A 230,686-nucleotide genomic window follows, 5' to 3' on the forward strand; every position below is an offset into this window, starting at 1 on the left:
AGTGCTGATGTCGACGCAGCTGGCGTAGTCAGGGCGGCCAGTACCTTCCATGATGCCGGGAATTTCACGGAATTGGCGGCGGACTTCTTCAATCATTTGAAAGGCCGCTTTGCCAACCGCTTCCATGGTAATACCGCAGACAAGGAAAGGAACAGCCGCTCCCAAGAATATACCAATAATAACATTTGGCTCGGTAAGGTTTACGACCAAATGGCCATTTGATAACAAGCCAGTCAAGCTGGGGTTTTTAGCGACTTCTTCAGCGAATGCGGCAAACAGAGCTAAAGCAGTTAATGCCGCAGAACCGATTGCGAAGCCTTTAGCGATAGCGGCAGTGGTGTTTCCTACCGCATCAAGTTTATCTGTTTTTACCCGGACCTCGGGTCCCAGTTCAGCCATTTCCGCAATGCCGCCAGCATTGTCAGCAACCGGTCCGAAGGAGTCGACTGCGACGACCATGGCAGCGGTGCATAGCATACCCATAGCAGCCATAGCAATGCCATAAGTGCCAGCCATTGTATAAGCCAACCATGTTGCCGAGACAAATACGAGCGTAGGGGCTGCGGTACTTTTAAGTCCGGTTGCGATGCCAGTAATAATGTTGGTAGCCGGGCCGGTTCGGGAAGCATCGGCAATTTCACGGGTCGGTAGCTTAGCGTGGGAAGTATAGTGCTCGGTAATCATACCGATAAGAACGTTCACAGCAAGGCCGGAAACGATGGCGACAAAGATGCCAAAGCCTTTCGCGCCAAACAAGTAGTTGGCCAATAGGTAGGCAAATATGCCTGTGATGATGTTGGTTCCCCACAGGCCCATATTCAGAGCCGCCTGTGGATCGCCGTCTTCGGACGTACGCACAATGAAGGTGGAAATAATGGATGCCGCAATGCCAGCGGCCCCGATCAGAAGGGGAAAAAGCACGCCATTGACGCCTAGTAGAGTATTGCCAATTAGCATTGCCGCAATCGCAGTAGCAGCATAGGACTCAAAGAGGTCTGCACCCATGCCTGCAGTGTCACCAACGTTATCGCCGACATTATCTGCAATAACAGCGGGATTCCGGGGATCATCTTCAGGAATTCCGGCTTCGACTTTACCAACAAGGTCAGCTCCGACGTCGGCTGCTTTAGTGAAGATACCGCCTCCTACGCGGGCAAAAAAGGCGATTGCGCTGGCGCCGAAAGCGAAGCTGTTGATGACAACAGGGTCACGGAACAGGATATAAAGCACAGAAACGCCGAGCAACCCAAGACCGGCGACAGACATCCCCATAACCGCTCCCGCCTTGAAGGAAACATTTAGTGCTTTATTCAGGCTGTGGCGAGCCGCTTCGGTGGTGCGCGCATTCGCTTTGGTAGTCGAGGTCATTCCTACATAGCCGGCTATTGCCGAACAGATTGCACCAACAAGAAAGGAGACTGCCAGCTTATACCCGTCTACTGCAAAGAGTATTGCAAAGATAACTACGGTAAAGGGTATGAGCGTTTTGTATTGGCGATTTAAGTACGCCATGGCGCCTTCAAAGATAGCCTGAGAGATTTCCTGCATTCTCGGCGTCCCTTGACTTTCCTTTAATACACTGACCATGAAGTATCCTGCGAATAATAGAGCAACGAGACCGACAAATGGTGCGACGTACAATAACTCCACAAAAAATCCTCCTCTGGTAAAATAAAGTGGTTATATAGAAGGTTAACTGTAATCAAGCAGTTAACATGTACATAATCATACAGGAAGGATTATAATGGTGCAACATATAAATACTATATGATTATACATTAGCGAGATAAGGGGGAGTAATGATGCAAGAAAAAACCGTAATATTAGAAAAATGCAATGGTGTTGCCACTATTACCTTAAACAGACCTGCGACCATGAACTCTTTGAATCGCGAGCTGGTCGATGAATTTACTGCCATTCTACATGAGGTGCAGAGTGATGGTGACGTAAAAGCGGTTGTCCTAACCGGGAATGGGAGAGCGTTTTGCGCCGGCGGTGATCTCAGCTATTTGGCAAGCCTAACTGAGCCTGCCGCCGCTAGAGGCTTTATTGCCGATGCCGGCAACATCGCTGCGATGATTATGAATATGGAAAAGCCGGTTGTGGCAATGGTAAATGGCGTGGCTGCAGGCGCCGGTTTTAATTTAGCGCTGGCGTGTGACATTGTTTATTGCGCAAAAACAGCGCGATTCGGACAAAGCTTTGTCAAGGTTGGACTCGTGCCAGACTGTGGTGGCATGTATTTGCTGCCAAAAGTAGTAGGAATGCATAAGGCAAAGGAATTGATGTTTACAGCCGATCTGATTGATGCCGAGACCGCATTAGACTTGGGTGTTGTCAATCATGTGGTTGACGATGCGTTGCTGCCGGAAACGGTATGTCAGTTTGCTGAAAAACTGGCCAATTCTGCTCCAATAGCCATCGGCTTAATGAAACGGGTGCTGAATCGCAGCAATAACCTTGATTTAGAAACCGTCTTGGAATTTGAGGCTGACGTGCAGGCTCTTTGTATGCAAACCGCCGATCATAAAGAAGGCGTGGCCGCCTTTAAGGAAAAGCGCGTCCCGCAGTTTACAGGCAAGTAAAAAAGTTTAAAGCTAAAGCCCCCCTCTAGAGTTGTGCGAAATGAACAGCACTAGGGGGGCTTTTTAGAACTGCCAGAAAGTGCCCAAAGATAGAAGAAAGGTAACATTTTTCCACAGAGTACACAGAAGTCGCAGAGTGGACCTTTGCGGGTGCCCTCTGAGACCCTGCGTACTCTGCGGTTAGCGCTCGCGTACTTTCCTAAAGACCGCTCAGCGGTTTTTTCTTAACGTACCAGAATTTATAAGTTTTTTGAAGCGGTGAAGCCTTGTGCCGTAAGGCTCGGCAGTTATTTAGTGGCGGCCCTTAGCCAGGCATTAGCCCCGCTCCGACGACACAGGACGTGTCTAGTGTCGAGCGGGCCATGGACGGCCTAAGCGCTCGACCGACGGTACACCTTAACCTCCGCTAAGGCTAATGCCTAGTTAAGGGCAGGTCTTAGATGTTAGTCGTCCATAGTGGCGCTAGTGCCGCTTGTGGCGTTTGTGCTATCGCACCCCGTACTTTCTCAAAAGACCGCTCAGCGGTTTTTTCTTATGTCTAAGTACCACTGATGATGTCGGCAATCGAACATCTTGGTTGATTTTCCCCATACCAACTATACTTGCTGGCATCAGAATTGATTATGAGAGGTATTCTTAACTAATTGTCGAAATTCATCAAATATCGTCATTGGAGGAAAATGTCTTGTCTAGTCCTGACATGTACGTCAATAGTGAACAAAGTAGGGATGAAGCTGCCGCCTTAATTGAGGGGGTAAATTCAGTCCTGCGTTGCGATAATCTTCAGGATGCTGCAAAAGCCCTATTTGAATCTTGCAAAAAGCTAGTAGGCGCTGAATGTGGGTATGTTTCCTTGCTTGATGGTGATCGTAACGAGAGGAACCAAGCACTCTATATTGACCCGGGAATGCAGCGTTGTACTAACGACCCGTCTTTGCCTATGCCAGTACGCGGAATGCATGGAATGGCTTATCAAACTGGGAGACCGCTTATTGACAACGACTTTAGAAATAACGCATCACAAAAGCTACTGCCTGCGGGACATGCTGCTCTTAGCAATGTCCTGTTTGCTCCGCTAAGGGCAGGCGGAGTTCCTATAGGACTGCTAGGACTTGCGAATAAGCCTGGCGGCTTTAACGATAACGATATTCGGCTGGTGACAGCTTTTGGTGACCTGGCGGCTGTGGCGCTGCAGAAGAGCAAGGCAATTGAGGCGTTGGCTGACCGGGAACGAGTATTACGACATCTCATGCAACATGAGGTCATCGAGCGCAGACGGGCGGAAGAGCTGTACCGGATACTGTTCAATGGCGGCAATGACGCCATTTATGTCTACCGTATGAAAGATGGTCAGCCGGAAAAAATGGTTGAAGTGAACGACACAGGTCTACGTAGCCTCGGGTATGCTAGAGAAGAGTTTATCAGTATGCCGATTGGGCGATTTGTATCTAAGGATATAATGGGGTCAAATGCATGGAAGGTATTTTGGCGAAGCATAGCCACAAACGGGCATGCCATGCTGGAATCAATCCATGTTACCAAGGCAGGTCAGGAAATCCCGGTTGAGGTAAATGCCCATGTTCTAGAATACGAGGGGAAGTCCTTGGTTATCTCGATAGCCAGGGATATTACCGCACGGAAAAAGGCGCAGTATGAGCTAAAACGTCAACTTGATTTTGAAAAACTTATCAGGCTGATCTCAGCTCGATTTATTAATGGAGATATAAAGAAGGTAGACGAATATATCATGACTTCTTTGCAGGAAGTCTCGGATTTTCTCGTCGTTGACCGAAGCTTCATTTATCGCATTACCGAGAATAGAGAAGAAGCGGTTTTGTCTCATTCCTGGTCACGCGCAGATAATTTCTTTGATATCCCTAGAACAGTGAATTTACTCAATGGCCCATATGCGGGATGGAAAAGGCGGTTGGAGAAGGGTGACCCCGTCTATATTGATGAGAGTGAAACAACGGAAGAGGATAAAGCGCCCTTAGCTGCGCTCGAGATCAAATCAGGCTTAATCGTGCCGATGGTTTGCGATGGAAAGCTTGTCGGGGTTCTGGGCTATTCGCACGTAGGCGAGGCAAAAGAACGAAATGCTAGGAAAGCGGCTTTATGCCAGATGATTGGCGAGATATTTGCTAGCGCTATGAGACGCAAACTGGAACTAGAGAGGTTGGAGAAAAGCGAGGCGGCGAGCCGGGCGCTACTCCGTTCTGTTCCTGACATATTGCTTCGAGTGAATAAGGAGGGGCGACTGTTAGATTATCAGCTTGCAAAAGGAAAACAGCTTTTCGTTAAGGATAACTTAAAAGAACTGCCGGTTGAGTATTGGTCGCCACTGATGGAAAAGATTCAGGCCGCCATCTCCACTGACGAGGTACAGTGTTTCGAATATGATCTGCAGCTTAATAACAGACTGCCACAAATAGAAGAAGCGAGAGTTGTTGGCATAGATGATTCTGAGGCGCTGATTATGATTCGGGATGTCACAGAGGCAAGGCAGGCGCAGCGAAAGACAGCCGAGGCCGAACTGAAGATGATTAAGGCGCAGAAGTTAGCGACTCTCGGGGTGATGGCGGCAGGGATAGCTCATGAAATTAACCAGCCACTGCACTCGATTAAATTGGCGGCAAGCGGAGTCTTGTATCTGCAGAAGATAGGCGTACAGTCCGGCGTGGATGAACTTATGGAAGAATTTGAGAAAATATCTGACGAAGCAGACCGTATTGCTGATGTGATGTCATCTATCAAGGCACTGTGCAAAAACAACGCGATTTTAGCGCCAACAGATGTCAATGCAGCCATTGAGTCATCCTTAAGTTTGATGGCGCCTAAGCTGCAGGCTGGTAGTATTGCTATTGAAAAGCAACTAAGTCCGGAGTGCCTCAGTATTTTAGGCAGTTTTACACAGCTGGAACAGGTGGTAACAAACCTCATTAAGAACGCAGTGCAAGTCCTTGAGCAAACCGAATCTGCAACAAAGCGGATAGTTGTCACAACCATTGTAAGCAATGGATTAGCAATTGTTGAGATTAGCGACAATGGCAGCGGTATTAATCCGCAAGACCTCGATAGACTGTTTGATCCGTTCTTTTCTACCAAGAGCAATGCGGAGAACATGGGATTAGGCTTGCCAATTGTGCAGGCAATTGTAAGCAGTTGGAGCGGCAAAATCGATGTATTCAACAATGAGTACGGTGGAGCGATTTTTCGGCTAGAGTTCCCCGTTTATGCATGGAAAGGTGAGATCAATGCAAATCTTAGTGGTTGATGACGATAAAGTCAGTCGCTCTACTATTACAAGATTCTTAAGCCGCCTAAACCACTCTACAGTCGAGTGCGCCAACGCTGAGCAAGCTATTAGGGAGATTGCGGAGAAGACCTTCGATTTGGTGGTCTCAGATATAAGAATGCCCCGATTATCTGGTATTGACCTTATGCAGACCATCGCTGCGCTTCCAGGCTGCGGTCAGCTTGATGTGGTGCTTGTTACCGGGCATGGTACGCTGGAGTCAGCGATTGAGGCCATTCGTGCGGGCGCTATGGACTATCTGTTAAAGCCGGTTGACGCGAAGGATTTGGTGCGCATCCTAAAACAGGTGGAAGATAAGCGAAAGTGGCATGGCACGATAAATGCGAAGGACGGAACCGACGTTAGCAAGAATTTGCCTGATACCGTACACTATGATGGTCAGACCATGAAGCTGGGAGTTTTCTCGCAAGAGATGAAGGCTGTTTTAGAGCAAGCAAAGCTTTATCATCTCGATCGTTCGATCCCGGTCTTAATCCAAGGGGAAACCGGTACCGGCAAGGAGATCGTTGCCCGCATCATTCATTCCGGCGGCGATGAGGGAACGCAGCCCTTTATTGACATCAATTGTGCGGCAATTACGCCTAGTTTGTTTGAAAGTGAGATTTTTGGCTATGAAAGCGGATCGTTCACCGGCGGATCGGCTGCAGGGCATAAAGGCAAGTTTGATCTGGCTGAGGGAGGAACGCTGTTTTTAGATGAAGTGGCTGAGATACCGATTGAACTGCAGGGCAAGCTGCTGCGAGTGCTTGAACAGAAAACATTCTACCGAGTCGGTGGTGTAAGAAAGATTCGCACGAATGTGCGAATAATCTGTGCGACAAATATGGATTTAGAAGATGCCATTCACAAGGGGAACTTTCGGCAGGACTTATTCTACCGGCTGAGAGTCGGTCACATTGTTCTTCCGCCGCTTCGCAAGCGGCCTAACGCGATCGTACCGTTAGCGCTGACGTTTCTGCAAGAGTCTGCCAAGATGAGAGGAAAATGCTTCAAACGCATAGACGAAGATGCGGCTAAAATCCTAAGCACCTATGAGTGGCGGGGGAATGTTCGAGAACTAAAAAATATCATCGAATGGGTCGTCTTTATGTTTGATGATGAAGAACTCAAACCGAGCCACCTAACCCGCTTGACGCAGAGACCGGAGAAGATTCCGGCTAAGGCTAATCTTATCCAGACCACTGATGCGGGGTCTGTCTTAGATGACCACATTGAACAATTAGTTCAGCATGCGCTGCATATCAACGATGGCAACAAAGCGGCAGCGGCGCGATACCTCGGAATATCGCGCAGTTCGTTATATAGGATATTGGAACGAGCGGCCAAAGAGTAAGGTGTTTCACTTGAACGCATCATCTTGACACAATGTGTCAAAAAACGACATTGATGTGTGCGGCAGAAATGTCGAAATGTCTAAAATAGATCAACTATTTATTGGTGTATAGTAAATTCTAAAAGGAGTGCCTCAGTTGGCACGCCTTTTGCAAGTATATAGAGAAGTGGGGTCATCCTGAATGGTGAGGAAGGGTCTACTGGTTTCCTAGGTTATCATCGAATATGTTGTGCTAATAAAATCAAGCAAAAGCACGAAGGAGTTATTTGTCGGTTTAACGAATACTATAGTATTCGTTAAACCGACAAAGTTCCTCATAATAGGCATTTACATAAGAAAAGGCTAGCGTTCTTGCTCTAGATACTCCATTAGCCGCACGAGGGAGATGCCAAGCTCTCCGCAGATTTTGCCGATTGTCCGTAAAGACGGACTTTTTAGGCCCCTTTCCAATTGGCTGATGTAAGTGCGGTGAAGTCCAGTATTGAGAGCAAAGTTTTCTTGGCTGATGCCTTTGGCCGTTCTTAATTTTTTTAGTATCAGACCGAATTTTTTGTCTATCATATATCCAATTATATGCCAGGTAACACTATTGTTATACAGACTATAGTATTCAGAAGAAAATAGATGCATTTTCATATGGCAAACTTGTTGAAAGATAAGGACGCAAAGCAATGGGTCTAAGGACGAATTAACGTCTATGATGCCAAGCCGCCAATTAGCATTAGCTAACTGTTTATGAGACTGGCTATTGCCGTCTTATTTTTTTATCAAATATGGTATCCAATAGGCGACCGAAAAAGGAGTGAAGAGGCAAGTGTCGGATTAGGTTGTGTAACACGTATAGGAAACAGCGAACATGCAATGAAAGTTTGAGGGGGAACACCGCAATGAAGATTAGTACAAAGATCTATGGTGGCTTTGGCATTATGCTGGCAATCATGCTGGTGATTGTGGGGGCATTCTATTTTCAATATCAAGCTATCGAAAAGGCAACGAATACTCTAACTAATTATCGTATGCCGCTAGGGGATAATACTAAATTGCTTGCTCTGGAGACAGCTCGTGAAGCGGCTGCAGTTCGGGGCTATTTGGCCACCGGCAACCCCCGGTTTAAACAGGATTTAGGTGAGGCGACGAAAGCGGCCGACGCTGCTCTCAACTACCTTAATAAAAATGCGCGAGTTAAAGAAGCACTAAAACCTGTTGCCGATGCTAGAAACAAATTTGTGCCTCACTTAATAAAGGTAGTTCAAATATATGATACGCAAGGGCAAACTGCAGCGGGGGCATATCTGTCCGCTGTTGCGCAAGACAATGATACTTTACTTGCGGAAATACACAAATACGTGCAAGAGCAGAACGAGTACATAGAAAAAGAGATTAAAGGTATTAACGAGCAGGAGAGCAAGATGACCGTAACCTTAGTTGTCATTTTGAGCATCGGCCTTTTAATTGGCGGCGTAAGCGCTGTATTCATCACCCGCCCGATCCTGGCTTCGATCAGGCAAGGTGTGTCATATGCAGAAGCAATGGCTCAAGGAATTTTTAACCAACATCATGAAATCAAGTCAAAAGATGAAATGGGACTCTTGCTGCAGAGTCTCAGCAATGCTTCTGACAACTTGCGTTCGTTAATTAAACAGGTATCCAATTCAGCAGAATTAGTAGCAGCATCCTCGGAAGAACTGACTGCCAGTGCTGAACAATCAGCTCAGGCAGCAAATCAGGTTGCAACTACGATTACTGATGTAGCCCAAGGCGCTGAGAAACAGGTACAGGCGGTCGATACAGCCGTTGCCGTTGTGGAGCAAATGTCGGCAGGTATCCAGCAAGTCGCTGCTAGTGCCAATGTGGTGACAGGTATGGCGGACAAGACTGCCGCAGCAGCCCAGCAAGGCGACAAAGCGGTAGAGGCTGCCGTGAGCCAGATGGGGAGTATCGAGAAGACGGTGTCCACTTCTGCGCAAGTAGTAACAAAGCTTGGCGAACGCTCGAAAGAAATCGGACAGATTGTTGACACCATCTCCGGGATTGCCGGACAAACTAACTTGCTGGCCTTGAATGCAGCTATTGAAGCGGCGCGTGCGGGCGAACAGGGCAGAGGCTTTGCCGTAGTTGCCGAGGAAGTGCGCAAACTGGCTGAACAGTCTCAGGAGGCGGCCAAGCAAATTGCCATTTTGATTTCGGAGATTCAATCGGAAACTGATAAAGCGGTTGGTGCGATGAACGACGGTACTCGCGAGGTCAAGGTAGGGGCCGACGTCGTGAATTCTGCGGGTCAGGCGTTTAAAGAAATCGTATTGCTGGTGAATGAGGAGTCAGGTCAAATCAAGGAAATATCGGCTGCCATTCAGCAAATGGCGTCTGGCAGCCAGCAGATCGTGGCATCTGTACGTGATATTGACCGAATCAGTCAGGACACCGCAGGCCAAACGCAGAGCGTTTCCGCGGCGACAGAGGAACAATCGGCATCAATGGAAGAGATAGCAGCCTCCAGCCAGGCCTTGGCTAAGATGGCGGAAGACCTCCAAGTTGCGGTTAGGAAGTTTACGGTGTAGAAGGCATCATAAGACTCAGCTGCGATGTTAGCAAGGAGGAACAAAAAGAATGGCGGAAGAACAATTGGTTGTGTTTCGCTTAGGGAAAGAGGAATACGCTGTTTCGATTACGCAAGTCAAAGAGATCATTCACTTTAAAGGCACGACCAAGATGCCAAATACGCCTGCTTACATGAAGGGTATCATTAATCTTCGCGGCAAGGTGATTCCTGTTATCGAATTGGCCATGCGATTTGGAGTAGGGGCAGGCTGTGCAGTCGACCGGCGGGTAGTGATTGTGGAAACGGCGGGACAAGAGGTTGGGATTGTTGTAGACGAGGTTACAGAAGTAATCAGGCTGCAGGAGGCCGCCATTGAACCCGTACCGACTATGTCGGCGAGCAATGACTATGTTCGCGGCATAGGGAAAGATAAGGACAGGCTGCTGATAATACTTGATTTGGCTAAATTGTTTAGAAAAGACGAGTTGGAAGAGATTCAATCAAGTCATATTGCGTAACTTAAGGTAAGAGGGAAGCTTCCCTCTTACCTTAAGTTACTAGACCCAACTCATACTCGACGCGCGGAATGAACAATCGTTTCGTCGAAGCGATGTGTTTGGAGGAATAAAGGGATGGCTGAAAAGAACAATACTCATAGTAAAACGGCGGGTGACATTACTAACGAATTTTATAGAACGATAATGGAGCAAGCAAGAGATATTATTCTAGTCGTCGCTCCAGACGGTAAAATCATAGATGCAAATCAGTCAGCATCAACTGCGTATGGTTATTCCCTCGACGAACTCAGGAGCATTTGTGTTTATGATTTGCGCTCTCCCGAGACTCGTATTGCCGTTGACGCCCAAATAAAAAAAGCGCAGCAAGAAGGAATATTGTTTCGCACTATTCATATGCGCAGAAACGGTGACCACTTTCCAGTGGAAGTGAGTTCGCGGCGGATTCAACTTCTGACGGGCGAGGCGGTTGTTAGCATTGTCCGGGATATCACAGAAGCGGTTGCTAGTGAAACAGAAAGCCTACAACGGAATATGGTTCTGACGGCGCTCCACGAAACGGCGATGGGGCTTATGCAAAGTCTAGATATGAATGATGTGCTTACGGCGATTGTTTCTCGTGCAGCCAACTTGGTCGGTACCTCGCATGGGTTTATCAGTATCTTAGATGAAGAACAAGGAGTTTTTGAACGAAAAATCGGCTTGGGACATTATGTGCAAGATGTTGGCAGGAAGATTAGACTTACAGAGGGCTTTTCGGGACAAGTATATAAAACCGGGGAAATAATAGTTGTCGATGATTACAGTACATCGCGACATCGCTTGAACGGCCCGTTTTTTGACCGAATATATCAAGTTGCTTGGGTGCCGCTAAAGAAAGAAAGTAAAGTAATTGGCGTTTTCGGCTTATCTTTTCTTGAACCTACCCGCAGATTTAGCGATCAGGAGATTTCCCTATTAGTGCAGTTCGCCGAAATTGCCTCTATAGCCTTGGTCAACGCTCGCTTACATAATTCACTTATCGAGTCAGAAAAAAAACTGAAAAAAAATAATGAAGATATTACGGCGCTGTATGAAGAACTGCTGGCTTCGGACGAAGAGCTAAAGCAGCAGTTTGACGAATTGCTTATTAAGGAAGAAGCGATACGTAGGCAAACTGTTATATTAAAATCACTCCATGATACGGCACTGGGGCTCATGCACAGGCGTGACTCTGAGGATTTGCTAAAGCAGATTGTCGTCGGTGCCACAGAACTGGTGGGTACGCCGCATGGATTTATCTATCGCTTGGACAAGGAAAAGGGCGTCTTTTACCAAAGTCATGGTTTGGGTACCTTTAAAGGGAATGTTAGGCGCGACATGCCAATCGACCAGGGTATCGCAGGCACTGTCTACCGCACAGGTAAACCCATGATTGCAAACGATTTTAGCGAATGGCGAAACCGCTATTCGGTGTCAGCTCAGTTTGAAGAATTGTGTTCGGTATTGCAGATACCGCTAAAGTCCGAAGGAGAGGTCGTTGGCATTATCGGCTTGGCCTATTGTGAGGAACAGAAAGCCTTTGGCAGCAATGAACTAGAGATTTTAAGCCGACTAGCTGAACTTGCATCAATTGCTTTAGACAATGCCATTATTGTTAAAACAATGTGGCGGATGGCCTACTATGACTCTTTAACTGGTCTGCCAAATCGCGCATATTTACAGGAACGTCTTGCCCGAGAGCTAGAGAAGGCAAGCCGAGGAGAGGCGACCGGCACCGTCTTGTTTATTGACTTGGACGATTTGAAGATGATCAACGATACCTTAGGTCATTCCTGCGGCGATAGCGTTATCGTAAAAGCCGGGGCTTGTATTCTTGCCGCGGCTGGAGAGCACTCGGTGGTAGCAAGAATTGGCGGCGATGAGTTCATCGTGCTGCTTCCTAACGAAAGTGACCAGACGAAGGCTGGATGTCTCGCCGATAATATGGTCAAGTTGCTTAGTCGGGACTATGAAATTGGCGACTCCAGAATCCATATGTCGGCCAGTATCGGTATTGCCCTCTATCCATCCGACGGGGGCACAGTGGAAGATATCTTTAAGAATGCAGATTTAGCTATGTATGCAGCCAAAGGAAGTGGGAAAAATACCTGGCGTTTTCACGAAGCTAGTTTGCAGGTAACTGCCTATGAAAATATGATGCTCAAGCGTGACCTGCGTGAGGCTATCGAGCGCGGGGAACTATCTTTACAGTATCAACCGTTAGTTGACGCCCAAAGCGGCTGCGTTGTCAGTTTTGAGGCACTTCTGCGATGGACGAGTTCAGAGCATGGCTCGGTGCCACCGAGTCGTTTCATCCCCTTGGCGGAAGAGAGCGATACGATTCGGAAAATCGGCAAATGGGTGATCGAGGAGGCTTGCCGGTTCGCCCGTAAGCTATCAGCAATGGGAAAGGGCGAGATTCGGGTATCGGTCAACGTATCGCCACGGCAACTAGTGGCTGGTGACTTTGTTGCTATCGTCTGCAAGGCGATAGACAGAGCGGGAATCAAGCCGAATCAACTGGAAATTGAAATTACAGAGAATGCCCTTATTGATTCGCTGGAGGACAGCAACGATAAATTCAGAGAATTGCGAGCCATCGGAGTGGGCCTTTCGCTCGATGACTTCGGCACCGGTTATAGCTCGCTTACCTATCTGAGAAGTTTACCGGTTGAGACCCTTAAAATTGACAAGTCGTTTATCGACCTGATTGTGTCTGACGAAGCACAACTTCAGTTCATCTCTTCTATCGTAGATATGGCACACGTTTTGCGGTTGGCCGTGGTCGCCGAGGGTGTAGAAACCAAAGAACAATTAGAAAAACTTGTGAAATGTCAGTGTGACTTTATTCAAGGGTACCTTTTTAGCCATCCGCTTCCAGAGAAAGAAGCGATCCTATATTTAGACCGATTAATAGCAGAAGGTACTAGAGGCGGTGCCAACTGGCCGAGATCATAAGCCTGTCAAATGTGAAGCTTTTAGGGGGGGAAGGTATGTTGGGTTTAGACGAGTATCAACAAATCGTCGAGGCAGCACCGAATATGATTTGGCGGTCTGGTCTTGATGCTAAATGCAACTACTTTAATAAAACCTGGCTAAACTTTACTGGCAGACAACTAGAGGAAGAAATGGGCAATGGCTGGACGCAAGGAGTCCATAAAGACGACCTTGAACGCTGCCTCAAGATTTACCTTGATAATTTTTCTGCGCAAAAGCCTTTCGAGATGGAATATCGACTCAAGTGTTTTGACGGAGAATACCGATGGATAAATGATAGGGGAGTGCCCTTCTACGACAATGATGCAAAGTTTTTAGGATTCATAGGCAGCTGTATTGATATAACAGAAAAAATTGAGGGCCAAATTCTTAAAGAACTCGCTCAAATAGATGATTTGTGCCAAATCAACAGTCGCCAGTATGCAGAAAAGCTAATTCGCCAGAAACTTGAGCGGACGAAGAATGAGGGCAATATATCACTGACTATTATCAATATTGATAATTTTAAACGCGTTAATGATAGGTATGGTCAGAACGTTAGTCATGCAGTATTGCGCAAAGTCTCTCGTGCCATACAAGATAACGTTAGGCAGTCAGATATATGCGGTCGCTATGATGGTGAGAAATTTATTGTTGGCCTTCCTGATACGGATTCAAGGGAAGCCTCAAACATAGCGGAGAGAATTCGTCAGGCGGTACATTCGTTAAGAATAAAACACAGTCATGGGAGCTTCACAGTAACAGCCAGCATTGGAGTCTGTCAAATTACGGATGAAGAATTTTTGGATATGTTAATCGATAAAGTGGATCAAGCCCTATTGAAAAATAGAGGAAAAGATTGTGTTACAGTTTACAATCAGCAGGAGGCTATCGCTTTAATAACGGTGTCATCCTAATCAACCGTTCGTTCAATATCGCCACTGACTATAATCTGGCAGTAATCTTCGTAAGTATCATGAGGAAGGTTTACAGCAGATTTAATTGATGCAGAGATGGCGTATAGAAGAAGGTGTGGCCGCCTTTAAGGAAAAACGCGTTCCGCAATTTACGGGAAGTTAAAGTTTAAAGCTATAAACCCCCTCTGGAGTTGTGTGAAATGAACAGCTCCAGAGGGGATCTTTTTTAGAACTACCAGAGGATAGAACGAGGCTGCGTTTTACCGTAGAGTACACAGAGGTCGCAGAGGGACACAGAGGGAACGGTATCTATTTCTCCAGCTCTGCTGGCTCTAAAATTTGAAACGGAGAACGCATTTCCACAAAGGAAACGGAGGTTACACAGAGACAAAGAATAAATAACCGTAACCCTCTGCGGGTACCCTCTGCATACTCCGCGTACTCTGCGGTTAACGTGTTCAGTATCTTTTAAGACGACGCTAGCGTCCTACTCTTCCTCGTTAAAGAAAACCTTGTAGTAATGCATACCCTTTAGCTCGTCATAACCGCGCTCGATAAACGATGTTTCACTAGTTTCTGCTGCCGGGGTCTTCACTTTGATTTCAATGTCTGTATCTAGTTTGATCAGGTTTTTAATCTTTCGTTTGATGCTTTTAACAGCAGGATTAGATATACTGAAGGATTGCGCAGGAGGCAAACCTTGGTTCATCTCCAACAGCTCTTTATGCTCCTTAAATTGCTCAATCAGTTCCGGTTCTTTTACGACTTGTTCGACAAAATCATCCAACTGAAAGTGCTGGTTTTTATCAAAGTAGGCAACCGCGTTATTCATGAATGTGACCTGCTCGCCTTTGCTGGCTTGATGCAACGGGCCATAGACGTTTTCGGCAAAGTCACGGCAGAGGTTTAAATGATTTTGAGTATGAAAATATTCATCCTGTACATCGGTCAGCCGCAGAAAGTCGTCTTTCCAGTACACAGCCTCACTAGCAGTCTTGTTGACTGTATCTACTATCGCTACCCGGTAGCCGTCTTGTGAATCAGTGTTGAAAATGATGCAACCCTTATCTAACTTTCGTACATTAATACCCTGATCCATGTCAATTGTGAAATCATTACGCCACTGGCTGACTTTCAGGTAGTTTTCTTTGCGCTCAGTCTTAAAGATGCCAATAGCATCGACTTGACGATCATTGATTAGACAACCTGAAAAATAGGTCATATAAAATTCGCCGCTTTTAATCTGGGGATGAGTCGAGGTTTCATATAAATGTTTCAGTACATTTACCGATTGCTCAAAGAACCGGCTCTGATCAATGAAAATGTTGCTAGCATACATATACAGCTCGTTTAGATGAAGATCTGTTTGATGAAAAAATTTGTAAACTACCTTTTCTCTAAACGCCGACAAGAAATACTTTAGCAATAATTCTTCCACATTGCCGTTTGTCAGTTCATATTCAGCTGTTGCGGTAATATACCCTTCCTCACGCAACCGATTGCCAACCTTGTGTACTACAATTTTCTCCAGTTGTATCTCCGAAAAGTCAAACATTCTTTTCTTCTCCCTATAGCGAAGTTGTGCACTTAATCTCCCCTTCTCACAGCCTTAAGGCCGCCCTGTTAGGTCGAGGATTAACAGGCTGTAGCTCTCATTTCCCGAAGGGGAGCCTCGGCTAAGCGAAATCGAAGATTTCGAGCCTCAGTCACAAGTGCGACTAAGATTCAGGCGGAGTCAAGATTCTACCTGAATCAAGTCTTACTATATCAGATTTGAAGAGAAAAACAAGATAAGACATATGTTGCAGGATATCGCAGTGATTTATTGAATTTTACATCATATGACGCATGATAGGTTGTAATTTTCTACATAGTTCATATGCAGGAGGTATTGGAGATGCGAAAGCATGGCGTGAGGAAAGTATTTCTGGGCATGATTCTTAGCATCATGATGGAAGTGTTTATTTGCCTATTAACGCCTGGCGTTGCATTCTCTGCTCACCATTTGCACCCGAACATCTTAATCCTAAATTCCTATACCCGGGAATTTGAATGGACAGACAGCCTGAACAAAGGGATGATGAATACTTATAAAAACGCTGGACTCGAACCGACGTTTTATATTGAATACTTAGATTGGAAAAGGAACCCTTCACAAGAGAACTTGAGCATTCTTTATCAACTTTTTAAAATGAAATATAGCAAACAAACTATCGATGTCATTATGACTACCGACGACGCTGCTTTAGAATTTGCTCTTAACTACCGAGCAGAGATTTTTTCCGATGCTCCGATTGTCTATGTCGGCGTAGATCCGGAATCGGCATGGAAGATGGTCCGTGGACAGCGCAATGTTGCGGGTGTGCAGGAACTGCTGGATGTGAATGGCACGTTAGCAGTGATGAAGAGTTTTAACCCGGACATCAAAAAAATTTATCTCATCTACGACAATACGGAAAGCGGGTTAGCGGCGAAAGGGCCGCTCGAACGGGCGGTCGGCAATCTTAATCCTAAAGTGTCTGTCCAAACATTAAATAATGAAAGCTATCAAGATATTGTGGAAAAATTGCGGACTGCTCCGGATAATAGTGCAGCGTTGATGGCGACCTACAGCCGAGATCGCAACGGGGTTGTTATGGAGCTTGAACGTTATGTGCAGCTATTCAGCAAAGACAGCCGCATTCCTCTATATGTTTTGTATGATTTTGAAATTGGATACGGAGCTGTGGGGGGGAGTGTACTTAGCGGCTCTTTAGAAGGGGAAAAAGCGGCGCTGTTGGGTTTGCAAATACTGAACGGAGAGAATCCTGCTGTCGTTACACAGCGAGAGTTTCTCGGCCACATGACAGTTTTAGATTATAAGCAACTTCAACATTATAAGCTGCCAATGGACAGAGTCCCCGCAGGCAGTGAGTTGATCAACAGTCCCCAGTCATTTTACGAACAGAACAAAAAAGTAATCTGGACAACAGTGGCTATCTTTTGGTTTATGGCAATATCAATCATCGTCCTGATGCTGAATATCAGACAGCGCAAAGTTGCCGAAGCAAGCCTTAAGCTTAGCAATGAGGAGTTGGGGGCCACTTATGAAGAGGCAGTGGCCTCCCAAGAGGAGCTGCAAGCTCAGTACGAACAGCTTGAAGAGGTCCAACAGGCACTTTTTGTGAGTGAAGAACGTTTTAAATATCTTGCCTACCATGATTCTCTGACCGGATTATGGAATCGCGCTGCTCTGAGTGAACAAATGAATAGTATTCTTCGCAAGGATTCTCCCCGCAGCTCGGGAGCGATTCTGTATATTGACATTGATAACTTTAAATTTGTAAACGATACCTTTGGCCATTCACTCGGCGATAAGTTATTGGTGGTGATTGGTCGTATGCTAAGTGATATAGTGGGCGATGAGGGATTTCTGGCTAGGATGGGCGGGGATGAGTTTGTTATAGTTTTATACGATGTGTGCAGGAGCAAAGCTGCACCCTATGCAACCCTGATTTCCGAGCTCGTTAAGTCGCCGCTGCAGATTGATGGTAAAAAACTCTATATCACGTTCAGCATTGGCGTGACGATGTTTCCTGAAGATGGCGATAGTATGGAAGAATTACAGAAGAATGCTGATTTTGCTATGTATCAGGCCAAAGAACAAGGCAAGAATCGATATATATTTTTTAATCATTCGATGGAAACGGCGCTTAGGGAAAAAATACTGCTGGAGAGAAATCTACGCGAAGCAATTGCTAATAAAGAATTAGAGCTTTGGTATCAACCGTTTATTGAGGTAGCAACAAAGCGGATCATTGGCTTTGAGGCGTTACTCCGCTGGTATAGCCCTAAATATGGTAGTATTCCTCCAGTCCAATTTATCAGTCTGGCAGAGAAGACTGGCTTGATTATCCCTATCGGCTGCAAGGTGTTGCAAGATGCCTGTACTTTTGTTGCCTCTTTGCGCCAAGAAGGCTACAACAATCTTCGAGTGACTGTAAACATTTCTGTTATCCAGTTAATTGCCGACGACTTTATCCCGACAGTTCAGGAGATCATCGCTCAAACCGGGGTTTCTCCCAGTTCCTTAGGTTTTGAAATCACCGAGAGCGTTTTCATGGAGCAAAGCAAAGGCCTCGTCGAAAAGCTGGAGTGTCTAAAGGATATGGGGATTATCATACTGCTGGATGATTTTGGTTCTGGGTATTCTTCGCTAAAGTATCTCAACCACTTGCCGATTGATGTGGTTAAAATTGATAAGACGTTTATTGACAAATTAGATGAAAATGGAGACAAGAAACAACTAGCAGAAATCATTATTGCCTTAGCTCGTCAGATCAATGCAAAGTCGGTTGCGGAAGGTGTTGAGACTGAAAAACAATTGAATAGATTGATCGAGTATCAGTGCGAAATCGTCCAAGGCTATCTGTTTAGCAAGCCGGTGCCGGAAGAAGCGGTGAGAAGTCTGCTGATGAGTAACCAGAAAAGCGTAGCTCCATAGAAAGCTAAGGTGTCTGAGAAGATGGAGTGGTAGCTAGAGTTATTTTTCTCTGATGACCAAGCCTCTCTAAGGCCTCTTGTATGAGCGGGGGTCCTTAAAGGGAGCCTTCGAGTAGGTTTCAGATGGAGTTAAAACTCCACTTGAATCAAAGCTGCTTTAGCACGAAGATATTCGTATATTATAAGGATTCAAGTGAAAAGATTTAACTTGAATCCTAGTTTTGTATACCCCGAGGATAACTGGCCTTGTATAGGGAATATGTTTGTTAGTCTACTGCCTGTCTGTTCGCTAAACGCCGACAGTAAGAGCAGATAATTTTAAAACGGAGGAAGGTCTTAATGAAAAGAAGTGTATTTGTTAAGAAATGCTGTGCTTTGTCAGGTATCGTCTTTGCTTTGCTACTCGCCTTGCCCCAAATAGCCTTAGCTGCGGGTGGCGAGGCAGGAAAAAACTTAGGAAACATGTTGCCCATGTGGAGTGTTATTCCTTTTGTTGGCATTTTGTTATCAATTGCCCTTGGTCCCCTAGTCAATTTGCATTGGTGGGAACATAACATGGCCAAAGTCAGTCTGTTTTGGGGGCTACTATTTTTATTGCCCTTCGCCCTGGGCTTTGGCGCGGAAACTGCAGTCTATAACATTCTTCACATGTATGTAATTGATTATATTCCGTTTATTATCTTATTGGCCGGGTTGTTCGTTATTTCTGGCGGCATTATCGTGCGCGGATCGCTGGTGGGGGCACCGAAACTTAATACGATCGTGCTGCTGATTGGCTCTGTGTTGGCTAGCTGCATCGGTACAACCGGGGCGTCGATGGTGTTAATTCGGCCGTTGATTCGAGCCAACTTGTGCCGGACTAATAAGGTTCATACCATCGTGTTTTTTATTTTTACGGTGAGTAATATTGGTGGCTCCTTGACGCCGATTGGTGATCCACCGCTATTTCTCGGTTTCTTGCATGGCGTGCCATTTTTCTGGACGATGAAGATGCTTCCACTATTCTTTTTGAATATCACTTTGCTGTTGGCAGCTTATTATCTGCTAGATTCATTCCTTTACAAAAAAGAACAGCAGAGTCTTGTCAATTCGGCACCAGCCGAAATTTCAACTGAGAATGAGCCAGTTCGCGTCGTCGGACTGATTAATATAGTCTTCCTATTTGGTGTTATTGCCGCCGTCATTTTAAGCGGTGTGCTTGCAAAGTCGCCACTGTTTTACGATGCCAGCCGGGAGGCAGTTCGCGGAATTACTCTTTTCACCAGCCACGGACACAGCGTTGTGCTGGCATGGATTAACCTAGCCCGGGATGTGATGATCATTTTCATGGCTGTTCTATCCTGGAAAGTTACGCCGATGAGCTTGCAAAAAGATAATTGCTTTACCTGGGGTCCGATCAAAGAGGTAGCGGTCTTGTTCGCGGGGATTTTTGCTACGATTATTCCTGCCATCGCAATTCTACAGGCGCGTGGCGGCGAGCTTGGCGTTAATACTCCGGTTCAATTCTTTTGGGCCTCAGGTATGTTGTCGAGTTTTCTCGATAACGCTCCGACATATTTGGCGTTTCTCTCACTGGCTGGCGGTCTGGGGCTGACCAGCGGCGTCTGGACCGATCTGGGATATGTGACACCGCAAGTCCTGCTGGCGATCTCCGCTGGTTCAGTATTCATGGGGGCAAACACCTATATTGGCAATGCGCCTAATTTTATGGTGCGCTCAATTGCTGAGGAAAACCAAATCAAGATGCCTAGCTTCTTTGGTTATATGGCTTGGTCGGTTTGCATTTTACTGCCGCTGTTTGTGCTGAATACACTACTGTTTTTCTGATAATTACCAGATTATACTTATGGTGCAATGCTGCGTTTTACCACAGAGGACACAGAGGTTTCGATGAGTTGCACAGAGTGGAACTGATTTATATACATGCCAAGCGCAGTCAATCTGTGGGTGCTCTGTGTTGTTGCTCTGTGCAATCTGTGATAAGTAGCCCAATTCCTCAAGAACGTCCAACTCTTTTTTCTAAAAAAATGTCTTCTCAAAAAGGATATTTTTTTGTTTTGCCGAATATATAGTAGCAGAGAAGTTGACTGAAGATAGTGACTTTTGGCGACGTTAAGCCTGGAGAAAAACATGTTTGCAGAAAACACAATCTATATCGTTGGTAATGCCAAGTCACAACAAAATAATCCGATTACCCACCAGTTTGGTCAGTTCTTTATCGGCTTTGTTGTTGAGCGGGAAACTGGTAAGATCGTGATCTGCTCTTCTTCTGCAACAATTCATACAACTTCTGATTTTATTTGCAGTTTGTTCAGCGGTAGGAGTCTAAAAGATGATGTCGAGGTCATCAGACAACTGGTGGAAAGCCGCTATTTTGGATCTTCGCAGAAAGCGATTATAGTGGCGTTTAAGGACGCGCAAAAGAAATATAATCGGATACTAAGCGGACTACCGGTTGATTTAAGCGAATAGATATTTATATGAGCTGCTTCGTTTATCTGTACGCCGGTAGCTAAATCGGCGAGGACGTGAGCGAAATCCAGCAGATAACCTTCAAAACGAAGGCTTTATCATGCTGGATTTTTTGATGTAATTGGACGGGGCCTAAACACAGAGGATGGCTGACGGGGAACGTTTAGCACGAACGCCACAAGCGTCACGAGTGCCACAACGTGAAATTGCAATTATATAACATGTTCCCGTCCATAGTGGGGCTAGTTCTGCTAGTGGCGCTCGTGCTCCGATCTATTGTTCTTCTTCGTTCAAAGTTCAGGAAAGACAAGGAGGTTGTGAAATGAAAATTAAAGAAATCAAGATTGGCAAAGTCAGCATCCCGCTGAAGAAGCCGTTTAAGACTGCACTGCGGCAAGTGAACTCGGCCGAAGATATCATTGTCAAAGTCATTGCCGATACCGGTGAAGTCGGTTTTGGCAACGCGCCGCCGACAGCGGTTATCACTGGCGATAGTCAGGATTCAATCATTGCCGCGATTCGCGATACCATCGGGCCTAAGTTAATCGGCATGGAGATTGACAATTTAGAAGCCATTATGACAACTCTCGATACATCTATGCTGCATAACAGCTCGGCCAAGGCTGCACTCGATATCGCGGTCTATGATTTGTTTGGCAAGTTGTACGGACTGCCGCTGTATAAACTGTTTGGCGGCTACCGTAACCTGATGGAGACAGATCTGACCATTAGCCTAAATCAACCGGAAGAGATGGTGCGTGATTCCCTCGAAGCTGTCGCAGAAGGCTATAAGGCGCTGAAAATCAAAGTTGGCGGTGATACTGCGCTCGATATCAAGCGCGTGCAAGCAATCCGCGCCGCAGTGGGTTCAAATGTGAAAATTCGTCTGGATGCGAATCAAGGCTGGGGACCGAAGGAAGCTGTTCGCACCATTCGTAAATTTGAAGACCAGGGTTTAGATATTGAGTTAATCGAACAGCCGGTAAAAGCGCATGACTTCGCCGGACTCAAATATGTTACAGACCATGTTGAAACAGATATCATGGCTGACGAGGCGGCATTTGGAACCTATGAAGTGTTTCAGCTACTCTCCATGTCAGCTTGTGATCTCATCAATATTAAGCTGATGAAGGCAGGCGGCCTGCATAATGCCATCAAAATCGCTCACTTCGCAGAAACCATGGGTATTGAATGCATGATGGGCTGCATGCTGGAGAGCAAGGTTGGCATTACCGCCGCAGCCAGCATCGCCGCCGGCAAGAAGATCGTGACCAGAGCCGATCTTGATGCCGCGGTATTGTTGGCCGCAGATCCAGTCGTAGGCGGGGTAAGCTTCTGTCAGGATCAACTAATTATACCTGACTCGCCCGGACTGGGGATTGTTGATATCATTGGCTGGCAAGAAGTGAAATAGGGGAGGGGAGAGTGTTTCTAATTCTGTTGGGGTAAAAGAAAAAAGAGGAGGAAGCGAGTTTGAGTATAGTACTTTCGTTAATTGTCACGTTTTGGGTAGGTTTCCTTATCGTTAAAAAGTATAAACCGCAGCCAGTTTTATTCATGGCAGGTCTTATTCTCATGTTCACTGCGGTCGCGCTTGGTTTGGGAACAATTCTTCCGGCAAAGCAGAGCACTGGCTCAGTTATTTTTGACGCATTCGAATTTATCAAACAAACGATGAGTTCCCGAGCCGCCGGTCTTGGTCTCAACATCATGGCGGTGGGCGGCTTTGCCCGCTACATGGATCATATCGGTGCTAGCCGAGCTCTGGTCAAGCTGACCATTAAGCCACTTCTGGCCCTGCGTTCTCCGTACATTGTCATGGCTGGTGCTTGGGTAGTAGGGATGTTTTTAGGCCTGTGCATCAACAGCGCCTCTGGCCTGGCTATGCTGCTAATGGTTACCATGTTCCCGGTTCTGATCAGCCTCGGCGTCAGCCGCCTGTCAGCGACTGCGGTTATCGCCACCACGCTTTGCTTGGACTGGAGCCCCAGCGATACAGGCACTATCTTATCGGCACAGACAGCAGGCATTGATCCTGTTCTTTACTGGACTAATTACCAACTGCCGATCGCCGCTGTTGTCATCCCTGTCGTCGCCTTACTGCATTATTTCACGCAGAAATACTTTGACAAACGAGATGAGCATGTTGTTCAGGCCAGCGAACTTGTGAAGCAGGCTGATGAAAATATGCCGCCGATGATTTATGCCATCCTGCCAGCCCTGCCGCTGGTGCTGATTCTGTCCTTCAGCAGCCTATGGATTACGTGGATTAAGATGGATATCATTAAAGCTATGTTTATCGGCGTAACCATTGGTATGATCTTCGAATATGTCCGCCACCGTGATGGCAAGAAAGTTCTTGGCGATATTCAATCCTTCTTTGATGGTCTCGGTATGCAAATGGCGAACGTCATCACTCTGATTGTCGCCGGTGAAACCTTTGCCAAAGGCTTGATGGTTATTGGCACAATTGATCAGGTTATCGCCTCTGCCCAGAGTTCTGGCTTCGGCGCTGCAGGTATGATTGTTGTCATGATTGCGATCATTGCCATTTGCTCAGTCATTATGGGCTCAGGCAATGCGCCGTTCTTTGCTTTTGCCTCCCTCACCCCGACGGTTGCTGCGAAAATGTCGGTTGCGCCGGTTGTCATGTTGCTGCCGATGCATTTTGCTGCCAGCGCCGCTCGCGCCATGTCGCCGATCACAGCCGTTATCGTCGTTGCCTCCAGCATGGGTGGAGTTTCACCTTTCGATGTGGTTAAACGCACCTTTATTCCGATGGCAGGGGCGCTGATCACTCTGGTTATCGCCAACTTCGTCTTTTTCTACTAGGAGGACGTTGATATACCCCATCTGCGTTGTTGGCCCCACATTTCCATTGCTTGCGTACAGGAACGTACGCGGCGCTGCTGGAAATGTGGGGCCGCCTAGCATCTGGGGCATCTGAACGCCCTCCGGGAACGGGTTCTTAAGAATGGCCAAACTTCGTGAAAAACGGCGTTTGGCTATTTTTATAATTAATGGGTATTTTAGCAGGGTGATTGCACGAATTGTAGAAGAGATATATAGAAGAAAGAACGGGGAGGGGTCAAGTTGGCTGCGGTAGCTTCAAGTATTTTTGTTAAAGTTTTTCGTTTTGAGCCTGATAAGGCGGCAGGATGGTTTCAGGATTATGTAGTCGAAAGTGCAGAGCCGCTTTCCGTAATGGCACTGCTAGCGAAGATACATGAGGTGGAGCCTGCTTTCGCCTGTCGCACGTCAACTTGCTTCAAGGGGAAGTGCGGGTCATGCCTGGTTCGGGTGAACGGACAGGATGTTTTGGGCTGTGTGACCTTGGTTAAGCCCGGAGAAGCGGTCGTGGTGGAACCACACTCCAAGTTTAAACTAATTCGTGATGTCGTAGTGGATTTTTCGCAGACGATATCTGCGCGAAAGGAGTTTGACGGAGAATGAAGCTAACCAAGACGCTGAAAGCAGATGTTCTGGTTATTGGCGCTGGTGCCGCTGGGCTTAGAGCTGCGCTTGCTGCCGCAGAGGCTGGCTCGCAGGTTATTGTAACTAACAAGGGACCGGTAGCTAAATCGGGCATTACGCTTACCGCCGCGGGCGGGATGCAGGCTCCTTTCCACCCTGAAGATAGCTCGGAGCAATACTTCCAAGATACGGTGAAATGCGGTTATGGACTGGGAGATAAAGCTCTTGCCAAAATATTGGCTGATGGCGCCTGCGCTAGTGTTTTAGATGCGGAACGTTATGGAGCCCGCTTTGTTCGCGGTGCGGACGGGAATTTTTCTCTGGGCCAGTTTCCGGGGCAGTCAAAGCCGCGCAATCTGTTCGTAAAGGGCGGCGGGATTGGACTGGTGGCTGCTTTAGCTCAGGCCTGCAGAAAAAATGAAAACATTATCATTGTTGATGATTTCTTTGTTACTGGGCTGGTAAAAGCAAATTCCTCAGGCGCAACCAGAATCGCAGGTGCTGTGGGCCTAAACCTGAAGACTGGCGAGTTGACCCTCATCCAAGCTACGGCGGTAGTGATGGCGACAGGTGGTTGTCAATGGTTATGGGAAGTCAATGATTGCCCGACTGATGCGACGGGCGACGGGGTGGTGTATGCCTACCGGGCTGGCGCTGATCTGGTTGACATGGAAATGGTGCTATTTTATCCATCAGTCATTGTTTGGCCGCCGTCGATTAAAGGCGCGTTCGTGCATTACGAGTTTCTTGCCGCCGATGTGTTGGACGGCAACGTTTACGACAAAGACGGCAATGCTGTCTTGCCCAAACCGCTGCCGGTGCGCGATGAAGCAATGCGACTGATGCAACAAGCGATCAGCGCTGGTCGTGGCGGTCCTCACGGTGGTTTGTGGTGGTATGTGGGAGACTCCCCTAAAGGATTGGCAGCTGTCCGAACTAAATTAGATATTGCCCAGTATAACTATATTAAATCCCATGGCGTTGATCCTTCGACAGCGAAAATTGAAGTGGCGCCAGGGGCGCATTATCTGATGGGCGGCATTCATATCGCCGAACAATGCCAAACAACACTTCAGGGGTTATTCGCTACGCCTGAATGCGCAGGCAATTTTGATGGCGCAAATCGCTTGGCTGGCAGCGGAATAACGGCGACTCAGGTCTTTGGCGCCAGAGCGGGACTTTATGCACACCAGTGGGCGGCTGCCAATCAAATTGCCGATGCTGATACCGGCTCGCTTGAACAGGAAACCTGGCGTGTTGCCCGCAGAATTGGCAAGAGCCAGCCTGCCGCATCGAACGTTCGGGAGCTTCGCGATCGGCTGCGAGCCGCGGTTCAATTGTATGCGGGAGTAAACCGGGATCAAGCCGGACTCAACCGATTGGCCGAAATTGCCTGTGAAGTGCAGGCGGCGGCAGACAGTGAGCAAGCATCTGAGGTCACTAATTATAATCTGCAGTTGGTGGATCTGCTACAGCTAGACGTCATGTGTGAAGTGGCTCAGGTCGTTGCCGGCAGCGCGCTGTTGCGTCAAGAATCGCGCGGCCACCATTTCCGGACAGACTTCCCGCAACAAAATGATGACAATTGGCTCCAACATACGCTGGCCATAAGAACAGAGAATGGGCCGCGGTTTAGCACCAAACCAGTATTATAAAGAAACTCCCCGGAGCTAGTCATTCAGACTAATCCGGGGATTTTTGAAGCCCTAGAAATTATAAGTTCGCGTGCGTGCGAGGTTACGTATCCACAGAGGAAACAGAGGAGTAGCAGATATTTTGCCAGCTATGCTGGCCCCAAACTTTAGCCCTTTGTGTCCTCTCTTACCACTCTGTGTCCTCTGTGAAATGGTACTTCTGCTAAAGATCACCGCATGATTTCTTATCTATCTTTCCGGCGTTGCTTATAGGCCAGATAGCGTTGGCGGCCTGCTTCGAACAATTGGCGTTCTTCGTCAGTGGTGAGCTCCAGCGCCGGTACCGGCTGGGGGTTGCCGTTCTCGTCCAGAGACACAAAAGTGAAGTAGGCCGTTAATGCGGTTTTGGCGGGTTCGTCTTTGGTGACATCTTCTACGGTGACTGAGACCGCTACTTCCATGGAAGAGTTGCCGACAAACGTCATTTTACCATGACAAGTGACCAAGTTGCCGATACGAATCGGCATGTGAAATTCCATTTCGTCCACTCTGGCGGTAACAACATTACTGCGGGCATGACGATGTGCTACGACTCCGCCAGTGTTATCCATCATTTTCATGATTTCGCCGCCATGAACAACATAATATGGATTCGCGTGCTGCGGCAGCATGAGATTTGCCATCGTTATCTGAGAATGACTTACCGGCTTTGTCCTCATAATGAGCTGCCTCCTCCAATCATTCGGTCGCGTAATTATCAAAATAGCCTTGGATCAGAATAACCGGCGTACCCTTGTCACCGCTGCCGCTAGTTAAATCACATAAGCTGCCGAGTAAATCGGTAAGCTGTCTTGGTGTTGTCCCCAAGGCCGCATCTTGGCTAGAAAGATTGTCTTTCTTGGTTTTAATTTTTGCTTTGATTGCTTCTGTTAACGCATCATCGCAGAGATTACGCAACTCATTATCGGCAATATACTTAATCTTTATTTCGTTGGGCATTCCTCTAAGGCCAACCGTGTAGCCTGGTGACACAACCGGATCAGCCAACTCCCAAATCTTTCCTTGTGGATCTTTAAAGGCGCCGTCACCATAAACCATGACTTCGGTATGTTTACCGGTAGCTTGTTTAACCGCTTTTTGAATATCGACAACTAGGGTTTGGCAATCTCGCGGGAAAAGTTTAATTGTTTCTTCTGATGCTTTATTGGAACCTAGCACGCCAAAATCAGGGTTATAGCCGCTGCCGGCAATCGGCTGGTCGAGCAGATCATCAAGACCGTAAACGGTTGTGGCTCCTGCCTTAATTAAACGTTTCTTGGTTCTATGTCTTTCGTGAATATTGGCAACCAAGATTTCTTTAGTGTAATTTAAGGCCACGGTGGGGTCGTTGGTTAGGTAAATATGAATATTCCCGTTCGTGGCGAGCTCTTTGTATAGCTTGATATAGTCAATGCCTGTAAAGGGGTGTGCAACATGCTCGCCAAATAGTTGGCGGTATTTTTCCTCGCTGAGGGTATCTGTATAGGGATTAATACCGAGATCGTCCATTATATCGACATCAATCAAATGGTTTCCCATTTCATCAGAAGGGTAGTTTAGAAATAAATGAATGGTTTTTCCGCTTAACGCTATTCCTTTAAGAATAAGCGAAAAACGATTTCGACTTAAGATAGGAAAGAGGACCGCAATGTCGCCCTTGTATTTTGCGTTGATGTCTTGCGCGATATCCTGAACGGAAGCATAGTTTCCCTGGGAGCGGGCTACTAGAGATTCAGTTATGCCGATGACATCGCCATCTTTAATGCAAAAGTTTTCTTCCTTAGCAGAAGTCAAAACAGAATTAACAATAATGTTTACTATATCATCTCCCTCTTTAACGATGGGAGTTCGGATTCCTCTGACAGTCGTTCCAATCGTCCTTGCCATGGCTATTCCTCCTTCAATCATTCCTGTTCTGAAATTTCAATTGTTTTTCGTGACAACACAAATAGTAACATATCTACGATAAAGTCACAAGATGAGTCGGTAATTATACAGTGCGGAATTCAGAGGCTTACCAGCCGGAAACGGCAGGATATGGCGGGGGAGATGGCGAAATACTACTATCATCATCTACTTAGGAGGGTTTACGTGGACATTAACACATTCCTGGCTGAAAAAAAGAAAAAAGCCAGTGAAAATCAAAAAGCATTCCAAAAAAGCAGCAAGGCAACCCCGGGGAACAATACCCAACGTCAGATGCCGATGCGAAAAACTGGTAGGGGCAAATAGCATTTCGCATTAGGGGGAGGTATAGATGGAGTTTTCGACTCTAAAGGAACTGTTTGCAACACGTCGCTCTATTCGCAAGTGGAAAACTGATCCGGTGCCGGAGCATATGCTGCTACAGGCGATTGAAGCGGCAACCTTGTGTCCGAACGGCGGCGGCAAGCAGACCTATAAATGCTATGTGATTACCGATCCTGCGAAAATCGCCGAAATCGGTCAAGCCGTTCAAAATGTCAGCGATTACTTGGCGACTCTTTGCAAAGAGGAATCAGATATAGAAACCGTGGAGCGCTGGCGCGCAAATTCAAGTTTTTTTGCGAAGGCGCCTGCATTAATTGCTGTTAGCGCTCTCGTTTACCAGTCGATTGCCGATAAACTGCAAGCCTGCAATATGGCTGACTCGCGTGTGGCCGAGATCAATCGCGGCAGGCAAATCGCGGCTTCCCGCATTCAAACAGTAGGTGCTTTTGTCGATCATCTGCTACTAGCTTTGCATACTTTCGGCTTAGGGGCGGTATGGATGGCCGGACCAGCGCAGGCGAAGGCAGAGGTAGAGCGAATTATCGGCATGAGCGGGCAGGAAGACTTTGCCGCACTGATCCCGGTCGGCTATCCGGATGAACAACCGGCTGCTCCTGCACGTAAACCACTTGAAGAATTGGTGACGTTTATCCGGTAAAGCGAGGTTTGTGCAGATGGGCAATTCGAAGATAGTATGCTATTGTAAAAATGTGACCGAGGCGGAGATTGTGGAACATGTAGCCATTCGGCGGTGTTGCACAACGCTTGAGGACATTCAACGTCATACCGGTGCGAACACTGGCGCGGAGTGCCATATTAAAAACCCCGCTGGGACCTGATGTTACCTTGTGGTGCAATCGGTGATTGCCAAAGCCCTAGTAGCTCGTCGCACTTAAAGTTTGAGATTAGATTGCGAGGATTTTTTTGTCCTCCGAGGCGGAGAAGCCGCGCATATCGGACATATGCAAGGCGACGACAACGAAGCAGGACGGAAAAAGACCGCAATATAAGCCATATTTTTAAGTGCGACGAGCTACTAGTGATGAGAGCGTAAGTGAACTGCAACCGAATCGAAAGCGAGAGAAGGATGCTAATTGCTTCTCTCGCGTTATTGAATTCATGGCAAGAAATCTCCAGCCTGAGAGACTGTTCAGAAGGGGAGGATCACTGGTGGAAAAGCGACGTTCGGTCTGCCCGTACGATTGCCCTGATGCGTGCGGGCTTGTTGTTGAGGTGGAAGATGGTAAGGCTGTCAAGGTAGCAGGTGATAAGGAACACCCATTTACCCGGGGGGTTCTCTGTCCCAAAATGGCTAACTATGAACAGACAGTCCACTCGCCAGACCGCCTGACAACTCCGCTACAGCGAGTCGGCCCCAAGGGGAGTGGCCAGTTTCGGCCGATTTCCTGGGCGACTGCGATCAGAATAATTGCTGACAAATGGCAAACCATCATTCGAGAAGATGGCGCTGAGGCTATTCTTCCTTGCTCATATGCGGGGACGATGGGTCTTGTCCAACGCAATGCCGGCCATGCCTTTTTTTATAAGATGGGAGCGGCCCGGTTGGATCGGACAATTTGTTCGCCGGCAAAGGGCTATGCTTGGGAAGCGATTATGGGAAAAACCTTGTCTGTGCATCCAGATGAAGTGATGGACAGTGATTTGGTTATTCTCTGGAGCAGCAATACGATGGCTACCAACATTCACTTTTTGCACGGTGTGCGGGAAGCCAAACAACGCGGTGCGCAAGTATGGATGATCGATACCTATGAAAATGCCACAGCCCAAATTGCTGACAAGGTTTTTCTTGTTAAGCCTGGCAGTGACGGTGCCTTAGCGCTAGGAATGATGCACATACTGGTGCGGGACGGCTTGACTGATGAAACCTTTATTGCTGAGCATGTGCGAGGTTATGAAGAGCTGAAGCAAAACATCCTGCCTGATTACACACCAGAGGCGGTGAGCGCCTTAACAGGTCTTGATACAGCGGCTATCGTCACCCTGGCGCATGCCTATGCGAAAGCCAAAGCGCCGTTTATCTGTCTCGGCAGCGGCTTGAGCCGGTATGGCAATGGCTCGATGGCCACCCGGACTATTATTGCTTTACCGGCGCTGATTGGGGCTTGGGCCAAGCAGGGCGGCGGGCTGCTAAACAGCATCAGCACTGGCAGTGCCGTGCCGATGGCGGCAGTAACGCGCGAAGACTTGCTAGAGAAGCCTACTCGTATTATTAATATGAATCAACTGGGTGACGCCTTAAATCAGATTGAAAAGCCATTGAAAGGCATTTATGTCTACCATTACAACCCGGCGGCAGTCAATCCGGATCAGAATCAGGTTATAAAAGGGTTAGAGAGGGAAGATTTATTCACCGTTGTTCATGAACGGTTCATGACTGATACGGCAAAATATGCCGACATCGTACTGCCTTGTACCTCGTCATTGGAACATGGTGATTTATACCGATCCTATGGTCAGTATGTCGTGCAACGAGCATATGCGGCGATACCGCCGATTGGCGAGTCCAAGTCGAACAAAGAAGTGTTTGCACTGTTAGCCGAGGCGATGGGCTATGACGAGCCGGTTTTGCACTTGACAGCAGACGAACACGTTGATCTGCTTATCAAGACCGGGACTCCCTGGCTGAATCAGATTAACAAGAAAAAGCTAAATGCCGGTGAGCCGGTCGAACTGCCCGTGCCTGACAATCATAAACTAACTTTTAAGACTCCATCCGGAAAAATTGAACTTCTCAATCCCCGGGAAGCGGAGCCGCTGCCACGTTACTTTGCACCATATGGAGACGCTGAGCCGTTTTGGCTAATGACAGCGCCTAGTCTGTACGGACTCAACTCATCATTTAGCGAGCGAGCTGAGCTGATTAAACGGCGTGGCGATATGCCACTGTTGATGAATCCAGCTGACGCCGCTGCCAAGGGGCTCGTCGATGGGCAAAAAGTTGTTGTCTTCAATGGACGAGGAGAGGTAGTCTTTACCCTTCAAGTTACACCAAAGACGCCAAGTGGCGTGGTTGTTGCCGAAGGTGTCTGGAAACTAAATCAAGGATTTAATGGACGCACGGTTAACGCTCTCACCGCACAGCGATTGACTGACCGTGCTGGAGGCAGTACCTTCTATGATACAAAAGTTGACATTCGACCGGCCTAGAAAATTCTTCATGCGTGTCCGCTGGAAAAGACACTTGACTTGTGAATAAACACACATTATAATCAAAATACAACAAAGTTGATACTAAACACGATGAACAGGAAGCTGAATGTAAGGTGTTCAGAGAGACGGCGGGTGGTGTGAGCCGTTACATCAAGCAGCAAGGTTCCACCTGGGAGTGTCTGATGAGGAATCAGAAAGGGGTCCGCCCAGTATAGCGGTTAAAGTTGGCCGAAAGGCAACATGGGTGGCAACGCGGGAAAAGTTCTCGTCCCTACTTGGGATGAGAACTCTTTTATTTTTCTACAGGCGGTTACAAAACGCCCATCTGCGTTGTTGATCCTGCGGTTACTTGCTTGCGTACCCGTATCGTACGCGGCGCGGCGTAATCCTCGTCTCGCCTAGTGATGCTACTACGCTTATGTACGACAGCGATATTTGTAGTCGCATATGTAACAACATCTGGGCATTTTCTAACCGCCTGTACTAGCAAAAAAACGGAGGTAACAGTGATGAAAATATTAGTTTCTGAACCAATTGCCGAAAAAGGTCTGGAAAAACTCGTTCAAGAAGGCGCCACTGTTGATTTAAAGACCAGTTTGACACGGCAAGAATTGCTGAAGATTATTGGTGAGTATGACGCACTGATTGTACGCAGCAATACCAAAGTCAATGAAGAACTGTATCAAAAGGCGACTCAACTAAAAGTAGTGGGACGCGCCGGCAATGGCGTTGACAACATTGATATGGATGGGGCGACTAAACGCGGCATTATTGTCGTCAACACCCCTGACTCCAACAGCGTGTCGGCTTGCGAATTGACGATTGGCCTATTGCTTGCAACCTGCCGCAATATTCCCCAGCATCATATCCGTCTCAAAGGAAAAGTCTGGGATCGTTCTGGCCTTAAAGGCATGGAACTGCTGGATAAGACTGTCGGCATCGTTGGTTTAGGACGGATTGGTTCGCTAGTCGCTACCCGCTTGAAGTCGTTCGGTATGAAAATAGTCGCTTATGACCCTTATATCAGTGATAGCCGCTTCCAGCACGTAGGCGTGGAGAAAAAAGAAAAACTGGAAGACTTGATGCGAGTCTGTGATATCCTCACCGTGCATACGCCGAAGACAGAAGAAACCTATGGTATGATCGGCAAAGAGCAGCTGGCAGTCGCTAAGAAAGGCCTGACTGTGATCAACTGCGCCCGGGCTGGCATTGTGAACGAGGTGGCGCTGATTGAAGCCCTTAAAACAAAGATCGTTGCCAGGGTCGGGATCGATGTTCCAGAAGGTGAGCCTGAGCCGATTTCACCGCTGCTCGAGTATGATAATGTGATCGTGACACCGCATGCCGGTGCTGATACGAAAGAGGCCCAAGATAATGTCGGAGTAACCATCGCCCAGGAGGTTATTTCGGCGCTGCGCGGCGAGATGGTTCCCAACGCGGTCAATCTGCCGACACTACACACGCAAGAACTGGCTGCAGTCAAGAACTATCTAAAACTAGGCGAAACGATGGGTAAGCTGTACTATCAGCTCGAAAAAGAAGCGGTTGAAAAAGTCGAAATCACCTACCGCGGCGAAGTGGCGGCAATGGAAACTTCGGTGATCTCTTTAGCTATACTAAAGGGCTTGTTCGAGCCGGTTCTCAAAGAAAAGGTTAACTACGTAAATGCCAGTGTTGTCGCCAAAAGCAGAGGTGTAGTTGTCACCGAAAGTAAAGAATCTGAGGTAGACAGCTACCTGACGTTAATTACAGTTAAGGTGATCTCGAAAGGCAAGGAATTTACCATCAGCGGCACTGTCTTCGGCAAAGACGACCTGCGGATTGTCGAAATCAATGGCTATGAATTTGACGTAATTCCGATGCCGTATATGCTAATCGCTGAGAATATGGATAAACCGGGTGTTGTCGGTCAGATGGGGACCTTATTGGGTGTAGCGAAAGTCAATATTGCGACCATGCAGCTGGGCCGCAAACTCACCGACAATCGCGCCATGATGGTACTAACCGTAGATTCGGAAGTTTCGAAAGAGACACTAGAGTTCGTTGGTGGCGTTGACGGTATCCTGCGGGTTCGGTTTGTAAAATTATAGCTGAAGAAGAATCGACGGGGTGAAATTTGTGCTGCCGGTATATGCGGTTGGGAATTATCAAACGGACCGTCATTCCTCTTTGTGACAGATGGATTAAGAGTTATAAATATCGGTACACACATTATGTAATTTTACACCTTGAAAAGAATATGCCGCTGCGATATAATAAATATGTAAACAATAGCAATGGCGCTTCAGGTTTTTAACCTGAGGCGTTCTTTTTTTGATTTGGAGGTGGGTATCATTTCAATTGCACGATTTAAGCATGATCCATCGGTCGGGATGATCAGAGATACGTAAAGCTGGACAGATAGATACGTGCAACAAGAATAATGGAGGTATATTGATATGATGATAGTCATAGGTGGGTTAATTGTAATTGCTACGATTTATTTTTTGCTAAAACGGTATGATTCCCGTTTGGTATTACTTGTGTCTGGGGTGCTAATGGCTGTATTGGCCGGTAAACCAATGGAAGCTTTCAATGCATTTGCGAAAAGCATGACCGAAGGTAGTTTGATTCAAGCAATCTGCTCAGTCATGGGTTTTGCTTTAGTGATGAAAGTTACAGGATGCGATAAGCATCTCATAAATTTCTTTGCAAAATGGCTGACCAAAGTACGGCCTCTACTAATACCTGGAGCTACACTTGCAACATTTGCCATCAATATTGCACTGCCAAGTGCGGCTGGTGCAGCGGCTGCCGTGGGTGCTATTTTTATTCCGTTATTAATGTCAGCAGGTATTCATCCCGCTACTGCCGCTGCCGCAGTAAAGTCAGGCACTTATGGAAGTATGTTGAGCCCGGGACTTGCTCATAACGGAGTGGTGGCGAAACTGGCACAGGTAGATGTCATGACTGTAATCGGCGTACATTACCTGGCAGACATTGCATCCGTGGTAATTGCCGCATTGGGCGTTACTGCAGTGGCAGTCTTTCTGAAAGAACATAAAGGCTATGAACTAGCTGCGACCAATGCGGACGGCACACCGGCATCAGGGACACAAGTGATGAAGACTAACATTTTATATGCTTTTGTGCCGCTCATTCCCATTGTTATACTCTTATTGGGCGCTAGTGGCAAGGTACCTGTCTTCAAGATGGGTGTACCGCAGGCTATGCTGATCGGTTCGATTATCGCTCTTGTTGTTACAAGGAAGAATCCGGTTGAAGTTACTAAATCATTCTTTGACGGAATGGGTAACGCCTATGCCCAAATTATGGGTATCGTTATTGCCGCAGGTGTTTTTGTTAGTGGTATGAATGCGCTTGGTCTTGTTAATGCGTTCATTGCATTCATGCTCAATTCGACAGGCATTGTCAAATTGGCAGCTGCATTTGGTCCTTTCGCACTTGGCATTATCTCGGGTTCAGGTGACGCAGCCGCTTTCGCGTTTAATGAAGCGGTAACTCCTCATGCCCAGAAATTTGGTTTGGACGTTATCAGCATGGGCAGCATGGCTTCGTTAGGCGGAGCGCTCGGACGAACAATGTCTCCGATTACGGGCGCTACTATAATTTTGGCTGGCATCGCGGGTGTCAATCCGATGGAAATTGCTAAGCGTAATACACCAGGCATGATCATTGCAATAATTGTTGCCATGTTTATTCTGCTATAATGGCTATACGCTCAGTAAACGGCTAATGCTATGTTGGAGGGGTTTAAATGGTTAATAGTAAAAGGATTGAGAAATGGTTTAGTCAACTAGCAGTTGTTGGCACAGATGCTGGTGGCGGTTTCACTCGACTTGCTTTTAGTGACTCTGATTGGCAAGTACGAGATATTGTTATCGAACTTATGCAAAATGCTGGTCTCACAGTGCGGTTTGATGCATTTGGCAACATTATCGGTCGGCGTGAGGGAAAAAATCCCGATGCTCCTGTTGTAATGCTTGGCTCACACACCGACAGTGTGCCTAATGGCGGTAATTTTGACGGAGTACTGGGTGTACTGGCGGCCATTGAGGCAGTGCAATGCATGCAGGAAAGTGGTGAAGAAAACTACCACCCTATCGAAGTGGTCGTATTTATGGCAGAGGAATCTAGCCGCTTCGGATATGCTACTCTAGGAAGCAAGGTTTTTTGCGGTAAGATTTCGCTTGAGAATTTAGAGTCTTATAAAGACAAACAGGGCATATCACTAGCGCAGGAAATGCGACTGCGCGGTCTTGTTCCGGAAAAAATTGCCCAGGCCTGTTACACCGGCGAGATAAAATCATTCCTAGAACTGCATATTGAGCAAGGAAAAGCGCTAGAACTAACAGGCCACCAAATTGGGGTGGTCACAGGTATTGCCGCACCAACTCGCTTGCGGTTAATGGTTACTGGCATGGCGGATCACTCCGGTGCTACGCCAATGAACATGCGTCAAGATGCGCTAACAGCTGCTGCCGAGATTATTCTACAAGTAGAGGCACTGGCTACAGCAGAATTGCAAAATGGCGTTGTAGGAACAACAGGTATAGTTAAAGCTGAGCCGGGCGTTATGAATGTAATCCCTGGCCGAGTCGAATTGGGAATAGATATTCGCGGCATATCTTCTGATAGTAAGCATCGGGTTATCGACAACCTTGTTGCCGCTGTGGACAGTATCAAAGACCGCCGCGGTGTTGGGGTTGAAATCGTCACGCTTACCGACGACACGCCTGTGCAGATCTCAGGAGAAATGATTGATTTCCTGGACGATATCTGTAAACAGTTTCCGTACCCGACCATGCGGATGCCGAGCGGCGCTGGTCACGACGCTATGCATATTGCTGCCATTGCCGAAACGGGGATGCTGTTTATTCCGTGCCGGGGAGGAATAAGCCATAACCCTGGAGAATGGGCATCAATAGATGATATCGTAGCAGGAACGGAAATAGTCTTAGCTGCAGTTCGTAAACTCGCCAGTCAAGAATTCTCCTGGCAAAAGTAAGCTAAGTAATAAGTCAAAGCAACTCTCGACGCAGTTCCTCGCCTGACTTTGGCGACAGCCAAGCGAAGGGAATGTCAAATACCGTGCAAGCGCCAGTGAACTTATGCTGTGCCAAGCGGTAAGTCGCTCTGGCGTAAGCCACTAGTACACTGGACGTAAACTCGGGGTTGCTATCCAGTTTCAGCCCGAATTCAATAACATGGCCGACCGCGGGGCTGGTCTTACCGCTGCGTAAGACAACGCCGCCGTGAGGAATACCTGTATGGTTGGCTTGGAACTCCTCTTCCGACAGGAAGGTAACATGTGTTTCGTAGCCAGCAAAATAATGCGGCATAGTTTTGATTTTTGTTTCGATGGCGGCAAGATCAGCGCCGGGCTGAGCCACCACATAACAATCGCGAATATGAGATTCAGCCGAGCTGCTAGCCGGATTTTGACCAGAGCGTACAGCAGAGACGATTGCCTCTCTAGGAATGGTATATTGTTTCGCTTCTTTTACACCGGGAACATGTCTTAACGCGTCAGAATGACCCTGACTCACGCCCTTACCCCAGAAAGTGTAGTCTGTGCCTTGCGGCAGGACAGCGCCTGCCAGTAAGCGGTTGAGCGAGAAAAGCCCTGGGTCCCAGCCGACAGAAATTGTCGCAACCGTTCCCGCTTCTTTGGCCACCTGGTCCATGGTCGCGAAGTATCCGGGAATTTTGGCGTGAGTGTCAAAACTATCGACAGTGTTAAACAGTGCTGCTAATTGAGGACCTTGCTCGACGAGATCGGTGGCAGAACCGCCACAGAGCAGCATAACGTCAACCTTTTCTCGATAATTTGCGACATCGGCCAGGAATACGGCAGGCACGCCGCTGTTTGTTTCCGTTAGATGACGCCGGGAAAACACCGCTACTAGCTCCATATCAGGATTATGCTTTACTGCCAGTTCGGCGCCTTTGCCGAGATTACCATAGCCAACAATGCCAATGCGAATTTTTTGCATCATGATGAGCCTCCTATTGTAAGTGAATGATAGCAACTAGTCGTGAGCTAAGTACTATGCTATTATATGAGGAAATGCCTGCTCAATTCAATAGGCCGACAAGATAAATCGTAACAAGAATTATTGACTTCTCCGTCGCTTCATGAAATAATGTATACATAGTACCGAGAAAAAAACCATTTGTACGCGTAACCAAGCCCCCCTGTCGCACTTTGTCGTGCAGCGGGGGCGGTTTTGTAAGTAGTAGAAATTGTTTGAAACTGCTAAGGAGGACTAGGATGGCTACGGTTTTTTCAGAACTGGAAAAGTTACTCGTGTATCGGAATCTGTTGCAGGACGACTTGGTCAAAAAGCTCGCAGCCCTCGAGACGGGAGAAGAGTACCTGCTAAACTATGAACTCGCTGGAGAACTTATACAATTTGCCGAGGAAACAGGCTTGAGCGGCAATCTTCCGCTTAGCTACATACTCTATCAAATTGGCTGTGGCAAGAATGTCTTTAGCAGCACTGCTGAAAAAGACGGTAATCGAGTTGGCAAGGATTTGTTGAAAGCAGTTACTCATGATGTTGTTATTCTAAAAAAGCTGCTCAACACCGGCTTGAAGTTCGGTACGGCTGACAGCTTTATTGCTAATTATCAGCCTACTCACCCGCAAACGACCAGCAGTTTTACGGCATTGCAGGATTACTTTTATGATAAAACTGCAACCTACTCGCCTGAACAGATTGCAGTCTTTTTGAGCCAGCTCTATGCCCGCTACGGTTATGGCGAGATGGCAACCTGCACTGCTTTTAAGTGGGATTGGAATCAAGGGTTGGTAGGGGTAAAGCATGCTGACCCCGTGCAATTAGAGGATATTGTCGGCTATGAACGCCAAAAACAGACGCTGATTGAGAATACGGAAGCTTTTATTGCCGGCAGACCGGCGAATAATGTGTTGCTTGTCGGCGCTAGAGGAACTGGCAAATCCACCTCTGTTAAAGCGTTGGCAAACCGTTATTACGATCAAGGGCTTCGGCTGGTCGAAGCATCGAAAAGAGATCTGGAGTGCTTGCCAGCCATCATGAATGCCTTGCGGCCGTGGGGCAAGAAGTTCATCGTTTTTCTTGACGATTTGTCGTTTGAAGAATTTGAGGTAGGCTATAAGAATCTTAAATCGGTGATGGATGGCGGTCTGGAGGCCAAGCCTGAAAATGTGCTCATTTATGCAACTTCGAACCGCAGACATCTTGTCCGCGAGGTTTGGAACGACCGTGCAGGCGATGAATTGCACAACCAGGACACTATCAACGAAAAGATATCCTTGTCAGACCGGTTTGGCATCACGCTGACGTTTGCTTCGCCCAATCAGGAAGAATACTTGAATATCGTCGAGAAAATCGCCAAGAAAAATGATATCCCATTGAGCCTGGCGGAATTGCGTTCGCAAGCCTTGCGCTGGGAAATGGCGCATTCCGGACGTTCCGGTAGACTTGCCCGGCAATTTATTGCCAATCTCTCTGGAAAAACAGTTGAAAAAGGCCGAGAGTAACTAGAAGATCCTGCAACCGGTGAGGGCTTGCAGGATTTTCTTACTTCAATAGTAAATATAGTCTCAAGATAATTTGAAAAAGGACGTGAATTTTGGTGAAAATGCCAGTACTATTTGTCGGACACGGCTCGCCGATGAACATCATCTCTGACAACACGTATACACGTAGCCTAACCGCCTTGGGCGAGACTATGGTTAGGCCCAAGGCGGTTCTTGTTGTATCGGCTCATTGGCAAACCAGAAAGACCTTTGTCAGCTCTGCTAAGACGCCGCCGACTATCTATGACTTTTACGGCTTTCCACCAGAGTTGTATCGCGAGAAATATCCCTGTCCGGGCGCGCCGGAGCAGGCTGAGTCAGTTCAGAAAGTGGCGCCAGGAGAAATATACGCAGATCCAGGCCGAGGCATTGACCATGCAGGCTGGGCGGTATTAAAATTTATGTATCCTGACGCCGATATTCCGGTCATGCAAATGAGTCTGGATGTAATGAAGTCACCGCGTGAGCATTATGAGCTTGGCAAGAAATTGGCAGCGCTACGTCATGAGGGAATATTGATTATCGGCAGCGGCAACATGGTGCATAATCTATCCAGGGTAAACTTTGAACACTTATATGGTGAAACGTATCCATGGGCTGTCGAGTTTGATCGTGTCTTAACTGAACTGATAGAAGCTGGCGATCACGACAGCTTGATTGCATATGACAGATTGCCCAACACCAAGCTGGCAATCCCTACTAATGAGCACTATCTGCCGATGCTGTACACGTTGGCACTCAAAGAAAAGACTGACACACTTGAGTTTATCTGTACAGACATGCAGAATGGCTCCATTTCGATGCGCAGCTTCATGATTACTGAGGCGAAATAAGAGTGGAAATGTGTGTGTCTTTAACGACGTCTCCCCCTCTAGAGAGCTATTGTTAGGGGCTTGACAATCGTCTGATCGGTGGTATACTTATCACATTGGTCGTCAAAATTTAATACTTGTGTCCATGTGAAGTCTGCGGGAAAGTGGCCTCGGCCTACCAAACCGTAGATGGATGGAACTCTGGAGAGCCCCTAGAAAGTAACTGTACTTTGCTAGGGCGCCGAAGGGGCAAGTCAACGGCGTAAGCTGCTGATGAAACTCTCAGGCAAAAGGACAGAGCAATCGGTTGCTGTGCGGATTTTTCGCATTGCATCGCTTTTGTCATTCTTCAGAGTCAAATCGTGTGATTTGACTCTTTCTGTTTTTAAAGTCAAATCACACGATGCAGAGAGAGCGAACCACAGAGTGCGCAGAGGCCACAGAGGGTACGCAGAGAGTTTCGAAAAGTTGCAATTGTGAAAGGGGTTTTTCTGATGAAACAATCTAGACTAATGGCAGCGGTGGTATTATCTATTTTTCTATTCACGCTTATTTTGAGCGGCTGTGGCGGCGGTTCAGCCTCCAAGGATATTAAGATTGGTCTCTTAAATGAAATGACAGGCGGCAACGCGACCTTTGGCACTTCGTCAGCTAATGGCGCAAAAATGGCGATTAAAGAAGCCAATGCCAAGGGTGGCGTCCTCGGTAAACAGATTCAGGCTGTTATTGCTGACAATAAAAGTGAACCGTCTGAGTCGGTCAATGCCATGACCAAACTGGTGACTCAAGACAAAGTCGTGGCCGTAACCGGGATCTTCGCTAGCTCGAATGCGATTGCCGCATCGAGTGTGGCTGAAGCCAGCAAAATGCCATTTTTAGCGGTGGGTGCGACCAACCCGAAGGTTACGGTAGATGAAAAGAGCGGCAAAGTTAAAGACTACACCTTCCGCGTCTGTTTCATTGATCCGTTTCAAGGAACAGTGGGCGCAAACTTTGTTCTGAGTACGTTGAAACTCAAACAAGCTGCGGTTTTGATTGATAGCAGCAGCGATTATAGTAAAGGCCTGGCGGCATTCTTTAAAGAAGCATTCACTAAGGGTGGCGGCAGCATTTTGGCAGAAGAATCCTATCTGCAAAAAGACCAGGACTTCAAGACCATCCTAACCAAGGTTAAGGCACTTAATCCACAAGTCATCTATGTACCAGGCTATTATGAAGAAGTTGGTAAAATCGTTAAACAAGCTCGTGAACTGGGAATCACAGCCCCGATTATCGGTGGCGACGGCTGGGATTCGCCGAAACTGGTAGAGATCGGCACGGCACCTGCCTTGAACAATACCTATTTCACCAACCATTACTCAGTGGATGACACCAGCGCTGCTTCCAAGACCTTTGTCGAAGCCTATAAAAAGGAATATGGTCAAGCGCCAGATGCGCTGGCAGTGCTTGGTTATGATGCCGCTAATGTACTGATTGACGCGATTAAACGCGCCAACAGTACGGAAGCTGCTAAAATCCGTGAGGCATTAGCCGCGACGAAGGATATCGCGGCAGTCACAGGATCGACCACCTTAAACGCATCACATGACGCAGTTAAGAGCGCGGTAATCATCGAAATGAAGGACGGCAAACAAATGTATAAGGCGACAGTTAAACCGTAAAAAATAAACTCCTGCTATGGTGACTAAATCTTAGCAGGAGTTTATTTTTATCATTATTATGATTGCCAGGGATTTTTTTGCTACGTTAATGCTTGACAAAGTTCTTCCTGGTGCTATAATTGTAACATCGATTATTAAAAATTAAATACTTGTGTCCATGAGAAGTCTGCGGGAGAGTGGCCTCAACCCTACTGAACCGTAGATGGATGGAACTCTGGAGAGCCCCTAGAAAGTGACTGTACTTGCTAGGGCGCCGAAGGGGCAAGTCGGCGGCGAAGGCTGCTGATGAAACTCTCAGGCAAAAGGACAGAGCAATCGTTGCTATGCGGGATGTTCCGCATCGCTTCACAATTGTCACTCTCAAGAGTCAAATCGTGCGGTTTGGCTTTTTCTGTTTTTAAAGCCAAATCACACGGAAGGGCAGGCTCCTGTGCCTGCCTCTTGAGGGCCCGCAGAGGTTGCGGCAAATTTCCTAATAAAGAGAGGAGTTTTCTAATGAAAAAATCAGCATTTCTAACAGCAGCAGTCATATCAATCCTACTATTCACGGTTTTCTTGTCCGGTTGCGGCGATTCGGTTTCCAAAGAAATCAAAATCGGTGTGTTAAATGAAATGACTGGCGGAAGCGCAACCTATGGGGCATCATCAGCCAATGGCGCCAAGCTGGCGTTCAAAGAAGCCAACGCCAAAGGCGGCGTACTTGGCAAGCAGATTGTTGCCGTTATTGCTGATAATAAAAGCGAACCCTCCGAATCTGTCAACGCCATGACCAAGTTGGTCACTCAAGATAAGGTAGTGGCTGTAACCGGACTTTTCACCAGCTCAAACGCGATTGCGGCATCTAGTGTGGCTGAATCCAACAAAATACCGCTGCTATCGGTTGGCGCCACCAATCCTAAAGTTACAGTTGACGAAAAAACCGGCAAAGTCAAAGACTACACCTTCCGCGTTTGCTTCATTGACCCGTTCCAAGGAACTGTTGGCGCGAATTTTGTACTTAATACGCTAAAACAAAAGCAAGCAGCGATCCTGATTGATAGCAGTAGCGATTATAGTAAAGGTCTGTCCGCATTTTTCAAAGAAGCGTTCACTAAAGGCGGCGGCAGCATCGTTGCCGAAGAATCCTATTTACAAAAAGACCAAGACTTTAAAACCATCCTGACCAAAGTGAAAGCGCTGAATCCGCAAGTTCTCTATGTACCAGGCTATTATGAAGAAGTTGGTAAAATCGTTAAACAAGCCCGTGAACTGGGAATCACAGTCCCAATTGTCGGCGGAGACGGCTGGGATTCGCCGAAACTGGTGGAAATCGGTAGCCCGGCTGCACTGAATAACACCTACTTCACCAACCATTATTCAGTTGAGGATACCAGCCCGGCGTCGAAAACCTTTGTTGAAGCCTACAAGAAAGAATACGGTCAAACACCAGATGCGATCGCCGTGTTGGCCTATGACGCTGCTAATGTGATGCTAGACGCGATCAAACGCGCTAATAGTACCGAACCCGCCAAAATTCGCGCAGCACTGGCCGCAACCAAAGATTTTCCGGCAGTAACCGGTGCAACGACTTTGAACGCGACTCATGACGCAGTCAAGAGCGCAGTGATTATCGAAGTAAAAGACGGCAAGCAAATGTATAAGGCAACGGTTAAGCCGTAACACGACTGAAACACCACCTTTTGCGGTGGTGTTTCTTTTTTAAAAGCAGGTATTTAGCCGCTGAACTACGAACCTCATCAGGGAATAGGGAACGACAATGGGGTACAATGATGGCTACAAATATTTCCGGCGAACAACAGATGCTGCGCCGACGCTGGCTGGTGTGGGTTCCTGCTGCGCTTAGTTGCTGGGTTGTCTATTTCCATCGTGTCGGAACAGGGGTTGTCGCAGACAATTTAATGCGGGATTTTGCCATTGAGCGGGCATCTGATCTGGGAATATTAGCTTCTATTTATTTTTATACCTACGCTTTGGCGCAAGTCCCGGCTGGAATTCTTGCCGACTATTTTGGACCGCGGCTGACGATCAGCATCGCTATGCTCGTGTCTGCTGTCGGCGCTTTGCTTTTCGGTTGGACAGATACGCTCAGCGGTCTATATCTCGGTCGATTTCTGGCCAGTTTAGGAGTTAGCTTAATCTATGTCAATATTGTGAAGATACACGCCGAATGGTTTAGAGCCAGGGAATTCGGTACAATGTCCGGCTTGATCGTACTGGTCGGTAATGCCGGATCGTTGGCGGCTGCAACGCCGCTGGCCGTTGTTGTGGAAGCTCTTGGCTGGCGGTCATCTTTTTATATGATAGCGGTATTTTCACTTTTGATGGCGCTATTGTGTTGGCTTCTCATTCGCAACCGGCCGACTGACATTGGTTTACCAAGCATAGCGGCAATCGAGGGACGGGAAGGTTGTATGCATAGTCCGGCGGTTGCCAAACCCAGCATCGGCGGCAGCCTCAAGCAGGTGCTGGGCAATCGCCATACTTGGACGCCGTTTTTTGCCTCTTCGTTGATATATGGTGTATATATGACTGTCGTGGGCCTATGGGGAGTTTCCTACTTTATGCAGGTTTACGGCATGTCGAGGTTCGATGCGTCCAATCATTTGTTACTGATGGTAACCGGCAATATGCTGGGCGGGCCGCTATTCGGATTTTTTTCAGATCGGTTTGGATTCAGACGGTTGCCGTACGTTGGGGCAACGGCTTTCTTCTTGGCCATTTGGCTACTGCTGACTTTCTGGAATCAGGCCAAACCGCCTGAGTGGGTGTTATATCCGATTTGTTTAGCCATTGGTCTCGGGGTATCAGGGATTACCCTTACAGTCGCTTGCGTCAAAGAGGTTAATTCGTCACATATCACCGGCATGGCCGCAGGTGTTGCTAATTCAGGCGCGTTTGTTGGCGCCGCATTTTTACAACCCTTGTTTGGTTGGATACTTGATCAATATTGGCAGGGAGCAATCGAACACGGTGTAAAGATTTATCCAGCTATTGCCTATCATCAGGCGTTTTTACTGTGTGCTGCGGTACTGGCAGTTGGGCTTGTGTTCGTCTTGAATATCAAAGAAACGTACTGCCGCAATGTTGGCGATGAACTGCAAACCACGCTATCTATCGCCAAGGTCAGCCGGAATGGATGATAGTGAAGTACAAGATCCCGCAGAGTAAACGAAGATACATAAAGGTGTTTTTCTTTGACAGGGAAAGTTAGATAGCGACGAGAAAAATTGGCCGCGAAAACGCGAAAGGCGCTGCGCGAAGGAACGGGCTGGCTGAAACCGCCTTTTGATAGGCCGGTTAGCTTCGTCAATTTGTCTGACGCGAAAAACAGAAACACATCGTAGTACTTGTGTCCGCAGTAAAGGAGAATGCGATACAGGTTATGGGCTAACGAAGATGATTTACTATACAAGCTAAAGAAAATGCAGTACAATGAAACCAAATTGAATCAATCGCTAGGGGTGCCTAGTATTTTATCGCGCTTAAGTTTTAGGTGGGATAGGTACTAATGCTGAGAGGAGCTTGCTCCAACCCTTAAACCTGATGTGGTTAGTACCACCGTAGGAAAGCAGAATGAAAGGCTTGCCGTACGTTGGCAAGCCTTTTTTACTGCCAGCAAAGTAAAGTGCGACGGAAGAAAGCGGTTACGTTTGCTTAGAGTTCACAGAGGGTGCGTCGAGTGCACTGAGGGTTTTGGATCTATGAGTAAGAAACCGTAGCCCTCTGCGGGGCCCTCTGTGTGCTCTGCGTACTCTGTGGTTAACGTGCTCCGTCTTCCTAAGACCGCGCCAACAGTTAATTATTATAAAGGATGGTGTAAATAATGACCTATACTACACAAATGGACGCAGCCAGAAAAGGAATCATCACTGAGCAAATGCAAATTGTCGCCAGCAAAGAGAAAATGACTGTGGAAAACCTCCGTCAGTTAATTGCTGAAGGCAAAGTGGTTATTCCGGCGAACAAAAACCACACCCGTCTTAGTCCAGAAGGAGTCGGCCAAGGTCTGCGGACAAAAATCAACGTCAATCTGGGAGTCTCTAAGGACTGCAATGACATTAATTTAGAAGTGGAAAAGGCAAAATGGGCGATTGACTTAAAAGCTGAAGCGATCATGGATTTGAGCTGTTACGGCAAGACCCAGGAATTCCGCACGGCGCTGCTTGCTATGTCGCCTGTCATGATTGGCACTGTGCCGATGTATGACGCAGTAGGGATGCTGGATAAAGACTTAAAAGAAATCTCCGTCGATGAGTTTTTCTCGGTCGTGGAACGTCATGCTAGTGATGGTGTAGACTTCATCACTGTTCATTGTGGAATGAATCGGGCAACCGCGAAACGAGTGAAAGAAAACAAGCGTTTGACAAACATTGTATCGCGCGGCGGTTCATTACTTTTCGCCTGGATGGAGCTAAATGACCGGGAAAATCCGTTTTATGAGTATTATGACCGGTTGTTGGATATCTGCGAGAAGTATGATGTAACTATTAGTCTCGGTGACGCCTGTCGCCCGGGTTCGATAAACGATTCTACTGACCCGGCGCAGATTGAAGAACTGATCACTTTGGGGGAACTGACAAAACGAGCTTGGGCCAGAAACGTGCAGGTCATGATTGAAGGGCCGGGACACATGGCGCTGAATGAGATCGCCGCCAATATGCTGCTTGAGAAAAAACTGTGCCACGGTGCGCCTTTCTATGTACTAGGGCCGCTCGTCACTGATATCGCCCCCGGTTATGACCACATAACCAGCGCTATCGGCGGCGCTGTTGCCGCTGCAAATGGCGCTGACTTCCTTTGTTTCGTTACTCCGGCTGAACATCTTCGCTTGCCGAACCTTGATGATATGAAGGAAGGGATCATCGCTGCTCGCATAGCCGCGCACGCCGCTGACATCGCCAAAGGCATCCCGGGCGCACGTGATTGGGATAACCAAATGAGCGCAGCCCGAGCTGATGTAAACTTCCCGAGAATGCTTGAACTTGCTATAGATCCGGAAAAGGCAAGAAGATACCGCGCGGAATCGGCTCCTGAGTGTGAGGATACCTGCACAATGTGCGGCAAGATGTGTCCAATGAAAAACATGAAGAAGATTCTAAATGGTGAGGATTTAAGTATTCTATAAAATTGCAAAAAAGATGAAGGCCTCAACCCCGAATTGAGCAGGGCTGAGGTCTTCTTTAGGGTTGTTGTTGGTCTATGCAAGGCGTGATGAAAATTTCCCTAATGAAGAGAAAAGTATTCTTTGCGATTACGAAATGAACAGACAGCCTAATCGGTGTAGATATAATGTATACAGCTTGACATTTATTCATAGGCGTTGCTACAATTAAGTGTATTACACATTTGTGTTGAATTTTAGCAAAAAAGCAGACGAAAGGTTGAGAGATGATGAAGAATTACAAAACTATGCTTATTGCGTTGCTTTGTGTAGCTATTTTTGGCGTTATACTAACTGGGTGCTCTGGTGACAAAAAAGAAGCAGATAAAAAGGTGTTTCGAGTTGGTATGGAATGTGGTTATGCGCCTTTTAACTGGACCCAGACTACTGCTGATAATGGAGCAGTGAAAATTAAAGGCAGTCAAGAATACGCCTTGGGCTATGATGTAATGATTGCTAAAAAGATTGCCGAATCGATGGGCTATGAACTGGAAATCCACAAGATTGAATGGGATGGCTTGGCGCCAGCCGTAAATGCCGGCAAGATCGACGCCGCTATCGCTGGCATGAGTATCACCAGTAAGCGTAAAGAAACAGTTGATTTCTCTTCTGTTTATTACAATGCCGATATCGTTGCGCTGACGAAAAAAGACAGTCCTTTTGCCGCGGCTAAAGATCTGAATGGCCTAAAAGGCTCTGTTGCCACATCACAACTCAATACAGTTTGGTATGACTTGCTCAAACAAATTCCTGATGCGAAAATTCAACCAGCTATTGACAATGTTCCTGGTATGATTGTTGCGCTAACTTCCGGTAAGGTAGAAGTAGTGGCTACCGATAAGCCAACAGCCATGGCTGCAGTATATGCGAACCCCGGGTTAGTGATGCTGGATTTCAAAGATGGACAAGGCTTTAAGGCATCAAAAGAAGAAGTGGAAATGGGTATTGCGGTTGCTAAAGGGAAAAGCAATGATCTGCTAACGAAAATTAATAAAGCTCTTGCCGGACTGACAGAAGCGGATCGCAATAAACTGATGGAAGAAGCGATTAAAAGCCAGCCATTAGCAAAAAAATAATCAGTATTAGGGATGGCGCCAGCCATCCTTATTTATAACAAGGTGGAAAAGATATGACAAGTTCTATGCCGGCAACGTTCTTTGAGTGGGTGTATTTTCTTCTCCAACAATATGGTTTCTTATTTGTAAAAGGCGCTGTTGTCACGTTGTTCTTGGCCGTAGCAGGTACTTTTATTGGCTGCCTGATCGGCTTATTAGTCGGTATTGTTCAGACTATCCCGATTAATCCTAAAGACGGTATGCTCAAACGGGGCTTTTACCAGTGTGTAAGAACGATTTTAGCGGCATATGTGGAGATATTCCGCGGTACGCCGATGATTGTGCAAGCGATGGTTGTGTACTATGGTTCTATGCAACTTTACAATATTGACATGTCGCCATTGTTTGCAGGATTTTTGGTTGTGTCTGTCAATACCGGCGCCTATATGGCTGAAACCGTACGTGGTGGCATCATTTCTATTGATATCGGCCAGACAGAGGCTGCTAAAGCTATCGGTATGAATCATTTTCAGTTGATGTCCACTATCATTCTGCCGCAAGCATTACGGAATATCATGCCGCAAATCGGTAATAATTTGATTATCAATATTAAGGATACATCAGTCTTAAATGTAATCTCCGTAACCGAGCTATACTTCTTGTCGAAATCAGCCGCAGGTGCCTATTATCGCTATTTTGAAGTTTTCTTTATTACGTGTGTAATTTACTTTGTTATGACCTTTGCTGTATCCCGCTTTTTGTTATGGATAGAAAAGAGAATGGACGGCCCTGACAACTACTCTTTAGTTCCTTATGATCCGTTAGCCGATCCATGCGGACCGTTTACTCCCAAGAAAGGCGATAAGTAATCTGATGGAAAAAATAAATAATGCAGTAAAACAACAGCCAATACTAAAAATAAGAAATTTGGTTAAATGCTTTGGTAATCGTGAGATTCTCAAAAGTATCAGCTTTGATGTTTCTCATGGTGATGTTATTTGTATTATTGGGGCGTCCGGGTCTGGAAAATCCACCCTGCTCCGGTGTATTAACTTGCTTGAAACACCAACTTCAGGCGAGATTATTCACGATGAGCGAAATATCGTGGAAGAATATGACAGACTGACGTTATATCGAACAAAAGTGGGCATGGTGTTTCAACAGTTTAATCTGTTTAATAATTTGACTGTACTTGAAAACTGCATGGTAGGCTTAGTTAAGGTATTAAAGCAGGATAAGCAAACGGCTAAACAAACTGCTATTAAATTTTTGGAAAAGGTCGGTATGGCAGCATATATCAATGCTAAGCCGCATCAGTTGTCAGGCGGTCAAAAGCAAAGAGTCGCCATTGCCCGCGCCCTTGCTATCCAGCCACAAGTCCTGCTCATGGATGAACCGACGTCAGCGCTAGATACGCAAATGGTTGGTGAAGTATTAGCCGTTATGCGTGAGCTGGCTAAAGAAGGCTTAACCATGCTGATCGTCACTCATGAAATTGCCTTTGCCCGCGAAGTTGCCTCGAGAATCATTTATGTTGAAGATGGTGTTATTGTAGAAGATAGTACGCCTGATGTCATCTTCAATCATCCTAACGATCCGCGGACGAAAGCATTCCTGTCGCGTGTTAGTAACTAACGAAACAAGTTGCGTCTTACCGCAGAGAATACGGAGAACGTTAACCGCAGAGTACGCTGAGACCGCAGAGGGTCGCGGAGGGCTACGGTTATTATAGGAAAGAGAAGACTGCTTCGTTCCTCGCAGTGACATGATTTGTCATTACGAATGTAGCGAAGCAGTCTTCTTATTTCCGAGATTACTCGTACCCTCTGTGTGCCCTCAGTGTACTCTGCGTACTCTGCGTCGTTTCTCGTTTTTCTTAAAACTATCTAAATGACTTCGCTAATATGCACAGCCTTAAACTTGCCGCCGCTTTTTTCGGCGGCTTTTTTGAGTTGTGCCAGGCAGTTGTAGCATTCGGTTGCGACTACAGCAGCACCGCTCTTTTCAATATTGGCCCGCTTTTTCTCCAATAGCGCTTCAGACGCTTCCGGATAGTCGGTCGGGAAGAAGCAAGGGCCGCCGCAGCAAGCATCAGCACTTGGCAGTTCAACATAATTACCGGTGGCTTTTAGTAGGTCGCGCGGCGCCTTTTTTACCCCTTGCAGTCTGCCTAAGTGACAAGGGTCATGGTAGGTGATTTTTTCAGTTTGCGCTTGCGGCACATAGCCCGTTTTCGCCAAATACTCGGATAGTGAAACAACCTTCTTGCTGAAGGCTTGAGCCCGTTCGTTCCATTCGGGGTCATCAGACAAGTAGGAAGCCGCTTTTTTCAATGTGTCGCTGCAACAGGCACAGTCAGAAACGATCGTCTCAGCAGACTCATAGAGCTGGATATTTTGTTTGAGGGCTTCGACGAATTCGTCGACATGGCCGCGAGTGAGAGCCGGTAAGCCGCAGCATTCATTGTTTACTAATTCTACATCAGCAACAGAATGAAGCGTTTTAAGCGTAGCGACAGTCGTGTCGATTGATCCCAACCGAGCCTGGCAACCAAAGAAATAGGCGACTTTGCGGTCGCTAGCCACAGAAGGTTGTTCCAGGGCGGCGTTGCGTTCGCATAAGTTCGCAAAAGCCTGTTCGAACTGTTTAGCTTCAGGCTCAGTAAAGCCAAATGGTTTTTCCGATAGATGGGCAAGATGTTGTCTGACCTTGAGCATAACCTCAGGTACTTTAACTTTGCTGGCGCAGACATCAATACAGGCGCCGCACAGCAGGCAGTAATCGACTGATTCCAAAATCTCAGACTCGGGAGCGATGCCGCCTTTAGTCAGGGCTCGGGCAGCATTCACCATGCCGCGGGCGCCGCAAGCTTCTTTACTATTTACACTATATACAGGACAAACGAGCAAACAGGAACCGCAACGATCACATTTACTGGCAATTTCATGGATGTCTTGTAAGCGCTGTTTAGTGGTATCAGTCATGAACGGTTTCCTCCTCTAACCACATTTTGCCTGGATTTAATATGCCTTTTGGATCAAGAGCTTTTTTAATGGATTTTAGCACAACAACGCCAGCTTCGCCCAAGGCATCTTTAAGATAATGCTGTTTGGTTATGCCGATACCATGTTCGCCGGATAAAGTCCCACCGAGTTCGAGCGTGGCGGCAAACATCTCTTCAACCGCTTTGTGTACTCGCGGCGCTTGCTCCGGATCTGACATATCGCAGAGAATCGAAGGGTGAAGGTTTCCGTCGCCGGCATGTCCATATACGGCAAAGTCAAGATTATATTTATCAACAATTTTGCGGATGCGGCGAACGATCTCGGGAAATTCATTACGTGGAACAGAAATATCCTCACTGACCCGGTCAGGTGCCAGTGCGCCGACGGCAGGACTCAGTGCGCGGCGGATAGCCCAGAGGTCGTCCGCTTCCTGAGCAGTTTTGGCAACACGTAATTCGACCACTCCGTTAGCCTGGGCGATGGTCTCGATTTGTTCGCCTTGTTTTTTGATTTCATATTCTTCTGCACCGTCTACCTCGGTGATAATGCAGGCTTGGGCTGTGTCCGGGAATTCGAATTTACGGTTCTTGGCAATCGCATTAAGGCAGGTTCTGTCCATTAATTCGGCTGATGCGGGGACAATGCCGGATTGCAGCATCTGGTGAATTGTGCCACAAGCGCCGTCAAGGGTAGAGAACATTAATAGCAGTGTATTGCGATACTTAGGCATGGGGATCAGACGCAGAATCGCTTTGGTCACAATTCCCAACGTGCCTTCAGAGCCAACCATCAGTTGAGTCAGGTTATAACCGGTTACATTCTTTATAGATTTACCGCCGGTGTTGATTACTGTACCGTCGGCAAGTACAACTTCCAAGCCCATGACAAAGTTGTGGGTGACGCCATATTTAACAGCGCGCATGCCGCCAGCGTTTTCGGCAATATTGCCGCCAATCGTCGAGTATTTGAAGCTAGCCGGATCTGGTGGGTAAAACAGGCCTTTTTGTGCGCAAACGTTATAGATGTCACCGGTGCGGACGCCTGCCTCAACCGTAATCATCATGTTTTTCTCATCGAGCTCAATGATGGTCTTCATTCGATCCAAGCATAGGGAAATGCCATCTTGTAGGGGAATCGAGCCGCCGGTGCGGCCGCTACCAGCTCCTCGGGCTGTGACCGGAATACCATGTTCATTGGCAATTTTCATAACGGCGGCTACTTCTTCCGTTGTACGTGGCCTTACGACCAGGTCAGGCAGACTTGGTGGAAACAGGGGTACAAACGATGCGTCGTATGAATAACCAAAGCGATCCAGGTCTGAATCTAACGCATGTGCTTGTCCAACGACATCACGGATTTTTTGGATAACTTCTTTTGCTATCATTGACTGGCCTCCATATTCTGAAATTTGCATTACTTACTTATGATAATATAAAAAGTAGGAATAAGGAATAGGCCAATCTGTAAGATAAACTCGTTTGCAGTCGATATTTGTCGTAATATAGCTGTGACTACAGGACTTTCCTGGCCGGACAGCGAAGCGTTTTTTATTGTAAACCTAACTCTTTGGAAGGTAGGTACTGGTGGCTGCTAATCATTAGCGGCGGCATATGGTCTGCGTGCAAGGCCGTGTCGCCACTTCGCGTTAAGCTATTGCCAAAACAGAATGAAGTTCTTGGAAAAAATCTTTTAAGATACTTGACAAATTATGGAGATGAGGATAAAATATAAATAGTAGTAAGAGATAACTATTATTGATATTGATAGTTTTTCGGATAATAATAGCCCTGTAGTGATAGGCTAAGGGCAGGGAATGTGACAATATTCAAGGAGGATTTAAGTATGGAAAAGCAATTTATGACAGCTGTAAAAGACAGAAGAAGCTACTATGGAATCAGTAAAGACTTTGTGGTATCAGATGAACGCATTCAAGAAATTGTTCGAGATGCGGTCAAACATACTCCCTCTCCGTTTAATTCCCAAAGCGCTAGAGTGCTTGTTCTATTAGGCGCTCAGCATGATGCTTTTTGGGAACTTACGAAAAATGAACTGAGAAAGGTCGTCCCAGCGGAGAATTTCGCGCCAACTGACGAGAAAATTAACTCCTTTGCCAGTGGCTATGGTACAATCTTGTTCTTCGAGGATATGTCTGTTGTTGAAGGACTGCAAAATCAGTTCCCGCTCTATAAAGATAATTTTCCGCTCTGGTCGCATCATTCTTCAGGTATGCATCAGTTCGTGATCTGGACGGCGCTGGAAATGGAAGGGTTTGGAGCCTCGCTGCAGCACTACGCTCCCCTTGTCGATGAGGCAGTAAGAGCCAAGTGGAATGTGCCGACAAACTGGAAACTGATCGCGCAAATGCCGTTTGGCAAACCAACTGCCGAGCCTGGAGCTAAGGAGTTTCAACCGTTAGAAGAACGGATCAAAGTGTATAAGTGAGCAACAAGAGACACCCCTTTTAAGGCGGTGTCTTTTAATTGTCGATTATAGTCTTGCCTGGTTTTTCTGTAGAAAAATTTGGCAGGATTTTTTTTTATTGGCCCGAAATTACAGTATAGAGTAGACAAAGGATGAATACTGATTAGAAGAGGGGATGAAAAGAATGTTGTATTCGGACATGAAGACAAAGTTGATTGACAGGTTTTTCCGATATACGGCAGTAGAAAGCCAAAGCAAGGCGGGAGTGGCCACGATTCCTAGCACACCCGGACAAATGGAGCTAGCAAAAATTCTTAAAGAGGAACTGCTCCAATTGGGCCTGGTTGATGTCAAACTAACAGAACAAGCAATTGTTACAGGTAAACTGACTGCTAATTTGCCGACCAATTTTTCTGGACATGTGCCACCGATTGGTTTTCTGGCCCATCTTGATACTGTAGATATCAGCATAAGTCCAGTCGTTAAGCCCCGGGTGGTAAAAAGCTACGACGGGGAAGATATCTTGCTTAATAAGGAGCAAGACATTTGGATGCGGGTGTCTGAACATCCTGAACTATTAAAATACATAGGGCAAGACATTATTGTCACAGATGGCACGAGCGTCCTAGGCGCGGACAATAAAGCCGCGATTGCCTCTATCATGGTGGCGCTTGAAACGTTTACAACTAACGCTACCCTCTATCATGGGGATATCTATGTAGCCTTTGTTCCCGACGAAGAAGTTGGACTGTTCGGCGCTAAGGCGATGAACCTCGCTGACTTCCCTGTCGCCTTCGCTTACACGATCGATTCATGCGAGATTGGTGAAGTCGTATACGAAACCTTTAACGCAGGCAGTGTGGCTATACAAATCAAAGGTGTCACCGCTCACCCCATGTCGGCGAAGGGTGTCCTGGTCAATCCGATCCTGATTGCCAATGACATCATTAATCATTTTGATCGCAAAGATACCCCTGAACACACGGATGGTAAAGAAGGATATTTCTGGGTGCAGAGAATAACAGGCTCTCAAAGCTCGGCTGAAGTGGGCATCAATATCCGGGATTTTGACAAAAAGATGTATGAAGCTAGGAAAGCGTACATCGCTGATCTGATGAAGCTTATGGGCGCCCGCTATCCTAAAGCACAGATTTCTTACGAGATCATCGATAGATATGGCAATATTGCCGATTCGCTGACAGAAGACAGTAAACCTTGCATTGAATACATCTATAAGGCGATGGAAAACCTGCAAGTTACGCCCAAAACAATTCCGATGCGCGGCGGCACTGATGGCTCAGCCTTATCAGCAAGAGGAATACCCACGCCAAATTTTTTTACAGGCGCTCACAACTTCCATTCTAACTGTGAATTTTTACCCACCGGTTCGTTTGAGAAGTCGTGTTTAATGGTGCTGGAGATTGCAAAACTGGTCATGAAAAATGTTTTATAAGAATTGCTTCTCTTGAATGTATTGAACGAAAAAACTTGCACCTACACTCTTATAGCCTGTTTTTCGGCAAAGTATTAAGAATACCAGGGAATGCAGGGCTTGACAGCCTTGGATGGAATATCCTATTGTTGTAATATAAATATTCTGAATTGAAAGGTGTGTCAAAATGTTCAATAAACATAAAGGTGTGGCCGTTCTAGCAGTCATTCTCAGTCTTGTTGTTTCCGTTTCGCTTTTCGCTGGCTGCGGCGGAGGAGAAAAGCCTGCCGCTAAGGCAAAAGACACCGTAATTGTAGGAACAGGTTATGATGCTAAGACACTTGATCCAATCGGCACGAATGATGTCGCCTCGTCTAACGTTATGTTGCAGATTTATCAAAATCTAGTACAAGTAAACGAAAAGGGAGAAATTGTTCCACAGTTGGCAGAATCATATAAAAAGATTGACGATGTCACCTATGAATTTAAGATCAGAAAAGGCGTGAAATTCCACAACGGCGAGGAATTAAAAGCCAGTGACGTTAAGTTTACGCTGGAAAGAGCAGCGTCTCCGCTTGGTGCTGCTGTAGGTCACCTATTTGAAGCACTCGATGTCACTAGCCTCAAAGTTGTTGATGACTATACCATCCAGATGAAACTCAAATATGTATTCCCGCCGTTTGTTGCTACTTCACTAACTCATACAGGCGGCAGCATTGTCAATGAAAAAGCGGTTAAGGCTGCTGGTAAAGACTATGGCCAAAGCCCAGTCGGTACCGGTCCGTTCAAATTTGTAAAATGGACCAAAGGTGACCGCATTGAACTCACCCGTTATGATGAATTCTCTGGCCAAAAAGCCGCCTACAAGAACCTAGTCATTCGCCCAATTCCAGAAGTCACTAACCGGGCCATCGAGCTTGAAAGCGGTGGCATCGATGTCTGCTATGAAGTCTCAACAAATGACCTGAAACGCCTTCAGGAAAACAAAGACGTTAAAGTCTTGCGGGTTCTGGATAATGGCACTTCCTTCATGGGTATGAACACGCAGAAGAAACCGTTTGATGATGTTCGGGTCCGCCAAGCAATTAGCTATGCCATTGATACTCCAACTGTTGTCGACTCCGTTTGGAGAGGCATTGGCAAGGCAGCGGCTGGCCCCGTACCGCCCAATATCAAGTACCATAATTCCGCATTGAAGCCACACGAGTACAATGTAGAAAAAGCAAAGCAATTACTGAAAGAAGCAGGCCTGCCAGATGGATTTAAAACATCGATTTGGACAAATGATCGCAGAGAGCGTATCGACATGGCGACCATTATGCAAAACCAACTAAAACAAGTCGGCATTACCGCTGAGATTAAAGTTGTTGAGTGGGGCGCGTATCTAGAAGGTACTGCCAGAGGTGAGCAAGATATGTTCATCATCGGCTGGACTGCTTCAGGTAATGACCCCGATATCTCCTTGTTTGCACAATTCCATTCCTCCAAACATGGTGCAGGTGGCAACCGTGCTTTCTACACGAACAACAAAGTGGATGAACTACTGATGAAAGGCCGTCAGATGGAAGATTCAGATGCTCGCAAAAAAATCTATTTTGACTTGCAAGATACTATTAAGGCGGATGCTCCCTGGGTATTCCTGAACAATCAAGAGCAAGTTGTCGCCGTTCGCAAGAACATAGGCGGCTTCCAACCTAGTCCTCTTGGTTACCACGCGCTTTATAACATTAAGTTCGAAGGGCAATAAGCTGTAACAAAAAAAGAAGCATAATCTCTTACACGGCTGTTTTATCCCTAATGCTAGGCGGCCCTGCGGACCTTTCAAAGAGGACCGCAGGGCCGAAAATGCAATGGGGGTATATCGACAGCCAGTACCGAAAAGGAGGCCTTTTCTATGATCAAATATGTACTCCGCAGGGTGCTGTTCTTGATCCCGGTGCTGTTCGGCGTGACCTTTATTGTCTTCACCTTAATGTACATTACCCCCGGCGACCCGGCTAAGCTAATCCTGGGTGAGCAGGCGTCTGCCGATACCATACAGGCGCTGCGGCAGGAAATGGGGCTTGATCAGCCTTATCTCGTTCAATACGCGACATATGTCAAGAAAGCCCTACTACACCAAGACATAGGAAGATCCTATGTAACCAATCGACCTGTCATGCAAGAAATTATGGGCGTGTTTCCAGCCACGTTTCAATTGGCGATTGCGGCGATGCTGGTCGCTATCCTCATCGGCATTCCGGTTGGTATTATTTCCGCCATTAAGCAATATTCCATTTTTGATACAGTGTCGATGTTGATTGCGCTACTCGGTGTCTCCATGCCAGTTTTTTGGCTTGGTCTATTACTTATTATTTTGTTCACCGTTAAACTGGGCTGGCTGCCAGCTTCTGGCTTTACTAGCGTCAAACACATGATCATGCCAGCATTAGCGCTTGGCGCCATGACGGCAGCTATTGTTACCCGGATGACACGCTCAAGCATGCTGGAAGTTATCAGACAGGATTATATCCGCACCGCGCGGGCTAAGGGGCAAAACGAGTCGGTGGTTGTCCTAAAGCATGCTCTCGGAAATGCGCTGATTCCGATTATCGCGGTTGTCGGTCTGCAGTTTGGTCACTTATTAGGTGGCGCAGTTTTGACTGAGTCAATCTTCTCCATTCCAGGTGTAGGACGACTTATGGTTGATTCGATAAAAATGCGCGATTTCCCGGTTGTTCAAGGCGGCGTGTTGTTCATTGCTCTCTCGTTTAGTCTGATTAATCTGCTGGTTGATCTGCTTTATGCATATGTTGATCCGCGGATCCGGTCTCAATATAAATAGACGGCGCAAGAAGGAGTGTAACGAATGGAACAACTCGAAATCATTGAAGTAATTGCTGTGCCGAAAAAGAAGAAGAGCGCATTGTATGAGCTATGGCGTCGTATAAAGCGAAGCAAACTAGCGGTCGCTGGTCTTGTTATCATAGTTGCCTTGATCTTGACTGCACTTTTCGCCGACATCATTGCTCCGTATTCATATGATCAGCAGAATCTAAAAGAGAATTTTCTCTCTCCCAGCTTGAAGCATCCCTTTGGCACCGACGAATTTGGTCGCGACATTTTCAGTCGAGTTGTCTACGGCTCACGTATTTCGCTGCAGGTTGGCTTCATTGCTGTGGGTATTTCGCTGGTGTCAGGAGGAATCCTTGGCGCGTTGGCAGGTTATTATGGTGGCAAAGTTGATCACTTGATTATGCGTGCTATGGACATATTGCTCTCTATTCCTGGCATATTATTAGCCATCTCGATTGTCGCAGCGCTTGGCCCTGGTCTTGTTAATTTGATGATTGCGGTCGGCATCTCTTCCATCCCGCAGTACGCCCGTATCGTACAGGCCTCTGTTTTGTCGATTCGGGGGCAGGAATTCGTTGAGGCGGCGAGGGCAGTCGGGTCTAGCGACTTTCGCATCATCTTCAAGCATATTATTCCCAATGTTTTGGCTCCATTAATTGTTCAGTCTACGCTGGGTATTGCCACTGCTATTTTAACCGCTGCCGGCCTTAGTTTCATCGGTCTTGGCATACAGCCGCCAACGCCAGAGTGGGGCGCTATGCTGTCTGGCGGCAGAGGTTATATCCGCAACTATTGGTTTATGACAATGTTTCCTGGTTTAGCGATTATGATTACTATCTTTGGCTTGAATCTTCTCGGCGACGGCTTGCGGGACGCACTCGATCCCCGGCTGAAAAACTGATAGAACAGGAGAGGTGAAAACATTGAATGAGACGCCGCTCTTAGAAATTAAAGATCTAACTATTCACTATGTGACGCACGAAGGCACTGTTCGCGCTGTGGAAGATTTGAACCTCAGCCTTGGTCATGGGGAAACTTTGGGATTTGTTGGCGAGACAGGCGCTGGAAAGACAACGACCGCTCTTGGTATCATGCAGCTTATACCCAATCCGCCTGGAAAGATTATCAAAGGGAAAATTCTTTTAAACGGGGAGGATTTACTGGAAAAAGGCGAAAAGGAAATGCGAGATATTCGCGGCAACAAAATCGCGATGATCTTTCAGGACCCAATGACTTCCTTAAATCCTGTATTGCCGGTTGGCGAGCAAATCGCGGAGATGATCCGCCTCCACAACAATATAACGAAAGCGGAAGCGGCGAAAAAAGCGGAAGAGATGCTGGAGACGGTCGGCATCCAGGCAACGCGTTCACCTGACTTTCCCCATCAGTTTAGCGGTGGTATGAAGCAGCGAGTGGTCATCGCCATCGCACTAGCCTGCAATCCAGGTTTGCTGATTGCCGATGAACCGACGACGGCGCTTGATGTGACCATTCAGGCGCAGGTACTGGCTTTGATGAAAGATTTGAAGGATACATACAAAACCTCGATGATTATGATTACTCATGACCTCGGCATCGTCGCAGAAATTTGTGATAAAGTCGCGATCATGTACGCAGGCAATGTTGTGGAATACGCCGATAAGCGCTCCCTGTTTTTAAAGCCGCTGCATCCCTACACAGTCGGACTGTTTAACTCTGTGCCTGATATCGATAGTGACGAAGAAGAACTGCAGGTCATCAAAGGTCTTATGCCAGACCCCACAGACCTTCCCCCAGGTTGTCCGTTCCATCCGCGGTGTCCGAAGGCTGAACCGGTGTGCGCGAAGATGCGTCCGGCGAGCATCGAAGCAGAACCAGGACACTTCGTTTCCTGTATTCTGTTTGGGACAAACAAGGATTGCGAGGGGAAAACGCATGGCTGAAAGACTGCTAGAAGCCAAGGATCTAACTAAATACTTTTCAACGAAAAAAGGACAACTTCATGCCGTTGATCATGTCTCTTTTCATATCGATAAAGGTGAGACACTAGGCCTTGTTGGCGAATCCGGCTGTGGAAAGTCGACAACCGGACGGGTTTTAATTCGTCTCCTAGAGGCCAACAGCGGTCAGATTCTGTATAATGGCAAAGATGTCTGCAAGTATTCCTCCCAGGAGATGAAACAAGCACGGCGGAAGATGCAGATCGTTTTTCAGGACCCGTATTCTTCGTTGAACCCGCGACTGACAGTGTTTGAACTCATTGCCGAACCGCTTTATGTCAATAACGTATTTAAGACGAAAAGGGAAACCGAAGCGCGAATTAAAGAATTAATGGACACAGTGGGCTTGGCTCAGCGGCTGATTACTGCATATCCGCACGAATTAGACGGCGGTCGCCGTCAACGGATTGGTGTCGCCAGAGCTCTAGCGCTAAAACCGGAGTTTATTGTTCTTGATGAGCCAGTTTCGGCTCTTGACGTCTGTATTCAGGCGCAGATTCTTAATTTGTTGAAAAACCTGCAGCGAGAGTTTGGTCTGACGTATCTATTCATTTCTCACAACCTTAGCGTTGTTAAGCACGTCAGCGACCGAATCGCTGTTATGTATTTAGGTAAAATTGTGGAGATTTCGGATTATAAGTCTATCTTTATTAATCCGATTCATCCCTACTCACAGGCGCTATTATCGGCAATCCCGCTGGCTAAGCTTGACGTCAAGCGCGAGCGGATTATCCTGGAAGGGGACATTCCTAGCCCGGTTAATCCGCCGGAAGGCTGCCGTTTCTATGGACGCTGTTTCTACCGGCAGGAGATTTGCTCACAGAAAACGCCTGAATTGCTGCCTGTAGGCGATGGCCGATTTGCAGCGTGTCATTTCAGCAATAATCTGGTACGGCGTAGCCAATAACCGTAATTAGGTAGGAGATGATTTTCAATGTTTGCATTAATCGGCGGAAAAGTTCTTACGATGCGTGGCGAACCTATCGACAACGCGAAAGTACTCATTAAGGATGGCAAGATTCTGGCTGTTGGACGCAACATTGAGGTGCCTGATGGGTTTCATACTATTGATGTCACAGGAAAGATTGTGACACCTGGTATCATCGACGCTCATACCCACTTGGGAGTCTACGGCGAGGCTATGGCTTGGGCTGGCGAGGACGCTAATGAGAAAAGTGAACCAGTCACACCAGGCATGCACACTCTTGATGCGATCAATCCAGCTGACATCGGTCTAGCCGAAGCCTATCACGGCGGGATTACGACTGTCATGATTGCGCCTGGAAGCGCCAATCCAATTGGCGGTCAGTGCGTTATCGCCAAGACCAAGAAAAAAACAACTGCTGATGACATGATTATTCGCAAACATGCCGGTCTGAAAATCGCTTTCGGTGAAAACCCCAGGCGGTGCTTTGGCGCTGAACAAAAAAAGGCGCCAATTACGCGGATGGCAACTGCGAACATTATTCGGGAGACATTTTACAAAGCTGAACAATATATGAAAAAGCAGGGAAAGAAGGATTTTCAGTTCAATCTTGGGCTAGAAGCTGTTGTCCGGGTGCTGCGCAAAGAAATGCCGCTGCGGGCCCATGCCCATCGCGCTGACGATATCGTTACCGCTATCCGTATTGCCAAAGAGTTTGGCGTCGATATTATTATTGAGCATGCAACAGAGAGTTACTTAGTCGCTGACGTATTGGCGCGAGAAGATGTTCCCGCCATTCTAGGTCCCACTCTAACCACCCGTTCAAAGTTAGAACTAAAAGATAAGAGCATGGCTGCCCCTGCCATTCTCCACCAGCAAGGGGTCCGCTTCGCCATGATGAGCGATCATCCAGTCATTCCTAGTTGCTTCCTGCCTGTTTACGCGGGACTTGCCACTCGTTATGGCCTCCCGGAAGAACAGGGTTTAAAAATGATTACATCAGAAGCTGCCAAAATTCTTGGCCTGGGCAATCAGCTTGGCAGCATTGCTCCTGGGCTTGACGCCGATCTTGTCGTCTGGAGTGGGCATCCCTTCCACCTAGCAAGTCGCCCTGAACTTGTTATTGTCGACGGGGTTGCCGAACAAGCAAATAATTAAAGCGGGGGAAAAGCCGTAGCTGAGTATCAGCCTGAGTTTTCTTCCAAAGAAGACTACTTTGCCGCTGTTGATAAGCTGTTTGCGAAAAAAACGCTTAGCGGCGCGTGGCAATGGGAATCGTAGGTTAAGAAGAGGCGGCCGCAACTGCTTGCGCAGTCGCGGCCGCCTCTTGCTAGCCTGATCGCGCAGGCAATTCTGTCCGGTCTTGGCAGGAACACGTCACTTGACAATAGAATTAATGTAGCAACGATTTCTGAGCGTTGGAGTGGATGATGTTGGCGATTACATCCAGTCGGGCTGACGGAGTAGCTGAGGTTAGCATTGACTATACGCGCTGTATCGGTTGTCAACAGTGCGTGTCTGTTTGCAAGGGCGCGCCATTGTATTGGGAAAACGATCAGGTGGCTGTGGATCAAACGCGTGGTTTTGGCTGTTTCGGCTGCGGCCACTGTATGGCGGTCTGCCCGCAGGATTGTATCTCAGTGACAGGACGCGGTATGTCGTCGGAAGATGTTGTGCAACTACCGGACGCCAATCCGGCTGAGTATAATCAGTTGTTTCATCTGATGCAAAAACGGCGCAGTATCCGTCATTTCACCGATCAGGAAGTTAGCAGCGAAGTGATCGAACAGATTCTTGCCGCTGCCGTCACCGCTCCTATAGGTGTCCCGCCGTCAGAAGTCAGCGTTAGCGTATTTGCAGGCCGTGATAGAGTTAAACAGTTTACCGGCGATCTGATTGCTCAAGTACGCAGCAGCAAATGGTTATTTTCAACTCCTATGCGAGGTCTGATGCGGATCTTTATGGGCAAGGCTGTGTATCGCTCATTTATTTCCTTCGTTCCGGCGTTATTTACTACACTTGACCAGAAAGATCAACAAGGAGAAGATTGGTTGTTTTACCAAGCTCCGCTGGTGATGGTATTTCATGCATCATCGTTTGGCGAACCAGTCGATGCGGATATTGCTGCGACCTATGCTGTGCTAGCGGCAGAATCGCTGGGATTAGGCAGCTGTATGATTGGCAGTGTTGCTCCCTTGTTGAAAAACAGCCGACAACTTAAAGAAAAATACGGGATACCTGCGGCGAATAAAGTCGGCCTGACAGTCATTTTCGGGTATCCGGCTGTGAACTACCGCCGCGCGCTACTACGTAGCTTCGCGGATGTAAAATTTGTTTAGCAACGACTAATTTGATGATATATAGGAGGACAGATACATGCAATTTCGTTTTTTTATGCCGACTAAGCTATACTTTGGCAGCAACTGCATCCAAGATAATAAAGAGGAATTTCTGCAGTGGGGGAAAAAGGCGCTAGTGGTGACTGGACGGAATTCCGCCCGTCTCAGTGGTGCTTTAGCTGATCTCACTCGCACCCTAGAACAGGCAAAGATCGACTATGAATTGTTTGAACAGATTGAGGAGAATCCGACGATTGAAGCTGTTGAAGCGGCCGGATTGGTTGCACGGCGGTTTAAGCCTGATATGATCATCGCCATTGGGGGCGGTTCCCCGCTTGATGCGGCCAAAGCGATTGCGGTGCTAGCGGTTAATGACATGCCGGCTAGAAACTTATTTGACGGAGGCTTTGCGGTTCAGCCGCTGCCGATCTTGGCTGTGCCGCTGACGGCGGGAACTGGCAGTGAGGTTACGCCATATTCGATTCTGACTGATGTTGAACGGCAAACAAAACGCAGTTTCTCAGATCCGAGCATTTTCCCCAAGGTGGCGTTTTTGGATGCGAGGTATACGCAAACTCTTTCCCGGTCTGTAACAGTAAATTCGGCTGTTGACGCATTGTCGCATGCGATTGAGGGTTATCTGTCCCTGCGTTCAACTCCAGTTACTGACTGCATGGCGCTGGAGGCAATCCGGAGTTTTGGCGCGGTCAAGCAAGCTCTGCTGAACGGAATTTTTACACTGCCCGATAGAGAAGCGCTGCTCCAGATGTCCTTAGTTGCTGGAATTGTGCTAGCTCAGACGGCGACCACGGTAGTACACGCGCTGGGTTACTCGTTAACCTACTTCAGCGGCATCCCGCATGGTCGGGCCAATGGGCTGCTGCTAGCAGAATATCTGCGATTCAATGCGCCAGTCATTCCAGAAAAGGTTAACTCTGTTTTAGAGGCTTTAGGTCTTGGCAGTATCGACGAATTTGGCGAACTGCTCAACAAACTGCTTGCTGGTGATGAAGTGTTTACTGCTGAGGATTTTGAAAGATTTGCGGTTCTAGCCAGCAAGGCGCCTAACACGGCCTTTACCGCCCGGCAACCGAATCTGGAGGAATTAAAACAGATTCTGATGGCTTCGTTACCAGTAACGTCTCACAAGCAATAAAGGAGAGCGGAACGCTCGTTTGGCTAGTACCGTATCAACCCTAATCCTGGTATTCTGGCGGTAGATTTTCCGCAATGCAGCGTTGTCGTCAATCAGCATACTGCCGGTATGTCTCATTCCTCCGCCTTGTCTTGCAAAAAATCTCCTCGCCATTCTACTTACAGTTTTAGAGTTGACACGGTACTAGTCAGCATGGTAATGAAGCGCCAGCCAGACGCTTGGTTCTCCCAACTTGGTCCAAGCCACCTGATGGCGTTTATGGGCGGGGATATGTATGTGGTCCCCTGGTTTTAATTCAATCAGCTCGGACTGCCCTTCAAACCGCAAGGCGGCACTTCCGGTCAGTAAAATACACCACTCGTCTTCTTCCTGATTATACCACTCACCGTCTGGTGTCGCCTGGCCGGTGGAAATAATTCGCTTGAGGCTGAAATGACGGGTTTGAAGCAGGTTATTGATGAGTTCACTCGATTGCGCCTGAGAGGGCAATTTGGCGAAAATATTATTCATGGTATACACTCCTTTAGAGGCCGCTACAAAACGCCCACCTGCACTTCAGCAAAGCTGTCGGTCTCCTCAACGTACCCGTACTGTACGCCTCCGGGCCCGCCGACCCTGCCGCCTAGCATCTGGACATTTTCTAACAGCCTCCCTAATTTTATGGTTGCGTGTTTTTTGAAACACGCTCCTTTAGTATCACTCTATCTATATTTTGTCATCTGTAGGACTAAAGAGCAAGCTTTGCGGTTTGATGTCTATTCATATCCAATATGCGGAATACTGGTATATATACTCCCGTTGAGGCAGCGGCTCACTTATTGCACTGATTATAGCACCATGCTACAATGTATCTGATATAACAGAAATCAGCAATTAACGACAAGATTGATGATAGAAAGGACTTCATTGTGAGCATATTCAAAGCGTGTGATATTCGCGGCGTGGCCGGCAGTGAATTGACTGATGTCATGACCCGAAAGATTGCACTGGCAGTGGGAACTAAACTGGCTGGAAAGATTGTAGTCGTCGGCGGCGATATTCGCTTGTCCACACCACGACTGCAGAAAATTTTTATTGACGCCTTGGTTGAGTCGGGTTGTCAGGTGATGGATATTGGTACTGTCGCAACGCCGGTTTTTTATTTTGCGCTTAAACAGTGTCATGCTGACGGCGGGGTGATGATTACCGCCTCTCACAATCCGGCGCGTTATAATGGTTTTAAGCTGGTGTTTGGGCCAAATCCTGCATCAGAAGAAGATATTACGGAAATTGGCAGCTTGGTGGCTGCAGGCGATCGTGTCAGCGGTAATGGCAGTGTTCAAGCCATTAGCGTTAGGGAAGAGTATTTTTCTTTTACTGCAGCCAAAGCGCTGCCTGGCCGATTAAAGGTTGTTGTTGACGCAGGTAATGGCGCTACTGCTCCATTTGCTGCTCGACTATTTCGCAGGCTGGGCTATGATGTGGTCGAATTGTATGGTGACGCAGACGGTAGCTTTCCCAACCGACCACCAAATCCAGCATTAGCTCCCAATTTAGCCGCTCTTGCTGAACTAGTGCGGCAAAGTGGAGCGGCTTTGGGGGTTGCGTTTGACGGCGACGGTGACCGAGTGGGCTTTGTTGATGAAACCGGGCGCGCAGTGGATAATGACGATATTCTGGTGTTGTTAGCTAGATGCTATCTGGCGCAAACAAAGGGTACTATTGTTTATGATGCTAAATGTTCAATGGTTGTACCTGAGGAGATTACCAAGGCTGGTGGACGTCCGGTTATGGCCCGGGCTGGCCATACGTTTAGCAAGGCGGCTTTTCAACGTGAACAGGCCCTGCTAGCCGGTGAAATCAGCGGCCATTTTTTCCTCTCTGAATTAGGCTATGATGACGCGATGTTTGCCGGCCTGAAAGTGGCAGCCTTGGTTGAACAGCAGGGTTCGCTGGCGGCGCAGATTGACAGTATTCCCAATTACCTGCTGACGCCAGATGTCAGGGTACCTTACCTTGGTAATGACAAAGAAATTATCTTGGAACAGGCGGCGCAGAAGCTGGCGCAGTATCAACCAAATCGAATTGACGGAGTCCGCATAGACTTTGCTGATGGTTGGGCGATGATTCGCTCATCTGTCACCGAACCGCTATTTACCTTGCGATTTGAAGCCAAGACGGCAAACCGTTTAAGAGAGATCGCTAAGGTGCTGTTAAGCGCCTTGCCGCAGGAACTGCAGCAAGATATTGCCACTGCCCTGCCGGCTGAATTGTGCAAGGTGCGATAAGGATACGGTTCTGAATCGCCAAACGCAAGGAACGGAACACTAGCGCCACGAGACGCCACTAGCGCCACTAAGGACAGAAGAAAAGTTTGTGTCGCTAGTGTATCGCTAGTGCCGCTTGTGTTCATCGTACTATAACAGTGGGGAGACTGACAATACACCGAGAAAGAGAGGCGGAGCCTGTTGAAAGATAAATTGATCCGCTTGGTTGAGCAACTGCAGCAGAGAAAATTGATGGTCATCGGCGACGTCGTCGCTGATGTGTATTTGGAAGGGAAGATTTCACGTATTTCCAGAGAAGCACCTGTGCTGGTGCTTGAACACACAGGCGAGACCGTCGTTCCCGGCGGCGCCGCTAATGTGGTTCATAATGCCGCTACCCTCGGCGGTGAGGTCTTTGCAGTCGGCGTGGTTGGTGAAGATCAGCCAGGCAGAGTATTGAGTCAGATCTTGCGGCAAAAAGGGGTACATACAGATGGCTTTCTAACAGAGTCGCCCCGGCCGACTGTCACCAAGACTCGTGTTATGGCCGGCGGGCAGGCAACTGTGCGGCAACAAGTTGTCCGCATCGACCGAGAGGACAAGTTGCCCTTGTCTGGGACTTTGGAACAAAAGATTGTAGACTACATTCAGCAACATATTACCAAAATGGACGCAGTGGTTTTAAGCGATTACGGCAGTTTTACTGTTTCGCCGCTAATTCGGACAACGGTGATTTCTGCTTGCCGCCAACATGGCATCCCTTGCATAGTGGACTCTCGCTATAATATTACCGATTTTACCGGCGTAAATTTTGTCAAACAAAACGAAGCGGAGGCAGCAGCTGCAGTTGGTTTTTCACTCGATGATGACGAGGCTATTCAGAGGGCGGGCAACGAACTGCTCACCCGTCTGCAGGCAGACGCTGTCTTGATTACTCGCGGTTCAGAAGGTATGACACTGGTGGAGCAAGGCGGTATAGCATCACATATTCCGGTGACAAATATCAGTGAGGTATATGATGTTAGCGGAGCCGGTGACACGGTAGTGGCTACTATGATGCTGGCGGTCGCCGCAGGAGCATCCCGTTTGGAGGCTGCTCAATTAGCCAATTATGCGGCTGGAGTGGTTGTTCGCAAGCTTGGTACAGCCACATCAACACCACAAGAACTTAAACAGGCGATAGGAGAGACAAGATGAAAATTGTTCAGCGTGCAGACATCGCTGCGTTGGCGATGCAATTGAGAAGCCAAGGGCAGAAGATTGTTCTCACAAATGGCTGCTTTGATATTTTGCATGTTGGTCATGTGCGTTACCTTAACGCAGCCCGTGAACTGGGCGACTGCCTGATTGTCGGACTGAACAGTGATGCGTCTGTACGTCAGTTGAAGGGACCAACACGGCCAGTTAATGATGAAGCAGACAGAGCCGAAGTATTGGCAGGCTTGGCTGCGGTGGATTATGTTGTTGTGTTTTCTGAGGAAACTGCCGAAAGCCTAGTTGCCGAAGTTCAACCGGCCATTTACGCCAAGGGAGGCGACTATTCGGTTGACCGTTTGCCAGAGGCTAAGATTGTAGCTGCGCATGGAGGCCAGACCATTTTGCTGCCAGAGGTAGCGGGTCGCTCAACAACAAATATGATTCATAAAATGGCGTCAGTGTGAGATGATGAAAAGAATTTTGATTGTGAAACTGAGCGCAATCGGCGACGTCATTCATGCACTGCCGGTGGCACACGCGCTAAAGAAAGGTTTTCCTGACTGCAAAATCACCTGGGTAGTGGAAAAGCCTGCGTTAGAGCTGGTTAAGGCTAATGCTTATGTTGATGAAGTAATTGTTTTTGAAAAAGGCCAATGCAAAACCTGGAGTGGCATCCGACAGTATGCTCCAGGGTTTATTTCTGAACTGCGCCGGCGAAGGTTCGATCTATCATTAGATTTGCAGGGATTGTTTAAAAGCGCGGCTATCGCGTCATTGAGTGGTGCAACCGAGCGCCTCGTCTACTGCAATGCGCGCGAATTGAGCAACTGGATGGGAAAACGGGTTTGCGGGCCGAACCAAGGCGGGCACATTGTTGAGCAATACCTTGACGTGGTCAGGGCGCTTGGTGTCAATTGCGGCAGCACCGATTTCGGTCTGACCATTCCTGACGAGGCTGCCGCTACGACCGAAACGCTTGCAAATTTTGCCGGTCTAGATATGACGCAAGACTATGTCATTCTAGCGCCAGGGGCGAATTGGCCCAATAAACGTTGGCAGCCAGAACACTTCGCCGCTTTGGCGGACAAACTGTTTGATGACAAGCTGATTCCGGTTCTAATTGGCGGTCCGGGTGATGACTATTTTTCTAACGATATTTTAAAAGCGGCCTTGATTCCGCCAATTGACCTGACAGGCAGAACTACGCTGCTCGAGTTAGCTCAGCTTATTCGTCATGCGAAATTGGTCGTCGGCGGCGACACCGGTCCGGTGCACTTAGCGACAGCTCTGAACACGCCAGTTTTGATGCTGATGGGACCGACAAATCCCGAGCGCAACGGCCCCTATGGCAAAAGCAATGCGGTGCTTACAGTTCCGTACGAGTGCGCTGGCTGTTGGAAGCGGGAGTGTCGATATGGCAAGGAATGCCTGACAGTACTTAGTCCTGATGCTGTCTACCAAGAAGCGGTCAAGCTTTTGAAGGGCTCAACGATTATCGTATGAGATTACGGCGTATAGGACCATTTTTCTGCGTTGTGGCAGCTCTGGTTATTCTAATCAGCGTCGGCTTTTCGCCAACTTTGCTGGCTGAAAGCATTGAAAACGCCTCAACCCCAAAACATATCACTCTCACCTGGACAGGCGACACCCAAACCACTCAGACAATTACCTGGCAAACCGATGAACCGGTCACAGGACAAGTCCGGTTTGCGAAAAAAGGCGAATCAGAAATGCTGCCGGACGGGGCGACAAGAATCTCCTCTCACATGCAGCCTGTCACCACTAACCAGGGAATCCGCTATATTCATAGTGCTACCCTGACTGGGCTCAAGTCTGGCGGGCACTATATCTATCAGGTAAGCGGCGGTTCAGCCTGGAGTGAGCAGAAGACGTTTACCACAGCCCGCATAGATAGTAAAGAATTTACATTTCTTGTCTTTGGCGATTCGCAAAGTATTAATTACGATACATGGCGATCGACATTGCAGTATGCCCATCAGGCCCATCCCCGTGCAGCCTTTATCACCAACGTAGGGGATCTGGTGGATGTGGGGCAGGATTATGCCCAGTGGCATTCCTGGTTTACCGCAGGCAAAGGAATTATTGACTCGATACCGGTAATGCCAATACCGGGAAACCATGAATCCTATACGGTGGAACGGAAGTTTTCCATGCCTACGTTGTTTACCTCACAGTTTTCGCTGCCGCTGAATGGCCCGGAGGGAATGCAAGAACAAGCCTATTCGTTTGATTATGGGGATGTTCATTTTGTCATGCTCGATAGCCAAGCGGGCGAACAAAAGCAGTTTTTGCCTGATCTGCTTGCTAGGCAGAAGGTTTGGCTGGAAAAGGACTTAGCTCAGACAACAAAGCGCTTTACGATTGTTTTCATTCATCGCCCATTGTATGACAATAAAACGTTTCGGGACAATATTGCGATTCGTGAAATCCTTACGCCGCTATTTGATGCACATCAGGTCGACGTGGTTTTTACCGGACATGATCATGTATATGCCCGAACTTATCCGGTGCGTGACAGTGAGGTTAGCCCTGACGGCACCATATATGTGGCGACTGGCAGAAGCGGTTCGAAATCCTATTCGACAGTAACAGCAAATCCGCTAAATGAGTTTTTTTATAATCCGCAAGATGAGCCGAATTATCTCATCGTGGCAGTAACGGCTGACAGCATCTCTGTAAAGGCGTTTAAACAAAGCGGGACACTGATTGACGCTTGGGCGGTAAATAAGCGGCAACAAATCGCGAACTAATAAGAGCAGGGCCCTGCTCTTATTAGTTCGGAAAATTAACTCCCAGGACGTTCAGAACCCCCAGGTGTTGTTGCCTATGAGGCTAGCAATTTGCTCCCGCTAGTAGGTTTCGACAAACACTTCGAAGTATCCCTGAGGATGCGCGCAAGCCGGACAACCTTTAGGTGCTTCCGGACCTTCATGAATATAGCCGCAGTTGGCGCATTTCCACTGAACAACGGTATCTTTCTTGAATACGCTGCCGTTTTCGATATTTGCGTACAACTTACGATATCTGGCTTCATGGTGCTTCTCAACTTTGGCGATCTCACGGAAAACAAAAGCGATTACGGGGAAGCCTTCGGCGTCAGCTTCATCGGCAAATGCAGGGTAGAGGTCGGCCCATTCTTCATGTTCACCGTCAGCTGCTGATTTAAGGTTGGCTCTCGTATCTGCCAATCCGACCGGGAAGTTGGCAGTAATTTCGACCATTTCACCTTCCAGGCATTCAACTAGAAATTTAAAGAAGCGCTTGGCGTGTTCTTTTTCGTTATCAGCGGTTTCAGTGAACAGATTGGAGATTTGGACGTAGCCTTCTTTCTTGGCAACAGACGAATAATATGTATAACGATTTCTTGCCTGAGACTCGCCTGCGAAGGCTTTCATTAGATTCTCCGCTGTTTTTGTGCCTTTTAGTGACTTCATTATGCATCCCTCCAGTTTTATTGTTATAGTATTCTTATTCGACATTAATTCTCGAAATCCTTGGTATTTTTTTCACATAGAGTATTCAGTAAGCCGTCTGGTGGATACTGTTATGCCCCCAACTACCAGACAAGTTAGTAGTTGGGGGCATAACAAGTCTACCTTACTTTTTGCTTTGTGCTTTCTCCATAAACTTTTTCACATCAATGATATAACGCTCATGGATTCCCTCGCCGATTTTTTCCTTGTCGTCAAAGGCTTCCATCTTAAAGGTCAACCGTTTGCCGGCCACTTCAATAAGCTCGGCTGTTGCGCGGACACCCAGTCCGATCGGGGTTGCTGCCAGATGGCGGACATCAAGACGAATCCCCACAGTTGCCATGCCTTCCGGCAGATGAGGATCAACTGCAGCCAGACAAGTTCCTTCCATCAGACCGACCATCGCCGGTGTTGCGTAGACGGCGGCACTGCCGCTGCCATAACGCATGGCCGTATTGTCAGGAGTTACCTGTTCTTGTTTTTCCGCAGTCATGCCAACGGTAAGATTGAATTCCATAGCACACCTCAAATCTAATTTTAGTTATATTGTAGCAAAGCTTCCATAACAAGACAATCCTCCTCCGGGCGTTGATAGAGCCCCATCTACGACGCACACGGATGCGCTAGTGTCGAATGTGCCAAGGATGGTATAGCATTCGTGCCGACGTACCCGCAAGGAGTATGCCGCCAACTCCATTGAACAAGACGTTCAGGTGCTGCGAAGGCCGTGGACGGCCGAGAGCAGCGAAGGCGCTAAAACGCCAAGAGGTGCGCAATCAGGCCAGCCATCCCATTGCTAGCGTACCCTTTAGTACGCTTCACTGCTGGGGCGGCTGGCCCGCCTACGGTTCTGTATAGTTAGCGCCTTCAATTTTCTGCTAGCTCATATGCAACGGTCTAGAACTGTTTGAACGCCCTGGGAGAACGAGGTTTCTCGACAGTCTGAGAGTCTCTTATAGGCGCGCCTCAGTCTTCTGATTGGAGAACATCCTGTCTGAAGTCGACTTCCTTATCTGCCAGAGCGCTGTTTGCGGCATCGACAAATTCATCTGCTGTTTTGCGGTTGGCAAACGGACCTTCTTGTTTGTCTTCCTCAAAGTGTACGGCATAGAAACCGTGCTCTTGCTTAACAGCTCGCCAAGGTCCAGCTTTTGGTATTGTCATTTTAAAACACCTCCGCTGTTAGTATTGCATCGTGTCTTTCGCCGTATCCACTTGTATTTTGATTGGATATGGGTATAATGGAACCATGATAATGATAACGATTTTCAATTATAGGGGGGATACTATGGAAGATCTACATACCCTGTGTGTAGACAAATCGTCCTGCAAAGCGGCAATGGATAAACAAAAGGTTCATGTTCATGCCTTGACTAAAGACAGCTTTAAAAAGGCGTATCAGCAAGGCGAGACTAACCAAGATTCTAAAGAACAGACGACAAGCAAAACAGAATAACGTAATGCGATGTGCGACCCAGGTTATGTTAGGTGCTTGTTTGCATGTGATTGCTGCTCATAGCGTGGCAGCCACTCGGCGACAAGCCGATCCAATTCGGCAGGCGATGGTGAACGCTTGAGCTCAACTGTTTTTGCGCGAATCTGTGGGAGCAGGTAAGCGGCAAAGCCTGATTCAGCCAAAATTCCCAGACTCTGCAGTCGGTGTTCGACGGCAGAGGTGCCGGAATGCTTGCCGATGATGATTTTGCGTTTTAAGCCGACTTCCTCTGGTGCGAATGCCTCGTAGAGTGAGTGTGACTTTAAGATGCCATCAGTATGTATCCCTGACTCGTGATGGAAAACATTGCTGCCGACGATGGCCTTATCCACAGGTAAAGTTCGATCAGAGGCTTTGGCCGTAAATTCGCAAAGGGGTCTCAATTTAGTGCTGTCATAGGGTAGGTTCATCTGGCAGGTCTGTCTCAGCGCGAAGATCACTTCCTCAAGCGCGGCATTGCCAGCCCTCTCACCAAGTCCATTGACTGTACAGTCGATGAATCTGGCACCTCCCAGAAAGCCGGCTACCGCATTAGCTGTTGCCATACCAAAATCATTATGAGTATGTATCTCAACGTCGATATCTATCTGTTCACGCAACCATTTGATTTGTTCAAATACGGCAATAGGATTGAGCAGTCCGATCGTATCGCAATAGCGCAATCTCTGCGCTCCTGCCTGTTTAACTGCCTGTGCGTATTGAAGCAGAAAAGAGTTGTCACTTCTCGAAGCATCCTCAGCCCCTACGGAAATGTAAAGTCCTTCGCGTTTTGCATACTCAACAGCCTTTACGGTATTTTCAAGAACAGCTTCTCTGGATGAGCGCAACTTATGATGAATATGGATGTCTGAGGTTGGACTGGAGATTTCTACAGCATCTACCCCGCAGGCAATACAGGCCTGAACATCTGAAATTGCGGCTCTGGCCCAGCCTAAGATACTGGCCTGCAAGTTGAGGCGGACAATTGCCTTGATGGCATCTGATTCTTCTTTGCCCATGATGGGAATGCCTGCCTCGATCTGCTCCACGCCGATTTCGTCAAGCAGTTGGGCGATGCGTACTTTCTCCTGATGGGAAAAAACTACTCCTGCCGTTTGTTCCCCATCCCGCAAAGTAGTATCCACTAGATAAACAGCTTTAGTCTCAGCAACTCTTTTCGTGGGCAGCATGCTCCTCATCCTCCTTTGTCAGTATTGCAGTAATAGTTTTGAGTACCATATTACTTTGAAGGTGATAATTTTGTCAACGCATGCTTATTCAATAAAGACAGAGGTACTCCACGAAATGATTTTGTGTATAGATTTAATGTTCTGACTATTAGTGAGAGGTATTGCCCTAATAAATAATGTATGCTATACTCAATTCAAATTACCAGTCGGAAGCAATGGTGCTTACAAGCAGATTAATCGCTTGTAAGCTTTTTTGTCTTCCGGCAGCAAACAAAGGGTATAACAAAATAAAGAACAAAGCGATGGGGCTTGTAGGGGAATTCCTTTATGAGCTCCATCGGCGTTTTCCAGACAATAAAGGAGGTGGTCCTATCGTACCGACATCTGAATGTAAATAAAATGCTTCATAGATACTTGCGATATCTATGAAGCGGCGGAACATCTTTTAACTCCCAGTGGACACCAGGGTTTATTTGACGTATCCATTTTCCATTATAAATTAGATTAAAAGTATATTCAACTAATATTAAAAATATTGAGGGGGCATTTATTCATGAGACAGATTGCTATATACGGTAAAGGTGGCATTGGTAAATCTACCACCACACAAAATACAGTAGGCGCTTTGGCAGAAGCCGGAAAGAAAATCATGGTAGTTGGTTGCGATCCTAAGGCGGATTCAACTCGCTTGCTGCTTCATGGATTGTGTCAAAAAACCGTACTTGATACATTACGCGATGAAGGTGATGACATTGATTTAGATGACATCCTTAAACCTGGTTTTCTTGGTACTAAGTGTGTCGAATCAGGCGGTCCTGAGCCAGGCGTAGGTTGTGCTGGTCGTGGCATCATTACTTCTATCAATATGCTTGAGTCTTTAGGCGCGTATACACCAGATCTTGATTATGTTTTCTACGATGTACTGGGTGATGTTGTCTGTGGTGGTTTTGCCATGCCGATTCGCGAAGGCAAAGCAGAAGAAATTTATATTGTTGCTTCAGGAGAGCTGATGGCGCTTTATGCTGCTAACAATATTTCAAAAGGCATCCAAAAATACGCTGCTAACGGTAAAGTTCGACTAGGCGGTATTATCTGTAATAGCCGTATGGTAGACAAAGAATACGAGCTGCTAAAAGCATTTGCCGAAGAAATTGGTTCCCAACTGATTTATTTTGTACCGCGTGACAATCTGGTTCAACGAGCGGAAATCAATAAAAAGACAGTAGTTGATTTTGATCCAACATCACGCCAGGCGGATGAGTATCGTGCACTAGCTAAAGCGATTGACACGAATAAAATGTTTGTTATTCCTAAACCAATGTCTCAAGATCGCTTGGAAGCAATCATGATGGAACATGGTTTTATGGACGCCTAAGTCTAGCGCAATACAAATAAACTATTGGAGGGAAAAACATGTTAATGGTTAGAGCAATTATTCGGCCGGAAAAGAAAGAGGAAGTATTGTCTGAGTTATCGCGAGCCGGTTTTCATGCAGCAACAGTCGTAGATGTTGTCGGACGTGGCAAGCAAAAGGGAATCAAGATCAGCGGTATCGTCTATGATGAGATTCCTAAAGCGATGCTGATGATGGCCATCCGTGATGAAGATAAGGAAGAGATGGTGCGTTTGATCATAAAATATGCTAGAACCAGTGAGCAAGGCGCCTATGGTGATGGTAAAGTCTTTATCAGCCCGATTGAAGAAGTCTACACCATTTCCAGTGGTATTCCCAGCCTATAAGAAGGAGGGCTAAAGATGAAAGAAATTATCGCAGTAGTACGCATGAATAAAACCAGTGCTACTAAAAAAGCCTTAGTAGAAGCTGGAGCGGCTGGCTTTACTGCATTTAAAGTAGAAGGTCGCGGCAAGATCGTCACAAACCCTACCTTGATTTTGGAGCGCAAGAAAGAACTATTGCTTATGGCAGGCGAGGATCAAACAGGGGAAGCGGAAAAATTAATTACCGATTTTTTAGTCGGTACCACTTTGTTTCCCCGGAGGCTATTTACCATCCTAGCCCATGATGAAGATGTAAGCAAAATTGTGGCTGCCATTATTCAGGCTAACAAAACTTGTAATAACGTTGGTGATGGTAAAATTTTCGTATTACCAGTCATTGATGCAGTGCGTGTCCGTACTGGAGAGACGGGCGAAGCGGCAGTATAGCAAAAAGGAGGTCAAGGGCAATGGAAATGACTGAAAAGAAACTTCAAACGATATTCGATCAATATCCAGCTAAGGTTCAAAAAAGTCGGAAGAAACATATCATTATTAAAAATTCTGAGTTAGAAAGCCAAGAAATTGAAGCCAACACTCGGACAATCCCTGGTATTATTACGAATCGTGGCTGTGCCTATGCTGGTTGTAAAGGCGTTGTTCTTGGTCCGATAAAAGATATGGTGCATATTGTTCACGGGCCAATCGGCTGTGGTTACTATGCATGGAATACACGTCGGAATAAGGCGAAATCTGACGATCCCAAACATAACTTTATCAATTATTGTATCTCTACTGATATGCAGGAAAGTGATATTGTATTTGGTGGCGAAAAGAAATTGGCTAAGGTCATTGATGAAGTCATGGAAATCTTTGACCCTAAATGTATTACTCTGTCAGCAACTTGTCCAGTGGGACTGATTGGTGATGATATGGGGGCAGTGGCTAAAGCAGCCGAGGCCAAGCATGGCATTCAGGTGTTATCGTTTAGCTGTGAAGGCTATAAAGGGGTCAGCCAGTCCGCAGGCCATCATATTGCCAATAATATATTAATGGAAAAGGTTATTGGTACTGGTGATCAAGAAACAGCCCCGGCAAAGTTCCCCATCAATCTTCTGGGCGAATACAACATTGGCGGTGACGGCTGGGAAGTTGAACGAATCCTTAAGAAAATTGGCTACCATATAGTTTCCGTTATGACTGGGGATGGCTCTTATGAAGCCCTCAAAAATGCTCATACTGCAGAACTTAACTTGGTTCAATGTCATAGATCCATCAACTACATTGCTGAGATGCTGGAAACTAAATATGGTACACCTTGGCTGAAAGTTAACTTTATCGGCATTCAAGGAACTATTGATTCTCTGCGCAATATGGCTCTCTATTTTGACGACAAAGAATTAACGTTAAAGACAGAGGTGGTCATCGCCAGTGAATTAGCACGAATTGAACCGATCTTTGAGCAATACAAAAAGATTTGTAGTGGAAAAACAGCATTTTGTTTTGTTGGCGGATCTCGTGGTCATCATTTTCAAAACTTATTTGCTGAACTCGGTATGGAAACATTATTAGCAGGGTATGAATTTGCTCATCGCGATGATTATGAAGGCCGTCAAGTCATTCCTACTATCAAACCTGATGCTGATAGTAAAAACATTCCCCACTATGTGGCTGAGGTGGATGAAAAGCGCTTTCGCTTAAAAGTTTCACCAGAAAAAATGCTAGCTCTTAAAGCTAGAATTCCATTAGGTCAGTACAATGGCATCCGCTATGATATGAAAGACGGCAGTATCATTGTCGATGATATGAATCATTTTGAAACAGAAGAATTCATAAAGCTCCTGAAACCTGATCTTTTTGCTTCAGGGATCAAAGATAAATATGTTATTCAAAAAATGGGCATTAACTCTAAACAAATACATTCTTATGATTATAGCGGTCCTTATGCAGGGTTTAATGGTGCAGTGAAATTTGCTGAAGATATCAGCATGGGCTTTGCCTCTCCAACTTGGAACTTCATTACTCCGCCCTGGAAAGATCAACCCCTATTAGAGGGAACAGTAAATGAGGAAGGAGTGGCATAATATATGTTGGATTGTACACCAAAAGAAATTACAGAACGTAATAGCGGCGGCATCATTAACCCGGCAAAGACTTGTCAGCCAATTGGGGCTATGTATGCTGCTCTCGGTATTCATAAGTGTTTGCCACACAGTCATGGTTCACAAGGCTGCTGCTCATACCATCGTATGCATTTAACTCGTCATTTCCGCGATCCGGTCATGGCGTCAACGAGTTGCTTTACAGAAGGGTCATCGGTCTTTGGTGGCGGTGCTAACTTAAAAGCATCTATACAAAACGTTTTTCACATCTACAAGCCGGATGTGATGGCCATACACACTACTTGTTTAACGGAAACAATTGGCGACGATGTTTCAAGTATTATTAAAACCGCTGATGTTGCGGAGGGTAAGCTTGTCATTCATGCGAATACGCCAAGTTATGTAGGCTCACACATTACCGGCTTCTCCAACATGACAAAAGCCATGGTTAGTTATTTAGCAGAAAGTACGTCGCCAATTAAAAAAGAACAAATTAATATTATTCCAGGCTTCGTGAATCCTGGTGATATGCGAGAAATTAAACGTATTGTGAAGAGTATGGATATTGAGTATATACTGTTTCCTGATACATCAGGGGTCGTTGATACACCAATGACAGGAGAATTTCAGATGTACCCTGAGGGCGGTACAACGGTTGAACAATTGAAAGATACCGGCAATTCAAAAGTTAGCCTGGCTCTTGGCCGGTTTGCGTCGAGTGATCCTGCCGATCTGCTCAATAAAAAATGTAAAGTTCCAGTAGTAACATTGAAAACACCCATCGGAATTAAAGCAACAGATGCTTTATTGATGACATTACGCACAGCTTTTGCGCATGAGATACCAAAAGAATTGGAAGTAGAACGCGGCCAGTTAGTTGATATTATGACAGATACGCATTTCCATTTTCATGGGAAGACAGTAGCCATTTTTGGTGATCCTGATATCGTTACAGGGTTAACTGAATTTGTACTCAGCTTGGGGATGATTCCGATTCATGTGCTCACCGGTACTCCAGGCGGTTCATCAAATTCTGTGGCAGGAAGCTTTGAGGATGATATCAATGCCATGCTTAAGCCGACTGGAATTCAAGCCAATGTTAAAAGTGCGGGAGATTTGTTTACATTGCACCAATGGATGAAGAATCAGCCAGTGGACTTATTGATTGGCAATACGTATGGAAAGTATATTGCCCGGGCAGAAGATGTTCCGTTCGTACGTGTGGGCTTTCCTATTTTAGATCGCAGCGTTCATTCCTATTTACCGATTGTTGGTTATCATGGTGCCATGAGGCTTGTTGAAATGATCAGTAATGCACTGCTTGACCGGCAGGACCGGGACGCAGCCGATGAAGACTTTGAATTAGTCATGTAACGCTTAGAATCTTAAACACAGAGGCGACGCTGCCTGCCCCGTTAGACAGCGTCGCCTCTTTTATTAAAGGAAAGGAGAAAAGCGATGGAAGCAGCGTTGGATATTAAGGAACGCAATCCCTTTATTGCAACCAAAGGAAAACAGAAAGTCTCACTGAGATGTGATGCCGACAGTATATCGGGTTGCGTCAGTCAGCGCGCTTGCGTCTATTGCGGCGCCCGGGTCGTGCTTAATCCGGTTACTGACGCGGCGCATCTAGTGCATGGTCCGATTGGATGCTCGAGCTATACGTGGGATATCCGCGGCAGTTTAAGCAGTGGGGACGATTTATACCGCAACAGCTTTTCTACCGAATTGCAAGAACATGATGTTATTTTCGGCGGCGAACCAAAACTCAGCCGCGCAATTGACGAGATAGTCGCGAAATATCAACCCAAACTATTCTTCGTCTATTCAACATGCATTGTAGGAGTCATTGGCGATGACTTGGAGGCAGTCTGCAAACGGTCGGCTCAGAAGCACGGCATAACGATTATCCCAGTGCAATCCAGCGGTTTTATCGGCAATAAATCAGCTGGCTACCGCGCTGCCTGCGACGCATTGCTGCGCCTGATTACGCCGGAACAGCCGCTGCCGCGAAAAGCCAACAGTGTTAACTATCTGGGCGATTTTAACCTAGCGGGAGAGGCCTGGATTATCCGTAATTATTTGACGGAAATCGGAGTATCAGTCAACAGCGTTTTTACCGGAGACTCAAACTTTGACAGCCTCCGGGAAGCGACGGCTGGCTCGCTCAATATCATGCAATGCGCAGGCTCAATGACGTATTTGGCGACAAAGATGCAGGATGAATTCCAGATTCCTTATCTACGAGTTTCGTTTCTAGGAATGGAGGACACAGCAGACTCCCTGCGAAAGATTGCAGACTACTTCGGCGATCCGGCGATGCTGGCAAGAGCAGAAATGCTAATTGCTCGCGAAACAGAGGCGACCTCGCCGATCATTGCGGCCTATCGCGGTCATTTTAATGGCAAGAAAGCAGCTGTATATGTTGGTGGTGGTTTTAAGGCAATTTCTCTTATCAAACAGTTCCGCGAAATTGGCATCGAGGTCGTGCTTATCGGCACCCAGACCGGACGCCCAGATGAATATGACACGATTAATGATCTAGTCAATGATGGCACGGTGATTTTGGACGACGCTAATCCTGCTGAACTGGAGCGGTTTATGACCCAGCAGGGGGCGGATTTGTTGGTCGGGGGAGTAAAAGAGCGCCCGCTGGCTTATAAGCTGGGAATCGCGTTTATCGATCACAATCATGATCGTAAGCACCCTTTGAGCGGTTATATTGGCGCGGTGAATTTCGCTAAGGAAGTCTATTCAACTCTTTGTTCACCGGTTTGGAACTATATTTATGACTGGGGTGGTGAGAACCGTGGATGAACAACTTCTTTACAGCAAGAATGTCAATGAAAATCCCTGTCACATGTGCATGCCGATGGGAGGCATTCTTCCCTTCAAAGGGATTGAAGGGGCGATGGTCATCATCCATGGCTCACAGGGCTGCAGTACCTATATGAGGCGTCATATCGCCGAGCATTTTAATGAACCGGTTGATGTTGGCTCTTCTTCCTTAAATGAAAAAGGGACCATTTATGGCGGTGAAGCGAATCTGAAGCAAGGCCTTGATAATATTCTGCGGGTTTATAACCCCAAACTAATTGGTGTTTTGACCTCCTGCCTGGCTGAAACCATTGGCGAAGATGTGGAACGAATAACGCTTGATTACCGCAAGGAAAAAGGTTTAGAGGATTTCCCGGTGGTCGCTGTGAGTACACCTGGTTATGGCGGCACGCAGAATGAAGGCTATCTATTGGCGGTAAAACGTATCATTATGGAATTGGCCCGTCCTACAGAACCTCATAACAAGCTGAATATCATCATACCGAATATTAGCCCCGCCGATATCAGGGAAATCAAACGAATTTTGGCGCTTCTGGATATAGAATATACACTTTGTCCCGATATTTCATATTCGCTCGACCGTCCTTTGGTCAGGCCGTTCACCAAGATATCTACAGGTGGAACAAAGCTGGCCGATATCGCCAAGATGCCTGGTGCTGTAGCTACGATAGAACTTGGTGTCACGGCAAGTACTGAGGAATCCCCCGGGCACTATCTGTCCGAACAGTTTGGTGTTCCGTGCTATCAGGTTCCAATTCCGATTGGAGTGCAAAACACAGACCGTTTCCTGCAGGCTTTGACGGCTATTACAAAAAGAGACATTCCTGACAGCCTCTTGATGGAACGGGGCAGGCTGCTTGACTGCATGGTTGATTCTCACAAATATAACTTTAATGGCCGCAGCGTGATTTTCGGCGAGCCAGAACTAGTCTATTCACTGGCCGTAACCTGTGTGGAAAATGGCATATTTCCTGTCGTGGCTGCCACTGGTGGCAGTGATCGGCTGACGCAGTTGCTCGCACCAATCTTTGAACAATATAAACAGGAAATAGCAATACTCTCGAAGGCGGACTTCGCAACCATCCGTGCTAAGAGCGTCGAGCTTGGAGCCAATATCGCCATCGGATCATCTGATGGTCGATATTTGACCGAACGTGAAGGTATTTCCTTGGTACGTATTGGTTTTCCTATTCATGACCGGGTCGGGGGGCAAAGACTGCTCTCTGTCGGCTACACTGGCAGCGCCATGTTTCTCGACCGCGTTACGAACACGCTGCTGGGAAATAAATATGGCAGCTATCGGCGCTCTATGTACGAAAAATATTACCAGACTGGCAACACGCCGCAGTCGATAGGAGGCGCTGTATGAATTATGCAGGCAAACAAGCAACTGGTTTATCTGACTGTGCCATGGAGACGACGCAACGGCACCCTTGCTATTCCGCTGAGGCCCATATGCGTTATGCGCGGATGCATCTCCCAGTTGCGCCCGCTTGTAATATCCAATGCAATTACTGCACGAGAAAGTTTGACTGTGTTCACGAGAGCCGCCCGGGCGTAACCAGTGAACTGCTTACGCCCGAGCAAGCGCTTGATAAGTTTTTGTGGGTGAAAGAGAAAATGGATAATCTTAGCGTGGTAGGTATTGCCGGACCGGGAGACGCCCTGGCGAATTGGCCAAAAGTTAGAAGCAGTATTGTGATGATCCGGGCGGTTCAACCGGATGTAATCTTCTGTCTCTCTACTAATGGGCTGATGCTCCCTGAATACGCCCAGGAGATTGTTGATCTGGGTATTCGCCATGTTACCGTAACTTGTAACGCGATTGATCCCGTAATTGGGGCTAAGTTATATCAATATGTACTGGTTAAGGGGCAGAGACTGTCAGGTGTTGATGCGGCGCGAGTGCTGCTAGAGAACCAAATGCAGGGCATTCGCTTTTTGGCTGACCATAACGTCATGGTCAAGGTCAATATTGTTATGGTCAAAGGCATTAATGACACGCATATTCCGGCGGTAGTCAAAGCAGTAAAAGCATTAGGTGCGTTCATGACTAATATCATGCCGCTCATCCCTGCGCCTGGCAGTGTTTTCGAACACATGGCGCAGACCAGCATGAAAGAGATTAATGACATTCGCAATTTTTGTGAAGTGGATTTAAAGCAGATGCGTCACTGTAAACAATGCCGAGCTGACGCTATCGGCTTACTGAGTGAAGACCGATCACAGGAATTTCGCATGTGCAATCGCAACCTACAGGCTGAACCAACACGGATCACCGCGCGGGAACCGCTGAAAATCGCTGTTGCCAGCAAGTACGGAAGACTCGTTGATCAGCATTTCGGGCATGCCTCGCAGTTTCGAATTTACCAAGGTAATGGGCAAGCGTTCAGGCTTGTGGAAATCAGACAGGTTGAGAAATACTGCCTAGGATCGGCTGAGTGCATCACTGAAGAGAACCGCCGGGAGGCAGTTCTTGAGGCACTGCAGGATTGCAACGCAGTATTGACGATGCGTATTGGCAGCCAGGCGAAGGAACGCCTTCAACACAAGGGAGTACTCAGTGTGGAATCCTGCGACAGTGTAGAAAATGGCCTGCAATATGCTTGGAAGAAATTGTCGGGTAGGAAAATATATAAGGAGTGTGCGTTATGAATAAGCCTAACCGCCATATCTTCGTTTGTACCAGTTCCCGCCCTACCGGCCAACAGAAGGGTATGTGCCTGAACAAGGAAGGCGTTAGCGTAATGATGAAATTCATGGAGGAAATTGGGGAACGAGACTTGGGAGGCGATGTTGCTATTACGAATACGGGCTGTTTCGGGTTGTGTGAACAAGGACCGATCGTAGTCGTGTATCCGGATAATGTTTGGTACAAAAAAGTATCTGCAGATGATGTTGAGGAGATTATGGATAAACATATTGAAGGCGGCGAGCCGGTAACGCGGCTTCTGATATGAGGGGGCTGCTATGAATAAAGTGATTGCCATTCATGTTGGTCCGACGGGAGAGACCACCAGTCTAAATCAACCAGGCAAGCTGTTGTTGTTCCAAAAGAAGCGGGATACTTGGCACGTCGGCAGTGAGCGCAGCTTTGCGCTGAATCAGGATAAAGGGCTGCGGGAAATGCGTAAGCAAATGGCCGAATTATTGGCGAGTTTAGAAGAGTGCAAAGTGATTGTTGCCGGCTCAATTACCGGAGTACCTTACTATGAATTGGAACGGGCCGGTTTTAGCATTTGGGAGTTTGACGGCAAGCCGGCAGATTTTCTTGACTATGTACTCGATAAGGAAGAGGAGGCTGATAAGGAGGCTGCTGTCAGCGAGGTCGTCAGACTACCGGTGCCGGAGGAGTTGGGAAATGGAGTCTTTCGCATTTCCATAAAGCAAATTCAAGAGTTAGATACCGGACTGACCTCAAAACAAGCACTAATGCCGCTGTTGCGGCGAACCGGCTGGTATCGGATCGAGGTGCTGTGCAATCATATTCCTCCTTGGCTTGAAGCAGAGGTGATGGCAGGAAGTATGGTTTGCGAGACGAAAAAGACCAGCCCGGGCGATGTTTTGCTGACACTCTATAAGCAGGTTTGTGGGGGATAAGGAATGATGAAAAAGATGCTTTGGTGTGGCCTTTTCTTGCTTTTGACTGCGATGCCAATTGCAGGCTGCTGGCGGACGAGTCAGGGATTGCCGGACTCGCCCAGCGCTCCTGCTACATTGAATATTTCCGCAGCGGTTAGTCTGAAAGATGTGCTGGCAGAGATAAAAAGCAATTATCAGGCAAAGACGCAGATTGAATTGGTGTATAACTTTGGGGCATCTGGGACGCTGCAAAAGCAAATTGAGCAGGGCGTTCCCGCCGACCTTTTCATCAGCGCAGCTCCTAAACAAATGGATGATTTGATAGCAAAGAGCCTAGTCATCAAGGAAACACGCAGAAATTTGGCGACAAACCGTCTTGTGCTGATCGTGCCGCAGAATTCTGATTCACGGATTTCTGGATTTCAAGACTTGATTATGGGGAATAGTTACAAATTCGCCATGGGAGAACCCGAGATAGTCCCAGCAGGCCAGTACGCCCGACAAGTTCTGAGCGAATTAAAGATATGGGAGGAGGTCAGAGGCAAAGCCGTCTTCACAAAAGATGTCCGAACGGTTTTAGCTTATGTGGAGACAGGTAATGTTGAAGCAGGAATCGTTTATAAAACCGACGCCGTTACGACCAACAAAGTAAGGGTGGTGGAGACAGCGCCGCAAAAACTCCATCAGCCAATTGTATATCCTGTAGCAATTGTTACTAGCACAAAACAGAAGCAGGCGGCTGAAAAATTTATGGAATACCTGCTCATGCCTGAAAGTAAAGCGGTGTTCGAAAAATATGGCTTTTCCGTAGAAAAGTAAAAATTATAGTGTCCTGACGTTAGGTGGTGAAACTGTTGATCGAATGGCAGCCTGTTATCCTATCCATTGAGGTCGCGGCCGCATCGTTATTCGTCGTGCTTATTTCCGGCGTATCTTCCGCCTATTTTATGCGGCGCTTTGAATTTACCGGCAAGGCTGTCATCGAATCCTTCATGATCATGCCTTTGGTCTTGCCGCCGGTGGTAACCGGTTTCCTCTTGCTGCTGCTGATTGGCAAGCAGGGTATGATCGGCCATTTTCTAAGCGAGTATCTGCATACTCAGATTATTTTTACTCCCTATGCCGCTATTCTCGCTGGCTCAGTCGTCGCATTTCCGCTGATGTACCAAAACGCCAAGGCCGCCCTTCTGAGTGTCGACCCTAAGTTTGAAGATGCTGCAAAAACCTTAGGGGCAAGCGAGTGGCGAGTGTTTTGGACGATATCCCTACCCCTTGCCTGGCAGGGAGTTGTTTCTGGCATGGTTTTAGCTTTTTCCCGAGCTTTAGGAGAATTCGGCGCCACCATAATGGTGGCAGGCAATATTCCGGGCAAGACACAGACTATTCCGTTGGCCATTTATTTTGCTTCCGAGGCCAGTGATCTTATGACAGCAGGAGCGTATGTATTGCTAATCAGTCTAGTTACTTTTTTGATTGTTTATTTGCTAAATGTTTCGACGAAGGCGAAATCAGTACTGGTAAAGGGGGATTTTCGTGCTTGAGATAGATATTGAAAAAGCACTGCCCGATTTTAGGCTGCAAGTCTCCTTTGCATTGGAAACTGAATTTCTTATTGTACTTGGTCCGTCGGGCTGTGGCAAAACTACTTTGCTGCGCTGTGTCGCAGGGCTTGTGAGGCCGGACGTGGGGCGAATTGCATATAATGGCCGTACATTCTATTCCTCCACGGAAAAAACTTTTATTGCACCAAGGGATCGTCGTGTTGGCTATATGTCTCAAGAGTGTGCACTCTTTCCTCACATGAGTGTAAAGAATAACATCTGGTACGGAGTGGCGAGGCCAACCTCGCGGTCAAAAGAACTGTACGAACAACTCATGCGGCTGTTAAAAATTGAGCATTTGGCTCAACGGTATACTGGCAGACTTTCCGGCGGAGAAAAGCAGCGGGTAGCTCTTGCCCGCGCGTTAATGACCGAGCCGCAGCTCTTGCTTTTAGATGAGCCTTTCTCGTCGCTTGATAGTGAGACGCGTTTAGAAATGCAGGCCCAATTAAAGCTAATGCATTCTATATGGGGAATACCGTTTATTGTTGTCACCCATGACCCATATGAAGCTAAGGTGTTAGGGGAAAAATTTATGTTTATCAATAAAGGATGCCAGACGGATCCGCCTCCATTATGGATAAGAACTTACCTTGCGGACAATAATGAGACCTGCCTCTTAGCGTGAATCGGGCAGGTCTCATTTCCATATAGATGGCAGGAGGTTGCCTGGTTTTGTGGAATAGGAGATAGACTGCTCTATTTTGGCAAATGGGGCAGAATTAGTAGCAATACGTTCACGATTTGTGAGGAGGTTTTGCATGAAAGTTGACCTGTTGCTTAAGAATGTTCGCATCTTTAATTCCTATGCCAAGCGATTCATCGATGCCGATGCTGCTATTTTGAACGGAAAATTTCTTTATATAGGAAAACGCGATATTGACCAATTGCAACCTGATGTGTCGATCGACGGTCAGGGGGCGTATATGATCCCTGGCCTTATTGATATTCATATGCATATCGAGAGCTCCATGACTGCTCCGCTGCCCTTCTCTTGGGAACTGGTCAAGAATGGCGTTACAACCATTGTCGCTGAGCCGCATGAAATTGCTAATATCTTTGGTATTGAAGGCATCAGGTCTATGCTTGAAGCCGGTAAGGATGCTCCCAACGATATTTTTCTCGGCGTGCCTAGCTCTGTGCCTTCTACCAGTCTCGAAATTGAGACTAGCGGCGCGACAATTGAATTGGCTGACTTGGCCGAATTGCTGCAGTCAGAATCGGTCGTTTGTCTGGGCGAAGTCATGAATTATGTCGATGTAGTGTACAAACAGGATGCCAAGATCAATCAACTGATTAACTATACCAGAACAGAGAAGCCTCATCTGCCAATTGAAGGTCATTGCCCCAAACTGTTGGGTTTGGAGTTGGCTCGCTTTATCTATGCGGGAGTCGACTCCGATCACACCCAACAGACCGTTGCCGGCATGGAGGAACGCTTGCTGAATGGGATGTTTGTTGAAATCCAAGAGAAGTCATTAACGCCAGACATTATCAACTTTCTCATCGAGCAGCAGATGGGTGAACATTTTGCCTTTGTCACCGATGATGTGATGGCAGATTCGCTGGTTGCGAAGGGCCACTTAAACCATATTGTCAAAAGCGCGATTGGTCTGGGGATGAAGCCAGAGCAGGCCATTTATGCTGCTACGTTTACACCTGCCCGCAGAATGGGGCTGAAAGACCGCGGTAGCATCGCGCCGGGGAAACGGGCAGATTTTGTTCTGTTGGACAACTTGGAACAATTTACGATCGCAAAGACCTTCAAAAATGGCAAAGAAGTCTTTAACCAGTCTGAACATCAAAAGTCGTATGCGAAGGCTGGGTTATTTCCAAAACACTTCTATCACAGTGTGAAGCTTTCACCTTTAAATGAAGGCAGCTTCCGACTGCCCATTGCTGCGACTACCCAGACCGCCTGCTGCCGGATTATTACTGTGACCGCCGGTACGACATTTACCAAGGAGACTCAGGCGGAATTACCAGTGCGTAATGCAGAGATCGATTGGGAAAACTCAGCTTATTGCTTGATCGGTGTCTTTGAACGGCACGGTAAGAACGGGAACATTGGCTGGGGCCTAGTTGGCGGAGATGTTATCTCACAAGGTGCAATCGCTACTACTTATGCGCACGATCATCACAATTTACTGGTCATTGGCCGTAATAAACGCGATATGCTGATAGCAGCCAACACGGTGATTGCCAACCAGGGCGGTTACTGCGTTGTTCACGACGGCGAGGTAATCGGCGAAGTAGCCCTACCAGTGGCTGGCATCTTATCCGAACTTCCGATAAGTGAATTAGCACAACAGGTGAAAGGCTTGAAAGAAGCGATGCAAAAGCTTGGTTTTAAGCATGGTAATCCTATTATGTCGCTTAGCACTCTTTCGCTGCCAGTCAGTCAGGAGTTGAAAATCACTGACAAAGGGCTGGTTAAAGTTAATGAACAGAAGTTAGTTTCGCTTTTGCTATAACGGATTGGAGGTGGACTATGCTCTCGTTTGATGTCTTAGTTATTGGAGGCGGTGGAGCGGGAATGCGGGCCGCCATCGAAGCCGCCCGTGCGCATGAATGCTCGGTCGCGTTACTGACCAAAGCTCATCCGTTGCGTTCGACAACAGGCTGTACCGGCGGCGGGATTAACGCCGTTCTCAATAGTGCAGATCCGGATGATACAGTGGAGAAATATATAAAAGATACAATTGTCGGTGGTGATTATTTAAATGACCAGGATGCAGTCGAGTTTTTTGCCTCGCAAGCCGCTAGCGCGGTGAAAGAGCTGGACCGCTTTGGTGTCCCCTTTTTTCGTGATGAAACTGGTCGTATTGCGCAAAGCCGGGGAGGCGGCGCGTCAGCGCCTAGGGTGTGTTGGACGCTCGGACATGCAATTGCGCATAGTCTGTATGAACAGTACTTGCGTTATGAAATTTATGATTTATCTGATGTCTTCCTACTTGATTTAACAGTTGAAAATGGCCGACTGCAGGGCGTCATCGCTCTTAATATCCAAACAGGAACTGTTTTTCCCATTGCGGCCAAAGCGGTTGTCATGGCAACAGGAGGCGCGGGCCGCATTTATTGGCAACGAACCACAGACCCAGTAGACTGTACTGGTGATGGCCTCGCTATTTGCCTAAAGGCGGGTATTGCTCTCAAAGACACAGAATTCGTTCAGTTCCACCCAACTGCTTTAGCAGCAACCGGGATACTGCTCTCTGAGGCTGCGCGCGGAGCTGGCGCTTATCTGCTAAATCGTGACGGTGAGCGATTTATGAGCCGATATGAACCGGAAAAGATGGAATTGGCTACTCGGGATGCGATTTCGACTGCGATTGAGACCGAGATTCGAGAGGGGCGGGGCTATGGTACAGGCGCGGGTGCCCACGTTATGCTCGATCTACGGCACATCGATCGGGGAATATTGCAGGATAAACTAAAACAGGTGTATGATGCAGCCGTAAAATTTGAGGGACTCGATCCGAGTGAAAGTCTGCTGCCGATTCGGCCAGCCTGTCACTATATGATGGGGGGCATTGACGTGGTTGACTTTAAGACATGTACAACATCAATTCCTGGCTTATTTGCCGCCGGCGAATGCGCTTGTGTTTCCGTTCAAGGGGCGAATCGACTGGGCGGCAATGCCCTGTCAGAGGTTGTAGTCTTTGGCAAGACCGCTGGGGCTGCGGCGGCGGCCTATGCGAAGAGCCAACTTGTGTCTGATCATGCTAGCCTCCAGGATGGGGTAAGTTGTTGGCAGTTGCGGTTTGCTTCAGTCCGCGCCAGACAAAGTGGCATATCTCTAACTAAGATCCGCGAGCGATTAGCAGCCTGTATGTGGGAGAATGTGGGGATCAGCCGCAACGCGCGGAGCTTGCAAGTCGCGCTGGATACTATTTGTGAACTGAAACAAGACTATGAGAGTGTCGAAATTGGTGATTCACAACAACGCGGCAATTCCGCATTTGTACATTACCTGGAAGTCGGCAACTTGCTTGATATTGCCTATGCCGTAACTCTTGGCGCGTTATCGCGACGCGAATCTAGGGGCTGTCATCAACGCAGCGACTTTCCCGCTAGAGATGATGCTAACTTCTTGAAGCACACTTTGATATCGAAAATTGACGGCGACTTTCATGTTAACTACCGACCGGTAAGTATAACAAAATATCTGCCAACAGAGAGGAAGCCATGAACAAGCAGATAACATTTGCAGTCAGCAGATTTGACGGGGAAACAAGCTATATTCAAACCTATCAATTGGACTATCAGTCTGGAAAAACGGTCTTATGGTGGCTAAATGCAATCAAAGAAGAACAGGACCCCTCCCTGACACTTACGGTTGCTTGTCGCGCCGGGCTTTGCGGCGCATGCGCTCTGCAGGTGAATGGCGATCCTGTTTTGGCCTGTGAAACTTTGCTGGATCCACTGCTCATGCAAGGACAAGTCAAGATTGAGCCGCTTAATGCCTTTCCTTTGGTCCGTGATCTGATGCTTGACTGGCGTGGGGCGATAGCTAGGATGAAGAGCATTCATCCTTGGCTTGAAGTCGAAAACGATCAAACCAGCAGTACTGGGTGTGTACAGACCCAGATGGAATATCAGGAAGTAAAACCCTATGTCGCCTGCATCGGGTGTGGCATCTGCGCCTCTGTATGTCCTGCCCTCGCGGGAGAAGGCTTTATCGAACCGTTTCTATTTGTCAAGGCGCGGCGGCTGATAGTCGATTCCCGATCAAGTGACCGCAGCCGTCAGGCTGTACTAAAGGCGGTGAGGCCCTACTTGCAAAATTGTCTGCATTGCGGTCTTTGTGAGGAGGCTTGTCCTAAAAGTGTATCGCCGGAGAAGGCGGTCAGTAGTATGGTGACCGACGTATAACCTGTCGTAGACAATGAAAGGAGAATGAATGTGTCAAGGAAAATCTATATTACCGAAGCTGATCTAGGTAAGTTGGAGAAACTCATCAATGCTGCAAAAGAGTTTAGTACTGGGAAAAAGGAATATTTGGAGAAACTGGAACTGGAATTGGCGTGGGCTAACGTCGTGCTGCCAACAGCGGTGCCGGACAATGTGATCACCATGAACTCCAAGGTTTTGTTGCGTGACTTAGATTATGGTGACGAGATGACCTATACCTTGGTCTATCCTGATGACGCAGATTTGGCGCAAGATAAGATATCGGTCTTAGCGCCGATTGGAACCGCAATTTTAGGCTACCGAGCCGGTGACGATGTTGAGTGGGAGGTACCAAACGGCATTGTCCGGTTGCGGGTGGAAAAAATACTTTATCAACCTGAAGCAGCCGGAAACTTTGATTTATAAGCAGAAAAGCAGCCTAACCGGCTGCTTTTTCTTATAGAGTATAAGATTATAAGTTCGCTAAGAAGGACGAGGATACGTTTCCACAGAGTACACAGAGGGAGGAAGAGTGGAACGGTATCTATTTTGCCAGCTTTACTGGGCCTGAATTGTAGCCCTCTGTGTCCTCTTTACCACTCTGTGGCCTCTGTGGAACGGTGCCCTTCCTAAAGGTCGTCCGGTTTTGCTTAATCTGCCTGAGACATCGGTGATGCGATTAGCCATTTGAGGGAAATGAGTCCGAGAACAACCCCCGCAAACCAATATGTGTATTCCGGTCCCATTGTCTGAGTCAGCAGATAAGCTGCCAGAGGACCTAGAGCCGCTCCTAAATCGATAGCAAACGAGTAAGCAGTCATTACAACCGCCTTCGATGTTGAAACCGCTACATCTGATGCCACCGCGTCAGCCAGGGTGGTTAGAATAGTTGCCGTGACCTGCAACAGTAAGAGCAGGAACAGCCAGAATAAGATGGGAAGTTGAAGCGGGATGAGCGTAAACAACGCCGTAGCTAACAGTAAGGTTGAGGTCAACAGAAATCGTCTACCGCCGCGTCCATCGGATCGTCTGCCAAACCATGGCGCAAGCCATGGCTCCCAGCTCCAGCGGAGGGCTTGCAGTATGCCGGCAAGCGAGGCAGCGCCGATTAAAAAGCCGCCGATTGATACCATTTCTGAATACAGAGTTTTTATTAAATGACTGATCGTCGCGTTGAATAGACCCTGGTAGATCATTGCGACAACTGCACCTGTCAGCAGCGCCCAAACAACTGGCCATTCTTTCAATATATGCGCTGTTGGGATACAACCTGTCGCTACATCCCGCTGATGGGTTAGCGCTTTAGGAATGAATAAGAAAATGCAGGGTATGGAGCAGGCGGTTAATGCGGCAAATAGTATAGCTGTGGTTTTTAAGCCGAACGAATCAGCGAGCAAACCGCCGGCTAGCATGCCAACTAGGCTCCCTAGCCTGAATAGTCCATTATATGTTCCCATGAAATGGCCGCGATTGTTATCACTAGAGAAATCCAAGATCGTAAAGTAGGCTCCTAAACGCAAAAATGTCCAGGCAATGCCCCAGATGCATCGCATGGCGAGCAACAGCCAAAAGCCCTGCAGCAATCCATAAGAAGCTGTCGTTATCACAGCCAGCAGAGTGGCCAGCAAAACTCCGATTCGGCTGCTGATGCGCTGGTAAAGCCAGCCAACAATCGGGTTTAGGGGTAGCCTAATTAATCGGTTGGCTGATAACAACACACCAACTTCCCATAGTGACGAAAGCCCGGCTTCCTGCCAGTGGGTCGGCAGTACAATGTATAGCATTGAATCTCCAACAAGGCATGCTGCTGTCAGTAGCGATATTGCAATTACCGGTTTTATATTGCTATTTTTGTTGTTGCTATTCTCCATGTGCCACCTCAACAGAACTACCTTGCAGAGGTAATTCGACTGAGCTAATAACTCTTCCTCTCAGTATTCATATGTTTATTGAAGAATATATGAACAAAGCCTGAGTCATGCAGATCTTTGCAGGACTCAGGCTTTACTTCACTACCAGCCCCAGGATAAGAAGAACGAATCTCGGTTTTCATAGCCGCCGTCATCATCGCGGATGAACAGAAACGCGCCATTGTGCATGAAGCCGACGCTAACCAGTTCATCAGAGTCATTGTAGAACATGACCGCGTCTCTTACGTAACGTCCTTGATACCAGAACCCGTTACCGTGAATATCTTGCCATCTGTAGGCATACAGTCCTGGAAATCTATTGCTCCATCGATTATCATGGATGCGCTCAATTGTGTGTCCCGGGCGATAAAATCGATCGCGGTGCTCATACCAGGTAAACGGGAGAGCCGCGTGCTGGGTTTTGCGCCAGCTATTGTTGCGGTAGGAAGGATGATCCCATCTGCTGTTCCTTTTTTCGTACCTATCATTTCGATCATGTTTATCGTGCCTTTCACTACGGTACGAGCGATCATCATCTTTCCAGTGGTCGTGTGGTTTTGCGCTTGCGGTTGCGGAGAAAGCCACAACAAGCACAAGCATTAGTAGGATAATCTTTCTTTTCATGGAAGCCGACCTCCTTTTAAGCTAATTTTATCCTGAGTTTGTGACAAATTTGTGACAAAGTTCCGGATACTGAGAATAGTACAAGTCTTTTCTAGTAATGGAAATATGTAGAAAGAGGAACGCGATCGGTATGAACCAACGGCGTTCCCCAATAGTACTAGAATTTAAATGCTGCGCCTAACCCCAAGCCATTGCGGCTGCTGCCACCGTCCGGCTTAACAGATAGGTAGCTGACGGTGAGATCAACATTGTGGCTAATCGCATAATTAGCGCCAACGTGCAGTTCTTTGTGCTCGCTGCTTGCAGCGAAGGAAGCGAATCCATTCCACTGCGCCGATAATGGACCACTGACGCCAAGACCCAAGAACAATTCGGAACTCGAACCGAAGTCTCTGACACCGGCAATCGCCCGAAGATTATCTGTCAGATGCAATTGGCCGTAAATATCGTCTGCATCGCCGTGATTGCCCCAATCCACTGTCTGCAGACCAACGGTGAATTTCGGAGACAACTTATGCTCGATATAAATGGTATCACTGTCGGGATCAGTGCTGTGCATCATGATGCCGACCGCAGTCTGGTGGGTATTAAGTTCATTGAGTGGAGCTGCCGCGGCAACGCCAACATTGAAGGCCAGTAAACCAGCAAGGAGAAGAGTCAGTTTTTTCATGCGGAAAACCTCCTGAATCAAATTTATGTATTGTTTCTTATGTAAATATAACAGAAAGTAACTGGTTGGTCAATAAGTATAATATCCTATTATCTGGGATTGAACTAGGTCTACATTCCTTATCACCATATTGCTTTATCTCTGGGAATTAGAATTTCCACAAGCCGCGCAAACCGTCCTGCCACTGGCAGGACTGCCAGAGACGAGATCACGTTGAAGGCTGTGTGTAATACCGCGACCTGTACGGCGGGATCTGTGGAAATTCGCTCGGTTATAGTAACGAGTTGTTCGGTTATAGGCAAAAACAATAGGATGCCCAACAGATTCACTAAGACATGCGCAGCAGCTACTCGTTTTGCAGCTAGCGGTGCTATAGCGCTTACAAGGACGGACGAAAGACAAGAGCCTAGATTGGACCCATAAACAATATATGCTGCAGTTGTTAAGCCAAATACACCATTATCAGTCAGCGTCATTACCATGACAGTGGCCGCGCTGCTAGACTGAAACATAAATGTAATCAATACTCCTGCCAGAATTCCTAGCCAAGTGCTCGAGTCAGCTAACCGTAGTAGGCGGTGAACCGGTTCGAGAGCTTGCAGTTCAGTCATTCCAGTGTTGAGCAGATACAAACCGCAAAACATGCCCAATAGGCCTGTTGCTGCTAGACCGATGTTGCGAGTTCTTCGGAATAGGAGACTGATGCCAGAAAAACATAGCAACAATGGTAGCAGCTTATCTGTATTCAAGAAGCTTAGTAATCCCACAGTTGAACAAGTGCCGATGTTAGCGCCCAAGATGATGCCAAATGCCTGGCGAAACGTCAGGTATTCGGCGGTGACTAAGCCGATGGTCAATAAACAAACAGCTGTGCTGCTCTGAAACAATGCCGCGGCGAGCGTTCCTGTCACTAAGCCTCTCCAGGGAGTGCCAGTTGCCACTGAAAGCATTTTCTGCAAGCGATACCACAATAAGCAACTTAGTCCATAACGCATAAGCAGTAAACCGCCTGCTAATAAAAAAACACCCAGTAGTAGGGCGAGTAGATTAGCCAAATTGTCGACACCTCCAGGGCAGACCTCTTTCAGTACAATTATAGAAGAGTATATGAAGCGGTAGTGGGGAAAAGTACTGCTTGAACGGTGACTGTTGCAGGGGATATGCTAATAATGTTGAATCAATTAATTTAGAAGAATGAACAGGGGGATGAAAAGTGGATTGTCATGAGGCTATTTTCGGCAGGAGAAGCTGCCGAAATTTCAAGAATCAACCTGTTGAACCGGAAAAGATTCAGCGGCTGCTCGAAGCAGCACTCTACGCGCCATCTCCGGCAAATAAGCAGCCCTGGGAATTTATTGTTACCAGTAACCTGAAGTATAATGAGCAAATAAAGGCTACCTCTGATGTAACGAAAGAAAAACTTGCTGTCAGAAGCGGTTGGAAGTGGCTGCCGGTTTTTGATCTAAGCTTTTTGTTGCAAGCTCCGACGCTGATTGTCGTGATTGGCGATCCTAGCCGAAACGGAGCAGAACAGTTTCTAGATGACCCCAGTCCCGGTTACCTCGAATCCTGCAGCGCAGCAGTGCAGAATTTGATGCTTAGTGCGCATGCCCAAGGATTGGGAACTCTCTGGTTCTCGCTGTTTGAAAAAGGTGATGTTAGAAAAATATTTGGTATCAGTGAGGATAAAGACCCAATCGGTGTCATTTGTGTCGGCTACCCTGAGAAAATTGGCACTCCGCCTGCCCGGAAGGGAATTGAAGACAAAGTTACGTTTCTTGATTAATAACACGAAGTCCCCTTGGTTGACCACATGGTAGCCAAGGGGACTTCGTGTTTAATGGATCTTATAGTTCAATCCCGAAATACTGCTCTGCATTAGTAAAGCAGATATTTTTCACCATTGCTCCTAGTAATTCGATGTCATTTGGTGCCTCGCCGTTTTCTACCCATTCTCCGATCATATTGCAGAGAATACGTCTGAAGTATTCATGCCGAGTATAAGAAAGGAAACTGCGTGAATCAGTAAGCATGCCGACAAAGCGGCTGAGTAGGCCGATGTTCGCGAGTGTAGTCATTTGCTTGAGCATACCGTCTTTTTGATCATTGAACCACCAGCCCGAGCCAAATTGCATCTTGCCGGGGACGCCGCCTTGGAAACATCCCGCAATCGTCGACAGTACATCATTATCGCGGGGATTCAGGCAGTAGAGTATAGTCTTGGGTAGTTCATCTGTGGTATCCAACGCATCAAAAAACTTTGCCAACGGCTCGGCAATTGTATAATCTGCAGTGGCATCAAAGCCAGTATCTGGACCGATCAGTCGCATCATGCGGGAGTTGTTGTTGCGGATAGTGCCAATGTGCAGTTGCATGACCCAACCTAAGCGAGCATACTGTTTGCCAAGGAAGACCATGATGTGAGTCTTATATTGTTTAACCTCTAATTCAGATAGTTCTTTTCCTTGCAACGCTTTTTGGAGCACGGCATTGGCTTGCTCTTCGGTTGCCGTAGCAAACACGATTGGATCAAGCGCATGGTCAGAGACACGGCAGCCGACTTGGTGGAAGAACTCAAGGCGTTGCAAGAGGGCCTCTTTAACAGCGGCAACTGTTTTGATTTCTTTGCCAGTCACGTTAGCCAGCTTAGCAATCCAATCAAGGAAGCCGTCTTTGTCGATGTTGAAGCTCTTATCCGGGCGGAAAGCCGGCAATACCTTAACGCCGAAGGCAGTATTCTTCGCTAAGGCGATATGGTATTCCAGTGAGTCAGCCGGGTCATCGGTAGTGCAGATAGCTTTGACGTTAGAACGCTTAATCAATCCTTGAGCAGTGAATTCATCTTTTTGCAGCAGTTCATTACACTTCTCCCAGATTTCATCAGCTGTCTGCGGCGATAGCAGCTTGTCTATGCCGAAAAAGCGCTTGAGCTCAAGATGAGTCCAATGATATAACGGATTGCCGATACACTGGGTCATCGTCTCGGCCCATTTCATGAATTTATCTTTGTCAGGCGCATCGCCGGTGATAAATCGCTCGTCAACCCCGTTAGCCCGCATAGCGCGCCATTTGTAGTGATCACCGCCCAACCAGATTTCGGCAATGTTGCGGTAACGTTTGTTCTCGGCGACTTCTTTAGGACTCAAATGACAGTGAAAATCGAATATCGGCATTTCTTTGGCATAGTCGTGATACAGGATTTCCGCAGTTTTGTTACTCAACAAGAAGTTCTCATCCATAAACTGTTTCATTTCCAATCCCGCCTTTCGATTCTTTTAGCGCATTCTCTATGTACTTACATCATAATCTGCTAATCTATAGAATCCTATTGTATATTTTCAGAACTTTTTTTGTTTTTTTTAGCATTTTGCGTTCTTATTGCCGCGCCGACGGTTTGTTTGCGAAGTGGACGAGGTTACGTTTCCACAGAGGAAAGGAGGATACACAGAGGTCACAGAGGAGCAATAACTATTTTGCCATCTATGCTGGGCCCGAAAGTTTAGTCCTCTGTGTCCTCTTTACCACTCTGTGCCCTCTGTGGAATAATGCCTCGTACTTTCACGAAAGAACGCGTTCAACGGTTTTCTCATGCATCTGGCTGTGGGTTCTTTAGCAGATGCGGAATAATTGCGGCGATGGGCTGCTGGTAGAGAATTCCCATGGTGATTGGTATCGCTACAGTCATCGGAAAGTAGGTCAGAGCCAGCACCAAACCAAAGCTGAGATTTCGCAAACCAACGTTATAAATCATAGCCATTTGAACATCTCGAGGACGCCCTTTTATGCCAAATGAACCGACATAACCCAGATAATAACCGGCAATGACAACCAAAAGCGTAACCAACAGAATTTTGAGCATTGAGGCGTTCCAGACAATTTGTGGCGCGACTAGGGTGGCATTAATGAATATGACGACAAAGAAACCTATTTTTGATAGCAGGCCGCCGGCACCTTTCGCAAAACCGACGATTTTCCCTTTGGTCCAGTCGTGCAGCGCCATGCCGAGCAAGCTAGGCAAGGTGATCATGCTGACCAACTCTAACATCATTTTGCCATAGCTGATTTCAATGGTTTGGCCGACAATCAGTTTAAAGTATAAAGGCAGAAACACTGGCACAATAAGCGTATCCAGAGTAACTGTGACCAAAGAGAGAGCGACATTGCCCTGGGTGATTGACGCCCAAATAACAGATGTGACACCAACCGGCAATGAGGCGAAGATGAGATACGCTAGTCGCGTATGAGGATCATCGGCATAGAATAGTGCGCCAACTGCCCAGGCGATAATCGGGGAGGCGATATGAATTAGCAGCAGCGACCACAACGGTAGCCAAGGCTGATTGAGGATTTTCACAAAACTCTTGATGCTGATCGTTAATGAGGTGATAAACGTCATATAACCGAATAGTGCAACAACAATAAACCGAACAGTCGGAGAATCTGGAACCCGGATGGAAAAGCCAGCAAGCAACGCGGAAAAAGTAATCAAGAACATGTGACTGCCAATCCATTCGTTCCACTTCGTAATCTTTTGCAACATAGTATGGACCTCCTTTAATGCCGGAACGACTATTTTATTGTAGCACTAAATCCATAGGTCGGCTAGGCAGGAGAAATTTACTTGACGGTTAATTTAATGAGTATAATGATAATTTTGAAAGTAGGGATATGATGCAGCAAATTCACGTCGGTCTCATCGGCTATGGCCTTTCCGGATCGGTATTTCATGCGCCGCTGATTCATTCGATGAATGAGTTTTTCATAAGAACTGTGGTTTCCTCTTCGCCTGATAAAGTTTATGACGACTATTCGTATGTCTCGGTCGTTCCCAGCATAGAGGAGCTATTAGCCGAACCAGACATTCAGCTAGTCGTGATTACCAGTCCTAACTCAACGCATTATTCGTATGCCAAACAAGCTTTACTAGCAGGCAAGCATGTTGTCGTTGAGAAGCCTTTCGTCAACTCGGTGCAGGAAGCTGATGAGCTAATTGCTCTGGCGGCTGAGCGCAACCTGATTCTCAGCGTTTTTCAGAATCGTCGCTGGGATAACGATTTCCTGACTGTCAAGAAATGCATTCAAGAAGGTGTGCTTGGCGACATCTATTTGTACGAAGCTCACTATGATTTTTTCCGGCCGCAGGTCGGGCCAAAGTGGAAGGAGCATGCAGGCGAAGGCACAGGGGCGTTGTATGACCTCGGCCCACATTTAATTGATCAAGCATTACAACTGTTTGGTATGCCTGAAGCTGTCTCGGCAGAATTGGTGAAACAACGGCCTGGAGCAGAAGTGGACGATTTCTTCCATTTGGTTATGCACTACGGCTCTCTGCGTGTGGTTCTGCAAGCCAGCAGCATTATTAAGCAGGCGGGGCCGCATTTTCAGGTTCATGGGAATCAAGGCAGTCTGATCAAGTATGGCATGGACCCGCAGCAAAGCGATTTGCAGCGCGGTCTGCGACCCGGCAATCCCACTTGGGGTAAAGATAAGGAAGAACTGTATGCTGAGGTAACGCTAGGCAGAAATCTGACGCTTAGTTCCCGCTTGGAGACAATTCCTGGTTGCTATGAAGCCTATTACCAAGGCATCCTCAACTCTATTGTTAACGGCGCGCCGCCGCCTGTGTCGGCGATCGAGGCGAGAAATGTCATGCTGGTGATTGAATATGCCATGCAAAGTCATAACCAACAACGAGTTATCGCACTGCCGAAAAACGTCTAATAGCGCGTGTTTTAGAATAAAGGAGGATGTCACTATGTCTGATCAAACCTGTTTTTACTGTGTAAAGGATCAACGCCTCAACGATCTGATGATCGAAATCTGTGAGCTTAAAGCCTCTACCCTATATCTGTTTAAGGAACAGACGTACCGGGGGAGGTGCATTGTCGCTTGCAAAGGCCATGTCAACGAACTATTTGAACTACCGCCAGAAGAACGCAATCTGTTCATGGCTGATGTGGCCAATGTAGCAGCAGCGATCAAAAAGGCATTTGGTGCTGACAAGATTAACTATGGCGCTTATTCTGACAAACTGCCGCATCTTCATTTTCACCTAGTGCCGAAATATCAGGATGGACCTTCCTGGGGCTCAACCTTTGCGATGTCGCCGGAAGACAAAATTATGCTGCAGGAAGCAGAATACAACCAATTGATTCAGAAAATCAAAGAAAGTCTATAGTAGCGGAGGCGGATGCCAGTGATGACCCCTGCTCAATATGAGGAAAGTTTGCGGCAGATGCGCTTTGACGTCTACCTGATGGGTGAGAAAGTGGAAAACCCGGTAGACCATCCCATCATCCGTCCGTCGATGAATTCTGTGAAAATGACCTATGCACTAGCGCATAATCCAGAGCATGCAGATCTCATGACTGCGAAATCGCATCTGACTGGCAAGACGATTAACCGGTTTTGCCATCTTCACCAAAGTGCTGACGATTTGGTGAAGAAAGTTAAGATGCAGCGACTGCTGGGGCAAAAGACGGCAGCTTGCTTTCAACGCTGCGTGGGGATGGACGCGATTAATGCTGTTGACAGCGTGACCTTTGAAATGGATGCTAAACTGGGGACGAATTATCATGAACGCTTCACAAATTTTTTGCTGCAGATGCAGGAAGAAGACTGGACTGTAGACGGAGCTATGACTGATCCCAAAGGAAACCGCGGCTTGGCGCCCTCGAAGCAGGCCGATCCAGACCTCTATGTTCGAGTCGTGGAGAAACGCGCAGATGGCATTGTGGTCAGCGGTGCGAAGGCGCATCAGACCGGTGCGCTGAATTCGCATTGGATACTTGTGATGCCAACCATTGCGCTCGATAAAGCAGATGCCGCGTATGCTGTATCATTCGTCTTGCCAGCTGACGCAGAGGGAATCCTCTATATCTATGGCCGCCAATCCTGTGACACCCGCAAGCTGGAAGGTGGCGACATCGATGTGGGCAACCGGAATTTCGGCGGTCATGAAGCTTTGATGGTGTTTGATCACGTTTTTGTTCCCTGGGATCAGGTCTTCATGTGCGGAGAAACTGAATTCAGCGGCGCTTTGGTTGAACGGTTTGCTGCCTATCACCGTCAAAGTTATGGCGGCTGTAAAGTCGGCGTTGGTGATGTGCTCATTGGCGCAAGCGCTCTGGCGGCTGAATATAACGGAGCGGCTAAAGCATCAGCAGTTAAAGACAAGCTGATCGAGATGGTTCACCTCAATGAAACCTTATACGCCTGCGGCATCGCCTGCTCATGCGAAGGCTGCCCCACCGCCTCAGGCAACTACTTGGTTGACCTGCTGTTAGCTAATGTCTGCAAGCAAAATGTCACTCGTTTTCCCTATGAAATTGCCCGCTTGGCAGAAGATATCGCTGGCGGTCTGATGGTAACCATGCCGTCAGAGCAAGACTTGCGCCATCCGGAAATTGGTAAGATTGTCGAGAAGTACTTCTGCGGCGTTGCCGATGTGCCGACCGAATTTAGGCTGCGCGTACTGCGCTTGATTGAAAATCTCACCCTTGGCACAGCTGCTGTCGGCTACCGCACTGAATCGATGCACGGCGCTGGCTCGCCGCAGGCGCAGCGGATCATGATTTCTCGGCAGAGCGATCTTGAGGCAAAGAAGGATTTGGCGCGGGCAATTGCAGGGATACCAGGAAAAAATTCTGATTAGGGATTTAACGCCAGTTATAACTCAGACAAGAATGGATACCAAGAGGTTCCGGCTGTGCCGTTATGGAGAGTCGGAACTTTTTCTATATTGGTGTCACCTATCGTACAGAATGGCAATATCCTTTATATCTGAGAAAACTGTACTTTAGACTTCGATCAGAAATTAGCAGGATTCCGTCCTGACAAAAAGAATTAACACGGTAATCTAGGGAATTGAAAGGAATTATCTCATGTCACAACTCAAGCAGATTGAACAGTCGGCTCAGCACGTTGCGGAAGCTATCGCCAGCGTGCTTGGGGTAGAAGTAACGATTGTCGATGATAGTCTTTTGCGTATTGCTGGAACGGGACGTTACCTGGAAACGATCGGAGCGCAGCTTGCTATTGACTCCGTTTTTGCACAAGTTTTACGTAGTAAACGCGGCTTCATTATTACTGATCCAGGCAAGCATAATGTCTGTGTGACCTGTCAGATTCGTGAGAGTTGTCCTGAACAGGCTCAAGTCTGCTGTCCAATTATATTCGAAGAAGCAGCTATCGGAGTCATCGCGTTAATTGCTTTTACTGCGAAACAGCGGCAAACGCTTTTAGAACAGCAGCAGGATTTGTTCGGGTTTATTGATCGTATGGCCGAGCTTTTAGCAAGTAAGATTGCTGAACAAGAAAACCTCAATCGGCTGCAAGTCGCAAAAAATCAACTCGAAACAGTTTTGAATACGGTTCAAGAAGGTATTATTGCGGCTGATCAATTCGGCCGTATCGTTAGACTGAATACCGCAGCAAAGAAGATGTTGGGTGTTAGCGCTGCTCAAGCTATCGGCACTAGTCTTACTAGTCTGTTACCAGGGTTGGAAGTGGAAGCTGTGATTGATGCTGGACGAGAAATCTCCAACCGGGAAATTACCCGTAATGTCAATGGGCGAAGGCTTCATTGTATGGTGACTGCAAAGCCTTGGTCTGAAGGCGGACTTGCCTGCGGCATTGTTGCTACTTTGCGTGAGATGGCTGAGGTTCGCAAATTCGTGTCTCAGTTATCTAGCCAAACCTTCCACTACACGTTAGACATGATCTTGGGAGACAGTCAATTGTTACGCGCGACGAAAGACAGTGCTGCCAAAGCGGCTGATAGCAATACTACCGTTCTCATCCAAGGAGAAAGCGGTACTGGCAAAGAATTGTTCGCGCGAGCGATTCACTACGGCGGCGAACGCAAGTATAAGCCCTTTATCGCGATTAATTGCGCTGCGATTCCTGAGGCCTTGTTGGAAAGTGAACTATTTGGTTATGAAGAGGGAGCGTTTACCGGTGCTCGCCGTGGCGGAAAACCTGGGAAATTTGAGTTAGCGGATGGCGGAACAATCTTTTTAGATGAAATTGGGGATATGTCGCTTTCGCTGCAAGCCAAGTTGCTGCGCGTGCTCCAAGAACGCCGCATCGAACGTGTCGGCGGCTTAGACGGTTTTCGGGTAGACGTCCGTATTATTGGAGCAACTCATAAGGATATCGACATAATGGTTAAAAACGGGGAATTCCGTGAGGATCTCTATTATCGGATCAATGTTTTTCCTCTGTATATTCCGGCGCTGCGCTATCGACAAGACGATTTGCCATTACTAATACAAACGTTTATTACCAAGTATGCTTCTGCTCTCAGCAAAGAGATCAGTGCAATCGATGCGGATGCTTTTCAAACGTTGCAGAGCTACCAGTGGCCCGGAAATGTAAGAGAACTGGAGAATACAATCGAATACTTAGTCAATATTGAAACTGGGAACACCATTTCTAAGCGATCAATTCCTGCCCGGATCAAAGAAAAAACAGCTACAGCTCATAATAAGCTGACTGGAGTTGTTCCGCTCGCCGAATTGGAAAGAACGGCTATTAATAGTGCGCTCGAAAGATTTGGGCCTTCAGCCGAGGGGAAGAACAAGGTTGCGCAAGCACTGGGTATCAGTAAGGCGACTTTATACCGGAAACTAAAAGAGTATAATTGCATTTCTCAAATTGAGACACTGTCTCAATTTGAGAAACCAAAGCAATAACAACATTTCGGTGCTATTTAAGAGTGTTGCTGTCTCGTTTTGAGAATGAAAGCGGCAAGCGTTCTCTTGGCAAGCCGCATCCGCCGTGTTGGCATGATACTTGCAAGTATTATGGCTTGTAATATCGTGCCAACAGGAGGATTTCATGAAATCGCAAGAACAAGTACTCGCTTTCATTCGGGCTGGCGTCATGCCAGCACTTGGTTGCACCGAGCCGGGAGCGGTGGCGCTGGCTGTAGCCTATGCACAGCAAGCGTTAGGGGCAGAGCTTGCCAATAAAATTACGGTAAGTGTTGACCCCAATGTTTATAAGAATGGTTTAGCGGTTGGGATACCTGGTACCGGGAAGGTCGGTCTTCCCATTGCAGCGTCCTTAGGTGCTCTTATCGCCAATCCTGAACAACAACTATCGTTGCTCAGTAATCATACTCCCGAGATGGTAGAACAGGCGGAAAGGATGATTGAGGCAGGACGCATTTCCATTGTACTGAATGAAAGTCAGGGCCTTTATATAGAAGCTGCTGCTTCCTCTGATATAAACGAATCGCGCGCCGTGATTGCTGGGGGGCATACCAACTTAGTCTCTTTACAGCGTAATGGAACCGACCTCGTTCGCAGGATTATAAACGGCTCTGGCATAAGCAGTATGGCTTTTAATACTGACGATGTCTCCATTGCCGAACTGATTCAAATGGTAGAAACAATTCCCTATTCTAAGCTTGTCTTCTTGGAAGAATGCATTAATATGAACAAGAACGCCGCGGCCGCTGGAATTGAAGGGCGCCTGGGAATGGCAGTAGGAGCACACCTTCAGGACCTAGTCAACGAGGGCATTCTTTCAGACGACTTGATTGTCTATGCGAAAATACTAACCGCAGCAGGCGCTGATGCGCGCATGTCGGGAGAAAATATTCCGGTCATGAGTGTCGCCGGCAGCGGCAATCACGGCCTGACTGCGGTATTACCGGTTGTGGCAGTGGCCGAGCGGATGGACGCCCCGCGCGAAACGTTAGTTCGCGCGTTAGCAATCAGCGCAATCACCACATTATATATCAAAAGCTTTACTGGCAGCCTCTCTGCCTTATGCGGCTGCGCCGTAGCGGCTGCAACCGGGGCAAGCGCCGCGATTGTATGGATGCTTGGCGGTGACATGGGCCAGATTCATGGGACGATTAAGAACATGGTTGCAAACCTAACTGGCATGATTTGCGATGGCGGTAAGGTGGGCTGTGCATTGAAGCTAGCAACCGCAGCTGGAGTCTGTGTGGAAACCGCTATGTTAACATTGAAAAATGTCATCGTGCCGAACAGTAACGGCATCATCTTTCCATCGGCAGATGCAACAATTCGAAATTTAGGTATGATCAGTAATCCAGGCATGCTGTTTACCGATAAGATTATTCTCGATATCATGCTGAGAAAAGGAAAACTGGACTCGGAAAATGCAGCGATAAAGACTGCGGTTGAGGCGGCGGTTTGATGATGATGACTACGATGGAATTGAGCAGGTTTCGCAAGAAATTCTTGAAGGAAAAGATGCACCAGTCATAATGGCTGGTGCATCTTAATAGGTATGCCCCGGCATGAGCTGGCGCTTAATCAGAACAGTCCGGACCCTCGCACAAACTATTAAGCAAATGATAGCATTTGATTAAAATATACCAATAATGCAAATAATAGGCAAGGAAACGGAATTTTTACCCCAGATTTACTCAAAGGAGGCGTGGTAATTGTCTGTCACGGAAATAATGGAACTGCTTAGCGCGCCTCTGGATCCCCCTGTAGGTTTTATGCTGATACTAGTGGGCGCGTACTCGCTGTACTTTAATGTCAATGACGCCAAACGTAAAAATCACCGTAGTTCTGAACGAGCTGCCCGCATCGGCGGCTGGTTCTATATTATTACCGGCGCTGGCATAATCATCACCAAATCACTCTAAAGGGTCATCGACGTGCTGCGAATAACAACCTTTATCTTTACATCTTTTAACGGAACAATCGGGAAGAGTTCTTCATCCCAGCGTTTTTTTACTGTTTTCCAGTATTCAGGATATTTCTTATGTACTAAAAAGCCAAGTTCAACTACATCTGTTTTGTTTTCCTGCAGTTTAGTATAGGCGATGCGCGCTTGACGAGAAAATTCTTCAGCGAGTGATTCCTCCAAGGCGGTTAGAAACCCAGACTCATGCGGATTTTGTTTCGGAACCTGATTTTCAGCGAGACTGCCAATGAACTTGGCCTCTAATTCAAACCAGAGCTCACCCTGTTCTAAGTACGGCTCAACTTTGATGTTTGATTCAAACAACTCGAAGACAGCTATCTTGTCGGGATTGGCGGGATTAGGCGTCACGGTTATTCCTTGACTTAATTTTCGATGCAGGATTTTAGTGCCGACTGTCTCTAGTTCGCTGAGGGTTCCGACCATTTTAAATTCCCGGTTGAATAGCGCCGCTCCGATTGCTTTCACGTTATCGCTTTCCGCGAGGATTAGTGGGACGGCAAAAGACTGATTATTATGTATTTTTTTGCTTATAAGGCCTACTTCGATCATGGTTGCGAAGGTTGGCGACTTTTTTTCATTGCGCGTAATTCGCGCAATATACGTACTGATTAGCTCACCAGATTTGGTTTTAGACTTAAACAAATCTTCAGCCCGTCCCGGAGTGACAAAAACTCTGGCCCTGCGTCTGAATTCGGGATCCCGATCCAAGAAGTCAGTTATGTCCGCGATGCCATCCCGTGCTACTGCCTCGCTAAAGACAAGCAATTGATTGTCTTCAAAAAACAGTCCCGCAGGATATTGGGTATTAACTGCCCGGACAATGGCAAATAACGACTCTCCTTCGGCGGCATATACCAGACTTTCTTGCTCACCAGTTCCTGGTTTAGTTCCGCCGCTGCTTTTACTGAGAAATTTTCTCATTTCAAAGCTTGCTTTATATTTTCTGGCGCCTGCGGCCTGCGCCGCCTTTAAGATATCCGGCTTGTCCTCTGGCTCGGACTGAGCCATATCGATAGCCATACCTAATACAAAACCGCGAGTTTCAATTTCTTTGCGATCCCAGCAGCCTGCTGTTAGCAGACAACAAACGAGAAGCAGGCTGATTAAAATGCTGCTTTTGTGAAAAAACAAAAATTTCAACATGATTGTTTCCTTTTGTTTTTGTACCAGGCGAGCAGTAGCAGGACAGGCATTAACCCCAGGCTCCAAGCTATGCTGATTTTACTAAAGAGGTCACCTGCAGCACTATGTTCTTTAAAACTAGGAGCCAACTGCGAGAAGTAGTACAGTAAAGGCGCCAGTAACACTGTAAGGCTGCGGCTGTACTCAAACCGAAAAAGCCTGCTTGCGCCGAACGAGATAAAAAACAGCAGACTCGCCAGCGAGTTGAAGTATACTAAAATCCATAGGATCATGAGATAGCCGTCCAGACGCTCAATGAAGGTATCGGGAATTTCTACCTCACGGAAGGCGGTCACTGTAGGAAATATTGCATGCGCTGCTCCTGCCACAGTAAGGCTCCCTTGAGCAATGACTACAGTCAGGGTATAAATAAAGGTAACAAAAGCGATGCCGGCGGCGCCAACCTTAACCGCTGCTCTAGGAATGACAAGATAGGGGAAGAGCAGTCCGGTAATAAGCTCTGGTCCAGAGAAGGCAAACCAGCTTGGTATCGCTCCTTTCAATATCGGACTGATTCCTTCAGACAGCATAGGCAGAAATGCTTCGGTGTTGATACCTAGCAAACCTAATAGCAGAACGCTGATAAAAGTCCCACTTAAGAATAAGAAAGATACTTGCTGCATGCGTAAAAGTGGCGTATAGCCATATTGGGCGGCATATACGGCTAAGATGAGTATGCCGACAACGAGGACTGCTGGCGGTGTGAGGTCGAACAAAAACAACTTTATGGCAAAGGAAAATGTTCTTAGCGCTATTGCGGCGATCGCAATAGTTAAGCTGAGCTGGAATATGTTTACGATTTGCCCCAGCGTTGATCCTAGCAGTATGCGGTTGTATTCCAGACTGGTATGTCCCGGAAAGTACTGGGAAAGACGAGTGGCTATCCAGACAGCAAAAAACAATAAGATGCCGCCGACGATAACCGACAGCCACATGTCTTGCTTCGCAATTTCTGCCACAGAACGAGGCAGAGTCAAGACGCCGGCTCCAATAGCGGTATTTATATAGATGATAAATAATTGGAGCGGAGAGATAAACGCTTTTTGATTCATAATGCTCCCGTTTTTATTTTTTTTGCTGTTTTCTGCCGTCTAACGTCTCTAGATAATCGGGACGTTCCCCCGTGGCAGACGGTGGCGCTACGACTAGAGTGTCTTTGAGATCACTGAGGCGGTGCAGGTTTCTCGGGGCGAATGGCGCCAGATAGGGTTCGCCAAAGCTCTCCAGCAAACTAAGGTGAACAAGAATGGCGATTACCCCTAACATGAAGCCAAACATGCCCAAGGTAGCGCTTAACACCATTAGCGGGATGCGGAAAACCCGTATCGTTAGGCTGAGACGGTAGTTTGCGATAATAAATGAAGCCACCGCGGTAAACGCTGTAACAATGACCATAGGGGAACCTACTAAGCCTGCGTTGACTGCGGCTTCGCCGATAACCAAACTGCCTGCAATGCTTACCGCCGGACCGATGCTTTTCGGAAGCCTCACTCCCGCCTCCTGCATGACTTCCAGCATCAATTCCATGATGAGAGCCTCCAGAAAGGCAGGTAGGGGGACTCCCATGCGGGACATGGCTATCGTCAGCGTGAGCGGGGTGGGAATCAACCCGGGGTGAAACGTAGTTATCGCTACATACAGAGCAGGCAGAGTCATGGCAAAGAAGGCTGCTATATAGCGGGCGAAGCGAATCAGCGATGCAGACAGCCACTTCTCGTAATAGTCGTCGCCGGCCTGGAAAAAATCAGCAAGGGTAGTTGGCGTCACGAGCGCGAACGGAGAACCGTTGACGAGTATGCCAACTTTGCCTTCCATCAAGGACGCAAGCAGTTTATCCGGCCGCTCGGTTGCCAGGATGGTGGGAAAGGGGGAATACGGGTGATCTTCAATCATGCTTTGAATTTCGTTGCCGCCCACCGGCATGTCAACGTTCAAACGCTTTATACGTTTTTCCACTTCATGGACTAATTTGTAATTGGCGATGCCCCGAAAGTAGATAACCGCAACATCTGTCTGACTGCGGGCACCGACCTCAAGCCGCTGGGCAACAAGGTTAGGACTTAGCAGGCGCCGTCGTAAAAGGGTAAGATTGACCCGCAGTTCCTCAGTGAAGCCATCGCGCGGACCGCGGACATCAGATTCCGATATCGGGTCTGATATGCTGCGCGATTCTACCTTGCGGGTTGAGACGACAAGCGCTGTCGGGCTGCCGTCAATCCATAACGCTGTATGACCGGAAAGAATTTTTTTAACTACCTGCTTCATGTTATCCTCTTCGGTGAATGCTGCGGCAGTTAACAGCGTGTCCTTTAAAAAGCCAATATCGCACGCGTTTTCCATGCAGGGTACGAACCCGGTAAGCGGAGTCAGTGTCAGCTTTTCAATGATGTGGTTGGTAATAGTCACTGTATCCGCCATGCTTTCGGTAAAGACAATTGCTGCCCGGCGGTTCAAGGCAGTGACCAAAAATTGACGGGTGATGATGTCGTCACTGCCGGCAAAGATCTCTTTCATGTGTGTCAGATTGGCCTCAAGTTCAGAACTGATTTGGTATGCGCCCGGATTTACATAGGGGTCGCGCAATGAGCCGACAATGGACTCTGTCTCCTGCTCAATGTCCTGTGCGTGAGTGATAAGTGATTTCAGATCACGCAGTTTGGCGCTAAGTTTTTCGGCTTTGCATTTATCGAACATGCCGTATCCTTTTCATATCTACCTCTATGGGAATAGTGCATTTAGTATGCGCCGACAGTTGGGGGAGATATTCAGCAACTCAGTCAAGAACCGCCCCTAGTGAAAAATAAGTCCTCATTTCTGTACAGGAGAACAAGGCTTTCTGTTGAACTCTAATACTATCTAAATTAAACACCACAGGGCTCTGCCTGATGAGAAGAAGTGAGGCTGCTGATGCTGGAAAAAGCAAAATCGATCCTAAAGAAGTATTATGGCTATGATAAATTCCGGCCTGGTCAGGAGCAGATTATCGCCGACCTGCTTGGCGGTAAGGACACGCTGGCGATTATGCCGACAGGAGCCGGCAAGTCGCTCTGTTTTCAGCTTCCCGCTATGTTATTGCCAGGAGTAACGCTGGTCATTTCGCCGCTAATCTCGTTGATGAAAGATCAGGTTGATGGGCTGGCCAACCAGGGAATACCGGCGACATTTATTAACAGCTCGCTAACCAATGCCGAGGTTCGTGAACGGCTGTATCAGGTACGCGCCGGCCAATATAAACTGGTGTATGTTGCGCCTGAACGATTGGAGACCGACTCATTTCAAGCAGCTCTAAGCGAATTGACCATCAGCATGCTGGCTGTGGATGAGGCGCATTGCGTCTCGCAATGGGGGCATGATTTCCGCCCTAGTTATCAGTCGATTCGACCATTTATTGACCGGTTGCCAAAGCGTCCGGTAATTAGCGCGTTTACCGCCACCGCCACGCTGGAAGTTAAAGACGATATCATCAATTTACTGCTGCTTAGCAAGCCGGGAATTCATGTCACCGGCTTTGATCGGCCCAATTTATCGTTTTCTGTTCTGCGCGGTGAGGACAAGCAAAAGTTTGTGTTAAACTATCTAACAGAAAAAAGTCGTCAGCCAGGTATCATCTACGCCGCAACGCGCAAAGAAGTAGACGGCCTGTATCAATTGCTTAAGAAAAAAGGCTTTGCCGTCGGCCATTATCACGCAGGCTTAAGTGATGAACAACGTATACGTGAGCAAGAGCAATTTCTCTATGACGATATTCGTGTCATGGTGGCCACCAACGCATTCGGCATGGGTATTGATAAATCCAACGTACGGTATGTGATTCATTATAATATGCCGAAAAATATGGAGGCTTACTACCAAGAGGCTGGACGCAGCGGCCGCGATGGAGAGCCAGGCGAGTGTATTTTGCTCTTCGGTCAGCAAGATATCATGCTGCAGAAATTTTTAATTGATAAGTCTGTGGAAGATCCTGCGCGCAAGCAGCACGAGCTTCGTAAGCTGCAAGCGATGGTTGATTATTGTCACACGCCAGAGTGCTTGCGGGGCTATATTTTAAGTTATTTCGGCGAGAACATAGTAAGTGAATGCGGCAATTGTGGCAACTGTGACCAGGAAGGTGAGCAAGTGGATGTCACACTTGATGCGCAAAAAGCGCTTTCCTGTGTCTATCGAATGAAAGAACGCTTTGGTTTGGTTCTGGTGGCTGAGGTGTTAAAAGGCTCAAAAAATAAAAAAGTAATGCAGTTAGGCTTTGATAGCCTGCCAACCTATGGACTGTTTGCTGAACGTAAGCTGCAAGATATTAAAACATTGCTGCAACGTCTAGTGGCCACCGGCTTTCTATCCCTGACTGAGAGCGAATATCCTGTGCTCAAATTGACACCGCAAGCCATCCCTGTGTTGCGCAACCAAACAACAGTACATCAAAAAGTCGTCCAAGCTCCGAAAAGGGAAGCAGACAATACTCTGTTTGAGTCGCTTCGCCAACTTCGAAAGGCGCTGGCCGAACGCGACAGGGTACCGCCATATGTGGTTTTTGCTGATAGTACGCTCAAAGAGATGTGCCAATATTGCCCGCAGAACGAAGCTGATCTGCGAAAGATTAAAGGCGTCGGCGATATGAAGCTAGAGCGATATGGTAAGGAGTTCATCGCCGCCATCCGGCAGGGATCTTCAACGGGCCCATCTGCGTTGCACCCGTAAAGGGTATGCCGCCAACTCCATTGAACAGGACGTTCAGGTGCCGCGAAGGCGCTGAAGCGCTAAGAGTTGCGCAATCAACTCCAAAGCCCCGTTGCTAGCGTACCTTTTGTACGCGTCGCTGCCAGGGCTTTGGAGTCGCCTAGTGATGCTAAATCTGCTGTATTATATCAAGTGCTTCTTTAATCTCAGAGTTAACAACACCTAGACCTTTCTGAACGCCCTGCAGATGTGTTCAAATGAGAACCGCCGCCTGAAGTGGCGGCGGTTCTCATATTATGTTTAATCGGTTTCCATATGTCACTTTACCAACACGTGGTATCCTCGTTTTCACCGCAAGATAGCAGAATGAGGATGATGATAATAATCAAGGCCCTGTTTCTGCCATGGCCGCCACCGCAACCGCAACCCAAACCCACAAAATCTCCTCCTTTTTTGACTAAGAATCTCAGGCTGATCTATCCTATGCGCCACTTCATCGTTTCGTCACGAGAATGGTAAACCGGGAGGGAGTTATTTTGATTAATACAAAAATAGCAGAATGGAATAGACGCAGATGGCTGATTTGGGCACCGCTAGCGCTGGCCTTTTTAACGCCGTATTTTCACCGTACCGCTACCGGCGTAGTCGCGGACAGCTTAATGCGGGATTTCTCGCTAGGAGCATCTGAATTGGGCGGACTGTCTTCAGTCTACTTTTACACATATGCGGCGATGCAGATACCGGCTGGGATCCTGGCTGATCGCTTCGGCCCCCGGCGTTTAATTACCTTTGCCCTCACGGTTGGCACCCTAGGCGCTTTTCTGTTCGCCGTTGCAGACTCTATGGCAGGACTTTACCTTGGACGCTTTCTGTCAAGCTTTGGCGTCGGTCTGATTTATGTTGGCATTGTGAAAATCTATGCAGAGTGGTTCCGCTTGCGTGAGTTTGGCGGCATGATCGGTCTGTTGGTTGTCGCTGGCAGCTCAGGCTTTCTACTGTCAGCGACTCCGTTGGCCTATGTGGTAGACACACTAGGCTGGCGGGCCGCCTTTCTCATTATTGCAGCATACTCTCTAGTGATGGCAGTTGTTTGCTGGTTGGTGGTTCGGGACAAACCAGCTCAGCTTGGGCTGCCGACAATTGCTGAGATTGAGGCTGGCGAAGGTCGCGCCGCTCAACTGGACGTGACCGAGCGGCTAAGTATCCGCGCCAGTCTGCGCTGTGTCTTGCAGAATACCCAAACCTGGGTGCCCTTTTTGGCATCGGTGGCAATTTACGGCGTATATATGGCCTTTATGGGTGTATGGGGTGTGCCGTATCTGATGCAGATATATGGCATGAGCAGAGTGGCTGCGGCTAACTACATCATGGCAGTTGCATTTGGCACTATGATTGGCGGACCACTGATCGGTGTTGTTTCTGACCGGTGCGGCCAGAGACGCGGGCCATACATCTGGTCTACGGTATTCTTTATTGCTATATGGCTGGTTCTTACCCTTTGGAATGGCGCAAAACCGCCAGTATGGGCGCTTTACCCACTATGTTTTGCGATCGGGTTAGGTATGTCAGGCGTTAATCTCACTGTTGCCCGTGTCAAAGAGATAAATCTGCCGCAATGCACTGGCGTAGCCGCCGGAGTGGCCAATGCAGGTGCGTTTGTCGGGGCCGCGCTACTCCAACCTGCCTTTGGCTGGGTATTGGATATGAATTGGAACGGAATCATGGAAAATGGAGTCAGGGTATACAATCTCCAGGCTTACCAAACTGCATTCTGGTTTTGTGCGGCGGTGCTAGTGGTTGGACTGGTGTTTACGCTATTGATCAAGGAAAGACATTGACCTGGGACCGGAGTACGAATTTGCTAGGACTACCGACGCGATTTGACCGGAGGTAATTTTTTGCCGCATTGTCTTATGCTATAGTTAAGGCAATGAAACCGGTCGGAGGTGTCTGACTTGAGTGAAATGATCATTGATAGCACGCGCCAAGAGGTTATCCGGTTGCTGCATGAACAGCGCGGGATGCTGGAACAGTTACTTTCTACGCCTAATCTGCTCAAAAGCCAACAGGATAACCAGCAGCGTAGCCTGAATCGCGAGGATATTGGACAATGGCTCGAAATTCTTAACGGGGAAATATATAAGGCCGAACGACTGGAAGTGACTTTCGCGGTTGTTGGCACCATGAAGGCAGGTAAGTCCACCACAATTAATGCAATTGTCGGTACTGAGGTCTTGCCAAATCGCAACCAACCGATGACAACCTTGCCGACTGTGATTCGTCACCGGCTGGGTCAGAAGGAACCGATTCTAACCTTCCCTAACCCCAGACCATTCAACGAGATTATCGAAAAATTGCGAGATGATCTCGAAGCAAAGCGTCAAGCCGGGCAGTTGGCAGAGGCGGCGTTTTCTGCGACCGACGATGGCAAAGAATTAATTGAGAGCATCCTTGATGGATCGTTAACTCAGGTACGGGACACTTATCATGGCTATGAAGAAATCTATCAATTTTTAAAATGTATTAATGACATTTGGCGTCTTTGCAGTAGCGATTGCATCAATATTGATATGGATATGTATCTGGACGAATATGACGAAATACATGAGTTCCCGGCGATTGAGGTGGAGTTCTTTCATTTGCGCGACCAGACCGATCCGAATCAGGGAAGGTTTACCCTGATCGATACTCCAGGTCCGAACGAAGCTGGGCAGACCTATCTGAAACACATCATGCAAGAACAGCTGGAGAAGGCTTCAGCCGTCCTCGCTGTGCTTGACTATACACAACTAAGTGCAGAAGCAGACGCCGAAGTGCGTGAAGCGCTAGACGAGATCGCCAGCTTGACGGATAATCGGCTGTTCATTCTCGTGAACAAGTTTGACCAGAAGGACAGGCACGGAATGGATGTTGATGTCCTGCGCTCCTATGTCGTGAAGAATCTGTTTGAGGGCCGCTTGGAAAGAGATCGGGTTCATCCAGTATCAAGCAAATATGGTTATCTGGCAAACCGGGCTCTGTCTGAGCTTGCTTTTTCGGGCGCTTTGCCTGATTATAAAGCAAATCCCTGGGTGGAGGACTTTGGCCGGATAGCGCTTGGCGCCTGTTGGGAAAGCGAGATTGAAGACCCGGAAGAAGTACAGTACCGGGCAGCTAAATTGTGGCGCAACAGTTTATTTGACAAGCCTCTGACAGAAGTGATCAAGAAGGGGTCGGAGAACGCGGCTTTGATTAGTCTGCGGTCGGCTGTTGCGAAGATGGATGAATTTGATCGGCGTGTGGTGGAAGGTCTGCAACTTAAACAAAAAGCAATCAATATCGATATCAAGGTGCTTGAAGAACATATCAAATCATTGGAAGAAGATATCCGACTGATTAAAGTCGCTAGAGATGACGCCCGCAGCATTATTGATGAAAGCATCTTGCTGCTGCAGATGGAGATTAATGACTTATTTGCTGGTTGTGACAGCATTGTTAAAAAGGAAGTTCAGGCAATTTTCAGTGGCGGTCAGAGCAGAAACTGGGTAAAACAGCGTCTGCAGGGGTTTATTGATCACACACCGACAACTGCCAAGCCACTCGCGGTAAACTTTGATCCCGACGGATCCAATGACTTTCAAACGGAGGCAGAAGCCAAGCAGTTTCTCAACCGCTTGATTGAAGCCGTGCATAAACATATCGAGCCAGTTCTTAACGAAATGCAAGTAAAAACACAGCAAACGGTTGATGATATGTCAATAGATATTTGGGCAGGTGTCAACCGGCGGCTACAGAAAATACTATCAGCCGCCGAACAACGATTGAATGACTCATTTTCTGTCTCGCTAGAATTTCCGAAGCCCAAGGTGCGTCCGGTGGCGATTGATTTTGCCGAGCTTCGCCAAGGGGTAGTCAAAGAAGATACGGTCAGTAAAACGGCGACAAGACAGGAAAGAAAGTGGTATACGCTTTGGTGCCGTAAGCATGATGTCGCGTATCAATACGAGGAACAGATTTACCGGATTTATACGCGGGAGATTGCCGGCCAATTGCAGGCTTTGCTGGAAGATGATCACCGCAGGGTCAGAACTGCCTTGGACAGTTATGTGCAAAATGAATTCAGTAAAGCCATCCATACTTACTTTATGGAAATGGCAAACTACTTGGAACGGTTTAAGGGAGATCTGATCGACTCAAAACACGATCAGGAGCTGGAAGGCGATCGCCTGGCAAAGCTGCAGACAGCGATGGAGGAACTGCATCGTCTAACCTTCCGACATAGGAATGATGTTCGAGCAGCGGAGAATGAACTGCCAAATGGAGGAGAACAGAGTCCCCATCTGCATTGCATCAAAACCGCATGACAGAGCGTGATACGGGAAAATCAGGAAAATCTAAGGCGACTGATATTGAAGGAAAAGAGAAACACTATAGCGAAGAAAAGACTGCAGCTCGATTTGGGGCTGCAGTCTTTTTCTAACATGCTCAGGGGGAGGTACAAATTGAATAGTAAATTGAATCGCACTCATTTTGTTGAAGGCTTAACAGCAGGTATTCCCATTGCCCTTGGCTATATTCCCATTGCGGTCACCTTTGGCTTGCTGGCGCGCAGCGCCGATTTGCCATTTTATATCCCGGCGCTCATGTCATTTTTCGTCTTTGCCGGCGCCAGTCAATTTATTGGGGTTAATTTGTTATCTTTAGGCGTTTCGCATGGGGAAATCATCTTAACGACTTTCATCTTAAACCTCAGACACTTTCTAATGTCTGCTGCGATATCACAAAAGATTCCTGAAAGCGTATCCAAAGCGTGGCGAGCAGTGCTGGCATTTGGAATTACTGACGAGACCTTCACGATCGCTGCATTGCGTCAGGAGGAATCGCTTTCTCGCTATTTTGTCCTCGGGCTGAATACCATCGCCTTCGCCGCCTGGAATGCAGGTACCTGGATTGGGCTCTTCTTCTCTAGTGGTCTGCCGGCCGTCTTGCAATCGAGCATGGGTATTGCTCTGTATGCCATGTTTATTGGTCTGCTAATTCCTAGTTGTAAACAGTCAAGATCAGCGTTAGTGGTGGCCTTGCTCGCGGCAAGTATTCATTCATTGATCCGTTGGTTGCCTGTTACTGCCAGTATTAGCGGCGGCTGGGGAATTATTTTTGCTACGTTGATCAGCGCTGGCATTGGCGCTTATCTTTTCACTGAGGAGAATTAAAATGGAACTACTAGAAATTTTCGTACTCATCGGTGGTATGGCTATAGTTACCTATCTGCCACGTCAACTGCCGCTGGTTTTGCTGCAAAATCTTAAGCTATCACCAGCGCTGGTTCGTTTCATGAAATTTATTCCCTATGCAGCTTTGGCGGCTTTGATTTTCCCGGGTGTGCTGAGCTCAACCGGAGCGCGGCAGGAGGCAGCGGTCGCAGGGACGATGATCGCCGTGCTGTTGGCATATTTTGAACTAAATTTGCTGCTGGTCGTAACTGGCGGCATTGCTGGGGCTTTGTTGGTCATCTTGCGATTTGCGTATTGATTGAGTTAGCCGGGAATGCTATGGACAAAAGCAGTAATTCGTTATAAAATGGCAAATAAGGTATTTTCCATTTTTCCCAAAGACCAAACCGCTCTAAAACTCCCGCTTGACAGCGGGAGTCCCTAAAGGGAGCCTTCGGCTTAACGAAATCATAGATTTCGAGCCTCAGTCTAAGAGCGGCTAAGTCTTTGGATAAGTGCGGCTAGGATTCAGATAGAGTAAAACTCCACCTGAATCAAGTCTACTTTATGATAAAGGCGGGGTTGTCATTAATGTTAGTTCATGAACTGATTACTCAGGGAATTGGAGACAATACAGTACTTCGCGGTAACCAAACTGTCACCTATGCGCAACTCCAGGACGAAGTGGCGAAATATCGTGGCTATTTTCAAAACAGCGGTATTCGTTTCGGCGATAATGTTGGCTTGTTTTCTCGCAATTCGTTCGAATACGTTTATAGTTACATGGCGCTTGCCAGCTTGGGCGCTGTTGTTGTTCCACTCAATTTTCAATTGACGCCGCATGAGGTCGCCTATATTATTAAAGACGCACAGATAAAGCATTTGGTGACTATGGAAGAATTGGCTATAGAAGCTGAACTCCAGGCATATGAATACCAGCAGGAAGTTACGCAACTGATCATTGCCGAATTTAGTAAAGATCTGCCGCAGAGCAGTGTTTCTGCTCGTGCTGATATAGATGAAAATCAGCCTTGTGTCATTATTTATACCTCAGGAACGACTGGCAACCCGAAGGGGGCTGTACTGTCCCATAAAAACCTTGTCAGCGATGCCATCATATTTGGCAAAGTGATACCAGTAAACTCGCAAGATAACGTCCTGTGCGTTCTGCCAATGTATCATGCGTTTGCCTGGACCTGCGCCGTTCTGAATCCGCTTCTTAAGGGAGCTTCCATTACGGTGCTTGACGGTTTTTCGCCGAAGGAAACGATTTCCACGATTAAAGAGCAAGCTGTAACTGTCATGTACGGTGTGCCTCCTATGTACAATTTATTTGTGCGCATGGGAGCACCGGAGGATTTGGCCAGTGTTAGAATGTTTATATCTGGTGGAGCATCTTTGCCGGAAAGCGTCTCCGAACAGTTTCAGCAGAAATACGGGGTCAACATTATCGAGGGCTATGGCTTGTCGGAAGCGTCGCCTGTTGTCGCTGTTAATCCCGTGACCAAAACGAAATCTTGCTCTATTGGTAAAGCGCTGCCTGGGCTTGAGGTCAAGGTAATCGGACTTTCTGGCGAACAATTGCCGCCGGGAACTGTTGGTGAACTCGTCGTTAAAGGTCCGACTGTTATGCGCGGCTATTATAACTTGCCGCTCGATACGGCGCGGGCGCTCAAAGACGGCTGGCTCTATACTGGTGACTTGGCGTACCGTGATACGGAAGGCTACTTATTCATCGTCGATCGGTTAAAGGATATGATTATTACGAATGGAGAAAATATCTATCCTAGAGAGATTGAAGAACTGCTGTATGCTTTTCCCGGTGTTGCTGAAGCAGCCGTGATTGGCGTTCCTGACACATTGCGTGGTCAGGCGGCTCGTGCCTATATCGTGATGGTTGAAGGACACGTATTTGATAAAAAAGCAATCCGTGAGTATCTGCAGGTAAAACTTGCCAGCTACAAGATGCCCCGCGATTATATTAAGGTTGACGCGTTGCCGAAAAGCCAGACTGGTAAGATCTTGAAACGGGTATTGCGCGAACAGTCTGATGCCGATTCTAGGGTCGGTTGAGCGCACGTGACACGAGAATTCCTGTTTGCAGGATTTTACCAGGGTGTATAGAATACTAGTTAATATAATGGACTACTGAGAGATTTCCAACAGACGGGACTCCTGTAATAGCGGGGCTCCCGTTTTTTGTACTAGAGGTGTGTCGTGAGACTATTTATAGCGGAAAAACCCAGTATGGCTGCTGAACTGGCGAAATGCTTGCCTGGTACCGCCAGCCGCAAGGACGGTTATATCGTCACCGACGGCGGCGTTGTAACCTGGGGCTATGGCCATGTGTTGCGTCAGGCGGAGCCAGGCGAATACGATAGCAGATATGAAAAGTGGCGAGCCGAAGATTTGCCGATTATCCCGGCAGATTGGAAACTGTTGGTGGCCGACTCCTGCCGCAAGCAATTTGCCGTGATTAAGCACTTGATTGAACAGGCGAATGAAATCGTCCATGCTGGTGACCCTGATCGTGAGGGTCAGCTATTAATTGACGAAGTGCTTGACTATCTTCACAATGAAAAACCGGTGCAACGTATTTTGTTGAATGCGCTTGATGAAAAAAGCATCAAAAAGGCGATTGCCGATTTGCGCGACAACCGGGATTTCTTCTCGCTGAAACAATCTGCGCTGGCCAGATCACGAGCCGACTGGCTGATCGGCATGAACTTGTCCCGCGCCTATACGCTGGCAGCCCAACGCGCTGGGCATAGAACTACCTTACCGGTCGGACGGGTAAAAACCCCTACTCTTGCCCTTGTCGTCAGGCGGGAACGGGAGCTAGAGGCCTTCAAACCTGCAGACTACTTTACTGTAAAAGCAGATTTTCAGCATGTAAATGGTGTCTTTACAGCGTATTGGAAACCGCGGGACAATCAGGCAGGCATGGATTCAGAAGGCCGGCTGGCTGACGCGGCAGTTGCCAAACGACTGATCAATGCGGTTGAGACTGCAGCCGAAGCCTCAGAAGTCATCCTTTGTGAGACATCGGAGAAAAAGGAGCCGCAGAAATTGCCGGTGTCGTTGTCCAGCTTGCAGGTAATGGCAGGCAAGAAGTTTGGCTATGACCCGCAGACAGTTCTTGATACAGCGCAAAAACTATATGAAAAGAAACTGACCACCTATCCGCGGTCTGACTGTGAATTTTTGCCTGAGTCGCAACACGCTGATGCTGCCGCCATTCTGGGCAATCTGCGTGAAACGGGAAAGTGCGACCTAGCGCAATGGTCTGATGGGGCTGAGCCAACGATCGTAAGTCGAGCCTGGAATGATAAAAAGATCACAGCCCACCATGCGATCATTCCGACTACAGTAAAATGCAATCTGATGACCATGAACGAGAGTGAGCGAAATCTATACATTCTGATCGCACAAGCTTATATTGCGCAGTTTTATCCTGTTCACGTTTATGATCAAACGAAAGTCGAAGTATCACATGCCGGTGAGACCTTCACCGCCAGTGGCCGTATCATAACCGAGATAGGTTGGAAAGCCGTATATGGTGCTGATACAGATGATAAAAAAGAAGAAGATGGCGCCACACTGCCCGCGATGACGAAAGGCGATGCAGTAACCCTTCTTCGCGCATCGGCTGACAAAAAATCAACCAAACCGCCGCAACGCTTTACCGCAGCCACCTTGTTGGCGGCGATGAAGGAAATACATAAATATGTGAAGAATCCGGAACTAAAGAAGAGACTAAAAGATGTCGCCGGCATTGGCACAGAAGCCACTCGCGCTACTATTATCAGGGAACTGATTGAACGCGGTTTTTTGATTGAACAAACCAAGAAAAAATACTTGTGTCCTACCGATTCTGCCTACCTACTGATCGACGCATTGCCAGATGAGATGACATATCCTGATTCAACGGCGTTGTGGGAGAATATCCTGCATGAAATGGCCCAAGGCAGTGAAAGCCTGGAAGACTTCTTAACCGGCCAAGCCGAGTTTGCCGCCGATCTCTGCGGCAAGGCAATTGGCTTAACCATGCCGCTCCAAGGTGAGCATCACTGTCCACAGTGCGGGCAAGGCGTGCTGCAGCAGAGAAGTGGCAGAAACGGCAAGTTTTGGGGCTGTTCGCGCTACCCCGAGTGCCGGGCCTCGTATGATGATCAAGGCGATGCGCCGAAGAAACCGGATTATCCCTGTCCTCGCTGTCGACAAGGCGAACTCCGCTTGAAAAACGGCAAGAACGGCAATTTCTGGGGCTGCACAAAGTTTCCAGCCTGCCGGGCAACCTATAATGATAAAGAAGGCAAGCCGGCGCTGCCGGAACGGTAAAAGTAACTAGGGGAACTTTTTGACCACAGATTACGCAGAGGTCGCAGAGGGTTCGCGGGGGAGCGTTTTAAATAATTAAATGTTTCGGTACCCTCTGCGGGTACCCTCAGCGTACTCTGCGTACTCTGCGGTTAGCGTATTTTTTCGTACTCCGCGGTTAACCGTATTCTTTGGAGGATTAAGACATGAACATCTTAACAATTGAAAATCTAGCCAAGAGTTATGGCGAGAAGGTGCTGTTTCGTGATGTGACCTTTGGTGTTGACTCTGGCGATAAGATTGGTTTGATCGGCGTTAACGGCACCGGCAAGTCCACCTTCTTGAAAGTGATCGCCGGGATAGACAGCCCTGACCAAGGACAAATCGTCAAGGGCAACGGGATTACGGTCGAGTACCTGCCACAGGATCCTGAATTCGCGGCAGACGAGACCGTGCTGGCCCAGGTTTTCTGTGGCCGAGCGCCGGTTATGCAGGTGCTGCGGGACTACGAGCAAGCGCTGGCTGACAGTCAGCAGCAACCAGGCAATATCGTGTTGCAGAAGAAGTTGATTCAACTCAGCCAGCAAATGGATGACCTGGGCGGTTGGCAGCTGGAAAGCGAAGCCAAGGCCATCTTAACCAAATTGGGCATTCCAGATTTTTTAGCAAAGATCGGCACACTATCTGGCGGCCAAAAGAAACGGGTGGCTCTCGCCAGAGCGCTGATTACTCCTTCTGATCTTCTTATATTAGACGAACCGACAAATCATATTGATAATGACACTGTTGACTGGCTGGAAGACTATTTGCACAACCGCAAAGGCGGGCTGCTCATGGTCACCCATGACCGTTACTTTCTTGACCGAGTGGCGACTCGCATCATTGAATTGGATCACGGCTTACTTTACACCTATAGTGGTAATTACAGCCAGTTTCTTGAACTCAAGCTGGAACGAGAGGAACGGCGGGAGGCCAGTGAAAGGAAACGCCAAAACCTGCTGCGCAATGAACTCGTTTGGATACGGCGTGGAGCGCAGGCGCGGTCAACCAAGCAAAAAGCCCGCATCCAGCGGTTTGAGGAGTTAAGTGCCCAGAAAGCCGAGGCTGCCGATGCGAAACTTGAAGTGTCAGTTGGCGCGAGCAGGCTAGGCCGCAAGATCATTGAACTTGAGCACATTGGGCATAAGTATGATGACAGGACCCTGATTGCGGATTTTAGCTATATTGTGCTGAAAAATGACCGAGTTGGCATCGTCGGCCCTAATGGCAGCGGCAAATCTACCTTGCTGAATATCATCACTGGGATGCTGGTTCCGGATAGCGGTACTGTTGATATTGGGCAGACGGTTAAGATCGGCTACTTCTCGCAGGAAAGCGGCGAAATAGACGAAGCTATGACTGTGATTGACTATATTAAAGCAGAAGGACATTTTCTGCCAACCGCTGACGGCAGCACAATTAGCGCGTCCCAGATGTTAGAGCGTTTTATGTTTCCGCCGAACGTGCAGTGGACCCCGATTGCTAAACTGTCAGGCGGCGAGAAACGCCGTCTGCAACTACTGAAAGTATTGATGGGTGCTCCTAACGTTCTGCTGCTTGATGAGCCGACCAATGACATCGATATTCAAACCCTAACCGTTCTCGAAGACTATCTTGATGATTTTGCCGGCGCCGTCATTGTCGTCTCGCATGACCGTTATTTTCTTGATCGGCTGGTGGACAAAATATTTGCCTTTGAAGGCGATGGCAGAATCACGCAATATGTTGGCGGCTATTCCGATTATCGGGCGGCTAGCTTACTCCGGTATTCTGAAACAATAAGCAATGGCAAGCCGGTAGAAGAGAAAAAAACGATACTAGTACAACCTGTGAAAGATCGTCCCCGCAAATTTACGTTTAAAGAACAGCGGGAATTTGAGCAAATCGATGACGTCATCGCTAGTGTCGAGTCAGAACTGCGCGCCGTTACTGCACAACTTGATGGCGCTGGCAGTGATTATGAATTGCTGCGGCAGTTGACAGTCCGACAGCAGGAGCTGGAGTCCCGCCTTGACGAACTATTGGAACGGTGGACATATTTGAATGAGCTGGCGGAAGAAATGCAGAAGACTTGACGATGACGGGAAAGATATAAGAGATAGATTTTGAATTTTGGCGAGACACATCGCCATACAGGAGAAAAACGATGAATGATGCATTTACGCAATTAGGTGTTGGCGAGGCGCTAACAAACGGCCTGCAAAAGGCAGGGATTACCCAACCGACAGGAATCCAAACCCAGGTTATCCCATTCGTGCTGGCGGGAAAAGACGTGATTGGCCAATCGGCAACTGGAACAGGCAAAACATTGGCCTACCTCTTACCGCTATTTCACAAAATCGACTCGAGCAAGCGAGAAATGCAGGCGCTAGTCTTAGCACCCACCTATGAGCTGGCCATGCAAATCCAAAAGCAGGTTGAACTGCTGGCAGCGAATTCTGGACTGCCTGTCACCTCTCTGCCAATTATCGGCGACGTCAATATTGTTCGGCAGATCGAAAAGTTACGGGAAAAACCGCACATCATTGTTGGGTCTAGCGGACGAATCCTGGAACTGATTCAGAAGCGAAAGATTAGCGCCCATACCATTAAAACCATTGTGTTGGATGAGGGCGATCGGCTGCTTGGCGATCAACATCTCGAGGGTGTGAAAGCAATCATTAAAACAACGCTGAAGGATCGCCAGTTGCTGCTGTTCTCGGCAACGATTAAACCAGGGACTGTCGAACTGGCAAAAAGCCTAATGCGTGAACCCGAATTGGTTCGTGTGACGCCTCAGGCTCAAGATCAACCAGATATTACACACTGGTATTTCGTAACCGAGCTGCGGGAAAAGATGGACGTCTTGCGCAAAATCGCTCGCAGCATTGAAGGTGAGCGAGCTCTGGTCTTTATTAACAAACAGGACAACGTGGAGGTCACTGTTGCCAAATTGAATTTTCAAGGTTTAGCAGCAGCTAGTCTGCATGGAAGTGCAAGCAAAGCAGAACGGAAAAAAGCGCTTGAAGACTTCCGCAACGGTAAAATACAGCTTTTGGTTGCCTCTGACATTGCCGCAAGGGGCCTTGACATCCCTGGTGTGGACTATGTGATCAATCTTGATATGCCAGATGAAGCGCAAATTTACTTGCATCGCGTCGGCCGTACCGGAAGGGCCGGACGCAGTGGCACAGCCATATCGATTGTCACCGCCGGAGAAACGCAATATATCGAGAAATGCGAAAAAGCGCTGAAAATTACCATGCAAAAGAAACAGATGGTCAGAGGCGAGATGGCAGACAAAAAGGTGAGGCAAACCAATCTTAAACCGCAAAAAGTTCAACCAGTAAAGGTAAAACAAACAGAAATAAAGAAATAGTCAATAGCGTTTCAAATGGGGAGGGAGTAAATTGACGCAGACCATCGTACTGGCCTTTGGCGGCAATGCTATTACCCGATCAACGGAAAAGGGAACTCGGGATGAACAATGGGCAAACATTCGCAAGACCTGCGCGCATGTGGCGGAACTGATCAAGCAGGGACATCGCGTCCTGATTACTCATGGCAATGGACCACAGGTTGGCAACTTGCTGTTGAAAAATGAACTGTGCAAAGAGGTTGTCCCGCCGATGCCGCTTGATGTTTGTGTTTCTAACACACAAGGTTCGCTTGGCTATGCCATCAGTCAGACGTTGGGCAACTACCTGCAAAGCATTGGTATCGAGATTCCGGTGGTTTCATTGATTACCCAAGTAGTGGTCAGCCCGGAAGATCCCTCATTTACGCAACCCTCAAAATTCATCGGTCCATTCTTTTCTGAGGTCGAGGCGTGCCAGATCATGGAAACCAAAGGCCATGTGTTCAAAGAAGACAGTGGTCGCGGCTGGCGGCGGGTTGTGCCTTCACCAGAACCTCTCGAAATCGTCGAAAGAAATATGGTCAAACAATTGTTGGATACAGGCGCAGTGGTAGTGGCAGCTGGCGGTGGCGGCATCCCGGTTGCGCGTAGCGTTGGTGGATTAGTGGGCGTTGAAGCTGTTATTGATAAAGACATGGCCGGACAATTACTAGCCAGCGGGGTAAATGCCGATGCGTTTCTGCTCTTAACTGAGGTTGAACGGGTCTGTATCAATTATGGCAAACCCTCTCAACAAACTCTGGCGAGCATGACTGTGTCCCAAGCCCGCCAATATCAAGCTGCAGGTCACTTTCCGCCAGGAAGCATGGGTCCAAAGGTTGAAGCCGCTATTCGCTTCGTTTCCTCCGTCCCGGGCCGCAAAGCCTATATCGTTTCATTAGAGAACGCCTGTAAAGCCTTCACTGGCGAAAGCGGCACAGTGATAACCGCAGAATAAGCAACACAAAAGCCAAGCTGACCGATTAAGGCCTGCTTGGCTTTTTAAACGTCCAGAAACGATAACAGTAGAAGTACCTTAACGCGAAGCCCGCAAAGGGCGCAAACGCCGCAAAGCGGAATAACAAATTATCTTTGCGCCGCTAGCGATCTTAGCGTTCTTTGCGCTAAACCGCTTCTCCAGTATTGCAAAGACTGCCACGCCGCGGTTTGGTTTTGTGGCTCTCGTGTACCGCTAGTGCCGCTTGTGTTTATCGACTACTTTCTCCCGCGCTCAGTCGGTTTGCGCGCTCGTAACGGTTTGTTCTGGCTGGATATTTCTTCACTCTGCTTAGGTTTGCGTCGGCTTCGGGTATTCACGCCAGCGTGTACGGGCTTCTTGTCAGTCGCCTTCTTTACAGTGGCGGTAGTGACTTTGCCCCTTCTCGGCTGTACTTGTGCTTTACGGGTAATGATTTGTCCATTGGCTTTGCGCTTTTCCAGCGTTGCACGGATGCCTTGCTCAATCATCCGTAAATAGATGGTTTCGGCAGCAGTGACAAACGTAACCGCAATGCCGGTTTCGCCCGCTCGTCCGGTACGGCCGATGCGGTGAATATAGCTCTCCACATCATGCGGAATATCAAAGTTAAATACATGAGTGACCGCCTCGATATCAAGGCCGCGGGCCGCGATATCTGTCGCCACCAGGATCTGCAGTTTAGCTTCGCTGAACCGACGCATGACTCGCTCGCGTTTGGCCTGTGATAGATCGCCATGCAGTTCATCAACTTCATAGCCGCGCTGGGATAAGGCTTCGTTAAGCATAATGGCACGTTGTTTAGTGTGGCAGAAGACCATCGCCAAATACGGACGATACTCGTCGATGAGTTTGCAGAGTGCATCAATCTTTGCTTCTTCACTGGTTTCAATGACAATCTGCTTGATCTCGTCTAGCGTGACATTCTGGGTTCTTATCTGAATATCAACAGGCTTATCCATGTAACGCGTCGCCAGAGCGCGGACTTTTGACGGCATGGTTGCCGAAAACAGCATGATTTGGCGTTTGCTGGATGTATGACGAATAATTGATTCCACATCATCAATAAAACCCATATGTAGCATCTGATCAGCTTCGTCAAGCACCAGCCGCGTCGCTCCGTTTAGGTCAATGGTACCGCGCCGCACATGATCCAAGAGACGACCAGGCGTACCGATGACTACTTGGACACCAGCCTTCAACTTGGCAATTTGACGCTCTACATCCTGACCGCCATAAACAGATAAAACCTGCGCACCAAATGGCTCAGCCAACTGTGTCGCCACCTGGGTGATCTGCAATGCTAGCTCCCGGGTAGGTGTGACAATGACTACTTGAACATTCGGTTTTTGTGGCTGTAATTTTTCAAACAGTGGTAGCAAAAAAGCCAGCGTCTTGCCTGTTCCTGTCTGGGCCTGGGCAATCAAGTCTTTGCCAGCCAGTAAGACAGGAATAGCCTGAACTTGGATAGGGGTGGGAGTAGTGATCCCATCTTTATATAAGTATTCTTGGATTTCCCGGCGGATACCTAAGGAAATAAAATCTGTCGACACAAATGAAGCCTCCTGCAGTTTTTTTAGGTACGGTTCAGCGCAGAGTACACAGAGGGAATGTCGAGTACAGACTCCTCATACTTTGCGGTTAACGACGCTTTTTCTTTGGACTATCCGTCATTATATCAGTTTGTGTCAGTAAATGATAGGTTATTCTTGGAAAATGCTTTTCTTCGATAGTGCTAATGGCTTGTGCGTGGTAATATAGCAAGAAAGGAGGGGTGATTGTGCTAACCTATTTTCTTTGGAATTGCGCTGCGTTTCTGCTAGTCAGGATGGATAAATATCGCGCCCGCCACGGACGATGGCGTGTGCCGGAACGCATCTTTTTCCTCTGGGCGCTGCTGTTCGGCGCAGCCGGAATACTGTTGGGCATGTACATATACCGCCATAAGACCCGTCACGCCAGCTTCGTATTTGGCATACCGCTGTTATTGGTGGTTAATTTTGCTTGCTATTATTTTGCTCTCAGCAAGAGATGGGTATCATTTTCTTAATCTACCAGAGAAAAATGAAGAACGAATTACGCTTTACCATAGAGTACACAGAGGGTGCATGACACAGAGGGTTTCAGATTTTATATATTAACCCGTAACCCTCTGCGGGGCCCTCCGCGTACTCTGCGCACTCTGCGGTTAACGCTCCTCCGTCTCCGAAAGACCACCACGGAGATTTTCTTAACGCTCGCCGCGCAGTAGCGGGGTTAGGCGTCCTTGGTAAAATATTTTCAAGTAATACATGGCTCGGGATAATGCGACATAGAGAAGTTTCGCATCAAGGTAGTTAGAGCTAAACTCTTTGTCGGAAGCATTCCAAATGAGTACTCCGTCAAATTCCAGTCCTTTAGCCAACAGGACTGGCGCGATCGTTACGCCGCCATGGTAAATGGCTGCAGTATTTGTGATCAGGTGTAGGTCGCTTAGTTCTGGATTCGACAGTTTTAATGCAGTATAGATCTCTTCGCTGTCACTTTCTTGTCGGCTAATAATCCCGATTGACTGGCAACCCAATTCCTTAAACTCTGTAATTGCGGCAGCCAGACGGCGAATGCCGTCAACTGTTGATGCTGCCCGTACGATCTGGGGTTGTCTGCCGATTTCATAGACAGGTATCGCCTTTGATCGTCCATCAGGCATGACTTTATTAAACAGATCGACGATTTCTTTGGCTGAGCGATAGCTGTAATTGACTTCATAATAGTGGGATCTGGCTTCGCCAAACACTTCCTTTAGCAGAGCCTGCCAGCTTTCGAGGCCGCGTCCGGCATGGATACCTTGAAACATATCCCCCATGATCGTAAATGACATGTTGCGCGATAATCGACGCAAGACCATGTATTCCAACAGGCTAAGGTCTTGTCCTTCATCTATAACGATATGATCATATTTTTCCATGTGATCCGTTCCGTCGATTAGATACTTTAGATAACAAAGCGGCGCTAAGTCTTCTCGCTCGATTTTGCCTTGCTGTAGCAGCGGTAGAGTATGCGCAGCCAGTTCCTCGTAGTCTGCACCTAGTCGCTTCAAACTTTTCCAGGCTGGTTTATCTGCATACACTGCCGCGTAGCCGGTAAGCAACTTCAGGTTCGGCCACTTGGCAAAGTGCTTATTCAGAAAAGACTCAGCTTCCTGATGGAAGCGCTGCAGTAATTCATCACTTATGCCATGCTCGCCGCGATTGAGTCTCACCCTTAGCACTTCGAGAAAGTTTCTAATACGAAATCGGATGTGTTTTTCCAGTGTGGTTAGACGCTCATTATAGGGAACCTGCGCTCCTTCTACAACCTTCTCTAGTTGTTGCTCTTTGGTAATAATCAGCTGATTATCAAAAAGCGTAAGGTCAGTTAGTTTTAGGCAGAATTTCTGTATCTGCCTGTCAAGAAATTCTTGTAAGACCTCAACAAATTGGGGTGAGCCTTTCCAACGGGCAAGGGCTGCTGTTTGTTCGCTAGCAAGCTGTTGCTGGCTGAACCGGGGCGTCATTTGCAGAATGGCGATAGCAATGTCTTCGAAGGTAAGCTGTTTGGCATCTTGGACATCAAGGTCTGGCAGTAGTTCTGAGATATAGTCGAGGAAGATTCGGTTAGGGGCGACGACAGCCAGTCGGGATGGGTTGAGCTTATCATTGTACAAAAGATAAGATAGCCGATGCAACCCGATCGTACTCTTGCCTGAGCCAGCTACTCCTTGAATTACGGTTACCTGATTTAAAGGTTCGCGGATGATCAGATTTTGCTCAGACCGGATGGAGGTAACAATATCTTTTAACCGATCGCTAGCGCCTTGAAGCAGGCGCTCTTTAAGAAACGGGTCGGCGATCAGTGATTCTTGCTGTCGATTGATTAGCTTTCCAAGGATGTCATCATCCGACATGGCTATCAATTGGCCATCTTCGATCTTATACTGCCGTTTTAGGCGTACTTCACCAGTATAACTATAACGTCCCAAGACTTCGTAGGTAGCCCGGCCGTCTTGACATTCATAGAAAATAGCGGAAACAGGGTCTCGCCAGTCAAAGACCAGAATATCGCTTGCTTTCTGAATATCCAGCCGAGAGATCTTAGTTCTGCCGATATAAAATTGTTCAAATTGTTCGGTGCCGTCTTCGCGAAAGTCTACTCGGCCAAAGTAAGGACTGGCCAGTGCATGCTCAATGTCGTAAATTTTTGCCGCATGGTCACTCTTCATTAAGGAATGGACATAGGCGCTAACTTCATCTTTATTCGTGCGGGCCTTGCCTATTTTATGGAGCCGAACATCAATGTCGGCGTCGAGATCAATGATGATCTGTTTCATTTCTTGAATTGTATTTTCTAGATGTTGCTTTTCAAGGGGAAACTCAGGGTGATTGTTTTCCATAATATCTCCTTACTAGGCTGTTAGAAAATGTTCAGATGCGAGGCGAGTTTAGCCAGCAGATTGCTGCTTGCGGGCCTGTAAGATCTGAGAGCGAGAGTAATTGGCACAAACGTCAAAGTCAGGTTTGCATGGTCAAGTTATTCCCTCCATATGCTACAATGATACCTTGATTCTACATTTCTGTAAATTGGACCAAGATGGTGGCGCATTGCAATTTAGCGTGAAGTAGGGTAGAATTAATCAAATTGCTGCTAGCAGATTAGTTGTATACGGAGGAATCAAGATGTCAGAACGTATGAACTTGCAGGATGTGCTCAGAGAATACGGTGTTCCGCTCGCGACACTTAACGTCACGGCTTCGTTAGGAGATTGTCAAGAACTGCGGGAACGGTTGCTAGCCATCCGTAATTTGACCCAGGGTAAAGAACAAGGTTATCTGGAAGTTGCCTGCACCTTCTATATTGATGTCCACGATATTGACCGCTATCTGTCTGGTGAGCTGCCTAATTTGGCTGAAATCTACACCTTTCCTGATGATGTAAAGACGTTTAAGGAGGAGTAACATGAAAAGACTATTACTGCTAACATTTATTTTTGTATTCGCTATCAATGCTGTCGGATTTGCCGCTGTTGGCGGGTCGAAAGTGAGGATGTCGTCACCAAGACCTTCAACCCAACAAGCTGCACCGCCTCCTGCTAGTAACTATAAACCCTCCGCGCCTGCCAGCAGTTATACAGAAAAAGCACCGGCTGCCAAGGCCGCAACACCACAAGCGTCTCAGCCCGCTACCGGCGGTTTCATGAGAAACTTCGGCATGTTCGGTGGCGGTATGTTGTTGGGCAGTTTGCTGGGTAATATGTTCGGCTTCGGCCACACTGGCATGTTTGCCAATATGATGGGGATGTTATTTAACGTTTTGCTGCTTGCCGCTATCTTCATGGCAGGACGCTTTGTTTGGAATAAGATGACAAACCGTGACCGCAATGACAGAAGATAATTAAAGCCAACGCCGCCTGATCGCGCTTAAGCGAGGGCGGCGTTACTTTTTCTTATTCAGTTTCTTTGCTCTCGCCATATTGGCGCACTGCTTCGCACCTCTGGTCGAGCGGTTCGCCTGTAGACCAGATTTCTTTAAAGACGTATGCATTTTTGAAGCCGACGCTCCATTGATAAGCTCCTTCTGGTGTATAGCAAGCAAAGATAAGGTTTTGCCTGAGCTTTTCCGGCAGAGTACCTTCTTCATTGGTAATTAGTGCATAATTTCCAGTCGGCGCGAATTCCACAGACAAGGCAGTTAGGCCATCCTCGATGTCAATCTCTTCAAAACCGAGTGCTTGGAAAAATTCTAGAACGCTTTCTTCTTGCATCGATATCCTCTCCGTTTCCTTAAACTATCTACTGTATTGTAGCCTAATTTCGCAGACTTAACAACAGATGGCAGGCAATCTGTATTCGGCTTAGCGTTCTTAACGTGTTGTGCACTCTGAGTCAGCGGCGAATGTAAAATAGTGCTTCGCAGGATGGACAGTGCTGGAAGTAAACGGTACAATGGAGAAAAGATAACAAGGAATGATCGGTTTGGATCAATATACAGTTGCGCTAGTAGCTGGTGTCATACTCGCGCTGGCTTTATTTGTTTTCACACTAGGCAAGAGTCCGGTTTTCCGTGTGGATCGGGCAGGAGCGGCAATTATCGGCGCTGCTGCGATGATTGCTTGCGGTGTTCTGTCATTTGAAGAAGCAATGCAGTCAGTTGACTTCAAAACAATTGTTATCTTGTTCTCGATGATGATTGTTGTTGCTAATTTAAAAATCGCCGGATTTTTCGATCTGATCGGCAGTGCCATTTTGCGACAGATTAGCAGTAAGCAAAGCCTGCTGTTGTCGACGATTATGGTCAGCGGTGTTATGTCCGCACTCGCGATCAATGATGTGGTATGTCTTCTATTCACTCCGGTCGTACTTCTCGTTTGTCGCAGAGGGAAATGTAATCCGATGCCCCATCTGTTGGCAGTTGCTATGGCATCGAACATCGGCAGTGCGGCCACACTTTTGGGCAATCCGCAGAATATCTTGATTGGCAGTTTGTCAGGACTGTCGTTTGCGAGTTACTTTTTTACCGCTAGTCCGATTGCGCTAGGCGGTTTACTGCTAACTCATGGGATCTTGTCCGTTCTCTATCGACGCGAGCTCAGTGGCTTCATATCCCCGGAAGCCGAACAGCACAGTGTAGTGATTCATGGTTATCTTATTGCCAAGACCTTGCTGGTTTTGACGGCAATCCTGGCCGCCTATATTGCCGGATTTGAGCTGGCGCTTGCGTCCAGCGTTGGCGCGGCTTTTCTGTTAATAACACGAAGAGTTAATCCTAATAAGGTCTATGCCAGTGTAGACTTTAACCTGTTGGTTATTTTTATTGGCTTGTTCATCATTGTCGGCGGTGTGGAGAAGAGTGGATTAATGGGTGAACTCATGGCTTTTCTGCCTAGCTCTGCCACTGAACATAGAGGACTATTCGCTGTACTGACGGTGATTCTGTCAAACATCGTCAGCAATGTTCCTGCCGTTTTATTACTTAAGTTCTTTGTACCAGTTGATCATGCGGAAATTTGGTGGAAGTCCTTAGCGCTGTTTTCGACCTTGGCTGGTAATCTCACCATTACCGGTTCGGTGGCCAATCTGATTGTGGCGGAAATCGCTAAGCGTAACAATGTTGCCATCAGCGCTAAGGAGTATCTTAAGGCAGGCTTGCCGTTGACGGTCTTGACTACAGGTATGGCGTTGGTCTGGCTAACGCTTTTCAGGTAATCAATGTTGAGGGGGAACTGTGATGGGGCATATTGTCAATAGTGAAAGAGAGTATGTGCTTTTGCAGCGGCGACTGGACCAAAATCTGACTGGAGCCCCATTCTCACCTGTTTTTATTGAAATCTTGAAACTGTTGTTTTCGCCGGCAGAAGCGAATCTGGCCAGGCAAATCCCCTTACGCCCGACCCGACTGCAAGACCTTGCCCGGAAATTATGCCTGCCACTTGAGAAGCTACGTGAACGAATAACTAGTATGGCAGAACGTGGATTGGTTCTTGATTTTGAGCACAAGGGACAATCTTACGTTGTTCTTGCGCCAGTGGTCATCGGTTTCTTTGAATTTGTTTTTATGCGGACAAGGACTGAGTTGCCCATGACTGAGCTGGCCCGCTTGTTCGAAGAATATATGTTTCAAGATGATCGGTTTGCCCGTAGCATATTTTCCTCCCAGACCCAGCTGGGGCGCACCATGGTTCGGGAAGAGAGTTTGCCGGAAACCGATTTCTCCGAGGTGTTGGACTGGGAGAAAGCATCTTCAGCGATCGAATCTGCCGCTTTTGTCGGTGTATCGTTATGCGCCTGTCGTCATAAGGCGAGCCATTTGGGAAAAAGCTGCTCCGCACCGCAACGGACCTGCTTGACCTTCAACACTAGCGGCCAGATGCTGGTTCAACGAGGTATGGCAGAAGCGATCAGCCAGGCTGAAGCGTTGGCGATACTGGCAGAATGCAAGGCCATGGGACTAGTTCAGATCGCAGATAATGTTCAGAAACAGGTTGGATTTCTCTGTAATTGCTGTGGCTGCTGCTGCGGTATGCTCCAAGCCATCCGGACGCTTGACATCCATAATGCGGTCATAACCTCGAATTGGTTGGTTGCGATTAATAGTCCGACCTGTAAAGGCTGCGGCTTGTGCGCCAAGGCATGTCCTATCGGCGCAATCCACATGGAAGAGCAAGACAGCAAGCCCGCGCAAGCAGTTTGCACCCCCGAACTTTGCCTGGGATGCGGTGTTTGTTACACAGCCTGCAAATTTGGCAGCATTACCATGCAGAAACGAGCGCAGCAAGTGTTGGTTCCTGAAACAACGTTTGACAGGCTGGCGGCTATGGCAATTGAGCGAGGCAAGCTTGCCAACTTCCTGTTTGACGATCCAACGCGACTGAGTCACCGGGCGTTAGGACGTTTAGCGTCAGTGATCGAACAGTCTGCGCCAGTGAAGACGCTGCTGGCTATCAAACCCTTAAAGTCAGTATTTCTTAACGCATTACAAAGAGGCATATCAGGCCGTTAGTACAGTAATTCTATGTATACTGGCGGTATATTTTCGAAATACTGCGTTGTCGAGGAGAAATAAACGTGAACATACAAATTTTTGGTACAAAGAAGTGCCAGGATTCTCGTAAAGCAGAGCGCTATTTCAAGGAACGGAGTATTCCTTTTCAATATGTGGATCTGACAGTACGCGGTCTGAGTAAAGGCGAGCTCGATCGGGTCAAGGCTGCTGTTGGACAGGAAAATCTCATTGATAAGGCTGGCAAAGAGTATGAGAAACGTAATCTGAAGTATCTGGTTCACAATGTAGAGGAAATGCTGCTTGAGCACCCGCTGCTGCTAAAGACACCAATTGTACGTAATGGACCGAAGGCAACGGTGGGGTATCAGCCAAAAACATGGGATGAGTGGAAGTAGAGTCAGACTGTTAACAGTAGAAATACGTTAGTGCGAAGCGTCGCAACGCGAGTATGAATATCATATAAAATCCCGTAGCGGCTTTCGCGTCTTCGCGGCCCAAAATCGTCTCCACCCCCGTTTTTATAATGAACCATACCCTCTGCGCACCCTCCGCGTACTCTGCGTACTCTGCGGTTAACGTACTTAATCGCCCCGTTGATCTATCGACCCGCGACTCACCGAGAAAAACCGCGTGGTTTTTCTTATCCTGCGAAAGAAGCTGGAAACTAGAGAGAATCGTAGACAAATGGCTGTATTTTTACTTAGAATGTCCTTTTGATACTTTGCTATTTTAGCATAGTAAAGTATCATAGAAATATAATTTGGTAGTGGGGGTAGTGAAATGAGAAAGTTTTTTTTGATCGCCTTAACTGTGCTGTTGGCTGCTCTACTATTGGTCGGTTGCGGCGGTTCGCAACCCAAGAAAATTGTGGTAGGTCTTGATGATAATTTCCCACCGATGGGATTTAGAGATGAGAAAAACAATATTATTGGATTTGACGTAGATATGGCTAAAGAGGCCACCAAACGCCTTGGTATGGCGGTTGAATTCAAACCAATCGACTGGAGCAGTAAAGAGGCTGAATTAAGCAGCAAACGCGTAGATGTTCTGTGGAACGGCCTGACGATCACTGAGAAACGGAAGGAAAATATCCTGTTTACCAAGCCGTACATGGAGAACAAGCAAGTTATCATTGTTACTGCGAATTCAAAAGTGAAGGGCAAGGCTGACCTCGCCGGCAAAGCCGTCGGTGTGCAGGACGGCAGCAGCAGTGTAGATGCGATAACAAAAGAAGCGGCTATTCTCAAATCCTTTAAAGAATTGAAGAAGTACCCTGACAATGTGGCAGCTTTGTTGGATCTAAAAGCCGGTAGAATTGAAGCACTTGTTGTCGATGAGATCGTCGGCCGCTACTACATCGCCAAGAAACCTGGCGATTATGCAGTTCTGTCCGACCACTTTGGCGCTGAGGAATACGGCGTTGGACTGCGTAAAGATGATAAAGAATTATTGACCAAACTGCAGAAGGCATTGGATGAGATGAAGCAAGACGGCACGTCTGCGAAGATATCTAAGCAGTGGTTTGGTGAAAATATCGTAAAATAAGTGGGGCATTGAAGATTGAGTTGTGGAGGAAGCCAATGGTTATCGCCATTGGCTTCTTCAAACTATTAGCTTAGTTAATAGGAGGAACGGTTAGCACAGTACACAGAGTAGACACGAAGGGTGATTGGGTTATATAATTATTCAGTATCCCTCTGCGGGGATATACGGGTACTCTATGTACTCTGTGGTTTGGCAACTTCGTTTGTTTAATTTAGATAGGAGAGAATACCATGGAATACGTCTTCAATATTTTGGGGCCGATGCTAGATGGAACAGTTGTCACTCTACAAATGTTTTTCATCACCATTGTCCTTTCCCTGCCGTTAGGCTTACTGTTGGCTGTTGGACGGATATCCCGCTATCCGGCTGTTCGCGGTACGGTTGGAACCTATATTTGGCTAATGCGGGGCACCCCGTTGATGCTACAGTTGCTTTTCATTTACTTTGGGCTACCGTTTGTGCCTTATATTGGCGTGCGGCTGCCTGATTTTCCAGCAGCTGTTATTGCTTTTGTCTTAAACTATGCTGCTTATTTTGCCGAAATCTTCCGGGCTGGTATACAATCCATTGATCGCGGCCAATATGAAGGGGCAAAGGCGTTGGGCATGACTTACCTGCAAACCATGCGACGCATTGTATTGCCGCAAGTGATCAAGCGGGTCTTGCCGCCTGTCAGTAATGAAACGATCACTCTTGTCAAGGACACGTCCTTGATTTATGTTTTGGCAATGAATGATCTGCTGCGCACTGCCCGCACGATTGTGCAGCGTGATTTTAATACAACGCCGTTTATTGTGGCAGCTGTATTTTACCTAGTTATGACTCTGGTTCTGACCTGGGTGTTTGAACGCTTGGAAAAACGCTATGCAATGTTCGATGAGTAGGTGATAAAGATGGATATGGTTGTAGTTCGCGATGTTTATAAAGCGTTTGGCCAACTTGAGGTATTGAAGGGAATTTCGCTTACTGTTGAGAAGGGTGAGGTAGTTGCCATTATCGGACCTTCCGGGTCTGGAAAAAGTACACTGCTCCGCTGTCTTAATCGTTTGGAAACGATGGATCGGGGCATAATCGAGATTGAAGGTGAAACGCTGGCAGCAAACGGACCAGACGGAAAAAGTCTCTATGCGCCAGAACCCCAGGCGAGAACAATTTGTCGCAAAATGGGAATGGTATTTCAGTCCTTCAATCTGTTTCCCCATTTGACTGTTTTCGAAAATGTCATTGAGGCGCCGCTGGTGGTAAAGGGTGTACAACGCAGCGAGATCGAACCGGAAGCAGAGGAACTGTTGCGCAAAGTCGGCTTATTTGATAAACGCAACAGCTACCCTTCGCGCTTATCTGGTGGTCAAAAGCAGCGTGTCGCTATTGCCCGGGCGTTGGCGATGAAACCAGATATTATGCTGTTTGATGAGCCGACCTCGGCATTAGATCCCGAATTGACAGGCGAGGTGCTCAAAGCCATGCGTCAACTCGCTGAGGAACATATGACAATGCTGGTGGTGACCCACGAAATGGCATTTGCCCGAGAAGTGGCAAATCGAGTTATTTTTATGGATGACGGGGAAATTGTGGAGGAAGGAAAGCCTAGCGAGATCTTCAGCCAACCTTCTCATCCCAGGACGCAGGCATTTCTCAAGAGTATGCTTTAATAAGAAAGAAGTCTTTAGAGTAACCGGGGATACGTTAACCGCAGAGTACGCAGAGTTTGCGGAGGGTACGTGAGGCTACGGTACTTGACGAACCCTCTGAGCATTCTGCGGTTAAGCACTCCCCAGTTTTCTCGTTGCATACTATTAGGTTGTCATCAGAAAGGAGATTGCTATGAAATTCACGTTCGCTCACAACAATATCAATGTCCTCAATCTGGAGAAAAGTCTGGCCTTTTACCAACAGGCGCTTGGACTAACTGAAACCCGGCGGGTTGAAAAATCTGACTTTACGTTAGTCTACCTCGGCGATGATGTGACGCCGCATCGCTTAGAACTGACTTGGTTGAAAGATCGCCAACAGCCGTATAACTTAGGAGATAATGAGATACATATCGCCTTTCGAGTAGATGATTTCAACGCCGCCCATGCACTTCATGAAAACATGGGCTGTATTTGTTACGAAAACGCTGGTATGGGAATTTACTTTATTGCTGATCCTGATGGGTATTGGCTGGAGATCATACCAACAAGATAGGTGTAATTTTAACTGCAAAGCATGAGGAAGTTGTCTCCGGGAGGTTCCGGTGACAACTTCCTCTTGTGTTTTTTAACACAACGTATCCCTCTAGTACCCTCTGTAAACTCTGCGTCCTCTGCGGTTCGTTAGCTCTTCGCCTTCACCGATTGGCGGCTGTTTGCATAAGTTGATATTGAAGCTAGTTTGAACAGCTGAAACTGGATGAAGCGGTGATTGACTTGAACGAGGTAACTTTTAGTTCATATCTGCGTAGCCTCGTCGTGGGGGCGAACACTCAGGTTCCTGTTGCGTCAGGAGGCTATGTAATCGCTACGAATTTTGACAATGCGGCGACGACGCCTCCCTTTTGCGCTGTCATGGATGAAATCATTGCTTTTGCTCCCTGGTATTCGTCAGTGCACCGGGGAAAAGGTTATAAATCGATAGTAACTTCAGACATATATGAACAGGCACGGCAGACTGTCAAACAATTTGTCTGCGCAGGTGCAAACGATACGGCTGTTTTTACAAAGAGTACGACAGAATCGATTAATTTGCTCGCCAATGTTTTGGCGAATGACGGCGGAGAAAAGCTGATTTTGGCGACAGACATGGAACATCTGGCCAATGATCTCCCGTGGCGAAGGCATTTCAAAGTCGACTATGCATGCCTGGATGCTTTCGGGCGGTTGTCACTGAAAAATGTGGAAGACAAGCTGCAGCAGCATAAGGGCAAAGTAGCTCTGGTTGCCGTAACAGGGGCATCCAATGTAACCGGCTATATCAATCCCGTTCACTCGATTGCTCGCTTGGCACATAAACATGGTGCTAAGATATTTGTTGACGGGGCGCAGCTTGTGCCACATATGCCGTTTTGCATGAGCAAAGGGCAAGCGACTGAATGCATTGATTTCCTCGCCTTTTCGGCCCATAAAATGTATGCCCCATTTGGGGCGGGTGTTCTCATTGGCAACAGTGAGGATTTATTACAGGCAGAACCGTTGCTGTGGGGCGGTGGTGCGGTAGACTTAACCTCTCAGCAGTTTATTGAATGGGATGCTCCACCAGGCAGATATGAAGCAGGAACACCCAATGTCATGGGTGTGGTGGCTCTGGTCGCCGCTATTAGAACCTTGGAGGCAAACGACCTGGAAATGATTCATCAGTATGAAAGCAGCCTGATCTCTACTGTGATCGCAGGCTTAACTGACATTTCTGGCATCCGGTTGTATAGCGTTCCTACCTGTGATGATGAACGAGTCAGTTTGATTTCGTTTACAATGGAAGGTATCGATCATGGTTTACTGGCTCAAGCCTTATCACAGGAGGCTGGCATTGCGGTGCGGAATGGACTTTTTTGTGCCCATCCCTATGTCGAGAAGCTGCTGAAAATTAGTGACGAGGAGCTAAAATACTACCACACACATGATGACGCATCTGTTCCCGGCTTGGTCAGGATTAGCCTGGGCCTATACAATACCAGACAGGAAGTGGAGTTATTCTTGCGTACTGTTCGTCGTATTGCTGCTGATCCTGCGTTCTATGCCAAAAAATATCAAGCTTCCATGCGGAATGACCGGTGCTGCAATTCGTGGCAATCAGATTTTTGCTGAATTGCTACGTTTCCACGGAGGGCACAGAGGATACACGGAGGACACAGAGGATACACGGAGGACACAGAGGGTGACGAATGGTGTATTAGCCAGCTTTGCTGGCCAAAAACGTATCCCTCCGTGCGAACCCTCCGTGTGACTCCGTGAACTCCGTGGAAAAGTATTCCCTCCGTACTGTCTTAAAGACCGGTCGCAGTAGTTTTTTTTCCTGGAAACAGGAATATTTATTATGATGTCGAAGAAAATAGAGATGAAATGCGCGTCTCTGGTATACGGAATCTGAAGATCCGTCGGTGCGTCTGGTGGAGTTACGTTGACGAAATGACTACGAAGGTCATATCCCTGAATAAATTTCGGGGGTAATTTTTCGTAGTCTTGTTTTTTGCAGACTGCGAACCGATCTTTTTACCATAAGGAGTGTGGTCTGTAATGCATATGGCTGATTCATTATTGTCACCTGCTGTAGGAACAGTAATGTGGGGGGCTACGGCTGGATTAATTGCCTATTCTTCGAAAAAGGTTCAACAGGATATGGACGATAGCAAAGCACCGCTAATGGGCGTCCTAGGGGCCTTTGTATTTGCGGCGCAAATGATAAATTTCTCCATACCCGGGACTGGCTCTAGCGGTCATCTGGGTGGGGCCTTGCTATTATCAATTCTACTGGGAAAACATGCAGCCTTTTTGACTATCTCGTCCATCCTGGCGGTTCAAGCGCTATTCTTCGCTGACGGCGGCTTATTGGCGCTTGGCGCAAATATCTTTAATCTGGGATTTTTCCCCTGTTTTGTTGCTTATCCGCTTATTTATAAACCAATTGCGGCAGGCAACCCCGCCAAAGGCAAGCTGCTCGCTGGCATCTGCTTGGCGGCAGTGGTAGGCCTGCAGATGGGGTCTTTTGGTGTAGTTCTTGAAACACACTCGTCCGGAATCGCCGAGATTCCGTTTAAACCGTTTCTGTTACTCATGCAGCCGGTACATCTGGCGATTGGGCTAATGGAAGGACTAGTGACAGCGGCGGCGGTTCTGTTTGTGCTTGAAGCAAGGCCAGACATGCGTCTGGCTGTTGCCGGCAGGCCGCAACGGACTGTGGCTGCTCGCGGTCTGTTGGTCGGATTTTTGCTGTTAGCTTTGTTAACAGGCGGAGCATTATCCTGGTTCGCATCGTCTGACCCAGATGGCTTGGAATGGTCCATCGCGAAGGCTTCCGGGCAGGAAGAAATGTTAGAACGCGAAGGCTTGCATGCGATGCTCGCAAATTTCCAACGTAAAATTGCGTTTTTGCCTGATTACAATCTGCCAGAAAGTCAAGTATCGTCTGGGAATGAGCCAGTTGGGAAAAGCCCGGCTGCCTGGCCTGTGGTTGATGGCGGCCAGTCCACCGCCGGAGTCGTCGGTGTTTTGATTACCTTGCTGGTAGCCGGAGCAATTGGCAAATTGCTGAAGCTAGTAGCTCGTCGCACTTAAAAATATGGCTTATATTGCGGTCTTTTTCCGTCCTGCTTCGTTGTCGTCGCCTTGCATATGTCCGATATGCGCGGCTTCTCCGCCTCGCAGGACGAAAAAATCCTCGCAATCTAATCTCAAACTTTAAGTGCGACGAGCTACTAGTCGCGCGGCGATCTCGCAATACGTTAAACTAATTGATCATGGTGTCCTTAAGGAGTAGCTGATGAGTAGAATCGAACAACGATGGTTTGAATTCAGGCATATGGATGAGTTGTCTGCAGGCAATTCGCTAGTTCATCAACTACATCCAGGGGTTAAACTGCTGGCAACGCTAGTGTTTGTCATTGTGACAGCTTCTTTCCCTAAATATGAGATCGCGGCCATGGTTCCGCTGCTTTTATATCCACTGTTTCTTATTAGCTTGGCCGATTTGCCATGGGGCTTGCTGCTAAGACGGCTACTCTTAGGCCTGCCATTTGCCGTATTTATTGGCGTTTTCAATCCTCTGTTTGATCAAACGCCTTTATATCAAATCGGCCCCGTTACACTTTCGGGCGGGGTGGTTTCTTTCTTTTCTATTTTGCTGCGGTTTTCATTATCGGTTCTGGCTGCCTTAGCTCTAATCGCGACAACCGGCATAAACGCACTGGGGGCGGCGCTGCAAGCCTTTGGAGTTCCACGGGCGTTGGTGAATCAGATTCTGTTTATGTACCGCTATCTGCATGTATTAATGGAGGAAGTGGTCAGAACGCTTCGTGCCCACTCCTTGCGCTCACCTGAACGCGAGGCGGTGCGCATAGGGACCTGGGGGTCATTAACCGGACTACTATTGCTGCGTACCCTTGATCGAGCGCAGCGGGTTTATCAGGCGATGCTCTGCCGCGGCTTCGACGGTGAAGTCCGTCTTATGCGATCAAGCAATCTGCGGTTGAACGATGGGATATTTCTATTGATTTGGTTGTGTTTTTTCGTAACTATACGTATTTTTAATTTCCCGCAATGGCTGGGTGCTTTATTAATGGGGCGGTGAACATGAGTCATCATATCGTAGAATCAATTACTGTTGAATATGCCTATCCGGATAAGACGGAAGCGCTGCGTGGTATTTCTCTCCGCATTACTCACGGGGAATCGGTGGCGATTGTCGGTGCGAACGGTGCCGGCAAATCGACACTTTTGTCTCTGTTGGCTGGTGTCACCCTGCCGACGCGGGGGACTGTCCGCATTGGCGATTATCCGGTTAATCGACAGACAATCGCCCAAATCAGGCGTTGCGTGGGCATGGTATTTCAGAATCCGGATGACCAATTGTTCATGCCGACAGTTTATGATGATGTCGCCTTTGGTCCGCTGAATTTAGGCTTTCCATCCTCTGAAGTGGATACACGGGTTGCTAATGCGCTGGCGACAGTTGGCGCGGCTGATTTGGCTGAGCGCCCGCCGTATAAGCTGTCGGGAGGACAAAAACGGGCTGTCGCGATTGCGACAGTGCTTTCTATGATCCCTGATATTCTGGTGATGGACGAGCCGAGTGCCGGTCTCGATCCCCGCGCTAGGCGGAAGCTGATCGAGCTTCTGGCTTCCTTCAGTCATACAAAAATTGTTGCGACACATGATCTCGACCTAGCGCTGGATGTGTGTGAACGGACGATACTGTTAAGCGAAGGCAAAGTTGTTGCTGATGGTCTAACCCAGGTCCTCTTCAAGGATCAGGGACTGTTAGAGCAATATGGGCTTGAATTGCCGCTGCGTTTGCAAGACTGCCCGCTTTGCAGCCAAGGACGGTAAAACTATGCTTACACTTCCTATTGGCGAGCTGCTGCCAGCGCTTCTTGATACGTTGGCAATACACACTAATGCAGTCCTAACCGCCCCACCTGGGTCGGGAAAAACCACCCGGATTCCGCTCGCATTGCTCAATGCGCCATGGTTGGCTGGTCGCCGGATTCTGATGCTGGAGCCACGCCGCCTGGCAACCCGCGCGGCAGCTCATTATATGGCGTCACTGCTTGGTGAATCTGTTGGTGAGACTGTCGGCTATCGGATGCGTCTCGATACCAAGGTCGGTAAGAATACGCGGATTGAGGTTGTTACCGAAGGTGTCTTGACCCGAATGCTGCAAACCGATCCAGGGCTTGACGGAGTCGGGGTGCTGATTTTTGATGAATTTCATGAGCGCAGCTTGCAGGCTGATCTCGGCTTGGCATTTAGTTTACAGGCGCAAGCCGTATTGCGACCGGATTTACGCATCTTGATCATGTCGGCAACCATTGATTCTGCACCGGTGGCAGAACTGCTGGATGCTGCGCCAGTATTGACCGGACAGGGACAACTGTTTCCCGTGGAGACCCGCTGGCTGGCACGTCCGCCTCAGGAACGGCTAGAAACAGCCATAGCCCGGCAGATCATCGAGACATTAACTAATGAGACTGGAGACATTCTCGTCTTTTTACCCGGTGAAGCTGAAATTCGCCGGGTGGAATCCTTGCTGCTCCAGCAGGATAGAAAGCAAGCCCGTATTGCTCCTTTGTATGGCAGTCTATCGCAGGCAGAGCAGGATCAGGCGCTGCTGCCGAGTCCGGCGGGACAGAGAAAGGTTGTATTGGCAACCGCCATTGCTGAGACCAGTCTGACGGTCGAGGGTGTCAGAGTCGTGATTGATAGTGGCCTGATGCGCGCACCTCGCTTTTCGCCCCGCACCGGGATGACGCGTTTGGAGACCGTTGCAGTGTCAAAAGCCTCTGCCGATCAGCGCCGGGGCCGCGCCGGCCGGCTGGGTCCTGGCATTTGCTGGCGAATGTGGACAAAAGAAGCAGATGGTAGATTAGAGGAACGGTCTAGACCTGAGATTCTGGAAGCTGATTTGGCACCACTGGCGCTGCAATTGGCAGCTTGGGGAACGCAGCCGCAGGAACTGAAGTGGCTGGATATGCCGCCAGCAGCAGCGCTGGCTCAGGCTCAGGAATTGCTGCAGAATCTCGGTGCGTTAGCAGGCAATTTGCTTACTGATCATGGGCGGCGATTGGCTGACAGTGGGTTGCATCCGCGTCTGGCCCATATGATCGTGCTGGCGCAAAAGCTAGCTGTCGGCGGCTTGGGCTGTGATTTAGCGGCTCTGCTCAGTGAACGGGATGTATTACGGAACAGTGAGCGAAAAAATGACGCAGACCTGCGATTGCGTCTGGAGGCTCTGCAGCAACAACATCCGTCCTGCCGTCAGGTTGTGGCGCAGTCGCACTATTTGCGGCGGTGGTTTGGTATTGACCAGCGCCGTGAAGAAGACCTTGAAGCATGCGGCCTGTTGCTTTGCTTCGCCTACCCAGACCGTATCGCCCAGCGGCGCGCTGATGGCCGCTTTTTGTTGACAAACGGCCGGGGCGCGTCTTTTACGAACGTTCAGCCACTTTCAAGTGAGCCGTATATCTGTATTGCCGAACTGGATGACAAAGGCCCGGAAAGTCGGATTTATTTGGCTGCGCCGGTCACGCTTGCTGATTTGAAGCATCAGTTTAACGAAAGTATTCAAACCGAAACGCAGATTACTTGGGATAGAGAGGCTAAAGCTGTGCGGGCTAGACGGCTGGAAAAACTCGGCGCGTTAGTTCTAAGTGATGTCCCGATGCATGAACCTGACTCTGAGGCGTGTATCGCAGTGCTGTTGGCAGGAGTCAGGGAAGAAGGCTTAGGGGTGTTGCCTTGGAGCCGATCTTCCCGCCAATTCCGTCAACGCGTTCAGTTCATGCAACGACTCGATCTGACATGGCCTGATCTGTCTGATGAGATGCTTATTTCGACTCTGGAGAATTGGCTAGCGGCATATGTATATGCTATGAAGAGTGTGGCCGACTTGCAACGCCTAAATCTGACCGGGATCTTTGAGTCGATGTTGACTTGGGAGCAACGACAAAAATTAGACGAATATGCGCCCACTCACCTGACTGTGCCTAGCGGACAGCGGCTACCGTTAGATTACAGTGATCCAGAAGCTCCATCACTCGCTGTGCGTTTGCAGGAACTATTTGGAATGGCCGAAACACCGCGAATTGGTCAGAAAAGAGTGCCGCTAACATTGCGGCTGCTTTCGCCGGCGCAGCGGCCGGTTCAGGTGACAAAGGATTTAGCTAGCTTCTGGCGAACAGGTTACTTTGCTGTAAAGAAGGAACTTTTAGGCCGCTATCCGAAACATTACTGGCCTGACGATCCGCTGCAGGCGACGCCGACTCATCGGGTTCGCCCGTCTTCTTGACGTGTTGTCCTGCATACGCTAGAATAATATAAAATAATATTAAAAATATGTCGTTCTTAGGGCGTTCAGAGAGGTCCAGGTGTTGTTGTCTTTGAGACTACAAACTACCACCCTGTCCTACATGAGCTGAGTAGCATCACTAGGCAGCCCTGGAAACCACGCCGCGACACCCTTTACGGGTGCAACGCAGATGGGCCTTTATCAACGCCGATAGCGGCTTTTGGGAGAAAAGCATGAGCGTATTAACTGTAGATCATGTAACTCACGGTTTTGGCGCCCGCCAGATATTGGAGGACGCTTCTTTTCGTTTGCTTAAAGGTGAACACGTAGGCTTGATCGGAGCAAATGGTGAAGGAAAATCGACGTTTTTAAACATAATTACCGGTCAATTGGCGCCTGATGAGGGGAAGATTGAATGGTCGAACCGGGTGACGGTAGGCTATTTGGACCAGCATTCCGCTCTTGCCAAAGGCAGAACCATTCGCGATATTCTGCGTGAGGCGTTTCAACAGATGTTCGATTGGGAAGCGGAGATGCTAGCAATCTATGATAAAATGGGAGATGCTTCGCCAGACCAATTAGATCGCATGATGGAAGATGTCGGCGAATTGCAGGACCTTTTAGAACATAGCGGCTTCTACATGCTTGACGCTAAAATAGAAGAAGTCGCCAACGGTCTAGGCTTAGGCGATATTGGGCTGGATCGCGATGTGTCTGATCTGAGCGGCGGTCAGCGGACTAAAGTTCTGCTAACAAAACTGTTATTGAAGAATCCAACTATTCTTATTCTAGACGAGCCGACCAACTATCTCGACTTTGAGCATATCGAATGGCTAAAACGGTATTTGAAGAACTACGAGAATGCCTTTATTCTCGTGTCTCATGACCTGCCATTTCTTGATGAAGTGGTTAATGTTATTTATCATGTGGAAAATGCGACACTTACTCGCTATACAGGCAACTATGAACAGTTTCAGCAGATGTATGCCATGAAGAAGAGCCAGGAGAATCGCGCCTATGAGCGTCAACAGCAGGAAGTTGACCGTCTGGAGGATTTCATTGCTCGAAACAAGGCCCGGGTTGCCACTCGCGGTATGGCTAACAGCCGCCAGAAGCGACTCGAAAAAATGGAAATGATCGAAAAACCGCGAGAAAAGCCGAAGCCGACGTTTGGTTTTCGGGAAGCGAGAACACCAGGCCGCTTTATTGTTGAAGCGTCAGGATTAGTGCTTGGCTATGATGAACCACTGACTACACCGGTGGATTTTTCCCTCGAACGCGGACAGAAGGTCGCCATTCGCGGTGTTAACGGTTTAGGCAAGTCTACTTTGCTGAAAACAATTTTAGGCATCATTCCGCCAATCGCTGGCAAAGTGGAATTAGGCGATTACCTTTTCCCCGGCTACTTTGAGCAGGAATCGTCCCGTAACAACAGCAGAACTGCTATCGAAGAAGTCTGGGAAGAATACCCAGGCATGACCAATTTCGAGGTGCGATCTGCACTGGCCCGTTGCGGTCTGACGAATGAGCACATCACTAGTCAAATGATGGTGCTCTCAGGCGGCGAAAACGCCAAAGTGCGTCTTTGCAAACTGATGCAAAAGGATATCAACTGGCTGGTGCTCGACGAGCCGACCAACCATTTGGACTTTGAGGCGAAAGAAGAATTGAAGCGAGCCTTGAAGGAATTCAAGGGGACAGTCTTGCTGGTCTCCCATGAACCGGATTTCTACGAGGATTGGGTCACGGCGGTTTGGAATGTCGAAGACTGGACAACGAAAATTGTATAGAGCGTTGATATACCCCATCTGCGTTGTTAGCGCTACCTACCCTTTGCTAGCGTACCATATTGTACGCGTTGCTACTGGGGGTAGGTAGCGCTGCCTAGCAGCTAGGGCATCTGAACGCTCTATACACGATCTTTTAAGGAGCGCTAAGCCCGAAAATTATACAACAAAGCCGTCTGACTAGTCAGACGGCTTTGTTGTATAGACTTACTCGATCGTTATCATGTCAATTTTCGTCAGCATAGTCCGATTTCTTGTTCCTGGGCTGTTCATGAGATGCCACGCTGTATACTGCTCTGGATAGAGAGTATCAGCCGACATGCCATCAACCGGGACAATCACTTGATAACCGCGCACAGACGCGCCAGTCGCTGTATTGAGCACAGCGCCGTGAGCGACAGTGCCAACGATGATGACAGTTTTTATGTCTCTGGCTTTTAAGGTAAAGTCAAGGTCTGTATTATAAAATTTATCCACGCTGGACTTAACTATCAGCTCGTTCGGCAGAGGCGCGACAGCGGCGGCAATGTCGGCTGGCACGGCAGCCGAGGTCAAACTGTAAGCCACTAGCATGTTTTTGGCTCTCGCCCGATCCAGCATGTCTTTGATTTTTGGCACTGATTCGGCGCAGCGCGGCCGCTGTTCGACCATACGGGTTTGGATGTCAAGGATTAGCAAGGCTGTTGTCTGCGGATTGACAGTGATGACTTTGAGCTCAGGCGGCGGTGGGGCCGTAATAGAAGACCATTCATCAATAACGGTTTTTGTTGGCTCGGCAGAAAAGCCTGTGGTGGTCAGGAACATTAAGAGAACCAGAAGGATGCTTGTCCGAATCGGTAGCGATTTCATAGCGAACCTCCTCTTGATTTTTTGCATCCTTTCGACATGAAACATCTGAGTCCCTTTTTCTTCCTAAATATAATCCCGGCATCGTTTTATTTATTAACAAACGCGATTGAGAAACAGGATTTCTCCCTACATATGTGGAAAATACTAATTAAGGATCCAAGAGGAGGAATCATTCATGCATTTGCTTTCATATGAAGCTGCAGGCCAGCAGCGAGTGGGAATTCTGACTGCAGATAAACAGTCGGTCATTCCACTGATTATGGCTGAACAGCGTTATTTCGGGACAACTGGAGTGGGCTTGACTATGCTGGATGTGATTCAGCAAGGCGAACCAGCCCTGCAACGCATCCGCACCATTATCGAAAAGGCCAAAACAGATACCGATTGCCCAAGTATTCCATTGTCCTCTGTTAAAATAAGCGCTCCCATTGAACGTCCGCCGAAAAACATTTTTTGTATCGGCAAAAACTATACAGAACACGCACTAGAGTTTGATAAAACGAAAGATGCTAATATTGCTGTACCGAAACATCCGGTTGTATTCACCAAGGCTGCAACAGCGATCATCGGGCACCAGGATGTCATTCACTCGCACAGTGATGTGACCAGTGAACTGGACTATGAGGTTGAGCTTGCGGTCATAATTGGCAAGCAGGGGTATAAAATTTCTGCCGAAGATGCGATGGATTATATATTTGGCTATACCATCATTAATGACATTACTGCCCGCGATTTGCAAAAGAAACACCTGCAATGGTTCCTAGGCAAAAGTCTCGATACTTTCGCGCCGATGGGGCCGTACCTTGTGCATAAGAGCGCATTACCGCATCCTGACTGTTTGTCAATTCGCTCTAAGGTGAATGGTGAAATCCGGCAAGATGCTAACACAAAGGATCTGGTTTTTTCGATTCCGACTCTGATCGCGACCATTTCTGCAGGCATTACTCTTGAACCAGGCGATATCATTGCGACTGGCACTCCAGCTGGTGTTGGTGCAGGCTTTAACCCGCCGAAGTTCCTGCAGCCTGGGGATGAGCTGGAGTTGGAGATCGAAGGGATCGGCATATTGAAAAACCGGGTAGAATGAATTTGAAAATCTGTTAAGGTAGCGGGCTGGCCTATGCGCCAGCCCGTTTTTTTTAACTATCAACGGAGGTAGTCTCATGAAGACGTTATCATTACGACTTTTCCTTCAAGTACTTCTCATCCTCCTCTGCTTTTTTCCTAGCGATCCTGTACTGGCGGATCCCCGGGAGTTTGCTGATATTACTCAACAAACAATTCGCGACGGGATCATCGATATCGAGTACCCTGTTGTAAAGGGTCTGGATAATTCGGTTGCTACAGAAAAAATCAATTCCCTGTTGAGCGATCATGTGGCTCGCTTTCGCGCAGGCATGGCAGAAGACCCCTATGTGAAGCAGGCTGTAGGCCGCTATGTCATCCATCAAAACGCTGATGGCATACTCAGCCTGACGATCACTCAATATCATTACTCTGGCGGCGCGCATGGCATGTCAACTATGCAAGGCTATACCTTTGATTTAGCGACTGGCTACTTGTACCAGTTTACCGACTTAATTCCTCCCTGGGAGCGTGACCGGATCAATCGTACGATCAAGCAGCAAATTGCTGATAAGAAAACACCCTTACTCCAGCCTTTCACAGAAATAAAAAGGGAACCGGATTTTTATCTGATGCCTGATCGGAAAATAGTCATTTTCTATCAACTGTACGAACTGGCGCCATATGCGTGGGGATTTGTCCGCTTTCCCATTGAATATTAAGCGTTCCTGATCATCATGAAAACGAAAATTAGGCTGTCAGTACGCACCCTAGTTGAATTCGTTCTGCGCTCAGGCGATCTCACATCAACGTTCTCAGGCAGGTCGCGCGCGGTTGAAGGCACTAAAGCGCACCAAAAGGTGCAGAAAGCGCAACCAGCCCATTATCGCCCAGAAGTTGCTCTATCTCATACCATTGAGGCAGAGGATTTCGTCATTGAAATAGGTGGGCGGGCTGACGGAATCATCGAACAAGACGACGTTACCGTTATTGATGAAATCAAATCCACCGATACTGCGTTAAACGCGATTCATGAAGACGACAATCCGTTATTTTGGGCCCAGGCGAAATGTTACGCCTATATTTATGCTCTGCAGCAGAGCCTGGAGAAGATAGCGGTGCAGTTGACCTACTATCAAGTAGAGGACAAGACGTGCCTGCGTTTTGTGCAATGCTACGCAATTTCTGACCTAACCGCGTTTTTTAGCGATTTGATTGATCGCTACTTGGATTGGGCAAGGTTGATTCAACAGGGACAAGCCGACCGCAATCAGTCGATCAAAGAATTGAAGTTTCCTTTTGATTCGTTCCGGGCGGGTCAACGTGAGCTGGCGGTCGCTGTATACTGGACTGTGACTGCTGGCAATAAACTGTTTGCCCAGGCGCCGACCGGGATCGGCAAGACCCTAGCGTCACTGTTTCCTGCTGTAAAGGCGATCGGTGAAGGTAAAACAGAGAAGATCTTTTATCTAACTGCAAAAACCAGCACACGAGAAATTGCTGAACAGGCATTAGCAACGCTTCGAGAAAAGGGTTTAGTGCTGAAGTCTCTCACCCTCACCGCGAAAGACAAAATCTGTTTTAACGCAGAGACTGATTGTGATCCGGAAAAATGCATATATGCGTGCGGACACTATGACCGGATTCATGCCGCGCTACGCGAGATCTACGCACAACCGGTATTTACTCGCATCGTTATCGAAGAGTGTTCGAAGAAATATCAGATCTGTCCGTTCGAGTTTTCGCTTGATTTGGCGTTGTGGGCAGATTGCGTGATTTGTGATTATAACTATGTGTTTGATCCCCGCGTTTCGCTGAAACGATTGTTTGCTGAAGATGCCGGAAGCCACTGCCTGTTGATTGATGAAGCGCACAACTTGGCCGACCGGGCGCGGGAGATGTATTCTGCAACACTGTCAAAGAAGCCAATCAGCGAATTGAAGCAGGCATTGAAACAATCCCAGCCCAAGCTGGCCAAAGCGCTAGCGCCAGTTCAGACCTGCCTCGCCCGCTGGGGTAAAGCATGTGAGCAGACGGAAGCTAAACTGCTGGTTCAAAATGAGCTGCCAGCGGACGTATTATCGCCGCTTTATAAATTTGTCAAGCTTGCTGATGCTTGGCTCGCTCGCAATGAGCCTGCTCCCTTTAGAGAACAACTTCTGCAAGTCTACTTCGATATTCATGCGTTTCTACGCACTGCGGAAGAGTATGAAAGTGACTATCTCTTTTATGTGGAGAAAAAAACTGGCGGCGATGTAGCCGTCAAGCTCTTCTGTGTGGATCCGTCCCGCCTGCTGCGCCAAGTCCTAACTTTAGGCCGCCCGACGGTTTTCTTTTCTGCCACATTGTCGCCGCTCGAGTATTTTCATGCGATGCTCGCTGGCGATGAAACAGACAGAAGCTTGTCTGTCGCTTCGCCCTTTCCACGTGATAATCTACGGGTGCTGGTGGCTGATTATATCGCTACTACCTATAAAACTCGTGATTCAAGCTACGATGCAGTCGTTGCAGCCATTGCAACGGTAACTTCGGCGAGACAGGGCAACTATCTAGTATTTTTTCCTTCATATCGCTATTTACAGGAAGTTGCAGCCCGTTATGCTGAACGCACCAACGAAGATCAGCTTATCTGCCAGTCGGCGGGAATGACTGATGCGGAACGAGAAGCATTTCTGGATTGCTTTACCAATCAATGCGAAGGTACGCTTGTCGGTTTTGCCGTGTTAGGTGGCGCCTTTGGCGAAGGTATTGATCTGATTGGTGAGCAACTTTCCGGCGCGGTGATTGTAGGCATCGGTTTACCGCAGGTTTGTACCGAGCGGGAGATTATTCGCGCTTACTATGATGCCCAGAATGGTAGGGGCTTTGAGTACGCTTATCTTTACCCTGGGATTAACAAAGTATTGCAAGCCGCCGGACGTGTAATCCGGACTGATGCGGATCGGGGGATAGTCCTGCTAATTGACGAACGATTTTCTCAACAGCGTTGCCGCAGGCTGTTGCCACAGTGGTGGAAACCGATTCAGACTGTTCGGACGCCTGAAGGCATAGCGGCATGCAGCCGGGAGTTCTGGAGAGAGGACTAAAACACGATGTGCCCAAAAGAAAATAGTCCTAACCTCAAGCGAGGCTAGGACTATTTTCTTTACCGCCGAAGTGGCGGGCGGCGCCGGAAGTTATCATTGCTACGATGCCGTAGCGGCGCTTCTTCGGTTAAGCGGACTGGCGTGGTATCCGGTTCTTTTGTCAACAGCTTAAGAGCGGCTGCCACTAGTGCTACAGAGTCATTTTCGTCAAGGAGTTCGGCTGCTCGGCTATTATACTTTTCAAAGCCGCCTTCCTCGATGACCGCCAGCAGGCGTTCTACAGCCAGGCGTTGCTGACCTTCAAGAGCGTCGCTCATAGTCGGAACGCTCATGCGGACGATTTTTCGTCTGGAGAGACGCTCAATTGTCCGCAGATGATCCATTTCGCGCGGAATGACGAATGTGATGGCTGTTCCAGCCTGACCGGCCCGGCCTGTCCGTCCAATGCGGTGCACATAGCTTTCCGGGTCTTGCGGGATATCAAAGTTGTAAACATGAGTAACGCCGCTGATGTCAAGTCCCCGTGCAGCTACGTCGGTAGCAACTAGGATATCGGTGGAACCATCCCGGAATTGGCGGATGACACTGTCTCGTTTTGCCTGTGTGAGATCGCCGTGAATCCCTTCGGCAGCATAGCCGCGTTTTTTCAACGCCTCGGACAGCTCGTCCACCCGCCGTTTGGTTCTGCCGAAGACAATAGCCAATTCAGGGGATTGGATGTCAAGCAACCGGCATAAGACATCAAATTTTTGGCGGTCCTGTACTTCTAGATAGTTCTGTTCAACTAGCGGTACGGTGACTTCCTTCGATTGGATGCTGATCAGTGCCGGATTACGGAGAAAACGCTGTGACAGAGACTGAATGGCTCTGGGCATGGTTGCCGAGAAGAGGAGAGTCTGACGGCTGGCAGGGGTTGCACTGAGGATTTCTTCGATATCTTCAATGAAGCCCATGTTCAACATTTCATCTGCTTCGTCAAGCACGATCATGCGCAATTCGTCTAGGCGGATTGTGCGCCTTTGCATATGGTCTTTTAACCGACCAGGAGTAGCAACAATGATCTGCGGTCTTTTTTTCAAACCTCTAATCTGACGTTCAATATCTTGTCCGCCATAGATAGGAAGAGTATGGACATCGGTATATTGCGCTATCTTGTTAAGCTCTTCTGCGACTTGGATGGCGAGCTCGCGTGTTGGGGTTAATACCAACCCTTGTACTTTCTCGCGGGCGCCTTCCATCTTTTCAATCAGAGGGATGCCATAGGCAGCTGTTTTTCCGGTGCCTGTTTGCGCTTGACCGATTAGATCTTGGCCGCGCATTGCGGGTTGGATGGCCTTCTCTTGTATGGGGGTGGGTTCCTCAAACCCCATATTGTTCAATGATTGTGTAATCAAGTCACTGATTCCGAGCGCTTTGAATTTTTCCATGTTTAAACCTCCTAGAATTCTTGCTGTTATTAATATGGATGATTATCCGCCGGGCTATTACACGGCTGGCCGATTCTGCGCAGTCAAACGGTAAGCTTTATTGAGCATTTTGTTGACAAATGATAGCTTCTATCATATAATAACAAAGACTATTCATAGCAAATTTTTATCAAGACATTAAACAGAGCATGTATGCTGATTTGCTTCCTGTTCGTATTGTAATTTGGTAATAGTCGAGGTAGTTAGCGGCTGAACGTGCCAGCGTGGCGCGGGATAATTACCTAATTATATATGAATTTTGGAGGAAAAGCAAATTATGGAACAACGCACACAACAACTTCTGAAACGCTTGTCGTTTTTGGGTTATCATTCGTTCGAAATTCGTCGCATTCTGCAAGAAGCGCATAGCGGCGATGGTATTGTCTCAACACTTGAGAAATACGAACAGTTGGCTTCAAAGTATCTTCAATCGTATAGCAAGTAGAAAAAAAGCTTTCGGCAATCGCCGAAAGCTTTTTTGTAAACTAAACAGAGGATACACAGAGGTCGCAGAGGAGTATTGGCTATTTTGCCAGCCATGCGGCCCCAAACTTAAGCCACTCTTTATCTGTGTCTCTGTGGAATGGCCCCGGACTTCCGCTAGAGACCGCGTAGCAGTGTGTCATATATAAATTCCCATTGACAGAAGAACACTGTAGGCGTATAGTTATTTACATAAGTTTAAGTCGAGAAAATTATATATATAATAAATGTGATGAGGGAGAACGTTGTGTTCTGCATGTTGTTTCAGAGAACCGGTGGTTGGTGTGAACCGGCAACGACGAGAATGCAAAGATCACTCCTGAACAGCAAAGCTGAACAAGGTGGCTGTTGCAAGAGCAACAGCTTCATACAAGATTTGAGACTAGTTGAAAAAGCTCCAGATGCTAGGAGCAGCGAGGCTTGCGCCGCGCCGCGTACATAAAGGTACGCAAGCAAGCAAACGCAGTCGCGACAACGCAGGTGGAGTTTTTTCAACGGTCTCAGAAGTAAGCTGCGCCGGCCTCAGCTCCGCAAGGAGTGCAACCGTTAACCTGCTAGGGTTGTTTGACCTAATGAGATGCAGATATTCGTATCTGTGAAAAAGGGTGGTACCGCGAGAATTTCCTCTTGCCCCTTTAAGTCGATTGACTTGAAGGACAAGAGGTTTTTTATTTTATTATTTTAGGAGGTTATTGATTATGAAGTACTTGGAGAAGTTGGCTCAGTTTATTTGTCGGCATATGACGTTGTGGGTGGTGCTTTGTTCAGCAATTGCATTCTTTTATCCGGCACCGTTCAAGCCAATTGGCAAGTATATTTCATATCTCCTCGGGATTATAATGCTGGGAATGGGGCTTACCATGTCGCTCGAGGATTTTCGGCTTGTTTTAACCCGGCCTAAAGATGTTTTTTATGGTGTCTTTTTCCGCTATCTCATTATGCCCTTGGTTGGCTTTGGTGTGGCCAAGATGCTGGGGCTGCCGCCTGCTTTAGCTGCGGGCATGGTTCTCTTAGGGGCTTGCCCAAGTGGTACGGGCTCTAACGTTTTGACGTTTATCGCCAAAGGGGATACAGCTCTTTCTGTCACGGTTTCGAGTGTGAATACAATATTGGCGCCAGTGCTTACCCCGTATATCTTTTTATTGCTGGCAGGTTCGATGATCCCTATTGATGCTGGTGCGTTGCTTCTGGATATTGTCTGGATTGTACTAATTCCTGTAGCTTCCGGCGTTGTCCTGAACATGCTGGCGCCCCGCCTGGTGGCGAAACTAACCAAGGTGGTTCCGGCGGTGTCGGTTGTCTTCATTATAGCTATCATGTCTTCCGTAGTGGCATTGAATGCGTCTAAAATGGCGACAATGGCGCTTGTGCTAGGCTTAGCAGTCATGCTTCACAATTCAGCTGGTCTGCTTCTGGGTTATTATTCTGGTAAGATGGTTGGTATGTCAGATAAAAAGTCTCGCGCTATTACGTTTGAAATTGGCATGGAAAACTCAGGTCTGACAGTTGCGCTGGCTTTAGCTCATTTAGATCCAATGGCGGCTTTGCCAGGTGCTGTCATGACTGTTTGGGAATACCTCAGCGGCAGTATGTTAGCCAGCTATTGGGGCAATAAGCCTACACCTGATGCGGAAATAACACTTGTTAATGAACCGGTGTGATAAAGAGGACTTGAATTAATGGAGAAAGGATGATCAGAGTGGTAAAAGAATTTATGTTAAAGTACGGTACTGGCGAAGTGGCTCTAACGGTGGAAGAAGATGACATTCTTCAAGTTATTGAGAGCAATCTGATTACTTTTGATAAACCGGAAGCCGAGATTGTCCAAGAGGCGCTCGCGCATCCGATTGGCAGTGCACGGCTTTCTGAGTTGGTTCATCCGGGAGAGCGGGTTTGTGTGGTTATTCCGGACATTACCCGGACCTGGCAGAAGACAGACTTATACCTGCCTTTCCTGGTAGAAGAACTACAGCGAGGCGGAGTTAAGGATGAGGATATTCTCTTTATCTGTGCTGTAGGGACTCATCGTGGACAAACACCAGAGGAACATCGACAATTGTTGGGGCCTGAATTGGCTGACCGGTTTCAAGTTGTTGATCATGACAGTTGTGATAAAGACAATTTAGTTTATCTTGGAAAAACAACCTTCGGTACGCCGGTGTGGATAAACAAAAAAGCCATGGAATGCGATCATATCGTGCTGACCGGCGGGATTGTCTATCACTTCTTGGCAGGTTGGGCAGGCGGTAAAAAGTATATTCTCCCCGGTATCTCTGCGTACGAAACCGTAATGACCAACCATGCCTTGTCGCTTAATCCCGTACGGGGCGAAGGCCCTCATCCTGATGTGCGTTCGGGTAATGCCGATAATAACCTGATTCATTTGGATATGCTGGAAGCGGCAAGTTTTGTTAGACCGACGTTCCTATTTAACGTAATCACAGCCGAGGGAAGAATTGCCGGCGCTGTGGCAGGCCATTATATCGCCGCTCATGATCATGGTCGAGCCATGGTCGACGCCATTGACGGAGTGTCGATCAAAGAAAAAGCAGATCTGGTCATCGCCACGGCTGGCGGCAGCCCGAAAGATGTAAACCTCTATCAATCAATCAAGACGCTGATTAACGCTCGTGAAGCGACGAAAGTCGGCGGAACCATGATTATCCTGACTGAGAGTCCCGAAGGTTTAGGCGGTAATGCTGAAGTACAGGACATGCTTTTGAATTATGATTCAGTATTAGCGCGGGAAGACGCTTTGCGGAGCAATTACAGCATTTCTAAATATGTGGCATATTTCTTCTGTGAGTCAGCGGCCAAATTTGATTTGATACTTGTTTCAACGTTGGATACTGATCTATTGAAAAAAGCGAATATCAAAGTCGTAAAGACACTAGACGAAGCGCTCGCGTTGGTTTATGCGAAACGAGGGAAAGGCCTGAAAACCCATATCATGCCACAGGGAGCGAATACCCTGCCTAAACTGGGTAAGTAAATAGATAAATACGAAAATGAGGTTCTGCGAACACAGATCTTCAGGCCGTTGAAGAAAACCATCTACGTTGTTGAGTAAGCCATCCGGTAGAGGGGTGGATTTGACTATAATACTCTAACTGAAAGACCAGGCAAACCGATATAAATTGCGGTTTGCCTGGTCTTTGCACCTCCTTATTTACTTTCATATTTTTCAGGATCGTTTGCCAGTTCTTTGTTCTGGAACCGAGTGAGAGAATAGATTGTTGTAACTATTTCTGAACAAACCACGATCTGTCCATATTGTTTACTGCTATCCCTACAACAGCGACAACCAAACTCACGGCAAGACCCGAAAATAACGGATTCTTATATTCCGGGTACAGTATGTTCCATAGCAAAGAAACGGCCACACCAGCAATCATTGAGCAAATAGCAGCTTTCGGCGGGAGTTTACCGGGGAAAAATATCGCTATAGTCAATGGTACAAAAATACCAACTCCGCGTAAGGCCATGGATAAAAAGTTCCATTCCAGAACTAGAGATTGCATATTGCCGAAAACGAATAAAGCTGCGCATATCGTTATAATCAATATGCATGTCCGGTTAAGCCATAATAGTCTCTTAGCCCCACTGAAACCAAATAGTTCGCTGATGATATCTCTTGAAAGCATTGTTCCAACGCCCAAGGCAAGGCCAGCAACCGATCCAATGGATGACAGAAGAAGCGCGGTTATTGCGGCGCCTCCTAGCCATTCTGGCAAATTATAAATCATATACATTGGCAAAGCATTAATAGGGAGCATATCTGGATAATTCGCATGCATGTACATTCCAATCATGATTGAGGGGAGACCGACAGGAATCGTCACAAGGGCGGCTACTAAAGAACCGGCAGCAGCGGTCCGTGTATCGCGTGCCGCAAAAATTGCCTGGACATAAGTTTGAGTCGATATAATTCCGACCACAAGAGAAACGGCATTTCCGATATCTAGCCAAACGCCTCTTCCAAATAAATTAAACCACGGATCAGCCGGGAAAAATGCTTCAAGTCCGCTCATTCCGTTCATAGCCTTAAATGACGTAGCCCCTGCGACCAGCAGCGTAATGTAAAGCAGGCTCAGTTTGAAAATGCCTGACAAGCCAGTACCATTTATTCCACCAAAGAATACGTAAGCGATGACAATGATAACGGTAATACCGGCTGCCACTCCAGATGTCACACTAAAAACCGAAGATAACAGATGAACAGACGTGAGCATACTGGCTACAATGCTAAAGAAAATTCCTAATGACGAAACTACACTGGTTATAGGACCAGCGGCTTTTCCATAATGAAGAACGAGGTATTGTGAAATGGTCTCCATGCCAGAGTTTCGTAAGGAACCTGCATAGAAGATGGACATTATGAGTAGCCCGATGCCGGAGCCAAGCGTAAACCACCAAGCGGACAGTCCCACACAAAAAGCCAATTGGGCAGTACCCATCGTAGCGGCACCACCGATAATTGTACCGACGATAGTACCTGAAACAATTGCTGTGCTCGATGATCGACTGCCTATACTAAAGTCGTCTGCTGATTTCACTTTGCGGGAAGAATATAAACCAAGTACTATGACTGACAACATCGTTATTATCAAACTCAATAAATGAATGTTGCTTAATTCCATTATTGACTCTCCCTAAGGCAAGTTATGAGATAAAATTGTATTGACCAGCGCCGTGCTTTCAACTACGATTATATCAAAATTGTTATTATACTCATAATACTAATAAAATTGAGATGTTATACTACGTGGGTATAACATGGAGGTGTTCACTATGGATATCAAGGATATGAAATGCTACCTGGCAGTTGTCGAGGAAGGAAGTATCAATGCCGCTGCAAAACGATTGCATATTGCTCAACCTCCGCTCAGCCGTCAAATGAAGCAGTTAGAGGAAGAGTTGGGAGTCAAGCTATTCGAAAGAGGAAAACGCAAAGTCCAACTTACCGAGGCCGGTCGCCTATTGCGTAATCGAGCCGAGCAGTTTTTAGGTCAAGTAGACAATACTGTTAAGGAAATGAGACAACTCAATGCTGGAACTTATGGTACATTATCTATCGGTACAGTAACCTCTTCAGGCGTTACAATTCTACCCGGAGTTGTACGAGCATTCCGAAGCTCATTTCCCAGTGTTAGTTTTCAATTGTGGGAAGGGGAAACAAACCGGATTACCGAGCTTTTAAATAGAGGATCAATTGAAATAGGGATAGTTCGGTTCCCATTTGATGCAGAAATCTACGAATCAATAAAACTACCGAATGAACCATTAGTCGCCGCTATAAATAAAAACCACAATGACTATCTAGGTGACCATACAGATTGCATACAGTTGTCGGAACTGGCGGGCAAGCCTTTATTGATTCACCGCAAATACGAAGCAATGATTGTTGAGTATTGCCAACAATTCGGTTTTGCACCAGAATTTGTGTGTATGAGTGATGATGTTATGCCGATTCTTGTGTGGGCTGATGCTGACATAGGAATAGCCATTGTACCCAGGGCAGCGATTGGTCTTATTCCGAGTACTAATCTTACGTATAAAACAATTACTAATCCCTGCCTTGAAACTACTGCTGCAGTCATCTGGATGCGGAACCGCTACTTGTCCGCTGCGGCCCATAATTTTTTAACTTTGTTTACAACGATGCATTCAAAATCTTTGACTGTTGAATCCTAATACCGAATTTAATAAAGATACCTAAATCTGTATTTGTCAGGCTGGACATATGAGCTTCAAAAACAAGCACCAAACCTCAAAAGCATGCGCAGAATGGTATGGAATTTGTTAACCCTGATTTTCCGGCTAAAAACAGCGAATGCTGCACAGGCTCAGGTCTGGTTGGTATGCCTGGTATGCCTTTCAGAGAGTCTTAAGACTCGACCAGCATTTATGCCTTTGCAGAGCTGGGCAAGCCGTCGTTAGACGGGTAAATTTGACTCCTGGTTTACTTTTCTTGATAGTGACACGTCCAGAGTGGTCATTTTTTTGTTTGTGGAGGTTGGAGGTCATTAGCTGGATGCGTCGAAATCCTTCCTTGCAACAGGAATATAAAAGGCAGGGAGTGCTTTGTAAGATGAGTAATAACAATGACATTCTATGGAGATATAACGAGCAGGTCAATAAGCCGCTGGCGGAGAAGGTGACGACAGCTTTTCTTTCTGAACAGACCATAAACGAAGTCGTTGCCTTTCATCAGAGCTTTTCACAGTATGTTGTGACACCGCTGCAATCGCTTGACCGGTTAGCAAAGGAGTTCAATGTCGGAAAAATATGGGTCAAGGATGAATCGCATCGTTTTGGCCTCAATGCATTCAAAGTGTTGGGTGGTTCCTTTGCTATCGGCAAATATTTGAGCGAAAAGCTCGGTCTGCCGATGAATCAACTGACATTTGAAATGCTAAAATCGTCAGCAGTCAAAGCCGAAATCGGCGAAGTTACGTTTGTCACAGCGACTGACGGCAACCATGGCCGCGGTGTGGCCTGGGCGGCTAATCAGCTTGGTCAAAAGGCAGTTGTCTATATGCCGAAGGGGTCGGCGATTACTCGATTGGCGAACATCAGAGCCGAAGGCGCCGTCGCGGCGATTACCGATCTGAACTACGATGATACGGTTCGTCTGGCCAACCGGCATGCCCAGGAAAATGGCTGGGTGGTCGTTCAGGATACAGCTTGGCCTGGCTATGAAAAAATACCGACTTGGATTATGCAGGGCTATGCGACTATCATCCGTGAAGCGCTGGAGCAAATTGTTGAAGCTGGTGATGAAAAGCCGACCCACATATTTTTGCAGGTCGGCGTCGGCTCGTTTGCTGGCAGTATTCTCGGCTATCTTGCGGACAAGTTTGGTGAAGAACGTCCTGCCACGGTTATTGTCGAACCTGATAAAGCGGCCTGCCTTTACAAGTCGATTGTCGCTGATGATGGTGAGCCGCACGCGGTGACTGGTGATCTAAATACTATCATGGCCGGCTTGGCCTGTGGAGAACCAAATAGTATTTCCTGGGGAATATTGCGAGATTATGCCGAATGGTACGCCGTCTGTCCGGATTATGTAGCAGCGCGCGGCATGCGGCTTCTGGCTAATCCACAAGGCAGCGATCCGCGTGTCATTTCTGGCGAATCTGGCGCGGTCGGGCTGGGTCTTGTCAGTCTGCTGGCTGAACGTGATGATCTCAAGCCAATAACCGAAAAACTCAAGCTCAATCAGACTGCGCGAATTCTTATCATCAGCACAGAAGGAGATACTGATCCCATCACCTACAAAGACATCGTCTGGAACGGGGCATACCCATATGTGAAATAGCCTGATGCGGGGCGCGTTTAGCACGAACAGCACAAGGCGCAACGGAGCTACGGGGGACGGAGAACGATAGCACGAGCGCCAAAACGGCACGAGCGTCACTATGCGGGGTACGGTTTTAGAATGTATTGTCCACATTGTAGGGCTAGTGTCGCTAGTGGCGTTAGTGCTAAACGTACCTAGTTGCTTTTAATTCCGGCGCCGCAGAGCGGGAAGACCACGATCTGCTCTTTAAGTGCCGGATATTTTTTTACATAATTTAAATAGCCGGCATAATTGGCTGCTGAGGTAATCTCTACATAGATGCCCTGGGCGGCCATTACTTGTCTTGCTAGGCTAATTTCTTCCTCTGCTACGCCGATGATATCGCCGCCAGTTTTTCGCACTGCGTCTAGAATTTCTGCGCCTCTGGCCGGTGCGGCAATCGCGATGCCCTCAGCCAAGGTTCCTGTATTTTCAACCGGATCTACCGTATCTTTACCCTGATGTAAGGCTTTTAAAATGGGAGCACAGTTGTCCGCCTGCACTGCCAGAATTTTCGGCATCCTATCAATCAAGCCCCAAGAAAGCAGCTCTTGAAACGCGATATAGGCGCCTAATAACAGGGTGCCATTGCCAACAGGGATAATAAATGCTTCCGGCATTACCCCGTCAAATTGTTCAAAGACCTCGTAAAAATAGGTCTTGGTACCCTCCCAGAATAGGGGGTTATAGATGTGACTGGCATAAAACAGGTTGGTGCTTTCCACCATGTCAATTGCGGCTTTGGCAGTGTCCTCACGCGTACCGGGAATTTTGTGAATGGTCGCGCCGTGGGCTTCAATTTGTTTGATTTTCTTATCAGAGGTTGATGCAGGTACAAATACGTCACAGGCAATGCCCGCTCTGGCAGAATAAGCGGCAATCGCCGTTCCTGCATTGCCGCTGCTGTCGGCAACTACACGTTTTACGCCTAATTTCTTAGCCATCGCAATCAGCGCTACCGCGCCACGATCCTTAAAGGAGAGGGTTGGCATATAATAGTCTGCTTTCGCGTACAAGTTTTTACTGACAGCAATCAGTGGGGTATCACCTTCGCCTAAAGTAACTTCCTGCCAACAGTCCTCTTGATCAAACGGCAGAGCATCGATATATTTCCAAAGTGAGTGGCTTCTCGATATGGCGGTGGCCTGAAAATCTAACTGCTTTTTCTCATATTCCAAATGTAGCAATCCACCGCAACTGCACTTCCAGCGATTGCTTTCTAACGCAAATCTTTCTTTGCACTCAGTACAAATATAGTTCATTGTTGCGTTTCTCCTTTCAGTCTTTTTTGTCCGATGACTAACCCGCTCTAAGACTCCCACTACAAGTGGGGGTTAAGAGCGGCTAAGTCCCTGGATAAGGGCGACTAACCTTCAGATGGGGTTAAAACCCCACCTAAAGCTAAGTCTACTTTATAGGCCATTGCTTCAATCTCGACTAAAAAGCCATAATGCAAATCCTTGGTTGGCACAATTGCTCTTGCTGGCTTATGACTGCCAAAGTACTCGGCATACACGGCGTTTACTTCGTCCCACAACGATATGTCTGAAACATAAACCGTTGTCTTTATGACATCATTTTTGCTTGCACCAGCAGCTAGCAGCACAGTTTCGATATTTTTTAGCACTTGCTGCGTCTGTTCTTTAATTCCGCCAGTACACTTCTCGCCAGTATATGGATTGGTCGGCACTTGCCCGGAAATGCAGATCAGGTTACCTGCTTTCGTTGCTGGTGAATAATGCCCAGCCGGTTGTTTAGCTCCGTCAATGCTAATTAGTTGCATGAGTGGAATCACCTCAACTTTTCTATCAATTTATCTTGATTTTATATAAAAATTTATATAAAATCAAGATAAATTAGTATATGTCTACAGTATTAGGCAGAATGTATATAAATATTTATACAAAAGGGAGGCGCGTAGTGATGCTAAATAAAGTTATTGAACAATATATACCCATTGCCCAGTTGATTGCTAAAACCTTTGGCAACGATTGTGAAGTGGTGATTCATGACCTGGAAGTGCCCCAAAATTCTGTAGTGTATACGCTAAATAACCATGTGACAGGCAGACAAGTTGGACAGAGCTTTGATCACCTCGTAACCCAAGTATTGTTGTCACAGAATTTTTCCAATGATTGTTCTGCCAATTATTACTTTCATACAGAGGATGGAAGACTCATTAAATCGTCTACTGTTCTTTTACGCGATGTCGCGAAAAAAGTAGTTGGCGCTTTGTGCGTGAACCTAGATACCACGCAAATAACCAGTAACATTCACTGGCTCACAGCTATGCTTCCTGGCTATTCGCCCAATAATCACGTAGGCGTTCCTGAAGCGAGTCAGAATGAAATAGAACATATTACAGAAATAGTCGATGATCTGATCGAAAAGATTATTGGTAATAAAGACATCGCTGAATTGAAGCGTGAAGAAAAGATAGACATGATCCGATTTATGGAACAGAAAGGGGTTTTTCTGATTAAGGGCGCAATCGATAAAGTTGCTATTAAAATGGGAATATCGAAGGTGACAGTATATAGCTATATTGATGAAGCCAAAGGAAAGTGATCTGTTGCGATACGTTAAATTAGGAGGAGGGTGTCCGATATGTTAAAATCTCTCTATCAAGGCATTGAGTCCCTGGCGCTGTTAATCGACAATGATATCATGCAAAACAATCTTCGCTTCATGCAAGCAAAAGCAGATCAGTATCAGGTAAACCTACGACCACATATCAAAACCCATCGTATGCCGGAACTGGCGCAATTACAGACGCAATTAGGCGCATTTGGTATCACTGTCGCTAAAGTCGGCGAAGCTGAAGTCATGGCAGAACATGGCTTGAAGAACATTTTTATAGCCAATGAAATAGTGGGAAAATCCAAGTTGGAGCGAATCAAAGCGCTCCATCAAAAGATAAACATACGTGTTGGCGTCGATAATGAATACCAGATCGATCAGATTGAGGAGGTTTTTCAGTCGGAAGAATCCGGGCTTGAAGTTCTGATTGAACTGGAAGTGGGAGAAAACCGCTCTGGCGTAATCACTGACGAACAGTTGATTAATCTGGTCAATTATATAAAATCGAAACAGAAAGTCTTGCTAAAGGGTATTTTTTCTCACGAAGGACATTGCTACAAAGCAAAAGATATTGAAGATTGTTTAAAATTAGCGATAGAGAGTCAACAGAGAACCATCAGAGCTGCCAATATCATTCGATCATTAGGCGTAGCAATCGATACTGTTAGTATCGGCTCCACTCCGTCGTTAATGAACGCAGCGATCAGTGACGGCATAACCGAGATCAGGCCGGGAACATATATCTTCATGGATGTGGGGCAAGGCACTGCTCTGCAGGAATTCTCGAAATGTGCCGCCACTATATTGACAACGGTTATTAGTAAACCAACAGAAGAACGGGTTGTCTTAGATGCTGGCGCAAAATCCCTGACTTCGCAGAACCGCAGTGGCGGCATTTGCGCTACTTACGGCTACGGACTGGTAAAAAACTCGGCAAATGTCCGATTGAGTGGCGTTTTTGATGAACACGGAATAATCATCGATAAAGAGTTTAGAAACAGAGTCAATGTTGGTGATAAGGTAGAAGTTATCCCTAACCACATCTGCCCGGCCTGTAATTTGTTTGATAAGGCTTATCTAGTTTCGTCTGGGGAAATCATTAAAGAAATGCCAGTTTTGTGTAGGGGGAAATCGCAGTGACTCTTTTCCCGTATAGCTGAGACATCGGAAGCTTTGCCATATCCTTGTTTTCGTTTACTGCGCTATAATGTAGAAAAAATGATTGCAAAATGAGGTGTTCGATTTGAAAAACGGTAAAGAATTTATCGAAAAAACCAAGTATCCATACCTGGAAAAGTCTGACCAACTGTCAGGAGTCCCACAACCGCCGCTGGAGCTAGAGTGGGATCAGGAAGCTGTCACTATTGACTTACCGCAGGATGCGCCGCTAAATCCTGTTGAATTAACCACCGCTATCCAGCGCCGCCAAAGCGTCCGCCAGTATAACAATCTCCCGTTGTCGCTTGCAGAGTTGTCCCACTTGTTGTGGTGTACCCAGGGAGTCAAACAAGTATACTCTAACCGCACAGCCCGTAACGTGCCTTCTGCTGGCAGTCGTCATGCGTTGGAAACGTGGCTGGTCGTTAACAATGTTGCCGGCCTCCAGTCAGGTTTATATCGATATATTGCTAGCAAGCACCAGTTAGCGCTGATAACTCCTGCTGCGAGCGGCGATATTGCGGCAAAAGCAACTGAGCTTTGTCATGGTCAGCCGTTTGTCAAAACCGCGGCCGCCCTTTTCATCTGGGTAGCCGTTCCTTATCGCATGGCTTGGCGCTATGGTGATCGTGGCTATCGTTATCTGCACCTCGATGCGGGTCATGTTTGTCAAAACCTCTATCTTGCCGCTGAAAGCATTGATGCCGGTGTCTGTGCCATCGCTGCCTATGATGACGACCAGATGAACGCTTTCCTTGGTATTGATGGGGAAAATGCGTTTGCAATTTATATGGCAACTGTCGGAAAAAAGCAAGCCTACTAATCTGTGATTAGCAAGTAGATTGTGGAAAAACCTCATCCCCAGACCGTTTAGAAATGTTCAGATGTTGTTGCCTATGAGAATGTAAGCGACTTGACTCACCTAGGTTTAATAGCATCACTAGGCAGCCCCTAAAATCCAGCAGCGCCGCGTACGTTCGTAGGTACGCGGCGCTGCTGGATTTTAGGGGCTGATTGCGCAACTCTTGGCGCTTCAGCGCCTTTTGCCGGTTTCGGCCGTCCATGGCCTTCCGGCACCTGAACGTCCTATTCAATGGAGTTGGCGGCATACCCTTTACGGGTGCAACGCAGATGGGCGTTTATCAACGGTCTGCAGCTAATCATGTGACTAGCTGGGCATTAAGTGAGCTTACTTGCCAGTTAGAATGGCCTCGTGGATTGTCTGGACTTTCTGACCATAGGTTCGGCCAGGGACGGCCCATTTGCCATTTAAATCAGTCCAAGTTAGCGATTGGCCGAAATTACTAGTTTTCTTCACCAATTCATAACGGGGATCGACTATCGGCAATAACGGCGAGCGCTTGGTGCTATATGCCAATAGATGTTGAATTTGTGCTCGTACGCCAATTTGGGCTGTGGGAAACCAAGCGCCTTTCACGCCGCCGCCAGTGGTTCCCAAACCGCAATAATTATTCTGTAATGGAACCACATCGCCCCCGTAGGCAAAATTGCCAGTTTCATGCAGTGCCTGAGCGAACGCTAAATCAGGACGGATTCCCTCTAAAAGGGCCTCCTGATAATAAAGGTCTACCAATTGGCTTGGACTAACCGAGATCAAGGGTAAAGGGTTGCGCCGCAGCAGATAACTTATACATTGTTCCTTTGTTGCCATAGGTCTTCCCAGGATGGTCAGATCAAAAAAACGCTCTGTTCTGATAAGATTCTTGGCGGCCGGTGGTGTCGGATATGGCATAACTGTTGAAATTTGTAGTACTAAAACCGAGAATAACCCTGCCGCAATAGCGACTCGTTTGAAAACGCTCATCCTTACCTCCCTAATTTTATCTTCAATTCTGTATTTTGCTGACTAGAATATTCTTAGCTTCTATTGTCAAGCAAATTGGCTGATTAGGCAAGAGGATGTAAGAAACTTGATCCCTACTTTTTGCGAGTGTCGATTGCTTGTGCTGAATAGAGCCACGTCTCGCATATATTATCCCGAGTCTTCTTGTGCGGGAGTGGTTAAACATGAGGCCTTTATTGATTCGAAACTCCTTATTCTTCTCAGTACTGGGCGTTCTTCTGATCAGTTTGGTTATCGCGAGTGTGGGGCTAGACTACTGGGACGAACTGGAACTAGCCGCTATTCCTAATCAGCCCATGGAAGCGCCAAAGGGTAAAGTGTCCATTGTCATTAAAATTCCGGCTCGTCTGCTAGAACTGCATAATGACGGAAAGATTTATAAGCAGTATCGCGTTGCAGTGGGAAAAGGTGACACTCCTTCGCCAATTGGCGAGTGGGTTGTGGCCTGGAAATCCTATCGCGATGGCGTATTTGGCACACGGTATCTTGCGCTGAACGTTCCCTGGGGTGGCTATGGAATTCATGGAACCAACCAGCCTTGGAGCATCGGGCATTTTGCCAGCCACGGGTGCATTCGTATGCGTAACAAAGATGTCGAAGAACTGTTTCAATGGGTTCCCATAGGAACGCCGGTGCGAATCGAAGGCCAGATTAACCCGATACGGCATATCTTAAAGATGCAGTCTATGGGGCCGGACGTAGTGCAATTGCAGGTGAAGCTAAGAACGCTCGGTTATTTAGAAGGGAGGGCTGACGGCTTCTTTAATAGTGATACTGATGTGGCAGTAAAGCGGTTTCAACATGATAAAGGCCTCAAGCCTACCGGAGTCGTTGACCGGAAAACACTCGATCTTTTGGGGCTATAGTGTTGCGGAATTTTGACAGGTAAGCCTTCGCAAAACAGGGGCTGTCAAGCAATTACTTGCTTGACAGCCCCTGTTTCGTATTGGTCGCTTAGTATTTCCAGAACATTTCTTGAATCAGTTTGGGATCAGCTGTCTTAGTTAAAGCCAGCATTAGCAGGATGCGGGCTTTTTGCGGATTAAGATTATCGCCAGCCACAAAGTTATACTTGTCATCATTGGCTTCGCCATTGCGGGCGACAATACCATTGCCAACGCGAGCGCTGCGGACAATTACAATGTCTTGCTTTTGGGCTGCTTCAACAGCGGGATATTCAGCTTTGCCGATGCTGCCGTTTCCGGTGCCGGCATGCACAATACCTTTCGCGCCAGCTTGAGCGATTGCTTCAATCGCAGTGCCGGTATTATTGGCATAGTGATAGACAATATCAACCCGCGGTAGATCGGATAGGCTCATGACATCGAATTCAGTTGCGGTAGTATGTTTGCGGAGCGCCGCCCTATAGAATACAGGTTTGTCGCCGGTGAAGAAGCCGAGTGGGCCAATTTCCGGAGCCTTAAACGTATCCACCCGGTCAGTAATCGTTTTTGTTACGTCACGGCCAGAGTGAATGGTATCGTTGAGCATTACCATTACGCCTTTGCCGATAGCGTCTTTACTGCCCGCTAATATCGTAGCACGATAGAGGTTCAGCATACCGTCTGCACTCATTGCTGTCGGCGGACGCATGGATCCGACTAAGACCACAGGTTTTTCGCTTTTCACAACAAGGTTGAGAAAATAAGCGGTTTCTTCCAGTGTATCTGTGCCATGGGTGATGACGATGCCGTCGACATCATTCTGGGCTAACAGTTGGTTGACTCGCTTTGCCAGTTTAAGCCAAACCTCATTGGTCATGTTTTCGCTGGCGATCTGGGAAATTTGTTCGCCGCTCACATTAGCGACTTTCTTAAGCTCGGGAACATTGCTTATCAGCGCGTCAACTGGAGCGACGGCGGCAGTATAGCCGATTGTTGTGGAACTGGTAGCTCCGGAACCGGCTATGGTTCCGCCTGTAGCAAGGATTTTGATGTGGGGGAGATTGGCCGGACTTTCGGCAAAGCAAGCGACCTGTAAGCTAAACACGAATAAAAAAACCATGGTCAACACGAGAAGAGGTTTACGCGTCATCTGTCTTCCTCCTTACCATATTTTGGGATCCGTATTTTGGGATCCGTATTTTGGGATCCATATTTTGATTATAGACGAGAGAAAGCAAATTGGCAATATATGGAATTTAACAAAGGGATCGAAACAAAAAAAGCTTCCGTCTCTTTTCTAGACGGAAGCTTTTTCGTGATTTTCTTACATCGCCTTCGCGGCTTCATGGAAATAACCAGAGCCGTGGCAAAACGGACAGGCAATGTCGACGCACCCGGCGTTGTGGCAGGCGATACATTCGCCAGGAGTGAGATTGTCGTGTTCAAAAGCATCTGTTTCACGACAGTAAGGACAATCAACCAAACGTTTTCCTGAACCCGCGCAATGTGTACATTCTCGACCGTACATACCGAAGCCTCCTTAACCATTTTTGCCGATTGCCGGAAAGAATAGATTCAAAGATGAGGCTACGTTTTCCCCGGAGGAAACAGAGGGCTCGTAGAGTACACAGAGAGAAGATATTAAAACCAATCTTCTCTTGTACCCTCCATTTAATCTGGATACTCCGTGGTTGACGTACTATGCTCAATGGACGCGCTAAACTGCCACTCTATTCATTTGGCGTGACTTGCCGGATAGAGCCAACTGTTCACCCATGAGTTTGGCAAGGTCGATAACCCGGCAGGAGTAACCCCATTCATTGTCATACCAGGCAAGGATTTTTACGGTCCGTTTTCCCATGACCATGGTGGAAAGTGCGTCGACAATTGCTGAATGGCTATTATTAAGAAAATCGACAGAAACCAACGGCTCTTCACAATACTCAAGGACACCTTCTAATTTACCCTGTGCCGCGGTTTGCAGCGCCTGATTGATTGATTCAGTAGTAACATCTTGCGATAATTCGATGACTAAATCGGCTAGTGAGACATTTGGCACCGGAACACGAATGGCGATGCCGTTGAGTTTTCCTTTCAGATCAGGAATTACCAACCCGATTGCTTTGGCTGCACCAGTAGCGGTTGGTACAATGGATTGTGTGCAGGATCGGCCGCGACGCGGATCTTTATGTGAATTGTCTAAACTGCGCTGATCGGTTGTAAACGCATGAACGGTCGACATCAGTCCGCTGACGATGCCAAACCGTTCGTGAATAACCTTGACTATAGGCGCTAGACAATTAGTTGTGCAGGAAGCGTTTGAAACAATATGATCCACGTCAGGCTGGTAAGCGTCCTCGTTTACGCCCACAACGATCGTTCGACCATCATCTTTAGCAGGGGCGGTTAAAATGACTTTTTTCGCTCCACTGTCAAGATGTGCTTTTGCTTCTTCGCTGGAATTAAATTTGCCGGTCGCTTCAATGACAATGTCGGCGCCAAGCCTACCCCAAGGTAAATTGGCCGGATTACGCTCTGACAACACAGGAATGGTATGTCCGTTGATACTTAGTGCATTACCTTCAGCCTCGACACGGAACGGCAGTTTTCCGTGTACTGAATCATACTTCAATAAGTGTGCCAGCGCTGTGGCATCAGTCGTGCCATTAATCGCGACGACTTCAATATCTGACCTTTCCAATGAGGCACGCATGCACATACGTCCGATGCGGCCAAAGCCATTGATAGCAATTCGAGTACTCATGATTCTCCTCCAAACCCATTGCAACATTTTTCTGATAAGTCCACCAAATTAGTATAACACATATGTGTTGCATTACGTATTTATGATATCATAATCCGAATAGTAAGTAAACAATTAATGGATTGGATAAATATACCTTCCGATAAAATCAGAAGCGACATATAATAGAGGTAATAAGACTTGAGGATGAATGGAGGGGTTAGTTATGCTGAAAAATATTCTTAAGGCTGTGAGTGATCGGTTACTGCCGAGTATCAATCAAAAAGAAGACGGAACCGGTCATTGCCATGAAGCGGCATTTGACCCGGACAGTTTTCCAGAGACCATGAAGAAACAAATGCGAAAAAATCAGAGTTCGGCGTCAAAACCTGAGAGTTATGACCGCAAATGATGGTATAATATACAGATGGAAAAAATGACATGCCTTGACCGCGAATTTTTTGGAGGTGTCAATGCGCCTAGGGATAAAGCTATTCTTCTTACTTATCGTCCTATTTAACGTAGCTTATAATGCTACTCTGCCGCTGCATCCCGATGAAGCGTACTATTGGGTGTGGTCAAAAAACCTTGCTTTGTCCTACTATGATCACCCGCCAATGGTGGCTTACGCCATTCGCCTGATGACTGTATTTGGCGACAGCGAGGTCCTCATTCGTCTGGCGGCAGTTGCCGCGATGTCTGGTGCTGCTTGGCTGATCTACCGGACGGGCTGTATTCTCTTTACCCGCAAGACAGGTGAAATCGCCCTGGTTATTTACTTGCTTGTGCCGATGACCCAGGTAGGTTACCTAGCTGTCACGCCTGACCCGTTTCTCTGCTTTTTCTGGGCTTTAAGCTTATACCTGGTTTGTCGCAGTCTGTTCGAAGAACGTCCTGGTTTATTGGCGCTTGCCGGTGTCAGCATTGGCTGCACCTTGTTATCAAAATACACAGGTGTGCTTTTACCTGCTTCATTGCTATTGTTCTTGCTATTCACGCCTCGCTTTCGCAGGTTATTGGTCAAGCAAGAATTATTGCTGGCCATCCTTTTCGGAGTAGTTGTCTTTTCGCCGGTTATTGCCTGGAATGCCAGCCATGACTGGGCATCCTTCCAGTACCAGTTTAACCATGGGGTTGCTGAAGAAAAAATATTGAAGCCAGCGTCGATTGTCGAATTTTTTACCGGACAAGCGGCAGTCTCCAATCCATTTTTCTTTTTAAGTCTATTGTTCTTTTTGGCAAAGGAACGGCTGAAAAGTTTTCGTGAGCCGCGCTTGGCTATTCTTGTTTGGCCATTTATTTTTACTCTATTGTTTTTCGGCTATAATTCTTTATATAAGAAATCTGAGTTAAATTGGGCCATGCCGGCTATGGTCAGCGGCTCAGTCCTGTTAGCGCACTGGCTGCTTCAGACAGGGAGAGCCAGACTCATCCGCTGGGCGGGAGTGTTTACTCTGCTGGCAGTGATTTTCTTTAAGGGGCCGGAGTTGGTTCCTTTTATGCCAAGCGAATTGGTCATGAAGAACAAGTTTCTTGGCTATGATCATCTGTTTTCTGCGGCAGATCTCCGCCGCAGTGATGAATTCGTTTTGAGCGACAACTATGAGAATGCCTCGGCAGTCGCATACTATCTTCCCGGTCGGCCAGAGGTTTATATTCTGGAAACTGCGCCGCTTAACCAATACACATTTTGGCACGATCGTCTGAGCGATTTAATAGGCAGGAATGCTATTTGGATTGGTGAGGACGAACCCACAGCGGCGGTGTTCTCAGCCTTCTCACGGGTCGAGCACTTTCGAACCTTGGTCTATGAAAATCGCTTTGGGACGAAGCGGTTTAATGTATTTCGTTGCAGCAATTATAAAGGCTTGGGCGAAACTAAATGATCACCTCTTTTTTTGTGATGTATTTTTCGCAGATTTGCAGGGATTATGGGGAATTTAGGCGAAAATGCGAAGAGGCTAGAAGGAAGGAAACGAGGAGACGGGTTTGATTTGTATCATACACGCCGTACTGACAAAACATGAATAAAAGTGAAGATAAAATCCGAGCAGGCCGAAATCGGACACTGATCCTCACTGATACGGAGCGGACCATGTTGCGGAAGCATCTGATTGAATTGCCGCGACAGAGTAAACTGGAAACACCACCTGTTGGAACGATTCACGGCGATTGCTTCCAGGTTATTGAGAAATTACCGTTAGCGTTTGTCGATTTGTTGATTCTTGATCCTCCGTACAATCTGACGAAACGTTTTACTGGACTAACCGTTAAGCAGGTTTCGGTTCCAGAGTACACGCAGTGGCTGGATATGGTGATCACAGCATTGAAGCCAACGCTTCACTCGACCGCATCTGTCTACATTTGTGGTGATTGGTTAACATCAACGTCAATTTATGAGGTGGCTTCACGCCATTTTCATGTTCAAAACCGGATAACCTGGGAACGAGAAAAGGGGCGCGGCGCACGCGCAAACTGGAAAAACTGTAGTGAAGACATTTGGTTCTGCACTGTAAATAAAGCTGACTATACGTTCCATGCTGATGCAGTTAGACTTCGCCGCCGGGTGCTTGCGCCTTATCGCCAGAATGATGGCTCACCCAAAGATTGGCTGGAAACAGAAGATGGCAATTTCCGTGACACTGCGCCGTCGAATTTGTGGACAGACATTACGATACCGTTCTGGTCAATGCCGGAGAATACTGATCATCCCACCCAAAAAAGTGAAAAGCTATTGGCGAAATTAATCTTAGCCTCTAGCAACGAGGGGGATTTCGTATTTGATCCATTTTTGGGCAGCGGTACGACGACGGTGACTGCAAAGAAACTCGGTCGGCGTTATCTTGGGATTGATAGCAATGAAGACTATTGTTTATTGGCTGAGAAGCGCCTGGATCATACTACCCTAGACAATAGTATTCAGGGGTATACCGACGGAGTATTTTGGGAAAGAAATAGTCTTAGCCAGCAGGCTTTAAAGCGTGTTTCAAAAAACACGCAACCATAGAAAAGAAAGACTGTTAGCGCTATAGCGCCGTAGTGTTGGCGGCATACCCCTTGCGGGTGCAACGGTCGAACGCCAGCCATCCTTGGCGCGTTCGACACTAGCGCATCCGTGCGCGTCGCAGATGGGCGTTTTGTAACAGCCTCTAAGAAGGAAGAAAAATACGTAACAGAAGGTGATTTTAATGCTACATGCATTTTCTCGTACTGAACTATTGATCGGCGCTCCAGCCTTGGCTAAATTGGCTGCTAGTCATGTCGCTATATTTGGCGTTGGCGGAGTCGGATCATTTACTGTAGAGGGCCTGGCTCGCTGTGGAATAGGCAGATTTACCTTGGTGGATGATGATTGCATATGTCTAACTAACCTTAACCGGCAACTGCCGGCTACAACCAGAACGGTTGGCCGGCCCAAGGTAGAGGTTATGCGTGAACGAATTTTAGAGATTAATCCGAGAGCAGAGGTAACCCTTCACCAGAAGTTCTACTTGCCGGATACAGCTGAAGAACTCTTGTCTGGTGACTACGATTATATTGTCGATGCCGTGGATACCGTAACTGCGAAGATTGATCTGATTGTCCGCGCCAAACAGCGGAATATCCCAGTCATCAGTTGCATGGGCGCTGGCAATAAGCTTGACCCTACAGCGTTTATTGTGACCGACATTGCCAAAACAACCGGTTGTCCACTAGCACGGGTGGTCAGACGCGAGCTGAGAAAGCTTGGCATACTCTCGCTAAAGGTTGTATACTCACAGGAAAAACCGCTAACTCCGTCTACTGAAGGCGCGTGTGGTCAGGATTGCATTTGTCCCCCTGGCTCAGCTCGCACCTGCGCCATGCGGCGTCAGGTCCCCGGCAGTATTTCGTTTGTGCCTTCTGTGGCTGGCCTGATCTTGGCTGGTGAGGTGGTTAAGGATCTGGCGGGAATTCAACGGTAAGAACAGGGCGTTTGTCCTGCCAGTATTTCTTGTAATAACCTGCACCTTTCCAGTCCGGATTAAATATGCGTCACTGCCACTGGCAGGAGTTTCTGGCAGTTAGGGTGAGCGCAAGCGTTTGATGGCGGCTAGGACAAAAATCCTGTATACGATGCACTTCTGGCCTTGTACAATAAAGTCAGAGTGATTAGTCGGAATTATACATATTAGAGAAATGAGGGTGAATTTACGTGGCAGAGACGATTGGTTATGAATTGTTGGACGTTTTTTGTAAAGTCGCGCCTTATATGAATGATGTGATAGCAGGCGATGTTGGAATATCGATTATCCGTGATGGACGGTACGATAGCTATATTCCAGCTTCAGACCTCAATCTTGGGAACCGGCCCGGAGATCCGGTCCGTGGCGGAGCTACGAAACGAGCTATAGAGACTGGCAAACAGGTGGTTCGGTATATTACCCGCGATCAGTCAGCCTATGGCGTGGCTTATGTCGCTTGTGCTTTGCCGATCCAAGATGTTGCCGGCAAAGTGGTGGGTTGTGTGACAACCACGCAAAGTATAACAGGGATCGAAACCGTCAATAACGTTTCTAGTGAATTGGCGTCTGCGTCTGAAGAACTAACAGCAGGTATGCAAGAACTCGCCAGTCGTGCTTTGAACCTGTCTGACACCAGTCATGAACTCGGCAAATTAGGCCAAGGGCTGTTGGCGACTGCCCGACAGACAGATGAAATTGTTACCTTTATTCGAAATGTGGCGGGTCAAACCAATTTGCTCGGACTCAACGCCGCCATCGAGGCAGCCAGGGTTGGTGAAATGGGGCGGGGGTTTGGCGTTGTTGCCGAAGAAGTGCGCAAACTTGCTGTGGCAAGTGCAGACTCGGTCAAGCGAATCTCTGATTCTCTAGGCAAAATCCATCAATCCCTAGACGAGTTGTCCAAGAAAATTGAGAATATTGACAGCAATGTTAACGAACAGACTGCAGCGGTTCAAGAAATGGCGAAAGCCAGTCAATCGCTCGCTATGCTGGCAGGTAATCTGTCTGAATCTGCGAAGACGATGTACCAGTTGACTGATTGAATTTGTTGGGGTCATTTCCAGTATGTACTCCACTCAGGGTACTCCAGCATTGTGAACTTCATTTTCTTCCAGAATCCTTCCGCTTCCGGGTATGAACCAAGCACGATGAAAGCAAACCCGAACCAACGACAGAATTTCTTGAGCCACCTGACGCAAAACCGTCCCAGTCCTCGACCGCGCAGTTCTCCGGGGAATTTTAGTGAATCAAGGACCACACCTCGCATGTCGCGGCGAATACAGAAACGAAATTGTGGCTTCCAATCTCTAGTCGGATGTCTTTCGGCGATGAGGATAACTTCTGGCCAATATGTCTTGTAGGCAATAGATAAACTAAGCGATTCGCCTATCCGCTGAGAAAGCTCTCTTTGCAATTGGCGGACGCTTAGCCATACGAGCAATCGGTATACAGGGCCAAGAAAGCGGATAAAAGAGAATATAGTTGTGGAGACATAATAAACAAACATCTTTCTCGCCTCCGCAAAAATCCCTCTCTTATCGCTATCATACTATTCAGGACAATCGTATTTTGTGCTGTTATTTTTAAAACTTCTTTGCTTGTTCGGGTAAGAGACTTTTTGCTAAGGGAGAGCGCAACCATTAGATCATGACCGGGACAAAAGTCCTGTATACGAGGCGATTCCGGTCTTGTACAATGAAATGTAAAAGGATTCGATTAGCTTATATTATGGGGATGAGGGTGATTGTTCGTGGCAGAGACAAGTGGATATGAATTATTGGAAATGTTCTGTAAAGTGGCGCCCTATATGAATGATGTGGTGGCAGGCGATATCGGAATGACGGTTGCCCGTGACGGGAATTATATTCTTTATATTCCTGCTTCGGACCTCAACCTTGGAACCCGGGTCGGCGAACCTGTCCGTAGCGGTGCGACCAAACAGGCGATTGAGACTGGTCGTCAGGTGGTGCGATATATTAGTCGCGAGCAGTCTGCCTATGGCGTCCCTTATGTAGCCTGTGCGCTGCCCTTTAAAGAAGGCGGTCGGGTAGTTGGCTGCGTCACAACCACACAGAATGTTACTTCGTTTGAAACCATCAACAGCGTATCCAGTGAGTTGGCGTCTGCATCGGAAGAACTGACTGCAGGCATGGAGGAATTAGCCAGCCGGGCTTTGAATCTGGCTGATACCAGCAGCGAATTGGGTGAATTGGGCAAGGGACTATTGGCGACCGCACGTCAGACAGACGAGATCGTGACATTTATCCGCAATGTTGCCAGTCAGACGAATCTGCTTGGGCTCAATGCCGCTATCGAAGCAGCTAGAGTCGGTGAAGTAGGCCGGGGCTTTGGCGTGGTTGCTGAAGAGGTTCGCAAGCTGGCTGTAGCCAGCGCAGATTCTGTCAAACGGATCTCAGATTCGCTTGGTAAAATTCATCTGTCTCTAAGTGATTTGTCAGCGAAAATTGACAATATTGATGGCAATGTCAACGAGCAGACCGCCGCTATTCAGGAAATGGCGAAAGCCAGTCAGACGTTAGCGACACTCGCAGGGGATTTGTCTGAATCTGCTAAAACTCTGTTCCAGCTGACTGACTAAAATAAGTTCCCGCTGGCAAACTGTGAAAACTAAATTGTATTGTGAAGGGGCTGTGCCGAAATGTAGTTTCGACACAGCCCCTTTTGGCATTCTTTTTTATCCGATGGCTAACCCGCTCTAAGAGACTGAGGCTCGAAATCTATGATTTCGTTAAGCCGAAGGCTCCCTTTAGGGGCTCCTATCTTCTATAAGTGGGAGTTAAGAGCGGCTAAGCCCCTGGATGCTTGTCAGGTCAAAGACTATTGCGATAAAGTGGCCCGGTTGCTGCTGCTTTCAGATGAGCAGCATGAACGATTGCTTTGGGCGGCTGTCTTGCACGATATCGGCAAAATCCTTGACACTTCGCCCAGCCATGTCCAGACCGGCTGTCAGATAGTGGCCGGCTTGAAGCTGGGAAACCGGCTGTCTGAGCTGATACTCAGGCATCATGACCCTGGGTCCTGGGCGACGATTGAGTTGGAAATACTGACTACAGTGGATCGCTTCGTTAACCTGTTTACCTGCCTGCTTGACAAGCGGCTCTGCCTGGAACAGTTGCGGCAGGATTGTGCGCAGGGAGCGGCGAGTGCCAAGGTCACGGCAGCGCTGGAGCAGGTTTTGTAGGACGAACAATTCATGCAGCGACTGGCGAAACAGTTTAAGCAGGGGCGACCGCCCTAAACTCAAGACCGTAACAACGGTCTTTTTTTATTGGCGTAAAGGATTAGACCTTTACATCCTAATTGAATAATTTCTAAGCAGTTACTCAGCCTTAAGATGTAGTCGGATGGAATTTTCATCCGAACATACTCCCTGCGGCCAATAGTTCTTCTCCTCCGGGGCGGCTAGAATAAGAGCAGAAGTAGAAGTACTTAACATATACATAGAATGCGAAAAGCGTATCGCTTGCAGCCGGGGGAATATAAAGTATGTAGTGTGGGGTGAGCGGTTATGAATGACATGACGTCGGAACTTATGGGAAAAAGCATTTATGACTTCTTATCGCCTGAACAGCGTAGCCGAATCCCTGTGGCAAAAATTAATAAAAATACTGTTTTTATTCCTGCAATGGCTCAAGAAAATATTGATCTATACTATATTTTAGAAGGAAAAGTAGAGGTCTTGTCACAAGCGTATAATGGCCGTAGCTTCCTGGTTGATGCGCTGGGGCCGGGCGAGTTTGTCGGGAAATTTTCCCAGATGCGCAAGCAAAATTTTTACTGCGAAATCAAAACAAACACGTCATGCACACTGCTAAAGCTTACTGAAATAAAAAATGAACTTCTGAATAACGAGCGATTTCTCCTGTTCTTTTATTGTAAGACATCAAGTCGAATTTATGAAATGTATAAAATATCAATGGCGCGAACGCTTTTCACTTATGAAGAGCTACTGGCCTATTATCTGCTGGATCTAGCGAATGAAGCGGGATTTATTGGTGATAAGGACACGACTATTTGCTTAAAAACGAACATCAGCGAGCGGCAGTACTATTATCTTATGAAAAAGTTTAGAAATGGGCAGATGATTTCCCATGACAAAAAAGGCATATACATCCTTGATCTAGCCGGCTTACAGGCTATCGCAGCTAATGTCATAAAGTTTATGAAGAATCGTATTTGATGATCAGGCCGTCGATAAAGGCCAATCTGCGTTGTTATCCCCGCGCCCCCATTGCTAGCGTACCTTATGTACGCGTCGCTGCTGGGGTCGCAGGTCTGCCTAGCATCTCGTCCTTTCTCGACGGCCTGGATTTCAGGTTTATCAACGGCCTGGGAATAAGGTTTCTCAACAATCTGACGGTCTGCAGAGATGCAGACCGTTGTTTTACTGTGGAGTTAAACCGCCCATACCTTCTTTTCACCCGACATTGTTTGGCATACTGCCTGGGCATTTGCGAGATAGAATATCTCAAATTTTCCATCGCCCACGGCGTACATCCTGCCGAGAGCAGGCATTATCGCCAGAGCCTTGCATTGGGTTTTCTCCGTCGTGCAGAATACTGCCTTGCCGCAGATGCGAAGGGTGTTGAAGTTGGCATCGACGCAACAGAGTTCCACATTAGGGTTGGCGACGAGCTGCTTATACATCTCTTTTTGATTGGAAGTGCAAAAAGTAAGCTTTCCGTCATGCTCCATGACGAACCCCATCGGTCGGACATGTGGTTGATCGCCGCCGGTTGTTGCCAGATAGAATACCTTGTTTGCCGTTAAAAAGTCGAGAACCTCTTTCATCGTCAAGCTCATTCCTTTCGCTGTGTTTTAAGTCTCACCACTTCATTGGCTTCTGCCAATGAAGTGAAACCATATTGCTGCATCGTGGCGGCAAGGGTTATTTCAGCTCCATTGATGTTCGCGGCTTTTTGCTCCAGGACGTTCTGATAGTACAGCGCAAGCGTCCGTGGGGAATAGGTGGCAAGCTCTCCCCTTAGATATGTTTCGATTGATGTTGTATAGGGAGTATCGCCTGCGGCAGACGCCGGTCTTCCCCGCTTGCTGATATAGGGAAATTTAGTGCTGATTTCCTTGGTCCACGCTAGGCTGATTTCTGCAATCTGATCGATCAAAACATGCGTTTCCTGCTCCAGGGGCGGTAGATGATGCTGGATCTGGGCATATTCCAATGGCGCGGTAAACTCCATCATCCGGGCATATTTTTCTGTTAACAGGTTTCTGCCCGTCGCTTCCGCCTCTGTCAGATCCTCCAGATAGCTGGCCAAAGCCGGTTCCGACCAAGCCATTGCCTGGCTGGATCGCATGATGCTAAACGTCCCGCGATCATCCTGACAAGCAGCCCTGCCGCCAATATTGGCTACCTTTTGAAACATCGTCCATTCCATAGCCACAATGTTAGCGATTAATTCCTCTTTCACAATCATCACCTCCTTTCATTCTGTCCAAACGTTCATGCCCCTTATGACAGAGTTTTGGATTCTACGTTGAACCAGCGGTCCGTGATCCAGCAAAAAATCACTGCCCGAGTCAGTTAATCCCTGGCACCTGAGTTCTTTGATGATATGCTGGCATATCGCTTCCATCAGGCCGGCTTTTCGCTCATATATTTTCCGGACGGGTTCCACTGTGTGGGCAGTTGCTAAATCAGAGCACAAATCGTAGATGGCGCTCCCCAGCACCGGCAGTGTTCGCAAGGCTCGATGCATCCATTTATAAAAAGGTTTGTATTGCTTATTCAATAAAAACACCATGGAAATGGCTGTGTTGATAAATTCGGCTTCGGCGTATTGCGCTGCTACCAGCTCGCTCCGCCTGATACAACGCATGAAATTGTATTGGCCTGACTGAGCCATGATCATACAGCGGCAGGCGATCTTTTTCAGCCTGATATCCTCCGGATAAAACTGCTGTAAGCTTTCTCGGAAAGCGGTGAACTCACCGGCCGGATCAGTGAATATTTCGCCGTTGGTTGATATGGCCAGATTCGCTTCCGGAATCACACGCCATTCCCGCCAATCAGCAGGGACATGGTCAAAACCGATGAACTGCCGGTAAAACTGCCCAATCTCAAATACGCCGGTTCGCCCGCCGCCCCAATGACTTTCCTGCCTTGCGTTGAAACCGGCGAAAGCCTTAGGCAGCCTGGAAAGCTCCATTTGCAGATCATTGCCAATCGTTTCATAGACCTGCCGGTTCAACCACAGGCAGAAGCCCGAGCCCCAGTCATGATCCTGTGATATTTCGTCATCAAAGCCCAAACATTCTGAGCCCATGCCCACCAGGCCGACAGCAATATGCCCTGCATAGTGCGGGAAATACTGCTCCAGCATTGGCCTGCCACATTCCTCGTAATAGAGCCGGGAAAGTTCCAGCCCTTTCATTGGCCGCTTTCCTGTGCAGGCGAGTTTACAGCGTTCAGTTTGCTTTCGACGGCTTGCGCCTTCTGGATTAATTCTCCGGCCTCCACCCACATTCCCGCCATCGAGCATGCGTGGGCGCAGTTTCGGCAGGTACGGGCATAATCGGCGTTTTGCCCGAATACCGTCTCGATTTTGTTCAGCGCCAGACGGTACTGCTCTACTGCACCAGCATAGTTCTCTTGTAGATACAGCAGTTGAGCCATGGCTGCCAACGCGGCCGGGTAGTGCGGATCATCATAGCCAAGCGCCTCGAATCCCGATAGAGCTGCCTGCAAATGGGTGGCGGCGGCTTCATTGTTGCCTAAAGACATATAGAGCAAGGCGATATTGGAATGAGTGGTAGCCAATTCAGCACAATGCTCCTGAGAGGTTTTCAATATCGCCAGTGATTTATGCAAATAGACGAAAGCAGTCTTTTTATCGCCGCTGGCCGCCCAAACCTGGGCCATATTATTATACAGAGCGGCTCGGCGAGGGTCAGTGTCATCAAGTGTGGCGGAGTATATTTTCTCTACCTCGCCGTACATTTCCAGCGCTTCGCTGCTGCGGCCGCCGACATGTAAGGCGGTGGCGGCGTTTAGCATCGTCGTAGCGGCGGCAATGTTGTCTGTAAAATCCGGCGCGGATATGATGGCCATGGCCTGTTCGCAGGCTGTAAAGGCCTGGGAAAACTGGCTTAAGTTTCGATAATATCCTGCTTGTTCATTGAGTACAGCCAGTTGATAAGAGGTATCCCCGCAGTTTTTAGCTGCTTCCAGATGACGGGCAAGATACCACTCCGCTGCGGAGAGATCCTTTTGAGCAAACAGGCTGTCTAAACCGGAATAGAAATCGTCAAATTGCATAATTTGCTTCTCCTCTCTTATATCAATGTCAACACCTTACGTAGGGGCGACCGTCCTCGGTCGCCCCTACAGATTCTCTTTGCTAAAGCTTCCATCGCGCATTTCACGAAATGATTTGCGCAGCAGGGCGAGGATAATGGCAAAAACAACAACATCTGCTATCGGGCCGGCCCAAAGGATGGAGATAACCCCCCAATATTTAGGGAAAAAGTAGGACATCGGCAGGATCAGCAGAATGCGACGGGCAAGGGGGATGGTCATTGCCAGGAAAGGGCGGCCGATGGATTGGAAAAAGCTTGTTGAAACATCCTGAAAAGCAGCCAGCATGATGGTTAGCATCCATATTTCCAGCACAGCAATCCCGAATGTCATGAATCCAGGATTGTTATCGCCGAAGATGAGCATGATCTCTGTGGGGAAAATGCGTGTCAATACCAGTACGACAGCGGTAAATGCGACAGCCAGCTTGAGCGCCGCAGAATAACACTCGCGCACGCGGTCAAAATTGAGTGCGCCGCGGTTGAAAGCAATGATCGGTTGCGAGCCGATACCGATTCCGCTGGTTACATTGGTCGAAATAAAGGCGACTTTTTGCGCGGCACCCATGGCAGCGAATACAGCCTCTGCGCCCAAAGTACTCATCGCGCCGTAGAAAACCAGCAAATTATTGATGATCAGCACATTGACGATCTGGCAGCAGTTAAGAGTTAGCGATGAAAGGCCGAGTTTCATCACCGCCATCGGCAGCTTGCCATGCAAGCGGATATTTTTTCGTTCGAACTTGAACGTCTTGAGCTTCGGGAAGTAGGCGAGCACGAGTATTGCTGAGAATAGTTGGCTGATCACAGTACCGATGGCAGATCCCGCCAGCCCCATATTCAAGCCAAAGATGAAAATCGGCTCAAGGATGAAGTTAAGCAGGCAGCCTGCCATCATGGCAAGCATTGCATAGCGGGGATTACCGTCCGCGCGGATGCTGGGATTCATGCCGCAAGCGAAAATGAGGAATGGCATACCTAATAAGATGTATTTGGTATATTCCGTGGCATAGGGCAGCATGACAGCGGTGCAACCGGATAGGTAGAGGATCGGCTCCATGAATATGTAGCCGAATGCTACGGTCATGACTGAGATGATAGCGAGCAGGATCACGCTTTGGGATACCGCTTTGCCGGCCTCTTCCCTGCGGCCTGCGCCGAGATTCATGGCGATATAGGTTGCGGTACCGTCGCCGATCCACAAGGCAAACCCCATGACGATGCTATGGATGGGGAATGCCACATTAATCGCGGCGTTTCCCAGATAACCCACAGCATGACCGATGAAAATCTGATCGACCAGATTATAGAGTGAGACAGTGAGCATAGAGAGGATAGTCGGCGTGGCAAATTTGAAAATGAGTTTATTGATATTTTCAGTACCGAGAATATTTTCTGCGATGGCTGGCTGTGTCAAAAATGCTACCTCCTAGTTCGTTCTAAATGTAAGCTTGACCGCCATGGCCGCTTATACAATCTCATTTTAAATTTTCTGAAAATATTCCTTAACTGCAATTTGCAGAGAGCTCTAAAAAAATCTCGAAAAAAATTAAATATTCCTGCAATTTGCAGTAAAAATCAAAGTGAGTTTTCTTTACAATGACATTTAAACAACCGAAGGGTTCTCTACTAACCAACCATCTAACTAACCAACTAATAGGAGGCGATTGTAATGGACTTTGCAGAGAACGGCGGCCTGGTCGGGCAGGTTTACAATATCCAGCGCTATTCTACCCATGATGGGCCTGGCGTACGCACCACGGTATTTCTGAAGGCATGCCCCTTGCGCTGCTTCTGGTGCCAGAATCCCGAATCCCAGAGCATGCAGCCGATCCTCATGTTCCGAAAGGATCAATGTACATTATGCGGCCGGTGTATCCAAGTGTGTCCCAATCGGGCCAACAGTATTGTCGATGGTCGACTGGCAGTCGACCGCAAACTTTGTAACGCCTGCGGCGCTTGCACTAAACCAGGTGTCTGTCTGGCGGGGACACGCAAAATCGAAGGCAAAGCTATGACCGTTAATGAGATAATGGATAAGGTCGTTAGCGACTACAATTTATATCAAAATTCGGGCGGTGGCATAACCGTATCGGGCGGGGACTGTGAAGCACAGCCGGAATTTACTGCAGAGCTTTTGAAGGCCGCCCATAAGAATTTAATTCATACCTGCGTTGAGATTTCAGGAGCATTCCCCTGGGAAACCGTCAAGATGATTACAGACCACGCCGATTATATATTGTATGACCTCAAATGCATGGATGACAAAAGACATAAAGAGGGTACAGGGGTATCCAACAAGCGTATCCTGGAAAATGCAAAGAACCTAGTCAAGGAGAACAAGCGGATTCATTTCAGAACACCTCTTATCCCGGGTTTTAATGACAGCTCAGAAGATATCGAGGCAACTGCGCGGTTCATACGAGATGAATTGGGGCTTAATCCTGCCGATCATCTGGAACTGCTTGCTTATAACAACCTGGGAGAAGACAAATATTTGCGTCTAGGTGACGGGGATATGCGTCCCAGCTACCAGCGCCAGCCCGATGAGTATGTCAAGAAACTCAAAGAGATTATCGCGTCAATCTGAATATTCCAGGGTGGATTGGCGTGTTCAGTTTAGGCAAGGGTCAGTAAAGGGTGGTGTAGAGGACAAGAACACAGGAAGGGTAGTACCGGAAGGATTTGAAAGATTAGCGAAGGGAGTGATGCTGAAGGATAGGCGGCACTGGGATTATGACAATCAAAAAAAATGATGAGGTGAAGAGAAATATGGGAAACGCTCAAAAAGTTCAGTACAATAAGTATGAGGACAAATCACGTGGAAACGTCATGTGGGACGTCATGAACCCCTTGCGTTATACGCAAGGCATGTCTATGGCTCGTGCTAGTATTCTGGTCGAAGGCTATAAAGAGACCGAAGGTTATCATATATTCCGCAGACGCGGTCATGCTATTCGCAAAATTCTCCAAGAGATGCCAATTCGCATCGATGACCATCAATTACTTTGCGGCGATTTCAGCGCAAAACCGATGGGACCCGAGTTTTTCCCCGATCTGGCCGCCCTATGGATAGTGGATTACATTGACAAATACGGCTTGGAAGGCCGCAAAGGGTTCTTCAAATGGGAATCCGAAGAACAAATGGAGCAAGGAAGAGCTATCGGTGAATATTTCAGAGAAACAGGCGGTAAGGAAATGTGGCTCAAGCACATAGGGCCGGAGCATGCCGCATTTGAGCATAAAATCGGTGAGGCCGGTTCTTGGATCGTGAACACCGTTTCTGAGATGTTTGCTGAAAAGGCCTGGAACTGTCCCGATCTCGATCGTCTCGTAAAAAAAGGTGTCCGCGGTTTAATAGCGGATATCGACGCACAGCTTGAAAACCATCTGATGCTTAACTATGAAGACTATCGACGCCATGAGTTCTGGCTTGGCCTTAAGGAAATGTTTTTGGGCATTATCGACTACGCTCATCGCTATCGCGATCTCGCTACCAAAATGGCTGCTAAAGAGACATGCCCAGTTCGTAAGGCTGAGTTGGAAGAGATGGCTCGTGTCTGCAACCGCGTTCCGGAATATCCGGCTGAAACATTCCAAGAATCACTACAATCGCTTGTCTTTGGGATATTAATGTGTTTCTATGACACTCGTACCTTTGGCATGGGCTATGGTCGCGTAGACCAAATACTGTATCCGGGGTATAAGGCTGACATCGCTGCAGGCAGAATCGACTACGAGTATGTTGTTCAATTATTTGAGTGCTTCCGTGTTAAGATTATGGGCAAACGTCAGTTCTGGCCGGATGTTATGACTCCGAACTTGAGCAGTGAATCCCATTTCCATAACTGTGTCATCGGCGGCGTGGATCCCAAGACCGGAAGAGACGCCACCAATGAGCTGTCATTCGCTTTTGTTGATGCAGCTGCACGTGTAAGGACCACACACCCGACTATCTCTGTGCGTTGGCATACCCGAATCGATCCAAAGTTCATGGCGCGTGCGTTGGAAGTTGTGAAGATGGGCATGGGCTTCCCCGCCTTCTTTAATGACGAATCCAGCATCCAGTATCTGCTTGCCCGTGGCTACACCATTGAGGAAGCACGTAATTACGCCTTCGGCGGTTGCACACTGCACACGGTTCCCGGTAAGACCAGTTCGATCTGGCCGTTGGTCACGAGCTACGGCAGAATACTTGAGATTACCATGTACAACGGTTGGGACTATATTTCGAATTCGCAATTAGGACCCCAAACCGGTGATTTCACCAAGATGACCAGCTATGAAGAGTTTGTAGCAGCCTATAAGGCGATGATTAAGCACTGGGCTGATATCAGCACCGCAAGCGGACGCGCCTGCAAACTCCAGCATGGTGACTCCTTCCCAGACATGGCGATGTCTGCCTATACTGATGACTGCATCAAGCGCGGTCAGGTTTGTAGTTTAGGTGGTGCTCAGCATGCAGATAGCTGCATGTATATCGTGCCGGTGGCTGTGCAGGACGTGGCCAATGAATTGTATGTAATCAAACACGGCATCTTTGGTGAGAATCCGATCTGCACCCCGCAGGAAATGTTGGATGCTATGCGTGCGGACTGGGTAGGTTACGAAGAGCTGCGCGCCAAGTGTATGGCAATGCCGAAGTACGGTAATGACATACCGGAAGTAGATCAGTTGTTATCAGATGTATATGATTGGATTAAAGAGATTTGGCACAAACAACCCGCTACTGATGGCGGTAAATATGAGGTCTCCCCGCACTCTATCGGTTTCCATGGCGGTACAGGCGCCAAGACTGGTGCACTGCCCTGTGGCCGTAAAGCTAAAACCTCCTTTGCTGATGGTGCTGTCTCCCCCGCACAAGGAACTGACATTAATGGTCCGTCAGCTGTCCTCAAGTCGGCAGGCAGTATAGACCAGCACGATCTCTATGGTGTTCTGTTCAACATGAGATTTACTCCGGCGACTTTAAAAGGCGAAGAAGGCACTGCAAGCTTGGCTGCGCTAATCAAGACCTACTTTAGCGATTACAAAGGCAAGCATATCCAGTTCAACGTTCTGAACCGTGAAGAAATGCTCGCCGCCAAGAAAGAGCCTGAGAAATACACAGATCTTATGGTGCGTGTTGCAGGCTACAGCGCCTACTGGACTGATTTACCCGCTAACATCCAAGACGAGCTGATTGCCCGTTCGGAAAACGAGCTTTAAGAGGTAGGTAATGGGCAAATAGCCCATAGGAAAAGGGGTGCGAGGTTTGTCTGGCACCCCTTTCCAATAATATAAGGAGGATATGAACAGCATGGACAATCAAAACGCAAAAGGTATGTCCTATAGTGTCATAGCCGCAGCGTGGCTCGCGGTATTCTGTCTGTTTGGCTATCGTGCTACTTTTGCAGTGTTATCCGGACCTATGGCTTCAACCATGAAATGGACTGGCGCCGAAGTTTCACTAGGGTACTCGTTGATGATGTCAATTTACGCGATCACTGCATTCTTTAGCGGCATGATTATCGATAAATGGGGGACTAAGCCGGTATATACAATTGCCGCCGTATTCGGCATGCTCGGGTTTTATCTTACCAGCCGGGTCGACAGCCTATTTGCTTATTACGCCTGCTACGCAATCTTTGCCGGTATTGGTACTGGGATGCTCTGGGTATCTTCTACCATATCTGTACGGAAATGGTTTGTTGGAAAATATTATGCAAAGATGTGGGGCATAGCATTCGCCGGCGCTCCGATGGCGCAAGTTCTGCTCAGTTTAGGCGTTAAGCCTCTATTGGTGCAAAATGCGGCCCAATGGCGGGACGCGATGAACTATCTGGCGTGGATAACCCTGGTTTTGTTGCTGATAGCCGCGGCGCTTGCTAAGAAAAATCCGGAGCAATATGGTATAACGCCGTTTGGCGCAGTTCCAGCGGCTCCTGGCACTGCTGCAAAACAAGAGCACATCTGGAGTGTTGGCGAAGCGTTTGGCACCGCTGCCATATGGGGCGCAGTTTTAGCTTTTCTGACAAGTATGGTCGCAGAGTTTTTGATTTGGACACAGGTCGTACGTTATTGGACGAAAGACTTAGGTATGTCGTTGGATTCGGCCACTAATCTATATGTGGCTATCGGCATTGCTGGTATATTCACCATGCCGCTGATGGGTATCGTGGCAGACAAAGTGGTTGGATATCTCGGCAATGAGGTCAAGGGGCGGAAAGCAATGCTAGTCTTTGCCCCGTTGGTCGGAGTAGCAGCATGCTTATTACTGTTGAAAATGGATGCGAGTTCCGGACTGCTTGGAATTGTGGTCTGCATCCTTTTTGCTACTTACTGGGCGATTGAACCAGGCGGAGTGGTCGGCTACTCCGGCGCAGTCTATGGTCGGGTCAGCCTCGGCAAGATCTGGGGTACAGCCACTCTGATTGTTATGGGAATCGGCCCGGCTTTGGGAAGTTATATGGGCGGGTATTTGGCCGATACTTCCGGTAACTTCACGGCATCGATTCAATTTGCCATGGCAGCCTTTGCGGTATCGGCAATTGTCGCATTCCTCCTGCCGCTGTCGGCGACTGCTAAAGTCACTGTCCAGGGAAACCCTAACGCCGCACCGGTGGAGAAGAAAAGCTAACAATTTGTTTTTGGATTAGTAGCAATTGGAGGATGGCCATTATGATTGGGGGTAATGCCATCCTCACTTATTTTTTCTGTACTGTCATTGGCGACATTGGAATCTTATTTAATTGATCTGCGGACGGCAGCAGCGGCAGGCCGCAACTTGATCACTGAGAAATATGTACGCATGGACAACCTGATTCCGCAACTCAATGATAACCAGTTAATTCATAGTATCGTGACTAGCGAGTACGACTGGCTGGCGCAACTGCATCAACGGTATCCGTTAAGCGTGAAGTGTGATGAGGGGTTTATTCGCTATGCGCTGGCTGAGCTAGAGACCTATTCTGATCGTACCTTGGCTCTGTATCACATGGATGTTTGCGATGTGGCTCAAAACGGACGCAATCTGGTTGAAGAGCGTTATGAGTATCTGTATAAGAGCCTGGGCTATTTATCTCTGGCTGATGTGGAAAACAAAGCAAAGCATTCAGCTCTTTTAATTTGATTCCTCATTTCAATTGTAATCCGCTGATCGCCAGCATAGTTGAAGTTGAGGTGCGGTGGATGGAAGAACTGCATCGCAAATATCCTAATATAATTAAAAGGGCGCCGGCGGATGCCGAGCTGTTCGAACGATACGCTTTGTGTGAACTGGAGACGTGGTCGGATCGTTCCCTTGAGCTGTACTACCGGGACATTTGCTCAGCGCAAATTAATGGCAAGAATCTTGCGGAGGAGCGCTATAACAATATGTATCGGCGAACAGGGCAAGGATCGCTGGTAGAGCTGGAAGAGTAGACTGATCAGGAGGGCGCTTATGGTAAATGAAGATATTGTATTATTTTCGGGTTATGGTCAGCTGCCTAGTGGTACTGTTGCAGGTGACGTGTTTAAGGTGATGGCCTTAGTTGTCTTGCTCGATATACGAACAGGAGAAATCGTGGAAGCGAATTGTACCCTCTCGACTCGCCTCGCGGAACGATTCGTAGAGTCCATGGTGATAGGACGAAATATACATACCGATTATAAAGAATTAGTCGAATGCATTAATAATAAATATCAGGGGAGTGCGAAAAAAACGATTATCACTGCACTCCGTACCATTAGTTTGAAGTATATAGCATATAAACAGAATGTGAAAAGGAACGAGGGGACAGGTAATTTGTCCTCCTTACGTATTTCGGGTCATAGAACGCAAGCCCTTTGCATTTAAACTAATAAGGAAAGGTGGATTTGCGAATGGTAATGAAATAAATGAGAGCTGGTGTAATTGTAGTCGCAGGTGGCGCATCGGGGTTAGCAGCAGTTTATCCGATGACCAACCCGCTCTAAGACGCCCGTTTCTGAAGCGTTCGCCCCTAAAGGGAGCCTTCGGCTTAACGAAATTGTAGATTTCGAGGCCTCAGTCCAAAAGCGGCTAAGTCGTGCGGATAAGTGCGACTAAGATTCAGATAAAGTTAAAACTCTATCTGGATCAAGTCTTACTTTATATAGAGAATGAGAGAAGTCCGATATTTTAAAAGCCTTAACTGTAATGAAATGCAAGTTAAGGCTGATTATTTGTTTCCAGCTATTTATATGAAACATTTTATTGAGAATTTAGTGGTCGGTGTTAAAGTATAGTAATTATTGGAGGGTTAGTATGAAAAGTATTCGCGCAAAACTAACTGTTACTATTCTGATTATCTTCCTGCTGTCGATGAGTGCTTTGGGCGGGCTAAACTACTGGAAGGCGCGGGATATCATTAGTGAAAACATCACCAATGACATCCAGAAGCTGTCCATAGACTCAGCGGTGAATTTAGGCGGTTGGTTTGAGGCTCGTCAGATGGAACTGACAATGCTTGCGAGTAACCCGGTGATCCGGGGCGGTAATCCGGAAGCGATTATGTCAGTTCTGGCTGCGGCAAAGGATACCAACAGGCTATACGATGGGCTCGTTTATGCTGATGCTTCAGGCATGTCCTGGGCTGCGGACGGCGTGAAAGTCAGTGTGGCCGACCGAGCCTACTTCAAACATGTCATGCAAGGCGCGACATTTGTATCTAACCCTATGGTCTCAAAAGGAACCGGACACTTGGTTTCTGTTGTGGCTGTTCCAATCAAATCGGCTGGCAATATTGTTGGTATTTTATTCGGGCCGATGAGCATGGAGGAATTCAGCCAAAAGGTGCTTAGTATCAAGGCGGGTCAGACTGGCTATGCTTATGTCCTCCAAGAGGATGGACTGGTTATTATTCATCCTAATAAAGAGATAGCGATGAAAGTAAACGGCTTGACGGACACACAACTTCCCCCAGGGATTCGGTCAGTTAATGAGCGTTTAGTGAAAGGTGAGAAGGGAATAGCCAGCTATGATTTCGCTGGGGATAGTAAATACGTGTCATTCGCGCCGATACCGGGGGTCAAATGGTCTTTGGCGATAAACGTGCCGAAGAGCGAGGTAACAAGCGCGGTATCGGCTTTGACAACGATTTCACTAGTTACCATTTTTGTTGTGCTGGTAATCACGGCGATATTCATTGCTTTATACGCCCGTCGCATCGCCAGACCGATTCAGACGTTGGAGGTGGCGGCTAACCGCATTGCAACCGGCGATATTTCGATTACCAAATTGGGAATCACCTCCAATGATGAAATTGGGCGGCTGGGTCAGAGCTTCGAGCAGATGGCCGGAAATTTGCGCAGCCTCATTCAGCAAGTTCTTGACGCTACCGGGCAAGTGGCTGCGTCATCGCAAGAACTGACTGCTAGTTCGGAACAATCGGCCCAAGCAGCCAACCAGGTCACCGCTTCAATCGCCGATGTAGCTGCGGGAGCGAGTGCGCAGATGGAGGCTGCCAGTGAAACCACGGCAGTGGTGGAACAAATGGCAGCCAATATCCGGCAAATCGCCGCTAATGCCAACCAGGTAGCCACTCAGTCGGCCAAGGCGGCCGACAAGGCAAAAGATGGGGACAAAGCGGTAGAAAGAGCGGTTGTCCAGATGGGTCAAATCGAAGGAACGGTGAACTCTTCAGCCCAAGTTGTAACCAAGCTTGGTGAGAGGTCGAAGGAAATAGGCCAGATCGTCGTTACCATATCCGGCATAGCCGGGCAGACCAATCTGCTGGCTCTCAATGCAGCCATTGAGGCGGCACGAGCGGGAGAACAGGGGCGGGGGTTCGCGGTCGTAGCAGAAGAAGTGCGGAAATTAGCTGAACAGTCCCAGGAAGCGGCTAAGAAGATCGCCGAACTTATCGGGGAAATCCAGGGGGATACCGACAAAGCGGTCGTAGCGATGAATGACGGCACACGGGAAGTCAAGAGCGGGACTGATGTAGTTTACACCGCAGGAGTCGCCTTCCGGGAAATCGCCGGGCTAGTGACTGAGGTATCGAGTCAAGTGAAGGAGATTTCCGTCGCCATGCAGCAAATGGCTGCCGGTAGCCAGCAAATAGTTGGTTCGGTTAAGAAAATTGATGAGCTTGGCAAGAGGTCAACTGGTGAAGCCCAAAGCGTTTCGGCGGCTGCAGAAGAACAACTTGCATCAATGGAGGAAATCGCCTCATCCAGTCAGGCGTTGGCCAAACTGGCCGAGGATTTGCAGACGTCGGTGGCTGGGTTCCGAGTGTAGCTGGATAAGGCACGAGAAAGAGCGAGAGAATGTGGACTCTTGTGTGATAACGTGACGGCCTTGGGAAAGTGGAGGATTTGCAGGGGCACGAATCGCCTCCATTATCAAGATCTGGATTTTCTTTATAATAAGAAAAAGCTGTTTTCCTGAGTACGGGTAAACAGCTTTTTTTACTTTAAGATTAATTGGTTTATGGCCAAGATTGATCAGTACTAAATCTAGACCATAATTTTGGGAAGCTATAACCAGTTCCTAACTTGAATGTGAAGCGAATTTAATTATAATGCTAATCAATTCAGGATATGTAAAAAAATCAGCGGTAATTAACTATTAATGGCAATATGATCGTAGCATGTAATGGAAGTGTAGTGTGAAAAATCGGACAATAAAGGAAAGAAGAGAAAAGCGCCGAAATGTAAAGGAAATGAGATTAATCAGTCAGAATCTAATTCCCCTGGAGAAACTGTTGATGAATACTCTTACGGTAATCACATTGAAAAATTACAATTCCAGACAAGTTCGCATGGACTTGGGAAATGACAGCAGTAAAGCTGTTGCGATTTGAACAACCTGAGCCCGAAACCAAATTCATTATAAAACGCATCTTCGAAAAGATTTACTTAACAATGGATGTGGAGTTGGGGCAGTAAAAGTGGCTCGCAGAAAAATCGCTAACACCAGCTAAAGAAGGGACTTGCAGCAGGACAAATTGATAGACTGACGAATACTAGCAAGAAAAAGCCAGTTTGCTAAATTGCTGCTAACAATACGTCTGCATAGTCAGGAAGGGGGTACAGGAGTTGGCAAAAGAACTACTTGCTCGGGAGTGGATCAAACGTTGGGGAAAAGGAAAACTACAGGCGTTTCAAGATGCGTTTGCCCGTGCGTTCGGCATAAGTCTTTGTTTAGTAACGCTAGAGGGAGAACCGCTAACAGTATGGTCGAACTCTTCCTTGTTTTGTCATTCCATGATGCAAAACAATCGAGTGCGTTGCCTACAAGAACGAAATCATGCGCTACAGCAAACGATTGAGACAGGAAAAACCACTCTTTCGAAATGCTATCTTGGTGTGAATTTCTTCTTCCACCCCATCGTGTATCAAAATGACGTTGTTTGCCTGTTTTATGGCGGCGGATTTCATTCTGACGAGGATGGATCGGAATTTAACCGTAGAGTAAACGGGAATATTCCGGTATTGACCAAGAAACAGGTTTACAATGTGCTGACCCTGCTGGCAGAAACCATTAATTTAGCCAATCCGGAAGTGGCAGTCCTAGTGCCGACAGGGCAGACGACACAAGATATTCCCTTACTACGACAAAAACTCAGTCACCGTGAAATTCAAATCGCTCAGCTCATGAATGCAGGTCTAGCAAACAAAGAGATTGCTGAACAACTTTTCATCAGTGAGAAGACAGTTAAGACCCATGTGAGCAACATCTTGAGCAAGATGGGGTTAAAAGACCGGATGCAACTCGTATTCTTTTGTCGCCAACATAATATAATTTGACCAGTCTGTTCAGGATTGTGGCAATTTTCTGCGAACGGAGAGGCTACAATGTCATTTTTTAAGCAAGTAAGCATTTTTGTTGCAGTTCTCATCATTTTGCCGATGGCTTTATTGTTCCATATTTCTACATTGGCAATGAGTGATCAAATTACCCGCAGTGAGCAGAAGTATTTGCAAAATGCGCTGTTAATTGCCCGCAGTAGTATGCTGGGGCGCAAGACAGAGATGCAGCAAGGTGGTCAGTATCTCTCCGTCACTCCTGAATTTCGTGAAGCGCTTAAGAGTAAAGACAGTGGCCGTCTGACTGGTCTTGTTGACTCTTTACGCGGAATCTACCAATATTTGGATTTTGTAGTAATTTTGGATGACGAAAGCAAGATGATTGCCTCGTATCCGAAGAAAGTCAATGCAAATGGTAAATTCGACATTAATGGCCTGGTTCGAATCGCACAGAAAACGAAGCAAGGCATTTTTTCTGAGGAGGTTTTCAATCTTACGTTGCTCTTTGCTCCCGATTCAGAACCATATCAACGATTTCGAGTCAAGCTTACAGGTAGTGAATCTCTGGGGACCGAATCATATCTAACAAAATGTCAAGCAGGGGTAGTAGTTTCACCAGTTTATGACCAGGGATCGCCACTCGGCTTTATCGTTATGGGTGATATCTCAAATAATGATCAGTTCTTTCCGGAAACCTATAGTCGTCAGGTAAAGGATTCCTTTCTCGCGATATCGGTTGATGATACACGCGTCACTTCGAATATTAGCACTCCAAAAAATACTGACTACATAGGCAGTCGCACACCAATCAAGATGAGTAGCCTAGAGGGAGAGCGCTTCTTCTATTTTGGCAGGGTAAATATTGATGGTGAAGTACATGTCTTTGTGGATGAGCCAATTATGGATTTGGAAGGCAAAATTATCGGCGTCCTCGGTGTCGGAATACCCGAGGAGCGTTTTTCACGTATTCTGTCTACCAATCATAATCTAATTTTTATTGTCACAGTGATTAGTCTTTGTGTAATGCTGATTGTTGCAAAGTATGTGGCTGCATACATTACCAAACCGATTCTTCTGGCTATATCTATGGCGGAAAAGATCCGACGCGGTGAGCGGGAATTGAATTTGCGGCCCGAGTGGTTGCGTGATACGGGAAACGAAACAACCGTCCTATTGGTGACTTTCCAACAAATGGCCAACGAACTCGCCCAAGGGGAAGAAAAACGCAAGAATTATGTAATACAATTGAAAGAAGAGCATCGCCGCCAACAGCAAATGGCGAAAGAACTGCAACTCATGAATCAGGAATTAGAAGAAAAAGTTACTGCCCGAACCCAGGATTTGCAACAAGCGTTTGGGGCGTTGAAAAAGGCGGATGAAGTGAAGTCGCAGTTTCTGGCCAATATGAGCCATGAGCTAAGAACTCCACTGAACTCGATCATCTGCAGTGCAGACATCATAAAAGAAAAACTGTTTGGTCCTTTGTCGGAGAAACAAGAACGCTATGTACAGACAATTTGGGCCAGTGGTACCCATTTGTTGCAGCTGATTAACGATATACTGGATATTTGTAAAATCGAAGCCGGAAAAATGCAGCTCTCGCTTAGCCAATTCGTTATCACAGATGTTGTTGACAATTGCTTTAATGTGGTCAAGAGTTTAGCCTACCGTAAGAATATTGATGTGGTCATTGTCATTGATCCACCATGTTTTGTCGTGTCAGCAGATGCAAAGAAGCTGCGGCAAATTCTCTACAATCTCCTATCAAACGCCATCAAGTTTACGCCAGAAGGCGGGCGGGTTGATCTCGAGGTGATTCGGCGCGATCCGGTTGTAAGATTTTCAGTACGTGACAATGGTATTGGCATACGTGAAGAAGATAGAGATCGGGTGTTTCGGGAGTTTGAGCAAGTTGACAGCTCTTACGCTCGGCAGCACGAAGGAACCGGACTAGGTCTGTCCCTGACCAAGAAATTAGTGGAAATGCACGGTGGCGAAATATATCTAACCAGTAAATTGGGACTGGGAACAGAAGTCATGTTTACTATTCCTATTGACACGGAGTCATATCTAAATAGAGAGTCCACGTCTTGACCGTTGGCGGCGAAGGAGCAAATATGGAAAAAGTATTGGTTGTTGATGATAATCCACATAACTGTGAATTGATGAGTGATTTATTAACAAATTGGGGGTATGAGGTAAACACAGTCGGTCAGGGGACTGAAGCCATTGTAGTCGCTGGCCGGGATTGCCCTGACATTATTCTACTTGACGTCATGTTGCCCGGGATGAACGGCTTTGAAGTTTGTCATGAAATTAAGACAAATTCTCAAACACGCGATATTCCTGTCATCATGCTGACCGTGTTAAATGAAGTTGATGATCGAATTCGGGGTCTTAAGGTTGGCGCCGACTACTTTATGTCAAAACCCTTTAATTACCAGGAATTGAAATTCCGCTTATCCGCTCTGTTGCAACAAAAACAACGGATTGACAGTATGGAGGAAGGGCAAGCGGTGGTGGATGCTTTTTTAGTAATGATGAAGTTTAAAGATCCGCAGTTGTATATGCACACCTGCCGAGTCAAGGATTATTGTGCAAAAGTATCCCGCGTGCTACTGCTTTCTGAAAAACAGCATGAACGATTGCTGTGGGCAGCTTGTCTGCATGATATTGGCAAGGTGATTGATTTTTCACCCTCTCATCCGCAAACTGGGCGGGAGATTCTTTCTCACTTAAAAATGGGCAGTTATGTGGCTGACTTAACGCTCCGACATCACGACCCTCAACCGTGGGCTAGTATCGAACTGGAGATACTGGTCACGGTTGATCGTTTTGAAAGCTTATTGAGTCATCATGATAAACAGGCAATCGAACAATTGCGGCAATTAAGTAGTCAAATCGGTGTTAGCGCCAAGGTGCTGGCGGCGATCGAACAAGTCCTACGGGATGAGCAATTTTGCGAAAAAATGACCGGAAGATTTAGGTGAGGCCGTTGATGTTATGTCGGAGATGAGACTCTGTTTTAAGGCAAATGTTGATTGGTTTCTCGTTTATGAAAACACCTCTTTCCGGACATACTACCGCCGAAGGAGGTGTTTTCATGCAGAAAAAAGTAGCCGTAGAAAATAACCTGACCAGTATCGCCAAAGCGTTGGAGAACAAGGGATATACAGTGGTCAGTCCAAAAAGCGGACTCGATGTAATCGCCGCAGTTGTCATGGGAATGGACAACAACCTTATGAATATACAGAACACGGTAACGAAAGCGCCAGTTATTGATGCTGCCGGATTAACCCCGGAAGAAGTCGTATCCCGCATCGAATCGCTCAAATAGTGACAGCACTGTCACCAGCCCCCATTTAAGGGGGCTTATTTTTCATATCGTCACCTCTTTGTCCCAATTCGGATGAAAATGAGTGCTTCATCTGAATAAATCCCTTGAATGGATAAAAGAATAATGAAAGTAATCTGTAGTCTCAAGGAGGTTTTTTCATGTCCGATCCGAAGCAACCGCTGATTAAAAGTACTGATGAAGTTTCCAAAGGCGATGTAGAGTCTGTACCTGGTAAAGGGGATGCCAGCGGAACCAATAATCCTGATGACCATTTTGACGTCCATTCTAACAGCCGGAAATATTACGACATCGAAAAATCGCCAAAGCCGGAAGATGTGTTCGCTTGGCAGCGCAAGCATATTCAAGTTCACGACCAAAGCAAAGAAGGCTACCCGCTGAATGTGATCATCGACCCGGCTATGCGTGAAATGTACCAGCATGTTCATGCACAAGGCTTGACAAACGTTTTTGACCGCTGGGAACAGCAGGAGAAAATCCGCTGCAACTTTTGCGTGCAAGGCTTATCCTGCCAACTGTGCGCCAATGGACCTTGCCGCATCAGCCCGAAAGTACCCCGAGGCGCTTGCGGGGTTGATGCTCATGTGATGGTGGCCAGAAATTTCGTCTATCGCCATGTCACCATCGGCACGTCAGCCAACATGTTTCACGCGCAGCAAGCGGCCCGGACTCTCAAGGCGGCTGCAAGAGCGCCGGAGAGTGGATTGAAAATTCGCGATAGCGAGAAGCTTCTTAAATACGCTGAAATGGCCGGCTTGAATACGACGCATGATGTCAAGAAGGTTGCCGAAGATTTTGCCAACTGGGTGCTTGCAGATATGGGCAAACCCTATTATGAAGAGTCTGCCATGGTACAGGCCTTTGCACCAGCCAAACGTAAGGAGTTATGGAGAGAACTTGGTTTGTTCCCCGGCGGCGGCAACAGTGAAGTGGCTTATGCCCAGACGAAGTGTATGACAAACCTCAATGCCGATCCTGTTGATTTCCTGCTGACCTCAGTTCGCCTGGGTATTATCAATGAATACCAGGGACTGTTCGCGCTGGACATCTTGCAGGAAATCTTGATGGGGACGCAAAAAATCAATAAAACCCGTCAAAACATGGGCCTATTAGATCCTAAGAAAGTAAACATCATTACCAACGGTCATATGCCCTTGGTCGCTCATGTCGTTATTGATCTTGCCTCTCAGCAAGAGTGGCAGGAAAAGGCTAAACAGGCAGGCGCAGACGGCTTGCAGATTCTTGGACACGTCTGCGAGGGCCAGCAGTTGATGAACTACTCTGGCACACAGTCACAAAGCGCCTACGGAGGTCAGGAAGGAGAATGGCTGTCTGAGGAATATCTATTCGCTACCGGCTGCGTCGACTCGTTTGTCTTTGATTACAACTGCACAATTCCCACTTTGCCTCTGTACGCAAAACGATTTGGCACCCGCATGATCAGCACGCATGAAGTTATCCGCATGCCGGGGACGGAAGTCGTGGAATTCATTCCGGAGAAAATGGCAGAGCAGGCGGCCAAGATTCTTGATATGTCAATTGAGGCCTTTAAACAGCGTAAGTCGGAAAACCGTGAAGTCTATGTTCCACCCTATACGACAGAGTGTACGGTCGGCTTCAGTACTGAGCCGATTAAAGCGGCGCTCGGCGGTTCGTGGAAACCGCTCTTGGATGCGATCACCCAAGGCAGCATTCGCGGCATCGCTACTATCGTCGGTTGCACCACTGCTCATTACGGTCAAGGCGGCAGCAACATCTTCCGCATTACCAAGGGCCTGATTGAGAAAGACATTCTCGTTTTGTCTGGCGGTTGCACTTCAGCCGTTATGGAGTATACTGGCCTTACCCGTCCGGAAGCGGCAGATGAATGCGGTTCAGGTCTGAAATCTGTCTGCAAGGCCTTAGGTATTCCGCCAGTTCTCTCCTATGGCGCATGTGTCGATATCGGAAAGATGACCCATACTGCCAAAGAGTTAGCCGACGCGCTAGGCGTAGATACCAACATGCTGCCACTAGTTATTGGCGCGCCGGAATATCTTGAGCAAAAAGCTGTAGCTGACGCCTGTACCGCGATTGCATTAGGCTGGCTGGTTCATGTCGCGCCTGTGCCGTCTGTTACTGGCAGCGATGTGGTGGTGAAAACTCTGACTGAAACCACGGAGACGTTGGGACTTGGCAAGCTAATGGTTGAACTGAGTGCGGATAAGACTGTTCAGATTTATCTGGATCATATTGAGAAAAAACGGAGAGAACTTGGTATTTAAAAAAATATTTTTCCGCTTTCCTGTATAATTACTCTACTTAACAGGAATGAAGCCCTAAAAAAGGTTGCTTAAACTGTAGAAGATTGCTTCACTACGTTCGCAATGACAACCTTGTGTCACTGCGAGGAACGAAGCAGTCTTCTTTTTTATAATAATCACACAACCCTTCGTGTACTCCGCAGTTAACGGCCCTCTCACTTCTATCAGAACAGGCAGGAAGTCTCCAAAGCGGTTAGCTGTTTTTTAAAAAAGAATCGTTCCAGTAACCCTCCATAACCCTCTGTATACTCTGCGCACTCTGCGGTTAAACGCAACCCCGCATCATTACTCTCCTGAAAGTTAACGCATAAATACACATCTATCGACGTTCACTGACACTGGACGAATGGCCGTGCCCTCTTGTGTTTGTCTGCGGTTATGCTACAATTAAAATTCGTTACAACTGTAAACTGCAAGAGGTGATATCGATGGACAAACGCATTTCTATTATTGGTGCACCAGTCTGGCTGGGGCAGACTCGCTATGGAACCAATCTGGCGCCTGACGCCATCCGATCTGCCGGTATCATCGCCAGGCTTGAGGCTGCCGGCTGTGATGTTATTGATGAAGGGAATATTCCTGTCAGTGCTGCTGGACGGTGCCGGCAGGCTGAGTGCAATATAAAAAACAGCCAATCGGTTGTCCGTGCGTCTGAAGAACTGGCAGGCGCAGTCTCTCGTGCCTTGGCGGACGACCGCTTTCCGCTAATTCTCGGCGGCGATCATAGCATCGCTATTGGCTCAATCGCCGGTGTGGCTGGACACTTCCAGGAACTTGGCGTCATTTGGTTTGACGCTCATGCAGATATCAATACCCCGGAAACCTCCCCCAGCGGCAATATTCACGGCATGCCGCTTGCCGCTAGTCTTGGCCTCGGCTATCCTGGTCTGGCAAAAGTTGGCGGCTGGGTAGGCAAGATCAAGCCGGAAAATCTGATTTATATCGGAGTGCGTGACATTGATCCCGGTGAGTCTGAACTGATTAGCCGATATGGAATAAAAAACTATGGTCCGGCAGAAGTCCGCTTACGTGGCATGGATACAGTAGTCCGGGAGGCTCTCGCCGATCTGTCCTCGCGTTGTGACGCGATTCATTTGAGCTTTGATCTTGACGGCATTGACCCCACAGAAGCACCTGGTGTGGGTACGCCGGTGCGTGAAGGGGTCAGCTTTGCCGATAGTCTGCAGGCGCTTGGCGTATTGTTCGAATCAGGGCTGATTACATCTGCTGAGTTCGTAGAGCTAAATCCGATTCTCGATAAAGACAACCGCACCGTCAACGCCGCGGTTAAGCTGATTGCTGCATTGTTGGTGAACGGCATCGGCAGTATGATCGTTGACATAACAGGGTTAAATAGTGTTGAAGCATTGAAGTAGTGCGGAAAGAGGACGAGGTTACGTTTCCACGGAAACAGAGAATACGTGGAGGACGTGAGCAGTCTTGCTGAACGCAACTGGATGAGTGTGACTAGGATTCAGATGGTGTTAAAACTCCAACTGAATCCTAGTCTTTTTATCAAATTAGTCGAAAATCCCCTGTAAAGAGCATAAGTGAGGTTTACTCTGCGTCACTACCTGCGGTTTTCCAAAAGATTATTCTAGCTTTTTTTTCGTTATTACTATATAATATTTGGGGCTCCAATGTAATATGTAAAGCGAGAGTGATGTTTTACCATGGCAAGATACGATGTCGCTATTATCGGCGGCGGTCCTGCGGCTATTTTCGCAGCCTATGAATTAACTGCCAATCATCCCGGCGTCAGTGTCGTTATGATCGAAGAAGGACACGATATATATAAACGCAAATGTCCCATTGCTGAGAAAAAGGTAGACCATTGCATTCGCTGCTCCCCCTGTGACATTATGCGTGGCTTTGGCGGCGCAGGTGCTTTCTCTGATGGAAAATACAACTTTACCACTGAATTTGGCGGTTGGCTGAATGAATTTCTACCTGATGAGAAGGTCATGCAGCTGATTGATTACGTGGACGCGGTTAATCTAAGTTTGGGAGCGCCAGCTGAGTATTTCAGCACCCATAACAGCAGTCTCAGCAAGCGGGCTCTGGCTCATGATTTACATCTTTTGAATGCACGGGTTAGACATCTTGGTACCGAAAATAATCTTCGCATTATGGAAAGTGTGTATGAAATTCTGCGCACGAAGGCTACCATGCTATTCAATACTCACGTATCTGAGATCCGCAGAGAAGAAGATGGCTTCTGTTTGGTGAATACAGGCAATCCGGCCAAACTTCACTGCCGCTATTTGATTGCTGCTCCCGGCCGGGCTGGCGCTGAGTGGTTTGCCGAGCAATGCAAAAAACTGAATCTTTCCATGTCGAATAATCAAGTCGATGTCGGTGTGCGGGTGGAGATCCCGGCCGATGTCTTTGCTGATATTACTGATGAAGTATATGAGGCCAAGTTGGTTTATCGGACAAAGCAATATGGCGATCTGGTGCGGACATTCTGTATGAATCCGAAAGGCTATGTGGTGGCTGAGAACACAGATGGGATTGTCACCGTCAATGGGCACAGTTATCGTGAAGAAGCGATGCATAGCAAGAATACAAACTTTGCACTACTAGTTAGTAATAAGTTTACCGAGCCGTTCAATGAGCCGCATCAATACGGCAAGCGCATTGCATCATTTTCGAATATGCTTGGCGGTGGTGTGTTGGTGCAGCGCTTTGGCGATCTGATCAAGGGGCGGCGTACAAACACTCATCGACTAGAGCAGAGCTTTATTAAACCAACTCTGCAGGCGACTCCTGGTGATCTTAGTCTGGTTTTGCCGAAACGCCACCTAGATAATATCATTGAAATGATCTATGCTCTAGATAAACTCGCACCAGGTACGGCAAACCACGATACTCTGTTATACGGCGTTGAGGTCAAATTCTATAGTTCGCGCCTGGAACTGACGAGTGAGCTTGAGACAGAAATTGAAAATATGTTTGCTATCGGCGATGGAGCCGGAGTTACCCGCGGACTATCACAGGCGAGCGCCAGTGGCGTTCATGCTGCCAGAGCAATTGGGCGGCGCTTTACTCAATCGAACTAGAATAATTAAATCTTGAAAGTTTACCAATCCATTTGTACAATAGTTCTACGCCGATGAGATAGCAGGATCCGAACATCCTGGAAAGGCGGCCTTCTGTGGTAAAAAGAACAACTTCGCATGGTTTTAGCTTTGATCCTTTACTCGGCGTACTGACACTCATTGTTGTCAGTTCACTATTACGGTTGATTCTAGCTTGGACGCTAGGACTGGGCGTTGATGAATCATATGTGGTTTCAGTGTCTCGCGCGTTTTCCCTCAGCTACTTTGATCATCCGCCAATCCACTTCTGGTTGGTCAGAGTCGCAGCGCTATTGACAGGCAGCGAACATCCGGTTGTCTTGCGATTGCCGTTTATTCTTCTGTTCGCAGGCACTACCTGGTTGATGTACTCGTTGACTAGTCGACTGTTTAGCGAGCGGGCCGGTTTCTATGCCGCACTAACGCTGAATCTGTCAGCTGTGTTTAGCCTAAGTACAGGAGGCTGGGTTCTGCCTGATGGGCCGCTGATGTTTTTCATGCTTGCCGCCGTTTCCGTACTTGAACGTATTCTTTTTTCAAATTCCGGAAGTACGTCGTTGCCGCTTTGGCTGGCTTTTGGCGTGTTGACCGGGTTAGGAATGCTCAGCAAGTACCATGCTGTATTCTTGTTAGCGGGGTTGTGCCTGTATCTCATAACAAGTCCGAGAGTTCGGCATCTCTTGGTTACTCCCGGACCGTATATTGCTGTCATTGCGGCCTTTCTCGTGTTTTCACCGGTTTTCATCTGGAATGCCCAACATGAATGGGTATCGTTTCTCTTCCACGGCGGCCGTGCGGTAGCTAAATCCTTTTCACCTGGCGCCACTTTAGCTAATATTGCTGGTCAGGCACTTTGGCTGATGCCTTGGATTTGGCTGCCGATAGTATGGACGCTGGTAGGAAACATTTTCTCCGGACCGGAAAGCTATAAGCCAAAGACACTGCGTGATAAGTCGTGGCTGCTTTGCTGCCTGGCGAGCGGTCCGATCGTTTTATTCACTGCCGCCACCCTTTGGGGGGCGCAGGGTTTATTTCATTGGCAAGCGCCAGGATACCTTCTGGTCTTCCCGCTACTTGGGCGAGCCGTTGCCGAGAAGGCGGTTGCTTCTCACCGGTTGATCAGTGGCTGGCTCAAAGGCTCTGCTATCATTTTCCTGCTGCTGATCACCATTTTAGCCAGTCATACGGCAACCGGTTGGTTAGTTGATGTTATGCCAGAGGCTTTCATCCAAGGTGATCCAACTCTTGAGTCGCTTGATTGGCGCGATCTAGCACCTGCTTTACAGGAGCGGGGCTATTTATCGCCTGCTGTCAAAGACTCGCTTTTTATAGTCGCCAGAAACTGGATCGAAGCCGGCAAGATCGACTATGCGCTAGGCGGTACCCTGCCAGTTGTCATTTTTAGTGATGAGCCGCATCACTATCCGTTTATCCACTCTTTGTCAGACATGAAGGGAAAAACCGCATTAATTATTGGCCGTGCGAGCGGCATGACAGACACAGAGACTGTTTTACGTCCCTATTTTGACTCAATGGTTCAGATGGATAACATCAATATCCATCGTCAACAGCGCTCAGAGATACCACTTAGTATTTATCAAGCAAAAAACTTTCACGGCGACTACCCTCTGCCATTTGGCATAAGGTAGAGTCATTCGCAGCAATGGAGGTGCTATTAGCATGAATCAAATGGATTTGAAGCAGTCGAATGGCTTTCGTTTAGCGCTCGAACTGTCTATCATCACTGGCGCCATTACCATTGCATTAGTATATATGCTCGGTCAGACTGGAAATCCTCAGCTGTTTACTTTCGCCACCCAGCTTGGCGGAATGGGTAACGATATCTTTCTACTGGTTACGAATGGGATCATCTTTGCTTGGGCATGGCGTAATAATATGCGAGGTGTCATTGGCTTGACGCTGGCGATGGATGCGGCAGTCTGGGCGCTTGTGCAATCTATCAAGCTTATTCCGTTTGGTGCATGGGCACTTCGTCCTAACGGGGATATCGGAGGCTTCCCCAGCGGACATACTACCCATGCGTTTGCAATGGCGTTTGCGCTGACAACTATTTTTCCCCGCTTTGGCTGGGTATGGTATTTGGGCGCAGGGATTATTGGCTGGTCGCGAGTCGAGTCAGCTTGGCATACTCCGTTCCAGGTAACCGCTGGTGTTTTCTTTGGCATCGCAGTCGGTGTGACGTTCGTCAAGTATTTGTTGAAGAAATATGCCGGACCACCGCATACAACAGAACAGGCGTAAAGCAACAAAATCCCCATTGCATGTTAAAAATGCGATGGGGATTTTCTTAAAACCATAGAAATTATAAGTTTGCGAAGCTGGCGAGGATACGTTTCCACAGAGGAACGGAGGGCACACAGAGGTCACAGAGGATTAGTATCTTTGCCAGCTATGTTGGCCCTCAAAATTAGTCCTCTGTGTCCTCTGTGGAATGGTACCCCGTAATTCTGCTCAAGACTGCGGTTGTTTGCTTTTAATTCGGCTGGTGCATACGCCCGTTTTCTCTGGCCTGGCGCAGTCTGTCCTGCTGCTGGCCGCTAGACACAGGATTTTCGTAATTCAATGGTGCTGTTTGACTTTCGTTTTCGGCGAATCCTTTGGTTTGCGCTCCTGAATCTTGCTCATGCATTAGCATCACCTCTATCGGAGGCTGTTAGAAAACGCCCATCTGCGTTGTCACGACTACGTTTGCTTGCTGGCGTACCCCTTTGTACGCGGCGCGGCGCAAGCCTCGCTGTTCCTAGCATCTGGACATTTTCTAACAGCCTCCCTTTTCTATGGTTGCGTGTTTTTTGAAACACGCTTTACAAGATAGTATTGCTTTTGAGCATTGAACTGATGTAAGCCATTTGCTTAGTTGTCGGTAAGAGTGGTATTATGGAAGCATGACAAAAATGTGAGCAGGAGTGATCGGTTTTGCAAAAAGCTGTTGCGCAACGGCTGATGGATTATGTTCGTTTCGACACCCGCTCTGATAGCGGGTCAACCGCTTGCCCAAGTACGCCTGGACAACTCGTGTTGGCTAAGTACTTGGTTGAAGAACTTAAAGCAATTGGATTGACAGACGCGGCCCTTGATGAAAATGGCTATGTAACGGCAACTCTTTTGTCAAACGTAGAACAGGATATTCCAGTCATCGGCTTTCTGGCCCATCTGGATACCAGTCCAGAGATTAGCGGCGCGGGTGTAAAGCCGAGACTGATCGAAAACTATTCTGGCGGCGACATTGTTCTTAATCAGTCACTCGACGTGGTTCTCTCTCCCGAGGATTTCCCGGAGCTTAACAATTACATAGAACAAGATATCATTGTAACCGATGGAACGACACTGCTCGGCGCAGACAATAAGGCGGGGATCGCTGAGATTATTACAGCAATAGAGTACCTTGTCACTCATTCCGAGATTAAGCATGGGACTGTCAAAGTAGGCTTCACACCTGACGAGGAAATCGGCAGAGGCGCTGATCGGTTTGATACCACTAGTTTTGGCGCCGCTTTTGCTTATACCGTCGACGGCGGACCACTGGGTGAATTGGAATATGAGACTTTCAACGCTGCGGAGGCTAAAATCAACATTAAAGGGCGCAATGTCCATCCCGGAACAGCCAAGAATGCGATGATTCACTCCCTTCATATTGCCATGGAACTCAATGCCATGCTGCCAGCGGCGGAGGTTCCTGGTCATACAGAAGGTTACGAAGGCTTCTACCACCTTAACTCTCTGCGGGGCTCGGTTGAAGAGACGGCGATGACCTATATTGTCCGCGATCATGATAAAGCTAAATTTGCTGCCCGCAAAGAACGGCTTGAAAAGATTACGGTCTATCTCAATGATAAATACGGTGAAGGCACGGTCGCTATTTCACTGCGTGACCAGTACTATAACATGCGGGAAAAAATCGAACCGGTGTATCATATTGTCGAACTGGCTAAAACGGCAATCGAAGCAATCGGAATAACCGCGAACATCAAACCTGTCCGCGGCGGCACTGATGGCGCCAAATTGTCCTATATGGGTCTGCCTTGTCCTAACTTATTTAGCGGCGGACATAATTTCCACGGTAAGTATGAATATATCTCGGTACAGTCGATGGAAAAGGCTGTTGAGATGATTGTGAGAATAATAGCCCTGCATACCAAGGCCGGCCGTTGAATTGCTTCCATTTGTGTTGCATGCAGCCTCCGCCGTATGGGGATAATGAGTCCATATGCAGTAACGGAGGTAAGCAATGAATGCAACGCAAGCTTTAGGCCAAGAACCAGTAGGAAAACTCCTTTGGCAGTTTTCTTTGCCTGCGATTGTAGGCATGCTGGTCAATGCCTTATATAATGTTGTCGATAGTATCTTTGTCGGTAATGGAGTGGGTGAAATCGGTCTCACGGCTGTGACCATTGCATTTCCTATCATGCTGGTAATGATGGCGTTCGGCATGTTGATCGGTGTGGGAGCCTCCACTCTGGTATCGATTCGCTTAGGCGAACATAATAAGGCCGAAGCAGAATATATCTTAGGCAACGCGCTAACGATGATTGCTGTTCTCTCACTTCTTCTATCAGTAATCGGCTTGGTCTGGCTTGATCCCTTGCTAGTCGCGCTAGGGGCTGAACCAGAGGTTTTGCCGTATGCGCGGACCTTTACGCGGATTATATTAATTGGCAATGTGTTTATGCATGTTGGCTTCGGGTTAAACAATATTATCCGGGCTGAAGGCAATCCTCGTTTAGCGATGGCCACGATGCTGATTTCCGCTATGCTGAATGTAGTGCTAAATCCGCTATTCTTATTTGTGATGAATCTGGGTATTGGCGGATCTGCTCTAGCGACGGTGATCTCCCAGTTTGTTTCCGCTGTATGGGTACTTAGCCACTTTCTTAACAAAGGTAGTCTGCTGAAGTTTAGGCTTCGCAACTTGCGTCCGAATTGGCGAATTGTTAAAGATATCATCGCGATTGGCATGTCGCCGTTCTTCATGCAGCTAGCGGCAAGTGTCGTCACAGTCCTCTATAACTTTGGACTCATTCGTTATGGCGGCGATCTTGCGGTTGCCGCTATGGGTATCGTTAATAGGATTACCATGCTGATGCTGATGCCCATATTCGGTATTAGTCAAGGTGCACAGCCGATCATTGGCTACAATTACGGCGCGCGGCAGTATGATCGCGTGTTTGAAACTGTGAAGAAGGCGATTTATGCTGCCAGCGGCCTTTCATTCATCGGCTTCCTGATTGTACAGATATTTAATTATCAGATTGTTGGCTTGTTCAATAATAATTCACAACTTATAGCGCTTGGCGGTCGTGGGCTTAGCATTATGCTCAGCATGCTGCCGATTATTGGCTTCCAAGCGATTGCCGCCCAGTACTTTCAGGCGGTAGGTAAAGCTAGGTATGCCTTGCTGTTCACCATGTCCCGGCAAGTGTTAATACTGATTCCGATGATTTTGCTGTTGCCGAAATTCTTTGGCCTGACGGGAATTTGGTTGGCCGGCCCTACTGCCGACGTGGCGGCAGCTGTCTTGACGGGGATTTATCTATATCGCGAATTGCGGACACTTAAAGTAATGTAAGGTGTCAAAATGTATGTATGCGTTAGAGCGCTAGCTGGATGAGGAGGAATGTTGCTATGCGAAATTTGGCTTGGCTTGTTATTGGCGAGGGAGAGCCATATCTGCGTGGCAGCCGGATCGACCTGAGAGTGGGTGAACTGATACTGGGGCGCAGAAGTGAAACCTTTGAACCGGATATAGCTTTTGACAACTTTCTTGTTTCCCGGCGGCATTGTATGCTGCAACGAGAAACAGATAACATAACGATTGTTGATCTTGGCAGTAAGCATGGCACAGCAGTTAATGGCGAACAGCTTTCACCACACGCTCAGCGCGTTTTGGCTGATGGCGATATGGTTACTCTGGCAAAGGGGGCGGTGAATTTCCGGTTTGCGGCCTCAACAGCCTGGGACGAAACAATGGAACTGGGACGCTTGCTGCAAACGCAAGCTGTTGTTTCACCGTTAACACTTGATGAGGCTCGGCGTGAGTGCCGTGTTGATAAAGAGAATATTCCTGTTTCTGTTAAGGAGTGGGACTTCCTTTGGTTGCTGCGTCAACACGCTGGCCGCTTAGTTAGTTATGATGCCATAAAGAGAACAGTCTGGAATGAACGCCCGCTCAATCCAGGCGATTTTGCGCCAGATGTGAGTATGGATGAAATCAATACTCTGATTTATCGGTTACGGCGTAAGCTGGGAAACCATGCTGACCTGATTCGGACGGTGCGCGGCCAGGGGTGCATGCTGGAGGAGCAGGTTGAGTTACCAAAAACACCAATCGATAAGTAAACAGCATTGTTAAATGCGGCAGGGGCTTAGCTCGCTGTCGCATTTAAATTTCCAGTTTCTTCTATCTGCAGGAAAAAGCATTCCCTACCAAGAACTATAGATAGCGCATCTTCACACTTGAAGCTAAGAGAAAGGAACGATCTGCAATGAAATCGCTTGATCGCAGGTTTTTAAAAGCCGCCTGGGAGCTAACCCGGGCCTATTGGTATTCTACTGAAAAGTGGCAAGCCAGAGGGCTATTATCAGTTATCATTGGTCTTAATCTCGGTCATGTATACATCCTCGTTCTTTTGAATGAGTGGAATAACCGTTTTTATAATGCTTTACAGAATATGAATAGGGATTCCTTTTTTGACGCTCTAGGCGAATTCGGCCTGCTGGCCGCCGCCTATATCCTTGTTGCGGTCTATCAAATCTATCTGCGTCAGATGCTTGAAATCAAGTGGCGGCGCTGGATGACAGAGCATTATCTGGAAGCATGGCTCAAAGACAGAGCGTACTATCGGCTGCAAGTTCTCGATACAGGGACAGACAACCCCGACCAACGGATCAGCGAAGATTTGCGCATGTTTGCCGCCTATACTCTCAGGCTATCGCTAGGCCTGCTGCGGTCAGTGGTTACTCTGGTCTCTTTTATTGCCATCCTCTGGCGACTATCAGGCGAGCTGGTTGTGCCGGTCGGCTCCTGGCAAGTCGTCATCCCCGGTTATCTCGTTTGGGCTGCAGTTGGTTACGCGATTGTTGGCACTTGGCTGACAGTGAAGATTGGGCGGCCGTTGGTTGGGCTGAATTTTAATCAGCAGCGTTATGAAGCAGACTTCCGTTTTAGTCTCGTCCGTTTGCGGGAAAATAGCGAGAGTGTGGCTTTCTATGGCGGCGAGAGACAGGAACGCCTACATTTCCTGGATCGCTTCCGCTTAGTCTTTTCGAATTTTCGTCAGTTAATGACCCAACAGAAAAAATTGACTTGGTTTACTTCTGGCTATTTTCAGATTGCTATTATCTTTCCCTATATCGTGGCCGGGCCGCGTTATTTCGCTGGGCAAATTCAACTGGGCGGCTTGATGCAGATTGCTTCTGCTTTTGGCCGAGTGCAGGACGCCTTGTCTTTTATCGTTGAAACCTATCCTGAACTGGCGGAATGGCGGGCAGTCGTTAACCGGCTGCTGGGTTTCGTCAATCACATGCAGGAAGTTCATACCCTACCTGCTAATGGGATTAAGGTAAAGCGCGTTGATGGCCCAGCTTTGCTTGTTCAGGAGCTGGATGTCGATTTGCCTAACGGCTCTGCTCTATTACGATCAATAAACCTCAGCATCGAGCCAGGTGACTCACTACTGATAACCGGAGCATCGGGCTGCGGCAAGAGTACCCTGATGCGAAGCTTTGCCGGACTTTGGCCATTTGGCGCAGGCTGCATTGATATCCCTGCAGGTAAGAAAATCATGTTCGTGCCGCAACGCCCCTATATGCCGCTAGGCACACTGCGGGATACTCTTCTCTACCCTAATAGTAACGGCATTGTTACCGATGCGGCGATTCGATCAGTGATGGTTCAATGTAGGCTGGAAGAGTTTATTGACAAGCTAGACCATGTTGACAATTGGTCGCACATCCTATCATTGGGCGAGCAACAACGCATTGCTTTCGCCAGAATGCTGTTAACTCAACCGGATTGGTTATTCCTAGACGAGGCGACTTCAGCGTTAGATGAACCGACAGAACGGCAACTATATCGCTTATTACGCGAGAAACTTCCTAATACAGCAATTATCAGTATTGGTCACCGTAATACACTGCACAGCTTCCACACTAAGAAACTGAATCTTACCACAGGCGGTGCCTGGTCGCTTTTGCATTAATGAAAAAGGAAAAGGAGTGATGCATCTCCATTAAAGAGAGGTATCGCTCCTTTTCTATATAGGGAGGGATGCGCTAGTGAACGCGCGTCGGCAAAACTTATCTATCCAGTAATAGTATATTCAACGACAGATTGTTCAGTTCAGGTGATGCAATATATTTTTGAAAGGAGTCATGGACTGCGGTAGCGAATATAGCTGAGAGGTGCATTATGTCTCAATTGTCTCTCTTTCGTTCAAACCAACAATTCCAGAGCATAGCGCTCAGTCAAATGCTAACTGTATTCGGCTCGAATCTAATCATTCCAGTTCTGCCGATATATTTAAAACTGCAGGGTTTTTCTGATACAAAGATTGGGATACTGATGGGGGTTGCCGCATTAGGCGCGTTAGTTGTCAGACCATGGTGCGGCAAGCTGGTAGATATTCGGGGCAGCCGTCCGGTTTTGCTGTTTGGACAAGCTCTTACTGCATTTGGTGTAGCTGCGTATTTTTGGACTTCAGCCTTTCTGCCGCTGATATTGCTGCGTTTTTTTCAGGGCGTGGCCATGGCTTTTTACGGCACCGCGTCAATGACCTTCGCCAGCAGTGTGGAGACTTCTGACAGAATCGCCGGTGCTATTGCCTTGTATACCGTATTTACGATGGTCGGATTGGGTATCGCAACCAGCGGCGGCCCGCTGGTTTTTGGCATTATTGGTTTCAAGAATTTGGCCGGATTTGGACTGGCTACCATTCTATTCGCTGCAGCAATCATGATTTTCCGGAGCAAGGCGATACCGCCTGTTGCCGGAAAACAGAGGGCGCCATTTTTAACTGTATTGCGGACAAAGGAAGTTCTGGCCCCGACAGTTTGCCTATTTGCATCGAATTTTGCCTGCATGACGGCGTTTACCTATGTTCCACTGCTTGCGTTATCTAAATCAATGCCTTTCTCTGGCTTCTTCGTCTCGTTCATGATAGCGGTAGTGGTTGCCCGTCTGTCTGTCAACCAACTTGCTTCCCGTGCCCGAACCGTGGTCTTGGCGACACTCGCCAGCATAATTAACGCTCTAGGCGTAATTATTGTTGCGGTTTATACCTCTCCGGTTACATTGGTAGCTGCCGGAAGTTGCATTGGCATTGGCTTTGGTCTGATTTTTCCTATTTTGGCAGTGTATGTTATTCAACACAATAATCCTGTGAATAAAGGCGCTGCTCTCAGTATTCTGTCAGGTGCCGGCGATGTCGGTAACGCGTTGGGAGCATCTGTGTTAGGTATTGTTGCTGATATTTTCGGCTACCGGGCCTTATTTGCCGTTGCAACAGGAGTGGTTCTCGTGTGTACCTGGCACTTTTATGCTTCACTTGCTGCTCAGGATGTAGAAGCAACAGCAGCAACGCAACAGGAGTGACACTATGCTTTGGACGCTGGCTTTAGGCTGGGCTGTTATTTATGCGGATCGGACCTGCTTATATCCCTTGCTGGCAGTTATTGCCGATAGCTTGGGGATTTCTTCGGCTCAAGCCGGGGCGCTGACAAGCGCTTATTTCCTTTTCTATGTAGCCATGCAAATTCCAGCCGGTATTTTGGGCGATCGGCTTGGCTTAAAGCCGGTGCTGATTGCTAACTATGGACTAGCTGGATTAGGGATCTTAGGTTTAGGATACTTTGGCGATAACTATTATCTGCTATTACTATTCGCCGCCCTACACGGCTTAGGGGCGGGAGCGTATTATCCGGCAGCTTACGGAACAGTGCTTAGCCAGGTTGAACAATCAAGACGGGGCTTTAGTTCAGCTGTTATCGGCACGGGAATGGCACTAGGCTTAATTGTCGGATTAGCAATGAGCGGTTCTGTGTATGAATGGTCAGAGAGTTACCAATGGCCATTTATTCTAATGAGTATACCAACATTTGCTATTTTACCTGTTTTCTGGCGTAATTTGCCCGAATGCCGAGGCGCCGCCGCTGTTTCCTGGCCGATTTATCGCGCCATCTTATCTGATAGCGCACTGTGGCGAATCAATATCGCTACATTCTGCGCCCTGTACGGCTTTTGGGTGGCGGTTTCATGGGGGCCGACATTTCTCAAGGCAGAGCGAGGTTTTTCACTGGATCAGGCTGGGTTATTTACCGGTATGATGGCGATAACGGCTCTACCGGCGGCTCTCGCTTGGGGCAAGTTTTCAGATCGTGCTGGCAGGAAAAAGATTGCAAGCACGGTGCTGCCGTTGGGTGCGTTGAGTCTTTATTTACTTTCCTTCGCCCAGGGAAAGATAGCGATCATGGGCGTGCTGCTGATCTTTGGCTTGTTCAGCAACTCTGCGTTTACTCCGATTATGGTGGCGTGGACCGGTGATATTGCCAGTAAACGCTATCCTGGCTTTACCGGAGCGGCGGTAGGCATATTTAATTGCGTGATCATGATCTCCGCCATCGCAGCGCCGCTGGTCTCAGGCTACTTACGAGACTTGAGTGGTTCACTGGTTCCTGCGATCGTAGTAGGCAGCATTGTAATGGCGGCTGGGACGGTCTTGCTACTTGGCATACCGGAACTTCATCTAGATATGAAAGAAGCAGACCGCGCGGTCTGCTTCTTTCATATCTTTTCAACTATGCCCTGGATCAATGGATACCGATAATATTCTCCGTTTAGCGCTTTCAGCGAGCCTAGAATGGAAGTGACGAGGAGCGCGAGGCCGAGCAATACTACCACCGGGATTAACAGCAGTCCAACCAACAACATGGAGAGGATACCTGTGACCATGCCAACAACTAGCATGGACAGATGGGCAACTAGCGCTTGCTTTGCGTGATCGGCTACAAACGGATCATCCCGCTTCACGAGAAAAATGACCAGCGGGGCAAGCACAAACCCTAAGCCTCCCAGAAAATACGTCAAATGCGCCGCAATTGCCAACAGCTTTTGCTCCCCTGTAACCATGCAAATACACCTCCTGATATAGTATATGGCAAAGTGTAATTTAAGGTGTTATGTTGACTAACACCTTGTGAATCTAATTACATAGTAGCATATTTCGCTTATTTGCGATAGCGTGGCCAGTCCTAGTTACAAAATAGAAAATAGTCTCCGAGGAACGTTCAGATACCCCTAGATGCTAGCGCCTCATCATTCCTCAGGATTAGGCCTGAGGGCGTTCAGAAAGGTTCAGATGCTAGGCGGCCCCGGCAACCCAGCGGCGACGCGTACTGGAAGTACGCTAGCAATGGGTTGCCGGGGCCAACAACGCAGATGGGCCTTTATCAACGCCCTCTAATGGATGTTACGTTTCTTGAAGCGTCCGCCCATAACCTCATGCACGTCATTAAACGTCACAAAGGCGCCACTGTCATGTTCATCAACAATTGCTTTGAGCTTAGCCATCTCCAAGCGTGTAATGACCGCATATAATATTTGCTTGTTTTCTTTTTTATAACCGCCAGTGCCATTAAGATAGGTTACGCCGCGGCCTAATCGAGCCATTAAGGCGTCGGCGATTTCGTCAGGCTTTTCAGAGATGATCATCGCCGCTTTCGATTCATCCAAACCAACGATCGTAATGTCGATAACTTTATAAGCGACATAATATGCCACAAGAGAATACATGGCTTTATCCCATGTGAATACCAGCCCTGCGCTGCTCAGAATGAAAAGATTGAAGAACATGACAATCTCGCCGACTGAGAAGCTGCTGCGCTTATCTAGCAGTATGGCGACAATTTCCGTCCCATCCAGTGATCCTCCATAACGGATAATAAGACCAACGCCCAGACCAACCAGAACTCCGCCGAATATAGCCGCTAGAAACAGATCCTGTGTCAGTCCTGGTATGGGGTGGAAAACGCTTACCCAATAAGACAAAGAGAGAATAGAGAATAGAGTCGATATCGCAAACGTCTTGCCAATTTGCTTGTAGCCTAAATAGAGAAAAGGCAAATTGAGAAGGACCAGAAATAAGCTTAACGGCAATTTGGTCAAATGACTTGCCATAATGGAAATGCCGACAATTCCGCCATCGATGATGTTATTAGGGACTAAGAAGATCTCTAAGCCAACGGCGGCAATGATAGAGCCGATAAATAGGAGAAGATATTTTTGGATGATACGCATTTTTGTTTTTTGTTTGCTATTCATTAACAATCCCCCAATTAAGATGTATAGTTATTCTATTATACCGCATAACGGGGGCGACGAGCAAATTCGCAGACTAAAAAACTGAGGCGCTCTCACCGATGTGAGAGCGCCTCAGAGCGATACTATTAACTCACGTCTACTGAATGTAGCGGCGTGCGCCTATATACTTTTCAGTATAATACGGTTCGTCAAGGGAGGAAATGGTAACTTGTTTAGCTCCAGAGCTGGCATGAATAAACTTACTGTCACCCATGTAGAAACCGACATGAGAAGCGCCAGGTTTATAGGTGGTGAAGAACACCAAATCGCCGGGTTTTAGATTTGACTTCATGATCGAAACTCCGGATTGATATTGTTCTGCTGCGGTCCGGGGGATGGTAATTCCATTTTGCTTTAGTACATACTGCGTAAAGCCAGAGCAGTCAAAACCGGTTGGTGTTTCTCCGCCCCAAACATACGGAACCCCCATGTATTGTTTGGCCGTGTTAAGTACTGATGTCGCAGTGCTGGATGCGGATGTTTGATCAGTTTTGTTACTCCAGCCAAGAACTTTACCTAACGTATCAGTAGTCGAATTTGTACTTTTATCATTAGCAACATTGCCAACAAATGTACCAAGCAGGAGACCAATTAAAATATCGATTATCCCGCTGCCGCCTGAGTCCTCTTTGCTCGTAGTCGGAGCAAGTAAATCAGACAATGACGCTGCATAGGCCGGGGTCGCCGGAAGTAAGGTGGTGCTAAACAGTGTAAGCAATAATACGGCGACAATACTAGCTTTATATTTCTTTATGGTCATTTACGCACCTCCTGAAAGTTGTGTTGAAAGTGAAGAGCACTATGAGCATAATAACATATTGAACTAATTATGTAAATATAAAAACACTGGAAGGAATGGTACGCATATACCACTAACGAATTTACAGAACTGTATTTCGACCTTATAATACATAGAGAAACACAGCAAAACTATTAGGGGAAGTGAATCAGCAATGAATGGCGAGAACGATGCCGCAATGAATGCTCGCCGCATTAGAGCGAGAGACGTTTTTCAGTCAGCTGGGCTGTACTGTTTAACAGATTCAAAACTCTCGTGCGGACGCAATAATTTGACGATAGTCGAGCAGATGCTCAGCGCGGGACTTCGTATTGTGCAGTATCGCGAAAAGAACCAGAGCCAACTAACAATGTACAAAGAATGTCTAGCCATCCGTGACCTGACTCGCAGCTTTGGTGCAACCTTTATTGTTAATGACGATATTGCGTTAGCGATGGCGGTTTGCGCCGACGGAGTACACGTTGGGCAAGATGATTTGCCTGTACCGGCAGTTCGCTTGCTTGTCGGGGAATCCATGCTGATCGGGCTTTCCACTCATACACCTGAACAGGCGCAGGCGGCAGTTCGTCTTGGAGCTGATTATATCGGGGTTGGGCCGGTTTATTCGACCTTGACGAAAAAGGATGTTGGCAATCCGGTCGGACTGTCATATGTTGATTATGTTGCCAAGAACATAGCGTTGGCTTCTGTCGCAATCGGCGGCATCAACGCAGCTAATGTTGCAGAAGTCATCAGGCATGGCGCCGACTGTGCAGCTATGATTTCAGACATTGTTTCGGCAGCAGACATCAGCCAGCAAATTCAACTTGTACAGACACTTATCAAGCAGGCAAGGCGTTTGCGCGGCTAACACGGTGTAGTTCGGGGTACAATACCACTCAAAGGAGGTGGTCTGGTGCTCAGAATTATCCTTGTAGTTATCGCTTGTGTGGCTTTATATTTGATGATTCAGCCACTTCTATGGGTGGTGGCTGATGTTCCACCTGTGCCAAGTCATATTTCTATCGAGACCCAAAAAGGGGTAACCGCTTTTGATGCGCAGATTGCACAGCGGGCTGTTGCTTTCTCTATTGCAGGGATTGAAAAAACGCTGGGACTTACGGTGACACATCCGGTTACCGTTTTGCTAACCCCGGATGCTAAGACTTATGCACAGATTCTTCGAGACGAGGAAGGGTTGAAACATGAAGCTGCTCTGGCGCAGGCTGCCTTCACTACCCTATCGAACGGCTGCTTTGGCTGTATTTCGCTTAGCTGAGGCGAATCAACGGAAAAAGCATTTTCAATAGCATTTGGCATGACTTTGGAAGATTTTGAGGACCAATACGCCGACTGGCTGCAAGACAGACTCAGTACGTTGTAGCAGGAGGCCTCGCTTAAGCGAACCAAGTGAAATAACACCTGAATGTAATGCATACCGTTACGAATTATTGTGAGGGACGTATAATGCAATAGAAAGGTTTTTTTGTGTGTAACTGTCCTTCAAGGAGGAGATGATGAATGATGCGAGGAATTGTAAAGGCGATAGCAGTTCTCATTGTTGCGGCACTCGGTTTGCTTGTTTTCGTTCCCAAAGCGTCTTCACCTCAGCCGGCAGTCCCGCAACAGGATCCGGTTATCAATCTCACTTTGTATTTTTCTACCCCTGACGCTTCGGCTCTCCGCCAAGAGAAGCGGCAAGTGCTGCAAACGAACGAACCAGCACGCGTTGCTGTTGAAGAATTGCTTGCAGGCGCGAAAACCGAGGGCGCTGTTACCATTATTCCGGCTGGGACCAAACTGAAAGGATTTGCTGTGCGACAAGGTGTGGCTTATGTTGACCTCAGTGAGGATATTCTTAATACGCCAAATCGCGGATCAGCAAGTGAAAGTTTGATCGTGGCCTCCATTGTCAATACCGTGACTGAATTTGCCGGCATTGATCAGGTTCAGATATTAATCGAAGGTAAAGAAGTCGAAACACTATATGGCCATATGGATCTGTCTGAGCCCTTTAGGCGTTTCTAAATAGGAGAAGGAGGCGATTGTAATGAGCATCAGGATTCTGGTAGCTGATGATGAACCGTCTATTCTCGAAGTCGTCAAATTGTATCTCGAAAAAGAAGGTTTTACGGTATATGTCGCGAGTGATGGTGAACAGGCCTTAGCGATTGAAGCTGAGCTTCAACCAGACTTGCTGATCTTGGATATCATGTTACCTGGTCAATCTGGCTGGGATGTCTGCCGTTCACTCGGACGCCAGGTCCCAGTTATTTTTTTAACTGCTAAAAGTACGGAATACGACAAGATAACCGGCTTTTCATTGGGCGCTGATGATTATGTCACCAAGCCGTTCAGTCCTAAAGAGCTGGTTGCCCGCGTTAAGGCAGTCTTGCGTCGCAGTGGTCTTGACAACGGGGGCAAGATGAATTTTCCTGGCCTTATGATTGACCCGGCAGTTCAAACTGTGATTTGCGAAGGCTTGGTTATTTCTCTTTCGCCTAAGGAATACGAATTACTTCTGTTTATGGCTAGACACCCGAAAACGGTATTTTCACGGGAAAAGCTATTAACAAATGTTTGGGGTTATGACTTTGCTGGTGATGACCGCACGGTGGATGCTACAATTAAACGCTTACGGCAGAAAATCGCCGTGGGGACGAAATCATACATCCATACGGTCTGGGGAACTGGTTATAAATTTGAGGTGCTTGAAAAATGATTCGGTCCTTATTTGGTCGATTATTTTGGTCCCATTTAACGGTTATTATCGTCAGTACGCTAATTCTGGGAGGATCACTGTCTTACCTAATTCGCGATCATGCAATTACTACAAAAAAGGTTGATCTAATTACTAAAGGCGGTTCGACTGTAGCGCTGATCGCGCCAGATATTGCGGACGGGCGTGTGCCGTCAAGTGATACCATCGCCAGGTTAAATGAATTAACAACAGCGACCGTCTGGCTGGCAGACCAAGAGGGAAATATTTTGGCCGGTCAACCACCGCGGCGTTGGAGTCGCGATTTTGATGAAGATGACGCAGAGCTTGATGCGATGTTTGAAGGCAAGGTGCAATCTTGGGTGCGAACTGACCAACGTAATCCTGAGCGGGCTGTGGTGGTCGCGCTGCCTATCCGAGAAGCCAAAGCACCGACAGCCATGTTTCTCTTTGCTCCGATATTCGGTATTAATCGAGCTGCCCAAGCTGTAGAGACACTCCTGATCTATGCACTTTTAAGCGGAATGGCGGCGTCAATTGTGCTTGGCTATTTCATGTCTCGCAGCTTGACACGACCAATTGAAGATATTAGTCGAGCGGCCGGGAGCTTTGCTAAAGGGGACTTTGCCAGTCGGACGACAGTAACCGGCGACCACGAAATTGGCAGGCTAGGCGAGGTTTTTAACAGCATGGCCGATTCTCTGGCGCGTATTGAGCAGAATCGACGAGATTTTCTGGCCAATATTACCCATGAGATCAGAACCCCGATTGCGGCAATTCAGGCGATGGCCGAAGCGCTGCATGATGGAGTCGCGGGTCCAGAACTTCAGAACCGCTATTTGGAGACCATCGTTGGTCAGACTCGCCATATGGACAAGCTTGTACAGGAACTGCTTGACCTCGCACAACTCGAAGCAGGTGAATTAAAGATAGTCAAAGTGAAATTCGAGCTATTTGAACAACTTTCCCACGTTTGCGAACGCTTTTCGCCGATGTTGACGGAAAAGAATATCCGGCTTGAAGTGGTCGAATCAAAGGGCGAATTGCTCGTTGCTGCCGACCCGATGCGATTGGAACAAGTGCTAAACAATTTGGTTGCAAACGCTGTGCGCCATTCGCCGCCCGACTCTGTCATCAGTATTAAGGCAGACAAAGGAACGACATTTGCCACAGTGTCTGTTGTTGATCATGGCGAAGGGATCACATCGGAGGACTTGCCGCATATTTGGGAACGGTTTTATCGGGCGGAAAAATCCCGCTCCCGTATCGGCGGCGGCTCAGGTATAGGGCTCGCGGTCACCCGGCAGTTGGTGATATCCATGGGCGGCGACATCAGGGTTGAAAGCACTGTCGGTGAAGGTGCGACGTTTTCGTTCACTCTGCCGCTGGCTAACAGCTGATCCCAAGATATAGCAGTAGAGGTATGTTAGCGCAAAGCCCGCAAAGCGATAAACAAGCTAAATCGCTACTGCCTCATCGTCATCATCGTGGTCATATAAAGAACTAACGTGAATCGTTGATATCTTAATAAACAAAGTCCGCCGGAATTCCGGCGGACTTTGTTTTAGAGGTGGGTAAAATAGTATTGTCGAAAGAAACTATTAAATAATAATGAAAGGAGCAAAGCACGTGTGCCTCATACTCTTTGCCTATCAATATCATCCTGAATATCCATTGATTATTGCCGCCAACCGGGACGAGTTTTATGCCCGGCCTACACTCAGTGCTGATTATTGGTCTGACACTCCGAATATTTTGGCTGGGCGCGATCTTGAGCATGGCGGTGCTTGGCTTGGTGTGACTAGGACAGGGCGTATCGCCGCTTTGACCAACTATCGCGATCCTGCTCGCCAGCGGTCAGATGCGCTGTCACGCGGTCATTTAACAGCTAAGTATCTGAACAGCAATCTCACACCAACTGAGTATATTAAGATGATCCGCCCTGAGGCCGGAAGCTATAATGGGTTTAATTTGTTGGTTGGTGATTCGTCCAGTTTATGCTATTACTCAAACCAAACAAATGAGCTTGTTGCCGTTAGCCCAGGGATTCACGGCTTAAGTAATCACCTGCTTGACACTCCTTGGCCGAAGGTTAAGCGCGGCAAGCAGTTGCTGCAGCAGGCATTGATCGACTCGGTGGACACAATGGGGCTGCTTGAGCTTTTGGGTGACGATAAGCGCCCTGATGACAGTCAACTGCCAAATACAGGTGTTGGCCTAGAGATGGAAAGAGTACTATCGCCAATGTTTATTGCCACAGACGGCTATGGAACTCGGGCGATGTCTGTTCTGACATTCCGCCACGACGGCTTGGTTCAGTTTAGCGAACACAGCCGTAACGAATCCGGGGAATGGAAATACAATTCGTATCAGTTTAGGCTGTGAAAGAAGTCCCAGTGACGTTCGGTCGACTGGGACTTCCTGTATTAACGACTCCTTAATGCGTTGTATAAATCCGCGGACGCTTCTGCAATATACAAACTTGACTGCTTTTCTGCCTGTTTTGATGTGGTAAAGAAACTGATAAGAATCTGATCTTTGCCGTCGTCAATGATCCCTACATCACACAGCATACCAGGCAGTGAGCCCACCTTGTGTATGACCTTACCTTTTTGCATAAAAAGGGGAAACTCTTCTTGATATATAGTTTTGGCCAAAGCTTCTTTCAAAATCACCGACATTTCCTTGCCAAGGTATTGTTCTTGATAAATGGTTTCAAATACAATTGCCATTTCAGCAGGAGTAGTAACACTGTGATAGCCGTATTTGCGGAATGCTTCTTCGCTGTAAATCCAGGTATTCTTTAACTGTAAATCTTTGAGCACCTGACTTAGTGCCTCAGGCCTGCGGGAATCTAGTTCCCTTACCATTCGGTAGAAAGCCGGGTTGTAGCTAACTTGCATCATATTCTTGATGTAAAGGTCATATTGCTTCTTTTTGTCAGGGGAGACTTCTGAATATAGATATTTATAAGTTGCCAGTGCGACCATAAGTTTGTGGGTCGAGGCGGTAGGAAAAATCTGATGTTCATGGATGCCAATGCTTTTACCAGTATTTAAATTTTTTGCAAATAATCCGGCTTTGCCGTTAAAGGCTTCAGTGTCGCGGCTTATTCTACTAACTTGCCTATCTGTTTCGTCTGATGCCTGGGTATGAGGGACGGAGTTTTCCGTTGGTTTCTTTTGTGGAGCGTTCTGCAACGTGCAAGCGCTTATCAGAATGACTACAACTAGGAGTAGAATCAGCTTTGGTTTCATTATTACCACCTGTCAGTGTGAATGTAGCACATCCTAGTTTTAGCCTGAGAACAGCCGCTTATCCATTGAATTTCAGTAGCTGTTCCTTCTCTGCGTTGTGAAGGTCTTCAGATACCATCATTGCGACTAATTCACTGAAGCTCACTGTCGGTCTCCATCCAAGCGTTTCCATCGCTTTCAATGGCTTAGCTAATAGATAGTCGACTTCTGAAGGACGAAAATAGACTGGGTCAACTCGGACAACGACTTTGTCGGTTTTGGCGTCAATACCTTGCTCAGCAAGCCCATTTCCCTGCCAAACAATGTGGCAACCCACACCGGCAAAAGCCATTTCAACGAATTCTCGGACTGAATGTGTTTCGCCTGTACCAATAACAAAATCATCTGGTTTTTCCTGCTGCAGCATCAGCCACATTGCCTGGACATAGTCGCCGGCAAAGCCCCAGTCGCGTTCTGCGTTTAGATTACCAAGATACAGGCATTCTTGAAGCCCAAGCTTGATTCGGGCGACTCCCTGCGTGATCTTGCGCGTGACAAAGGTTTCTCCTCTTAGCGGTGACTCGTGATTAAAGAGAATGCCATTGCAGGCAAACATATTATAGGATTCGCGATAATTGATCGTAATCCAGTGGGCGAACAGTTTTGCCACCGCATAAGGGCTGCGGGGGTAAAAAGGGGTAGATTCCTTTTGCGGGATTTCTTGGACCAAGCCAAACATTTCGCTGGTTGAGGCTTGGTAATAGCGAGTCACTTTGGTTAGGTCAAGTATGCGAATAGCTTCCAGCAAACGTAGCGCACCCAATGCATTGGTATTTGACGTATACTCCGCAGATTCGAAGGAGACTTTGACATGACTTTGCGCCCCTAAATTATACACTTCATCCGGGCGCGTTTGTGCCAAAATATTGATCAGATTGGCGGTATCGGTCAGGTCTCCATAATGGAGGAAAAGTCTTGCCCCCGTAGCGTGAGGGTCAAGGTACAGTGAATCAATTCTCTGGGTATTAAACAATGAGGAACGACGTTTAATTCCATGTACTTCGTATCCTTTTTCGAGCAGGAACTTAGCTAGGTACGCTCCATCCTGCCCGGTTATTCCGGTAATTAAGGCTCTCTTCACAATTAGAGACTCCTTTCATTATACAGTGGTGAACAAAAAGACCGCACCAGCGGCTTTTCTTAAAATGTTTAGAGTTTTGGAGATGCGTTAGCACAAAGAACGGTTAAAGTGATCACAAAGCGAGACAACAATATTATTTCTTTGCGTCGCTTGCGTTCTTTGCGCGCTTTGCGCTATCTCCCCCGTTCTCCATCATTTTCGCTGCAAAAAGCGGTCTAAATTAAATAGAGATCTGGCTTCAAGCGCCAGCTCACAAAAACAGCGGCCGAAACGGCGAACCCGTGATGCTGCTTCTGCTTTGGCGGCTGATTCCTTGGCTGAGTCGGGACCAGGATTCGCATTTGCCAGCATGCTCGCCATTTTGACAGCGAGGTCACGTGGGCTATCTTTATCAAATAAGACACCATATTCATGCTCTGCGTGAACTGCCAAATCTGATAATATAATCGGTTTGCCGAGTGCACGGGTCTCGCAGACTATCAGGCTTAGACCCTCAAACAGAGACGGCTGGACGGCTAAAAGACAGCGGCGCAGCAACTGAATTTGGTCGACACGCGGAATTATACCCAGTATATGGATTTGATCAGAAATACCAAGTTCGCCGATACAGTGCTGCAACAGGCGAAAATAATCAGGACGCCGATAATCGTGCGTTGGACCGGTGCACACGACAGGGATGGATAAGCCGGCCTGCTTCAATAAGGCAATCGCCTGGAACAAAACAATGTGATTTTTGTGTTGCCAGAATTGATTCGAACAGAGAACAAATTTATCCGGCAGGTTATACTTGGCCTGTATTGCGGCCGGATCAGACGAGAGCCAATCTGCCGGAGGATCGACGCTGTAACGTAATACTCGGGTTTTTGCCGTTGAGTCTGGATAAAAGCGACGAAAGTCGTCTTCGACCGTCAGACTCTTCAGGACAATCAGACGCGCTTCGGCGGCAATGCGCGCAAAGGCAGCATCCCGCCAGGCGAGTTCGCTGGCTGAGAACAGGTCAGGCAAAAAACGATGCTGAAAATCCGGAATCCAGGATGCAGCGCAGAGGCCTGGCCAAACATCTGAATTGACCGGAAAATAAAAGTCGATGTGTGTGAAGAGGTCATCTGTGGGTACTAAAATGGCGCTGGGAATTATCTGCTGCGCAGCGGCGATGTTTTGCCCACAGAATAAAAGGTTATCAAATAAATCGGCGAAGGGTATATAAAGAGGCCAATCGGGAAGGGTCCGGTCAGTGGCGACCAGCAGTAATTTTGGCTGTTCAATGACCGGCAGGGAGCGAACGGCTCTAACCAGCAGTTCAACTGTGGTAAGACCACCGGTCCAGCCGGAACCGCCGACTGCCGCGATGCCGACTCGTAGTGAGGTAATCATCCTAGTCCTCCTATGAGACCGTTGCAAAACCTCCATCTGCGACGCGCATGGATGCGCTAGTGCCGAACGCGCCAAGGATGGCATGGCGTTCGTGCCGTTGCACCCGCGAGGGGTATGCCTAGCAGCTGGAGCTTTTTCAACTAGTCTCAGTTCTTGTAGGAAGCTGTTGTTTCACAACAGCCTTTTATAAGGCTACAGGCTGAGACAGTTTATGAATAATAGTCACTGTTTCGCTCAAGAATCGCGGCATAGTTTCCTGAGAAAGGGTAAATGGCGGGCGTAGATATTTGCCTAAGGTGGTTCCCATCTCCAGCCACGATTGAATATCCCAATTTGCCGGATGCTTAACATGCAACGCGATTGGTGTGTTAACTCGTTTGCATGGCACTTTATCCGGACCTATTAACGGTAGCAGTGCTGCCCAATAATCCCACCATGGCAGTCCAAGGCAAAACTCCTCAGGCGGGTAAAGATCTAGTACTCGTCTGTCAAAGAAAAAGTAATCAAATCCGGCGTGATACATGTTGCCTTGCGTCGAAGACAGAGAATCTACATCAATGCGGGAACCAAATAAAAAGGAGTTTTCAGCTGCTTCAGTAACACTTTGAAGCAGATTTTCTTTCCATAGACAAATGTCAGAATTGACAATCCCGCAGATGGGGTAGTCTGAGTGACGAAAATAGGTAATCAGGTCATCAAAATACACATATGGCTTTCCCCACTTTGCCCGACCGTCACGGTGTGCTGTTACAAATGTAATATCAGGAAACTTTGTCGCTAATTGATAACGTTCTTCGGCGCAGTTAATGGAAACAACATGGAATCCCTGCTGTTTCCAAGTTGCGATGGCAGTTCGCTGATTCTCCTCGTTTCCCGGCATGAGGGAGGTGAGGATCGTTATAGGTTTTCGCGAAATGACTTCAGTCGTAGAGTTAGGAACTGGAGCTATTTTTGCTGTTTCCCGGTAGATTTTCAGCAATTCATTTTCGTAGGACTTTTGCGCTTCCGGTCCGTTAAATAAAGTAGCAACTACTTTGGTCTTGATTTTCTCACAGATTTCCTGCCGCAGCGAACCATCCTCGGCAAGCTTTACAGACCAGTCAACGTATTGATCGGGTGTATGTGCTATGCCTTCTGAGACGCCTAATGATCGAAGCATGGCTGCTCCCCAGCGGCTGCGACTAAGTTCGCCTTCTTGGGTTACGATAGATAGGCCACAGTATAGAGCCTCCAAGTTGGTCGTCCAGCCGCCATAAGGGTAGGTGTCGAGCTGAATATCGGCGATTTTTAATAACCCCATAACGCTCGCAGGATGTGAAACAGGAGAGACGATCAACAGCCGGTCTTCTACCCCAGCCGAGTTAGCCGCAGCTTTTACTCGCTGAGCGAGGTAGTGATCCATTCCTGAGCGACTGGCAAATGGTTTTAGTATAATCCAAGCATTGGGTACTCTTTGCAGTATTTTAACTAACAGGGCGTCGCGTTCTACTCCATGTTTAATGCCGTTGGCGCACGAAATGAACACAACTGCGTCCTCGGGAATGCCTAACTCGGCCCTGGTAATCACTTCTTCCGGTTGCCCAGCGAGGTGTTGGGCGGCGCCTAGGTTTGGTAAACGAATCAGCCGCTCCCTGTACTGAACCTGCGCGTGGGTGGCTTCAAAGTCTCCACTGAGATAGTACTGAATTGTCGGCATTCCGGTGGTTGTTCCGTGTCCGACCAAAGCGCATTGTACTGGCGCCAGCTGCAGTCCGGATAGCATATAGGTAATAGGATCCATGCCGATGTCGGCGTAGATCAGAATATCCAAATCACTACTGAGGATGGCGCGAATGATGGTGGCGAAATCCAGGATATTTGGAAAGTGCTGAAAGTGTTCGGCGTTTTGCTCAAATAGATCGGTCAATACGTCGTGGTATTCGCCAACGACAAATACATGAACATCGAATTGGTTAGGGTCGTGGTGAATAACCCGGTTTACCATATAGAAACTAACTGCCTGTCGGTGGAAGTTGCGCGAAATGTAGCCAACTTTGATCTTTTCACCGGGATTTCGCACTTTCCGGCGATCCATTTTGTTATCCCAGGAGCATAATTTCGACATTTGGAATGCGATAAAGTCGCCAAAAGAAGACAGGGCAGCGACATTGTTACCGCCGGAATAACTGACTCGCCAGAAGGCTGTCATGGCTTCTTCGACAAAGGTGATAAATAGTTTAGTTGATAATCCCTCTGAATGGTTTTTCAGTGCATTGCATATGGGTGTTATGTTCTGAGTCAATTTGCGACGATGCCGGTCGTTTACCTGGAAGTACGGAGTAGCCAGGAACCAGAACGTAATAACAGCCTTATAGCACACCGGTAGTTCAGAATCCCATAAACTTTCCATGTCAATGGTAATTTCGTCAGCACAGAAAGGATAGTACATACTCGCTATCAAGAAGCCGGGATAGCCCATTCCCTTAAACAACTCTACAGTGTCTTTGGAAAGCGCTGGCGTGTATGAATTTGTAGTGGAGAAGGGATTCAGGAATAGGAGGCGCCATAGCGCGATCACTGTCCACTGTTGGGAGTCGTTTAAATCTACCCCGGAAAGAGCGCAACAGGCGAAGACCTGCTTCAGTTTCTCGCGCAGATTTGTACAAGTTAGAGTGAGGACGGTGAGTTCCTTCTGAGAGAGGGCACTCACACGCTGAGGCAGTTTCCGCTGATCCAACCATAGACCTACGATGTCCCAGAAGGGCGTCGCGTCTCTACTAGGTTGAAATGACCGAATGCAAGAAGTGATTAATAGATCGACAAATACGTTTTTTTCCTCTTCGCTCTTTAATTCGTTGCTCTCTAAAAACTGTTTTAGGTGCTCTTTTGTCTGTTCCCAACCAAGTTTCTTAACTTGTTCAAAAAAACTTTCGGCGCATTGCAATTCTGATTCAGATAGTATTGACTGCACCGTATTGTTTGCGTCCACGCATAAACCCCCATTTCTGAAAACAGGCTGCAGCTCGGATTCCCTAAAGGGAGCCTTTGGCTTAGCGAAATCATAGATTTCGAGCCTCAGTCTAAGTTCGCTCTAAGGTTTGTGGCAGGGAATGCTCCCTTCCAAAAGCCAAGGCTCACTTATATATTGTATTTTGTGAGCGGGATGGTGTGCCTGGCAAAAGAAAAACCCCCGGTTTTTCCGGGGGGTCAGAGTGCTAAATCGTGTTGTGGCAGGGAGCGTTACCGAGTTCCGGCACCTAGTCGCTATGGTGGAAGGTGCTAACAGCTATTTGATCGGATCCGCCTTGTGAGGCAGTGCTGAAGACATACACAGGCGTATCTCGTTAAGTAGCAATAAACGAGTAATATGAATATAGTAAACTAAACCAAAATGTTTACGAAGCTGGATAGAAGACATAGTATGCACTGAGTAATAGTTATGGACGAGAACGAAATAGGGGAAGAAGCATATTGATTAAGCAAGCTTCGTCTAAAGGAACGTGGGTTAGATGAATCTGTCGTCACTCAAAAAGTGGGCTGTCCTTTTCTATGCTAACGGTAATAATGAGCTCGAACCTGAAATGCGCTTCGCTATGAACGAAATTGCAATGACGGGGGAAGCTCGAAATCTTCATGTTGTCTTGCAGATCGGGCGAGAGGACTATGAACTTGCAAGGATTATTCGAGGGGAAACACAGCCCCCTGAACCGCATGAAGAATGGGAGGGCGTAAGGCGGTATTCTCTTCTAGGAAACCAGCTCATACTACACGATGAACTAGGGAAGATCAATATGGCTCACCCCGCATCACTCTCAGACTTTCTCGCCTGGGCTTTTGAAAGTTTCCCGGCGGAAAAATACATGATTATTGTTGGCGGACATAGCTGGCAATATCTCGGGACAATGACCGACTATAGTCAGCTTGCGCCCTATATAATGGGCATTCCAGGACTTGTGGAAGCCGTTAACAGTGCCAGCAACCGCGCAGGCGTAGAAGTAGATCTTATATTATTTGATACTTGCAACTTTAATGTTATTGAAGTTGTTTACGAGTTAGGGGTAGATCCATGCCATGCAGTAAAAAACATGGCGACATATTTGGGGCAAGGGCCCATACAAGGATTATCCCCTAGGACTATCATTCAGCAGGCCGACAAGTTCTCCCATCTTGATGATATCGAGGCATTTATCAAAAGCTTTATTAAGGGACTAGGGAGTAGGCTAGTAGCATGCCAGATTAGCCACAGCCAGTTAAGCTGTATAAAGGAGCTTTATAATAAACTTGCTATCGAGTATGTTAGTTTAAAACACAATAGCATAAATTTTCAGGAACTACTTCATGGTAACCCTCAAGACCTTTGGTATGGCACGCTAATGGACTTGAGAGAGAAATTATGCTCGCTAATCATTTTGGCTTCAAACCAGATTCAAGGACAAGGTATTATAAATGTCGCAAGTCAAAGGACAACAAATATTGAAAGCATTAAGCTTTACAGTATGATTAGTTTCGCGAAAGATAATTACTGGACGCATCTATTAAGCGAACAAGATATACGGGAAATTGAACCGGTGCTAAAAGCGCGGGCTCTTTTTGAGCCTATAAGAATTTCAGAGAGAGAGATATGTCGTTATATATCTCTTTTCAATCCAAGTTTTTCACAGGAGCGTATTAGGAAGGTTTTTGTTGATATAACAAAATTGCAAAACTGGAATTTAAACGGTTAGTATTGCTATGGAAATCTCTCACATAAGTTTATTCGCTTACATAATATAACATGAGTAAAACAAAGATGTCAGCAAAACAGCATAACGAAAAATAATTTATTAAGGAGGCACCCAAACATGGGCGGACCACTTATTTTAATGGGAATTGATGCTGAAGATGGAGGTCCTGGCGGCCATGGGCCAATCACAGTATATGAAAACATTGTAAACAGCATTTTAAGCGATGTGACCAAAGCTGGCTCAGGTATACTGGTTATCGGCGGCGGAAAGGATACCACCCCTCCTGTCGATAATGTGACTGACTTTTGGGACACGATTTCTACAGCTATCGGTGTTCCCGTGACTTATGTGAATGGAGCGGCAGCAATCGCCACCCAGCCCTTCTCAAGCTTCTTAATGCTCGCAGTTGTCAGCAGTGAACCTCAAACACCTTCCGGGGGACTCACTGAATTGGAAAACCTTTCATTAAACACCAGGCAGACTGACATCGCCAATTTTATAAACTCAGGCGGCGGCCTTCTGGGATTTTCCCAAACTGGCTTAACCACTCAATTTGCCTATCTGGGGGGAGTAGGGAGCATCACAACTACCAGCGGCCTTAATTACAACACTATTGCACCAACACCGGCGGGCACGGCTGTCGGTATCACCACTGACCTGAATGTTGACTTCTGGCACGAGGTATTTAATACCTTTCCAGCGTTCTTGCAAATACTGGCCCTCAATGACACAGTGGGTAACCCTGGTTTTGGCATACCTGCAGCTATCGGCGGAGCCGAAGTAGTAGTCCCGATAAGAGGGATATCGTTATTTTGAATCCGATAATGACTTTGGTCCTAATAGAAGCATAGTCGAGAATTCAATAGCGGAGATACCGACAGAAAAGCGCAGGCCAATACACCTTAAGTGGTGCCAGCTTGCGCTTTTTCATGTCGGAATGGTAGAGAAGTGGATTGTTAATTTGGAACGAATGCTTTGGGGACAGCCCCTTGGGTCTGCCGTAAGCACGCAGCCGATAAAGAAAAACCCCCGGTTTCCCGGGGGTTAAGCTTAAGGTCAGAGGTTGCAAGGGCCGTTGCCACACTGCGGTACCCATTCACTATGACGGAGAGTTGCGGCGGTAGTATTTCTTTCATCGGTGTCGTTTGAGGTTGTAGTGAAGACGTATATACCAGGGATGACGCCAGAAATTTGGATTTCGTATTGTCTAGGGATATTGGTGAACTCGACCTCGTTCGCAGTACAAGTTCGAACTGTGAATGACCTGTTGCCGAAACTAGATTTTGTAATAGTTGGTGACGTGATATTGTACGCTTGGATTGTTACAGGACGGTTAGCTGCATTGTTGTTCAGAACTTTTACGAGTATAGTCGTGCTATCGGAACGAGGTAAGAATATTGGCCCGGTTGTTAACGTACCTGAAAAGTCACATTTTTTAGTATTATTATTGATAATCTGGATTGTTTCGTTGATGTCAATGATCTCATTCTTAATCTCTTCGAGGCCGAAGAACTTGTTATTAACCGAGCTGTTGATGGCGACGACGATCTTGTTGATGTCAATGATTTCATTTTTGATTTCGAAGATGCCTTTAGTGCCATTGTTAACCGTATTGTTAATGGCGACGACGACGGTGTTGATATCGATGATTTCGTTCTTAATCTCGTTGAGACCAAAGAACTCATTGTTGACCGAGTTGTTGATGGCGACGATGATCTTGTTGATGTCAATGATTTCATTTTTGATTTCGAAGACGCCTTTGTTGCCGTTATTAACTGTGTTGTTGATGGCGGTGATAATTTTGTTGATGTCAATGATTTCATTTTTGATTTCGAAGACGCCTTTGTTGCCGTTATTAACTGTATTGTTGATGGCGGTGATAATTTTGTTGATGTCAATGATTTCATTTTTAATCTCGAAGACGCCTTTCTCTCCATTGTTGACCGTGTTGTTAATGGCGATGATAACGTCATTGAGGCAGCCACCGCTGACATTAATATTGTTGATGGCCTCAAATAGGTCGTTTATGGCTTCGTTGATCTGGATGATCTCGTTCTTAATCTCGTTGAGGCCAAAGAACTTGTTATTGACCGATTGGTTAATAGCGACGACAATGCTATTGATGTCAATGATCTCGTTTTTGATTTCGAAGACGCCTTTGTTGCCATTATTAACTGTGTTGTTGATGGCGGTGATAATTTTGTTGATGTCGATGATCTCATTTTTGATTTCGAAGACGCCTTTATTGCCGTTATTAACTGTGTTGTTGATGGCGGTGACAATCTTGTTGATGTCGATGATCTCATTTTTGATTTCGAAGATGCCTTTCTCTCCATTGTTGACCCGTTGAGGCCAAAGAACTTGTTGTTGACCGATTGGTTAATAGCGACGACAATGCTATTGATGTCAATGATCTCGTTTTTGATTTCGAAGACGCCTTTGTTGCCGTTATTAACTGTGTTGTTGATGGCGGTGACAATTTTGTTGATGTCGATGATCTCATTTTTGATTTCGAAGATGCCTTTAGTGCCGTTGTTGACGGTGTTGTTGATGGCCGGAGGTTTTATTGTTAATGGTGTTGTTGATGGTGGTAATGATCTCATTTAGGTCGATGATCTCATTCTTAATTTCGAAGACGCCTTTTGTGCCATTGTTGACGGTG

Annotated in this window: 195 protein-coding genes, 2 pseudogenes and 4 riboswitches (2 of these 201 only partly in view); of the genes and pseudogenes, 148 read left to right on the forward strand and 49 right to left on the reverse strand. The window is 47.5% G+C overall.

The window, feature by feature from the left end:
• Nucleotides 1–1,650: the 5' portion of a sodium-translocating pyrophosphatase gene (locus AXX12_RS00245; protein WP_066236602.1), read on the reverse strand. The gene continues 351 nt to the left of window position 1, outside the view; only the first 1,650 of its 2,001 coding nucleotides appear in the window; its start codon is at nt 1,648–1,650; its stop codon lies off the left edge, out of view.
• A 149-nt stretch (nt 1,651–1,799) separates the two neighbouring features.
• On the opposite strand from AXX12_RS00245, the gene AXX12_RS00250 reads away from it, so the two are divergent.
• The 3 genes from AXX12_RS00250 (at nt 1,800) to AXX12_RS00260 (ending at nt 7,234) form a co-directional block, all read left to right on the forward strand.
• A complete protein-coding gene (locus AXX12_RS00250) occupies nt 1,800–2,585 on the forward strand; it encodes an enoyl-CoA hydratase/isomerase family protein (protein ID WP_066236604.1) in 786 nt (261 codons plus the stop codon).
• A gap of 685 nt (nt 2,586–3,270) precedes the next feature.
• On the forward strand, nt 3,271–5,859 hold the full coding sequence (locus AXX12_RS00255) for a GAF domain-containing protein (protein ID WP_066236606.1): 2,589 nt from the start codon (nt 3,271–3,273) through the stop codon (nt 5,857–5,859).
• Complete coding sequence (locus AXX12_RS00260) at nt 5,840–7,234, forward strand: sigma-54-dependent transcriptional regulator (protein WP_066236608.1); 1,395 nt, start codon at nt 5,840–5,842, stop codon at nt 7,232–7,234. Before AXX12_RS00255 ends, AXX12_RS00260 begins: the two co-directional genes overlap by 20 nt.
• Nucleotides 7,235–7,576: 342 nt before the next feature.
• On the opposite strand, the gene AXX12_RS20075 is transcribed toward AXX12_RS00260, so the two are convergent.
• Entirely contained in the window at nt 7,577–7,795 is a 219-nt protein-coding gene (locus tag AXX12_RS20075) for a helix-turn-helix domain-containing protein (protein ID WP_066237240.1), read from the reverse strand.
• Between the two features lie 67 nt (nt 7,796–7,862).
• A riboswitch (cyclic di-GMP riboswitch) is annotated at nt 7,863–7,950 on the forward strand.
• Between the two features lie 171 nt (nt 7,951–8,121).
• Here AXX12_RS20075 and AXX12_RS00270 point away from each other — a divergent pair.
• The 4 genes from AXX12_RS00270 to AXX12_RS19545 all read left to right on the forward strand — a co-directional run bounded on the left by AXX12_RS00270 (nt 8,122) and on the right by AXX12_RS19545 (nt 14,202).
• On the forward strand, nt 8,122–9,792 hold the full coding sequence (locus tag AXX12_RS00270) for a methyl-accepting chemotaxis protein (protein WP_066236610.1): 1,671 nt from the start codon (nt 8,122–8,124) through the stop codon (nt 9,790–9,792).
• A gap of 49 nt (nt 9,793–9,841) precedes the next feature.
• Nucleotides 9,842–10,291 (forward strand): chemotaxis protein CheW, encoded by a 450-nt coding sequence (locus AXX12_RS00275; RefSeq protein ID WP_066236612.1) that lies wholly within the window; start codon nt 9,842–9,844, stop codon nt 10,289–10,291.
• Between the two features lie 114 nt (nt 10,292–10,405).
• Entirely contained in the window at nt 10,406–13,267 is a 2,862-nt protein-coding gene (locus AXX12_RS00280; protein WP_066236615.1) for an EAL domain-containing protein, read from the forward strand.
• Nucleotides 13,268–13,302: 35 nt separating this feature from the next.
• On the forward strand, nt 13,303–14,202 hold the full coding sequence (locus tag AXX12_RS19545) for a sensor domain-containing diguanylate cyclase (RefSeq protein ID WP_066236618.1): 900 nt from the start codon (nt 13,303–13,305) through the stop codon (nt 14,200–14,202).
• 487 nt (nt 14,203–14,689) lie between these two features.
• On the opposite strand, the gene AXX12_RS00290 is transcribed toward AXX12_RS19545, so the two are convergent.
• Complete coding sequence (locus AXX12_RS00290; protein ID WP_066236620.1) at nt 14,690–15,757, reverse strand: nucleoid-associated protein; 1,068 nt, start codon at nt 15,755–15,757, stop codon at nt 14,690–14,692.
• Between the two features lie 342 nt (nt 15,758–16,099).
• Between AXX12_RS00290 and AXX12_RS00295 the strand changes: the two genes are divergently transcribed.
• The 7 genes from AXX12_RS00295 (at nt 16,100) to AXX12_RS00325 (ending at nt 26,285) form a co-directional block, all read left to right on the forward strand.
• Nucleotides 16,100–18,685 (forward strand): ABC transporter substrate binding protein, encoded by a 2,586-nt coding sequence (locus tag AXX12_RS00295; protein WP_066236623.1) that lies wholly within the window; start codon nt 16,100–16,102, stop codon nt 18,683–18,685.
• Between the two features lie 338 nt (nt 18,686–19,023).
• Nucleotides 19,024–20,511 (forward strand): sodium:proton antiporter, encoded by a 1,488-nt coding sequence (locus AXX12_RS00300; RefSeq protein WP_066236624.1) that lies wholly within the window; start codon nt 19,024–19,026, stop codon nt 20,509–20,511.
• 303 nt (nt 20,512–20,814) lie between these two features.
• On the forward strand, nt 20,815–21,156 hold the full coding sequence (locus AXX12_RS00305) for a DUF3870 domain-containing protein (RefSeq protein WP_066236625.1): 342 nt from the start codon (nt 20,815–20,817) through the stop codon (nt 21,154–21,156).
• Between the two features lie 322 nt (nt 21,157–21,478).
• Complete coding sequence (locus AXX12_RS00310) at nt 21,479–22,570, forward strand: dipeptide epimerase (protein ID WP_066236627.1); 1,092 nt, start codon at nt 21,479–21,481, stop codon at nt 22,568–22,570.
• A 59-nt stretch (nt 22,571–22,629) separates the two neighbouring features.
• Nucleotides 22,630–23,988, forward strand: coding sequence for a C4-dicarboxylate transporter DcuC (gene dcuC / locus AXX12_RS00315; RefSeq protein ID WP_066236628.1), 1,359 nt, complete (start codon nt 22,630–22,632; stop codon nt 23,986–23,988).
• A gap of 261 nt (nt 23,989–24,249) precedes the next feature.
• Nucleotides 24,250–24,609, forward strand: coding sequence for a 2Fe-2S iron-sulfur cluster-binding protein (locus tag AXX12_RS00320; protein ID WP_066236630.1), 360 nt, complete (start codon nt 24,250–24,252; stop codon nt 24,607–24,609).
• Nucleotides 24,606–26,285, forward strand: coding sequence for an FAD-binding protein (locus AXX12_RS00325; protein ID WP_066236632.1), 1,680 nt, complete (start codon nt 24,606–24,608; stop codon nt 26,283–26,285). The genes AXX12_RS00320 and AXX12_RS00325 overlap by 4 nt, the downstream gene beginning before the upstream one ends.
• Nucleotides 26,286–26,509: 224 nt before the next feature.
• Here AXX12_RS00325 and AXX12_RS00330 read toward each other — a convergent pair whose 3' ends face one another.
• Entirely contained in the window at nt 26,510–26,983 is a 474-nt protein-coding gene (locus tag AXX12_RS00330) for an acyl-CoA thioesterase (RefSeq protein WP_066236633.1), read from the reverse strand.
• Between the two features lie 19 nt (nt 26,984–27,002).
• Nucleotides 27,003–28,190 carry a coenzyme F420-0:L-glutamate ligase gene (locus AXX12_RS00335; RefSeq protein WP_066236635.1) on the reverse strand — a complete coding sequence of 396 codons (1,188 nt, stop codon included), beginning with the start codon at nt 28,188–28,190 and terminating at the stop codon, nt 27,003–27,005.
• Between the two features lie 204 nt (nt 28,191–28,394).
• Here AXX12_RS00335 and AXX12_RS19115 point away from each other — a divergent pair, with 204 nt between their 5' ends.
• The 7 genes and pseudogenes from AXX12_RS19115 to AXX12_RS00360 all read left to right on the forward strand — a co-directional run bounded on the left by AXX12_RS19115 (nt 28,395) and on the right by AXX12_RS00360 (nt 36,732).
• Complete coding sequence (locus AXX12_RS19115; protein ID WP_156478556.1) at nt 28,395–28,535, forward strand: hypothetical protein; 141 nt, start codon at nt 28,395–28,397, stop codon at nt 28,533–28,535.
• A gap of 25 nt (nt 28,536–28,560) precedes the next feature.
• The gene (locus AXX12_RS00340; protein WP_066236637.1) at nt 28,561–29,211 is read left to right on the forward strand and encodes a nitroreductase family protein; all 651 of its coding nucleotides are present in this window, start codon (nt 28,561–28,563) and stop codon (nt 29,209–29,211) included.
• A gap of 34 nt (nt 29,212–29,245) precedes the next feature.
• A pseudogene (locus AXX12_RS18630) lies at nt 29,246–29,389 on the forward strand ((2Fe-2S)-binding protein); the annotation flags it as partial.
• A 283-nt stretch (nt 29,390–29,672) separates the two neighbouring features.
• Entirely contained in the window at nt 29,673–31,721 is a 2,049-nt protein-coding gene (locus tag AXX12_RS00345) for a molybdopterin-containing oxidoreductase family protein (protein WP_066236638.1), read from the forward strand.
• 512 nt (nt 31,722–32,233) lie between these two features.
• Nucleotides 32,234–33,814: a phosphoglycerate dehydrogenase gene (serA, locus tag AXX12_RS00350; protein ID WP_066236640.1), complete on the forward strand. Its 1,581-nt coding sequence runs from the start codon at nt 32,234–32,236 to the stop codon at nt 33,812–33,814.
• A 348-nt stretch (nt 33,815–34,162) separates the two neighbouring features.
• Complete coding sequence (dcuC, locus tag AXX12_RS00355) at nt 34,163–35,434, forward strand: C4-dicarboxylate transporter DcuC (protein WP_066236641.1); 1,272 nt, start codon at nt 34,163–34,165, stop codon at nt 35,432–35,434.
• Nucleotides 35,435–35,481: 47 nt separating this feature from the next.
• Nucleotides 35,482–36,732, forward strand: coding sequence for a Zn-dependent hydrolase (locus AXX12_RS00360; RefSeq protein ID WP_066236643.1), 1,251 nt, complete (start codon nt 35,482–35,484; stop codon nt 36,730–36,732).
• A 13-nt stretch (nt 36,733–36,745) separates the two neighbouring features.
• On the opposite strand, the gene AXX12_RS00365 is transcribed toward AXX12_RS00360, so the two are convergent.
• A complete protein-coding gene (locus AXX12_RS00365; RefSeq protein WP_082816644.1) occupies nt 36,746–37,720 on the reverse strand; it encodes a diaminopimelate dehydrogenase in 975 nt (324 codons plus the stop codon).
• A 278-nt stretch (nt 37,721–37,998) separates the two neighbouring features.
• On the opposite strand from AXX12_RS00365, the gene AXX12_RS00370 reads away from it, so the two are divergent.
• The 9 genes from AXX12_RS00370 (at nt 37,999) to AXX12_RS00410 (ending at nt 49,615) form a co-directional block, all read left to right on the forward strand.
• The gene (locus AXX12_RS00370) at nt 37,999–39,252 is read left to right on the forward strand and encodes an ATP-binding protein (RefSeq protein WP_066236647.1); all 1,254 of its coding nucleotides are present in this window, start codon (nt 37,999–38,001) and stop codon (nt 39,250–39,252) included.
• Between the two features lie 101 nt (nt 39,253–39,353).
• A complete protein-coding gene (ygiD, locus tag AXX12_RS00375) occupies nt 39,354–40,124 on the forward strand; it encodes a 4,5-DOPA-extradiol-dioxygenase (protein ID WP_231881743.1) in 771 nt (256 codons plus the stop codon).
• 170 nt (nt 40,125–40,294) lie between these two features.
• Nucleotides 40,295–40,411, forward strand: a riboswitch (glycine riboswitch).
• A 186-nt stretch (nt 40,412–40,597) separates the two neighbouring features.
• Nucleotides 40,598–41,764: an ABC transporter substrate-binding protein gene (locus tag AXX12_RS00380; RefSeq protein WP_066236650.1), complete on the forward strand. Its 1,167-nt coding sequence runs from the start codon at nt 40,598–40,600 to the stop codon at nt 41,762–41,764.
• 204 nt (nt 41,765–41,968) lie between these two features.
• Nucleotides 41,969–42,084: riboswitch (glycine riboswitch) on the forward strand.
• Between the two features lie 175 nt (nt 42,085–42,259).
• Complete coding sequence (locus tag AXX12_RS00385) at nt 42,260–43,423, forward strand: ABC transporter substrate-binding protein (protein ID WP_066236652.1); 1,164 nt, start codon at nt 42,260–42,262, stop codon at nt 43,421–43,423.
• 107 nt (nt 43,424–43,530) lie between these two features.
• Nucleotides 43,531–44,904 carry an MFS transporter gene (locus AXX12_RS00390; protein ID WP_066236653.1) on the forward strand — a complete coding sequence of 458 codons (1,374 nt, stop codon included), beginning with the start codon at nt 43,531–43,533 and terminating at the stop codon, nt 44,902–44,904.
• A gap of 307 nt (nt 44,905–45,211) precedes the next feature.
• Nucleotides 45,212–45,348: riboswitch (TPP riboswitch) on the forward strand.
• A 239-nt stretch (nt 45,349–45,587) separates the two neighbouring features.
• On the forward strand, nt 45,588–46,889 hold the full coding sequence (thiC, locus tag AXX12_RS00395; protein WP_066236654.1) for a phosphomethylpyrimidine synthase ThiC: 1,302 nt from the start codon (nt 45,588–45,590) through the stop codon (nt 46,887–46,889).
• A 266-nt stretch (nt 46,890–47,155) separates the two neighbouring features.
• Entirely contained in the window at nt 47,156–48,001 is an 846-nt protein-coding gene (locus AXX12_RS00400) for a transporter substrate-binding domain-containing protein (protein WP_066236656.1), read from the forward strand.
• Between the two features lie 53 nt (nt 48,002–48,054).
• On the forward strand, nt 48,055–48,849 hold the full coding sequence (locus AXX12_RS00405; protein WP_066236658.1) for an amino acid ABC transporter permease: 795 nt from the start codon (nt 48,055–48,057) through the stop codon (nt 48,847–48,849).
• Between the two features lie 4 nt (nt 48,850–48,853).
• Nucleotides 48,854–49,615, forward strand: a complete 762-nt coding sequence (locus AXX12_RS00410; protein ID WP_066236661.1) for an amino acid ABC transporter ATP-binding protein — start codon at nt 48,854–48,856, stop codon at nt 49,613–49,615.
• A gap of 251 nt (nt 49,616–49,866) precedes the next feature.
• On the opposite strand, the gene AXX12_RS00415 is transcribed toward AXX12_RS00410, so the two are convergent.
• Both AXX12_RS00415 and AXX12_RS00420 read right to left on the reverse strand, forming a co-directional pair.
• Nucleotides 49,867–50,964 (reverse strand): (Fe-S)-binding protein, encoded by a 1,098-nt coding sequence (locus tag AXX12_RS00415; protein WP_066236663.1) that lies wholly within the window; start codon nt 50,962–50,964, stop codon nt 49,867–49,869.
• Complete coding sequence (locus tag AXX12_RS00420; RefSeq protein WP_066236665.1) at nt 50,957–52,369, reverse strand: FAD-binding oxidoreductase; 1,413 nt, start codon at nt 52,367–52,369, stop codon at nt 50,957–50,959. The genes AXX12_RS00415 and AXX12_RS00420 overlap by 8 nt, the downstream gene beginning before the upstream one ends.
• A 458-nt stretch (nt 52,370–52,827) precedes the next feature.
• On the opposite strand from AXX12_RS00420, the gene AXX12_RS00425 reads away from it, so the two are divergent.
• The 10 genes from AXX12_RS00425 (at nt 52,828) to AXX12_RS00470 (ending at nt 64,072) form a co-directional block, all read left to right on the forward strand.
• On the forward strand, nt 52,828–53,427 hold the full coding sequence (locus tag AXX12_RS00425) for a nitroreductase family protein (protein ID WP_066236667.1): 600 nt from the start codon (nt 52,828–52,830) through the stop codon (nt 53,425–53,427).
• A 163-nt stretch (nt 53,428–53,590) separates the two neighbouring features.
• Nucleotides 53,591–54,859 carry a peptidase T gene (pepT, locus tag AXX12_RS00430; protein WP_066236669.1) on the forward strand — a complete coding sequence of 423 codons (1,269 nt, stop codon included), beginning with the start codon at nt 53,591–53,593 and terminating at the stop codon, nt 54,857–54,859.
• A 166-nt stretch (nt 54,860–55,025) separates the two neighbouring features.
• Nucleotides 55,026–56,585 carry an ABC transporter substrate-binding protein gene (locus tag AXX12_RS00435; RefSeq protein ID WP_066236671.1) on the forward strand — a complete coding sequence of 520 codons (1,560 nt, stop codon included), beginning with the start codon at nt 55,026–55,028 and terminating at the stop codon, nt 56,583–56,585.
• Nucleotides 56,586–56,732: 147 nt separating this feature from the next.
• Nucleotides 56,733–57,662: a nickel ABC transporter permease gene (gene nikB / locus AXX12_RS00440; RefSeq protein ID WP_066236673.1), complete on the forward strand. Its 930-nt coding sequence runs from the start codon at nt 56,733–56,735 to the stop codon at nt 57,660–57,662.
• Between the two features lie 24 nt (nt 57,663–57,686).
• The gene (locus AXX12_RS00445) at nt 57,687–58,574 is read left to right on the forward strand and encodes an ABC transporter permease (RefSeq protein WP_066236675.1); all 888 of its coding nucleotides are present in this window, start codon (nt 57,687–57,689) and stop codon (nt 58,572–58,574) included.
• Nucleotides 58,575–58,596: 22 nt separating this feature from the next.
• Entirely contained in the window at nt 58,597–59,595 is a 999-nt protein-coding gene (locus tag AXX12_RS00450; RefSeq protein ID WP_066236676.1) for an ABC transporter ATP-binding protein, read from the forward strand.
• Entirely contained in the window at nt 59,588–60,559 is a 972-nt protein-coding gene (locus AXX12_RS00455; RefSeq protein ID WP_066236677.1) for an ABC transporter ATP-binding protein, read from the forward strand. Before AXX12_RS00450 ends, AXX12_RS00455 begins: the two co-directional genes overlap by 8 nt.
• 27 nt (nt 60,560–60,586) lie before the next feature.
• Nucleotides 60,587–61,735, forward strand: a complete 1,149-nt coding sequence (locus AXX12_RS00460; RefSeq protein WP_066236679.1) for an amidohydrolase — start codon at nt 60,587–60,589, stop codon at nt 61,733–61,735.
• A gap of 272 nt (nt 61,736–62,007) precedes the next feature.
• Nucleotides 62,008–62,916 carry a nitroreductase family protein gene (locus AXX12_RS00465; protein WP_197470600.1) on the forward strand — a complete coding sequence of 303 codons (909 nt, stop codon included), beginning with the start codon at nt 62,008–62,010 and terminating at the stop codon, nt 62,914–62,916.
• Between the two features lie 37 nt (nt 62,917–62,953).
• Complete coding sequence (locus tag AXX12_RS00470; RefSeq protein WP_066236681.1) at nt 62,954–64,072, forward strand: iron-containing alcohol dehydrogenase family protein; 1,119 nt, start codon at nt 62,954–62,956, stop codon at nt 64,070–64,072.
• Between the two features lie 183 nt (nt 64,073–64,255).
• On the opposite strand, the gene AXX12_RS00475 is transcribed toward AXX12_RS00470, so the two are convergent.
• Nucleotides 64,256–64,582 (reverse strand): cupin domain-containing protein, encoded by a 327-nt coding sequence (locus AXX12_RS00475; protein ID WP_066236683.1) that lies wholly within the window; start codon nt 64,580–64,582, stop codon nt 64,256–64,258.
• Nucleotides 64,583–64,980: 398 nt separating this feature from the next.
• Between AXX12_RS00475 and AXX12_RS00480 the strand changes: the two genes are divergently transcribed.
• The 5 genes from AXX12_RS00480 to AXX12_RS00500 all read left to right on the forward strand — a co-directional run bounded on the left by AXX12_RS00480 (nt 64,981) and on the right by AXX12_RS00500 (nt 70,286).
• On the forward strand, nt 64,981–66,339 hold the full coding sequence (locus tag AXX12_RS00480; RefSeq protein ID WP_066236685.1) for a phosphomannomutase/phosphoglucomutase: 1,359 nt from the start codon (nt 64,981–64,983) through the stop codon (nt 66,337–66,339).
• A 180-nt stretch (nt 66,340–66,519) separates the two neighbouring features.
• The gene (locus AXX12_RS00485; protein ID WP_066236686.1) at nt 66,520–67,515 is read left to right on the forward strand and encodes a bifunctional heptose 7-phosphate kinase/heptose 1-phosphate adenyltransferase; all 996 of its coding nucleotides are present in this window, start codon (nt 66,520–66,522) and stop codon (nt 67,513–67,515) included.
• The gene (rfaE2, locus tag AXX12_RS00490) at nt 67,512–67,979 is read left to right on the forward strand and encodes a D-glycero-beta-D-manno-heptose 1-phosphate adenylyltransferase (RefSeq protein ID WP_066236688.1); all 468 of its coding nucleotides are present in this window, start codon (nt 67,512–67,514) and stop codon (nt 67,977–67,979) included. The genes AXX12_RS00485 and rfaE2 overlap by 4 nt, the downstream gene beginning before the upstream one ends.
• 1 nt (nt 67,980) lies before the next feature.
• Nucleotides 67,981–69,018: a glycosyltransferase family 9 protein gene (locus AXX12_RS00495; protein WP_082816622.1), complete on the forward strand. Its 1,038-nt coding sequence runs from the start codon at nt 67,981–67,983 to the stop codon at nt 69,016–69,018.
• On the forward strand, nt 69,015–70,286 hold the full coding sequence (locus AXX12_RS00500) for a purple acid phosphatase family protein (protein WP_066236690.1): 1,272 nt from the start codon (nt 69,015–69,017) through the stop codon (nt 70,284–70,286). Before AXX12_RS00495 ends, AXX12_RS00500 begins: the two co-directional genes overlap by 4 nt.
• A 99-nt stretch (nt 70,287–70,385) precedes the next feature.
• On the opposite strand, the gene rbr is transcribed toward AXX12_RS00500, so the two are convergent.
• The 3 genes from rbr to AXX12_RS00515 form a co-directional block, all read right to left on the reverse strand.
• The gene (gene rbr, locus AXX12_RS00505; protein ID WP_066236691.1) at nt 70,386–70,970 is read right to left on the reverse strand and encodes a rubrerythrin; all 585 of its coding nucleotides are present in this window, start codon (nt 70,968–70,970) and stop codon (nt 70,386–70,388) included.
• 163 nt (nt 70,971–71,133) lie between these two features.
• The gene (locus AXX12_RS00510) at nt 71,134–71,526 is read right to left on the reverse strand and encodes a thioesterase family protein (RefSeq protein ID WP_066236693.1); all 393 of its coding nucleotides are present in this window, start codon (nt 71,524–71,526) and stop codon (nt 71,134–71,136) included.
• Nucleotides 71,527–71,975: 449 nt separating this feature from the next.
• Nucleotides 71,976–72,173: a hypothetical protein gene (locus AXX12_RS00515; RefSeq protein ID WP_066236695.1), complete on the reverse strand. Its 198-nt coding sequence runs from the start codon at nt 72,171–72,173 to the stop codon at nt 71,976–71,978.
• A 124-nt stretch (nt 72,174–72,297) separates the two neighbouring features.
• Here AXX12_RS00515 and AXX12_RS19120 point away from each other — a divergent pair, with 124 nt between their 5' ends.
• Nucleotides 72,298–72,465, forward strand: coding sequence for a hypothetical protein (locus AXX12_RS19120; RefSeq protein WP_156478557.1), 168 nt, complete (start codon nt 72,298–72,300; stop codon nt 72,463–72,465).
• A gap of 23 nt (nt 72,466–72,488) precedes the next feature.
• Here AXX12_RS19120 and nifV read toward each other — a convergent pair whose 3' ends face one another.
• Nucleotides 72,489–73,673, reverse strand: coding sequence for a homocitrate synthase (gene nifV, locus AXX12_RS00520; RefSeq protein ID WP_066236697.1), 1,185 nt, complete (start codon nt 73,671–73,673; stop codon nt 72,489–72,491).
• 553 nt (nt 73,674–74,226) lie between these two features.
• On the opposite strand from nifV, the gene nifH reads away from it, so the two are divergent.
• From nifH to rnk, 17 genes are all read left to right on the forward strand, one after another.
• The gene (gene nifH / locus AXX12_RS00525; RefSeq protein ID WP_066236699.1) at nt 74,227–75,048 is read left to right on the forward strand and encodes a nitrogenase iron protein; all 822 of its coding nucleotides are present in this window, start codon (nt 74,227–74,229) and stop codon (nt 75,046–75,048) included.
• A gap of 38 nt (nt 75,049–75,086) precedes the next feature.
• Nucleotides 75,087–75,413 (forward strand): P-II family nitrogen regulator, encoded by a 327-nt coding sequence (locus tag AXX12_RS00530; protein ID WP_066236702.1) that lies wholly within the window; start codon nt 75,087–75,089, stop codon nt 75,411–75,413.
• 15 nt (nt 75,414–75,428) lie between these two features.
• The gene (locus tag AXX12_RS00535) at nt 75,429–75,839 is read left to right on the forward strand and encodes a P-II family nitrogen regulator (protein ID WP_066236704.1); all 411 of its coding nucleotides are present in this window, start codon (nt 75,429–75,431) and stop codon (nt 75,837–75,839) included.
• Nucleotides 75,840–75,859: 20 nt separating this feature from the next.
• Nucleotides 75,860–77,473 carry a nitrogenase molybdenum-iron protein alpha chain gene (nifD, locus tag AXX12_RS00540; RefSeq protein WP_066236708.1) on the forward strand — a complete coding sequence of 538 codons (1,614 nt, stop codon included), beginning with the start codon at nt 75,860–75,862 and terminating at the stop codon, nt 77,471–77,473.
• A gap of 3 nt (nt 77,474–77,476) precedes the next feature.
• The gene (gene nifK, locus AXX12_RS00545) at nt 77,477–78,865 is read left to right on the forward strand and encodes a nitrogenase molybdenum-iron protein subunit beta (protein WP_066236710.1); all 1,389 of its coding nucleotides are present in this window, start codon (nt 77,477–77,479) and stop codon (nt 78,863–78,865) included.
• A gap of 84 nt (nt 78,866–78,949) precedes the next feature.
• On the forward strand, nt 78,950–80,308 hold the full coding sequence (nifE, locus tag AXX12_RS00550) for a nitrogenase iron-molybdenum cofactor biosynthesis protein NifE (protein ID WP_066236712.1): 1,359 nt from the start codon (nt 78,950–78,952) through the stop codon (nt 80,306–80,308).
• Nucleotides 80,280–81,698: a nitrogenase component 1 gene (locus tag AXX12_RS00555; RefSeq protein ID WP_066236714.1), complete on the forward strand. Its 1,419-nt coding sequence runs from the start codon at nt 80,280–80,282 to the stop codon at nt 81,696–81,698. The genes nifE and AXX12_RS00555 overlap by 29 nt, the downstream gene beginning before the upstream one ends.
• A gap of 41 nt (nt 81,699–81,739) precedes the next feature.
• Nucleotides 81,740–82,984: a nitrogenase cofactor biosynthesis protein NifB gene (gene nifB / locus AXX12_RS00560; RefSeq protein ID WP_066237249.1), complete on the forward strand. Its 1,245-nt coding sequence runs from the start codon at nt 81,740–81,742 to the stop codon at nt 82,982–82,984.
• Nucleotides 82,981–83,289: a 2Fe-2S ferredoxin gene (locus tag AXX12_RS00565; RefSeq protein ID WP_066236717.1), complete on the forward strand. Its 309-nt coding sequence runs from the start codon at nt 82,981–82,983 to the stop codon at nt 83,287–83,289. Before nifB ends, AXX12_RS00565 begins: the two co-directional genes overlap by 4 nt.
• Before the next feature lie 10 nt (nt 83,290–83,299).
• Entirely contained in the window at nt 83,300–83,929 is a 630-nt protein-coding gene (locus AXX12_RS00570; protein WP_066236719.1) for a Fe-only nitrogenase accessory AnfO family protein, read from the forward strand.
• A 3-nt stretch (nt 83,930–83,932) separates the two neighbouring features.
• A complete protein-coding gene (gene modA, locus AXX12_RS00575; RefSeq protein WP_231881731.1) occupies nt 83,933–84,730 on the forward strand; it encodes a molybdate ABC transporter substrate-binding protein in 798 nt (265 codons plus the stop codon).
• Nucleotides 84,731–84,765: 35 nt separating this feature from the next.
• On the forward strand, nt 84,766–85,452 hold the full coding sequence (gene modB, locus AXX12_RS00580) for a molybdate ABC transporter permease subunit (RefSeq protein ID WP_066236720.1): 687 nt from the start codon (nt 84,766–84,768) through the stop codon (nt 85,450–85,452).
• Nucleotides 85,445–86,140 (forward strand): ATP-binding cassette domain-containing protein, encoded by a 696-nt coding sequence (locus AXX12_RS00585; protein WP_066236722.1) that lies wholly within the window; start codon nt 85,445–85,447, stop codon nt 86,138–86,140. The genes modB and AXX12_RS00585 overlap by 8 nt, the downstream gene beginning before the upstream one ends.
• Nucleotides 86,141–86,273: 133 nt before the next feature.
• Nucleotides 86,274–87,986 carry an adenine deaminase gene (locus AXX12_RS00590; RefSeq protein WP_066236724.1) on the forward strand — a complete coding sequence of 571 codons (1,713 nt, stop codon included), beginning with the start codon at nt 86,274–86,276 and terminating at the stop codon, nt 87,984–87,986.
• A 17-nt stretch (nt 87,987–88,003) separates the two neighbouring features.
• A complete protein-coding gene (locus tag AXX12_RS00595) occupies nt 88,004–89,704 on the forward strand; it encodes an FAD-binding protein (RefSeq protein WP_066236726.1) in 1,701 nt (566 codons plus the stop codon).
• On the forward strand, nt 89,701–90,387 hold the full coding sequence (locus AXX12_RS00600) for a succinate dehydrogenase/fumarate reductase iron-sulfur subunit (RefSeq protein ID WP_066236727.1): 687 nt from the start codon (nt 89,701–89,703) through the stop codon (nt 90,385–90,387). Before AXX12_RS00595 ends, AXX12_RS00600 begins: the two co-directional genes overlap by 4 nt.
• Nucleotides 90,388–90,417: 30 nt before the next feature.
• On the forward strand, nt 90,418–90,831 hold the full coding sequence (gene rnk, locus AXX12_RS00605; protein ID WP_066236729.1) for a nucleoside diphosphate kinase regulator: 414 nt from the start codon (nt 90,418–90,420) through the stop codon (nt 90,829–90,831).
• Between the two features lie 224 nt (nt 90,832–91,055).
• Here rnk and AXX12_RS00610 read toward each other — a convergent pair whose 3' ends face one another.
• The 4 genes from AXX12_RS00610 to AXX12_RS00625 all read right to left on the reverse strand — a co-directional run bounded on the left by AXX12_RS00610 (nt 91,056) and on the right by AXX12_RS00625 (nt 94,664).
• Complete coding sequence (locus AXX12_RS00610; protein ID WP_066236730.1) at nt 91,056–92,276, reverse strand: MFS transporter; 1,221 nt, start codon at nt 92,274–92,276, stop codon at nt 91,056–91,058.
• 141 nt (nt 92,277–92,417) lie between these two features.
• Nucleotides 92,418–92,939, reverse strand: coding sequence for a hypothetical protein (locus AXX12_RS19125; protein WP_156478558.1), 522 nt, complete (start codon nt 92,937–92,939; stop codon nt 92,418–92,420).
• Nucleotides 92,940–93,096: 157 nt separating this feature from the next.
• Nucleotides 93,097–93,609 carry a hypothetical protein gene (locus AXX12_RS00620; protein ID WP_066236734.1) on the reverse strand — a complete coding sequence of 171 codons (513 nt, stop codon included), beginning with the start codon at nt 93,607–93,609 and terminating at the stop codon, nt 93,097–93,099.
• A gap of 122 nt (nt 93,610–93,731) precedes the next feature.
• Nucleotides 93,732–94,664 carry a Na/Pi cotransporter family protein gene (locus AXX12_RS00625; protein WP_156478559.1) on the reverse strand — a complete coding sequence of 311 codons (933 nt, stop codon included), beginning with the start codon at nt 94,662–94,664 and terminating at the stop codon, nt 93,732–93,734.
• Nucleotides 94,665–94,822: 158 nt separating this feature from the next.
• Between AXX12_RS00625 and AXX12_RS00630 the strand changes: the two genes are divergently transcribed.
• Nucleotides 94,823–95,395 carry a nitroreductase family protein gene (locus AXX12_RS00630; protein WP_066236735.1) on the forward strand — a complete coding sequence of 191 codons (573 nt, stop codon included), beginning with the start codon at nt 94,823–94,825 and terminating at the stop codon, nt 95,393–95,395.
• A gap of 61 nt (nt 95,396–95,456) precedes the next feature.
• Here AXX12_RS00630 and uxaC read toward each other — a convergent pair whose 3' ends face one another.
• On the reverse strand, nt 95,457–96,860 hold the full coding sequence (uxaC, locus tag AXX12_RS00635) for a glucuronate isomerase (protein WP_066236737.1): 1,404 nt from the start codon (nt 96,858–96,860) through the stop codon (nt 95,457–95,459).
• Between the two features lie 335 nt (nt 96,861–97,195).
• Nucleotides 97,196–98,149 (reverse strand): bile acid:sodium symporter family protein, encoded by a 954-nt coding sequence (locus AXX12_RS00640; RefSeq protein WP_066236739.1) that lies wholly within the window; start codon nt 98,147–98,149, stop codon nt 97,196–97,198.
• Between the two features lie 131 nt (nt 98,150–98,280).
• Here AXX12_RS00640 and AXX12_RS00645 point away from each other — a divergent pair, with 131 nt between their 5' ends.
• The 6 genes from AXX12_RS00645 (at nt 98,281) to AXX12_RS00670 (ending at nt 105,244) form a co-directional block, all read left to right on the forward strand.
• Nucleotides 98,281–99,330 carry an oxidoreductase gene (locus AXX12_RS00645; RefSeq protein WP_066237258.1) on the forward strand — a complete coding sequence of 350 codons (1,050 nt, stop codon included), beginning with the start codon at nt 98,281–98,283 and terminating at the stop codon, nt 99,328–99,330.
• A gap of 34 nt (nt 99,331–99,364) precedes the next feature.
• Nucleotides 99,365–99,787: an HIT family protein gene (locus AXX12_RS00650; RefSeq protein ID WP_066236741.1), complete on the forward strand. Its 423-nt coding sequence runs from the start codon at nt 99,365–99,367 to the stop codon at nt 99,785–99,787.
• 12 nt (nt 99,788–99,799) lie between these two features.
• Entirely contained in the window at nt 99,800–101,263 is a 1,464-nt protein-coding gene (locus AXX12_RS00655) for a 4-hydroxyphenylacetate 3-hydroxylase family protein (RefSeq protein WP_066236743.1), read from the forward strand.
• 229 nt (nt 101,264–101,492) lie between these two features.
• The gene (locus AXX12_RS00660) at nt 101,493–103,304 is read left to right on the forward strand and encodes a sigma 54-interacting transcriptional regulator (protein WP_066236744.1); all 1,812 of its coding nucleotides are present in this window, start codon (nt 101,493–101,495) and stop codon (nt 103,302–103,304) included.
• A gap of 145 nt (nt 103,305–103,449) precedes the next feature.
• Nucleotides 103,450–104,784: an L-cysteine desulfidase family protein gene (locus AXX12_RS00665; RefSeq protein ID WP_066236747.1), complete on the forward strand. Its 1,335-nt coding sequence runs from the start codon at nt 103,450–103,452 to the stop codon at nt 104,782–104,784.
• Between the two features lie 250 nt (nt 104,785–105,034).
• Nucleotides 105,035–105,244: a CLC_0170 family protein gene (locus AXX12_RS00670; protein ID WP_066236748.1), complete on the forward strand. Its 210-nt coding sequence runs from the start codon at nt 105,035–105,037 to the stop codon at nt 105,242–105,244.
• On the opposite strand, the gene AXX12_RS00675 is transcribed toward AXX12_RS00670, so the two are convergent.
• The 3 genes from AXX12_RS00675 to AXX12_RS00685 are packed head-to-tail and all read right to left on the reverse strand — an operon-like array spanning nt 105,241 to nt 109,182.
• Nucleotides 105,241–106,449, reverse strand: coding sequence for a Ger(x)C family spore germination protein (locus AXX12_RS00675; RefSeq protein ID WP_066236750.1), 1,209 nt, complete (start codon nt 106,447–106,449; stop codon nt 105,241–105,243). The genes AXX12_RS00670 and AXX12_RS00675 overlap by 4 nt on opposite strands.
• A complete protein-coding gene (locus AXX12_RS00680) occupies nt 106,443–107,540 on the reverse strand; it encodes a GerAB/ArcD/ProY family transporter (RefSeq protein WP_066236753.1) in 1,098 nt (365 codons plus the stop codon). The genes AXX12_RS00675 and AXX12_RS00680 overlap by 7 nt, the downstream gene beginning before the upstream one ends.
• 13 nt (nt 107,541–107,553) lie before the next feature.
• Nucleotides 107,554–109,182 carry a spore germination protein gene (locus tag AXX12_RS00685; RefSeq protein ID WP_066236755.1) on the reverse strand — a complete coding sequence of 543 codons (1,629 nt, stop codon included), beginning with the start codon at nt 109,180–109,182 and terminating at the stop codon, nt 107,554–107,556.
• Between the two features lie 213 nt (nt 109,183–109,395).
• Here AXX12_RS00685 and recQ point away from each other — a divergent pair, with 213 nt between their 5' ends.
• From recQ to arcC, 10 genes are all read left to right on the forward strand, one after another.
• Complete coding sequence (gene recQ / locus AXX12_RS00690; protein ID WP_066236757.1) at nt 109,396–111,183, forward strand: DNA helicase RecQ; 1,788 nt, start codon at nt 109,396–109,398, stop codon at nt 111,181–111,183.
• 515 nt (nt 111,184–111,698) lie between these two features.
• Nucleotides 111,699–113,000, forward strand: a complete 1,302-nt coding sequence (locus AXX12_RS00695; protein WP_231881734.1) for an MFS transporter — start codon at nt 111,699–111,701, stop codon at nt 112,998–113,000.
• Nucleotides 113,001–113,126: 126 nt separating this feature from the next.
• Complete coding sequence (locus AXX12_RS00700) at nt 113,127–115,505, forward strand: dynamin family protein (RefSeq protein ID WP_231881747.1); 2,379 nt, start codon at nt 113,127–113,129, stop codon at nt 115,503–115,505.
• A gap of 138 nt (nt 115,506–115,643) precedes the next feature.
• A complete protein-coding gene (locus AXX12_RS00705; RefSeq protein ID WP_197470602.1) occupies nt 115,644–116,354 on the forward strand; it encodes an AzlC family ABC transporter permease in 711 nt (236 codons plus the stop codon).
• Between the two features lies 1 nt (nt 116,355).
• Nucleotides 116,356–116,673 (forward strand): AzlD domain-containing protein, encoded by a 318-nt coding sequence (locus AXX12_RS00710; protein ID WP_156478560.1) that lies wholly within the window; start codon nt 116,356–116,358, stop codon nt 116,671–116,673.
• 272 nt (nt 116,674–116,945) lie between these two features.
• Nucleotides 116,946–118,427: a class I adenylate-forming enzyme family protein gene (locus AXX12_RS00715; RefSeq protein ID WP_066236766.1), complete on the forward strand. Its 1,482-nt coding sequence runs from the start codon at nt 116,946–116,948 to the stop codon at nt 118,425–118,427.
• Between the two features lie 144 nt (nt 118,428–118,571).
• Complete coding sequence (locus tag AXX12_RS00720; protein ID WP_066236767.1) at nt 118,572–120,695, forward strand: DNA topoisomerase III; 2,124 nt, start codon at nt 118,572–118,574, stop codon at nt 120,693–120,695.
• 185 nt (nt 120,696–120,880) lie between these two features.
• On the forward strand, nt 120,881–122,788 hold the full coding sequence (locus tag AXX12_RS00725; RefSeq protein ID WP_066236771.1) for an ABC-F family ATP-binding cassette domain-containing protein: 1,908 nt from the start codon (nt 120,881–120,883) through the stop codon (nt 122,786–122,788).
• Between the two features lie 71 nt (nt 122,789–122,859).
• Entirely contained in the window at nt 122,860–124,071 is a 1,212-nt protein-coding gene (locus AXX12_RS00730; RefSeq protein WP_066236773.1) for a DEAD/DEAH box helicase, read from the forward strand.
• 31 nt (nt 124,072–124,102) lie between these two features.
• A complete protein-coding gene (arcC, locus tag AXX12_RS00735) occupies nt 124,103–125,047 on the forward strand; it encodes a carbamate kinase (RefSeq protein ID WP_066236774.1) in 945 nt (314 codons plus the stop codon).
• A gap of 257 nt (nt 125,048–125,304) precedes the next feature.
• On the opposite strand, the gene AXX12_RS00740 is transcribed toward arcC, so the two are convergent.
• Nucleotides 125,305–126,618 carry a DEAD/DEAH box helicase gene (locus AXX12_RS00740; protein WP_066236778.1) on the reverse strand — a complete coding sequence of 438 codons (1,314 nt, stop codon included), beginning with the start codon at nt 126,616–126,618 and terminating at the stop codon, nt 125,305–125,307.
• Nucleotides 126,619–126,845: 227 nt separating this feature from the next.
• On the opposite strand from AXX12_RS00740, the gene AXX12_RS00745 reads away from it, so the two are divergent.
• Complete coding sequence (locus AXX12_RS00745) at nt 126,846–127,115, forward strand: DUF1294 domain-containing protein (protein WP_197470603.1); 270 nt, start codon at nt 126,846–126,848, stop codon at nt 127,113–127,115.
• Between the two features lie 180 nt (nt 127,116–127,295).
• On the opposite strand, the gene AXX12_RS00750 is transcribed toward AXX12_RS00745, so the two are convergent.
• Nucleotides 127,296–129,476: a HelD family protein gene (locus tag AXX12_RS00750; RefSeq protein WP_066236782.1), complete on the reverse strand. Its 2,181-nt coding sequence runs from the start codon at nt 129,474–129,476 to the stop codon at nt 127,296–127,298.
• Between the two features lie 283 nt (nt 129,477–129,759).
• On the opposite strand from AXX12_RS00750, the gene AXX12_RS00755 reads away from it, so the two are divergent.
• Together AXX12_RS00755 and AXX12_RS00760 are read left to right on the forward strand one after the other, a co-directional pair.
• Nucleotides 129,760–130,038, forward strand: a complete 279-nt coding sequence (locus AXX12_RS00755) for a hypothetical protein (protein WP_066236784.1) — start codon at nt 129,760–129,762, stop codon at nt 130,036–130,038.
• Nucleotide 130,039: 1 nt separating this feature from the next.
• Nucleotides 130,040–130,474 (forward strand): hypothetical protein, encoded by a 435-nt coding sequence (locus AXX12_RS00760; RefSeq protein ID WP_066236785.1) that lies wholly within the window; start codon nt 130,040–130,042, stop codon nt 130,472–130,474.
• Nucleotides 130,475–130,526: 52 nt separating this feature from the next.
• Here AXX12_RS00760 and AXX12_RS00765 read toward each other — a convergent pair whose 3' ends face one another.
• A complete protein-coding gene (locus AXX12_RS00765) occupies nt 130,527–130,844 on the reverse strand; it encodes a hypothetical protein (protein WP_066236788.1) in 318 nt (105 codons plus the stop codon).
• Between the two features lie 211 nt (nt 130,845–131,055).
• Between AXX12_RS00765 and AXX12_RS00770 the strand changes: the two genes are divergently transcribed.
• The 13 genes from AXX12_RS00770 to AXX12_RS00830 all read left to right on the forward strand — a co-directional run bounded on the left by AXX12_RS00770 (nt 131,056) and on the right by AXX12_RS00830 (nt 146,394).
• Nucleotides 131,056–132,285, forward strand: coding sequence for an ArsB/NhaD family transporter (locus AXX12_RS00770; protein ID WP_231881735.1), 1,230 nt, complete (start codon nt 131,056–131,058; stop codon nt 132,283–132,285).
• Nucleotides 132,286–132,307: 22 nt separating this feature from the next.
• The gene (locus tag AXX12_RS00775) at nt 132,308–133,579 is read left to right on the forward strand and encodes a 4Fe-4S dicluster domain-containing protein (RefSeq protein WP_066236791.1); all 1,272 of its coding nucleotides are present in this window, start codon (nt 132,308–132,310) and stop codon (nt 133,577–133,579) included.
• A gap of 65 nt (nt 133,580–133,644) precedes the next feature.
• Nucleotides 133,645–133,977 (forward strand): arsenate reductase family protein, encoded by a 333-nt coding sequence (locus AXX12_RS00780; protein ID WP_066236793.1) that lies wholly within the window; start codon nt 133,645–133,647, stop codon nt 133,975–133,977.
• A 385-nt stretch (nt 133,978–134,362) separates the two neighbouring features.
• Nucleotides 134,363–135,127 carry an amino acid ABC transporter substrate-binding protein gene (locus tag AXX12_RS00785; protein WP_066236795.1) on the forward strand — a complete coding sequence of 255 codons (765 nt, stop codon included), beginning with the start codon at nt 134,363–134,365 and terminating at the stop codon, nt 135,125–135,127.
• A 230-nt stretch (nt 135,128–135,357) separates the two neighbouring features.
• Nucleotides 135,358–136,011, forward strand: a complete 654-nt coding sequence (locus AXX12_RS00790) for an amino acid ABC transporter permease (RefSeq protein ID WP_066236797.1) — start codon at nt 135,358–135,360, stop codon at nt 136,009–136,011.
• Nucleotides 136,012–136,026: 15 nt separating this feature from the next.
• Nucleotides 136,027–136,779: an amino acid ABC transporter ATP-binding protein gene (locus tag AXX12_RS00795; protein ID WP_197470616.1), complete on the forward strand. Its 753-nt coding sequence runs from the start codon at nt 136,027–136,029 to the stop codon at nt 136,777–136,779.
• A 172-nt stretch (nt 136,780–136,951) separates the two neighbouring features.
• A complete protein-coding gene (locus AXX12_RS00800) occupies nt 136,952–137,314 on the forward strand; it encodes a VOC family protein (RefSeq protein WP_066236803.1) in 363 nt (120 codons plus the stop codon).
• Nucleotides 137,315–137,526: 212 nt separating this feature from the next.
• Nucleotides 137,527–138,909 carry an aminotransferase class V-fold PLP-dependent enzyme gene (locus tag AXX12_RS00805; protein WP_231881736.1) on the forward strand — a complete coding sequence of 461 codons (1,383 nt, stop codon included), beginning with the start codon at nt 137,527–137,529 and terminating at the stop codon, nt 138,907–138,909.
• A 429-nt stretch (nt 138,910–139,338) separates the two neighbouring features.
• On the forward strand, nt 139,339–140,376 hold the full coding sequence (locus AXX12_RS00810) for an energy-coupling factor ABC transporter permease (protein ID WP_066236804.1): 1,038 nt from the start codon (nt 139,339–139,341) through the stop codon (nt 140,374–140,376).
• Between the two features lie 205 nt (nt 140,377–140,581).
• Nucleotides 140,582–141,388, forward strand: coding sequence for a cobalt ECF transporter T component CbiQ (gene cbiQ / locus AXX12_RS00815; RefSeq protein ID WP_066236806.1), 807 nt, complete (start codon nt 140,582–140,584; stop codon nt 141,386–141,388).
• 2 nt (nt 141,389–141,390) lie between these two features.
• The gene (locus AXX12_RS00820; RefSeq protein WP_066236808.1) at nt 141,391–142,146 is read left to right on the forward strand and encodes an energy-coupling factor ABC transporter ATP-binding protein; all 756 of its coding nucleotides are present in this window, start codon (nt 141,391–141,393) and stop codon (nt 142,144–142,146) included.
• A gap of 4 nt (nt 142,147–142,150) precedes the next feature.
• The gene (hrpB, locus tag AXX12_RS00825) at nt 142,151–144,604 is read left to right on the forward strand and encodes an ATP-dependent helicase HrpB (protein ID WP_066236811.1); all 2,454 of its coding nucleotides are present in this window, start codon (nt 142,151–142,153) and stop codon (nt 144,602–144,604) included.
• 233 nt (nt 144,605–144,837) lie between these two features.
• Complete coding sequence (locus tag AXX12_RS00830) at nt 144,838–146,394, forward strand: ABC-F family ATP-binding cassette domain-containing protein (RefSeq protein ID WP_066236812.1); 1,557 nt, start codon at nt 144,838–144,840, stop codon at nt 146,392–146,394.
• A 204-nt stretch (nt 146,395–146,598) separates the two neighbouring features.
• On the opposite strand, the gene AXX12_RS00835 is transcribed toward AXX12_RS00830, so the two are convergent.
• A complete protein-coding gene (locus AXX12_RS00835; RefSeq protein WP_197470604.1) occupies nt 146,599–147,240 on the reverse strand; it encodes a cysteine hydrolase family protein in 642 nt (213 codons plus the stop codon).
• 175 nt (nt 147,241–147,415) lie between these two features.
• On the opposite strand from AXX12_RS00835, the gene AXX12_RS00840 reads away from it, so the two are divergent.
• The 3 genes from AXX12_RS00840 to AXX12_RS00850 all read left to right on the forward strand — a co-directional run bounded on the left by AXX12_RS00840 (nt 147,416) and on the right by AXX12_RS00850 (nt 151,391).
• The gene (locus tag AXX12_RS00840) at nt 147,416–148,327 is read left to right on the forward strand and encodes a fumarylacetoacetate hydrolase family protein (RefSeq protein WP_066236815.1); all 912 of its coding nucleotides are present in this window, start codon (nt 147,416–147,418) and stop codon (nt 148,325–148,327) included.
• 76 nt (nt 148,328–148,403) lie between these two features.
• The gene (locus tag AXX12_RS00845; protein ID WP_082816623.1) at nt 148,404–149,027 is read left to right on the forward strand and encodes a DUF3298 and DUF4163 domain-containing protein; all 624 of its coding nucleotides are present in this window, start codon (nt 148,404–148,406) and stop codon (nt 149,025–149,027) included.
• Nucleotides 149,028–149,042: 15 nt separating this feature from the next.
• Complete coding sequence (locus tag AXX12_RS00850; protein ID WP_066236816.1) at nt 149,043–151,391, forward strand: ATP-dependent DNA helicase; 2,349 nt, start codon at nt 149,043–149,045, stop codon at nt 151,389–151,391.
• 59 nt (nt 151,392–151,450) lie between these two features.
• On the opposite strand, the gene AXX12_RS00855 is transcribed toward AXX12_RS00850, so the two are convergent.
• Nucleotides 151,451–152,818, reverse strand: coding sequence for a DEAD/DEAH box helicase (locus tag AXX12_RS00855; RefSeq protein WP_066236818.1), 1,368 nt, complete (start codon nt 152,816–152,818; stop codon nt 151,451–151,453).
• 316 nt (nt 152,819–153,134) lie between these two features.
• On the opposite strand from AXX12_RS00855, the gene AXX12_RS19550 reads away from it, so the two are divergent.
• From AXX12_RS19550 to AXX12_RS00865, 3 genes are all read left to right on the forward strand, one after another.
• Complete coding sequence (locus AXX12_RS19550) at nt 153,135–153,302, forward strand: hypothetical protein (protein WP_197470605.1); 168 nt, start codon at nt 153,135–153,137, stop codon at nt 153,300–153,302.
• Between the two features lie 733 nt (nt 153,303–154,035).
• On the forward strand, nt 154,036–155,001 hold the full coding sequence (locus AXX12_RS00860; protein ID WP_066237271.1) for a bile acid:sodium symporter family protein: 966 nt from the start codon (nt 154,036–154,038) through the stop codon (nt 154,999–155,001).
• Between the two features lie 53 nt (nt 155,002–155,054).
• Nucleotides 155,055–156,332, forward strand: coding sequence for a lactate racemase domain-containing protein (locus AXX12_RS00865; RefSeq protein WP_461781723.1), 1,278 nt, complete (start codon nt 155,055–155,057; stop codon nt 156,330–156,332).
• A gap of 250 nt (nt 156,333–156,582) precedes the next feature.
• On the opposite strand, the gene AXX12_RS00870 is transcribed toward AXX12_RS00865, so the two are convergent.
• Complete coding sequence (locus AXX12_RS00870; protein WP_066236821.1) at nt 156,583–157,980, reverse strand: sodium:solute symporter family protein; 1,398 nt, start codon at nt 157,978–157,980, stop codon at nt 156,583–156,585.
• Between the two features lie 151 nt (nt 157,981–158,131).
• On the opposite strand from AXX12_RS00870, the gene AXX12_RS00875 reads away from it, so the two are divergent.
• On the forward strand, nt 158,132–159,034 hold the full coding sequence (locus tag AXX12_RS00875; RefSeq protein WP_066236823.1) for a LysR family transcriptional regulator: 903 nt from the start codon (nt 158,132–158,134) through the stop codon (nt 159,032–159,034).
• A gap of 397 nt (nt 159,035–159,431) precedes the next feature.
• Nucleotides 159,432–160,661 carry a diaminopropionate ammonia-lyase gene (dpaL, locus tag AXX12_RS00880; protein ID WP_066237273.1) on the forward strand — a complete coding sequence of 410 codons (1,230 nt, stop codon included), beginning with the start codon at nt 159,432–159,434 and terminating at the stop codon, nt 160,659–160,661.
• Nucleotides 160,662–160,837: 176 nt separating this feature from the next.
• On the opposite strand, the gene AXX12_RS00885 is transcribed toward dpaL, so the two are convergent.
• Together AXX12_RS00885 and AXX12_RS00890 are read right to left on the reverse strand one after the other, a co-directional pair.
• The gene (locus tag AXX12_RS00885) at nt 160,838–161,944 is read right to left on the reverse strand and encodes a threonine synthase (protein ID WP_066236825.1); all 1,107 of its coding nucleotides are present in this window, start codon (nt 161,942–161,944) and stop codon (nt 160,838–160,840) included.
• Nucleotides 161,945–162,048: 104 nt separating this feature from the next.
• Nucleotides 162,049–162,465 carry a RidA family protein gene (locus tag AXX12_RS00890; RefSeq protein ID WP_066236826.1) on the reverse strand — a complete coding sequence of 139 codons (417 nt, stop codon included), beginning with the start codon at nt 162,463–162,465 and terminating at the stop codon, nt 162,049–162,051.
• A gap of 140 nt (nt 162,466–162,605) precedes the next feature.
• On the opposite strand from AXX12_RS00890, the gene AXX12_RS00895 reads away from it, so the two are divergent.
• The 3 genes from AXX12_RS00895 to AXX12_RS00905 all read left to right on the forward strand — a co-directional run bounded on the left by AXX12_RS00895 (nt 162,606) and on the right by AXX12_RS00905 (nt 165,243).
• The gene (locus AXX12_RS00895) at nt 162,606–163,250 is read left to right on the forward strand and encodes a helix-turn-helix transcriptional regulator (RefSeq protein WP_066236827.1); all 645 of its coding nucleotides are present in this window, start codon (nt 162,606–162,608) and stop codon (nt 163,248–163,250) included.
• 39 nt (nt 163,251–163,289) lie between these two features.
• Nucleotides 163,290–164,402, forward strand: a complete 1,113-nt coding sequence (locus AXX12_RS00900; RefSeq protein ID WP_066236830.1) for an alanine racemase — start codon at nt 163,290–163,292, stop codon at nt 164,400–164,402.
• A gap of 103 nt (nt 164,403–164,505) precedes the next feature.
• Nucleotides 164,506–165,243 (forward strand): SagB/ThcOx family dehydrogenase, encoded by a 738-nt coding sequence (locus AXX12_RS00905; protein ID WP_066236833.1) that lies wholly within the window; start codon nt 164,506–164,508, stop codon nt 165,241–165,243.
• A gap of 366 nt (nt 165,244–165,609) precedes the next feature.
• On the opposite strand, the gene AXX12_RS00910 is transcribed toward AXX12_RS00905, so the two are convergent.
• Nucleotides 165,610–166,245 carry a glucosaminidase domain-containing protein gene (locus AXX12_RS00910; protein ID WP_066236835.1) on the reverse strand — a complete coding sequence of 212 codons (636 nt, stop codon included), beginning with the start codon at nt 166,243–166,245 and terminating at the stop codon, nt 165,610–165,612.
• Nucleotides 166,246–166,448: 203 nt separating this feature from the next.
• Here AXX12_RS00910 and AXX12_RS00915 point away from each other — a divergent pair, with 203 nt between their 5' ends.
• Complete coding sequence (locus tag AXX12_RS00915; protein WP_066236837.1) at nt 166,449–167,150, forward strand: L,D-transpeptidase family protein; 702 nt, start codon at nt 166,449–166,451, stop codon at nt 167,148–167,150.
• A gap of 88 nt (nt 167,151–167,238) precedes the next feature.
• Here the strand turns inward: AXX12_RS00915 and AXX12_RS00920 are convergent, their stop codons facing one another.
• From AXX12_RS00920 to gap, 3 genes are all read right to left on the reverse strand, one after another.
• The gene (locus AXX12_RS00920) at nt 167,239–168,318 is read right to left on the reverse strand and encodes a type II asparaginase (protein WP_066236839.1); all 1,080 of its coding nucleotides are present in this window, start codon (nt 168,316–168,318) and stop codon (nt 167,239–167,241) included.
• Between the two features lie 174 nt (nt 168,319–168,492).
• Complete coding sequence (locus tag AXX12_RS00925; RefSeq protein ID WP_066236841.1) at nt 168,493–168,696, reverse strand: hypothetical protein; 204 nt, start codon at nt 168,694–168,696, stop codon at nt 168,493–168,495.
• A 189-nt stretch (nt 168,697–168,885) separates the two neighbouring features.
• On the reverse strand, nt 168,886–169,932 hold the full coding sequence (gene gap, locus AXX12_RS00930; RefSeq protein WP_066236843.1) for a type I glyceraldehyde-3-phosphate dehydrogenase: 1,047 nt from the start codon (nt 169,930–169,932) through the stop codon (nt 168,886–168,888).
• A gap of 205 nt (nt 169,933–170,137) precedes the next feature.
• On the opposite strand from gap, the gene AXX12_RS00935 reads away from it, so the two are divergent.
• From AXX12_RS00935 to AXX12_RS19935, 5 genes are all read left to right on the forward strand, one after another.
• Entirely contained in the window at nt 170,138–170,323 is a 186-nt protein-coding gene (locus AXX12_RS00935) for a hypothetical protein (protein ID WP_066236845.1), read from the forward strand.
• Between the two features lie 61 nt (nt 170,324–170,384).
• Complete coding sequence (locus AXX12_RS00940; protein ID WP_066236847.1) at nt 170,385–171,797, forward strand: ArnT family glycosyltransferase; 1,413 nt, start codon at nt 170,385–170,387, stop codon at nt 171,795–171,797.
• Nucleotides 171,798–172,006: 209 nt separating this feature from the next.
• Nucleotides 172,007–172,918, forward strand: a complete 912-nt coding sequence (locus AXX12_RS00945; protein ID WP_197470606.1) for a DNA-methyltransferase — start codon at nt 172,007–172,009, stop codon at nt 172,916–172,918.
• A 181-nt stretch (nt 172,919–173,099) separates the two neighbouring features.
• Entirely contained in the window at nt 173,100–173,855 is a 756-nt protein-coding gene (locus AXX12_RS00950; RefSeq protein WP_066236851.1) for a tRNA threonylcarbamoyladenosine dehydratase, read from the forward strand.
• Nucleotides 173,856–174,085: 230 nt separating this feature from the next.
• Nucleotides 174,086–174,937: a methyl-accepting chemotaxis protein gene (locus AXX12_RS19935; RefSeq protein WP_066236852.1), complete on the forward strand. Its 852-nt coding sequence runs from the start codon at nt 174,086–174,088 to the stop codon at nt 174,935–174,937.
• Between the two features lie 11 nt (nt 174,938–174,948).
• On the opposite strand, the gene AXX12_RS00960 is transcribed toward AXX12_RS19935, so the two are convergent.
• Nucleotides 174,949–175,401 (reverse strand): hypothetical protein, encoded by a 453-nt coding sequence (locus AXX12_RS00960; RefSeq protein WP_066236854.1) that lies wholly within the window; start codon nt 175,399–175,401, stop codon nt 174,949–174,951.
• Between the two features lie 765 nt (nt 175,402–176,166).
• Here AXX12_RS00960 and AXX12_RS20270 point away from each other — a divergent pair.
• The 3 genes and pseudogenes from AXX12_RS20270 to AXX12_RS00975 form a co-directional block, all read left to right on the forward strand.
• Nucleotides 176,167–176,493, forward strand: a pseudogene (locus tag AXX12_RS20270) (methyl-accepting chemotaxis protein); the annotation flags it as partial.
• A gap of 141 nt (nt 176,494–176,634) precedes the next feature.
• On the forward strand, nt 176,635–177,096 hold the full coding sequence (locus AXX12_RS00970; RefSeq protein ID WP_066236858.1) for an HD domain-containing protein: 462 nt from the start codon (nt 176,635–176,637) through the stop codon (nt 177,094–177,096).
• A gap of 327 nt (nt 177,097–177,423) precedes the next feature.
• Complete coding sequence (locus tag AXX12_RS00975) at nt 177,424–178,095, forward strand: Crp/Fnr family transcriptional regulator (protein WP_066236860.1); 672 nt, start codon at nt 177,424–177,426, stop codon at nt 178,093–178,095.
• 215 nt (nt 178,096–178,310) lie between these two features.
• Here the strand turns inward: AXX12_RS00975 and AXX12_RS00980 are convergent, their stop codons facing one another.
• The 5 genes from AXX12_RS00980 to AXX12_RS01000 all read right to left on the reverse strand — a co-directional run bounded on the left by AXX12_RS00980 (nt 178,311) and on the right by AXX12_RS01000 (nt 182,646).
• On the reverse strand, nt 178,311–178,706 hold the full coding sequence (locus AXX12_RS00980) for a pyridoxamine 5'-phosphate oxidase family protein (RefSeq protein ID WP_066236862.1): 396 nt from the start codon (nt 178,704–178,706) through the stop codon (nt 178,311–178,313).
• A gap of 8 nt (nt 178,707–178,714) precedes the next feature.
• Entirely contained in the window at nt 178,715–179,344 is a 630-nt protein-coding gene (locus AXX12_RS00985) for a DUF4125 family protein (protein WP_197470607.1), read from the reverse strand.
• Between the two features lie 15 nt (nt 179,345–179,359).
• Nucleotides 179,360–180,307 carry a DUF4037 domain-containing protein gene (locus AXX12_RS00990; protein ID WP_066236866.1) on the reverse strand — a complete coding sequence of 316 codons (948 nt, stop codon included), beginning with the start codon at nt 180,305–180,307 and terminating at the stop codon, nt 179,360–179,362.
• Nucleotides 180,304–181,191 (reverse strand): tetratricopeptide repeat protein, encoded by an 888-nt coding sequence (locus AXX12_RS00995; RefSeq protein WP_066236868.1) that lies wholly within the window; start codon nt 181,189–181,191, stop codon nt 180,304–180,306. The genes AXX12_RS00990 and AXX12_RS00995 overlap by 4 nt, the downstream gene beginning before the upstream one ends.
• Before the next feature lie 66 nt (nt 181,192–181,257).
• Nucleotides 181,258–182,646 carry an MATE family efflux transporter gene (locus AXX12_RS01000; RefSeq protein WP_066236869.1) on the reverse strand — a complete coding sequence of 463 codons (1,389 nt, stop codon included), beginning with the start codon at nt 182,644–182,646 and terminating at the stop codon, nt 181,258–181,260.
• A 255-nt stretch (nt 182,647–182,901) separates the two neighbouring features.
• On the opposite strand from AXX12_RS01000, the gene AXX12_RS01005 reads away from it, so the two are divergent.
• The 17 genes from AXX12_RS01005 (at nt 182,902) to AXX12_RS01085 (ending at nt 203,962) form a co-directional block, all read left to right on the forward strand.
• Nucleotides 182,902–183,819 carry a glycyl-radical enzyme activating protein gene (locus tag AXX12_RS01005; RefSeq protein ID WP_066236871.1) on the forward strand — a complete coding sequence of 306 codons (918 nt, stop codon included), beginning with the start codon at nt 182,902–182,904 and terminating at the stop codon, nt 183,817–183,819.
• A gap of 146 nt (nt 183,820–183,965) precedes the next feature.
• On the forward strand, nt 183,966–186,437 hold the full coding sequence (locus tag AXX12_RS01010; RefSeq protein WP_066236874.1) for a pyruvate formate lyase family protein: 2,472 nt from the start codon (nt 183,966–183,968) through the stop codon (nt 186,435–186,437).
• 91 nt (nt 186,438–186,528) lie between these two features.
• Nucleotides 186,529–187,848, forward strand: a complete 1,320-nt coding sequence (locus tag AXX12_RS01015) for an MFS transporter (RefSeq protein ID WP_066236876.1) — start codon at nt 186,529–186,531, stop codon at nt 187,846–187,848.
• A 54-nt stretch (nt 187,849–187,902) separates the two neighbouring features.
• On the forward strand, nt 187,903–188,340 hold the full coding sequence (locus AXX12_RS01020) for a DUF4125 family protein (protein WP_066236878.1): 438 nt from the start codon (nt 187,903–187,905) through the stop codon (nt 188,338–188,340).
• Nucleotides 188,341–188,390: 50 nt separating this feature from the next.
• Nucleotides 188,391–188,633, forward strand: a complete 243-nt coding sequence (locus AXX12_RS01025; protein ID WP_231881749.1) for a DUF4125 family protein — start codon at nt 188,391–188,393, stop codon at nt 188,631–188,633.
• 19 nt (nt 188,634–188,652) lie between these two features.
• A complete protein-coding gene (locus AXX12_RS01030; protein ID WP_066236881.1) occupies nt 188,653–189,048 on the forward strand; it encodes a DUF3870 domain-containing protein in 396 nt (131 codons plus the stop codon).
• A gap of 429 nt (nt 189,049–189,477) precedes the next feature.
• On the forward strand, nt 189,478–191,451 hold the full coding sequence (locus AXX12_RS01035) for a methyl-accepting chemotaxis protein (protein WP_066236882.1): 1,974 nt from the start codon (nt 189,478–189,480) through the stop codon (nt 191,449–191,451).
• Between the two features lie 370 nt (nt 191,452–191,821).
• Nucleotides 191,822–192,016, forward strand: coding sequence for a hypothetical protein (locus tag AXX12_RS01040; protein WP_066236884.1), 195 nt, complete (start codon nt 191,822–191,824; stop codon nt 192,014–192,016).
• Nucleotides 192,017–192,251: 235 nt separating this feature from the next.
• Nucleotides 192,252–192,962, forward strand: coding sequence for a LuxR family transcriptional regulator (locus tag AXX12_RS19945; RefSeq protein ID WP_066236886.1), 711 nt, complete (start codon nt 192,252–192,254; stop codon nt 192,960–192,962).
• 48 nt (nt 192,963–193,010) lie between these two features.
• The gene (locus AXX12_RS01050) at nt 193,011–195,056 is read left to right on the forward strand and encodes an ATP-binding protein (RefSeq protein WP_066236889.1); all 2,046 of its coding nucleotides are present in this window, start codon (nt 193,011–193,013) and stop codon (nt 195,054–195,056) included.
• A gap of 23 nt (nt 195,057–195,079) precedes the next feature.
• Nucleotides 195,080–195,952 (forward strand): response regulator, encoded by an 873-nt coding sequence (locus AXX12_RS01055; protein WP_066237276.1) that lies wholly within the window; start codon nt 195,080–195,082, stop codon nt 195,950–195,952.
• A gap of 113 nt (nt 195,953–196,065) precedes the next feature.
• On the forward strand, nt 196,066–196,299 hold the full coding sequence (locus AXX12_RS01060; protein ID WP_066236892.1) for a YkuS family protein: 234 nt from the start codon (nt 196,066–196,068) through the stop codon (nt 196,297–196,299).
• A gap of 158 nt (nt 196,300–196,457) precedes the next feature.
• Nucleotides 196,458–198,581, forward strand: coding sequence for an anaerobic carbon-monoxide dehydrogenase catalytic subunit (cooS, locus tag AXX12_RS01065; protein ID WP_066236893.1), 2,124 nt, complete (start codon nt 196,458–196,460; stop codon nt 198,579–198,581).
• A gap of 467 nt (nt 198,582–199,048) precedes the next feature.
• A complete protein-coding gene (gene rocF, locus AXX12_RS01070; RefSeq protein WP_066236895.1) occupies nt 199,049–199,996 on the forward strand; it encodes an arginase in 948 nt (315 codons plus the stop codon).
• A 297-nt stretch (nt 199,997–200,293) separates the two neighbouring features.
• Nucleotides 200,294–201,682, forward strand: a complete 1,389-nt coding sequence (locus AXX12_RS01075; protein WP_066236897.1) for an NAD(P)/FAD-dependent oxidoreductase — start codon at nt 200,294–200,296, stop codon at nt 201,680–201,682.
• A 95-nt stretch (nt 201,683–201,777) separates the two neighbouring features.
• Nucleotides 201,778–203,349 carry an ArnT family glycosyltransferase gene (locus tag AXX12_RS01080; RefSeq protein ID WP_066236899.1) on the forward strand — a complete coding sequence of 524 codons (1,572 nt, stop codon included), beginning with the start codon at nt 201,778–201,780 and terminating at the stop codon, nt 203,347–203,349.
• Nucleotides 203,350–203,380: 31 nt separating this feature from the next.
• A complete protein-coding gene (locus AXX12_RS01085) occupies nt 203,381–203,962 on the forward strand; it encodes a phosphatase PAP2 family protein (RefSeq protein ID WP_066236901.1) in 582 nt (193 codons plus the stop codon).
• Between the two features lie 232 nt (nt 203,963–204,194).
• Here the strand turns inward: AXX12_RS01085 and AXX12_RS19130 are convergent, their stop codons facing one another.
• Nucleotides 204,195–204,350: a hypothetical protein gene (locus AXX12_RS19130; RefSeq protein ID WP_156478561.1), complete on the reverse strand. Its 156-nt coding sequence runs from the start codon at nt 204,348–204,350 to the stop codon at nt 204,195–204,197.
• Between the two features lie 287 nt (nt 204,351–204,637).
• On the opposite strand from AXX12_RS19130, the gene pepT (AXX12_RS01090) reads away from it, so the two are divergent.
• From pepT (AXX12_RS01090) to AXX12_RS01115, 6 genes are all read left to right on the forward strand, one after another.
• Entirely contained in the window at nt 204,638–205,873 is a 1,236-nt protein-coding gene (gene pepT, locus AXX12_RS01090; RefSeq protein ID WP_066236905.1) for a peptidase T, read from the forward strand.
• A gap of 76 nt (nt 205,874–205,949) precedes the next feature.
• On the forward strand, nt 205,950–207,287 hold the full coding sequence (locus AXX12_RS01095) for an MATE family efflux transporter (RefSeq protein WP_066236907.1): 1,338 nt from the start codon (nt 205,950–205,952) through the stop codon (nt 207,285–207,287).
• 56 nt (nt 207,288–207,343) lie between these two features.
• Complete coding sequence (locus AXX12_RS01100) at nt 207,344–208,057, forward strand: FHA domain-containing protein (RefSeq protein ID WP_066236911.1); 714 nt, start codon at nt 207,344–207,346, stop codon at nt 208,055–208,057.
• A 146-nt stretch (nt 208,058–208,203) separates the two neighbouring features.
• Nucleotides 208,204–209,919: an ABC transporter ATP-binding protein/permease gene (locus tag AXX12_RS01105; protein ID WP_066236914.1), complete on the forward strand. Its 1,716-nt coding sequence runs from the start codon at nt 208,204–208,206 to the stop codon at nt 209,917–209,919.
• Between the two features lie 209 nt (nt 209,920–210,128).
• The gene (locus AXX12_RS01110) at nt 210,129–211,310 is read left to right on the forward strand and encodes an MFS transporter (protein ID WP_066236916.1); all 1,182 of its coding nucleotides are present in this window, start codon (nt 210,129–210,131) and stop codon (nt 211,308–211,310) included.
• A 4-nt stretch (nt 211,311–211,314) separates the two neighbouring features.
• Nucleotides 211,315–212,541, forward strand: coding sequence for an MFS transporter (locus AXX12_RS01115; RefSeq protein WP_066236918.1), 1,227 nt, complete (start codon nt 211,315–211,317; stop codon nt 212,539–212,541).
• Here AXX12_RS01115 and AXX12_RS01120 read toward each other — a convergent pair.
• The 3 genes from AXX12_RS01120 to AXX12_RS01130 form a co-directional block, all read right to left on the reverse strand.
• Nucleotides 212,499–212,843 carry a DUF4870 domain-containing protein gene (locus AXX12_RS01120; RefSeq protein ID WP_066236921.1) on the reverse strand — a complete coding sequence of 115 codons (345 nt, stop codon included), beginning with the start codon at nt 212,841–212,843 and terminating at the stop codon, nt 212,499–212,501. The two genes, AXX12_RS01115 and AXX12_RS01120, sit on opposite strands and share 43 nt — an antisense overlap.
• A gap of 330 nt (nt 212,844–213,173) precedes the next feature.
• Nucleotides 213,174–214,034 (reverse strand): YitT family protein, encoded by an 861-nt coding sequence (locus AXX12_RS01125; protein WP_066236924.1) that lies wholly within the window; start codon nt 214,032–214,034, stop codon nt 213,174–213,176.
• Between the two features lie 136 nt (nt 214,035–214,170).
• A complete protein-coding gene (locus AXX12_RS01130; RefSeq protein WP_066237278.1) occupies nt 214,171–214,827 on the reverse strand; it encodes a C40 family peptidase in 657 nt (218 codons plus the stop codon).
• 223 nt (nt 214,828–215,050) lie between these two features.
• On the opposite strand from AXX12_RS01130, the gene thiE reads away from it, so the two are divergent.
• The 6 genes from thiE to AXX12_RS01160 all read left to right on the forward strand — a co-directional run bounded on the left by thiE (nt 215,051) and on the right by AXX12_RS01160 (nt 219,955).
• On the forward strand, nt 215,051–215,722 hold the full coding sequence (gene thiE, locus AXX12_RS01135) for a thiamine phosphate synthase (protein WP_066237281.1): 672 nt from the start codon (nt 215,051–215,053) through the stop codon (nt 215,720–215,722).
• A 45-nt stretch (nt 215,723–215,767) separates the two neighbouring features.
• Nucleotides 215,768–216,130 carry a hypothetical protein gene (locus tag AXX12_RS01140; RefSeq protein ID WP_066236927.1) on the forward strand — a complete coding sequence of 121 codons (363 nt, stop codon included), beginning with the start codon at nt 215,768–215,770 and terminating at the stop codon, nt 216,128–216,130.
• Between the two features lie 242 nt (nt 216,131–216,372).
• The gene (locus tag AXX12_RS01145) at nt 216,373–216,879 is read left to right on the forward strand and encodes a GerMN domain-containing protein (protein WP_066236930.1); all 507 of its coding nucleotides are present in this window, start codon (nt 216,373–216,375) and stop codon (nt 216,877–216,879) included.
• Nucleotides 216,880–216,901: 22 nt separating this feature from the next.
• Nucleotides 216,902–217,573 (forward strand): response regulator transcription factor, encoded by a 672-nt coding sequence (locus AXX12_RS01150; protein WP_066236933.1) that lies wholly within the window; start codon nt 216,902–216,904, stop codon nt 217,571–217,573.
• The gene (locus tag AXX12_RS01155) at nt 217,570–218,970 is read left to right on the forward strand and encodes a sensor histidine kinase (protein ID WP_066236935.1); all 1,401 of its coding nucleotides are present in this window, start codon (nt 217,570–217,572) and stop codon (nt 218,968–218,970) included. Before AXX12_RS01150 ends, AXX12_RS01155 begins: the two co-directional genes overlap by 4 nt.
• A gap of 229 nt (nt 218,971–219,199) precedes the next feature.
• On the forward strand, nt 219,200–219,955 hold the full coding sequence (locus AXX12_RS01160) for an NRDE family protein (protein ID WP_066236938.1): 756 nt from the start codon (nt 219,200–219,202) through the stop codon (nt 219,953–219,955).
• Between the two features lie 41 nt (nt 219,956–219,996).
• Here the strand turns inward: AXX12_RS01160 and AXX12_RS01165 are convergent, their stop codons facing one another.
• From AXX12_RS01165 to AXX12_RS01180, 4 genes are all read right to left on the reverse strand, one after another.
• Nucleotides 219,997–220,827, reverse strand: coding sequence for a serine hydrolase (locus tag AXX12_RS01165; RefSeq protein WP_066236940.1), 831 nt, complete (start codon nt 220,825–220,827; stop codon nt 219,997–219,999).
• A 58-nt stretch (nt 220,828–220,885) separates the two neighbouring features.
• Nucleotides 220,886–221,947, reverse strand: coding sequence for a GDP-mannose 4,6-dehydratase (gene gmd / locus AXX12_RS01170; RefSeq protein ID WP_066236943.1), 1,062 nt, complete (start codon nt 221,945–221,947; stop codon nt 220,886–220,888).
• 192 nt (nt 221,948–222,139) lie between these two features.
• Nucleotides 222,140–223,321 carry a glycosyltransferase gene (locus tag AXX12_RS01175; protein ID WP_066236948.1) on the reverse strand — a complete coding sequence of 394 codons (1,182 nt, stop codon included), beginning with the start codon at nt 223,319–223,321 and terminating at the stop codon, nt 222,140–222,142.
• A gap of 184 nt (nt 223,322–223,505) precedes the next feature.
• On the reverse strand, nt 223,506–226,289 hold the full coding sequence (locus AXX12_RS01180; RefSeq protein ID WP_066236950.1) for an O-linked N-acetylglucosamine transferase, SPINDLY family protein: 2,784 nt from the start codon (nt 226,287–226,289) through the stop codon (nt 223,506–223,508).
• 520 nt (nt 226,290–226,809) lie between these two features.
• Here AXX12_RS01180 and AXX12_RS01185 point away from each other — a divergent pair.
• From AXX12_RS01185 to AXX12_RS01195, 3 genes are all read left to right on the forward strand, one after another.
• The gene (locus tag AXX12_RS01185; protein ID WP_066236952.1) at nt 226,810–228,024 is read left to right on the forward strand and encodes a clostripain-related cysteine peptidase; all 1,215 of its coding nucleotides are present in this window, start codon (nt 226,810–226,812) and stop codon (nt 228,022–228,024) included.
• Nucleotides 228,025–228,141: 117 nt separating this feature from the next.
• Complete coding sequence (locus AXX12_RS01190; protein ID WP_066236955.1) at nt 228,142–228,840, forward strand: hypothetical protein; 699 nt, start codon at nt 228,142–228,144, stop codon at nt 228,838–228,840.
• Nucleotides 228,841–230,118: 1,278 nt separating this feature from the next.
• Nucleotides 230,119–230,631, forward strand: coding sequence for a hypothetical protein (locus tag AXX12_RS01195; protein WP_066236958.1), 513 nt, complete (start codon nt 230,119–230,121; stop codon nt 230,629–230,631).
• Here the strand turns inward: AXX12_RS01195 and AXX12_RS01200 are convergent.
• On the reverse strand, nt 230,548–230,686 hold the 3' portion of the coding sequence (locus tag AXX12_RS01200; protein ID WP_066236961.1) for a hypothetical protein. The gene runs 749 nt beyond the window's last position; the window shows 139 of its 888 coding nt (coding positions 750–888); its start codon lies beyond the right edge, outside the window; its stop codon occupies nt 230,548–230,550. The two genes, AXX12_RS01195 and AXX12_RS01200, sit on opposite strands and share 84 nt — an antisense overlap.

It is taken from the genome of Anaerosporomusa subterranea (assembly GCF_001611555.1).
Lineage (GTDB): Bacteria > Bacillota > Negativicutes > Sporomusales > Acetonemataceae > Anaerosporomusa > Anaerosporomusa subterranea.

Excerpts from the sequence above, each read along its gene's own strand:
- AXX12_RS00835 (WP_197470604.1), bottom strand. The coding sequence starts at position 147,240 with ATGAAATCGCTACCGATTCGGACAAGCATCCTTCTGGTTCTCTTAATG.
- nifK (WP_066236710.1), top strand. The coding sequence starts at position 77,477 with ATGTTGGATTGTACACCAAAAGAAATTACAGAACGTAATAGCGGCGGC.
- AXX12_RS00465 (WP_197470600.1), top strand. The coding sequence starts at position 62,008 with ATGTTGGCGATTACATCCAGTCGGGCTGACGGAGTAGCTGAGGTTAGC.
- AXX12_RS00915 (WP_066236837.1), top strand. The coding sequence starts at position 166,449 with ATGAGGCCTTTATTGATTCGAAACTCCTTATTCTTCTCAGTACTGGGC.
- pepT (WP_066236669.1), top strand. The coding sequence starts at position 53,591 with ATGTTGTATTCGGACATGAAGACAAAGTTGATTGACAGGTTTTTCCGA.
- AXX12_RS00935 (WP_066236845.1), top strand. The coding sequence starts at position 170,138 with ATGCTGAAAAATATTCTTAAGGCTGTGAGTGATCGGTTACTGCCGAGT.
- AXX12_RS00410 (WP_066236661.1), top strand. The coding sequence starts at position 48,854 with ATGGAAAAAATAAATAATGCAGTAAAACAACAGCCAATACTAAAAATA.
- AXX12_RS00655 (WP_066236743.1), top strand. The coding sequence starts at position 99,800 with ATGCCAGTGATGACCCCTGCTCAATATGAGGAAAGTTTGCGGCAGATG.
- AXX12_RS00790 (WP_066236797.1), top strand. The coding sequence starts at position 135,358 with ATGGAATACGTCTTCAATATTTTGGGGCCGATGCTAGATGGAACAGTT.
- rocF (WP_066236895.1), top strand. The coding sequence starts at position 199,049 with ATGGACAAACGCATTTCTATTATTGGTGCACCAGTCTGGCTGGGGCAG.
- AXX12_RS00675 (WP_066236750.1), bottom strand. The coding sequence starts at position 106,449 with ATGTTGAAATTTTTGTTTTTTCACAAAAGCAGCATTTTAATCAGCCTG.
- AXX12_RS00945 (WP_197470606.1), top strand. The coding sequence starts at position 172,007 with ATGTTGCGGAAGCATCTGATTGAATTGCCGCGACAGAGTAAACTGGAA.
- AXX12_RS20075 (WP_066237240.1), bottom strand. The coding sequence starts at position 7,795 with ATGATAGACAAAAAATTCGGTCTGATACTAAAAAAATTAAGAACGGCC.
- AXX12_RS00275 (WP_066236612.1), top strand. The coding sequence starts at position 9,842 with ATGGCGGAAGAACAATTGGTTGTGTTTCGCTTAGGGAAAGAGGAATAC.
- nifB (WP_066237249.1), top strand. The coding sequence starts at position 81,740 with ATGGAGACGACGCAACGGCACCCTTGCTATTCCGCTGAGGCCCATATG.
- nifD (WP_066236708.1), top strand. The coding sequence starts at position 75,860 with ATGGAAATGACTGAAAAGAAACTTCAAACGATATTCGATCAATATCCA.
- AXX12_RS01075 (WP_066236897.1), top strand. The coding sequence starts at position 200,294 with ATGGCAAGATACGATGTCGCTATTATCGGCGGCGGTCCTGCGGCTATT.
- AXX12_RS00845 (WP_082816623.1), top strand. The coding sequence starts at position 148,404 with ATGAAGACGTTATCATTACGACTTTTCCTTCAAGTACTTCTCATCCTC.
- thiC (WP_066236654.1), top strand. The coding sequence starts at position 45,588 with ATGACCTATACTACACAAATGGACGCAGCCAGAAAAGGAATCATCACT.
- AXX12_RS00335 (WP_066236635.1), bottom strand. The coding sequence starts at position 28,190 with ATGGCAAGGACGATTGGAACGACTGTCAGAGGAATCCGAACTCCCATC.
- AXX12_RS00405 (WP_066236658.1), top strand. The coding sequence starts at position 48,055 with ATGACAAGTTCTATGCCGGCAACGTTCTTTGAGTGGGTGTATTTTCTT.
- AXX12_RS00980 (WP_066236862.1), bottom strand. The coding sequence starts at position 178,706 with ATGAAAGAGGTTCTCGACTTTTTAACGGCAAACAAGGTATTCTATCTG.
- AXX12_RS00590 (WP_066236724.1), top strand. The coding sequence starts at position 86,274 with ATGAAAGTTGACCTGTTGCTTAAGAATGTTCGCATCTTTAATTCCTAT.
- AXX12_RS00610 (WP_066236730.1), bottom strand. The coding sequence starts at position 92,276 with ATGGAGAATAGCAACAACAAAAATAGCAATATAAAACCGGTAATTGCA.
- AXX12_RS00475 (WP_066236683.1), bottom strand. The coding sequence starts at position 64,582 with ATGAATAATATTTTCGCCAAATTGCCCTCTCAGGCGCAATCGAGTGAA.
- AXX12_RS00515 (WP_066236695.1), bottom strand. The coding sequence starts at position 72,173 with ATGACAATACCAAAAGCTGGACCTTGGCGAGCTGTTAAGCAAGAGCAC.
- AXX12_RS00595 (WP_066236726.1), top strand. The coding sequence starts at position 88,004 with ATGCTCTCGTTTGATGTCTTAGTTATTGGAGGCGGTGGAGCGGGAATG.
- AXX12_RS00470 (WP_066236681.1), top strand. The coding sequence starts at position 62,954 with ATGCAATTTCGTTTTTTTATGCCGACTAAGCTATACTTTGGCAGCAAC.
- AXX12_RS00960 (WP_066236854.1), bottom strand. The coding sequence starts at position 175,401 with ATGTTTGTTTATTATGTCTCCACAACTATATTCTCTTTTATCCGCTTT.
- AXX12_RS00325 (WP_066236632.1), top strand. The coding sequence starts at position 24,606 with ATGAAGCTAACCAAGACGCTGAAAGCAGATGTTCTGGTTATTGGCGCT.
- hrpB (WP_066236811.1), top strand. The coding sequence starts at position 142,151 with ATGCTTACACTTCCTATTGGCGAGCTGCTGCCAGCGCTTCTTGATACG.
- AXX12_RS00650 (WP_066236741.1), top strand. The coding sequence starts at position 99,365 with ATGTCTGATCAAACCTGTTTTTACTGTGTAAAGGATCAACGCCTCAAC.
- AXX12_RS00765 (WP_066236788.1), bottom strand. The coding sequence starts at position 130,844 with ATGCAAGAAGAAAGCGTTCTAGAATTTTTCCAAGCACTCGGTTTTGAA.
- AXX12_RS00455 (WP_066236677.1), top strand. The coding sequence starts at position 59,588 with ATGGCTGAAAGACTGCTAGAAGCCAAGGATCTAACTAAATACTTTTCA.
- AXX12_RS00925 (WP_066236841.1), bottom strand. The coding sequence starts at position 168,696 with ATGTACGGTCGAGAATGTACACATTGCGCGGGTTCAGGAAAACGTTTG.
- AXX12_RS00885 (WP_066236825.1), bottom strand. The coding sequence starts at position 161,944 with ATGAACTATATTTGTACTGAGTGCAAAGAAAGATTTGCGTTAGAAAGC.
- AXX12_RS01055 (WP_066237276.1), top strand. The coding sequence starts at position 195,080 with ATGGAAAAAGTATTGGTTGTTGATGATAATCCACATAACTGTGAATTG.
- AXX12_RS00895 (WP_066236827.1), top strand. The coding sequence starts at position 162,606 with ATGCTAAATAAAGTTATTGAACAATATATACCCATTGCCCAGTTGATT.
- AXX12_RS00820 (WP_066236808.1), top strand. The coding sequence starts at position 141,391 with ATGAGTCATCATATCGTAGAATCAATTACTGTTGAATATGCCTATCCG.
- AXX12_RS19120 (WP_156478557.1), top strand. The coding sequence starts at position 72,298 with ATGGAAGATCTACATACCCTGTGTGTAGACAAATCGTCCTGCAAAGCG.
- AXX12_RS00400 (WP_066236656.1), top strand. The coding sequence starts at position 47,156 with ATGAAGAATTACAAAACTATGCTTATTGCGTTGCTTTGTGTAGCTATT.
- AXX12_RS00380 (WP_066236650.1), top strand. The coding sequence starts at position 40,598 with ATGAAACAATCTAGACTAATGGCAGCGGTGGTATTATCTATTTTTCTA.
- AXX12_RS01185 (WP_066236952.1), top strand. The coding sequence starts at position 226,810 with ATGAATCTGTCGTCACTCAAAAAGTGGGCTGTCCTTTTCTATGCTAAC.
- AXX12_RS00565 (WP_066236717.1), top strand. The coding sequence starts at position 82,981 with ATGAATAAGCCTAACCGCCATATCTTCGTTTGTACCAGTTCCCGCCCT.
- AXX12_RS00290 (WP_066236620.1), bottom strand. The coding sequence starts at position 15,757 with ATGTTTGACTTTTCGGAGATACAACTGGAGAAAATTGTAGTACACAAG.
- AXX12_RS00435 (WP_066236671.1), top strand. The coding sequence starts at position 55,026 with ATGTTCAATAAACATAAAGGTGTGGCCGTTCTAGCAGTCATTCTCAGT.
- AXX12_RS01050 (WP_066236889.1), top strand. The coding sequence starts at position 193,011 with ATGTCATTTTTTAAGCAAGTAAGCATTTTTGTTGCAGTTCTCATCATT.
- AXX12_RS00415 (WP_066236663.1), bottom strand. The coding sequence starts at position 50,964 with ATGACTGATACCACTAAACAGCGCTTACAAGACATCCATGAAATTGCC.
- nifH (WP_066236699.1), top strand. The coding sequence starts at position 74,227 with ATGAGACAGATTGCTATATACGGTAAAGGTGGCATTGGTAAATCTACC.
- AXX12_RS00830 (WP_066236812.1), top strand. The coding sequence starts at position 144,838 with ATGAGCGTATTAACTGTAGATCATGTAACTCACGGTTTTGGCGCCCGC.
- AXX12_RS00875 (WP_066236823.1), top strand. The coding sequence starts at position 158,132 with ATGGATATCAAGGATATGAAATGCTACCTGGCAGTTGTCGAGGAAGGA.
- AXX12_RS00950 (WP_066236851.1), top strand. The coding sequence starts at position 173,100 with ATGCTACATGCATTTTCTCGTACTGAACTATTGATCGGCGCTCCAGCC.
- dpaL (WP_066237273.1), top strand. The coding sequence starts at position 159,432 with ATGAGTAATAACAATGACATTCTATGGAGATATAACGAGCAGGTCAAT.
- AXX12_RS01125 (WP_066236924.1), bottom strand. The coding sequence starts at position 214,034 with ATGAATAGCAAACAAAAAACAAAAATGCGTATCATCCAAAAATATCTT.
- AXX12_RS00330 (WP_066236633.1), bottom strand. The coding sequence starts at position 26,983 with ATGAGGACAAAGCCGGTAAGTCATTCTCAGATAACGATGGCAAATCTC.
- AXX12_RS00345 (WP_066236638.1), top strand. The coding sequence starts at position 29,673 with ATGGCAAGAAATCTCCAGCCTGAGAGACTGTTCAGAAGGGGAGGATCA.
- AXX12_RS01030 (WP_066236881.1), top strand. The coding sequence starts at position 188,653 with ATGGTAAATGAAGATATTGTATTATTTTCGGGTTATGGTCAGCTGCCT.
- ygiD (WP_231881743.1), top strand. The coding sequence starts at position 39,354 with ATGCCAGTACTATTTGTCGGACACGGCTCGCCGATGAACATCATCTCT.
- AXX12_RS01095 (WP_066236907.1), top strand. The coding sequence starts at position 205,950 with ATGAATGCAACGCAAGCTTTAGGCCAAGAACCAGTAGGAAAACTCCTT.
- AXX12_RS00775 (WP_066236791.1), top strand. The coding sequence starts at position 132,308 with ATGGGGCATATTGTCAATAGTGAAAGAGAGTATGTGCTTTTGCAGCGG.
- AXX12_RS00785 (WP_066236795.1), top strand. The coding sequence starts at position 134,363 with ATGAGAAAGTTTTTTTTGATCGCCTTAACTGTGCTGTTGGCTGCTCTA.
- AXX12_RS00260 (WP_066236608.1), top strand. The coding sequence starts at position 5,840 with ATGCAAATCTTAGTGGTTGATGACGATAAAGTCAGTCGCTCTACTATT.
- AXX12_RS00510 (WP_066236693.1), bottom strand. The coding sequence starts at position 71,526 with ATGGAATTCAATCTTACCGTTGGCATGACTGCGGAAAAACAAGAACAG.
- nifE (WP_066236712.1), top strand. The coding sequence starts at position 78,950 with ATGGAAGCAGCGTTGGATATTAAGGAACGCAATCCCTTTATTGCAACC.
- AXX12_RS01005 (WP_066236871.1), top strand. The coding sequence starts at position 182,902 with ATGGACTTTGCAGAGAACGGCGGCCTGGTCGGGCAGGTTTACAATATC.
- AXX12_RS00645 (WP_066237258.1), top strand. The coding sequence starts at position 98,281 with ATGCAGCAAATTCACGTCGGTCTCATCGGCTATGGCCTTTCCGGATCG.
- AXX12_RS00940 (WP_066236847.1), top strand. The coding sequence starts at position 170,385 with ATGCGCCTAGGGATAAAGCTATTCTTCTTACTTATCGTCCTATTTAAC.
- AXX12_RS01155 (WP_066236935.1), top strand. The coding sequence starts at position 217,570 with ATGATTCGGTCCTTATTTGGTCGATTATTTTGGTCCCATTTAACGGTT.
- AXX12_RS01190 (WP_066236955.1), top strand. The coding sequence starts at position 228,142 with ATGGGCGGACCACTTATTTTAATGGGAATTGATGCTGAAGATGGAGGT.
- AXX12_RS00910 (WP_066236835.1), bottom strand. The coding sequence starts at position 166,245 with ATGAGCGTTTTCAAACGAGTCGCTATTGCGGCAGGGTTATTCTCGGTT.
- uxaC (WP_066236737.1), bottom strand. The coding sequence starts at position 96,860 with ATGAAACAGTTTATGGATGAGAACTTCTTGTTGAGTAACAAAACTGCG.
- AXX12_RS00640 (WP_066236739.1), bottom strand. The coding sequence starts at position 98,149 with ATGTTGCAAAAGATTACGAAGTGGAACGAATGGATTGGCAGTCACATG.
- AXX12_RS00660 (WP_066236744.1), top strand. The coding sequence starts at position 101,493 with ATGTCACAACTCAAGCAGATTGAACAGTCGGCTCAGCACGTTGCGGAA.
- AXX12_RS01110 (WP_066236916.1), top strand. The coding sequence starts at position 210,129 with ATGTCTCAATTGTCTCTCTTTCGTTCAAACCAACAATTCCAGAGCATA.
- AXX12_RS19130 (WP_156478561.1), bottom strand. The coding sequence starts at position 204,350 with ATGCATGAGCAAGATTCAGGAGCGCAAACCAAAGGATTCGCCGAAAAC.
- AXX12_RS00250 (WP_066236604.1), top strand. The coding sequence starts at position 1,800 with ATGATGCAAGAAAAAACCGTAATATTAGAAAAATGCAATGGTGTTGCC.
- AXX12_RS00530 (WP_066236702.1), top strand. The coding sequence starts at position 75,087 with ATGTTAATGGTTAGAGCAATTATTCGGCCGGAAAAGAAAGAGGAAGTA.
- AXX12_RS00920 (WP_066236839.1), bottom strand. The coding sequence starts at position 168,318 with ATGACGCGTAAACCTCTTCTCGTGTTGACCATGGTTTTTTTATTCGTG.
- AXX12_RS01120 (WP_066236921.1), bottom strand. The coding sequence starts at position 212,843 with ATGGTTACAGGGGAGCAAAAGCTGTTGGCAATTGCGGCGCATTTGACG.
- recQ (WP_066236757.1), top strand. The coding sequence starts at position 109,396 with ATGCTGGAAAAAGCAAAATCGATCCTAAAGAAGTATTATGGCTATGAT.
- AXX12_RS00500 (WP_066236690.1), top strand. The coding sequence starts at position 69,015 with ATGAGATTACGGCGTATAGGACCATTTTTCTGCGTTGTGGCAGCTCTG.
- AXX12_RS00700 (WP_231881747.1), top strand. The coding sequence starts at position 113,127 with ATGATCATTGATAGCACGCGCCAAGAGGTTATCCGGTTGCTGCATGAA.
- AXX12_RS01060 (WP_066236892.1), top strand. The coding sequence starts at position 196,066 with ATGCAGAAAAAAGTAGCCGTAGAAAATAACCTGACCAGTATCGCCAAA.
- AXX12_RS01015 (WP_066236876.1), top strand. The coding sequence starts at position 186,529 with ATGGACAATCAAAACGCAAAAGGTATGTCCTATAGTGTCATAGCCGCA.
- AXX12_RS01115 (WP_066236918.1), top strand. The coding sequence starts at position 211,315 with ATGCTTTGGACGCTGGCTTTAGGCTGGGCTGTTATTTATGCGGATCGG.
- AXX12_RS01100 (WP_066236911.1), top strand. The coding sequence starts at position 207,344 with ATGCGAAATTTGGCTTGGCTTGTTATTGGCGAGGGAGAGCCATATCTG.
- AXX12_RS00420 (WP_066236665.1), bottom strand. The coding sequence starts at position 52,369 with ATGATAGCAAAAGAAGTTATCCAAAAAATCCGTGATGTCGTTGGACAA.
- AXX12_RS01165 (WP_066236940.1), bottom strand. The coding sequence starts at position 220,827 with ATGAAACCAAAGCTGATTCTACTCCTAGTTGTAGTCATTCTGATAAGC.
- AXX12_RS01105 (WP_066236914.1), top strand. The coding sequence starts at position 208,204 with ATGAAATCGCTTGATCGCAGGTTTTTAAAAGCCGCCTGGGAGCTAACC.
- rfaE2 (WP_066236688.1), top strand. The coding sequence starts at position 67,512 with ATGAAAATTGTTCAGCGTGCAGACATCGCTGCGTTGGCGATGCAATTG.
- AXX12_RS00850 (WP_066236816.1), top strand. The coding sequence starts at position 149,043 with ATGAAAACGAAAATTAGGCTGTCAGTACGCACCCTAGTTGAATTCGTT.
- rbr (WP_066236691.1), bottom strand. The coding sequence starts at position 70,970 with ATGAAGTCACTAAAAGGCACAAAAACAGCGGAGAATCTAATGAAAGCC.
- AXX12_RS00800 (WP_066236803.1), top strand. The coding sequence starts at position 136,952 with ATGAAATTCACGTTCGCTCACAACAATATCAATGTCCTCAATCTGGAG.
- serA (WP_066236640.1), top strand. The coding sequence starts at position 32,234 with ATGAAAATATTAGTTTCTGAACCAATTGCCGAAAAAGGTCTGGAAAAA.
- AXX12_RS00750 (WP_066236782.1), bottom strand. The coding sequence starts at position 129,476 with ATGGAAAACAATCACCCTGAGTTTCCCCTTGAAAAGCAACATCTAGAA.
- AXX12_RS01145 (WP_066236930.1), top strand. The coding sequence starts at position 216,373 with ATGATGCGAGGAATTGTAAAGGCGATAGCAGTTCTCATTGTTGCGGCA.
- AXX12_RS00755 (WP_066236784.1), top strand. The coding sequence starts at position 129,760 with ATGTCAGAACGTATGAACTTGCAGGATGTGCTCAGAGAATACGGTGTT.
- AXX12_RS01150 (WP_066236933.1), top strand. The coding sequence starts at position 216,902 with ATGAGCATCAGGATTCTGGTAGCTGATGATGAACCGTCTATTCTCGAA.
- AXX12_RS00995 (WP_066236868.1), bottom strand. The coding sequence starts at position 181,191 with ATGCAATTTGACGATTTCTATTCCGGTTTAGACAGCCTGTTTGCTCAA.
- AXX12_RS00310 (WP_066236627.1), top strand. The coding sequence starts at position 21,479 with ATGAAAATTAAAGAAATCAAGATTGGCAAAGTCAGCATCCCGCTGAAG.
- nikB (WP_066236673.1), top strand. The coding sequence starts at position 56,733 with ATGATCAAATATGTACTCCGCAGGGTGCTGTTCTTGATCCCGGTGCTG.
- AXX12_RS00865 (WP_461781723.1), top strand. The coding sequence starts at position 155,055 with ATGTTAAAGTACGGTACTGGCGAAGTGGCTCTAACGGTGGAAGAAGAT.
- thiE (WP_066237281.1), top strand. The coding sequence starts at position 215,051 with ATGAATGCTCGCCGCATTAGAGCGAGAGACGTTTTTCAGTCAGCTGGG.
- AXX12_RS19550 (WP_197470605.1), top strand. The coding sequence starts at position 153,135 with ATGGAACAACGCACACAACAACTTCTGAAACGCTTGTCGTTTTTGGGT.
- AXX12_RS00555 (WP_066236714.1), top strand. The coding sequence starts at position 80,280 with ATGACTGGGGTGGTGAGAACCGTGGATGAACAACTTCTTTACAGCAAG.
- AXX12_RS01010 (WP_066236874.1), top strand. The coding sequence starts at position 183,966 with ATGACAATCAAAAAAAATGATGAGGTGAAGAGAAATATGGGAAACGCT.
- AXX12_RS00600 (WP_066236727.1), top strand. The coding sequence starts at position 89,701 with ATGAACAAGCAGATAACATTTGCAGTCAGCAGATTTGACGGGGAAACA.
- gap (WP_066236843.1), bottom strand. The coding sequence starts at position 169,932 with ATGAGTACTCGAATTGCTATCAATGGCTTTGGCCGCATCGGACGTATG.
- cooS (WP_066236893.1), top strand. The coding sequence starts at position 196,458 with ATGTCCGATCCGAAGCAACCGCTGATTAAAAGTACTGATGAAGTTTCC.
- AXX12_RS00495 (WP_082816622.1), top strand. The coding sequence starts at position 67,981 with ATGATGAAAAGAATTTTGATTGTGAAACTGAGCGCAATCGGCGACGTC.
- AXX12_RS00725 (WP_066236771.1), top strand. The coding sequence starts at position 120,881 with ATGAACATCTTAACAATTGAAAATCTAGCCAAGAGTTATGGCGAGAAG.
- AXX12_RS00760 (WP_066236785.1), top strand. The coding sequence starts at position 130,040 with ATGAAAAGACTATTACTGCTAACATTTATTTTTGTATTCGCTATCAAT.
- AXX12_RS00445 (WP_066236675.1), top strand. The coding sequence starts at position 57,687 with ATGGAACAACTCGAAATCATTGAAGTAATTGCTGTGCCGAAAAAGAAG.
- AXX12_RS00620 (WP_066236734.1), bottom strand. The coding sequence starts at position 93,609 with ATGAAAAAACTGACTCTTCTCCTTGCTGGTTTACTGGCCTTCAATGTT.
- AXX12_RS00390 (WP_066236653.1), top strand. The coding sequence starts at position 43,531 with ATGATGGCTACAAATATTTCCGGCGAACAACAGATGCTGCGCCGACGC.
- AXX12_RS19125 (WP_156478558.1), bottom strand. The coding sequence starts at position 92,939 with ATGAAAAGAAAGATTATCCTACTAATGCTTGTGCTTGTTGTGGCTTTC.
- AXX12_RS00535 (WP_066236704.1), top strand. The coding sequence starts at position 75,429 with ATGAAAGAAATTATCGCAGTAGTACGCATGAATAAAACCAGTGCTACT.
- AXX12_RS00900 (WP_066236830.1), top strand. The coding sequence starts at position 163,290 with ATGTTAAAATCTCTCTATCAAGGCATTGAGTCCCTGGCGCTGTTAATC.
- AXX12_RS01020 (WP_066236878.1), top strand. The coding sequence starts at position 187,903 with ATGCCATCCTCACTTATTTTTTCTGTACTGTCATTGGCGACATTGGAA.
- AXX12_RS00270 (WP_066236610.1), top strand. The coding sequence starts at position 8,122 with ATGAAGATTAGTACAAAGATCTATGGTGGCTTTGGCATTATGCTGGCA.
- AXX12_RS00840 (WP_066236815.1), top strand. The coding sequence starts at position 147,416 with ATGCATTTGCTTTCATATGAAGCTGCAGGCCAGCAGCGAGTGGGAATT.
- AXX12_RS00975 (WP_066236860.1), top strand. The coding sequence starts at position 177,424 with ATGAATGACATGACGTCGGAACTTATGGGAAAAAGCATTTATGACTTC.
- AXX12_RS00280 (WP_066236615.1), top strand. The coding sequence starts at position 10,406 with ATGGCTGAAAAGAACAATACTCATAGTAAAACGGCGGGTGACATTACT.
- AXX12_RS19545 (WP_066236618.1), top strand. The coding sequence starts at position 13,303 with ATGTTGGGTTTAGACGAGTATCAACAAATCGTCGAGGCAGCACCGAAT.
- AXX12_RS00715 (WP_066236766.1), top strand. The coding sequence starts at position 116,946 with ATGTTAGTTCATGAACTGATTACTCAGGGAATTGGAGACAATACAGTA.
- AXX12_RS01175 (WP_066236948.1), bottom strand. The coding sequence starts at position 223,321 with ATGATTACCTCACTACGAGTCGGCATCGCGGCAGTCGGCGGTTCCGGC.
- AXX12_RS01035 (WP_066236882.1), top strand. The coding sequence starts at position 189,478 with ATGAAAAGTATTCGCGCAAAACTAACTGTTACTATTCTGATTATCTTC.
- AXX12_RS00665 (WP_066236747.1), top strand. The coding sequence starts at position 103,450 with ATGAAATCGCAAGAACAAGTACTCGCTTTCATTCGGGCTGGCGTCATG.
- dcuC (WP_066236641.1), top strand. The coding sequence starts at position 34,163 with ATGATGATAGTCATAGGTGGGTTAATTGTAATTGCTACGATTTATTTT.
- AXX12_RS00990 (WP_066236866.1), bottom strand. The coding sequence starts at position 180,307 with ATGAAAGGGCTGGAACTTTCCCGGCTCTATTACGAGGAATGTGGCAGG.
- AXX12_RS00710 (WP_156478560.1), top strand. The coding sequence starts at position 116,356 with ATGGAACTACTAGAAATTTTCGTACTCATCGGTGGTATGGCTATAGTT.
- AXX12_RS00360 (WP_066236643.1), top strand. The coding sequence starts at position 35,482 with ATGGTTAATAGTAAAAGGATTGAGAAATGGTTTAGTCAACTAGCAGTT.
- AXX12_RS00685 (WP_066236755.1), bottom strand. The coding sequence starts at position 109,182 with ATGTTCGATAAATGCAAAGCCGAAAAACTTAGCGCCAAACTGCGTGAT.
- cbiQ (WP_066236806.1), top strand. The coding sequence starts at position 140,582 with ATGAGTAGAATCGAACAACGATGGTTTGAATTCAGGCATATGGATGAG.
- AXX12_RS00680 (WP_066236753.1), bottom strand. The coding sequence starts at position 107,540 with ATGAATCAAAAAGCGTTTATCTCTCCGCTCCAATTATTTATCATCTAT.
- AXX12_RS00810 (WP_066236804.1), top strand. The coding sequence starts at position 139,339 with ATGCATATGGCTGATTCATTATTGTCACCTGCTGTAGGAACAGTAATG.
- AXX12_RS00890 (WP_066236826.1), bottom strand. The coding sequence starts at position 162,465 with ATGCAACTAATTAGCATTGACGGAGCTAAACAACCGGCTGGGCATTAT.
- AXX12_RS00305 (WP_066236625.1), top strand. The coding sequence starts at position 20,815 with ATGTTTGCAGAAAACACAATCTATATCGTTGGTAATGCCAAGTCACAA.
- AXX12_RS01085 (WP_066236901.1), top strand. The coding sequence starts at position 203,381 with ATGAATCAAATGGATTTGAAGCAGTCGAATGGCTTTCGTTTAGCGCTC.
- AXX12_RS00855 (WP_066236818.1), bottom strand. The coding sequence starts at position 152,818 with ATGGAAAAATTCAAAGCGCTCGGAATCAGTGACTTGATTACACAATCA.
- nifV (WP_066236697.1), bottom strand. The coding sequence starts at position 73,673 with ATGCTGCCCACGAAAAGAGTTGCTGAGACTAAAGCTGTTTATCTAGTG.
- AXX12_RS00870 (WP_066236821.1), bottom strand. The coding sequence starts at position 157,980 with ATGGAATTAAGCAACATTCATTTATTGAGTTTGATAATAACGATGTTG.
- AXX12_RS00795 (WP_197470616.1), top strand. The coding sequence starts at position 136,027 with ATGGTTGTAGTTCGCGATGTTTATAAAGCGTTTGGCCAACTTGAGGTA.
- AXX12_RS00300 (WP_066236624.1), top strand. The coding sequence starts at position 19,024 with ATGAAAAGAAGTGTATTTGTTAAGAAATGCTGTGCTTTGTCAGGTATC.
- AXX12_RS00385 (WP_066236652.1), top strand. The coding sequence starts at position 42,260 with ATGAAAAAATCAGCATTTCTAACAGCAGCAGTCATATCAATCCTACTA.
- AXX12_RS00295 (WP_066236623.1), top strand. The coding sequence starts at position 16,100 with ATGCGAAAGCATGGCGTGAGGAAAGTATTTCTGGGCATGATTCTTAGC.
- AXX12_RS00970 (WP_066236858.1), top strand. The coding sequence starts at position 176,635 with ATGATTTCGTTAAGCCGAAGGCTCCCTTTAGGGGCTCCTATCTTCTAT.
- modA (WP_231881731.1), top strand. The coding sequence starts at position 83,933 with ATGATGAAAAAGATGCTTTGGTGTGGCCTTTTCTTGCTTTTGACTGCG.
- AXX12_RS00570 (WP_066236719.1), top strand. The coding sequence starts at position 83,300 with ATGAATAAAGTGATTGCCATTCATGTTGGTCCGACGGGAGAGACCACC.
- AXX12_RS00340 (WP_066236637.1), top strand. The coding sequence starts at position 28,561 with ATGGAGTTTTCGACTCTAAAGGAACTGTTTGCAACACGTCGCTCTATT.
- AXX12_RS00730 (WP_066236773.1), top strand. The coding sequence starts at position 122,860 with ATGAATGATGCATTTACGCAATTAGGTGTTGGCGAGGCGCTAACAAAC.
- AXX12_RS00370 (WP_066236647.1), top strand. The coding sequence starts at position 37,999 with ATGGCTACGGTTTTTTCAGAACTGGAAAAGTTACTCGTGTATCGGAAT.
- AXX12_RS00365 (WP_082816644.1), bottom strand. The coding sequence starts at position 37,720 with ATGCAAAAAATTCGCATTGGCATTGTTGGCTATGGTAATCTCGGCAAA.
- AXX12_RS00425 (WP_066236667.1), top strand. The coding sequence starts at position 52,828 with ATGGAAAAGCAATTTATGACAGCTGTAAAAGACAGAAGAAGCTACTAT.
- AXX12_RS00460 (WP_066236679.1), top strand. The coding sequence starts at position 60,587 with ATGTTTGCATTAATCGGCGGAAAAGTTCTTACGATGCGTGGCGAACCT.